The organism is Staphylococcus carnosus, from assembly GCF_900458435.1.
Lineage (GTDB): Bacteria > Bacillota > Bacilli > Staphylococcales > Staphylococcaceae > Staphylococcus > Staphylococcus carnosus.
The window spans coordinates 461,374-692,059 of the sequence record NZ_UHCT01000001.1; the positions used below are offsets into that span (position 1 = coordinate 461,374).

At 35.1% G+C, this 230,686-nt stretch carries 217 protein-coding genes, 5 pseudogenes and 1 riboswitch (1 of these 223 cut by a window edge); of the genes and pseudogenes, 157 read left to right on the forward strand and 65 right to left on the reverse strand.

The features are described from left to right. Positions 1-158 precede the first annotated feature (158 nt). Both DYE31_RS01915 and DYE31_RS01920 read right to left on the reverse strand, forming a co-directional pair. Positions 159-830 carry a haloacid dehalogenase type II gene (locus tag DYE31_RS01915; protein WP_015901332.1) on the reverse strand — a complete coding sequence of 224 codons (672 nt, stop codon included), beginning with the start codon at positions 828-830 and terminating at the stop codon, positions 159-161. 108 nt (positions 831-938) lie between these two features. Next, on the reverse strand, positions 939-1,820 hold the full coding sequence (locus DYE31_RS01920) for a helix-turn-helix transcriptional regulator (protein WP_015901331.1): 882 nt from the start codon (positions 1,818-1,820) through the stop codon (positions 939-941). 236 nt (positions 1,821-2,056) lie between these two features. Between DYE31_RS01920 and DYE31_RS01925 the strand changes: the two genes are divergently transcribed. The 7 genes from DYE31_RS01925 to DYE31_RS01955 all read left to right on the forward strand — a co-directional run bounded on the left by DYE31_RS01925 (position 2,057) and on the right by DYE31_RS01955 (position 11,029). After that, a complete protein-coding gene (locus DYE31_RS01925; protein ID WP_015901330.1) occupies positions 2,057-3,481 on the forward strand; it encodes an AMP-binding protein in 1,425 nt (474 codons plus the stop codon). A gap of 6 nt (positions 3,482-3,487) precedes the next feature. Continuing rightward, a complete protein-coding gene (locus DYE31_RS01930) occupies positions 3,488-4,636 on the forward strand; it encodes a thiolase family protein (RefSeq protein WP_015901329.1) in 1,149 nt (382 codons plus the stop codon). Beyond that, positions 4,637-5,356: a hypothetical protein gene (locus DYE31_RS01935; RefSeq protein WP_015901328.1), complete on the forward strand. Its 720-nt coding sequence runs from the start codon at positions 4,637-4,639 to the stop codon at positions 5,354-5,356. A gap of 119 nt (positions 5,357-5,475) precedes the next feature. Then, positions 5,476-6,705 (forward strand): arginine deiminase, encoded by a 1,230-nt coding sequence (gene arcA / locus DYE31_RS01940; RefSeq protein WP_015901327.1) that lies wholly within the window; start codon positions 5,476-5,478, stop codon positions 6,703-6,705. A 426-nt stretch (positions 6,706-7,131) separates the two neighbouring features. Further along, complete coding sequence (gene arcA, locus DYE31_RS01945; protein ID WP_015901326.1) at positions 7,132-8,367, forward strand: arginine deiminase; 1,236 nt, start codon at positions 7,132-7,134, stop codon at positions 8,365-8,367. Between the two features lie 279 nt (positions 8,368-8,646). Then, complete coding sequence (gene arcD / locus DYE31_RS01950) at positions 8,647-10,077, forward strand: arginine-ornithine antiporter (protein ID WP_015901325.1); 1,431 nt, start codon at positions 8,647-8,649, stop codon at positions 10,075-10,077. Between the two features lie 280 nt (positions 10,078-10,357). After that, positions 10,358-11,029 carry a Crp/Fnr family transcriptional regulator gene (locus tag DYE31_RS01955; RefSeq protein ID WP_015901324.1) on the forward strand — a complete coding sequence of 224 codons (672 nt, stop codon included), beginning with the start codon at positions 10,358-10,360 and terminating at the stop codon, positions 11,027-11,029. Between the two features lie 44 nt (positions 11,030-11,073). Here DYE31_RS01955 and DYE31_RS01960 read toward each other — a convergent pair whose 3' ends face one another. Next, entirely contained in the window at positions 11,074-11,526 is a 453-nt protein-coding gene (locus DYE31_RS01960) for an arginine repressor (protein WP_015901323.1), read from the reverse strand. A gap of 314 nt (positions 11,527-11,840) precedes the next feature. Here DYE31_RS01960 and DYE31_RS01965 point away from each other — a divergent pair, with 314 nt between their 5' ends. Next, positions 11,841-12,062, forward strand: coding sequence for a hypothetical protein (locus tag DYE31_RS01965; protein WP_015901322.1), 222 nt, complete (start codon positions 11,841-11,843; stop codon positions 12,060-12,062). Between the two features lie 157 nt (positions 12,063-12,219). Here DYE31_RS01965 and DYE31_RS01970 read toward each other — a convergent pair whose 3' ends face one another. The 5 genes from DYE31_RS01970 to DYE31_RS01990 are packed head-to-tail and all read right to left on the reverse strand — an operon-like array spanning position 12,220 to position 15,925. Next, positions 12,220-13,272 (reverse strand): ThiF family adenylyltransferase, encoded by a 1,053-nt coding sequence (locus DYE31_RS01970; RefSeq protein ID WP_015901321.1) that lies wholly within the window; start codon positions 13,270-13,272, stop codon positions 12,220-12,222. Beyond that, the gene (locus DYE31_RS01975) at positions 13,269-14,036 is read right to left on the reverse strand and encodes a thiazole synthase (protein WP_015901320.1); all 768 of its coding nucleotides are present in this window, start codon (positions 14,034-14,036) and stop codon (positions 13,269-13,271) included. The genes DYE31_RS01970 and DYE31_RS01975 overlap by 4 nt, the downstream gene beginning before the upstream one ends. A gap of 1 nt (position 14,037) precedes the next feature. Beyond that, complete coding sequence (thiS, locus tag DYE31_RS01980) at positions 14,038-14,238, reverse strand: sulfur carrier protein ThiS (protein WP_015901319.1); 201 nt, start codon at positions 14,236-14,238, stop codon at positions 14,038-14,040. Further along, the gene (gene thiO, locus DYE31_RS01985) at positions 14,222-15,349 is read right to left on the reverse strand and encodes a glycine oxidase ThiO (RefSeq protein ID WP_015901318.1); all 1,128 of its coding nucleotides are present in this window, start codon (positions 15,347-15,349) and stop codon (positions 14,222-14,224) included. The genes thiS and thiO overlap by 17 nt, the downstream gene beginning before the upstream one ends. 3 nt (positions 15,350-15,352) lie before the next feature. Beyond that, positions 15,353-15,925, reverse strand: a complete 573-nt coding sequence (locus DYE31_RS01990; RefSeq protein ID WP_041613029.1) for a thiamine phosphate synthase — start codon at positions 15,923-15,925, stop codon at positions 15,353-15,355. Between the two features lie 68 nt (positions 15,926-15,993). Beyond that, positions 15,994-16,104: riboswitch (TPP riboswitch) on the reverse strand. Between the two features lie 283 nt (positions 16,105-16,387). On the opposite strand from DYE31_RS01990, the gene DYE31_RS01995 reads away from it, so the two are divergent. Further along, on the forward strand, positions 16,388-17,233 hold the full coding sequence (locus DYE31_RS01995; RefSeq protein WP_015901316.1) for a trypsin-like serine peptidase: 846 nt from the start codon (positions 16,388-16,390) through the stop codon (positions 17,231-17,233). 331 nt (positions 17,234-17,564) lie between these two features. Here the strand turns inward: DYE31_RS01995 and panD are convergent, their stop codons facing one another. The 3 genes from panD to panB are packed head-to-tail and all read right to left on the reverse strand — an operon-like array spanning position 17,565 to position 19,610. Next, entirely contained in the window at positions 17,565-17,948 is a 384-nt protein-coding gene (panD, locus tag DYE31_RS02000; RefSeq protein WP_015901315.1) for an aspartate 1-decarboxylase, read from the reverse strand. Continuing rightward, positions 17,941-18,801 carry a pantoate--beta-alanine ligase gene (panC, locus tag DYE31_RS02005; protein WP_015901314.1) on the reverse strand — a complete coding sequence of 287 codons (861 nt, stop codon included), beginning with the start codon at positions 18,799-18,801 and terminating at the stop codon, positions 17,941-17,943. Before panC ends, panD begins: the two co-directional genes overlap by 8 nt. Further along, the gene (gene panB, locus DYE31_RS02010) at positions 18,798-19,610 is read right to left on the reverse strand and encodes a 3-methyl-2-oxobutanoate hydroxymethyltransferase (protein WP_015901313.1); all 813 of its coding nucleotides are present in this window, start codon (positions 19,608-19,610) and stop codon (positions 18,798-18,800) included. Before panB ends, panC begins: the two co-directional genes overlap by 4 nt. 67 nt (positions 19,611-19,677) lie before the next feature. Between panB and DYE31_RS02015 the strand changes: the two genes are divergently transcribed. The 6 genes from DYE31_RS02015 to DYE31_RS02040 all read left to right on the forward strand — a co-directional run bounded on the left by DYE31_RS02015 (position 19,678) and on the right by DYE31_RS02040 (position 26,070). Beyond that, a complete protein-coding gene (locus DYE31_RS02015; RefSeq protein ID WP_015901312.1) occupies positions 19,678-20,559 on the forward strand; it encodes an oxidoreductase in 882 nt (293 codons plus the stop codon). Positions 20,560-20,808: 249 nt separating this feature from the next. After that, the gene (locus DYE31_RS02020) at positions 20,809-21,243 is read left to right on the forward strand and encodes a hypothetical protein (protein ID WP_015901311.1); all 435 of its coding nucleotides are present in this window, start codon (positions 20,809-20,811) and stop codon (positions 21,241-21,243) included. Between the two features lie 78 nt (positions 21,244-21,321). Further along, entirely contained in the window at positions 21,322-21,789 is a 468-nt protein-coding gene (locus DYE31_RS02025; protein WP_015901310.1) for a DUF3106 domain-containing protein, read from the forward strand. 192 nt (positions 21,790-21,981) lie between these two features. Then, positions 21,982-23,139 carry an N-acetylglucosamine-6-phosphate deacetylase gene (gene nagA / locus DYE31_RS02030; protein ID WP_015901309.1) on the forward strand — a complete coding sequence of 386 codons (1,158 nt, stop codon included), beginning with the start codon at positions 21,982-21,984 and terminating at the stop codon, positions 23,137-23,139. A gap of 323 nt (positions 23,140-23,462) precedes the next feature. Beyond that, positions 23,463-25,289 carry a purple acid phosphatase family protein gene (locus DYE31_RS02035; protein WP_041613147.1) on the forward strand — a complete coding sequence of 609 codons (1,827 nt, stop codon included), beginning with the start codon at positions 23,463-23,465 and terminating at the stop codon, positions 25,287-25,289. A 76-nt stretch (positions 25,290-25,365) separates the two neighbouring features. Beyond that, positions 25,366-26,070 (forward strand): hypothetical protein, encoded by a 705-nt coding sequence (locus DYE31_RS02040; protein WP_015901307.1) that lies wholly within the window; start codon positions 25,366-25,368, stop codon positions 26,068-26,070. Between the two features lie 185 nt (positions 26,071-26,255). On the opposite strand, the gene DYE31_RS02045 is transcribed toward DYE31_RS02040, so the two are convergent. Further along, positions 26,256-27,191 carry an NAD-dependent epimerase/dehydratase family protein gene (locus DYE31_RS02045; RefSeq protein WP_015901306.1) on the reverse strand — a complete coding sequence of 312 codons (936 nt, stop codon included), beginning with the start codon at positions 27,189-27,191 and terminating at the stop codon, positions 26,256-26,258. 262 nt (positions 27,192-27,453) lie between these two features. Here DYE31_RS02045 and DYE31_RS13025 point away from each other — a divergent pair, with 262 nt between their 5' ends. Beyond that, positions 27,454-27,555, forward strand: coding sequence for a MerR family DNA-binding transcriptional regulator (locus DYE31_RS13025; protein WP_081427469.1), 102 nt, complete (start codon positions 27,454-27,456; stop codon positions 27,553-27,555). Then, positions 27,536-28,189: a hypothetical protein gene (locus tag DYE31_RS02055; RefSeq protein WP_015901305.1), complete on the forward strand. Its 654-nt coding sequence runs from the start codon at positions 27,536-27,538 to the stop codon at positions 28,187-28,189. The genes DYE31_RS13025 and DYE31_RS02055 overlap by 20 nt, the downstream gene beginning before the upstream one ends. Positions 28,190-28,236: 47 nt before the next feature. Here DYE31_RS02055 and DYE31_RS02060 read toward each other — a convergent pair whose 3' ends face one another. Together DYE31_RS02060 and DYE31_RS02065 are read right to left on the reverse strand one after the other, a co-directional pair. Further along, complete coding sequence (locus DYE31_RS02060) at positions 28,237-29,481, reverse strand: Zn-dependent hydrolase (protein ID WP_015901304.1); 1,245 nt, start codon at positions 29,479-29,481, stop codon at positions 28,237-28,239. 127 nt (positions 29,482-29,608) lie between these two features. Next, positions 29,609-31,231, reverse strand: a complete 1,623-nt coding sequence (locus DYE31_RS02065) for a PucR family transcriptional regulator (RefSeq protein ID WP_015901303.1) — start codon at positions 31,229-31,231, stop codon at positions 29,609-29,611. A gap of 191 nt (positions 31,232-31,422) precedes the next feature. Between DYE31_RS02065 and allW the strand changes: the two genes are divergently transcribed. Next, positions 31,423-32,910: an allantoin permease gene (allW, locus tag DYE31_RS02070; protein WP_015901302.1), complete on the forward strand. Its 1,488-nt coding sequence runs from the start codon at positions 31,423-31,425 to the stop codon at positions 32,908-32,910. Next, positions 32,900-34,266 (forward strand): annotated as a pseudogene (gene allB / locus DYE31_RS02075) (allantoinase AllB). Before allW ends, allB begins: the two are co-directional and overlap by 11 nt. A gap of 120 nt (positions 34,267-34,386) precedes the next feature. Here the strand turns inward: allB and DYE31_RS12860 are convergent. Both DYE31_RS12860 and DYE31_RS12865 read right to left on the reverse strand, forming a co-directional pair. Beyond that, positions 34,387-34,755, reverse strand: coding sequence for an alpha/beta hydrolase family protein (locus tag DYE31_RS12860; RefSeq protein WP_015901299.1), 369 nt, complete (start codon positions 34,753-34,755; stop codon positions 34,387-34,389). A 5-nt stretch (positions 34,756-34,760) separates the two neighbouring features. Then, positions 34,761-35,222, reverse strand: a complete 462-nt coding sequence (locus tag DYE31_RS12865) for an alpha/beta hydrolase (RefSeq protein WP_015901298.1) — start codon at positions 35,220-35,222, stop codon at positions 34,761-34,763. Between the two features lie 186 nt (positions 35,223-35,408). On the opposite strand from DYE31_RS12865, the gene allC reads away from it, so the two are divergent. The 11 genes and pseudogenes from allC to DYE31_RS02135 all read left to right on the forward strand — a co-directional run bounded on the left by allC (position 35,409) and on the right by DYE31_RS02135 (position 47,675). Further along, entirely contained in the window at positions 35,409-36,641 is a 1,233-nt protein-coding gene (gene allC, locus DYE31_RS02085; RefSeq protein ID WP_015901297.1) for an allantoate deiminase, read from the forward strand. A gap of 25 nt (positions 36,642-36,666) precedes the next feature. Continuing rightward, positions 36,667-37,455: a (S)-ureidoglycine aminohydrolase gene (allE, locus tag DYE31_RS02090; protein WP_015901296.1), complete on the forward strand. Its 789-nt coding sequence runs from the start codon at positions 36,667-36,669 to the stop codon at positions 37,453-37,455. 16 nt (positions 37,456-37,471) lie between these two features. After that, entirely contained in the window at positions 37,472-38,503 is a 1,032-nt protein-coding gene (gene allD / locus DYE31_RS02095; RefSeq protein ID WP_015901295.1) for an ureidoglycolate dehydrogenase, read from the forward strand. Between the two features lie 103 nt (positions 38,504-38,606). Next, a complete protein-coding gene (gene allD, locus DYE31_RS02100; protein WP_015901294.1) occupies positions 38,607-39,656 on the forward strand; it encodes an ureidoglycolate dehydrogenase in 1,050 nt (349 codons plus the stop codon). A 15-nt stretch (positions 39,657-39,671) separates the two neighbouring features. Then, on the forward strand, positions 39,672-41,423 hold the full coding sequence (locus tag DYE31_RS02105) for an acyl-CoA synthetase FdrA (protein WP_015901293.1): 1,752 nt from the start codon (positions 39,672-39,674) through the stop codon (positions 41,421-41,423). After that, the gene (locus DYE31_RS02110) at positions 41,423-42,688 is read left to right on the forward strand and encodes a YlbE family protein (RefSeq protein ID WP_015901292.1); all 1,266 of its coding nucleotides are present in this window, start codon (positions 41,423-41,425) and stop codon (positions 42,686-42,688) included. Before DYE31_RS02105 ends, DYE31_RS02110 begins: the two co-directional genes overlap by 1 nt. Further along, positions 42,685-43,470, forward strand: coding sequence for an oxamate carbamoyltransferase subunit AllH family protein (locus tag DYE31_RS02115; RefSeq protein WP_015901291.1), 786 nt, complete (start codon positions 42,685-42,687; stop codon positions 43,468-43,470). The genes DYE31_RS02110 and DYE31_RS02115 overlap by 4 nt, the downstream gene beginning before the upstream one ends. Then, positions 43,463-44,404 (forward strand): carbamate kinase, encoded by a 942-nt coding sequence (arcC, locus tag DYE31_RS02120; protein ID WP_015901290.1) that lies wholly within the window; start codon positions 43,463-43,465, stop codon positions 44,402-44,404. The genes DYE31_RS02115 and arcC overlap by 8 nt, the downstream gene beginning before the upstream one ends. A gap of 154 nt (positions 44,405-44,558) precedes the next feature. After that, positions 44,559-45,781: pseudogene (locus DYE31_RS02125) on the forward strand (CynX/NimT family MFS transporter). Between the two features lie 176 nt (positions 45,782-45,957). Further along, positions 45,958-47,178, forward strand: a complete 1,221-nt coding sequence (locus tag DYE31_RS02130; protein ID WP_015901287.1) for an MFS transporter — start codon at positions 45,958-45,960, stop codon at positions 47,176-47,178. Between the two features lie 119 nt (positions 47,179-47,297). Beyond that, positions 47,298-47,675, forward strand: coding sequence for an iron chaperone (locus tag DYE31_RS02135; RefSeq protein ID WP_015901286.1), 378 nt, complete (start codon positions 47,298-47,300; stop codon positions 47,673-47,675). 51 nt (positions 47,676-47,726) lie between these two features. Here DYE31_RS02135 and DYE31_RS02140 read toward each other — a convergent pair whose 3' ends face one another. After that, positions 47,727-49,070 (reverse strand): PepSY-associated TM helix domain-containing protein, encoded by a 1,344-nt coding sequence (locus DYE31_RS02140; protein WP_015901285.1) that lies wholly within the window; start codon positions 49,068-49,070, stop codon positions 47,727-47,729. A 386-nt stretch (positions 49,071-49,456) separates the two neighbouring features. Between DYE31_RS02140 and DYE31_RS02145 the strand changes: the two genes are divergently transcribed. The 8 genes from DYE31_RS02145 to xylB all read left to right on the forward strand — a co-directional run bounded on the left by DYE31_RS02145 (position 49,457) and on the right by xylB (position 58,306). Continuing rightward, a complete protein-coding gene (locus tag DYE31_RS02145) occupies positions 49,457-50,527 on the forward strand; it encodes a PTS sugar transporter subunit IIC (protein ID WP_015901284.1) in 1,071 nt (356 codons plus the stop codon). A gap of 566 nt (positions 50,528-51,093) precedes the next feature. Continuing rightward, positions 51,094-51,825, forward strand: coding sequence for a 5-oxoprolinase subunit PxpB (gene pxpB / locus DYE31_RS02150; RefSeq protein WP_015901283.1), 732 nt, complete (start codon positions 51,094-51,096; stop codon positions 51,823-51,825). Beyond that, the gene (locus tag DYE31_RS02155; protein ID WP_015901282.1) at positions 51,815-52,822 is read left to right on the forward strand and encodes a 5-oxoprolinase subunit C family protein; all 1,008 of its coding nucleotides are present in this window, start codon (positions 51,815-51,817) and stop codon (positions 52,820-52,822) included. Before pxpB ends, DYE31_RS02155 begins: the two co-directional genes overlap by 11 nt. Next, positions 52,822-53,265, forward strand: coding sequence for an acetyl-CoA carboxylase biotin carboxyl carrier protein (gene accB, locus DYE31_RS02160; RefSeq protein WP_015901281.1), 444 nt, complete (start codon positions 52,822-52,824; stop codon positions 53,263-53,265). Before DYE31_RS02155 ends, accB begins: the two co-directional genes overlap by 1 nt. Before the next feature lie 15 nt (positions 53,266-53,280). Continuing rightward, positions 53,281-54,639, forward strand: a complete 1,359-nt coding sequence (locus tag DYE31_RS02165; protein ID WP_015901280.1) for an acetyl-CoA carboxylase biotin carboxylase subunit — start codon at positions 53,281-53,283, stop codon at positions 54,637-54,639. A gap of 1 nt (position 54,640) precedes the next feature. Beyond that, a complete protein-coding gene (gene pxpA / locus DYE31_RS02170; RefSeq protein ID WP_015901279.1) occupies positions 54,641-55,399 on the forward strand; it encodes a 5-oxoprolinase subunit PxpA in 759 nt (252 codons plus the stop codon). 3 nt (positions 55,400-55,402) lie between these two features. Further along, positions 55,403-56,632, forward strand: coding sequence for an NRAMP family divalent metal transporter (locus DYE31_RS02175; RefSeq protein WP_115314353.1), 1,230 nt, complete (start codon positions 55,403-55,405; stop codon positions 56,630-56,632). Between the two features lie 177 nt (positions 56,633-56,809). After that, positions 56,810-58,306, forward strand: coding sequence for a xylulokinase (gene xylB / locus DYE31_RS02180; RefSeq protein ID WP_015901277.1), 1,497 nt, complete (start codon positions 56,810-56,812; stop codon positions 58,304-58,306). Between the two features lie 51 nt (positions 58,307-58,357). Here the strand turns inward: xylB and DYE31_RS02185 are convergent, their stop codons facing one another. Continuing rightward, a complete protein-coding gene (locus tag DYE31_RS02185) occupies positions 58,358-58,537 on the reverse strand; it encodes a VraH family peptide resistance protein (protein WP_015901276.1) in 180 nt (59 codons plus the stop codon). A gap of 121 nt (positions 58,538-58,658) precedes the next feature. Between DYE31_RS02185 and DYE31_RS02190 the strand changes: the two genes are divergently transcribed. Beyond that, positions 58,659-59,234 (forward strand): GNAT family N-acetyltransferase, encoded by a 576-nt coding sequence (locus tag DYE31_RS02190; RefSeq protein ID WP_015901275.1) that lies wholly within the window; start codon positions 58,659-58,661, stop codon positions 59,232-59,234. Positions 59,235-59,344: 110 nt separating this feature from the next. Beyond that, positions 59,345-59,953 carry a metallophosphoesterase gene (locus DYE31_RS02195; protein ID WP_015901274.1) on the forward strand — a complete coding sequence of 203 codons (609 nt, stop codon included), beginning with the start codon at positions 59,345-59,347 and terminating at the stop codon, positions 59,951-59,953. Positions 59,954-60,002: 49 nt separating this feature from the next. On the opposite strand, the gene DYE31_RS02200 is transcribed toward DYE31_RS02195, so the two are convergent. The 5 genes from DYE31_RS02200 to DYE31_RS02220 all read right to left on the reverse strand — a co-directional run bounded on the left by DYE31_RS02200 (position 60,003) and on the right by DYE31_RS02220 (position 63,727). After that, positions 60,003-60,782, reverse strand: a complete 780-nt coding sequence (locus tag DYE31_RS02200) for a DUF1129 family protein (RefSeq protein WP_015901273.1) — start codon at positions 60,780-60,782, stop codon at positions 60,003-60,005. Continuing rightward, entirely contained in the window at positions 60,772-61,110 is a 339-nt protein-coding gene (locus DYE31_RS02205) for a PadR family transcriptional regulator (protein WP_015901272.1), read from the reverse strand. The genes DYE31_RS02200 and DYE31_RS02205 overlap by 11 nt, the downstream gene beginning before the upstream one ends. A 204-nt stretch (positions 61,111-61,314) precedes the next feature. Beyond that, complete coding sequence (locus DYE31_RS02210; RefSeq protein ID WP_015901271.1) at positions 61,315-61,491, reverse strand: FeoB-associated Cys-rich membrane protein; 177 nt, start codon at positions 61,489-61,491, stop codon at positions 61,315-61,317. Between the two features lie 12 nt (positions 61,492-61,503). Next, positions 61,504-63,498, reverse strand: a complete 1,995-nt coding sequence (gene feoB / locus DYE31_RS02215; protein ID WP_015901270.1) for a ferrous iron transport protein B — start codon at positions 63,496-63,498, stop codon at positions 61,504-61,506. Beyond that, positions 63,491-63,727 (reverse strand): FeoA family protein, encoded by a 237-nt coding sequence (locus DYE31_RS02220; RefSeq protein WP_015901269.1) that lies wholly within the window; start codon positions 63,725-63,727, stop codon positions 63,491-63,493. The genes feoB and DYE31_RS02220 overlap by 8 nt, the downstream gene beginning before the upstream one ends. A 554-nt stretch (positions 63,728-64,281) precedes the next feature. On the opposite strand from DYE31_RS02220, the gene DYE31_RS02225 reads away from it, so the two are divergent. The 13 genes and pseudogenes from DYE31_RS02225 to DYE31_RS02285 all read left to right on the forward strand — a co-directional run bounded on the left by DYE31_RS02225 (position 64,282) and on the right by DYE31_RS02285 (position 77,780). Continuing rightward, positions 64,282-65,028, forward strand: coding sequence for a YveK family protein (locus DYE31_RS02225; protein WP_015901268.1), 747 nt, complete (start codon positions 64,282-64,284; stop codon positions 65,026-65,028). Positions 65,029-65,147: 119 nt separating this feature from the next. After that, positions 65,148-67,031 carry a polysaccharide biosynthesis protein gene (locus tag DYE31_RS02230; RefSeq protein ID WP_015901267.1) on the forward strand — a complete coding sequence of 628 codons (1,884 nt, stop codon included), beginning with the start codon at positions 65,148-65,150 and terminating at the stop codon, positions 67,029-67,031. A 373-nt stretch (positions 67,032-67,404) separates the two neighbouring features. Then, on the forward strand, positions 67,405-68,271 hold the full coding sequence (gene galU, locus DYE31_RS02235) for a UTP--glucose-1-phosphate uridylyltransferase GalU (protein WP_015901266.1): 867 nt from the start codon (positions 67,405-67,407) through the stop codon (positions 68,269-68,271). 148 nt (positions 68,272-68,419) lie between these two features. Then, on the forward strand, positions 68,420-68,842 hold the full coding sequence (locus DYE31_RS02240; protein ID WP_015901265.1) for a universal stress protein: 423 nt from the start codon (positions 68,420-68,422) through the stop codon (positions 68,840-68,842). 108 nt (positions 68,843-68,950) lie between these two features. Further along, a complete protein-coding gene (locus tag DYE31_RS02245) occupies positions 68,951-69,868 on the forward strand; it encodes a DUF5996 family protein (RefSeq protein WP_015901264.1) in 918 nt (305 codons plus the stop codon). 83 nt (positions 69,869-69,951) lie between these two features. Continuing rightward, positions 69,952-70,677 (forward strand): annotated as a pseudogene (locus DYE31_RS02250) (epoxyqueuosine reductase QueH). A 176-nt stretch (positions 70,678-70,853) separates the two neighbouring features. Further along, on the forward strand, positions 70,854-71,297 hold the full coding sequence (locus DYE31_RS02255; protein ID WP_015901261.1) for a LytTR family DNA-binding domain-containing protein: 444 nt from the start codon (positions 70,854-70,856) through the stop codon (positions 71,295-71,297). A gap of 8 nt (positions 71,298-71,305) precedes the next feature. Further along, on the forward strand, positions 71,306-71,755 hold the full coding sequence (locus tag DYE31_RS02260) for a DUF3021 domain-containing protein (RefSeq protein WP_015901260.1): 450 nt from the start codon (positions 71,306-71,308) through the stop codon (positions 71,753-71,755). 1,102 nt (positions 71,756-72,857) lie between these two features. After that, positions 72,858-73,229: a DUF488 domain-containing protein gene (locus DYE31_RS02265; protein WP_015901259.1), complete on the forward strand. Its 372-nt coding sequence runs from the start codon at positions 72,858-72,860 to the stop codon at positions 73,227-73,229. A gap of 270 nt (positions 73,230-73,499) precedes the next feature. Next, on the forward strand, positions 73,500-75,749 hold the full coding sequence (gene pflB, locus DYE31_RS02270) for a formate C-acetyltransferase (protein ID WP_015901258.1): 2,250 nt from the start codon (positions 73,500-73,502) through the stop codon (positions 75,747-75,749). A gap of 64 nt (positions 75,750-75,813) precedes the next feature. Next, positions 75,814-76,569, forward strand: coding sequence for a pyruvate formate-lyase-activating protein (pflA, locus tag DYE31_RS02275; RefSeq protein ID WP_015901257.1), 756 nt, complete (start codon positions 75,814-75,816; stop codon positions 76,567-76,569). Between the two features lie 90 nt (positions 76,570-76,659). Continuing rightward, a complete protein-coding gene (locus DYE31_RS02280; protein WP_015901256.1) occupies positions 76,660-77,256 on the forward strand; it encodes a class I SAM-dependent methyltransferase in 597 nt (198 codons plus the stop codon). A 122-nt stretch (positions 77,257-77,378) separates the two neighbouring features. Further along, positions 77,379-77,780 (forward strand): sporulation protein, encoded by a 402-nt coding sequence (locus DYE31_RS02285; RefSeq protein WP_015901255.1) that lies wholly within the window; start codon positions 77,379-77,381, stop codon positions 77,778-77,780. Between the two features lie 100 nt (positions 77,781-77,880). Here the strand turns inward: DYE31_RS02285 and DYE31_RS02290 are convergent, their stop codons facing one another. Continuing rightward, entirely contained in the window at positions 77,881-78,885 is a 1,005-nt protein-coding gene (locus tag DYE31_RS02290; RefSeq protein WP_015901254.1) for an NADP-dependent oxidoreductase, read from the reverse strand. A 260-nt stretch (positions 78,886-79,145) separates the two neighbouring features. Here DYE31_RS02290 and DYE31_RS02295 point away from each other — a divergent pair, with 260 nt between their 5' ends. Together DYE31_RS02295 and deoB are read left to right on the forward strand one after the other, a co-directional pair. Next, a complete protein-coding gene (locus DYE31_RS02295; protein WP_015901253.1) occupies positions 79,146-80,447 on the forward strand; it encodes a pyrimidine-nucleoside phosphorylase in 1,302 nt (433 codons plus the stop codon). A 38-nt stretch (positions 80,448-80,485) separates the two neighbouring features. Then, complete coding sequence (deoB, locus tag DYE31_RS02300; RefSeq protein ID WP_015901252.1) at positions 80,486-81,676, forward strand: phosphopentomutase; 1,191 nt, start codon at positions 80,486-80,488, stop codon at positions 81,674-81,676. Positions 81,677-81,788: 112 nt separating this feature from the next. On the opposite strand, the gene DYE31_RS02305 is transcribed toward deoB, so the two are convergent. After that, positions 81,789-82,811, reverse strand: coding sequence for a PTS transporter subunit IIC (locus tag DYE31_RS02305; RefSeq protein WP_015901251.1), 1,023 nt, complete (start codon positions 82,809-82,811; stop codon positions 81,789-81,791). Between the two features lie 227 nt (positions 82,812-83,038). On the opposite strand from DYE31_RS02305, the gene DYE31_RS02310 reads away from it, so the two are divergent. The 3 genes from DYE31_RS02310 (at position 83,039) to DYE31_RS02320 (ending at position 86,535) form a co-directional block, all read left to right on the forward strand. Then, the gene (locus tag DYE31_RS02310; RefSeq protein WP_015901250.1) at positions 83,039-83,908 is read left to right on the forward strand and encodes a fructosamine kinase family protein; all 870 of its coding nucleotides are present in this window, start codon (positions 83,039-83,041) and stop codon (positions 83,906-83,908) included. 157 nt (positions 83,909-84,065) lie between these two features. Further along, positions 84,066-85,496, forward strand: a complete 1,431-nt coding sequence (locus DYE31_RS02315) for a polyphosphate--AMP phosphotransferase (RefSeq protein WP_015901249.1) — start codon at positions 84,066-84,068, stop codon at positions 85,494-85,496. A gap of 88 nt (positions 85,497-85,584) precedes the next feature. After that, positions 85,585-86,535, forward strand: coding sequence for a cation diffusion facilitator family transporter (locus tag DYE31_RS02320; protein WP_015901248.1), 951 nt, complete (start codon positions 85,585-85,587; stop codon positions 86,533-86,535). A 48-nt stretch (positions 86,536-86,583) separates the two neighbouring features. Here DYE31_RS02320 and DYE31_RS02325 read toward each other — a convergent pair whose 3' ends face one another. Further along, complete coding sequence (locus DYE31_RS02325; protein WP_015901247.1) at positions 86,584-87,210, reverse strand: FMN-dependent NADH-azoreductase; 627 nt, start codon at positions 87,208-87,210, stop codon at positions 86,584-86,586. 209 nt (positions 87,211-87,419) lie between these two features. Between DYE31_RS02325 and DYE31_RS02330 the strand changes: the two genes are divergently transcribed. Next, complete coding sequence (locus DYE31_RS02330) at positions 87,420-87,719, forward strand: hypothetical protein (RefSeq protein ID WP_015901246.1); 300 nt, start codon at positions 87,420-87,422, stop codon at positions 87,717-87,719. A 47-nt stretch (positions 87,720-87,766) separates the two neighbouring features. Here DYE31_RS02330 and DYE31_RS02335 read toward each other — a convergent pair whose 3' ends face one another. After that, entirely contained in the window at positions 87,767-88,033 is a 267-nt protein-coding gene (locus DYE31_RS02335; RefSeq protein WP_015901245.1) for a hypothetical protein, read from the reverse strand. Between the two features lie 149 nt (positions 88,034-88,182). On the opposite strand from DYE31_RS02335, the gene srtA reads away from it, so the two are divergent. Continuing rightward, positions 88,183-88,791 (forward strand): class A sortase SrtA, encoded by a 609-nt coding sequence (gene srtA / locus DYE31_RS02340; protein ID WP_015901244.1) that lies wholly within the window; start codon positions 88,183-88,185, stop codon positions 88,789-88,791. A 45-nt stretch (positions 88,792-88,836) separates the two neighbouring features. Here srtA and bioB read toward each other — a convergent pair whose 3' ends face one another. Beyond that, complete coding sequence (bioB, locus tag DYE31_RS02345; protein ID WP_015901243.1) at positions 88,837-89,847, reverse strand: biotin synthase BioB; 1,011 nt, start codon at positions 89,845-89,847, stop codon at positions 88,837-88,839. A 100-nt stretch (positions 89,848-89,947) separates the two neighbouring features. Between bioB and DYE31_RS02350 the strand changes: the two genes are divergently transcribed. Then, complete coding sequence (locus DYE31_RS02350) at positions 89,948-90,157, forward strand: LPXTG cell wall anchor domain-containing protein (RefSeq protein ID WP_041613028.1); 210 nt, start codon at positions 89,948-89,950, stop codon at positions 90,155-90,157. A 135-nt stretch (positions 90,158-90,292) separates the two neighbouring features. After that, a complete protein-coding gene (locus DYE31_RS02355) occupies positions 90,293-90,805 on the forward strand; it encodes a methylated-DNA--[protein]-cysteine S-methyltransferase (RefSeq protein ID WP_015901241.1) in 513 nt (170 codons plus the stop codon). A gap of 36 nt (positions 90,806-90,841) precedes the next feature. On the opposite strand, the gene DYE31_RS02360 is transcribed toward DYE31_RS02355, so the two are convergent. Together DYE31_RS02360 and DYE31_RS02365 are read right to left on the reverse strand one after the other, a co-directional pair. Next, on the reverse strand, positions 90,842-91,663 hold the full coding sequence (locus tag DYE31_RS02360; RefSeq protein WP_015901240.1) for an alpha/beta hydrolase: 822 nt from the start codon (positions 91,661-91,663) through the stop codon (positions 90,842-90,844). Positions 91,664-91,898: 235 nt separating this feature from the next. Beyond that, positions 91,899-92,381: a YIP1 family protein gene (locus DYE31_RS02365; protein ID WP_015901239.1), complete on the reverse strand. Its 483-nt coding sequence runs from the start codon at positions 92,379-92,381 to the stop codon at positions 91,899-91,901. Between the two features lie 245 nt (positions 92,382-92,626). Here DYE31_RS02365 and DYE31_RS02370 point away from each other — a divergent pair, with 245 nt between their 5' ends. The 7 genes from DYE31_RS02370 (at position 92,627) to DYE31_RS02400 (ending at position 99,818) form a co-directional block, all read left to right on the forward strand. Continuing rightward, positions 92,627-93,724, forward strand: a complete 1,098-nt coding sequence (locus DYE31_RS02370) for an efflux RND transporter periplasmic adaptor subunit (RefSeq protein WP_015901238.1) — start codon at positions 92,627-92,629, stop codon at positions 93,722-93,724. Beyond that, the gene (locus tag DYE31_RS02375) at positions 93,721-94,401 is read left to right on the forward strand and encodes an ABC transporter ATP-binding protein (RefSeq protein ID WP_015901237.1); all 681 of its coding nucleotides are present in this window, start codon (positions 93,721-93,723) and stop codon (positions 94,399-94,401) included. The genes DYE31_RS02370 and DYE31_RS02375 overlap by 4 nt, the downstream gene beginning before the upstream one ends. Continuing rightward, positions 94,398-95,573 carry an ABC transporter permease gene (locus tag DYE31_RS02380; protein ID WP_015901236.1) on the forward strand — a complete coding sequence of 392 codons (1,176 nt, stop codon included), beginning with the start codon at positions 94,398-94,400 and terminating at the stop codon, positions 95,571-95,573. Before DYE31_RS02375 ends, DYE31_RS02380 begins: the two co-directional genes overlap by 4 nt. A gap of 127 nt (positions 95,574-95,700) precedes the next feature. Further along, positions 95,701-96,588: a cidABC operon transcriptional activator CidR gene (gene cidR, locus DYE31_RS02385; protein ID WP_015901235.1), complete on the forward strand. Its 888-nt coding sequence runs from the start codon at positions 95,701-95,703 to the stop codon at positions 96,586-96,588. Positions 96,589-96,894: 306 nt separating this feature from the next. Next, positions 96,895-97,281 carry a CidA/LrgA family protein gene (locus DYE31_RS02390; RefSeq protein WP_015901234.1) on the forward strand — a complete coding sequence of 129 codons (387 nt, stop codon included), beginning with the start codon at positions 96,895-96,897 and terminating at the stop codon, positions 97,279-97,281. Next, positions 97,278-97,964 (forward strand): LrgB family protein, encoded by a 687-nt coding sequence (locus tag DYE31_RS02395; RefSeq protein ID WP_015901233.1) that lies wholly within the window; start codon positions 97,278-97,280, stop codon positions 97,962-97,964. The genes DYE31_RS02390 and DYE31_RS02395 overlap by 4 nt, the downstream gene beginning before the upstream one ends. Before the next feature lie 111 nt (positions 97,965-98,075). Further along, a complete protein-coding gene (locus DYE31_RS02400) occupies positions 98,076-99,818 on the forward strand; it encodes a pyruvate oxidase (RefSeq protein WP_015901232.1) in 1,743 nt (580 codons plus the stop codon). Positions 99,819-99,909: 91 nt separating this feature from the next. On the opposite strand, the gene DYE31_RS02405 is transcribed toward DYE31_RS02400, so the two are convergent. Further along, positions 99,910-100,659 (reverse strand): amidohydrolase family protein, encoded by a 750-nt coding sequence (locus DYE31_RS02405; protein ID WP_015901231.1) that lies wholly within the window; start codon positions 100,657-100,659, stop codon positions 99,910-99,912. Positions 100,660-100,782: 123 nt separating this feature from the next. On the opposite strand from DYE31_RS02405, the gene DYE31_RS02410 reads away from it, so the two are divergent. The 4 genes from DYE31_RS02410 (at position 100,783) to DYE31_RS02425 (ending at position 102,942) form a co-directional block, all read left to right on the forward strand. Further along, entirely contained in the window at positions 100,783-101,337 is a 555-nt protein-coding gene (locus DYE31_RS02410; RefSeq protein WP_015901230.1) for a GNAT family N-acetyltransferase, read from the forward strand. 85 nt (positions 101,338-101,422) lie between these two features. Next, positions 101,423-101,821 (forward strand): acyl-CoA thioesterase, encoded by a 399-nt coding sequence (locus DYE31_RS02415; RefSeq protein WP_103211650.1) that lies wholly within the window; start codon positions 101,423-101,425, stop codon positions 101,819-101,821. An 82-nt stretch (positions 101,822-101,903) separates the two neighbouring features. Then, positions 101,904-102,614: an AzlC family ABC transporter permease gene (locus tag DYE31_RS02420; RefSeq protein WP_041613026.1), complete on the forward strand. Its 711-nt coding sequence runs from the start codon at positions 101,904-101,906 to the stop codon at positions 102,612-102,614. 1 nt (position 102,615) lies between these two features. Continuing rightward, the gene (locus DYE31_RS02425) at positions 102,616-102,942 is read left to right on the forward strand and encodes a branched-chain amino acid transporter permease (protein ID WP_015901228.1); all 327 of its coding nucleotides are present in this window, start codon (positions 102,616-102,618) and stop codon (positions 102,940-102,942) included. Between the two features lie 48 nt (positions 102,943-102,990). Here DYE31_RS02425 and DYE31_RS02430 read toward each other — a convergent pair whose 3' ends face one another. Next, positions 102,991-104,001 (reverse strand): HoxN/HupN/NixA family nickel/cobalt transporter, encoded by a 1,011-nt coding sequence (locus tag DYE31_RS02430; RefSeq protein WP_041613025.1) that lies wholly within the window; start codon positions 103,999-104,001, stop codon positions 102,991-102,993. A gap of 272 nt (positions 104,002-104,273) precedes the next feature. Here DYE31_RS02430 and DYE31_RS02435 point away from each other — a divergent pair, with 272 nt between their 5' ends. Both DYE31_RS02435 and DYE31_RS02440 read left to right on the forward strand, forming a co-directional pair. Then, positions 104,274-105,038: an alpha/beta hydrolase gene (locus DYE31_RS02435; RefSeq protein ID WP_015901226.1), complete on the forward strand. Its 765-nt coding sequence runs from the start codon at positions 104,274-104,276 to the stop codon at positions 105,036-105,038. Positions 105,039-105,108: 70 nt separating this feature from the next. Further along, positions 105,109-106,125, forward strand: coding sequence for a LacI family DNA-binding transcriptional regulator (locus DYE31_RS02440; RefSeq protein ID WP_015901225.1), 1,017 nt, complete (start codon positions 105,109-105,111; stop codon positions 106,123-106,125). 131 nt (positions 106,126-106,256) lie between these two features. On the opposite strand, the gene DYE31_RS02445 is transcribed toward DYE31_RS02440, so the two are convergent. Next, complete coding sequence (locus tag DYE31_RS02445) at positions 106,257-106,814, reverse strand: hypothetical protein (RefSeq protein WP_015901224.1); 558 nt, start codon at positions 106,812-106,814, stop codon at positions 106,257-106,259. A 759-nt stretch (positions 106,815-107,573) separates the two neighbouring features. Between DYE31_RS02445 and DYE31_RS02450 the strand changes: the two are divergent. The 9 genes and pseudogenes from DYE31_RS02450 (at position 107,574) to DYE31_RS02485 (ending at position 116,774) form a co-directional block, all read left to right on the forward strand. Beyond that, positions 107,574-108,614: pseudogene (locus tag DYE31_RS02450) on the forward strand (PTS sugar transporter subunit IIC). 47 nt (positions 108,615-108,661) lie between these two features. After that, positions 108,662-109,339: an L-serine ammonia-lyase, iron-sulfur-dependent subunit beta gene (gene sdaAB / locus DYE31_RS02455; RefSeq protein WP_015901221.1), complete on the forward strand. Its 678-nt coding sequence runs from the start codon at positions 108,662-108,664 to the stop codon at positions 109,337-109,339. A gap of 13 nt (positions 109,340-109,352) precedes the next feature. Beyond that, a complete protein-coding gene (gene sdaAA / locus DYE31_RS02460) occupies positions 109,353-110,243 on the forward strand; it encodes an L-serine ammonia-lyase, iron-sulfur-dependent, subunit alpha (protein WP_015901220.1) in 891 nt (296 codons plus the stop codon). A 176-nt stretch (positions 110,244-110,419) separates the two neighbouring features. Next, the gene (locus tag DYE31_RS12725) at positions 110,420-110,596 is read left to right on the forward strand and encodes a hypothetical protein (protein ID WP_015901219.1); all 177 of its coding nucleotides are present in this window, start codon (positions 110,420-110,422) and stop codon (positions 110,594-110,596) included. 76 nt (positions 110,597-110,672) lie between these two features. After that, positions 110,673-111,206, forward strand: coding sequence for an NAD(P)H-dependent oxidoreductase (locus DYE31_RS02465; RefSeq protein ID WP_015901218.1), 534 nt, complete (start codon positions 110,673-110,675; stop codon positions 111,204-111,206). A gap of 89 nt (positions 111,207-111,295) precedes the next feature. Continuing rightward, positions 111,296-111,967, forward strand: coding sequence for an NAD(P)H-dependent oxidoreductase (locus tag DYE31_RS02470; protein ID WP_015901217.1), 672 nt, complete (start codon positions 111,296-111,298; stop codon positions 111,965-111,967). A 192-nt stretch (positions 111,968-112,159) separates the two neighbouring features. Then, positions 112,160-113,155, forward strand: a complete 996-nt coding sequence (locus DYE31_RS02475; RefSeq protein WP_015901216.1) for a D-2-hydroxyacid dehydrogenase — start codon at positions 112,160-112,162, stop codon at positions 113,153-113,155. 51 nt (positions 113,156-113,206) lie between these two features. Then, positions 113,207-115,003, forward strand: coding sequence for an ABC transporter ATP-binding protein (locus DYE31_RS02480; RefSeq protein WP_015901215.1), 1,797 nt, complete (start codon positions 113,207-113,209; stop codon positions 115,001-115,003). Next, positions 114,987-116,774: an ABC transporter ATP-binding protein gene (locus tag DYE31_RS02485; protein WP_015901214.1), complete on the forward strand. Its 1,788-nt coding sequence runs from the start codon at positions 114,987-114,989 to the stop codon at positions 116,772-116,774. Before DYE31_RS02480 ends, DYE31_RS02485 begins: the two co-directional genes overlap by 17 nt. Positions 116,775-116,828: 54 nt before the next feature. Here DYE31_RS02485 and DYE31_RS02490 read toward each other — a convergent pair whose 3' ends face one another. Next, entirely contained in the window at positions 116,829-117,110 is a 282-nt protein-coding gene (locus tag DYE31_RS02490) for a GNAT family N-acetyltransferase (RefSeq protein WP_015901213.1), read from the reverse strand. 291 nt (positions 117,111-117,401) lie between these two features. Here DYE31_RS02490 and DYE31_RS02495 point away from each other — a divergent pair, with 291 nt between their 5' ends. The 4 genes from DYE31_RS02495 (at position 117,402) to melB (ending at position 121,748) form a co-directional block, all read left to right on the forward strand. Continuing rightward, a complete protein-coding gene (locus DYE31_RS02495; RefSeq protein WP_015901212.1) occupies positions 117,402-118,409 on the forward strand; it encodes a metal ABC transporter solute-binding protein, Zn/Mn family in 1,008 nt (335 codons plus the stop codon). Between the two features lie 161 nt (positions 118,410-118,570). Next, positions 118,571-119,011 (forward strand): MarR family winged helix-turn-helix transcriptional regulator, encoded by a 441-nt coding sequence (locus DYE31_RS02500; RefSeq protein WP_015901211.1) that lies wholly within the window; start codon positions 118,571-118,573, stop codon positions 119,009-119,011. Positions 119,012-119,072: 61 nt separating this feature from the next. Then, positions 119,073-119,966 carry a VOC family protein gene (locus DYE31_RS02505; RefSeq protein WP_015901210.1) on the forward strand — a complete coding sequence of 298 codons (894 nt, stop codon included), beginning with the start codon at positions 119,073-119,075 and terminating at the stop codon, positions 119,964-119,966. A gap of 348 nt (positions 119,967-120,314) precedes the next feature. Beyond that, on the forward strand, positions 120,315-121,748 hold the full coding sequence (gene melB / locus DYE31_RS02510; protein ID WP_015901209.1) for a melibiose:sodium transporter MelB: 1,434 nt from the start codon (positions 120,315-120,317) through the stop codon (positions 121,746-121,748). A 15-nt stretch (positions 121,749-121,763) separates the two neighbouring features. On the opposite strand, the gene DYE31_RS02515 is transcribed toward melB, so the two are convergent. Further along, positions 121,764-122,609 (reverse strand): AraC family transcriptional regulator, encoded by an 846-nt coding sequence (locus tag DYE31_RS02515; RefSeq protein ID WP_115314354.1) that lies wholly within the window; start codon positions 122,607-122,609, stop codon positions 121,764-121,766. A 92-nt stretch (positions 122,610-122,701) separates the two neighbouring features. On the opposite strand from DYE31_RS02515, the gene DYE31_RS02520 reads away from it, so the two are divergent. Further along, positions 122,702-125,716, forward strand: coding sequence for a beta-galactosidase (locus DYE31_RS02520; protein ID WP_015901207.1), 3,015 nt, complete (start codon positions 122,702-122,704; stop codon positions 125,714-125,716). Between the two features lie 55 nt (positions 125,717-125,771). On the opposite strand, the gene DYE31_RS02525 is transcribed toward DYE31_RS02520, so the two are convergent. Further along, entirely contained in the window at positions 125,772-127,724 is a 1,953-nt protein-coding gene (locus tag DYE31_RS02525; protein WP_015901206.1) for a fructose-1,6-bisphosphatase, read from the reverse strand. A 227-nt stretch (positions 127,725-127,951) separates the two neighbouring features. Here DYE31_RS02525 and DYE31_RS02530 point away from each other — a divergent pair, with 227 nt between their 5' ends. Further along, a complete protein-coding gene (locus DYE31_RS02530) occupies positions 127,952-128,800 on the forward strand; it encodes an ABC transporter ATP-binding protein (RefSeq protein ID WP_015901205.1) in 849 nt (282 codons plus the stop codon). Further along, the gene (locus DYE31_RS02535) at positions 128,797-129,456 is read left to right on the forward strand and encodes an ABC-2 transporter permease (protein WP_015901204.1); all 660 of its coding nucleotides are present in this window, start codon (positions 128,797-128,799) and stop codon (positions 129,454-129,456) included. Before DYE31_RS02530 ends, DYE31_RS02535 begins: the two co-directional genes overlap by 4 nt. Positions 129,457-129,511: 55 nt before the next feature. Here DYE31_RS02535 and uptA read toward each other — a convergent pair whose 3' ends face one another. Then, the gene (gene uptA / locus DYE31_RS02540; RefSeq protein ID WP_015901203.1) at positions 129,512-130,132 is read right to left on the reverse strand and encodes an undecaprenyl phosphate transporter UptA; all 621 of its coding nucleotides are present in this window, start codon (positions 130,130-130,132) and stop codon (positions 129,512-129,514) included. Between the two features lie 525 nt (positions 130,133-130,657). On the opposite strand from uptA, the gene DYE31_RS02545 reads away from it, so the two are divergent. The 5 genes from DYE31_RS02545 to DYE31_RS02565 all read left to right on the forward strand — a co-directional run bounded on the left by DYE31_RS02545 (position 130,658) and on the right by DYE31_RS02565 (position 135,754). Continuing rightward, a complete protein-coding gene (locus DYE31_RS02545; RefSeq protein ID WP_015901202.1) occupies positions 130,658-131,932 on the forward strand; it encodes an MFS transporter in 1,275 nt (424 codons plus the stop codon). A gap of 146 nt (positions 131,933-132,078) precedes the next feature. Beyond that, positions 132,079-132,381 carry a putative quinol monooxygenase gene (locus DYE31_RS02550; protein WP_015901201.1) on the forward strand — a complete coding sequence of 101 codons (303 nt, stop codon included), beginning with the start codon at positions 132,079-132,081 and terminating at the stop codon, positions 132,379-132,381. 114 nt (positions 132,382-132,495) lie between these two features. Next, positions 132,496-133,203 (forward strand): acetolactate decarboxylase, encoded by a 708-nt coding sequence (budA, locus tag DYE31_RS02555; protein ID WP_041613024.1) that lies wholly within the window; start codon positions 132,496-132,498, stop codon positions 133,201-133,203. A gap of 151 nt (positions 133,204-133,354) precedes the next feature. Next, positions 133,355-135,256, forward strand: coding sequence for an FUSC family protein (locus tag DYE31_RS02560; protein ID WP_015901199.1), 1,902 nt, complete (start codon positions 133,355-133,357; stop codon positions 135,254-135,256). Positions 135,257-135,340: 84 nt separating this feature from the next. Continuing rightward, positions 135,341-135,754, forward strand: coding sequence for a DUF2188 domain-containing protein (locus DYE31_RS02565; protein WP_015901198.1), 414 nt, complete (start codon positions 135,341-135,343; stop codon positions 135,752-135,754). Positions 135,755-135,984: 230 nt separating this feature from the next. On the opposite strand, the gene DYE31_RS02570 is transcribed toward DYE31_RS02565, so the two are convergent. Continuing rightward, positions 135,985-137,184, reverse strand: a complete 1,200-nt coding sequence (locus DYE31_RS02570) for a GTP-binding protein (protein ID WP_015901197.1) — start codon at positions 137,182-137,184, stop codon at positions 135,985-135,987. A gap of 278 nt (positions 137,185-137,462) precedes the next feature. Here DYE31_RS02570 and DYE31_RS02575 point away from each other — a divergent pair, with 278 nt between their 5' ends. The 3 genes from DYE31_RS02575 to DYE31_RS02585 all read left to right on the forward strand — a co-directional run bounded on the left by DYE31_RS02575 (position 137,463) and on the right by DYE31_RS02585 (position 141,769). Further along, positions 137,463-138,161 (forward strand): GTP pyrophosphokinase, encoded by a 699-nt coding sequence (locus DYE31_RS02575; RefSeq protein ID WP_015901196.1) that lies wholly within the window; start codon positions 137,463-137,465, stop codon positions 138,159-138,161. Positions 138,162-138,877: 716 nt separating this feature from the next. Continuing rightward, positions 138,878-140,986: an AAA family ATPase gene (locus DYE31_RS02580; RefSeq protein ID WP_015901195.1), complete on the forward strand. Its 2,109-nt coding sequence runs from the start codon at positions 138,878-138,880 to the stop codon at positions 140,984-140,986. 174 nt (positions 140,987-141,160) lie between these two features. Continuing rightward, on the forward strand, positions 141,161-141,769 hold the full coding sequence (locus DYE31_RS02585) for an SA1002 family membrane protein (RefSeq protein WP_015901194.1): 609 nt from the start codon (positions 141,161-141,163) through the stop codon (positions 141,767-141,769). Between the two features lie 64 nt (positions 141,770-141,833). On the opposite strand, the gene DYE31_RS02590 is transcribed toward DYE31_RS02585, so the two are convergent. Continuing rightward, positions 141,834-142,430 (reverse strand): FMN-binding negative transcriptional regulator, encoded by a 597-nt coding sequence (locus DYE31_RS02590; RefSeq protein ID WP_015901193.1) that lies wholly within the window; start codon positions 142,428-142,430, stop codon positions 141,834-141,836. Positions 142,431-142,560: 130 nt separating this feature from the next. Between DYE31_RS02590 and DYE31_RS02595 the strand changes: the two genes are divergently transcribed. From DYE31_RS02595 to DYE31_RS02615, 5 genes are all read left to right on the forward strand, one after another. Then, positions 142,561-143,241: a GntR family transcriptional regulator gene (locus DYE31_RS02595; protein ID WP_041613023.1), complete on the forward strand. Its 681-nt coding sequence runs from the start codon at positions 142,561-142,563 to the stop codon at positions 143,239-143,241. A 26-nt stretch (positions 143,242-143,267) separates the two neighbouring features. Then, positions 143,268-144,803, forward strand: a complete 1,536-nt coding sequence (gntK, locus tag DYE31_RS02600) for a gluconokinase (RefSeq protein WP_115314355.1) — start codon at positions 143,268-143,270, stop codon at positions 144,801-144,803. A gap of 123 nt (positions 144,804-144,926) precedes the next feature. Then, a complete protein-coding gene (locus DYE31_RS02605; protein ID WP_015901190.1) occupies positions 144,927-146,288 on the forward strand; it encodes a gluconate:H+ symporter in 1,362 nt (453 codons plus the stop codon). Positions 146,289-146,362: 74 nt separating this feature from the next. Then, positions 146,363-147,184 (forward strand): hypothetical protein, encoded by an 822-nt coding sequence (locus tag DYE31_RS02610; protein WP_015901189.1) that lies wholly within the window; start codon positions 146,363-146,365, stop codon positions 147,182-147,184. A 63-nt stretch (positions 147,185-147,247) separates the two neighbouring features. Continuing rightward, positions 147,248-148,480 carry an acetylornithine deacetylase gene (locus DYE31_RS02615; protein WP_015901188.1) on the forward strand — a complete coding sequence of 411 codons (1,233 nt, stop codon included), beginning with the start codon at positions 147,248-147,250 and terminating at the stop codon, positions 148,478-148,480. A gap of 235 nt (positions 148,481-148,715) precedes the next feature. On the opposite strand, the pseudogene DYE31_RS02620 reads toward DYE31_RS02615, so the two are convergent. Then, positions 148,716-150,774 (reverse strand): annotated as a pseudogene (locus DYE31_RS02620) (RNA degradosome polyphosphate kinase); the annotation flags it as partial. Positions 150,775-150,987: 213 nt separating this feature from the next. After that, complete coding sequence (gene ppx, locus DYE31_RS02625; RefSeq protein ID WP_041613139.1) at positions 150,988-152,520, reverse strand: exopolyphosphatase; 1,533 nt, start codon at positions 152,518-152,520, stop codon at positions 150,988-150,990. 342 nt (positions 152,521-152,862) lie between these two features. Here ppx and DYE31_RS02630 point away from each other — a divergent pair, with 342 nt between their 5' ends. The 6 genes from DYE31_RS02630 to DYE31_RS02655 all read left to right on the forward strand — a co-directional run bounded on the left by DYE31_RS02630 (position 152,863) and on the right by DYE31_RS02655 (position 158,133). Then, positions 152,863-153,327 carry a DUF1307 domain-containing protein gene (locus tag DYE31_RS02630; RefSeq protein WP_015901185.1) on the forward strand — a complete coding sequence of 155 codons (465 nt, stop codon included), beginning with the start codon at positions 152,863-152,865 and terminating at the stop codon, positions 153,325-153,327. A gap of 196 nt (positions 153,328-153,523) precedes the next feature. Then, the gene (locus tag DYE31_RS02635) at positions 153,524-154,309 is read left to right on the forward strand and encodes a CPBP family intramembrane glutamic endopeptidase (RefSeq protein WP_015901184.1); all 786 of its coding nucleotides are present in this window, start codon (positions 153,524-153,526) and stop codon (positions 154,307-154,309) included. Positions 154,310-154,447: 138 nt separating this feature from the next. After that, positions 154,448-155,194: a CPBP family intramembrane glutamic endopeptidase gene (locus DYE31_RS02640; protein ID WP_015901183.1), complete on the forward strand. Its 747-nt coding sequence runs from the start codon at positions 154,448-154,450 to the stop codon at positions 155,192-155,194. A gap of 122 nt (positions 155,195-155,316) precedes the next feature. Further along, positions 155,317-155,988: an ABC transporter ATP-binding protein gene (locus tag DYE31_RS02645; RefSeq protein ID WP_015901182.1), complete on the forward strand. Its 672-nt coding sequence runs from the start codon at positions 155,317-155,319 to the stop codon at positions 155,986-155,988. Further along, positions 155,985-156,758, forward strand: a complete 774-nt coding sequence (locus tag DYE31_RS02650; protein WP_015901181.1) for an ABC transporter permease — start codon at positions 155,985-155,987, stop codon at positions 156,756-156,758. Before DYE31_RS02645 ends, DYE31_RS02650 begins: the two co-directional genes overlap by 4 nt. Positions 156,759-156,939: 181 nt before the next feature. Continuing rightward, positions 156,940-158,133, forward strand: coding sequence for an MFS transporter (locus tag DYE31_RS02655; RefSeq protein WP_015901180.1), 1,194 nt, complete (start codon positions 156,940-156,942; stop codon positions 158,131-158,133). 48 nt (positions 158,134-158,181) lie between these two features. Here DYE31_RS02655 and DYE31_RS02660 read toward each other — a convergent pair whose 3' ends face one another. Both DYE31_RS02660 and DYE31_RS02665 read right to left on the reverse strand, forming a co-directional pair. Beyond that, positions 158,182-159,546: a carboxylesterase family protein gene (locus DYE31_RS02660; protein ID WP_015901179.1), complete on the reverse strand. Its 1,365-nt coding sequence runs from the start codon at positions 159,544-159,546 to the stop codon at positions 158,182-158,184. 105 nt (positions 159,547-159,651) lie between these two features. Next, positions 159,652-161,310, reverse strand: coding sequence for an APC family permease (locus DYE31_RS02665; RefSeq protein ID WP_015901178.1), 1,659 nt, complete (start codon positions 161,308-161,310; stop codon positions 159,652-159,654). A 506-nt stretch (positions 161,311-161,816) separates the two neighbouring features. Between DYE31_RS02665 and DYE31_RS02670 the strand changes: the two genes are divergently transcribed. The 6 genes from DYE31_RS02670 to DYE31_RS02695 all read left to right on the forward strand — a co-directional run bounded on the left by DYE31_RS02670 (position 161,817) and on the right by DYE31_RS02695 (position 167,540). Then, complete coding sequence (locus DYE31_RS02670; RefSeq protein ID WP_015901177.1) at positions 161,817-162,413, forward strand: YdeI/OmpD-associated family protein; 597 nt, start codon at positions 161,817-161,819, stop codon at positions 162,411-162,413. Between the two features lie 739 nt (positions 162,414-163,152). Then, positions 163,153-164,406, forward strand: coding sequence for an ABC transporter ATP-binding protein (locus tag DYE31_RS02675; RefSeq protein WP_015901176.1), 1,254 nt, complete (start codon positions 163,153-163,155; stop codon positions 164,404-164,406). After that, on the forward strand, positions 164,406-165,041 hold the full coding sequence (locus tag DYE31_RS02680) for an ABC transporter permease (protein WP_015901175.1): 636 nt from the start codon (positions 164,406-164,408) through the stop codon (positions 165,039-165,041). The genes DYE31_RS02675 and DYE31_RS02680 overlap by 1 nt, the downstream gene beginning before the upstream one ends. 18 nt (positions 165,042-165,059) lie before the next feature. Beyond that, entirely contained in the window at positions 165,060-166,001 is a 942-nt protein-coding gene (locus DYE31_RS02685; protein WP_015901174.1) for an osmoprotectant ABC transporter substrate-binding protein, read from the forward strand. Further along, positions 166,001-166,684, forward strand: a complete 684-nt coding sequence (locus DYE31_RS02690; RefSeq protein ID WP_015901173.1) for an ABC transporter permease — start codon at positions 166,001-166,003, stop codon at positions 166,682-166,684. The genes DYE31_RS02685 and DYE31_RS02690 overlap by 1 nt, the downstream gene beginning before the upstream one ends. Positions 166,685-166,769: 85 nt before the next feature. Further along, positions 166,770-167,540, forward strand: coding sequence for an alpha/beta hydrolase (locus DYE31_RS02695; RefSeq protein ID WP_015901172.1), 771 nt, complete (start codon positions 166,770-166,772; stop codon positions 167,538-167,540). An 86-nt stretch (positions 167,541-167,626) separates the two neighbouring features. Here DYE31_RS02695 and DYE31_RS02700 read toward each other — a convergent pair whose 3' ends face one another. The 7 genes from DYE31_RS02700 to DYE31_RS02730 form a co-directional block, all read right to left on the reverse strand. Next, positions 167,627-168,178: a TetR/AcrR family transcriptional regulator gene (locus tag DYE31_RS02700; protein WP_015901171.1), complete on the reverse strand. Its 552-nt coding sequence runs from the start codon at positions 168,176-168,178 to the stop codon at positions 167,627-167,629. 1 nt (position 168,179) lies between these two features. Next, positions 168,180-168,542, reverse strand: coding sequence for a DUF3147 family protein (locus DYE31_RS02705; RefSeq protein WP_015901170.1), 363 nt, complete (start codon positions 168,540-168,542; stop codon positions 168,180-168,182). Positions 168,543-168,560: 18 nt separating this feature from the next. Next, entirely contained in the window at positions 168,561-168,920 is a 360-nt protein-coding gene (locus DYE31_RS02710; RefSeq protein ID WP_015901169.1) for a DUF3147 family protein, read from the reverse strand. Positions 168,921-169,210: 290 nt separating this feature from the next. Further along, complete coding sequence (gene lrgB / locus DYE31_RS02715; RefSeq protein ID WP_015901168.1) at positions 169,211-169,912, reverse strand: antiholin-like protein LrgB; 702 nt, start codon at positions 169,910-169,912, stop codon at positions 169,211-169,213. Continuing rightward, positions 169,909-170,370, reverse strand: coding sequence for an antiholin-like murein hydrolase modulator LrgA (gene lrgA, locus DYE31_RS02720; RefSeq protein ID WP_015901167.1), 462 nt, complete (start codon positions 170,368-170,370; stop codon positions 169,909-169,911). The genes lrgB and lrgA overlap by 4 nt, the downstream gene beginning before the upstream one ends. A 242-nt stretch (positions 170,371-170,612) precedes the next feature. Then, positions 170,613-171,413, reverse strand: coding sequence for a response regulator transcription factor LytR (locus DYE31_RS02725; protein WP_015901166.1), 801 nt, complete (start codon positions 171,411-171,413; stop codon positions 170,613-170,615). Beyond that, on the reverse strand, positions 171,394-173,175 hold the full coding sequence (locus DYE31_RS02730) for a sensor histidine kinase (RefSeq protein ID WP_015901165.1): 1,782 nt from the start codon (positions 173,173-173,175) through the stop codon (positions 171,394-171,396). Before DYE31_RS02730 ends, DYE31_RS02725 begins: the two co-directional genes overlap by 20 nt. A gap of 245 nt (positions 173,176-173,420) precedes the next feature. Between DYE31_RS02730 and DYE31_RS02735 the strand changes: the two genes are divergently transcribed. Then, positions 173,421-174,815 (forward strand): MFS transporter, encoded by a 1,395-nt coding sequence (locus tag DYE31_RS02735; protein ID WP_015901164.1) that lies wholly within the window; start codon positions 173,421-173,423, stop codon positions 174,813-174,815. Positions 174,816-175,219: 404 nt separating this feature from the next. Here DYE31_RS02735 and DYE31_RS02740 read toward each other — a convergent pair whose 3' ends face one another. Beyond that, positions 175,220-176,791: a serine hydrolase domain-containing protein gene (locus DYE31_RS02740; protein WP_015901163.1), complete on the reverse strand. Its 1,572-nt coding sequence runs from the start codon at positions 176,789-176,791 to the stop codon at positions 175,220-175,222. A 300-nt stretch (positions 176,792-177,091) separates the two neighbouring features. Between DYE31_RS02740 and DYE31_RS02745 the strand changes: the two genes are divergently transcribed. Both DYE31_RS02745 and DYE31_RS02750 read left to right on the forward strand, forming a co-directional pair. Further along, positions 177,092-178,921: an APC family permease gene (locus DYE31_RS02745; protein WP_015901162.1), complete on the forward strand. Its 1,830-nt coding sequence runs from the start codon at positions 177,092-177,094 to the stop codon at positions 178,919-178,921. A 165-nt stretch (positions 178,922-179,086) separates the two neighbouring features. Continuing rightward, positions 179,087-179,989: a 5'-nucleotidase, lipoprotein e(P4) family gene (locus tag DYE31_RS02750; protein ID WP_015901161.1), complete on the forward strand. Its 903-nt coding sequence runs from the start codon at positions 179,087-179,089 to the stop codon at positions 179,987-179,989. Between the two features lie 56 nt (positions 179,990-180,045). On the opposite strand, the gene DYE31_RS02755 is transcribed toward DYE31_RS02750, so the two are convergent. The 3 genes from DYE31_RS02755 to DYE31_RS02765 form a co-directional block, all read right to left on the reverse strand. Beyond that, on the reverse strand, positions 180,046-181,443 hold the full coding sequence (locus DYE31_RS02755) for an amino acid permease (RefSeq protein WP_015901160.1): 1,398 nt from the start codon (positions 181,441-181,443) through the stop codon (positions 180,046-180,048). 254 nt (positions 181,444-181,697) lie between these two features. After that, positions 181,698-182,315, reverse strand: coding sequence for a C39 family peptidase (locus DYE31_RS02760; RefSeq protein ID WP_015901159.1), 618 nt, complete (start codon positions 182,313-182,315; stop codon positions 181,698-181,700). Positions 182,316-182,427: 112 nt separating this feature from the next. After that, positions 182,428-183,624 carry a multidrug effflux MFS transporter gene (locus DYE31_RS02765; RefSeq protein WP_015901158.1) on the reverse strand — a complete coding sequence of 399 codons (1,197 nt, stop codon included), beginning with the start codon at positions 183,622-183,624 and terminating at the stop codon, positions 182,428-182,430. Between the two features lie 640 nt (positions 183,625-184,264). Between DYE31_RS02765 and DYE31_RS02770 the strand changes: the two genes are divergently transcribed. Further along, positions 184,265-184,648: a GtrA family protein gene (locus DYE31_RS02770; protein ID WP_015901157.1), complete on the forward strand. Its 384-nt coding sequence runs from the start codon at positions 184,265-184,267 to the stop codon at positions 184,646-184,648. A gap of 171 nt (positions 184,649-184,819) precedes the next feature. Then, positions 184,820-185,713, forward strand: coding sequence for a cation diffusion facilitator family transporter (locus DYE31_RS02775; RefSeq protein ID WP_015901156.1), 894 nt, complete (start codon positions 184,820-184,822; stop codon positions 185,711-185,713). Between the two features lie 140 nt (positions 185,714-185,853). On the opposite strand, the gene DYE31_RS02780 is transcribed toward DYE31_RS02775, so the two are convergent. Continuing rightward, positions 185,854-186,222 (reverse strand): aggregation-promoting factor C-terminal-like domain-containing protein, encoded by a 369-nt coding sequence (locus DYE31_RS02780; protein WP_015901155.1) that lies wholly within the window; start codon positions 186,220-186,222, stop codon positions 185,854-185,856. A gap of 282 nt (positions 186,223-186,504) precedes the next feature. Here DYE31_RS02780 and DYE31_RS02785 point away from each other — a divergent pair, with 282 nt between their 5' ends. Then, positions 186,505-187,191, forward strand: a complete 687-nt coding sequence (locus DYE31_RS02785) for a 2,3-diphosphoglycerate-dependent phosphoglycerate mutase (RefSeq protein WP_015901154.1) — start codon at positions 186,505-186,507, stop codon at positions 187,189-187,191. Positions 187,192-187,453: 262 nt separating this feature from the next. Here DYE31_RS02785 and DYE31_RS02790 read toward each other — a convergent pair whose 3' ends face one another. Next, a complete protein-coding gene (locus tag DYE31_RS02790; protein ID WP_015901153.1) occupies positions 187,454-187,564 on the reverse strand; it encodes a putative metal homeostasis protein in 111 nt (36 codons plus the stop codon). Between the two features lie 246 nt (positions 187,565-187,810). On the opposite strand from DYE31_RS02790, the gene DYE31_RS02795 reads away from it, so the two are divergent. From DYE31_RS02795 to DYE31_RS02910, 24 genes are all read left to right on the forward strand, one after another. After that, positions 187,811-188,599: an amino acid ABC transporter substrate-binding protein gene (locus DYE31_RS02795; RefSeq protein WP_015901152.1), complete on the forward strand. Its 789-nt coding sequence runs from the start codon at positions 187,811-187,813 to the stop codon at positions 188,597-188,599. Then, positions 188,583-189,317: an amino acid ABC transporter permease gene (locus DYE31_RS02800; RefSeq protein WP_041613021.1), complete on the forward strand. Its 735-nt coding sequence runs from the start codon at positions 188,583-188,585 to the stop codon at positions 189,315-189,317. Before DYE31_RS02795 ends, DYE31_RS02800 begins: the two co-directional genes overlap by 17 nt. Continuing rightward, entirely contained in the window at positions 189,314-190,051 is a 738-nt protein-coding gene (locus DYE31_RS02805) for an amino acid ABC transporter ATP-binding protein (protein WP_015901150.1), read from the forward strand. The genes DYE31_RS02800 and DYE31_RS02805 overlap by 4 nt, the downstream gene beginning before the upstream one ends. Before the next feature lie 208 nt (positions 190,052-190,259). Further along, positions 190,260-190,859, forward strand: coding sequence for a DsbA family protein (locus DYE31_RS02810; RefSeq protein WP_015901149.1), 600 nt, complete (start codon positions 190,260-190,262; stop codon positions 190,857-190,859). Positions 190,860-191,091: 232 nt separating this feature from the next. Further along, positions 191,092-192,210, forward strand: coding sequence for an NAD(P)/FAD-dependent oxidoreductase (locus tag DYE31_RS02815; protein WP_015901148.1), 1,119 nt, complete (start codon positions 191,092-191,094; stop codon positions 192,208-192,210). Then, the gene (locus tag DYE31_RS02820; protein WP_015901147.1) at positions 192,204-193,535 is read left to right on the forward strand and encodes a nucleoside recognition domain-containing protein; all 1,332 of its coding nucleotides are present in this window, start codon (positions 192,204-192,206) and stop codon (positions 193,533-193,535) included. The genes DYE31_RS02815 and DYE31_RS02820 overlap by 7 nt, the downstream gene beginning before the upstream one ends. 24 nt (positions 193,536-193,559) lie before the next feature. Next, positions 193,560-194,474 (forward strand): CobW family GTP-binding protein, encoded by a 915-nt coding sequence (locus DYE31_RS02825; RefSeq protein WP_115314357.1) that lies wholly within the window; start codon positions 193,560-193,562, stop codon positions 194,472-194,474. Positions 194,475-194,597: 123 nt separating this feature from the next. Next, entirely contained in the window at positions 194,598-195,113 is a 516-nt protein-coding gene (locus DYE31_RS02830; RefSeq protein ID WP_015901145.1) for a YceI family protein, read from the forward strand. Positions 195,114-195,256: 143 nt separating this feature from the next. Then, positions 195,257-195,727 (forward strand): SRPBCC family protein, encoded by a 471-nt coding sequence (locus DYE31_RS02835; RefSeq protein WP_015901144.1) that lies wholly within the window; start codon positions 195,257-195,259, stop codon positions 195,725-195,727. A 109-nt stretch (positions 195,728-195,836) separates the two neighbouring features. Continuing rightward, positions 195,837-196,025: a hypothetical protein gene (locus DYE31_RS02840; protein WP_015901143.1), complete on the forward strand. Its 189-nt coding sequence runs from the start codon at positions 195,837-195,839 to the stop codon at positions 196,023-196,025. Between the two features lie 217 nt (positions 196,026-196,242). After that, a complete protein-coding gene (locus DYE31_RS02845) occupies positions 196,243-197,073 on the forward strand; it encodes a formate/nitrite transporter family protein (protein ID WP_015901142.1) in 831 nt (276 codons plus the stop codon). A 127-nt stretch (positions 197,074-197,200) separates the two neighbouring features. Further along, entirely contained in the window at positions 197,201-197,923 is a 723-nt protein-coding gene (locus DYE31_RS02850; RefSeq protein WP_015901141.1) for a sirohydrochlorin chelatase, read from the forward strand. Further along, complete coding sequence (locus tag DYE31_RS02855; protein ID WP_015901140.1) at positions 197,924-198,379, forward strand: precorrin-2 dehydrogenase/sirohydrochlorin ferrochelatase family protein; 456 nt, start codon at positions 197,924-197,926, stop codon at positions 198,377-198,379. 3 nt (positions 198,380-198,382) lie between these two features. Continuing rightward, entirely contained in the window at positions 198,383-200,788 is a 2,406-nt protein-coding gene (gene nirB, locus DYE31_RS02860) for a nitrite reductase large subunit NirB (protein ID WP_015901139.1), read from the forward strand. Between the two features lie 2 nt (positions 200,789-200,790). Further along, positions 200,791-201,105, forward strand: coding sequence for a nitrite reductase small subunit NirD (nirD, locus tag DYE31_RS02865; protein ID WP_015901138.1), 315 nt, complete (start codon positions 200,791-200,793; stop codon positions 201,103-201,105). Then, positions 201,096-202,049, forward strand: a complete 954-nt coding sequence (gene cobA / locus DYE31_RS02870; RefSeq protein ID WP_015901137.1) for a uroporphyrinogen-III C-methyltransferase — start codon at positions 201,096-201,098, stop codon at positions 202,047-202,049. The genes nirD and cobA overlap by 10 nt, the downstream gene beginning before the upstream one ends. 292 nt (positions 202,050-202,341) lie before the next feature. Continuing rightward, on the forward strand, positions 202,342-206,016 hold the full coding sequence (locus tag DYE31_RS02875) for a nitrate reductase subunit alpha (RefSeq protein ID WP_015901136.1): 3,675 nt from the start codon (positions 202,342-202,344) through the stop codon (positions 206,014-206,016). Continuing rightward, positions 206,006-207,583, forward strand: a complete 1,578-nt coding sequence (narH, locus tag DYE31_RS02880) for a nitrate reductase subunit beta (protein WP_041613020.1) — start codon at positions 206,006-206,008, stop codon at positions 207,581-207,583. Before DYE31_RS02875 ends, narH begins: the two co-directional genes overlap by 11 nt. Continuing rightward, the gene (narJ, locus tag DYE31_RS02885) at positions 207,576-208,151 is read left to right on the forward strand and encodes a nitrate reductase molybdenum cofactor assembly chaperone (protein WP_015901134.1); all 576 of its coding nucleotides are present in this window, start codon (positions 207,576-207,578) and stop codon (positions 208,149-208,151) included. Before narH ends, narJ begins: the two co-directional genes overlap by 8 nt. Continuing rightward, the gene (gene narI / locus DYE31_RS02890; RefSeq protein ID WP_041613019.1) at positions 208,144-208,827 is read left to right on the forward strand and encodes a respiratory nitrate reductase subunit gamma; all 684 of its coding nucleotides are present in this window, start codon (positions 208,144-208,146) and stop codon (positions 208,825-208,827) included. The genes narJ and narI overlap by 8 nt, the downstream gene beginning before the upstream one ends. Positions 208,828-208,842: 15 nt before the next feature. Continuing rightward, a complete protein-coding gene (gene nreA, locus DYE31_RS02895) occupies positions 208,843-209,310 on the forward strand; it encodes a nitrate respiration regulation accessory nitrate sensor NreA (protein ID WP_015901132.1) in 468 nt (155 codons plus the stop codon). After that, the gene (gene nreB, locus DYE31_RS02900) at positions 209,288-210,331 is read left to right on the forward strand and encodes a nitrate respiration regulation sensor histidine kinase NreB (protein ID WP_015901131.1); all 1,044 of its coding nucleotides are present in this window, start codon (positions 209,288-209,290) and stop codon (positions 210,329-210,331) included. The genes nreA and nreB overlap by 23 nt, the downstream gene beginning before the upstream one ends. Positions 210,332-210,348: 17 nt before the next feature. Further along, positions 210,349-211,002: a nitrate respiration regulation response regulator NreC gene (gene nreC / locus DYE31_RS02905; protein WP_015901130.1), complete on the forward strand. Its 654-nt coding sequence runs from the start codon at positions 210,349-210,351 to the stop codon at positions 211,000-211,002. Positions 211,003-211,290: 288 nt separating this feature from the next. Beyond that, positions 211,291-212,457 carry a nitrate/nitrite transporter gene (locus DYE31_RS02910; RefSeq protein WP_015901129.1) on the forward strand — a complete coding sequence of 389 codons (1,167 nt, stop codon included), beginning with the start codon at positions 211,291-211,293 and terminating at the stop codon, positions 212,455-212,457. 137 nt (positions 212,458-212,594) lie between these two features. On the opposite strand, the gene DYE31_RS02915 is transcribed toward DYE31_RS02910, so the two are convergent. After that, positions 212,595-213,794 (reverse strand): FtsW/RodA/SpoVE family cell cycle protein, encoded by a 1,200-nt coding sequence (locus DYE31_RS02915; protein WP_015901128.1) that lies wholly within the window; start codon positions 213,792-213,794, stop codon positions 212,595-212,597. Between the two features lie 217 nt (positions 213,795-214,011). Continuing rightward, positions 214,012-215,181 carry a hydroxymethylglutaryl-CoA synthase gene (locus DYE31_RS02920; protein ID WP_015901127.1) on the reverse strand — a complete coding sequence of 390 codons (1,170 nt, stop codon included), beginning with the start codon at positions 215,179-215,181 and terminating at the stop codon, positions 214,012-214,014. Positions 215,182-215,294: 113 nt separating this feature from the next. Here DYE31_RS02920 and DYE31_RS02925 point away from each other — a divergent pair, with 113 nt between their 5' ends. Together DYE31_RS02925 and DYE31_RS02930 are read left to right on the forward strand one after the other, a co-directional pair. Beyond that, positions 215,295-216,446, forward strand: a complete 1,152-nt coding sequence (locus tag DYE31_RS02925; RefSeq protein ID WP_015901126.1) for a thiolase family protein — start codon at positions 215,295-215,297, stop codon at positions 216,444-216,446. 6 nt (positions 216,447-216,452) lie between these two features. Beyond that, positions 216,453-217,727, forward strand: a complete 1,275-nt coding sequence (locus DYE31_RS02930) for a hydroxymethylglutaryl-CoA reductase, degradative (protein WP_015901125.1) — start codon at positions 216,453-216,455, stop codon at positions 217,725-217,727. An 85-nt stretch (positions 217,728-217,812) separates the two neighbouring features. Here the strand turns inward: DYE31_RS02930 and DYE31_RS02935 are convergent, their stop codons facing one another. Together DYE31_RS02935 and DYE31_RS02940 are read right to left on the reverse strand one after the other, a co-directional pair. Continuing rightward, positions 217,813-218,217, reverse strand: a complete 405-nt coding sequence (locus DYE31_RS02935; RefSeq protein WP_041613018.1) for an Hsp20/alpha crystallin family protein — start codon at positions 218,215-218,217, stop codon at positions 217,813-217,815. A gap of 155 nt (positions 218,218-218,372) precedes the next feature. Continuing rightward, positions 218,373-218,810 carry a MarR family winged helix-turn-helix transcriptional regulator gene (locus DYE31_RS02940; RefSeq protein WP_015901123.1) on the reverse strand — a complete coding sequence of 146 codons (438 nt, stop codon included), beginning with the start codon at positions 218,808-218,810 and terminating at the stop codon, positions 218,373-218,375. Between the two features lie 363 nt (positions 218,811-219,173). On the opposite strand from DYE31_RS02940, the gene DYE31_RS02945 reads away from it, so the two are divergent. From DYE31_RS02945 to DYE31_RS02955, 4 genes are all read left to right on the forward strand, one after another. Beyond that, positions 219,174-219,533: a DUF3139 domain-containing protein gene (locus DYE31_RS02945; RefSeq protein ID WP_015901122.1), complete on the forward strand. Its 360-nt coding sequence runs from the start codon at positions 219,174-219,176 to the stop codon at positions 219,531-219,533. 219 nt (positions 219,534-219,752) lie between these two features. Next, complete coding sequence (locus DYE31_RS12980) at positions 219,753-220,091, forward strand: EamA family transporter (RefSeq protein ID WP_307725046.1); 339 nt, start codon at positions 219,753-219,755, stop codon at positions 220,089-220,091. Further along, positions 220,076-220,654: an EamA family transporter gene (locus DYE31_RS12985; RefSeq protein WP_015901121.1), complete on the forward strand. Its 579-nt coding sequence runs from the start codon at positions 220,076-220,078 to the stop codon at positions 220,652-220,654. The genes DYE31_RS12980 and DYE31_RS12985 overlap by 16 nt, the downstream gene beginning before the upstream one ends. A 181-nt stretch (positions 220,655-220,835) precedes the next feature. Further along, entirely contained in the window at positions 220,836-222,113 is a 1,278-nt protein-coding gene (locus tag DYE31_RS02955) for a cation:dicarboxylate symporter family transporter (RefSeq protein WP_015901120.1), read from the forward strand. Positions 222,114-222,275: 162 nt separating this feature from the next. On the opposite strand, the gene DYE31_RS02960 is transcribed toward DYE31_RS02955, so the two are convergent. Then, the gene (locus tag DYE31_RS02960) at positions 222,276-222,626 is read right to left on the reverse strand and encodes a DUF4889 domain-containing protein (RefSeq protein WP_015901119.1); all 351 of its coding nucleotides are present in this window, start codon (positions 222,624-222,626) and stop codon (positions 222,276-222,278) included. Positions 222,627-222,753: 127 nt separating this feature from the next. Between DYE31_RS02960 and DYE31_RS02965 the strand changes: the two genes are divergently transcribed. Next, positions 222,754-223,314, forward strand: coding sequence for an LOG family protein (locus tag DYE31_RS02965; RefSeq protein WP_015901118.1), 561 nt, complete (start codon positions 222,754-222,756; stop codon positions 223,312-223,314). 53 nt (positions 223,315-223,367) lie between these two features. On the opposite strand, the gene DYE31_RS02970 is transcribed toward DYE31_RS02965, so the two are convergent. Beyond that, complete coding sequence (locus DYE31_RS02970; RefSeq protein ID WP_015901117.1) at positions 223,368-224,303, reverse strand: magnesium transporter CorA family protein; 936 nt, start codon at positions 224,301-224,303, stop codon at positions 223,368-223,370. Positions 224,304-224,452: 149 nt separating this feature from the next. Here DYE31_RS02970 and DYE31_RS02975 point away from each other — a divergent pair, with 149 nt between their 5' ends. The 3 genes from DYE31_RS02975 to DYE31_RS02985 all read left to right on the forward strand — a co-directional run bounded on the left by DYE31_RS02975 (position 224,453) and on the right by DYE31_RS02985 (position 226,608). Further along, positions 224,453-224,896: a MarR family winged helix-turn-helix transcriptional regulator gene (locus DYE31_RS02975; protein WP_235851276.1), complete on the forward strand. Its 444-nt coding sequence runs from the start codon at positions 224,453-224,455 to the stop codon at positions 224,894-224,896. A 93-nt stretch (positions 224,897-224,989) separates the two neighbouring features. Next, positions 224,990-225,421 (forward strand): DUF2871 domain-containing protein, encoded by a 432-nt coding sequence (locus DYE31_RS02980; RefSeq protein WP_015901115.1) that lies wholly within the window; start codon positions 224,990-224,992, stop codon positions 225,419-225,421. Positions 225,422-225,570: 149 nt separating this feature from the next. Then, positions 225,571-226,608 (forward strand): NAD(P)/FAD-dependent oxidoreductase, encoded by a 1,038-nt coding sequence (locus tag DYE31_RS02985; RefSeq protein WP_015901114.1) that lies wholly within the window; start codon positions 225,571-225,573, stop codon positions 226,606-226,608. Positions 226,609-226,738: 130 nt separating this feature from the next. Here the strand turns inward: DYE31_RS02985 and glcP are convergent, their stop codons facing one another. Both glcP and DYE31_RS02995 read right to left on the reverse strand, forming a co-directional pair. Beyond that, positions 226,739-228,103, reverse strand: coding sequence for a glucose transporter GlcP (gene glcP / locus DYE31_RS02990; RefSeq protein ID WP_015901113.1), 1,365 nt, complete (start codon positions 228,101-228,103; stop codon positions 226,739-226,741). 197 nt (positions 228,104-228,300) lie between these two features. Then, the gene (locus tag DYE31_RS02995; RefSeq protein WP_115314358.1) at positions 228,301-229,296 is read right to left on the reverse strand and encodes an NADPH:quinone oxidoreductase family protein; all 996 of its coding nucleotides are present in this window, start codon (positions 229,294-229,296) and stop codon (positions 228,301-228,303) included. 218 nt (positions 229,297-229,514) lie between these two features. On the opposite strand from DYE31_RS02995, the gene DYE31_RS03000 reads away from it, so the two are divergent. After that, complete coding sequence (locus DYE31_RS03000) at positions 229,515-230,315, forward strand: RodZ family helix-turn-helix domain-containing protein (protein WP_015901111.1); 801 nt, start codon at positions 229,515-229,517, stop codon at positions 230,313-230,315. Positions 230,316-230,376: 61 nt separating this feature from the next. Here the strand turns inward: DYE31_RS03000 and DYE31_RS03005 are convergent, their stop codons facing one another. Then, on the reverse strand, positions 230,377-230,686 hold the 3' end of the coding sequence (locus DYE31_RS03005; protein WP_015901110.1) for a CDP-glycerol glycerophosphotransferase family protein. 1,412 nt of this gene lie beyond the right edge of the window; only the last 310 of its 1,722 coding nucleotides appear in the window; its start codon lies off the right edge, out of view; it ends in the stop codon at positions 230,377-230,379.

Consider the following 230,686-nt stretch of genomic DNA (forward strand, 5'->3'; position numbering starts at 1 on the left):
ATTATCCACAAGCAATGTCATGATATGTCACTGCTTGTGAAAACTGTGATTTAGTACACGTTTTATTCACTTTTTCCTAAAAAAATAATGAATGGAAAATTATTCTTGACCTGAATCACTTTATTTAAATTAGAAAGAAATGCGCTATGCATGAACTTTTAATTAAGTTTCAACCAATGAACTAGTTCGTCTAAATCTTGAACTGTAATCTTAGGTAATGCTCCATTTTTATCGAAAAGATTTTGGTTGCGATTTACCCAAGCGGTATCAAAACCAAAATTAGCTGCACCAGTGATATCCCAAGTATTAGATGAAACGAAAAGTACTTCGTCACGTTTTACAGGATAGTATTTTAAAATAAGCGCGTAGCTTGCTGGGCTTGGCTTATATTGTTTAATATCATTTGCACTGATGATGGAATCTAATTTGTCTGAAATACCAACATTTTCAATCACAGGATCTAACATATCCATGTTACCATTTGAAAAAACAGATAACTTTTTTTGTAAGTCCATTAATGACTTAAGTGCGTTAGGAACTTCTTTAAATACATTGAGTTTCAAGTACTCGTCAAAAATTGTATTAATATCTTGATGATTATAAGGTACTTTACTTTGTTCGAGTGCATATTCTAATGCTTGTTTTGTAATATCATCAAAGGGTATATATCGTTCCATTACTTGGCGTAAAAAGGTATGTTTCAGCTGAGTATTACGCCATAATTTAGATACTGCCTCACTCTTATCTCCCGCAAACTCATTTAACTTTTCTTTTACAGATAATGTATCAAATAACGTTCCATAAGCATCAAATACAATTACTTTATACATAGTATCTCACCTCACATGATTACTTGATTTTATCGTATCACATCAGTGTAGGCATTAAAAAAGACAACCTCTTATTGAAAAGAAAAAGTTGTCTGGAATAGTATTTGGTTAATAATCGGAGGGATTATTGTTAATCATATATGTTTCTTGCAATTTTAATAGTTGATGTAAGACTTTGCGTCGAACATTGTCTGGCTTTAAAATTCTGATTTGTTTTCGACAAGAAAAACAAAGATGAACTGCATCTTCAGCACACATTTTAAATCGTGCGATACAATAGCCGTCTTTAGAGGGTTTAACGATTTGGTTTTCATAAAAATGCTGCATTGATTCATATAATGACGTTTGCATCTCAAAAGTAATCTGTTGGTAATGCTTTTGAGAATGATGAGGCGTGAAATGTTCTGGGCTAAATGAGATATCTGTTTTCCTTAAATTTGTTACCATTGTCTTTTGCTTATAATGATAAACCAAGTTGAAAGTAAAACCCTGATATCTGATGTATAAAGGAGTGATTTCTTGACCCTCACTCAAATATAATTTTTGTTGTTGGTTAATAGCACGATTGGCTACGGTCAAATTACGTAATGCGTGATATCGATTGCCAACTTTTAATTTTTCTAATTGAAATAGCAATTCATTTTCATGTTTGCTATGAAAAGTTTTAATTAATAAATTGAGATAGTTATAGACTTGTTGATCAACGACTGGTGTTACTGTTTGTAATAATGTGATGAGAAAGTAGATAGAAGTGGCATTATCTTCATTCGTATTATTCATAATATATGATGCAGAGTGATGATTATAAATGATTTCATTTCTATAGCCATGCCACTCGTCGGTATCATATAAGAAATTACGAATATTATCAATATCTCTTTGGATGGTGCGGGGAGATACGTTCCACTCTTGAGAAAGTTTTTCTTTATTTACAACTTTTTGTTGTATTAAACGTGTATAAATACTAAGTATACGATGAGATTGTTCCATGGTGTATAAATCGTCTCCTAACTCTAAAGATGATGAAATCGAAGTGATTATAGGTGTTAATATTTATAGCAGGGTTTAAGTAAGACAAAATCATAATGTTATGCATTTAATGAATATTATATTACAAAGTATCTTTAAAATACATAACACAATACAAAATGACAAAATTTAGTTCGAAAATTCAAATGTGATAAAATAAAGTGAATAAATAGCGATTTCACAAAGAAGGTGAGCACATGAAAGACATATCAAAAGTAATGTTACAGACTGAAAATTCGATATTAATGCGTAATACTTTTGAAAGAAATTTAGAAAAAGAGGCAGCATACATAGAAGAATGGTGTCATACACATCCACAACATTTTAACCAGAGAGTTGGTATCAGTATCGTTGATCCAGTTCGCTTTTTTACTGTGTATCGCGCAGTACAAATAGCTGGGAAGTTGCCTGTAATTTTAGATCCGAAATGGACAAGTGAACAATTTAAAGAAATTTTAAATCATTATGAAATCACGTATCTGATTACAGATGAAGAAAAAGATATTAATCATATCCAACAATTGTCTGTAAAAACTTTAGATGAACATCACAGTAATGAGATGAAGTTATCGAAAATTCAGAGACCGCCTGAAGATATGCTGCATATTGGTTTTACTTCAGGAACTACTGGAATGCCCAAAGCATATTATCGCAATCGTTTTTCATGGGTAGTAAGTTATGATGCCAATGATGCGATTTTAAATGAGGTACCTCCTTCAATCATTGCACCAGGACCACTAGCTCACTCATTAACGCTTTATGCATTGATGTATGCGCATCACCATAGTGTGCCTTGCTACATGCAAACACATTATCATCCAAAACAATTGCTGCAACAATTACAAAACCATTCAGGAGCAGCAGTGTTTTTAGTGCCGTCTATATTAGAACAAATATTGCAGTTTGATGCGACAGAATTATCAAATATAAAGGTTACCTTTTTAACGTCTGGTGCTAAATTAGAACCGCATACTATTGAGAGATTTCAAGAAAAAATACCGCACTCTGAAGTAATTGAATTCTTTGGAACCAGCGAAGCAAGTTTCATTTCTTATCATCGAGTTCATGATTATCAACCACATAATGTAGGGCAATTGTTTAAGGGTGTGACAATTAAATTGAGCGATGATTCTGGAAAGGTTCTTCCCAAGCTCACATCTATAGGACAACTTCATGTACAAAGTGAGATGGTGTTTTCGGGCTATGTAGATGGTGCTCATGTTACTGCCCAAGATGATATTGCGACTGGTGATTATGCAAGAATGACAGAAGATGGTGACTTGATATTAGAGGGACGTGTCAATAATAAATGTATTATTGGAGGGATGAACGTCTATCCTGAAGAGGTAGAGCGAGTTATTATGCAGCATATCCCAGTTAATCATGTCATGGTAGGTGCATTGCCACATTATGAATTAGGTGAAGTGCTGATTGCTTATTACGAAAGTACAGAAACACTTGATATACCCACTGTTAAAAAGAGATTGAGAGCACATCTTGAACGATACAAAGTGCCTATGCGCTGGATTAAAGTTCCGCACATGATATGGACTTCGAGTGGAAAAATAGCACGTCGAGCAATGAAAGAAGAATTTGGACGAAGAAATACTAGAAAAGGGTGAGACGGTATGCAAGAAGCTATGATTATTGAAGCAAAACGGACACCAATTGGACGTTATGGAGGAGCATTGAAACATCTTGAACCTGAAGATTTGTTGAAACCTTTGATTCATGAATTGACTGATTTGCATGAGGATATTCCATCGCATATAGATGATGTCATTATCGGAAATACAGTTGGTAATGGCGGGAATATTGCTCGTAAATCTTTATTGCATGCTGGTTTACCGCAACAAATTCCTGGAATGACAGTGGATCGTCAATGCGGCTCTGGTTTAGAAGCAATCAACTTGGCGTGTCGTTTAATTCAGAGCAGAGCTGGCAGTATTTATCTTGCGGGTGGTGTAGAGTCTGTAAGTCGTGCACCATGGAAAATACAGAAACCGCAATCATTATATGAAAAACAACCGCCAGAGATATATGAACGTGCACCTTTTACACCAACAGAATATGGAGATCCAAGTATGTTAGAAGCAGCAGAAAACGTGGCACAGATGTATCAAATTTCTCGTGAAAGACAGGATGACTGGGCAGCGCGGAGTCACAATTTATATCATCAATACCAAAGTGAGATTGTTCGTGAAATTACACCGTTAAAAGTACATGGGGAAATGCTGGAAGTTGATGAATCACCGAAACAAAATATAACAGCAGAACGTTTAGGACGACTTAAACCTGTATTTCCAGAAGGCACTGTAACTGTAGGGAATGCTTGTCCTAAGAGTGATGGAGCATCGCTTGTCTTAGTTATGTCTGAAACAAAAGCAAAAGAGCTGGGATTAATACCGAAATTGCGTTTTGTAGATAGTGAAGTAGCTGGAGTGAATCCTAAAGTATTAGGTATCGGACCTGTTCCTGCCGCCGAACGTACTTTAGAGCGACAAGGTTGGTCTGTATCGGATTTAGATTGGACTGCATTCAATGAAGCTTTTAGTTCTCAAGTGCTCGCATCTATCGATTTGTTAAGCTTGCAAGAAGCAAAAGTGAACCCTTATGGCGGTGCATTAGCAGAAGGACATCCATATGGTGCGAGCGGCGCAAATCTTGTAGCACGCTTAGTTACAATTCAAAAATATCACCTAGGAAATAAATTAATGGCTGCTATCGGTATCGGAGGCGGTATGGGTATAGCCAGCTTGTTTGAAAGTGTGAAATAGATGGAAACATTGACATTTAAATGGACTGAAAATAATGAACTGCTAGATCCTTTTTACTTAACGAAGATTTGGAATCAATTTGCAGAATTTAAACAATTTGATCATCAAAATATACTTCTGAGAAAAAAGCAAATCTTAAAATGCCGTGCATTGCACGAAGGTCCATCTTATCAAGCTGTGTTAGAGTGCAAAAGCAGACGTGAAGTACGCAGTATGACATATTATCGATATCAATTAAAAATAATAGATGAAAAAGGAAAAGCAATAGAAATTTCAAGTGATTTTGTAGTTGTAGCGCATGCTGTTGAAAAATTTAATCAAACAAGTACTTGTAAAGAGAAATCATATCCTCATTCAAGTGAACTGCAAAAAGAGAATTTGAATAATGATAAGATATTCAAGTTAACAGTAGACTGGAAAAATGTGTTGAAGTACTTAGCAAAAGTTGAAGATGATAACCCTGTACATCCGCAAGTAGGTATCATACCAGGAGATTATATTGCGATGCAGATTATACAACATTGGACTAAAGTGAATAAATATAATGATACAAAAGAAAAAAGTATTATCCATGATTATCAATCTATTAAATTGAAATTTCTGCATCCAATGTATCGCGAAGATCAATTATTTTGTAAAACACAGATTGAAGATAATGGTTTGAGTGTAGAAGTTAATAATCAATATGGTGAAAATTGTATGATATTAACATTTGAGTAGAAGAGAATTATGCTAGTCGTTAAATATATCAAACTTCTTCTCGCCTAACACAAACCTTTATGCATTATGACAATAAATATGCAATATTTGGGTATAAGTTCAAAGGGGAGGTTTTACATATGACAAAGCAACCAATTAATGTAAACAGTGAAATCGGCAGGTTAAAGACGGTTTTGCTGAAACGTCCAGGTAAAGAATTAGAGAATTTAGTACCGAATTATTTACAAAGATTGTTGTTTGACGATATTCCATTTTTAAAAGAAGCGCAAGCAGAACATGACCAATTTGCACAATTGTTAAGAGATGAAGGGGTAGAAGTGCTTTATCTTGAAGATTTAACTGCAGAAAGTATAGCAGATCCGATGGTAAGAGGTCAGTTCATTGAAGATGTACTTTCAGAATCAAAAAAGACAATCCAAGGTCATGAAGAGGAAATACGTAACTTATTCAACTCACTCACAGATCAAGCACTTGTAGAAAAAGTAATGGCAGGTGTTAGAAGAGAAGATATACAACTTGAAACATCACATTTAACAGAATATATGCGACATCCATATCCATTTTATATGGATCCTTTACCTAACCTTTATTTTACAAGAGATCCACAAGCTTTTATTGGTAATGGTGTTTCTGTGAATCAAATGCATTGGTCGGCGAGACGTCGTGAGACATTATTCATTGATTATATCTTGAAGCATCATCCAAGATTTGCTGATGCAGATATACCTATTTGGTATGACCGCCATATGCCGTATCAAATGGAAGGCGGCGATCAATTAGTACTTTCAAAAGAAGTATTAGCAATCGGTATTTCAGAACGTACTTCTGCACCTGCTGTTGAAGAGATTGCGCGTAAAATTTTTGAACAACCGAATTCGACATTCAAAAAAGTTATTGCAATCGAAATTCCGAATACACGTGCATTCATGCATCTTGATACAGTATTTACAATGATTGATTACGACAAATTTACTATACATTCTGCTATTCAAGAGATGAGTGATCAATTCAGCATCTTTATTATCGAACCTGATGGTGATGATATTAAAATTACAAAATCAGACTCATTAAAAGAAACACTTGAAGAGGCATTGCATATCGAGAATGTTGAACTGATTCCAACAGGAGACGGCGATCCGATTATTGGACCGCGTGAACAATGGAATGACGGTTCTAATACACTGACAATCAGACCGGGTGTAGTGGTAACCTATGATCGAAATTTTGTATCTAACCAGTTACTACGTGATAAAGGAATTAAAGTACTTGAAATCAAAGGAAGCGAATTAGTACGTGGACGCGGGGGTCCGCGCTGTATGAGCCAACCTATTTATAGAGAAGATATTTAAATATTCACTGTCACCTAAACAAGGTGGCAGTTTTTTATGTTTGTGGGTACAAGAGTTTATTTGACACACTAACAGAATTATTTTTAATCAAACGCATTAAGTTATATGCAAAATAAATTAATATTCATTGTATAGGAGTGATAACACGTGTTAATACAGTCACATTCCAATGTTGATTCTTACATTATGAATATATTCTCTAAATAATGAATAAAATACTTTTTAAAGAAATTAAAACTGTAAAAGTGATGGATATACCTACGATTATGCATAAAAAGGAGTGAATATTGTAGGGTTTATACAAAATTATGCAATGAATAAATTTAAGAGTGTGAAAAATACAACATCCTTTATGTGATTTTAATCACATGAGAAGTGTTTGCAAGGGCTTACAATGTAGACAAATAGAACAAGGAGGTTTCACAAATGAATGAACATCCAATTAAAGTAAATAGTGAGATCGGAAAATTGAAAACGGTGTTGCTTAAACGTCCTGGTAAAGAATTAGAAAATTTAGTACCTGAGTATCTTGGCGAATTATTATTTGATGATATCCCATACTTGAAAGTAGCCCAAGAAGAACATGATAAATTCGCTCAAACGCTTCGTGATGAAGGTATAGAAGTTGTTTATCTTGAAGACTTAGCAGCAGAAGCAATTGAAGAGCCAGAAGTGCGCAAACAATTTATCGAAGATGTTTTAGCGGAATCTGAAGAAACTTTATTAGGCCACGAAGATGCGGTGAGAACATTATTCGAAGACTTAGATAATAAAGAATTAGTAGAAAAAGTAATGTCAGGTGTGCGCAAAGAAGAAATTCCTTTAGAGAAAGAACACCTTATAGAATACTTAGATGATTCTTATCCATTCTACATGAACCCAATGCCAAACTTGTACTTCACTCGCGACCCGCAAGCATCTATCGGCAATGGTATGACAATTAATAGAATGTATTGGCCAGCTCGCCGTAGAGAATCTATTTTCTTCACATATATTTTAAAACATCATCCACGTTTCAAAGATGCAGACGTGCCGGTGTGGTTAGATCGTAATTCACCATACAATATTGAAGGTGGAGATGAATTAGTATTATCAGAAGAAGTTGTAGCAGTGGGCATCTCAGAAAGAACATCAGCGCAAGCAATTGAAAGATTAGCAAGACATATTTTTGCTAACCCTGAATCTAAAATCAAAAAAATCGTAGCAATTGAAATTGCGAATACAAGAGCTTTCATGCATCTCGATACAGTATTTACAATGATTGATTACGATAAATTCACAATCCATTCTGCTATTGAGAAAAAAGGTGACGATATGAATATCTTCACTATCGAACCAAGTGATGACGGTAAAGATATTAAGATTACTAAATCATCTAATTTAAAAGAAACATTAAAAGATGCTTTAGGTTTAGATGAAATCACTTTTATCCCAACTGGAGATGGAGATCCGATTGTCGGTCCGCGTGAACAATGGAATGACGGTTCTAACACATTAACAATTCGTCCAGGTGTTGTTGTCACTTATGATCGCAACTATGTTTCTAACCAATTATTGCGTGATAACGGTATTAAAGTAATCGAAATTACAGGTAGTGAATTGGTTCGCGGTAGAGGGGGCCCTCGTTGCATGAGTCAACCGTTATACCGTGAAGATATCTAATTTCAAAGTGGCAGCTTGGCTTTAAATGAAATGGATTGCATCAATAGAAGTAATTCGAAGTCTTCATTTAAAGTCTTGCTTCCAATCAATAATACTGCTTTGAAAATAAATCTAAACGGCGGCAGTCGATAAATAGCCCGTATACTTTTGAAGACCGCACGAAAAACTATTAAAGCAGTATGCGTCAAAAATTTAATAAATTGACAACACATGCTTAGCAGCTAGAAAATTATGATTTTCACTTCTTTTATAGCTGCAAGTATTAAAGGAGTTTTGAAAATGAGCGAACAATTAGAACAAAATAAACTCAGTAAAACAGCTTTAATCGGTTTGGTCATTGGTTCGATGATTGGCGGCGGTGCCTTCAACATCATTTCAGATATGGGCAGCAATGCCGGCGGATTAGCGATTATTATTGGCTGGATTATTACTGCAGTTGGTATGATTTCACTAGCATTTGTATTCCAAAACTTAACAAATAAACGACCAGATTTAGATGGCGGAATATATAGTTATGCACGTGCAGGTTTCGGTGACTTTGTTGGTTTCTCTAGTGCATGGGGATACTGGTTTGCCGCATTCTTAGGAAACGTTGCATATGCGACATTGCTGATGTCAGCAGTCGGCAACTTCTTCCCGATATTTAAAGGTGGAAATACACTTCCAAGTATTATTGTGGCCTCTATCTTACTTTGGGGTGTACATTTCTTGATATTACGTGGTGTTGAAACAGCCGCGTTGATTAACAGTATAGTAACAGTTGCGAAGTTGATTCCAATCTTCCTGGCTATCGTATGTATGCTGGTAGCATTCCATTTTGACACTTTTATGGCAGGTTTTGCAGGTATGAAAGGCAACATTACTTTACCACTTAACTTTTCAAATATTATGGAACAAGTAAAAAGCACTATGTTGATTACTGTTTGGGTATTTACAGGTATTGAAGGAGCAGTTGTATTCTCAGGTCGTGCCAAAACTAAAAAAGATGTTGGTACAGCAACAGTTATTGGGCTTTTACTTGTGTTGATTATTTACTTCTTGTTAACAGTACTTGCACAAGGTGTAATTGAACAAGGACATATTTCACAATTAGATCAACCATCAATGGCTTCATTACTTGCTCACATTGTCGGACCTTGGGGTTCAACGGTTGTTAATATCGGTCTGATTATCTCAGTGCTCGGTGCATGGTTAGGTTGGACACTCCTAGCTGGAGAACTTCCTTTCGTTGTAGCAAAAGATAAAATGTTCCCTAAATGGTTCGCAAAACAAAATAGTAACGGCGCACCAGTAAACTCATTATTAATCACCAATATATTAGTACAGCTCTTCTTAATCAGTATGTTATTTACAGAAAGTGCTTATCAGTTCGCATTTTCACTCGCATCAAGTGCCATATTAATTCCATATGCATTCAGTGCTTTCTATCAATTTAAATATACGATTCAAGAAGATCGTAAGAGTCACGTTCAATTAGTTATCGGTATCATTTCATCAATTTATGCGATATGGCTCATTTACGCAGCAGGCGTGGACTACTTGTTGTTGACAATGTTGCTTTATATACCAGGACTTTTCGTATATTACACTGTTCAGAAAAATAAAGGTCAAAAATTAATTACACGTGATTATGTATTAATGGGCTTCATTGTTCTTTTCGCAATTATAGGTATTATCCGATTAGCAACAGGTGCGGTTAACGTATTTTAGTACTTGCCTAGGTTAAAGGGTTAATTCTAAAAAATAAATTATTAATATGATTGTGGAAAGACATTGGTTTCAAGATAGAAATAATGTTTTGAAGCAATCATATTTTTGTAAAAAGAACTTTTTGAAAATGGATGAAAATGTTCTGCTTCAGGGTGAAGTGATGCAATTCCTATGTTAGCTGCTGATTATGATACAATGAAATTGTTGAATCAAACAAACTTATTTAATTGCAGGAACACACATCCATTTACAAATAGACAGAGAGATGAGGTGAATGTGTATGAGCAAAGTAACAGAGAATTACCAATCATCTATTCAAACATTATCTAAAATTTTAGAAGTGCCATCAGGACTGCTCGTTCCTCATCTTTCTGAAATTTATGTTCGGAATTATGAAAAGGGACAAGTCATTTATTATCAAGGTTCAGAAGCAGATAGTATTTATTTATTAATTGAAGGCTACATTTCTCGTGAACAGTTGAATGAAAATGGCGATAACTACTTAATGTTGAATCGTGATAGTACACTATTTCCAATCAACCATCTTTTCGAACAAGATCATTACGAGGAGACTTGCACAGCACTGACCGATGCGTTGATTGTACGTATACCTAAAAATCTAATTGAATATTTGAGTAAAAATAATGAAGATACTTTTGTAAAAATATTCAAGTTGTTGCGTCGTGAAGAACAAGTATGTATGAATCGCAATATGGCATTGATGGGACGTAATGCCGAACAAAAAGTTGTTAATACCTTACGTACACTTTGCGATACGATCGGTGACGACCAAGGTGCATATTATGAAATAGATAAAGTGATGACAGTGACATTGCTGAGTAGTTTGGCAAGTGTATCCAGAGAAAAAGCCAGTCATGTTGTCAGGGATTTAAGTAATAAAAATCTCGTGTTAAAAAATTATCAGACTTGGACTATCAGCAAGTCGTTATAAAAAATGAGCAGTTGTCTTATTTTATGGACAACTGCTCATTTTCATTAAGTTTCTAATAAAAGGTATTTTACATATTCAGCTTCTTCTGGTGATTTTAACAGCACCATAATGACATCATTGCCACTTACTGTACCTAATACATGCGGCAATTGCATTTGATCAATACAATAGTTGATTGTACGGGCAAAGCCGGGTTCTGTTTTAATTAAGATATAACTATCTTTGACAATAATTGAATTAACACTATCTTGTCGATATTTTTTGAATGCTTCACGATAGCTTTTGGCAGAATTTTTTTCTGGTAATACATAATATGATTGATTCGCGCCATTTGGGACTTTCGTGACATTGAGATACTGCAAGTCTTTTGCCACAGTTGTCATACTGAAAATCAAATTATATTGTGCCTCCAAAATTTCTGATAACTCACGAACAGTCGAAATTTTATTGTTTTTTAGTAATAATTTAATTAATTCAAGACGTTTTTCTTTGTCCATACCGTCATCCCTCAAATTTATAATTATACATTATTATTGTATTCTATAAGTTGATTGAACTCAATCGTTAGTACCCATATTTTTGAAATTTTAATACTTTATGCGAAAAGTTATTGCGTAAAAGGAGTTGTTGAAAACTAGTTCTTTTTTGGGGAAAATACACTTTATATTGGTGTTGTATATATGTGTAAAGTACATGTATCGACGACCGTAACTATACTATTTAAAAACACAATTAATCTATATAAATTTTAACGATTATGATAGAATAGTATAAATAACATAATCAAATACATCATAGGGGGTGCATCAAGATGATTATATTCATGGAAATTATGGTTATCACCATTATTGCTTTGGTTTTGGAAGAACGCATGACGAAAAATGGAAAATCAACAAGAGCACAATGGTTTAAAAGAATGGCAACAATAGGGGGAATTGTTGTATTAATCACAATAGGGGTTTCATTTGTACAAAATATTGATGCAGTAATAGCAGGATTTAAAGAGGGTTATTCAAATTACGATGGTTTTTAATATATAATGATGAAAGTCAGAAGATAAGCTCCCTATACAACAGACACTAAGAACGTGAATGCTGTATAGGGAGCTTTTTGTGTAGGGCATTAAATTAACTTAGTATATTTTAAATAATAAGAAAAGGTGATTTTGTTATCAACTCGATTATTGATTTCTATTTCATGGATTTTAATAATTGTTGATATAATTTTTCTGCGTGATTGTCATTCTCTATTCCATGTACATTCATGCGTCCATCTTTAAACAACGTCGCTGAATGACCCTCAATATTCAGTAATTTTACAAAGGCATTGGACTTTAAAATATTGCCTGGGAAAAGCACTGCATTTTCAAAATGTTGAGGTTTGAAACGAAATACATAAGTATCACCGCAACTGCCTTCTATCCATTTGGGTTGGGCAATACCAAGGCGTTCGTACTCACCGTTACCGCATAAAGGGCAATCAGGATTTCGTAAATGACTGACATCGATACTTTGTTGTTTTATATTAAAAGGCTCAACAGTAATTAATTTACCTGAAAATCTTTTGCCGGATAAATAGCGCATGACTTCAGCGATTTGATAACTGACCACTTGCATGATAACAGGTGGAATGACACCATTAATTGCGCAACTTTCTGCGGTTTCAGGTGTTTCTTGCATTAGACAGCGTAAACATGGTCCAGTGAAATCAATCGCATAAATGGATCCTTTTCCTCCTACTGCCGCACCATAGACCCATGGTAAATGGAGTTTATGGCACACTTCATTAAATAAAAAACGTATCGCAAAGTGATCCATCCCATCTAGCAGTATATCTGGTGAAGCATCTTTAATCATATGCTCAATATTCGTAGGTGTGATTTCTTGATAAATCGGGTAGATTTCAACATTTGAATTAATTTGTGATAATTTTTCTGCCAGTGCATAAACTTTCGGTTGCATTTCTATTGCATCATTTTCATCATAGAGCGCTTGACGATGTAGATTAGATATTTCTACGATGTCCATGTCTACAATGGTTAATTTACCGATACCCATGCGTACTAATTGTTCTGCTAAATGACTGCCTAATGCGCCAGCACCCATTACCATGATATGGGCATTTTCTAAAGCTTTTTGTCCATCGTTGCCAAAAGGAGTATAGCGTGTTTGACGACTGAAGCGCTCATCTGAGCGTATGTTATTATTAGAATTTTTCTCAGAATGATGCGCGTTATCTATCATAAGAAGCCAAGTCCTTCACTTGGGCTAGAAGCTTGTGCAGTATATTTCACTGGTATACGGCCAGCTTCATAACTTAATCTTCCAGCTTCGATACCTAATTTCATCGCTTCAGCCATTTTAACTGGGTCTTTTGCACGTGATACTGCAGAATTTAATAATACCGCATCTGCACCGAGTTCCATTGCTTCAGCAGCATCTTTTGCAGAACCGATACCCGCATCTACAATAATTGGGACATTTGCATTTTTGACAATATAACTAAGATTCAATGGGTTATTAATACCACGTCCAGTTCCAATTGGAGAAGCTAGAGGCATCACAGCATGTACACCTAATTCCTCTAGACGTTTTGCTAAAACAACATCTTCAGCAATATATGGACAAACGATATAGCCGCGTTCTAATAAAATTTCACAAGCTTCATATGTTGCGATTGGATCAGGTAGTAACGTTTCATCATCACCAATGATTTCGACTTTAATCATATCGCATACACCTGCGTGTTTTGCAATTTCAGCAATACGGATTGCTTCATCGACTGTTTTGGCACCAGCAGTATTCGGGAATGTTACAAAATCTTTCAAATTCACATTTGCTAATGGATTCGGTAAATTTTTATCATATAAATTCATACGACGTACTGCGAAAGTTAAGACATCTGTACCAGAAGCTTCAATCGCTTTTGTTTGAATTTCTTCATTATCAAATTTACCAGTTCCTAATAATAATCTTGATTCCATTTCATATGGTCCTATTTTCAACATCTTATCCGCCTCCAACAAATTCTAATAGTTCTAATCGATCATCTTCACGTACAATTTGATTTTTGAAATCGTCGCGTTGAATTAAATTTTGATTATGTTCTGCAATGACACGTTTTGGATCTAGCTCTAGTGATTCCAAAATGTTTTGGATACTGAGTTCTTCATCAAACGTAAATGGATCGCCATTAATGATGCACTTCATGTTTTTCCCTCCTTAATTTAAAAGGTGCTAATTCTTCTGGTCGTTCATCTGTTTTCAACCATTCTGCCATCAGCTCTCCGATAATCGGTGACAGCAAGATGCCATTACGATAATGACCCGTGATTACCCAAAGACCAGGATTCGTTTCATCCATAATCGGTTGTTCGCCTTGTGTCCATGGTCGTACACCTGACCAATACTTTATTTCACGACTGCTTGCAAGTTCCGGAACACGTTCAATCGCTTCTCGCAATAGCCATTCTTTACCTTCAGTACTAACACCTACGGAATAATTATCGAAGTAACTTGTAGCGCCGATTAAAAAACGATTCGGCGGTTTAGGCACAATATAGCAACCGTTAGTCATAAACAGTGTTTGTTTTAAATCTAAATCTTCATTTTCTACTAGTAAGACTTCGCCTTTGACTCCGCTGACTCTTTCTTGTATTTCAGAATCGGGTGCTAAAAATCCTGCCCAAGCTCCTGCAGCAACTACCACTTTCTCAGCTGTTAATTCACTCATTTCATTTTCATGTTTAATCGAAACGGTATAATGATGATCTTCATGTTTTATATTTTCTACATTGGTATGATTAAAACGTATTACTGCACCATCTGATTTTAGCGAAGCATGTAAGGCTTTTGTATAATGATTGGCATTAATTTGATGGTCATGGGGCACAAACATCATGGCTTCAGAACTTTTGACCAAGTAATGCGTCAATTCACCTAAATCTGTATTACTTAAATCTTGAACATCGTCATCATGTTGATGCAAAAATTCATATTGCTGATGCAAAGCATCTATGTCTTTTTCGTTTGTCGCAATTTTGATAAGTCCGTTTTGCTGATATTGGATGTCGATACCAGTTTCTTTTTCTAAGGCTATGCTTAAATCATTAAATTTTTCTCGTGATTTTAAAGCAAGCCGGAATAAAGGACTGTCTTCTTTAAATTCATTTTGTGCACCTAGCATACCTCCGGCTTTATAAGAAGCATGCTGTCCTTCAATATCACGATCAATTAATGCAATTTGCATACCGCTATCTTTTAAGTGACGGGCAATTGACATTCCAATTACACCTGCACCGACTATAATTAAATCAAACATTTTTTACTCAGCCTCCTTTGCTGAACGAATGGTCTCTAAATCCTGTTCTCTGAAATATGATATTGCAGCAATGCCTGAAAATTCTTTTGGTACAAGATTTAATGTGTCTGCATTTATGCCACCTAATGCAATAACTGGAATATTGACATTTAATACTGACTCGATTTCAGAATTTGTCCTTGGTGCTTTTCCTGGTTTGGATTTAGTTTTGAAAAGATGGCCGAACAGGATATAGTCCAAGTTATGTGCTTTAGCTGTTTGAGCATTTTGGGTGTTATGTGAAGACATACTGACACAAACATCAGGGTGTTCTGCTTTATAGTTGTACGCACGTTCATCTCCTTCACGAAAATGAATGGCATTCAAACTAAGTTTTTGTAGTAAGTCGGTGTCGGTATGGATTGTAATTTTGTCTTTAGGAAAACCTGCTTGAATTAAATTTTCTATGAACTTTGTTAATTCATCTTGTTCCATTGGCGTTCTGAAAATCAATGTATCAATCACTGATTCGATTTCTATATAGTGTATTAAATCTTGTTGGGTTAATACGCGATAGGGCGTTATCGCAACATACATATTAAATACCTTCTTCGATTTAGCCACAAAAAAAGCGCTGTTTCCATATAGGAAAACAGCGCATCAAAAAGTGCAATACGCCACTTTCCTACGCCAGTATGAACTGGATCAGGTTCCAAGAATTTTCTCATCACTATGAGAATCTCAGCCTGTATGAACAGGCACTTCCAGTGGACTTATTGTTATTTTTTCTTTGTTAAGTAATGCGAGAAAGTGCACTAACAAATCGTGTAGCGAAGTATTAATGCAATATATTCATAATCTTAAACCGCATCACCATTACTTTACAAAATCATCATAAAGGAAGTAAGAAGAAAAAGCAACAGGTAAAGAGAAGAGAGTTTATCAAGATAATTTAAATTTTGAAATAGATTGTATTATCTTTCTTTTAAAAGTAAAATGAACTTAGCATTCAATACAACATAATTCATTACTAAATTAATAATAAGGGGCAAATTAAAGATGAAAGTTAAAAGTTTTAAAGTAGGAATGTCAGCAGTTTGTGCTGTTGTTGGTTTTTCATTTTCAGGAATGAGTGGGGAAGAAGCGCATGCGGCTGGAGACTATTACTATAATGGGATGGCAAGCAACAATGAGGCGACAGCTTATCCGAAAGCTAAGAAAATCTCAAATAGCAGCTTAGACATTCATCATATTTCAAATACAATGAATACGAAATATAAAGCGGTAGGAAGAGTAAGTAATAAAGATGGTTGGAAAGGTTTAGGTAAAGACAGTATGGGAACTGGTACAGTTATCGGCAACTATACTTTCATTACTAATGCACATGTGATTGATACTGCGAAAGGTTCTGCAGCTAATCCCAAATATATTTCATTCGATATGGCAAGAGATGGATCTAGAAAACCTTATACTTTTCATGCTACAAAAGTCGTGAAAGTACCGAATGCAGATGTTGCTTTAGTATATACAAAAGAAAAGATGTCTCAGTATGCAACACCATTAAAACTAGCTTCAAACGCACAAATTAATGGACTGAAATATAACACGAAATTATATTCTGTAGGTTACCCTTGGCAGAATGGTGACAATACAAAGACACATTGGAGCAGTTACCGCTTCATCCAAAAATCTTCTAACGGCACTGAATTACAAACGAAAGATAAATTCCGTGCAGGTGCATCAGGTTCACTGATGGTCAACGGCAATTATCAAATCTTCGGTTTACGAACATACGGCTATAATTTATGGGCAAATTCAACAACGAATTACGCCAAAGTAGAAATGGCTGGCGGCGAAGCGATGAATGGTGCAACAGGCAATTTCGTTCGTACACATATTAAATAATAGAATTCAAAAAAGCCTTTGCTGAAAATTTATAGCAAAGGCTTTTTGTTAGAAACTGTATATACTTTTATCATTTCGACGATAGGAAGCTGCATCGTTGTGTGGTTTACATATTGGTTGAACCATCGCAACGAAGACGACGATAACCACCAATAATACCGAAAAGAACCCCTTACTACGCCACTAGTAAGGGGGGTGGTATGCCATAATGTTGTTGTAATTATTATATTTTATTTACCTTCAATGCACAAGTAGTATATAAACAAGTGCATATAAAGTTGTTTTAAGTGCCCAAATATAACTACAGATAATTTAAAATGGTCATCCTTAATTACAACACAACTGTATTTTCCTTTTCATGAATCATTTCAACGATTTCATTCTTCTCATTCATGACAGCTACTTTAGGTGCATGATCTGCAATTTCCGTTTCGTTTAATTGTGCATATGTCATAATGATGACAACATCATCCACTTCAACAAGACGTGAAGCAGCACCATTCAAACAAATTTTACCGCTTCCACGTTCCCCTTTAATCACATACGTCTCAAAACGTGCACCATTATTATTATTAACAATCGCTACTTTTTCATTCGGTAAAATATCTACCGCATCTAAAATATCTGCATCTATCGTAATACTGCCCACGTAATTCAAGTTTGATTCAGTCACACGTGCGCGGTGAATCTTAGCATTCATCATTGTTCTAATCAATTTCTTCATCTCCGATTATAAGATTATCTATCAAGCGTGCTTTAGAAAATTTAACTGCGAGCGAGATGAAAATACGACCTTCGATGTGATGCTGCTCAACAAGTTCAGGATAACTGTAAACGGCAACTTCATCAACATGACCGCTTGTATGCGATTCTAAATAAGCAGTGACCGCTTCTACAATTATTTTACTCTCTCTTTCGCCTTCGCGATAGAGTTTTTCGGCAAGCTGCAAACTTTTTTGCAAAGCAGGGGCTTCTTGCCGTTCTTGCTCTGTCAAATACACATTGCGCGAACTTTTAGCTAAACCATCGTCTTCACGTACAATATCTTGCCCTACAATCTCAATAGGATGGTTGAAATCTTGAACCATTTTTTCGACTATCGCAAGTTGTTGGGCATCTTTTTTACCGAAATAAGCACGATCAGGCTGTACGATATTAAAAAGCTTGTTTACAACAGTGACAACACCATTGAAGTGGATAGGGCGCTGTGCACCTTCTAAAACTTCAGCCAATTTGCCGACTTTTAACGCTACTCCGATTTCATCAGGGTACATCGCTTCTACACTTGGATGAAAGACATAATCGATCCCAGCAGATTCAGCCGCTTTTGTATCTTTTTCAATATCACGCGGATAAGCATCATAATCTTCACCAGGTGCGAATTGAAGCGGATTCACAAATACACTCGCTACACTCACATCATTCTCTTTAACCGAACGACGCATCATTGTTAAGTGGCCATCATGCAATGCACCCATTGTAGGAACAAATCCGATAGATTTGCCGTCATGTTTAAAATCATGTGCAAGACGCTGCATATCTTGAATACTAGTAATTACTTCTGTCATTTATCTAATTCCTCCAAGATTTGTTTCTTATACGTATAAGCTTCTGAAGGGAAGTCACCTTCGCGTACTTCTTTATGATATTGCTGCAACGCTTCAATACCGTTTGAAAAATCTCCGTATTGCTTCACAAATTTAGCACGATGTTCTTGACCGTAATTCAACATATCATGATAGACCAATACTTGGCCGTCTGTACCTTTACCAGCACCGATACCGATAACAGGAATATCTAAACGCTCAGAAATTAACGCAGCTAAATCACTCGGTACAGCTTCAAGTACCAACATCACAGCGCCCGCTTCTTGGACTGCTTCAGCATCTGAAATCAGTTGTTTTGCTGCTTCTTTTGTAGAACCTTGCATCTTATACCCCATGATTCCGACACTTTGAGGTGTTAAACCTAAATGAGACACAACAGGAATACCCATTGCTGAAGCTTTCGTAATAAAACTGATTAAATGTGCACCTTCAGCTTTGACTGCATTGGCTTTTGTTTCTTGATATAAGCGCAGCGCATTTTCTAAGTCTTTTTCGTCGCTAATACCCACTGTACCAATCGGCAAATCGACGACTACAAATGTATTTGGAGCACCACGACGTACTGCTTTTCCATGATGAATCATATCGTTTAAAGTGACTTGTACAGTACTATCATAGCCAAGTACGGTCATACCTAAAGAGTCGCCTACCAAAATAGTATCAATTTCAGCAGCTTCAGCTTGTTTAGCACTTGGATAATCGTATGATGTCACCATTGTTATTTTTTCGCTGTTCTTCTTCATATCAAATAAATTGCTTAATTGTTTCATTTCATCATATCCTTTATTTAATATAACGATATAATAACACAAATAAAGAAATTTCGAGATGATTTAAGTGGAACTACAATATGGAATTATCGGACCAGGCGCAGTCGGTACAACAATTGCTTATGAACTTATGCGTACCTTCAATTCAAATCAAGTACACTTGTTTGGAAAAAGAGAAGGAAAGGTCCTTTATCAACAAAGAGATACAAAAGAAGAAGCAGTTATTGAGACTGAAACTTTAGCACGATTCAATGACACATTGGACGTACTCTTTATAGCAGTTAAAACGCATCAATTAGATCGTGTAATTGAACAAATGGAACATGTGATTGAAGATGATACAGTGATTATTTTGGCGCAAAACGGTCATGGTCAAATTGAAAAAATTGACCACCCTCATGTATATCAAACGGTTGTTTATATCAGTGGACAAAAAACGGATGAGGGTGTTGTACATTTCAGAGATCGCATTTTGCAGCTGCAAGAAGATGAATATACTGCTGAACTTGTTGAGCAATTAGAAGATACGCGTTTGGAGTTTCAACTTCAATCACACATCGAAACGTATATTTGGTATAAATTGCTCGTTAACCTCGGTATTAATTCAGTCACTGCAGCGGGAAGACAAACTGCTTCGATTTTAAAAGTTCCGGAAATCCGCAATTTATGTCGTAATTTATTAGAAGAAGGACAAAGAATAGCAGAAGCTGCAGGTATTGTGTTACCAGAAACAATCGTAGAAGATATTATGAAAATATATGCAGGGTATCCAGATGATATGGGAACGAGTATGTATTATGACATTATCAATGGTGCACCTTTAGAGGTGGATGCAATTCAAGGATTTATATATCGAACAGGGCAATCTTTGGAACTCTACACACCTTATTTAGAGACCATCTACAGCATTTTAGCAGCGTCTGAGAATGGAAAAATAAATCAGAAATAAGGTGAGATTTTGCTCGCAATTTCTCTGTGAATTTTGTATGATATTATTAATTTAATTCGATTGTAAAAGATAAAATAATTGTGTTGATTGAAAGATGATGAAAGGTGGTTGAAAAACGATGAGTAAGGTAGAACGTAAGTTGATTTTAAAATTGAATATGAATTGCGTGATGCCTTCTTAGTGATTTAACTACCTAATTTTGCAGGCACTTCACAAAGTATAAAACACCTTAAGAAAGAAGGAAACAGCATGAGTGCACAACAAAATAGCCATCAAAGCAGCGCACAAAATTCAGCAATCGTCACAAGATTAGATCTTTTAGAATTAAGAATGACACATTTGGAAGAAAATGAAGATACTAATTATCGTCTTTTGAGTACAAAAATTAACAGTTTTGAAAAAGAAAATGAAAAAGAGCATAAACGTCTGTATGAAAAAATTGATGCTATTGACGAAAAAATAGAGAAATTAGATGCAAAGATAGACAATAAAATAGAAAGTCTAGATTCAAAGATTGATAATCTAGAATCGAAAATGAACAAAAAAATAGATGATCTTGAATCGAAAATAAACAATAAATTTGATGGATTTAAGAAAGACTTGAAGTGGGAATTAGGTTTAGGTGCTACTATCGTGACAGCTACTATAGCTCTCATTAACGTAGTCCAACATTTCTTATCTTAATGTAAAAGCAAATTCGCATACTCAACTGTAAGTTAAATGCTTAACGTTCACAATGACATTAAGAAAGAAGGAAACAACATGAACACACACTCAAACAATCAACAAAGTAACACAAAACATTCAATCATTATTAAAAGATTAGACCGATTGGAAACAGATTTTCAAAATTTTAAAGAGGCTAGAGAAAACAATTATTGTATGTTAAATCAAAGTATTGATGGATTCAATGAAACAAACAGCAAAGAGCATCAACAGGTATATAAAACAATAGATGAATTCAAGGAAACAAACTCTAAGGAACATCAAATGATACACGAGCGTATCGATGAGTTTAAAGCATTAAACAGCAAAGAACATCAAATGATATTCAAATGCATAGATGATGTGAAAGAAAGTGTTAAAGATGTAAAAGAAAGTGTCAATGACTTAAAAGACAGCTTCAAGGATTTGAGAAAAGATTTAACTTTGATGCTCTCTATAGCAGTAGGTTTTACTGGAATTTTTTCAACAGTGATAGGTATAGTGCAATATTTATTGATTAAATAAGCATTGTTGATAACTGGGTTAAACATAAAACAGTATATGGGTTGAAGATTAAATTTAAAAGCAAGCTGAGCAGAGGAAAAAAATGCCTCTGCTTTTTCATTATTATCATTTCACGAGTTGTCTTTTAAAAAATCTGTATAAAATATATGTTAAAATACGGATGACTATACATTACGCAAAAGAGGGAAAACAATGACAGAATTTGTAGTGGCTAATGGCCATATTTATGCAGAAGACGGAGTAATAGAGCAAGGATACATCAGAGTTGCGAATGGAAAAATTGCTGAAGTGGGTGCAGGGGATTATAAAGGTGATTTACAAGTTATAGATGCTGAAGGTAAAAATATTTTGCCTGGTTTTATTGATATTCATATTCATGGTGGTTATGGAGAAGATGCGATGGATGCATCTTTTGACGGGATGAAACATTTATCTGAGTCATTATTATCTGAAGGTACAACAACATACTTAGCGACTACAATGACACAATCTGTTGAAAATATTGATCGCGCTTTAGAAAATATTGTGGAATATATGAAGTTTCAAGATAAAGAAAATGCTGCTGAAGTAGCTGGTGTTCATTTAGAAGGCCCTTTTATTTCAGAACACAAAGTAGGTGCACAAAATCCAAAATATGTGCAAAGACCTACTATCGATGCAATTCAACATTTCCAAGAAGTTGGTCAAGGTAATATTAAAGTCATGACTTTTGCGCCGGAGGTAGAAGGGGCAAAAGAAGTGCTAGAAGCACTTAGTGACAATATCATTTTTTCAATCGGACATACTGTAGCAAAGTACGATGAAGTCAATGAAGCTGTAGCACATGGTGCTCGACATGCAACGCATTTATATAATGCAGGTACACCGTTTGAACATCGTGCCCCTGGTGTTTTTGGAGCAGTATGGACGAATGATGAGATTAATGCAGAAGCAATTGTCGATGGCATACATTCACATCCTGCTGCAATTAAGACAGCATTCAGAATGAAAGGCAATCAGCATTTCTACTTAATTACAGATGCGATGCGTGCAAAAGGAATGCCGGATGGAGAGTATGATTTAGGCGGACAAAATGTCATTGTTAAAGGATCAGAAGCACGTTTAGCTTCAGGTGCACTCGCAGGCAGTATTTTAAAAATGAATGACGGTGTGCGTAATTTAATGGAGTTTACAGGTGCATCTTTAGAAGAAGTATGGCGTACGACAAGTTTAAATCAGGCAATTGCTTTAGATATTGATAATAAAAAAGGGAGTATTCAAGTTGGAAAAGATGCTGATTTAGTTATTGTCGATAATAATATTAATGTAAAAACAACAATTAAAAATGGTATGATTCATGCATTTGAATAAATGAAGTAGTATCTACTCTCGTATTGTCAGAATACGGGAGTTTTTATTTTGGGTTCATATAATGCTTAAAAAGCAAAATATTTTAATGAAATGCGTTGATTAAACAAAACAATATAATTACATTTGATTTATATGTCTTTGCATCATAATTCTCATAGTCCTAACATTAAATTAATAATTTCTTAAAACTCGGTTGCTACAATTTAGGTGAAAGGGAGTCAACGACCATCATTCATTGTTTTAAGTTTTCTATTTTTTAAGGTTGGATGCTTCCTTTATAAAATTATATCTATTTTGGAGGTAGGGCATTGAAGAATATCAAGATGACGAAAATTGTAGCGGGCAGTATGGCAAGTTTAATGTTGTTGTTAGCAGCAGGGGCACCGCAAAATGCAGAAGCGGATGCTAACAATCAAGCAGCATCTCAACAAACACAGCAAAATAATCAATCACAACAAGCAACAAATCAAGATGGTATCAAATTGATGAAAGAAAAACCTGAAGTTGCGCCGATTCCTAAAAAGAATTCACCAAATAGAATCATCACAAACTTCAACGGTAATCCGCAAAAAGAGATGGGTTTCAACTGGTATACAACTGATAAAGCAGAACAGCCTCAAGTATGGGTTTCAACTTCTAAAGATATGAAAAATGCTAAAACTTTTGAAGCTGAAGCAAAACAAGTGGACTCTCAATACATAGAAAGAGACAAAACAGGACACTTTATTTTTGCCGATGTAGAGAAAAATGATGAAGGTGAACCTGTTAAAGATAAGAATGGCAAAGAAAAAATCAATGGTTACTACACTGATGCTAATGTAAGCGGTCCTGAATGGACAAGTGGGGATCAACACGGTAAAGCTTCTTTGAAAAATGAAAAAGAATATGTTTACAAAGCACATGCTAAAGACTTAAATCCTAATACACAATACTATTACAAAGTGGGTAGCAAGAAAGGTAAACAAAGCCAAGTGGGACAATTTAAAACAGGAGGCAGTGCGAAAGATCCATTTAAATTCGTTCAATACACAGATACACAAAACGCTTATTGGAATGAACATGTGAGAAACGAAGCGCAATTTGGTGCAAACACTATCGCTGAGGCGATTAAAACAGCAGGCAATCCAGATTTTGCTTTGCATACAGGTGACTTTGTAGAAAATTCTCAAACAGAAGATGAATGGAATGATATTTATGATAAATCTCGTCCGTCATTCATGTCTTTACCAATTGCAGCTGCAGCAGGTAACCATGATGAATATCCATTCAATGAAGATGATAAAAAATTATTAGATCGATTCAATCGTCACGTTAATGTGCCGAAAGCAAACAATGCTGTTAATGGCGGTTCATACTATTCATTTGATTACAATAATGCGCACATGGTAGTTGCGAACACAAATGATAATAAGAAAAGCAAAGATAACCCAGACGAAAAAGCAATCGGCAAAGAACAAATGAAATGGATTAAACAAGATATTAAAAAAGCACGTAAAAATGGTTCTAAATGGATTATTTTGAACTTGCATAAACCAATGTATTCTAAGTCATACCACGCGTTAACTGATGAAGATATTAAGAAAGTACGTAAAGAATTAACAAAAGAAATTGATGATTTAGATGTTGATTTAGTATTGCAAGGTCATGACCATGTATTAGCACGTACTAAAGTATTACAACATACTTCTACTAAAAACAGCTTTGTAAATGCGAAGATTGAAGATGCGAAACAAGTGACAGGTAAAGACGGCGTTAAATATTATGACAACCCTAAAGGTTCTGTATATGTATTACCGAACACTGGCGGTACGAAAGCTTATGATGATATTTATAGTCGCTCGTTAGATCACATTAAGAAAATTCAACCAGATTTAAAATGGTTAACTGAAAAGCAACGTCAAGAATATAACAATTTATTCGCAGTAGGTGAACAACCTCAAAAAACAGCAGCGTTTAATGACAGTCATGAAAATAATCGTGATTCTTCAGATCAAAACTTCTCAGTATACGAAGTTAAAGGCAACAAATTGATTGTGAAGATTTATCAATTACGCGGAGATATCAGTAAAGGTGAACCAAGATCTGTTAAATTGATTGACCAATTCGGTATTACAAAAGATGACAATAAAAAAGATGGCAATAAAAAATAAGTAGTTTTAACAAAGAAAAGGAACTCGTCGATTGAAAGTGGCGAGTTCTGATTCTTTATACATAGGAGGCAATAACGTGAAACGATTTTTAACATATTCAGCAGCAGTCGCAAGCTTGAGTCTGTTTTTAACAGGGTGCAGCGGTAATAATGATAAGAAAACAAGTGATGCACATGCACAGACACAACAACAGCATTCAAAAGAAGCCTCAACTTCAAAAGATATTAAAATTAATAAAGAAAAATTATCTGATCAAGCACATGAAAATATGAAAAAAGAAGTGTTAGATTGGGCAGATAAGAGGGCAAAACAAAAAGGATTAGCAGTTTCAAACCGCTATTTTGGGGCAGGAGAGATTTCTAGTGGAGATTGGTATGCGATGACTCCAAAAGGTGAGTTGCAAGTGAGTAATCAAGGATCACCTGGGCCTAAAGCTTTTGACCGTCATAATTTGGTCGGAGTTGTGATGTATAAATCAAAAAATGGCACAACTGGGTTTGATTCTAAAGCTAAAAGCTTAACGAATATTGAAAGTTATCAAAATGTAGCGGATTTGAATCAACCTGTTACGAAATATTTATTTGCTGATGACGGCAATGTTTATGAGTATATTTTTAAACCGAATGAAAAAGTAACTTTATCTTCAGGTTTTGCGCCTAAAGATCATAATGATAAAGATCCTAATTTGAAACCAGATCATGCTTTTAGTTTAAGTGAAGATGAATCAGCGGACGAAACCATGCAGCGTATAGTGAAGCAATATGGAATGCAATCAAAGTAAGAGTAAAAAGAGCATATAAAAAATAGATGTATTCGATTTTATTTTTTGTGCAAATTGAACATATATCAATGAAGCATGACTTGGTATTCTGAAAAAAGGTATTACAACCCTACCAAAAGGATTTCTCCCAAGATACTAATTGAAATGCGAAAACCCAGGACCTAAGCCTGGGTTTTTCTGTGTCTTCAGTCTTGATTATATTTCAGATATTCAGCAATACCTTTCATCACATCATATTCAGGATTGAAGCCTAAGTCATTTAATGGCGTAACATCTGAATAAGAGTGTTTAATATCTCCTGCACGTGCTTCTTCGAAACTATATGGTACTTCGTATCTGAAATAATCTGCAAATGCATTGAACACTGTAATTAAGTCAGTTTGATTACCAGTTCCGGCATTATATACTTTCCCATTTGTCGCATCATCCTGAATGACTATCCAGATAGCTTGTAATAAATCTTTAATGTAAATAAAGTCACGTGTTTGTTTTCCATCTCCGAAGAAAGTGAAAGGTGCTTTATTTAAGAATTTTTGATTCATTATCGATAATACACCAGAGTAATCTGATTCTGGATTTTGGCGCGGGCCGTATACATTAAAGAAACGTAATGCGACAGTCGGCAGACCATATAAAGAATGATAAATTTTTGTATATTGTTCACCTGCAAATTTTTGAACTGCATAAGGTGATAAAGGATTGATATTTGAAGTTTCAACGGACTTCGGCAAATCTGGCAAATCCCCATAAATTGCAGCAGAAGATGCAAAGAAGAATTTTTTCAAATTATTATTATATTGACGGTTAGCCTCTAATAAATGGATTGTAGAATCAATATTGTCTCCATTTGATTCTAAAGGTTTCTCAACCGTTTCTACGACACTGACCATAGCAGCCATATGGAATATATAATCGAATTGATGTTTTTGAACTAATTCGGTAATCAAGTCGAAGTTTTTAACATCATCATGATAAAAATGTGCTTCATCAATGAAAGGAACATTCTCTCTTTTTCCAGTAGATAAATTATCTACGATAAACACTTCGTGACCTTCATTATGCCACTTTTCGGCAATGTGAGAACCGATAAAACCGGAACCCCCTATAATTAACACTTTCATGTAAGTAACCATCCTTTGTAAATTAGTATCTGAAAAAATACATTTAAATAAAGTTTAGCATTATGACAAGAATTATAAAAGACATTATGATGTAGAAGTAAGAAGGATGCTTAGGGATTCAGTCTGCGGGGTGTCTTAAAAGTAAAAAATTTTAAAATACTGTTTGCTTGTGACGCGGGGTCATATTGTAATGTGAAATTGAGACAGAAAGTGGTTCAATAATAATAAGTAAGTTTAAAGAGAGTTGAGGTGAAATGAAAATATGGTATATACAACAGGGGAATTAGCTAAAATGTGCAATGTGTCTGTTCGGACAGTCCAATATTATGATCAAAAGGGGGTTATTGAAACCAGACAGCGTTGAAAATAATCGGCGGTATTTTAGTGATAAGTCTAAAGTAAAGTTAGAAATAATTAATGTGTTGAAAGAAATGGATTGTTCTTTAAAAGAGATTAAAGTGCTGTTGGAAGAAACGGACTCCATAAAAACCCTGAAATTTTTGCTTAAACAAAAAGAAGAAGCATTGGAGATACAATTAGCAAAACAGCAAGAAAAACTCAAACAGATTCAAAACTTGAATTATGCAATTAGCCAAAATAGCGAAGAACCACTTTCAAATGTCCTCAAATTCAATGATATTTCAGAAAGAATGATTGAAATGAAACACTTCAGACGTAATATTATGATTTCAGCGAGTCTCGTAGGTATCGTGCAATATGGCAGTATCGCAGCTTCAATTATCAAACATGACCTTAAACCGATTGGTATTGCTGCGCCATTTTTATTGGCTTATGCAGCAGGGGTAAGTTGGATCTATTATGAAAATGTCAGTTATGTGTGTCCGAATTGCCAGCATACTTTTAAACCATCTTTCACTCAAGTCATGTTAGCAAACCATACGTTTAAAACACGTAAATTCAAGTGTCCGAATTGCGGTGAGACACATTACTGTGTAGAAGTTTTAGACGATAAAAAGTTGAATGAAGTTAAACAATGATAGTCAAAATTAAAAGGTCTGCCTTGAAATCGGGGCAGACCTTTTAATTAAATATTTATATCTTTTTTAGCAAGCTCAATTGTGGTACCAATTAAAGTATTGACACCTTTTTCAATTTCAGAAACTTCAACTGATTCTTTCGGTGAGTGGCTGATGCCGTCTTTACAAGGAATGAAGATCATACTTGTAGGACAAATGAGTGCCATATTCATCGCATCGTGACCTGCGCCACTGAACATAAAACGGTATGAATAACCAAGGCCTTCACAAACATCTTCTGTAATATCAGCGATTTCTGGATTAAGGTTGACTGGTGTATCGGCACCTAAGTCTTCTAATTCAGCTTTGATTTCACGGCGTTCTGTAATTGCTTCAATTGCTTTTTCAATTTCAGAGGCTACTTTTTCTCTAGACTCAGATTCTTTTCCACGTACATCAACCAACATTTTTACTTCGCCTGGAATGGCATTCATCATGTTAGGGAATGGTTGGATATAACCTACCGTAGCGACGATTCCTTCTTGATGATGTGCTTGAGCAATGCTTTCCACTTTCAATGCGATTTCTGATGCTGCAGTTAAAGCATCTTTTCGCATCGGCATCGGTGTAGAACCAGAATGGCTTGTTTCACCGATTAATTTTAATTTATAACGATGAGGGGCAGCAATATGCGTCACGATACCGATGTCTTTATGTTTGTTTTGCAATATTGGCCCTTGTTCAATATGCAATTCAAGATATGCTTTCAAATCACCTTTGTGATAGATGTCGGAATCTGACGGCATACTTTGTTTTAAAGTATCTACTAAATGAAAGAGTGTTTTACCTCTATCGTCAGTTAATTTTTTCATATCATCTGTAGTAAGGTCGCCGATTAAATACTTACTACCAAGTGTTGATTTATTAAAACGTGATGATTCTTCACATGTAAATGCGACGATTTCAATCGGGTGATCAGTTTCGATTTGATGTTCGTTTAAATGTTGTACGACTTGAAGGGCTGCAACTACACCTAATAACCCATCGTAGCGTCCACCATCTTTAACAGTATCGATATGAGAACCTAACATTACTGGCGGAAGTGAATTGTCTTTTCCTTTACGACGTGCAATTACGTTGCCGAAGTAATCAAAGTGTACCTCAAGACCTGCTTCTTGGCATAACATTGAAAATTTTAAAGCGGCAAGTCGTTCTGCATGTCGGAATGCAATACGGTTAATGCCTCCTGTTTCTTCATCATAGCCGTAATTGTTGAAAATATCTAAGTGATGCATGACTGTATCTATATTCATAATATCCCCCTTATTTAAAGTTTTTTAAATAAATATTATTCTAGCATATTATCGTGGATTCAAAGTGATAGTTGACAGAGTACTGCTCATTTAATCATGGGGTAGCACCTTTATTATATTTCAATTTTTAATCAAATGTAATCTCATCAGATGCATAAAGTGCTAACCGTAAATTTAATGAATTTAAAGGATCTTCAATTTGGAAACCTAGTAATTCTTCACATTTATTGATGCGGTATTTTACTGTATTTCTATGAATGTACATCATTTTAGCGGTTTTAGTGATATCGCATTGGTAATCCATATAAATTTTCAACGTGTCTTTAAGCTCTTCATCTTTTTTAGTTTTCGGATGGCTTAAAGGTCCGAGAATGTTGTTGATAAATGGTTTTAATTTATCAGGCGGTATCAACTGCAGTAATTCTTTCATATTTTTTGAATGATAGAACGTGATGAATTCTTTTTTATTTTTTTCTAAATAGTTTTCGAATGCTTCGTTGGCTTCAGCAAAAGAATTGTTGAGTTGAGAGAATTCAGTGACTTTATTGCCCACTCCGAATGAAATACTGCTATCGAAAAATTCATGATAATTTTTTTGAAGATATTTTAAATAATGAATATAGTATTCATGTTGATGTTGCAATAAAATAGCAAAACGTTTATTAGATGACAGATTATAAATACTGATTTTAGGATCTAAATCCGTTAATTTGTGTTTTAACCACTTATACACGAACGTTTGACGTTCGTTTACATATTGACTGTTTTCCAGTGTGTCTGTCGGATCAATACCGCAGATGATGACTTGGTAATAATCTGAAGGATAAATACCGTATTGTCTGAACAGGCTTGGATGTTTGTGAACGGAAAGCAGTTGATCTGAGCGGTTTGTAAGTAATGATTCAAAGAAGCGGTTCAAATCTAAGTTTGCAGCTTCTTGAATTTTTTGGTTTTTATAAATGGCAAAGCTTAACGTAGTCACAATCTGTTCTATAGTTAAAAGACTGAACGGGTAAGACAATTTATTGATGTCAGAGACCATTAAATAGTACGGGAAATATGCAAAAGATTGGACTTTAAAGATTACCTTTTCATTGTCATAATTCGTTTGGTTGCGTGTAATAGTATTTGCTTTTTCGGATTCTATATAATCAAGGAAATATTTCATATGTTTTTGCAGTAAACGATAATTTTGTTGATAATGCCAGCTTTCAGTTTCAACACGTTTAAAAGGATTAAATAATAGAACCGGCACTTTTAATAGACGGCTCATTCTTTCTATCATTGCTTCTACATCAAATCCCTTAATCAACATATCATTAAGTTCTTCTTGAATGTTTAAAGCATAATTAAGCTTGCTAGTTTGTTCATCAGAAATATAATTAGCCATTTGCCGAGTAATCTCGCCTAAATTCCAATCTTCTGAAATATCTATCAACGGAAATTCTAATTCATTTGCATAATCTACAATATCTTGATTGATTTCTTTTAAATAACGGGAAGTTTTAATTCCTAGACCAGCTGTATCAATTTCTTTAAGCTCTTTAATAAGTTTTTTTAAGCCGTTTTGGTTTTCTTTGAATAAGAGACCAGTTGTTAAAATAAAAGATTTTTTAGCAGTGTAGTCTTTAATATCATCATTTTCACTAATATCTAAGTTGTCTACTTCACGGTTTAAATCTCCTTCCGAATTAATTAATTTAAGTCCTGCAAAACTAGGGGCGGATAATATGTCTTTAAGTGTAGGCATTTAATCACCTTTCTTACATCTATATGAATTTAATATTAATTATAAAGCAATACGCTATCATTTTGGCCAAAATAAATAATTTTTATGATAATTACTGTCATTTTGCACAAAGAAAAACGCTTACAGTAAAGGTAAAATTTATTTAAAGATTATACGTATAGTCATTATTCTAATTCAAAGGAGAATTACAAATGACGAATAAGGAGCACACCTTTGGCAGTACAGAATTATTTGAACGACGGGGTTACAACAAGGATGTTATGCCAAAGACAGCAAGCCAACGCAATAATACCACATTTAATTTCTTCACACTTTGGATGGGTGCTGTACATAATATTCCTAATTATACAGCAGTCGGTGGATTTTTGCTTTTAGGCTTATCTCCGTTGCAAGTAATAATGGCATTGATTTTCAGTTCATTTATTATCGCAACAATATTAGCAGTTAATGGTTATGCAGGTTCAAAATACGGAATACCATTTGCGATGCAGCTTCGTCAAACTTATGGAGATATTGGCGCCAAGTTACCAGGAGTTTTACGTGGTGTCATCGCAGGAATTGGTTGGTTTGGACTTCAAACTTTTGCTGGTTCACAAGCTTTATTAATTCTATTAAATAAATTTTTCCCGGGATTTGAAAATATCGGAAATGGTTTTACTATTTTAGGCATCGGAATACCAGGTTTAATTGCTTTCTTAGCATTTTGGGCAATCAACTTTGCAATCGGTATCGGTGGCGGTTCAACTTTAAATAAATTTACAGCTATCTTAAATCCATTGATATATATTGTTTTCGGCGGCATGGCCATTTGGGGCTTTATGGTTGCCGGTGGTTGGCACAATATCATGACGTATGAAATTCATACGAAAACAACAGGTATGATTTATCCAGCCATTCTATCATTTATTTTAATTGCTAACTCAATGATGGGTGTTTGGGCTGGACCAGGTGCGAGTGTATCAGACTTTACACAAAATGCAGTATCAACAAAAGCACAAGTGGTTGGACAAGTTTCAGGCCTGATTGTAGCGAATTTATTATTTGCATTCAGCAGTGTGTTTATCATTATCGGTGGTTCTATCTTTTTAGGCCACCAAGAATGGAACATTTTAACAATTATCAACCAATGGGATAACATCTGGGCAATTCTTATTGCTACTGGTGTGTTGTTGATGACAACAATTTCAACAAATGCGACAAGTAATATTATTCCAGCTGCTTATCAATTGAGTGTACTTGCACCTAAATGGATTAATTACCGTCGCGGCGTTATTTTAGCAGCTGTGCTCAGTGTAGTTATCATGCCATGGAAACTGATGCAGAACGAAGATAGTATCTTTGTCTTCTTGAATATGATTGGTGCAATTTTAGGACCGGTATCTGGTGTGATGATTATTCATTTCTACTTTATTTCTAGATGTAAAGTTAACATTGATAAATTGTATTTTGATTTGAATGCAGAACATCATAACGGTTTAAGATTTAATGGTTCAGCATATATCGCAACAATTTTAGGTGTAGTCATATCTTTACTTGGATTTATTCCTAAATTCTCAGTGATATCAGATTTCTCTTGGTTCATTGGATTCATTGTTGCAGGTGGTTCATACATTATTTTATATCTTTTAGAAAAAAGATATAAACAATCGAAAAAGGAGAGAATAACTCATGAAGTATGATTTAATAATTAAAAATGGACGTGTCATTTTAGATGATGATGTTAAAGAAGTTGAGGTAGCAGTGAAAGATGGTAAGATTGCTGCTATTGGTAATGATTTAGGAGAAGCAGAAAAAGTAATCGATGCTGAAGGACAAATTGTTTCACCAGGAATAGTAGATGCACACGTTCATATCACTGAACCTGGCGAGGTTACCGTGATGAGTGGGAAGGTTACGAAACAGGTTTGAAAGGTGCTGCTAAAGGCGGCGTTACAACAATCATTGAAATGCCTTTAAACCAAGTTCCTGCAACAACAGATAAAGAATCTATTGAGAAAAAATATGAAGCGGGAGAAGGAAAATTATCTACAGATGTAGCTAGTTACGGCGGTTTAGTTCCTTACAACCTTAATGGCGGCATTCAAGAGTTGGATGATGAAGGTGTAGTTGCTTATAAAGCTTTCCTTGCTTCTGCTGGTGATCGTTCTATCGAAGGCGACTTCCAAAATGTAGATGATTATTCATTATATGAAGGTATGAAGCAAATTGCTAAAACAGGTAAAATTTTATCTATTCACTCAGAAAATGTAGCAATTACTGACAGATTAGGCGAAATTGCTCATGAAAATGGCGAGAAATCTATGGAAGCATATGTTGATTCACGTCCGGTTTTCACTGAAGTAGAACCAATTCGTAAAATTATTTTATTCGCTAAAGAAACAGGATGTCGCGTGCATATTGTACACGTAGCATGTGAAGAAGGCGTAGAAGAAGTAATTAAAGCACAACAAGAAGGTGTAGATATTACATGTGAAACATGTACACACTATCTTTACTTCTACAAAGAAGAGCTTGATGATATTGGTGCAATAGCAAAATGCTCTCCGCCAATTCGTGAAAAATCACGTATGCCAGGTATGTGGGATCGTGTATTAAAAGGTGATATTAACTTTGTAACATCAGACCATTCTCCATGTACACCAGAATTAAAAGATACTGACGATGCATTTGAAGCATGGGGCGGTATTGCTGGTGTTCAAAATAATGTGGATATTTTATTTGATGAAGGTGTTCAAAAACGTAATATGCCGCTTACACGTTTTGCTGAAATCACTGCAAGTGAACCAGCTAAGATATTCGGATTGGTTCATAAAGGAAGTATTGCTGTAGGCAAGGATGCTGACTTTGTATTTATCAAACCAGATTCACCTTATACACTTCAAGCTGAAGATTTAGAATATCGTAATAAAATTAGTCCATATGTCGGCCGTACTATTAACGCACAAGTGACAAAAACAATCTTGCGCGGACAAGAAACATATAGTCAAGATGCTGGCGTATCAGATGACTTTATTGGTGAATTCATAAAAGAATAATAAATTGAAAGTAGATAGACCCTCGGAATGCTCATTTGAGCACTTCGAGGGTCTGTTTGCTTTGTAGATAAATCTATAAATTTCAACATTTATCATTGTTTTTAACGTTGGAGCAGTTTTCTATTTTTGAGTGTGATTATCTGCAATGTTTAATAAAAATGTTTCAGCTTGTTGATATAACTTCAAATTTTCTTGATTTACAGTACGATCAAAATCGTGTTCATCATTTTCTAAAACAGTAAATTCTGTTTCGGGAATCATTTTTTCTAAAAATTGTGCTTCGGTAAAAGGTACATCCGGATCTTGGTTGCCGTGTACGATAAATGTTGGAGGGAATGCTTTTAATTTTTTAGGTGCAATATTAAATTCTGGATTTGTAGTTTGTGTGATACCTAAAAATTTCATCCATTCATTTTGACCGCGTGCATATAAATAAATCAAATAACGACTTTGGATATCCCCATAAGTAACAGGATGATTCTGAATCATATTATTCAATATTTCTGGTGTAACTTGGCTGCTAGTGCTTGATATTTAAGGTTAGGACGTAGAAATTGCGGTATATGGAAACGACTATAACCATAAAAATCTAAAATACCCTCAACTTCTCGCTCAGCCGCTACTTTCATTGCTAGAAATACACCTGCAGAACGACCGAAAGTAAATATTGGAACGTCTGGAAATTGTTGGCGTATATGATCATACTGTGCTAAGGCATCTCCAATGATAGTATCGATTTTACTTTCTGGAGCTAAACGATACGAAGCTGAAATCAGTGTGAAATTTTGAGATAAGATATTGATATACTCTTTTGGCAGATTGTCATAGGTTCCGAAAATCAAACCGCCGCCATGAAAATATAAGATAATTCCTTTTTCTTCTTTTTGTGCAGGATAGACAAGATATTCTAAATCAGTATCATCTTGCTTCACAACATCACGATATGCTTGATTCAATTATTTCATCCTTTCATAAATAAGATAATTTTAAGCAAAAGTATTCCAATATATTATTTCAATATAAGAATTGTTTGTATTTGTACAAATTGAATAAAATGAACGATTATTCTTGTATAAAATGTAGATGAAGCGCTATCAATAAACAACTATAATTTGGGATGAGATGAAAAGGAGTTGTTGAAAATGAACATCCGATCCTCTTTTGAAGCTTTAGATAAGCAATTTACTGCTTATGGCGGATTAGAAGGCGGCGGTATTACACGTTTGCTTTATTCAAAAGAATGGACCCGAGCTGTAAATGTTTTGAAAGAAACATTAGAAGAAGACGGGTTTACAGTTAATTTTGATGATATCGGAAATTTAACTGGCCGATTAGAAGGAAGCAAGTATCCGGATGAAACAATAGTATCTGGCTCTCACATCGATACTGTTGTAGAAGGCGGTCACTTAGACGGTCAGTATGGAATTTTAGCAGCATTAACTGCAATGAAAGCCTTAAAAGAAGAACATGGACAACCATTACGTTCATTAGAAGTTTTGGCACTTGCAGAAGAAGAAGGCAGTCGTTTTCCTTTTGCATTCTGGGGCAGTAAAAACTTTTTCAATTTAGCAGATGAAGAAGACGTAAAAGATATTGCTGATGCAGAAGGCATTGAATTTGAACGTGCAATGCAAGATTCAGGTTTCAATTATAGACAGCAAGACAATGATTTTAACAATATCAAAGCTTTCGTGGAAATGCATATTGAACAAGGTAAAGTACTTGAAAGTGAAGAAAAAAATATTGGTGTTGTTAACGGCATCGTAGGACAAAAACGTTACACAGTTACATTAAAAGGGGAAGCCAACCATGCAGGTACTACACCTATGGGACTGAGAAATGATGCGGTTGTCGGATTCAGTCAAATTGCATCGCAATTAACAGAACGCGCACGTGAAATCGGCGATCCATTAGTAGTTACATTCGGTCGTGTTGACCCTGTTCCTAACACTGTTAACGTGGTACCTGGTGAAGTAGTTTTTTCTATTGATACAAGACATATCAACCAAGAAGCATTAAATCAATATGCTGAAGAGATTACGCAAACTATCAAGAATGTAGCCGAAAAAGAAGGCCTGGAATACGATATTGATTTATGGATGGATGAAGCACCTGTACTGATGGATGAGCACTTGGTTGAAAAAATCGAAGAAGCTGCCAACGAAGTTGTGGGTGAGTCAAAATATAAATTGATGTCTTCAGGAGCAGGTCATGATTCACAAATTTTTGCTAAATATGTTCCGACAGCAATGATGTTTGTGCCTTCTATAAACGGTATCAGTCACAACGTAGAAGAAGAAACAGATGTGGAAGACTTAGTTAAAGGTATAGAAGTATTGAAACAAGTTTTATATGAGTTAGCATACAAAGAATAAATTATTGTTAAAGGAGATTTTATAAATGGGATATTTAAATCATAATCAAGGTTATAGAGAAGGTTTATTAGAATCACGTTCAGTAATTAAAAAAGATAATTATGCAGTTATTACGCCAGATGGTCTTGTAAACAATGTTATTCCTGGTTTTGACAACTGTGATGTTACTATTTTAGGTTCACCACGTTTAGGTGCACACTTTGTTGACTATCTTGTAACACTTAAAGATCAAGGTGGAAATACACAAGGATTCGGCGGAGACGGCATCCAAACATTTATCTACGTTGTTTACGGTAACATCAATGCGTATGCAGATGGACAAAAATATGAATTGTCACAAGGCGGCTATTTATACGTACCACCACATATGCAATTAACATTTGAAAACAATAACAACAATGAAGACAGCCGAGTATTCTTATACAAAAAACGTTATCAACCAATCGAAGGTCATGAACCTGAAGTTATTTCTGATAATGTTAACAATCTGCCAAAAGAACCATATGAAGGCATGAAAGAAGTTATCGTTCAAGACTTATTACCAAAAGATATCGCTTATGATATGAACATTCACATCCTTGCTTTCGAACCTGGTGCTTCTCATGGATATGTTGAAACACACGTACAAGAACATGGTGCTTATGTACTTAGCGGACGCGGAATGTACAATTTAGATAACGAATGGTTACCAGTTGATAAAGGTGACTATATCTTCATGGGATCTTATTCACCTCAAGCAACTTATGCTATCGGTTTAGAAGAACCATTCGCATATATCTACTCTAAAGATGCAAACCGCGACATCGAACTATAAGAAAGGATTTCTAATCATGAGTGAAGAAAACTTAGTATATATCCAACATGATGAGTTAAGACAGCTATTCAAAGACAAATTGATGCATGCTGGAATGCCAGAAAAATATGCTGATAAAGTAGCTGAATTAATGATATTTGCAGATGCACGCGGTATTCATTCACATGGTGCTGTGAGATTGCAATATTATGCAGAACGCACAGCTAAAGGCGGATTTAATTTAGAGCCGCAAATTGAGTTTGAACAAACGGGTCCATCTACTGCAATTTATCATGCGGATAATACGTTAGGTCACTATGCAGCTTATCATGCTATGGAAGAAGCTATTCGTATGGCTGAAGAAAATGGTATTGCTGCAGTTGGTGTGAAAGAAATGGGACATAGCGGTGCAATTGGTTACTATGTGAAAATGGCAGCAGAAAAGGGATTGGTTGCTTTAAGTGTATGCCAATCAGATCCAATGGTAGTACCTTTTGGAGGTTCAAAACCTTACTTTGGGACAAATCCTATTGCTTTTGGCGCACCAAGAGAGAATGGCGCACCTATCGTATTTGATATGGCAACAACAGTGCAAGCTTGGGGAAAAATCCTAGATGCACGTTCAAAAAACCATTCTATTCCTGATACTTGGGCAGTTGACGACAAAGGAGAACCGACGACTGATCCTTATAAAGTAAGTGCTTTACTGCCAGTTGCAGGTCCTAAAGGTTATGGTTTGATGATGATGGTGGATATTTTATCAGGAAGTTTACTTGGATTGCCGTTTGGCCAACATGTGACTTCAATGTATGAAGATTATTCTCAATATCGTCGATTAGGCCAATTTCATCTTGTTATCAATCCAAGTTACTTTGGAGATGAAAAACAATTTTTAGAGCAAATGAACCAAATGGTAAATGAATTGCATGATATTGAACCAGCTCAAGGTTTCGACCAAGTGTATTATCCTGGTGAAATCCAAGAAGATGTTGTGAAAAAGTATGAAAAGAGCGGCATTCCTATTCCAGAAAGTATTTATGATTATATGAAATCAGACAAAATATATTAGAAACATATATGAGCGAGCGCTAGATTGTCTACGCTCGCTCATTAATTTTTAAGATTGTCAGATTATAAAATAGAGCGAATATTCAAATAAAGGAGGTTGTAAAATGCGTGTTTCAGAACAAGAACTTTATGACTTGATGAAAAACAAGTTAATGAAAGCTGGATTACAAGAAGATGCAGCAGATGATGTCGCTGATGTTTTAACATTTGCTGACCATCGAGGTATTCATTCGCACGGTGCTGTGAGAGTGGAATATTATGCAGAACGTATCGCAAAAGGCGGTATCAATACACATCCTCATTATGAATTTGAACAAACAGGTCCTTCTTCTGCTGTGTTTCACGGTGACAATGGACCAGGTCATCAAGCTGCTAAAGAAGCAACGGAGAAAGCAATCGAAATGGCCGAAGAAAATGGTGTTGCAGTTGTAGGTGTTAAAAATATCAGCCACAGCGGTGCTTTAGGTTATTTCGTGGAAATGGCAGCAGAAAAAGATATGGTGGGCATCAGTATGTGCCAATCTGACCCCATGGTAGTACCTTTTGGAGGTACAGAACCTTATTTCGGAACAAATCCTATCGCTTTCAGTGCACCGACTAATGATGATCGCATGATTACTTTTGACATGGCGACAACTGTTCAAGCGTGGGGCAAAGTGCTAGATGCACGTTCTAAGAACCAATCTATCCCTGATACATGGGCAGTGGATGAAAATGGTGAGCCGACAACAGATTCAAACGCAGTACATGCACTAGTACCTGTTGCAGGACCTAAAGGATACGGCTTAATGATGATGGTAGATATCCTGTCAGGCAGTTTGCTTGGATTACCTTTTGGCGGGCACGTCAGCTCAATGTATAAAGATTTAACAAAAGGTCGCGATTTAGGACAATTACACGTTGTCATTAATCCAGCGTACTTTACAGATAAAACACAATTCAAAGCGCAACTTTCACAAATGCTTAATGAATTGAAAGAACAACCTGCAGCGAAAGGTTACGGAGAAATCTATTATCCAGGTGAACGTGGACGCTTACGCAGTGAAGCATATGATAAAGATGGTATAGAAATCGTTGATGATATCTATGACTACCTCAAATCAGATGATGTTCATTACGATCGTTATCACGGCAAAAATAGATTTGCAGAATAATAATGGAGGATAAATATGTTATATACAATTATTAAAGAAAATACGTATCAAGACTCTATTGTGTTGATGTTATTATCAAATAAATTATCAGCAATGGATGGTGTCAACAAAGTTTCAATTATGATGGGCACACCTGCTAATAAAGACATTTTCAAATCATCTGGTTTTGATACACCAGAATTAGAAAATGCAAAACCAAATGATATTGTCATCGTTGTAGATACTGATGATGAGTCTATGATAGATGAAGTTGACAACCAAGTTGAAGAAGAACTTAAAGGTAAAGGTGAATCAGATAAAGAAGAAGGCCAACAAGAAGTTTCTAATTGGAACCAAGCTTTAGATAAAGCTAATCATCCAAACCTTGCTTTAATTTCAATTCCTGGACAATATGCAGCAATGGAAGCTGAAACAGCATTGCGTAACAACTTACATGTCTTTATGTTCAGTGATAACGTACCAAAAGATGATGAAGTACGCTTAAAAGAAATGGCACACGACAAAGGGTTGCTTGTAATGGGTCCTGACTGCGGTACAGGTATTATTCATTCATTACCATTAGCATTTACAAATATTGTTAACAAAGGCGATATTGGTATTGTAGGTGCTTCAGGTACAGGTATTCAAGAAGTCACAACAATTATTGACCGTGAAGGCAAAGGTGTGACTAATGCAATTGGTACAGGCGGACGCGACTTATCAACTGAAGTTGGCGCAATTACAATGATGGACAGCATCAAAGCTTTAAATCAAGATCCTAAAGTTAAAGTCATCACTGTTATTTCTAAGCCCCCAGCTAAAGAAGTTGAAGAAAAAGTATTGAATTTATTGCGTAATATCGATAAACCAGTCGTTACTTTATTCTTAGGTCATAAACCAGAATATACAGAAGCAAATATCTATCATGCTTATACACTAGAAGAAGCAGCACGCGTTTCTGTACAACTTTCAAACGATGAAAAACCAAACTTCCAACCTTCACCAAAACAAGTTAAAGCAGACTTGAATGAAGGCCAAGATGGTATTAAAGGTTATTATTCAGGCGGAACTTTAGCAAGTGAAGCAGCGATGCTTGTCAAAGATGCATTTAAAGGATTAGATGAAGACACACCTGAAGGTTATACATTCAAAGCAGGTAATCATGAAATTATTGACCTTGGCGATGACATGTATACACAAGGACGTCCGCATCCAATGATCGATCCTGAAAAACGTATCGAAAAATTAGAACAAGCTGCAGATGATGAAACAACAGCAGTTATTATGCTTGATAATGTGATTGGATACGGCAGTCATGATGACATGGCAGGACAACTTGCACCAACTATTAAAAACATTATTGAAAGCGTTAAGTCTCAAGGACGTGATATTGCTGTGCTCGCAACAGTAGTAGGTACAGAACACGACCCTCAAAATTACGAAGAACAAATCAGAACATTAGAAGAAGCAGGAGCACAGATTTTCGATACAAATGATCAAATGGTGCGTTCTGCAATTGAACTTACAGGTCACAAAGCAGAGCAACCTGAATTAGAAGTAAAAGAATTTGAAGTGAACCCTGTTGATTTATCAGTAGATGAAAAAGTACTTAACCTTATCAACGCTACACCAAGTGTTGTAAACGTAGGACTGAAAAGCTTTGCTGAAGCAATTAAAGAAAGCGACGCAGATGTGATTCAATTCAACTGGCGTCCAATTGCTGGCGGAGACGAGAAATTAATGAAAGTATTACAATTCTTAAACAACTATGAAGGAGAGTCTGTATAATGGGTTGCCAAACAATTGATGAAGCAAACCAAGCTGTTATTGACAAAATGATCGCAGCAGCACCGTTCTTAGTTGATGTGGTTCCAGCTAAAGATAAAATTCCTGAATTAGAAGAACATGTGTTATTACACGCAGGTCCTCCAATTAAATATGAAAATATGACAGATCCAATGAAAGGCGGATGTGTCGGAGCTATTTTATTTGAAGGCTGGGGAAAAGATGAAGAAGGTGCACGTGAACTATTAGAAAACGGTAAAATTAAATTTATTCCATGTCATGAAGTAAATGCAGTGGGTCCAATGGGCGGTATTACTTCTATGAATATGCCGGTTTTAGTAGTGGAAAATAGAGAAAGCGGTAATGAAGCGTATTGCCAAATGAATGAAGGTATTGGCGCAGTATTACGCTTTGGTGCATACAACGAGACAGTTATCAACCGTTTACAATGGATGAAAGATGTACTTGGTCCTGTACTTGGAAAAGCTATCCGTGAAATGGAAGACGGCTTAAATGTGAACGTCTTAATTGCAAAAGCAATAGCAATGGGAGATGAATTCCACCAACGTAACATTGCAGCTTCACTTGCGTTCTTAAAAGAAGTAGCACCGATTATTTCACAATTAGAAGATGTTGAACCTGAAAAACGTACAGAAGTAATTCAATTCTTAGCTGACACTGACCAATTCTTCTTGAATGTTGCAATGGCAACAGGTAAAGCAATGATGGATGCAGCACGTGAAATTGAACATGGTACAGTAGTGACTGCGATGTGCCGTAATGGTGAAAACTTCGGAATTAGAATTGCAGGAATGGGAGACGAATGGTTTACAGCTCCTGTTAATACACCACAAGGTTTATACTTTACTGGTTATTCTGCAGATCAAGCAAACCCAGACATCGGTGATTCAGCAATTACTGAAACAATCGGTGTAGGCGGTATGGCTATGATTGCAGCACCAGCAGTAACACGTTTCGTCGGAACAGGTGGTTTTGAAGATGCTTTAGAGACGAGTGACGAAATGATGGAAATCTGTATTGGAGAAAACCCTAACTTCTCTATTCCTACTTGGGACTTTAAAGGTGCTTGTTTAGGTATCGATGCACGTAAAGTTGTCGAAAAGGGCATCACACCAGTTATCAATACTGGTATTGCACACAAAATTGCTGGATATGGACAAATTGGTGCAGGAACTGTTAAACCACCAATTGAATGTTTCGAAAAAGCGATTACAGCATATGCTGAAAAATTAGGATTTAATGGATGATTTTAAATGCACAAGCCATTGGTGCAGATGCATTTGAATTTTTAAAACAGACAACTGAATTGACTGTACACAGTATCTTTAAAAAAGGGTTTAATCTTGTGGATGCAAATGAAGAATTAATTTTTGTCGGCACTACTGAGAATGGTATGTTTCCTTTCGGAATTATTTTGGATGATATGACTAAAAATAAAATCATATCTCAAATAGAAGTAGGACAAAGTATAAAAGTGACACCTATGACACTTCAATTCACACAGAATTTACAATTAAATTGGAAAGAAGACGTTTATAATCTCATTTCAAAAAGTGAAGGTATCGATATAGCACAGTTACGGGAAAATGTTGAAAGTTATGCTTTTGATGAATATCAAAAAGGTGATTTTAAAAGCGATACGATGCAAAAATTAATTGCTTCGCTTAAAGATACAGATGCTGATGTTGAGCAGCAATTGCGTTATCTGATTGGACGCGGACAAGGTTTGACACCTTCTGGCGATGATATGTTAGTAGGTATGTTATTCATTCATTCTATCCATCCCTATATAGCTAAAATTCATTTAGAAAAAATTAAACAACTTATCAATGAACCACTTACTACATTAGTCAGCCAAACATTTTTAAAGTATGCAGTAAATGATCAATTCAGTTCAAAATTATTGGATTTAAAAGACAATCCTTCCAAAGAACGAATAGCCGAGCTGCTTAAAGTCGGCTCTTCGTCTGGTAAGGATACATTATATGGAATTTATACAGCATTAAGAAGGAGTGGAACGAATGAGTAAATATGTTGTGTTAGCATTAGGCGGTAATGCGATATTACAACCTGGGCAAGAAACAACTTATGAAAATCAATATAACAATGTGAAAAATGCCGCTGCGAAAATGGCAGATATCAAAGCTAATGGTCACCGTATTATTGTGACACATGGTAATGGTCCGCAAGTCGGCAATATCATTGTTCAAAATGAAGCGGCTAAAAACTTAGTAGCCCCAATGCCTATTGATGTATGCAACGCTGAATCACAAGGATTCATCGGTTACATGTTGGAAGAAGCATTGAAAAATGATTTGAATTCACGCGGCATCAACAGCAATGTTGTCACTTTACTTACAATGGTAGAAGTTAACAAAGATGACCCTGCTTTCGATCACCCAACTAAACCGATCGGTGTTTTCTTCAATGAAGAAGAAGCGAAACGTTTAGAAGAAATGAATGGATATACAATGGTAGAAGATGCAGGCCGAGGATACCGCCGTGTTGTACCTTCTCCAGAACCTATGGTGATTAATGGTGTAGATGCTATTAAAAAACTCATGAGTGATACAGTTGTTATTTCATCAGGAGGCGGAGGTATTCCGGTTTATCGTGATGATAAAGGACAATTGCATGGATTAGAAGCGGTTATTGATAAAAATCGTTCAGGATTAAAACTAGCTGAGCAAACAAATGCAGATACATTCATAATGTTGACAGATGTATCTAATGTTTATATCAACTATGGAAAAGAAAACGAACAAAAATTGGAAACAATTACTGTAGAAGAAGCAGAGCAATATGTTGAAGAAGGACAATTCCCTGCTGGCAGTATGCTTCCTAAAATTCAAGCAGCTATTGAATTTGCTAAAACAGGTAAAGAAGCGATTATTTGTTCATTATCAGATGCAGTAGATGCTTTAGAAGGAAAAGCAGGTACGAAAATAGTTTTGGATAAATAATGAAGGTGTTGAATATTTTCTTTGCAAGAATTTATATTTTCTGCGCCTTGTCTTGCAAAGTAAAGTATTTAACCCTAAAATAAAGTTAATTCATGAGGTAGGATAGTAAAGCTCTATCCCGCCTCTCTCTTTTTTTAATCATGAAGTGAAAGGGATGGTGAAAGTGGAACAAAATGAAATATACCGGGTGCATAGATTAAGAGATTCTTGGTTAGTCGTTTTAGCCATTGTTTTTGTAGCCTCAACACTGCGTGCACCTTTAACGGCAGTAGGTCCGGTTATTAATCAAATCAAAGATGCACTTGCTATTAATAACAGTGTAGCCAGTATCTTAACAACAATCCCGCTAATTATCTTTGGAATTGTATCCCCGTTTGTTTCTAAAGTATCAGCAAAATTAACGATGTCTAAAACGGTTTTATTCTCTACAATACTCGTCATGATTGCACTTGTTCTTCGTGTTTCTGGCGGTTTCTCACTATTTATTGTAGGCACTATTTTGCTAGGGGTCGGCATTGCTTTTGGTAATGTGGTACTTCCTAGTTATGTTAAGTGGAAATTCCCGCTGCAAATCGGCTTGATGACAGGTCTTTATAGCGGACGATGAACTTTACTGCTGGTTTAGGTGGAGGGTTAAGTTTCCCGCTGTCTCAAGTAGGAGGATTTAGATTTTCTCTTGTATTCTGGTTTATTTTTGCGGTAATCGCATTAATTTTATGGATTCCGCAAATGTTGAGCGGGACTAAACAAGAGAAAGAAATGTCAAAAGAAGTTGCAAAAATTGAAGTCAAAAAGTTAAAAATCAGCAAATCCAAGTTGGCATGGGCGATTGCTTTTATGATGGGATTCCAATCTATGATTTTTTATACAGTAGTCGCATGGGTACCATCGATATTAGTTGATCGCGGGTTAGACCAATCAAGCGCTGGTTATCTTTTGATGCTGAACCAATTTGCTCAAGTACCGATGACATTCTTATTCCCGATTCTTGCTTCTAAAATGAAGAATCAAAAATTATTAATTACAATTGTTTCTGCACTCTTTATTATTGGTTTTGCATTATTCTTCACACAATCATTTACACTATTAATCATTGGAATGATTTTAGCAGGTTTCGGAATGGGTTCAGGATTCAGTTTATGTATGACTTTCTTTTCTATTCGTGCCAGAACAAGCGATGGAAGTATTGCTTTATCTGGTTTTGCCCAATCAGTAGGCTATTTCGTAGCAGCAATCGGTCCGTTCTTTGTCGGTCTATTACATGACCTTACAGGAGGATGGGTATCAGGTATTGTTGCGTTAGTAATTATGGGAGTACTTTTCTATATCTTCGGTTTAGCTTCATCACATGGTGAAGTTGAAGATGATTTAGCTTGATCAAATAACACATATTGAATGCATGGTAGATGACTTGAATAAAGTCAGTTTATCATGCATTTTTTATTTGGATAAAATGGTCAACGATCAAGCAGATAATTAGCATTTCTGCCAATGTATTATTTCACATTATTGACTATGATGAGGGTGAAAGTAATTAGGAAGGAGGCATAAAAATGAATGATCATTTTAAAAAGCAGACCAGTAATAAATATTGGATGAAACTGGTGGCTGTATTTACTTTAGGATGGTTAGTAATTTATGCTGCACGTACAATTTTGAACCCTATTATGGGAAATATTAAGGCAGATTTTAGTTTGAACAACGGACAAGTCGGTTTGATTATGAGTTTATTCTTCATCGGATATACTGTGACTCAAATACCTTCTGGAATTATGGGAGACAAAGTAGGACGTAAGAAAATATTAGTGCCTAGTTTTGTGCTGTTCGGTGTATTCATGGTTATAACAGGAATGATGCCGAGTTACTTTTTATTCATCATTGCTTGGGTCATAGTCGGATTAGCGCAGGGTATGTTCTATGGTCCGCAATATGCGTTGTCTTCTGAAGCAATCCCTAAGAAAAATATTACATTAGGCAGTGCATTGATTAACAGTGGTATGGCTTTTGGGACATCAATCGGTTACTTTATTTCGAGTATTACAGTTTCAGAAATGGGTATGAACTGGCGCATGCCGTTCTATATCATGGCAGTTCCTATTTTGATTATTGCCTTTTTGATGTATCAAATTATTAAAGAACGACCAAGAAAAGAAATAAAACATGATGAAAACGTTATGCCATTTAAAATGTCTAGTCTATTCAATAATCGAAATCTTATACTGGCTTATATTATTATTTTCTGTTCGATTTATGGATTTTTCATGATTATCACGTGGTTGCCGTATTATTTAGAAACTGAACGGGGCATTAATGGAGCACAAGTGGCTTTTGTTGCATCGTTAGTACCTTGGGCTGCAATACCTGGTTCACTATTCTTCAGTTGGCTATCTGATAAATTAGGCAGACGCAGACCCGTGCTTATGGTTATGCTTCCGTTAGCATTCATATTTACCATCTCGATTGTTTTCTTTGATAACTTAGCCATTCTGTATATCGCGCTGATTGGTTATGGTATTGTAGGTAAAATCAGTACCAACCCTGTATTGATTGCGGTAGTATCTGATAATGCACCAAAAAGCGCACTTGGAACATCATTTAGTGTGTACAACTTCATTGGAATGACTGCTTCTATTTTAGCACCATACATTACTGGATTTTTAACAGATCTAACTGGCTCTATGGCTATCGGATTCTATCTAGCTGCAGCATTGCTAGTAGTGGGATTCATTGTAGCTATTTTATTGAAAGAAAATAAAAATCAAGCAATTGCTTAATGATTGATATACACTCCTCGTTGTAAAATTAGAGGAGTGTTTTCTATGAAATAGATAGCTAGTAAACATGCGCTTCCGTTATAATTAAAATGAAATAAGGAATACGAAGAGGTGGGTAAATGGGTTATTTTAGTGAGTATTTAAATACAATAGAACAACCAGAACATAGACAGAAGATGGAACATATTTTTGATTGGATTGATATCACGTTTCCTGAGTTAGATAAAGTCATCAAGTGGAATCAGCCGATGTATACACATCATGGCACATATATTATTGGTTTCAGTAAAGCTAAAGCACATATGTCAGTGAACCCTGAAGCAGCGGGGATGAAACCTTTTATTAAACGTTTTGAAAAAGACGGTTATACGTTTACGGAAAATTTGTTCAGGATTAAATGGACTGATGAAGTAGATTATGAATTGCTGAAAGATATCATTGAATATAACTTGAAAGATAAAGCTGAGACTACAACGTTTTGGAGACACTATAAATAAAATAAGGCTGGTACAGAGCGCATTTAATATGCCCTGGACCAGCCTTAAAATTTAATTCAGTTTTGCTTTTCGTCGGTCTTTCCAATAAAGTAAAGCTTCTATGATAAAGACAATAATAAGTGAGAAGCCGAATAGCGGCATTAAAACACCTAAAATAACAAGTGTGATGATTAAGCCGATAGACATCGGTTTTTTAATACGTCTTGGTAATGGTTGAGGTGTTTTCATACGGCCTAAACGTCTGAACCAAGATAAGAATCCGAAAATAATACCACCTAAGAACGCAAGGCATACTAATAAGTTGATGATTTTGTTTGCGATACTAAAGAGATGTCCTTCATGAAGCGGTATTCCCCAAGTTAGCCACTTAGCTAAAATACCGTAATCTTGGTAATTGACTTGTCCTAACTTTTTACCTGTATATTGATCCATATACATAGTTGTTTCTTTGTAAGGTGACACATCAAAACCAGTGACACCGCTATTGCTTGCGCGTGATAATGTGAACGATCCATCTGCGCTTGTTGGATAAACGATAGCATAAGGGCGTTTTAAACCTTCTTTTTGAGCATCGGTTACTACTTTATCTAATGATAATTGTCCAGGTGAGTTTGTCATAGGCATGGCCATACCGCCATGATGACCGCCACCGCTTGATTCAGGGGCTTGTTTCTTTTTCATTGCCCATGGAATTTCATTTGCTTCTGATTTAGGAGGATTAGCAGCAATTTGTGTTTGTCCTAAAGCAGGATAAGCAGTTGCGATTTTATTGATTTTATCCCCCATAAATCCTGACCATGGCAGTCCTGTAAAAACGAGTACCAACATTGGGATAGCGATGATAATACCGATAATTGAATGCCATTTTTGGAAACGTAAGTTACGACTGTTTTGTGTTAACAAACGTTTGCGGAACATCATATAAATTCCTGAAAGTATCATAAATACAGTCCAGCAAGCAGTGAGTTCAACTAGATAATTAATGACAGTATTTTCTGTAGACAATGAACTATGTATACTTCTTGTCATATTTGAATAAGTATATTTAGCGTTTTGCTGTGCGACTATCTGATTATGATTATCTAAGAAGATATAATATGAATTACCTTCCATATCGCCGATTGTAATTCGATTATTGTAGGGTGCTTCCATCATACTGACTTTGTTGATTATATATCCTGGATGTTCTTTTTCAATTTGCTTGATTGCATCATTTAATGATTGCTGTTGCTTGTGCTCACTTTGTCCGTAAAATTCGTGCTTATAAAGGTGGTTCTCAACTTCTGGGAAGAAGAGATATGCGATTCCGGATAATGTGAGGGTGATGAGAAGCGGCGTTATAAAGATGGCCGCATAGAAGTGGAGTCTTTGAAGCGGATTAAATATATTTTTCATGTATTGTTACCTCTTATCTATTTATATAGGAATCATTACGATTTGAGTTAATGCTACATTTTATTATTACAGATTTACAAATAAATAAAAGGACATTTAATCGTCATATTTTGAAAATTTTATGTCGGTAGTGTGACAATTTGGAATTAATATTAAGTAGTCAATATATTTCATATATGTATGTATTTTGATTTTCAAAAGAAGTCATACTAGGAATGAGAAGAAAAGTTTACCTTTCTTTTTCATGAAAATACTAAAATTTCACATTTCCTACTATTTAACTCGAAATTGATATTGACTTTATTAAGAATTCAATATATTATCAGAATATTACAAAAATAAATTCGTACAAAATTTATAATACAACTTAGGGGGGCGAAATTATTATGTCAAACACACTTACTAAACCAGGAACTAAAGTTACACCAAAGACATTTTTATTCAACGTATTGAATGGGGTAGCGATTGCGATTATTGCTGGATTGATTCCGAATGCAATTTTAGGTGAAATCTTGAAAGCTTTAAAACCACACTATCCTATTTTTGGAGAATTATTATTGATTACAACATCAATCCAGTTTGGAGTGCCGCTATTAGTAGGTGCACTTGTTGCACATCGGTTTAATTTTTCCCCACTAGGAATTTCGGTAGTAGCAGGATCTTCTTTTATAGGAAGTGGGGCTGCCGTATTCAAAAATGGAACATGGGTTGTCACAGGTATCGGTGATCTGATTAATACAATGCTTGCAGCAGCACTGGCTTCGTTACTTATTTTGCTTAGCGGAGAACGTTTCGGTAGTTTGAATTTAATTATTTTACCAACATTTGTAGCGGTGTTTACAGGTTTTGTTACTTTACATACTTTGCCTTACGTTAAACTCGTGACAACAGGTATTGGCCAAATGATTAATACTTTTACAGAAATGCAACCTATTTTAATGTGTGTATTAATCTCACTCGTTTACAGCATTATCATCATCTCACCAATTTCTACAGTTGCTACCTCAATGGCTATAGGTATCAGTGGTCTCGCAGCAGGTTCAGCTTCTATTGGTATTACGTCTGCTGAAGCAGTATTAGTGTTTGGGACATGGGGAGTTAATCGTCTCGGTGTACCACTTACTATCTTTTTAGGCGGCGTAAAAATGATGTTGCCTAATATGGTACGTTATCCAATTATGTTATTACCGATTATTACCACAGCTGCAATTTCTGGGTTTGTAGCAAGTTTTATTGGAATAGGCGGAACAAAAGAATCTGCCGGATTCGGTATTATTGGTTTAGTTGGACCTATCAATGCATTTAGATTTTTAGAGGGTGACAACTTCATGATGAAAATCATACTTGTTGCTATTGCTTTCTTTGTCGTACCATTTATCGTTGCATTTATTACGCAATTCATTTATATGCGCGTACTTAAAATTTACAAAAAAGATATCTATAACTTCTTAGGATAGATTGAAAATAAAGAACAGACAATCTTGATTAGTGAATAAAAGCAGATAAGAGAAAAGTGATTGCTTTTATAGAGACTTTGCGTCTTCTCATCTATTGTCTGTTCTTTTTTATTGGATAATAAAATTAGGTTTTAGTATTAAAATAAAGGCGCAAAACTTATTTGTAGTTGTTATCTATTGAGCTGGAACTATTAAATAGGTAGAAAGGGTGTAAAATTTGTACAAAAAAAGTCTTTTACTTCGGTAAAAGATGTATTATAGTATAACAATACGAATGGAAAGGCTTACATGTAAAGTTATCAGAATAATTACACGAATATGGACTGAGTGTAGATTAATAAGAATTAAAAAAATTAAAACTAAGTAATAATTTAGTTTACAAAGAAATAATATTCTTCTTGATCGAAACAGAGTGTTTAAAAATGTTATAATGGGTATTGTTGGATTTTTCTGTATATATAGAAAACCAACCGCAATTGATAGAAAATAGCGTGATTTCGAGATAATATTTCTAGTTTTTAACATCTAACCGAATCACAGCAATTTTAAACAAAGGGGGCTATGAGATGGATTATCAAATCATAAATGAGCAATCGATTATGATTAAATTCGAACCGCAAATTGATCCTGAAACCTTTAAAAAGGTTCAACAGATTGTGAAGTATTTGGAACAACAAAATCTTGAAGCTATTACTGAAATTGTTCCTTCATACAGAGCGGTGATGATTCATTTTGATCAAACAAAAATTAATGCAAAGGAACTTATAGATACATTGAATCTAGATCATTTAGATATAGATAATATTGAAACATCTGAAAGTTCTAAAGTAGTACGTATTCCAGTCGTATATGGGGGAGAATACGGACCGGATCTTGAAACAGTAGCCGAGCACAATCAGTTATCAACTGATGAAGTGATAAAATTACATACAGAGCCAACATATTTAATTTATATGCTAGGATTTATGCCTGGATTCCCTTACCTTGGAGGATTAGATGAGCGTCTGTATACTCCAAGAAGAGATGAACCAAGAGTTCGTATTGATGCTGGATCTGTCGGTATCGCGAATAATCAAACAGGTTTATATCCACAAGATTCACCAGGCGGTTGGCAAATTATCGGACGCACACCATTAGATGTTTTCGATTTAAATCGTGAGCCGATGACACTTTATGCTGCTGGTGATAATATTCAATTTTACGAAATCAGTGAAAATGATTTTGATGAGATTTTAGCAACAAAGCATCAACCGGATTTTGATATGGAAAGATGGGTGAACGTTCAAGATGAGTATTAGAATACAAAAGCCAGGACTTTTTTCTACAATTCAAGATGAAGGACGCATCGGCTATCAAAAAGACGGATTTTCAGGTGCAGGTGCCTTAGATATTTATAGTTATCGTTTGGGTCAAACTTTGATTGGAAATGATGGTCCAGCTATTGAAGCTACAATCATCGGACCGACATTAACTTTTTTAGAAGACGATACGATAGTAATTACAGGCGCAGAATTTAAAGCTGAATTAAATGGAGAACCCGTGCCGCATCAAACTGTTATTCAAGTCTATAAAGGCGATGAACTTGCAATGAATGCGGCAATTAAAGGTGCGCGCGGTTACTTATTCTTCGGTCATCCATTAGACGTACCTGAAGTAGCTGGAAGCTATTCAACGCACACACGTACAAAAATGGGCGGACACGAAGGAAGAGCACTTAAAAAAGATGACTTTATTCATCAAAAACTAAATGAGAAATATCGTAAACATGTAGGGTTTACGAGTGAATTGGATTTAATCCATGAAACAACAGATACAATTCGTATTGTAGAAGGACCTCAATATGATAGCTTTTCAGATGAAAGCCATGAAGGTTTAGTATCAGAACCATTTGAGATTTCTGAACAATCAGACCGTATGGGATTCCGTTTGAAAGGACCATCTGTTCCACCAAAAGAAAGTGCAGATATTATTTCAGAACCTGTTGCTTTAGGCAGCATTCAAGTACCAAATGACGGTAACCCTATTATTTTAATGAATGATAAGCAAACTGTCGGCGGTTATACAAAAATCGCAACTGTAACACAATTAGACTTAAGTGTGTTGGCACAAAAGAAACCTGGAGAAAAAATCAATTTTGAATGGGTTTCAATTGAAGATGCGATTAATGATTTAGAAGAGTATAACAATGGTTTCGAAGATATATTGAAAAATGTAGAAACTGAACCATTATTTGATTTACGGGAATTACGAATTACGTCTAATCGTATTTGCGAATTACTAGAGGGGGAACAATAATGAAATTAGAAGAAATTAAAGATTTAATCAACTTAGTAAAAGAAAACGAAGTGAATAAATTTAAATATAAAGATGAAGAGCGTGAAATCGAATTAGATTTTTCAACACCGCAACAATCACAACCTGCAGCGCAAATTCAAACACAAGCTACTTCAAATGCAACACCTGAAAGCAATAACGCTTCAGCATCAAATGAAGCACCAGCTGGTAAAACAGTAAATGCACCGATGGTAGGTACATTCTTCTTGCAAGATACAAAAGATTTAACAGAACCGCTTGTTAAAGTTGGCGACAAAGTCAGCAAAGGTGACGTTATCGGATATATCGAAGCGATGAAAGTAATGAACGAAGTAACGAGTGATGAGGATGGGGAAGTAGCAGCGATTTTAGTCGACCACGGAACAAATGTCGAATATGATCAAGCATTGATTGAAGTTAAGTAAAGGGGTGTCAAATTCATGGATCGTTGTTTAATTGCAAACAGAGGAGAAATCGCTGTACGTATTATCCGTGCTTGTCGCGAATCAGGCGTTAAGACGGTAGCTGTATATGCGAAGGGAGATGAAAAAAGTCTGCATGTTAGTTTGGCAGACGAAGCCATCTGTATTGGAGAAGCCAATCCTTTAGATAGCTATTTAAATATTGAACGTATTATTGCAGCAGCAGAAATTACAGGTGCAAATGCCATTCATCCAGGATATGGTTTCCTATCAGAAAGCCCAACTTTCGCACAAAAAGTAGAAGAAAATGATATCTACTTCATCGGACCGACAAGACGTACGATGGAAATGATGGGTGATAAAATCACTGCACGACAAACTGTTGATAATGCCGGAGTTCCAATTATCCCAGGCTCAACAGGCGCAGTAAATTCAGTAGAAGAAATTAAAGAAATTGCAAAAGAAATCGGTTATCCTGTCGTACTTAAAGCCGCAAGCGGCGGTGGCGGTAAAGGTATCCGTATCGTTAAAGAACCTGAAGATTTAGCAAAATCATTTAAAGAAGCACAAAGTGAAGGTAAAAAATATTTTAATGATGACCGTATTTACGTTGAAGCCTTTATTCCGGTAGCAAAACACGTTGAGGTTCAAGTTATCGGTGACGGTAAAGAAAATTATGTTCATTTAGGTGAACGTGATTGTTCTGTACAACGTAAAAACCAAAAATTAATTGAAGAATCACCTTGTGCAGCGTTGACTGATGAAAGACGTCGCGCTATTTGTGAAGATGCTGTTAAAGTAGCGAGAGCTTCTAACTACCGCAGTGCAGGAACGATTGAATTCTTAGTAACTGAAGATGCTTATTATTTCATTGAAATGAACGCACGTATTCAAGTTGAACATACAGTAACTGAAATGCGCGCTGACCGTGATTTATTGCAAGCGCAATTATACTTAATGAAACATGATGAGTTGCCATTTACACAAGATGATATCCACTTCACAGGTCATGTGATTGAAGCACGTATTAATGCTGAAAATCCAGAACGTAAATTCCAACCATCACCAGGTAAAGTAAAAGCATTGCATTTACCGCAAGGTTTTAATGTACGTGTAGATTCATTACTATATCCTAATTACGTTGTATCGCCTTACTATGATTCACTTGTTGCTAAAGTGATTGTTAAAGGCAGTGACCGTGCACATGCGATTGATAAATTGAAAGCGACATTAGATGAAATGGTTATTGACGGTTTCTCTACAACTGCTGATTTCTTATATGCTGTATTGTCATATCCTGCATACGCAGATGGCGATGCTAGTGATGTAGATATTAAATTCTTAGACCGTCATCACATTATTAAGGGGGCTTCTTAAAATGCAAGTAGATTTAAATTGTGATTTAGGCGAAGCATTCGGTAATTATTCATTTGGCGGAGATCACCAAATTATTCCATTGATTACATCAGCGAATATTGCATGTGGTTTTCATGCAGGTGATGAAAATGTTATGAACGAAACAGTTAAATTAGCTAAAGAACACGGAGTAGGTATTGGAGCACATCCTGGGTTCCATGATTTACAAGGATTTGGCCGTCGTAATATTGATATGGCTCCTGATGAAATTTATACATTAGTGGCATATCAATTAGGTGCATTATCTGCATTCAGCCGAATTCATGATGTGAAAATTAATCATGTGAAACCACACGGTGCTTTATATAACATGGGTGCGCGTGACAAAGATATTGCACACGCAATCGCACAAGCGGTATATGACGTGGACCCATCACTTATCTTAGTCGGATTATCTAATACATTGCTCATTTCAGAAGCTGAAGCTGTCGGCTTAAAAACAGCATCTGAAGTATTTGCAGATAGACGTTATGAATCAAACGGCCAATTAGTCAGTCGTAAAGAAAGTGACGCTGTCATCTCAGATACAGAAGCAGCAATTAATCAAGTGGTTAAGATGGTTAAAGACAACAAAGTTACAGCAAAAGATGGAACTGAAATAGATATTCAAGCAGATACAATTTGTGTGCATGGCGATGGTGCGCATGCGCTTGAATTTGTATCGAAAATCAGAGAAAGATTAACGAAAGAAGGTATTTCGATTACGAAACTAGGGGGTTAATATATGGGAGAAAAGAACCAAACAAAGACGGATTTCGAGTTCACAAAGGAGCATAAACGCCTGTTACTCGGATCAGTTTTCTTGATGGCAACATCAGCAATCGGACCAGCATTCTTAACACAAACTGCTGTATTTACAGCACAATTTGCAGCAAGTTTCGCGTTTGCGATTTTGCTATCAATTATTATTGATATCGGTGCACAAATCAACATTTGGCGTGTATTAGTAGTAACAGGTTTACGAGGACAAGAAATCGCGAATGAAATGGTAAAAGGACTTGGGACTTTTATCTCCATTCTGATAGCAATCGGCGGATTAGCATTCAACATTGGTAATATCGCCGGTGCAGGACTCGGTTTAAATGCAATCTTTGGACTTGATGTAAAATGGGGCGCAGCGATTACAGCCGTTCTAGCAATTGGTGTATTCGTAAGTAAGAGCGGTCAAAAAGTTATGGACATTGTAACAATGGTTTTAGGGGTACTCATGATTTTAATTGTTGCTTATGTAATGGTGGTTTCAAATCCTCCATACTTAGAAGCAGCACATAGAATGGTATTACCAAAAAATCCTGCAGCATTAGTATTGCCGATTATCACACTGGTCGGTGGTACAGTAGGTGGTTACATTACTTTCGCAGGTGCACACAGAATTTTAGACTCTGGCATTAAAGGTAAAGAATATTTACCATTTGTTAACCAATCAGCAATTTCTGGTATCTTAACTACTGGTGTAATGCGTGGTCTATTATTCTTAGCAGTATTAGGTGTAGTTGTAACAGGTGTTACTTTAGATCCTGAAAACCCACCTGCATCTGTATTCCAACATGCTTTAGGACCTATTGGTAAAAATATTTTCGGTGTTGTATTATTTGCAGCAGCATTATCTTCAGTAATCGGTTCTGCTTATACAAGTGCAACATTCTTAAAAACATTGAGTAAATCATTAATGAAACGTAGTAACTTAATCGTTATCACATTTATCGTTGTTTCAACATTAATCTTCTTATTCATCGGTAAACCAATCAAATTATTGATTATTGCTGGTGCATTGAACGGCTTGATCTTACCAATTACATTAGGTACGATTCTTGTCGCGAGTAAGAAAAAGTCGATTGTCGGAGACTATAAACATCCAACTTGGATGCTAGTATTCGGTATCATCGCAGTTGTTGTTACAATTATTACAGGCATCTTCTCATTCCAAGGACTTGCAGAGCTTTGGAGTTCATAAGAAGATTAAAATCAAAGGCACGGGCAATATTGCTCGTGTCTTTTTTGTACATATTCTCAAAACTTTTATAAATCTAAGATAATTGAGCGCAAGATGTATATTCTGATAGATAAACGTTATAATAACAGTAATGTAAGCGCATAAATAGAGACTGCTTAAGAGAGAAGGGTGAAATAAATGGGAAAAGAAGCAGTGCTTGGTATTGATTTAGGTACAAGTGCAATTAAATTATTGGCAGTAGCAAAAGATGGAGAAGTATTAGGCGTTCAAACTGAACCGTTATCGTTATATCAAGAATATCCAGGATACTCTGAACAAAATCCGGATGAGTGGAATGCAGCCATGCAACAAGGCTTGAAAAATTTATTAATACAACCTCAAATGGAAGGAGTAGAAATTAAGGGTGTATCATTTTCAGGTCAAATGCATGGATTAGTCTTATTAGATGAGACAGGAAGACCATTAAGAAATGCTATTTTATGGAATGATACACGTACTACACCGCAATGTGAGACAATCAAAGCTAAAAAAGGAGAGCAAGTACTCGGTAATCCAGTAGTGGAAGGATTTACATTGACTAAGTTGTTGTGGGTAAAAGAAAATGAACCTGAATTATGGAAAAAAGCAGCAACCTTTTTATTGCCTAAAGATTATCTCCGCTATTGTTTAACAGGGGAAATCTACACAGAATACTCAGATGCAGCAGCAACGATGTTATTAAATCCGCAAACAAAAGCATGGGATAAAATGTTAGGTGAAGAATTTGGTATTCCTGATATTTATCCAGATGTTATTCAATCACATGATGAAGCAGGAACTTTTAATGCTGCATTAGCAGCAGAATTAGGATTAGATGCTAATACTCCAGTGTTTGCAGGTGGCGCTGATAATGCTTGCGGCGCTTTAGGATCTGGTGTGATTCGTCCTAATGATGCAATTTGCAGTATCGGTACATCAGGGGTTTTACTAATTTGTGAGTCAATAGGTGGCGCAGAAGGTTATGGACATAAAATTCACTTGATGAATCATGCGGTTGCAGATGTTAATTATTTAATGGGGGTTACATTAAGTGCTGGTTATAGTTTGAGCTGGTTTAAACGCGAATTTTATCCTGATGATAGCTTTGAAAAAATGCTGGAAGAAGCACAAGAAGCTGGAATTGGCGGTCATGGTTTGATTTTTGCACCGTATTTAGCAGGTGAACGTACACCGCATGGAGATGCATCAATTCGTGGAAGCTTTATTGGAATTAGCGGTTCAAATACACGCGGTGACTTTGCACGCGCAGTTGTAGAAGGTATTACATATTCTTTATACGACTCTTTAATTTATTTGCGCGGTGTTGGTAAAAATGTAACTAAGATAGTATCAACTGGCGGGGGCGCAAAAAGTAATTTTTGGTTACAGTTACAAGCAGATGTTTTTAATGCTGAAATTTATAAATTGAAACATGAAGAAGGACCAAGTATGGGTGCTGCAATGCTTGCAGCATATGGATTAGGATGGTATCCAAGTCTCTCTGCATGTGCAGAACAATTTATTCATTTTACAGAAACATTCAAACCTGATTTAAAGCGACATAAGACATATGAAAGGTATTTCCGTATTTATCATCAAGCTTATAAGGCAACAAGACGTATGACAAAAGATTTATTGGAACTTCAAAAAGACTAAAAAATAATCCCCTGACAATTGAAATGTCAGGGGATTATTTCGAATTACAGATTATTTACCATTTTTCTCTAAATAATAACCAATCCATGCACCTGCTGGAACACCAATGATAGGTGTAGTGATAACGCTTAATACCACAATAGAAGCAATCATAATAAGCCCGTTTTTAGAACCGAAACGCATGTGTTTAATCGTTTCAACCATGTCTCCAATATATTCTTTAAATGACATAATATTCCCTCCTAGCAATTTATTTTTTCTTATTAGTATTCATCTATAATATATCATGAATTCCAAAAAATTGATATGATAATGCTATATAGAGGTCGATATAGAGAGGAAGATGACGTATATGGAATTTGAATATCTCGCTGAAGAAACTGAACGTCTAATGATACGCCCTTTACAAAAGTCTGATTATCAACAGTGGCTTAATGGTTTTTGCGGTCGCCTGGAATCTCAATCACCATACGATGAAGGACGATTAGATATGTCGATTTGTACAAAGGGATGGTATGAACAATTAGTAGAGAAGCATCATCAATTTATAAAAAAGGATGAAATATACATATTCGGCATTTTTCGCAAAGCGGATGGTATACATGTCGGTAATTTGGATATTGTGACATTATCACGCAGTCATTTCCAATGGGCGGAATGCGGCTACACAATCCATAACCAATTTTGGCGCAACGGTTACGCTTTTGAAGCATTGACAGCAATGTTGAAAATTGCTGATAAGCGTTTAAAATATCATCGTATTGAGGCGCATGTAAATATTGGCAACCAACCTTCAGCGAAATTGCTGGAGAAAGCAGGATTCAAATATGAATGTACACGCGAAAAATTTATTTTTGAAAATGGAGAGTGGGCAGATCATTTAGTTTATGCTAAAACATTGAATAATTTGCCTCCGTTGAATATATGATTTAATTTTTTACAAAATTTTTAAAAACATAAGACTGAAAATTATGTATACTATAATTAAGTAATTATCGGAAAGGTAGTAAGAAAGTCAGGAGGTCAAGTTCAAACATCATGAAAGGGAGAATTCTAGTTTCATCAGATATTCATGGTCATGGAGCAGCCTTGGCCAAACTCTTAAAATATGTGGATTATAATCCCAAAAGGGATCAATTAGTACTATTGGGAGATTATGTCAATAATGGACCAGATTCAACAGGGACTTTGAAAATGGTTAAGAAATTACATAATGAAGGTGCAATTGTATTATTAGGCAACCATGATGTACGTTGGATGAAATCAAAAGAAAAGCGTAAGCGAAAATGGCGTGCAGTGCTACAAGGTTTTGATAGTATGGCTAAAATTGATAACTATTTATTTGTGCATGCGGGTGTTAATCCTTCCAAATCTTTATCTAAGCAAAAATTATCCGAAGTGACAGGCTTTGAATCCGATGTTGAATTATCACGTAAAATTAAAGGTAAATGGCTTGTACACGGACATGTACCGACACGTCGATATGGTGCTAAAAAGAATAAAATTCATGTTAAAGGACGTACTATTGATGTGGATACAGGTGCAGGACATGGCAAGCATTTATCGCTGGTTGATTTAACCCATCAGCAAGTATGTGCAATTGAAGTTGAACATGCGAAAAAAGTGTATGAATATAGTTTTGGATAAAATCAGAGACCCTAAAGATTGTAATTAGCAGCTTCAGGGTCTCTGATTTTTAATCTGTATTTTTTCTAATGTAAATAAAATTAGCTATAATACTAATGCCAATTAACCCAAATAATATAAATGCACTTGTTATTTTAGCCTGTTGGCTTTGAACATTGCCTTGGAAAATGATAAGTGTGATTAGTTCCGGCAAGGTAAGGATGATGATTGCAGCAAAAAGCGGCCAATATTTAAACCAGGCTGTAACAGCTAACAGTATTAAAGCTATTACAAATCCAACTATCATGCTTGATACAGAGGATAAAGTGAATAAAGTATAAATAGGCCAAGTTTTAGCAATATAAGCACTACCGATAAATACAGCCATGCCGATGACTCCCAAAATCAAACAGATTGCATAAATTTTAAGAGGTATTTTATTTTCACTATCAATTTGACTGCCATAGTGAACAACGATATATTTTATAACTTTCCAAAAAAGAATGCTTACTAAAATGACGATTACGAATTGAATTAACTTTCCAATGGTAAAAGTGAAGGGACCTTGGAAAAAATCTGGCATCAACAAGATAATGAATAAAAAGCCTATGATACCTAATATGAATTTAAGATAAGTTGAATCTAGCGGCATTTCATTAGATATTTTGTTGATATAGGATTTTACTGATCCACCAGTAATATCATCAATATTATCGCCTCGTTTTTCAGCTTCCATCAAATGATCACGTAATTCATCTTCAATTTCATTGATAGTCGAGTCTTCTTTGCCACGCTCCATCAAGGTAGTACGTAAACGCCAGAGGAATTCTTCTGATTTTTTACTTAGCATCTTTGTCTCTCCTTAAAATATTATTCATGCCGTGATTCAGTGCATGCCATTTTACAGTAAAAGCTTGCAGTTCTTTACGGCCTGATTCCGTGATTGTGTAATATTTTCGCTTTGGTCCACCGTTATCTGATTTGCGCATTTCACTTTGAACATAGCCTTTTTTACTTAGTCGAAGCAGTACTGGATAAATGCTGCCATCACTGATTTCAGGAAATTGTTGTGCTTTTAGTTTTTCTAATATTTCATATCCATAAGTCTCTCCGTGCGCAATTAAACCTAGGATAGCGCCATCAAGCAGACCTTTCATCAATTGATTGGAAATTGTCATCTTTTCACCTCGTTAAGATAGCGGTGAAGTAACTATATTATAATATAAGGTAGTTGAAAGGTTAGGATTTGTCAACTATCTTACATTAAAATATAGTGGGGGGTCTTTCTAATAACTGTTGGTTCAAGCCCTTTCTAGAGTACGACTTAGAGATACAAAATAAGCTCACTCTCTAATTAATAGAAAGTGAGCTTAAAATTTATATTATGATACATGCTTTTGATGTTTTTTCATTTCTTTAGGCATTGCGTGTCCGCAACCTTTGTTGATATCGCATGCGGCACATTTACCTTGTTTAGACTTTTTGAAGAAGCGGATTAAAGTATATGCAGCATATCCGAAAATCAGCAATATAATGACAGCGTTAATTAAAATAGTCATTCAAATTCCTCCTTAACCAAAAAGTTGGCTTCCTTGGTAAACAATGAATGTTAAGACATAAGCGATTACAACAGGATAAAGCGTTGCAATGATTGTCCATTTCCAAGAAACTGTTTCTTTACGTATTGCTGCGACTGTAGATAAACATGGAATATATAACAAAATGAATAACATGAATGCATAAGCAGATGCCGGTGTGAAATGTGTTGAAATCATTCTTGTTAATCCGTGACTGTCAGTTGCATAAATAATAGCCATAGCACTGACAACAACTTCTTTAGCTAAGAAGCCTGGAATTAAAGTTGCGCCTGCTTGCCATGTTCCAAAACCAAGCGGTACAAGCAATGGGGCAATGCATGCTCCGATAATTTGCAAGAAGCTGTGATCAACATTAACACCAAAACCAGTTGGTCCTGCGTAATTTAACATCCAAATAACTACTGAACCGCCAAAGATAAATGTTCCGGCTTTTTTCACGAAACCTTTTGCTTTTTCCCATGTACTGCGCCATAAAGTTTTAGCTGACGGCATACGATATGGCGGTAATTCAATAACGAATACAGAGTTTTCTTTTTTCAAAATTGTTTTAGTCATTACAAAGCTGACAACCAGTGCGACAACGATGCCGATGACATATAAACTTAAAACGACTAATGCTTGATTTTCTTTAAAGAATACACCAGCAAATAATGCATAAACAGGAAGTCTAGCTGAACAAGACATAAATGGCGTGATTAAAATCGTTGTCAATCGTTCTTTTTCTTGTTCGATACTTCTTGTAGCCATAACACCCGGAACATTACAACCGAACCCAATAATCATAGGAATAAAAGATTTGCCATTTAATCCTAAACCTTCCATTATCTTATCCATAATAAGCGCAATACGTGCCATATAACCTGAGTCTTCAAGTAAAGAAATGAAGAAGAATAAAATCATAATTTGTGGTACGAATACTATTACTGCACCTACACCAGCAATGATGCCATCTGTAATCAAATCTTTTAAGAATGGGAATAAACCGATTGCATCCATTCCTTGATTGACCCCATCAGTAAAAGGACCGCCTATAAATTCATCCAACTTATCTGATAACGGTGTACCAATCCATGAAAATGTAGCTTGGAAAATCAACCACATAATCACTAAGAAAATAGGGATACCTACGATTTTATTTGTTAGTATTTTATCCACACGATCAGTCAAATATTGTTTTTTCTTATTAGGATAGGTAATCACATCTTCTAAGAGTTCATCAATATACTCAGTACGAGAACGGCGCATACTGTCGACAATTGATACATCCAATTGTTCAGCTAAATTCTCTCTAATTGTTCTTAATTCTGGGTGGTTATGTGCACCAATAAATTGTTCAATCGCAGGATTGCCTAATAAATATTGAACTGCAATAAATCGATGACGTTTACTTGGCAAGTCTAGTTGTTCTTTGAAGTAATGCTGCAGCTTTGATAAAGCAGAATCAACTGTGTGGTCATATGGAATTTTTAATGGTTGTGCAGTAGATAAATCATCGTCTTTCAATAATTCTAAAATACTGTCGACACCTTGGCCACTTCTTGCCACAATCGGCAGTATCGGCATTTTCAATCGTCGCATCAATAAATTACGATTAATCTCAATACCTCGTTTAGAAGCGACATCCCCCATATTCAAACAAAGTAAAATAGGAGATCCGAATTCCATCAATTGAGTCGTTAGTAACAAGTTACGTTTTAACTGTACGGCATCTACAATGTTAATCACTTTGGAAAAATCATCATGCAGCAAATAATCAGTAACGACCGATTCATCTTTAGAAATCGGCAGTAAATCATAAATACCCGGCAAGTCGACCAATTCGCCTTGCTTATCCTTTAACATACCCACTTTTTTCTCAACAGTGACACCGCTCCAGTTACCTACATATTCATAAGAGCCGGTCAGTGCGTTGAAAAGTGTTGTTTTGCCGACATTCGGATTGCCGACAATACAATACGTGTTATGCATCTGCTTGCTCCAACATTATTTTGCAAGCATCGCAGTGACGAATACCGATACATTGTCCATTCATTTCTAGAGTACATGGACCTTTCATGAAAAATTTCTGACGAACTTTAATTTTGCTTCCGATTGTAAAACCAAGTGCGCTGAGTCGATGTGCAAGCATTGTGTTTTCAAAGTTAATACTTGTAATTTTATATGTTAAGCCTTTTTCGGCGTTAGCTGCGTGAACCATTACGAGTGCCACCTCTCAAAAAAATAATTGTAATTGATTATTATTATCAATGATATTTTACACCCATATTGAAAGGTCTACAATCTTTTTTTAAATAATATTAGCTGAATGTAAAAAAGTAATAGGGATGTAATAATTCTAAATCTAATGAAAAGGCGTTGAAATCCAGTGTTCATAAGGTTTTTGCACACTCAATATACTTATGATAAATGTCGAAAAGAAGTCAAAAATATTATGAAGAAAATATTTGGAAATAGAGAAATAAATATTATCTTCTTTAAGCCCTATAAAGATTAAATATGTAAGTAATATTGAGCAAATACAAAGACATTTTTAAGGTTATACGAGGTTCTAAACAAGTTCATTTTAAACAACAATAAAGTTTGTAAATTACATGTTAAAAGTATGCAAGGATTCAATTAATATCAAAAAAACTGTGTTTTTTTCCCTTATAATGAATCACAAGCGGTCGGATTAGTCGTGAAAGCTAAGCACCATCAACGCTTCTGACATGTAGCATTCAATTTTCCGCATTACGGAGGTAACGAAGCAATATGGAAGAAAACAAAAGTTATGATTTTTCAAAGTTATGGGAGATTATCAAACGCAACTTAAAGTGGCTGATAATTCTGCCGATTGTATGCCTATTATTGAGTGTGCTGGTTACAGCAGTGGCAGTACATCCTAAATACCAAGCAACCTCACAAGTTATCATCAACAAGAGCGATAAAGGTGATTTGACAATGGCTGAAAAATTCCAAGCAGGTTCGCAAATCGTCGCTACATATACTGATATCGCAAAGAGTCCTCGCGTACTAGGTAAAGTGGCAGATAAAGTCGGTCATGGAGAAACGGCTAATTCAATTTCAGAAAAAGTAGAAATAAGCAATGAGCCGAATTCACAAGTTTTGAATTTTACTGCTACAGATCAAGATAAAAAACAGGCTGAAGAAATGGCTGATCAATCAGCTGAAATTTTCAAGAAACAAATTAGTCAACTTGCCGATAAAGGTGAAATTGATGTGTTATCTAAATCAGCAGATAATGTGAAGTCTACTCCAGTAAGCATGGGCAAAAATGCTGCAGTCGGTTTTATTGCAGGACTCATTTTAGCTGTCATTTTAATCTGTATTTTAGAATTGATCAGAAATTCGAAGAAAAACAAAGCGACTCGTTCAGAGACGCACAGCACTCAACAACATCATCGTAGAAGAACAAAAAGAGAGGGTTTAACTCAAGAAGGTTTAGAAAACCACGTTGAGGATAGCGAACCAGATGATATCAATCATCATCGTCAATAAACTTCTCTAATAACAAGAAGGTTGGGATTTGTTAGGAATTCCTAACCTCTTCTATTTTTCAATGTACATATTACTTGCCGTAGAGACAAAGAGAGCATTTAAAATTGGGGTGAAAGAAAGTGTCCAAAATACCAGTGAGACAGCAGCGTCTGATATTCTTTTTAATTATAGACTCGCTTATCGTCGCATTTTCTGTCTTCTTAAGTTATTCAATTCTAGAACCATATTTTCGTGGTTATTCTTTAACATTACTTATATTATCTTCATTAGTTTTACTATGTTCACATCATATTTTTGCGAGTGTTTTCAATTTATACCATCGTGCATGGGAATACGCCAGTATTAATGAAATGTTTGTCATCGTTAAAGCTGTAACGTGTTCGATGGCTTTAACTGTGCTTATCGTTCCATTCTTCACACATGAAGGACCATTTTTAAGATTGTATTTTATCACATGGATGATGCATATTCTGTTAATTGGCGGTTCAAGATTATCTTGGAGAATATTCAATAGAACGGTTAATCGTCGAGGTCGAAAATCTAAAAACACTTTAGTTATCGGTGCAGGCGCAGGCGGTTCAATGCTGGTTCAACAAATGTTGAAACGTCCTGGTATGGGTATGGAACCTGTGCTTGCTGTAGATGATGACCCTAATAAACAAAAATTAACGATTACTGAAGGCGTTAAAGTTCAAGGGAAAATTGAAGATGTTCCTGATTTAGTACGCAAGTATCGTATTAAAAAAATAATCATTGCGATTCCGACATTATCGCAGAAACGATTACGTGAAATTAATGAAATATGTGAAAATCTTGGCGTTACTGTATTGAAAATGCCGAATATCGAAGAAGTTATGTCTGGTGAATTAGAAGTTAACCAATTGAAAAAGGTTGAAGTAGAAGATTTGCTTGGACGTGATCCAGTGGAACTAGATATGCAATTGATTTCTAAAGAATTAACACATCAAACGATTATGGTTACTGGTGCAGGCGGTTCTATCGGTTCAGAAATCTGTCAACAAGTTTGTCGTTTTGCCCCTGCTAGAATTATCTTACTTGGACACGGTGAGAATAGTATTTATTTGATTCACCAAGAACTGCAAAAACAATATGGCGATCAAATTGATATTGTTCCTGTGATTGCTGATATTCAAGATCGTTCTCGTATGTTTAAAATTTTAGATCATTATCAACCGTATGTTGTTTACCATGCTGCAGCACATAAACATGTGCCAATGATGGAATATAACCCAAGTGAAGCTATCAAGAACAATGTAATGGGTACGAAAAATACGGCAGAAGCTGCACGTCATGCAAGAGTCAGCAAATTTGTAATGATTTCAACTGACAAAGCGGTAAACCCTCCGAATGTGATGGGAGCTTCTAAACGTGCTGCTGAGATGATTGTTCAAAGTATGAATGAGGACAATTGTAAAACAGATTTTGTGGCTGTACGATTTGGTAATGTGCTTGGTTCACGCGGTTCTGTTATTCCATTGTTCAAAAAACAAATCGAAGCAGGCGGACCGATTACTGTTACGCACCCTGATATTACACGTTACTTTATGACGATTCCTGAAGCTGCACGTTTGGTTTTACAAGCAGGTGCGATTGCTGAAGGCGGAGAGGTCTTTGTACTCGATATGGGTGAACCTGTGAAAATTGTTGATTTAGCCAAAAACTTAATCCGATTAAGCGGATATAAAGATGGCGATATTGAGATTCAATTTACTGGTTTGCGACCTGGCGAGAAATTATACGAAGAGTTGTTAGATGAAGATGAAATTCATCCAGAACAAGTATATGAAAAAATCTATCGCGGTAAGGTAGAAACAATGAAAAATGATGATGTATTGCGTATCCTTGATGAAATCATTCATAGTAAAGATTATAAGCAAAAATTAATTGACTTAGCTAATCATCGCTATGAAGATAAAAATGGAAAAATCGATACTGCAGACGAAGGGAACGATGACATACCACCCTTTCGTGTAATTAATTAACTCTAAGCGCCTGTTATTGCAGGTGCTTTTTTATATGATGAAATGGAGGATAAAGAAGATAATAGACATGAGATTAATCTTTTATAAGGCTATGATGAATCATAATAATGTTTGACATATATAAATGAAGTTAGAAACCAAAAAGGATTTGTTGGCTTTGTTAAGGTTCTTGATTGACTAATGAATATGAAAATCATAATATTGGTTATAATGGGAATTTTAGAGGGAGCGGGCAGTCTGACTTGCTTTCTACGGGGCTTAAGCAGATAGGTCATCATGTATATACGAAAGATACATATGTAGTTGAGAGCGTTTTCAATACAAGTGCGACTTAACAACTGTTTCTGCCACCTTTTTATAAAGGAGAATTTAAATGTCGAAGATTAAAAAAGCAGTTATACCAGCAGCAGGTTTAGGGACACGTTTTTTACCTGCAACTAAGGCAATGCCTAAGGAAATGTTGCCGATATTAGATAAGCCGACGATTCAATATATTGTTGAAGAGGCTGCACGTGCAGGTATCGAAGATATTATTATTGTGACAGGTAAACATAAACGTGCCATTGAAGATCATTTTGATAATCAAATGGAACTTGAAAGTAATTTGCGTGAAAAAGGAAAAGATGAATTGCTTGAAAAAGTTCAACATTCCACACAACTCGCAAATATTTTCTATGTACGCCAACGTGAACAAAAAGGTTTAGGTCATGCGATTTGGACAGCACGTCAATTTATTGGCAACGAACCATTTGCTGTGTTATTAGGTGATGACATTGTTGAATCAGATAATCCGGCAATTAAACAATTAATGGATGTTTACGATGAAACGAATAAATCTGTAATTGGTGTACAAACTGTTCCAGAAAGTGAAACACATCGTTATGGTATTGTAAAACCTGAAAAACAAGATGGACGTTTGTATGAAGTTGAAAAATTCGTAGAAAAACCAGCACCAGGTACTGCACCATCTAATTTAGCGATTATGGGCCGTTATGTCTTAAAACCTGAAATCTTTGATTATTTATCAACACAAGATAAAGGCAGCGGCGGTGAAATTCAATTAACAGATGCAATTGAACGTTTGAACCAAGATGATCAAGTATATGCATATGATTTTGAAGGTCATCGTTATGATGTGGGTGAAAAAACTGGTTTTGTTAAAACAACAATTGCTTATGCATTAAAAGATGCTGAAATGAAAGACGAAATTAAAGATTATATTAAAAACTTAGAGTTATAGTTTTTAGCGAGGAGATGCTGTCTTATTTGAGAGCATCTCCTTTTAATTATTATATAAATTTTCTTGAAGAACGTTATTAATTAACAGTTTAGGGTAAATTAATAATGAATAAATTATTAAACAACTTTTTCAAGAAAGAGTGATGTATATGTATAAAAATATCTTAGTACCATTCGATTTTGGTAATGCTTTTAATAATGTTCCAGAACAATTGCAAAAACTTACAAATGGTTCAGAAGATGCTCAAATTACAGTATTCAACGTTATCTCTGAAACGGATTTAGCTAATTATGTACGTTATCAAAATAAACATTTTGAAGAAGTAACAAAAGAAAAAGAAGAAGATATGAAACCATTTATTAAAAAACTTGAAGATCTTAATCTTCCTTATGACATTGTATTTACAGTAGGTTCTGCTACTACAGAAATTTTATCTGAATTAGAAGCTAATGATTACGATGTTGTAGTAATGAGTAATAAGCGTTCTCGTGTTGAACTAAAACACGTTTTAGGACATGTCACTCATAAAGTTGCAAAACGTGCGCATACACCTGTCCTTATTGTTAAATAGATATTTTCAAAAACCGCTGCGGCGGTTTTTTTGTTTTTAAAGAAACAGTGTATTTGTCATTTAAAGTTGGGAAACGGGTAAATAACTGACAAAGAGGAGGAATTGATTATGGAAATTTTAAAGTTTAATGATTGGAAAGATGAACAACTTACATTACACCTCATTACACAGATTTTAGGTAAATACAAAGTAGAGTGTGCATACCAAGAACCACAGTGGGAACATGTTACATTAGATATTACGAGCGAAGGTCTTACAACAGGGTTACTATATGTGGATGATAATCATTTTTCAATCGACATCAATATTCTGGATGATTTAATCGAAGTACGTGTCAATAACGAAAAAACAGCATTTCCTTTAGAAAACGGAAAGACAATACAAGACTATTATAAACAAATAGAAGATACACTAAATAACTATGATATTAAAGTCGAACTTAATACTAAGCCGCAAGAAATGGAAAACAAAATCCCATTAGATGAAGATACAACACATCATCACTATGACCATGATATTGCAGTGAAAGCATTGGAATTAATGCAATATGCAGAACGCACGCTTAAACGTTTTATTGGTCCATTACGTGCCAGAACAGCAGGTCCTGCATTCTTTTGGGGAACTTTTGACGTTTCAGCGATTGTTGTTTACAGCAAGTTTTATCAAGAATTCAAACCTGACCAAGTGATTGAATATGGTGCTTTTGATGAAGAAATGATTGAGTTCGGTTTCTGGTTCGGTGGTGGAGACTTTGAAGGTCCGACATACTTCGTTTTACCTTATCCATTCGTAGATAAAAACTTTACATTTAACGAATCGCTTCCTGAAGGCGCGAGATTCGATCCGACACTGACAGAGTTTGTATATGAATTGCAACACGGAGATTTAAGAGAATTAGATACCATTAATGCTGTATTTGAAAGTGGTTTTGATATCTTCGCAAAACATCTGGATTGGCCGAAAATCGATCATTGTACAGTATCGATGCATATGCCTCCGAACATGCATACTGACAAAGATGAATAGCATATGATTATTAAATCATATATACTATATTTAATCGTGCAGATTAGACAACTTAGATTCCAATGACAGAAAGGGCGACAGCAATGATAGAAATGGATGGCATCGTTGCCAAAATGAAAAATCAGAAAATCAATTATGATCGCGTATTAAAGAAAATGATTCAACAATGGGAACGCTCAGAAGAACGTCCTAAAATACTGCTGCATAGTTGTTGTGCACCATGCAGTACGTATGTATTAGAATTTCTTTCAGAATATGCAGATTTAGCTATTTATTTTGCGAATCCGAATATTCATCCGAAAAAAGAATACGAACGCAGAGCATGGGTTCAAAAAGATTTTATAGAAAAATTCAATCAGGAAAATAATACGAATGTACGTTATATCGAGGCACCTTATAAACCGCATGAGTTTATGAAGATGGCAAAAGAACGCGGATTAACAGATGAACCTGAAGGTGGATTACGATGTCGTGCATGATTTGAAATGCGCTTAGACATGGTTGCTGAAGCGGCTGTTGAATATGGCTATGATTATTTCGGCAGTGCATTGACACTTTCACCTAAAAAGAATGCACAGCTGATCAACGAACTCGGTGCAGAAGTTCAAAAACTTTATGATGTCAATTACCTTCCAAGTGACTTTAAGAAAAATAAAGGCTATGAACGTTCATTAGAAATGTGCAGAGATTATAATATTTATCGTCAATGTTATTGTGGCTGTGTCTTTGCAGCACAAGTACAAGGAATTGATTTTAAAGAGGTAAATCAAGCAGCAAAAGCATTTTTAGATACAGTTGAAACAAAATAATAGGTGAAGTGAAAGCAGTACGCCACTAAAAAAGGCGTGCTGCTTTTTTACTGAACACACCGAATAAAGCATGTTTTAAGTGAACCGCTTGTCTTATACTGCTGACCGCTTATCTTAAAAATATTCTTATTAGATAGGTGTTTTGGTTTAATAAAATTAAGGAAGGAGGAGTGCTTATGAAAGTAAATTGTTATTTCAATCAAGATGAAGAAGATGAACGTGTGGAAATTTATGCAAAAGATGCTTCGCAAAAAATTAAAGAAATTATCGCATGTGCCGAACAAGATGAGACACTCACCACTTTAACTGGTAAAAACCAATATCAGCGTGTTTTTCAAGTACCGATTGAAGAAGTATTACAGATTAAAGCAGAAAATAAGAAATTATATGCTTGGACATCTACACAATGCTTGCACATTTCAAAGCCTTTATATGAATTAGAAGAGATACTCCCGCATTATTTTATCAGAATTTCAAAGTCAGAGATATTGAATATTCGTAATATCAAATATTTGAGTGTAGGTGCGAATGGCATGATTCATATTACGTTGACACATGGAGAAGCCACGTATTCTTCAAGACGTTATTTAAAAAAATTAAAGGCGAGGTTAAAATTATGAAAAAAATAATGAAACCACTTATGAATGATTTTTGTATAGGCGTTGTTATCGGCACAATATTATCAGTCATATTTTCCAGCATTTTTGGACAAGGGCACTATTCTCCGGTATCGCCTGTTTCATTGATGGGACATTTATATGAAACTCATTTATCTGAACCTATGATTATGTTGATTGCAGTCGTTATATGGGGGTTGATTGGTGTGCTATTTGGTTTAGCGAGTATGATTTACGACGCTTCAGATTGGAGTTTATTAAAAAAGACAGTTCTCCATATTGTCATTTGCTATATTGGGTTTCTGCCCCTTGCCATATTAGCAGGATGGTTCCCATTAACTTTAGCTGACATCTTATTCTTCACAGGTATCTTTATCATTGTATATACCATTATATGGACAGTAAATTATTTTAAAAACAAAGCTTTAGTAGATCTGATAAACAAAGAGTTGAAGCAATAAGCAACAAAAAAGAGAGAAGGTTTGGGGGAACCTTCTCTCACATTTTAACAATATCAATTTTTAAGGAGTTACAGTAATGAAACCTAAAGGGGAGGTATTCATTACTTTGATTCTTTTTGTATATTTAATAGGAGCTACATTTAATAAGATTGTTGTTAATGTTTTGATTACTTACTTTGCCTACAATTATAAAGGGTAATCATGTCTTAATTCAGTGAATCCGATGTCGAATCCTCTATCATTCGAACTGTCTTCATTTGAATTAAGCATTAATACTTTCATATATACAAATGTTTCGATATCAGTAGATATTAACAATTTATCACAAGACTTTATTGCCGATAATATTTACATTCTAGGGATTATTGGGAGTTGGTTGAAATCGGTTGGGGAGCCGATTTCAATGAATGAATGTATAATATAGGGCTGAATGCTTAGAACTTGGGGAAACTCACATTTGATTCATTGCTTGCTTATAAAATTGTCAGATGACGATGAGTTAACGGGGGATTAACCTGTCGCCAATATCACTTGGAAAACGAAAGTCACCTCCTGAAATATACTTGCTGCAGACTCATCATTACGCGGGGTAACGTAGTGTTTGATGAAGTACTGCGAAGCAGAAATTCCTACCACAGTATTTCTGCTTCTTGATGATTTCTAAGGTGCAGAATCTAAGATGAACTCGTTCACTGATTAGCGTTTAGACTAGAAAACTCATTGAATCTCTAATCTTCGCTGGATGTAATAATTGAATAGATAGCGTTGCTAAAAGCGCATATCTATTATCTGTTCATATCTCTACGCTCTCTTGAACAGCAAATCCGCTTACAACAACTTTGTTATCTATTTCACATATAACTCTAACAAAGAATGTGAGAAAAATCACTAAATATGAACTAAAATTTTTGCACATGTGACATTATTGTGAACCTGTTTAATTGTCTGTAATAATTGAAATTTTCTGTTCTACCACAGTGATAAAATAGAACTTATATTTGCTATATAAAGTGGTTGGAATTTAAACTTGTTTGTGAATTTAAGGTAAGGGTATTTCGAAAAGTAAGAGAGAAAATTTCTTAGAATGAAAAGGAGGATAAAAATGGTAATCAAAGTAGAACGTATTTATGAAGATAAGGCGCAAAATGATGGTGTACGTGTACTTGTTGATCGTGTGTGGCCTCGTGGTGTTTCAAAAGAAAATGCGAATTTAGATGAATGGATGAAAAATATTGGCCCAAGTACAGAATTACGTAAATGGTTCGGTCATGATCCAGATAAGTTCGAGGATTTTAAAAAGAAATATATTGATGAGTTGAAAAATAATAAAGAACAGCACGATGAATTGAAAGTATTAGAAGGCATTATTAATGATGCACGTAAAGATGTGATTTTATTATATTCTGCTAAAGATGAAGAACATAACCAAGCAGTTGTATTACAAGAATATTTAAAAGAACAAGGTTATAAATAATAAGATCGATATCATTATAAATAAACAAATTTTAGAAGCTGGGTGTCTTTACAGGCATCTAGCTTATTTTTTGTGAATTAGAATAAGTACTGTTCTAATACAATGCATATCATATAGTACAAATATATAATACAGTTTCACAAGGTAGACACAACTATTTAAAATCCTTCAGAAATTAAGTGATTTTTTTCACAATAATAAGTATACTCATTGTGAAAACGGTAACATGATTTATAAAAACATCACATTAAATCCAACGGAGGGATTATTATGGTTGAAACGATCAAAGAAAGAAAATCACCATGGGCAAGCTTTAAAAAAGGTAAATGGTCTTCAGAAGTGGATGTCAGAAACTTTATACAGTTGAATTATACGTTGTATAACGGAGATTCATCATTCCTTGAATCACCTACACGGGCTACAAGTGATTTATGGGATCAAGTGATGGAATTAACACGCGAGGAACGTGAACGCGGCGGTATGTGGGATATGGATACAAAAGTTGCTTCCACAATCTTATCGCATGATGCAGGTTATTTGAATGAGGAATTAGAACAAATCGTAGGTGTGCAAACAGAAAAGCCATTTAAACGTTCTATGCAGCCTTTTGGCGGTATTCGCATGGCAAAAGCAGCTTGTGAAGCATATGGTTATGAATTGGATGAAGAAACAGAACGTATCTTCACAGATTTACGTAAAACGCATAACCAAGGTGTATTCGATGCATATTCAAAAGAAATGTTAGCATGTCGTAAAGCAGGTATTATCACTGGATTGCCGGATGCATATGGGCGCGGACGTATTATCGGAGATTACCGTCGTGTAGCTTTGTATGGTATTGATTTCTTAATGGAAGAAAAATTAAATGACTATAATAATATGTCGACAGTAATGGATGAAGTAACAATTCGTTTGCGTGAGGAACTTTCTGAACAATATCGTGCATTAAAAGAATTAAAAGTGTTAAGCGAACGTTATGGATTCGACCTCAGCAGACCAGCTGAAAACTTTAAAGAAGCAGTACAATGGCTGTATCTTGCTTACCTCGCAGCAATTAAAGAACAAAATGGTGCAGCGATGAGTTTAGGCCGTACATCTACGTTCTTAGATATTTATGCAGAGCGTGATTTACAAGATGGTGTCCTAACGGAACGCGAAGTACAAGAAATTGTGGATCACTTCATTATGAAATTACGTTTGGTTAAATTCGCACGTACACCTGATTACAATGAGTTATTCTCAGGGGATCCGACTTGGGTAACTGAATCTATCGGAGGCGTAGGTTTAGATGGTCGTGCAATGGTAACTAAGAACTCTTTCCGTTTCTTGCATACTTTGGATAACTTAGGACCGGCTCCTGAACCGAACTTAACTGTATTATGGTCACAACGTTTACCAGAAAACTTTAAAGCGTATTGTGCTGAAATGAGTATCAAATCAAGTTCTATTCAATATGAAAATGATGATTTGATGCGTGAAAGTTATGGCGACGATTATGGTATTGCTTGTTGTGTATCAGCAATGCGCATCGGTAAACAAATGCAATTTTTCGGAGCACGTGCAAACTTAGCCAAAACATTATTATATGCGATTAATGGCGGTAAAGATGAAAAATCCGGTATGCAAGTCGGTCCGGAATTTGTACCGATTGATTCTGAAATTCTTGATTATGATGAAGTTTATGCGAAATTTGATCAAATGATAGAATGGTTAGCGGGAGTTTACATCAACTCATTAAATGTCATTCACTATATGCATGATAAATACAGCTACGAACGTATTGAAATGGCATTACATGATACAGATGTCCACCGTACAATGGCAACAGGTATTGCTGGTTTGTCGGTAGCTGCGGATTCTCTATCTGCAATTAAATATGGACAAGTGAAAACAATTCGTAACGATGAAGGTCTGGTTGTCGATTTTGAAACAACAGGTGAATTCCCTAAATACGGAAATAATGATGCGCGTGTAGATGACATTGCGATTGAGTTAGTTAAATCGTTTATGAAAAAACTACGTAAGCATAAAACATATCGCGATTCTGAGCACACTATGAGTGTATTAACAATTACATCTAATGTCGTTTACGGTAAGAAAACAGGTAATACACCAGACGGACGTAAAGCAGGCGAGCCATTTGCGCCCGGTGCGAACCCAATGCACGGTCGTGATGAACATGGTGCATTAGCTTCATTATCATCTGTAGCTAAAATCCCTTATGAATATTGTAAAGATGGTATTTCTAACACATTCAGTATTGTTCCGAAATCACTTGGCAAAACAGATATGGAACAAAATCATAATTTAGTATCTGTATTAGATGGTTATGCAATGCAGCAAGGTCACCATTTAAATATCAACGTCTTTAACCGCGAGACTTTAATTGATGCAATGGAACATCCAGAAGAATATCCGCAATTAACAATTCGTGTGTCTGGATATGCAGTTAACTTTATTAAATTAACACGCGAACAGCAATTAGATGTTATCTCTAGAACATTCCATGAAAGAATGTAAGATTTGATCAGTAAAAGAAAGATATGAATTTTTATAGACATATCTTATAGGAGGGTACCAAACAATGGAAGGTCGCATTCACTCTGTAGAAAGTTTAGGAACAGTTGATGGTCCAGGTTTACGTTATATTATATTTACACAAGGCTGTTTATTACGCTGCCTTTATTGTCATAATCCAGATACTTGGAGTTTGACTGATGCACCAAGAAAAGTGTCTGCAGAAGAACTTGTCGAAGAAATTGTGCCGTACCGCCCTTATTTCAGCACTTCTGGGGGAGGCGTTACTGTAAGCGGCGGAGAACCGCTGCTTCAAATGCCTTTTTTAGAACAGCTTTTCAAACAGTTGAAAGCTGAAGACATTCATACTTGTATAGATACCTCTGCAGGGTGTGTCAATGAAACACCGACATTTCTGGAGCATTTAGATAATCTGCTTCAATATACTGATTTAATGCTGCTTGATATCAAACATATTGATAACGAAAAACATTTAGCACTGACAGGCAAACCTAACAATCATATTCTCCGCTTTGCGCAAATGTTATCAGAACGCAAGCAGCCGGTCTGGATTCGACATGTCTTAGTACCCGGTTATACAGATGATGAAGCAGATTTGATTCGCCTTGGTCAATTCATCTCAACTTTAGATAATGTCGAACGTTTTGAAATTTTGCCATATCATCAGCTCGGTGTGCATAAGTATGAAGCACTCGGTCAATCATATCCCTTGGAAGGTGTAGAAGAACCGAGTGAAGTTGATGTAGCACGTGCATATGAACTTGTAAACTTCCAGGGTGCAACACCACTTACCATTCAATAAATTCATCCATTTCCCGGCAGACGCTTGAATCTACATTCAGGCGTCTGTTTTGTTAAGATTGAACTAATAGATAGAGAGGTTGGTGGAACAATGGAAGAACGGATATTTCATCGTATCGCACATCGATATGACAGTGAATCGCAAATTCAGCTTACAGAAAAAATTGCTAAAGAGATGCGAACACGTATGACTCCGGCACATCGTTTACTTGATTATGGTTGTGGAACAGGATTAGTAGGATTGCAATTTGCTGATGATGTCGATCAGCTAATTTTAGCGGATGCAGAAAGTGAAATGTTGAAAATTGTGCAACAAAAAATAGTATCTTTAGATTTAAAAAATGCTGAAACAATGCAGCTAAATGTAGTTGAAGATTCATTGCCAGATATTCAAGTGGATACTATTATCATGTCTCTTGTAATGCTGCATGTTCCAGACACGCAAACATTGCTGAATCAGTTATTCAAATTGCTTCAACCAGGCGGACAAATTTTAATTGCTGATTTCAATCAAAATGATAAAGTCAGTCATCCGTTAATTCATTCTGGTTTTGCACATGAAACAGTAAAAGAAAAAATGGAAGAAGTAGGATTTAATACACCTTCAATACACACATTTTATCAAGGTGAAAATTTATTCATGAACCAAGATGCGTCGCTCTTTTTAGCTCGTGCAACAAAAGCATAACCAACTATATTTGACATTTATGTGAATTTTTCATTAAACTATTTGTGGTATTAAAATGGATTTGAAATTATATTTGATTCATAGATACATTCGAGCAATTGAGAATTTAAGGAGGGCATATTATGTTGGATAAAATTTTGACATCTTTAAAAGTTGGGGAGCTTACAGTAGATACACGTTTAGAAAAAGCAGACTTTAAGGCAGATGAAACAGTTTCTGGGAAAGTCATCTTAAAAGGCGGCAATGAAGATGAGGAAGTTTCTAGAATCAGATTAACATTGCTTGAACCAAAAGAAGGTTCTAATGAAAATAAAGATTTTGATGAATCTGATAAAGTGTTGCAAATGTATGAAATTAAAAGTGAACAAGTGGTCGAAAAAGCACAAACTGTGGAAAAACCATTCGAGTTCCGTTTAGCTAATTTTGATTTAGATAAAGACACAAATGCTTTAGTATTACGTACACATATTACTATTGGGGACGGTAAAGATTCAGAAGATGAAGCGGAAATCCGTATTCAATAAATAATTGAATATAAATTAAAAGTACCGCATGTACCTATATACACCGCGCAAGTTGAGGTGAAGCGCAGTGAATAGGAATGTGCGGTATTTTTTTGTTTAATTAAAATTCTGGTTCTGTGACTTTAATAACGACTTTGCCTCGCGCATGTCCTTCATGAATATATTCTAAAGCATCTTTTGTCTCGGCTAAATCAAATATCTTATCTATCACAGGATGTATTTTCTGTGCTTCTACCAATTTACGAATTTTGTTTAATTGTTGCCGACTGTCTCTTGTAAATATAAAACGGTAATAAGCATGGTGTTCTTCGGCTGCTTTATTAATTTTACGTGCTGCAAAGGCCATTAACCATTTTTTCCATAACGGCGCACCGAGTTCTGCAGCGGTACGTTCATCTGGTATACCATTAATGGAAACGACCGTACCATGAGGTTTCAGTATTTTAAATGCTTTCATTAATTGATCCCCGCCTAGAGTATCAAAGACTCCGTCGTAGTCATGCAAGACATCGTTAAAATTTTCGTGATGATAATCAATGACTTTATCAGCACCTAATTTCTCTACAAATGTGCGATTTTTGTTACTAGTTGTTGTAGCGACATAAGCACCAATAGCTTTAGCCAATTGAATCGCAAATGAACCTACACCGCCTGATCCTGCTTGGATTAATACTTTTTGATTTTGGCTTAAATGCATATAGTCATGCAGCGCTTGATAAGAGGTTAACCCAGCCATAGGTAGTGCGGCAGCTTCCTCATAACTCAAATGGTTCGGCATCATTGCCATTTGATTTTCAGTTACTGCGACATATTCCGCGAATGCACCGAGTTTCATACCGTATACTTTTTCTCCTACACGAAAGGCTGTGACATATTTGCCGATTTTAACAACTTCTCCCGCAAAATCATGTCCCATAGTATAAGGCGTTTTTTCATTAAAAAATAAGCGCATGATTCCGCCCTGTGCAGCTTTGAAGTCAATAGGGTTGACACTGGCTGCATGTATTTTAACCAACACTTCATTTTCATCGATTTCTGGAATCGATACTTCTTCCAAATGAGGTTGACTCTTTTTCCCATATTTATGAATTCTGACAGCTTCCATTTCAACACATTCTAATATTCATTTCTATAATTATACACTTCCATTCCCATAACATTTAAAAATTAACCCTCTAAATTGTGTAACTAAAAGGAAATATCCAGAAAAGTAAAATCCTTTAAGTACAACATGTTAAACGTTTTACTTTTTGCGATATCAGAAGTGTTAAAGGTTGCGGGAAACTAGTGTCTGCGTGGTAAAATAGTAGTGAACAACAGTCACATTGAACAGTCTATAGAGAATACATTAAGGAGTGATTGGCTATGAGAATGGTGGATTTGATTGATAAAAAGCGTGACGGTGAATCGCTGTCAGCAGAAGAAATCAAATGGATGATTACGGAATATACAAAAGGAAATATTCCGGATTATCAAATGTCGAGTATGGCAATGGCAATTTATTTCCAAGATATGAATAATGACGAACGTGCTGAATTGACAATGGCAATGGTACATTCGGGTGATGAAATTGATTTGTCTGCAATTGACGGCACAAAAGTGGATAAACATTCAACTGGCGGTGTCGGTGATACAACAACTTTAGTATTAGCGCCATTGGTTGCGGCAGTCGGCGTGCCTGTTGCGAAGATGAGCGGTCGCGGTTTAGGACATACAGGCGGTACGATTGATAAATTAGAATCAGTAGATGGTTTCCATGTGGAAATTTCTGAAGATGATTTTATTCGTTTAGTTAATGAGGATAAATTAGCAGTTATTGGACAATCAGGTAACTTAACGCCGGCTGATAAAAAATTATATGCTTTGCGTGATGTTACAGGTACTGTGAATTCTATTCCATTAATTGCTTCTTCTATTATGAGTAAGAAAATCGCAGCAGGAGCAGATGCGATTGTTTTAGATGTAAAAACAGGCAATGGTGCATTTATGAAAACATTAGCAGATGCAGAAGCCTTAGCACATGCCATGGTAAAAATCGGTAACAATGTCGGCCGTCAAACAATGGCGATTATTTCAGACATGAGTCAACCTTTAGGATATGCAATCGGTAATGCATTAGAATTGAAAGAAGCGATGGATACATTGCGCGGTGAAGGTCCTGAAGATTTAACAGAACTTGTAATGACGCTAGGTTCGCAAATGGTTGTACTTGGTGGTAAGGCAGAAAACTTAGATGAAGCACACAGTCTGTTGCAAGAAGCAATTGACAGCGGTGCAGCTTTAGATAAATTCCGTACATTCTTAAGCAATCAAGGGGGTAATCCAGAAGTAGTGGATCATCCTGAATTATTACCTCAAGCACAATATCAAGTTGAATTGCCGGCTAAAGAAAGCGGCGTTGTGACTGAAATTGTAGCCAATGAAATGGGCATCGCTTCAATGATGCTTGGTGCTGGACGCCAAACAAAAGAAGATGATATTGATTTAAGTGTCGGTTTAGTGCTGCATAAGAAAGTTGGAGATAAAGTCGAAGAAGGCGAAAGCTTGATGACGATTTACAGCAACACTGAGGATATTGAAGATGTTAAATCAAAAATTTATGACAATATCACAATTTCAGCAACAGGTGAAACACCGACATTGATTCATACTGTGATTACAGAATAAATAATTTTCAAATTAGAAAGAGATAGGAGAGAAAGATTATGACAACTCCCTTTAAACGTATACATTTAATTGTTATGGACTCAGTAGGTATCGGCGAGGGACCGGATGCTGCAGCATTTAATGATGAAGGCAGCCATACTTTAAAACATACTTTAGAAGGCTTTGAACAAGATTTACCGAACTTACAACGCCTTGGTCTTGGTAATATCGCACCTTTACCTGTAGTAGAGGAAGTAGAACAACCTGAAGCTTTCTATACAAAATTAAGTGAAGCTTCTGTCGGTAAAGATACAATGACAGGACACTGGGAAATTATGGGCTTGAATATTATGCAGCCATTCAAAGTCTACCCTGATGGCTTCCCTGATGAATTGGTTAAAGAAATTGAAGATATGACAGGGCGCAAAGTAGTTGCGAACCGTCCTGCTTCAGGTACACAAATCATCGATGAGTGGGGCGAACATCAAATGAAAACAGGCGATTTGATTGTGTATACATCAGCAGACCCTGTTTTACAAATTGCTGCACACGAAGATGTAATTCCGTTAGAAGAATTATATGATATTTGTGAAAAAGTACGTGAATTAACAAAAGATCCGAAATACTTGATTGGTCGTATTATTGCACGTCCTTATGTCGGAGAGCCTGGTAATTTCACTCGTACATCTAATCGTCATGACTATGCTTTAAAACCATTCGGCCGTACAGTGATGAATGAATTAAAAGACAACAATTATGATGTTATCGCTATCGGTAAAATTAATGACATTTATGATGGCGAAGGTGTGACTGAAGCGATTCGTACGAAAAATAATATGGACGGTATGGATAAATTAATTGATGTTGTGAAACATGATTTCACTGGTATCAGCTTCTTAAACTTAGTCGACTTCGATGCTTTATATGGTCACCGTCGTGATAAAGAAGGTTACGCTCAAGCTATCAAAGACTTTGATGAACGTTTGCCTGAGTTGATTGATAACTTGCAAGAAGACGACTTGGTGATTATTACTGCCGACCACGGTAACGATCCGATTGCTCCAGGAACTGACCATACGCGCGAATATATTCCAGTCTTGCTCTATAGTCCTAAACTTAAAGATAAAGCACACGAATTGAGCGGTGATACAACATTCAGTTCAATCGGTGCAACAATTGCTGATAACTTTGATGTGCCATTACCAGAATATGGCCGCAGCTTCTTATCAGAAATGAATGTTGAAAAATAAAATATCGAATAGTCACAACTGCTTGAAAGTTGAAAACCCCCAGGCTCTTAAAGTTTGGGGGTTTTTCGTACATAGAAAAACAGACCGATTTGGTCTGTTTTGAATGATTAATTTAATCAGCAACTTTCTTAGTACCGATATTAATTTTTTGATCGCCATCTTTTATCCAACCTGCATTCTTACATACACGATAGAGCAGATAGCTGACTACAGCGGGTAAAATAATTTGGAAAACTGCAATGAGTATCCAAGTTTTAGCTGATGCACCCATCGTATTAATAGTCATAATTTGCCCGATAAAACCGCTTGTTCCCATGCCGGCACCCGCAGCATTATTAGTCATAGGGAATAATGTGGTCATAATCGGTGCGATAATTGCACTCGCTACAGTCGGTGGAATCAGTATAGCCGGATTCATTAAGATATTCGGAACTTGCAGCATACTCGTGCCGATACCGACAGAAATCAAACCGCCGACACCATTATCTTTATAACTTGTTACTGCAAAACCGACCATTTGTGCACAACATCCGATTGTTGCAGCTCCTGCAGCTAGCCCGGATAAATCGAGCATTAATGCTAATGCGGCACTTGAAATTGGTGCAGTTAAAGCTAAACCGAAAATGACAGCAACTAAAATTCCCATAATCAGTGGCCGCTGATCTGTTGCTAACATAATCATTTTACCTAGAGATACCATAAAGTCATTTAAGAATGGACCGATAAACTTAGCAACCGCACCACCGATTATTAAAGTTAGCAAGGGCGAAATAATAATATCTATTTTTGTCTTTGCTGCATAAAACCGGCTGAGTTCTGTCGCAATCAAAGTCGCCACGAATGCACCGACAGCACCGCCGCCGAATTTATCATAACCAAGTGAACCGACGATAATACAAGAAAACACGACTAATGGTTGAGCACCCAAGCCATAGGCGATTGCACCGCCAATAGCAGCACCGGTCAAGCCCATAGCAACAGTGCCGATTTCAGCTAAGAAGTGTAAATTTAAAGCAAGAATCAACGTTTGTTTGCCGATTGTTTGCATAATTAAACCGATAATTAGAGAGCCGAAGAGCCCTAATGTCATATAACTTAAACCTTGAATAAACCAACGATGTAATAATTTTTTCATAATGAATTAGTTAAGACCTCCAGTTATTTGCCATAAGTATAGCATAGAACGATTCTTAAATTACTTAAATTTTTTGAATAGCTTTTTATTTGAAAATGAAAATTTTGAAAGTAAAAATAAGGGTTGATGTCATATATCTTCTAAAGACTTTCCAACTTGCGAGTTAGAGAATGCTTGAAAGTGGTATATGAATAGAGTAAAGAAAATTATGAACGGGGGACAAAGACATGGATAAGTTATGGCAACAAAATCTACCTATCTCCGGTATTAAAGACATTGTTCCGATTTCAGGCGGGGATGTAAATGATGCGTATCGAATTGATACAGAGGATGATAAATATTTCTTATTAGTGCAGCCGAATAGTTCTTATGATTTTTATTCGGCAGAAGCGGAAGGCTTGAACGATTTCGAGTATGCAGATGTTACTGCACCGCGTGTTGTGTCTAAAGGAGAAATTGCAGGCGATGCTTATATGATTTTGACATGGTTGGATGAAGGGACAACTGGCAGTCAAGAAGCACTTGGTAAGCTAGTAGCTAAATTGCATGAATTCCATAATCCAGATAAAAAATTTGGTTTTGATTATCCAGACAATGGTCCAGACATTGCTTTTGATAATAGTTGGACAGATTCTTGGAAAGAAATTTTTGTGCATCGTCGTTTAGATCACTTACGTGAAAAAATCGTAGAAAAAAATTTATGGGATGTAGATCAATTAAATAAATTCGACAACGTACGTGAAGTGATTGTTGAAGAATTGGATAACCATAAAAGTAAGGCATCCCTATTACATGGTGATTTATGGGGCGGTAATTATATGTTCTTAAAAAACGGAGATCCTGCTTTATTTGATCCAATGCCATTATATGGAGACCGTGAATTTGATTTAGGTGCAACACGTGTCTTCGGAGGATTTTCTCCAGAGTTTTATGAAGCATATGATAAAGCATATCCATTAGCAGATGGGGCAGAACGCCGTATTGAATTTTATAAGTTATATTTATTACTCGTACATTTAGTGAAATTCGGTTTAATGTATGAAAGCAGTGTTGAAACTTCGATGGATAAAATATTAGCAGATGCTAAACAGCAATAAGCATAGGGTTATTAAGTTAGAACTTCCGTTGCGGCGGAAGTTTTTTTATGAGTTGAATTAGTCTTTAAAATATATCTAAAGTATAATTTTACTCATTCACGCATTTTTTTATAAAAAAGTGTTAATTTAGATATAAGTTAAAAAATGGGGTGAGAATATGTCAACTAAGATAAAAGACTTAGAATTAGAAGCATCACGATTAACAAGAGAAACACATAAATTAGGAATTCCGGTTATGATTGTATTCGAAGGCGTGCCTGCCGCTGGCAAAACACGATTGTCCAACGAACTCTTATTAACGTTAGATGCAAAATATTCTAGCTTTATTGCTACAGCATCACCGACACCAGAAAATCTGCGTTATCAATTCTTGCAAAAATATTGGAATACATTACCTGCAAAAGGCGGAATCAATATTTATTTCCGTAGTTGGTATGCACATTATATTGATTACAAAGTCAATGGTATCAAACATTTGCAGTATAAAGATTACCATGTCTTGCGTGACCAAATTGATGGCTTTGAAAAGATGCTTGAAAATGATCATTATGAAATCATTAAATTCTATATTGAGATTGATGAGAAAAAACGCCAAGATCACATTCGTCAAACAAAAGAAAATCCATTAACACGTTGGAAAGCACAAGAGTATGAAAATGTTATCCCAGATGATATCTATTTAGAAGAAATGCATAAGATATTAAATGATCCGAATCAAAAAGATTGGAAGGTCATCGATTATACAGAACGTGAACAAGCGACAGTGCGTATGTATGAACATATTATTAAACGTTTGAATAAAGCGATTAAAGCACATCATGAACGTACTGCTAATCGTGATGGTTTGTTTTCTAAAAATTACCAAACCGATTTGTTTGAGAATCATTTAGATAAAGTGAAAAAAGACGAATACAATAATCAAATTGAAAAATTACAGCAACGCATGCTAGAAATTCAATTTGCATTATATGAAAGAAAGATCCCATTGATTTTAGTCTTTGAAGGAATGGATGCTGCTGGTAAAGGCGGTAATATCAAACGCATTCGTGAGAAGTTAGATCCGACTGGATACGAAGTGAATGCCATCAGTGCACCTACAGATGTGGAATTAGCGCATCAATATTTATGGCGTTTTGCACGAGATATGCCGAGAACGGGACATATTGAAATGTTTGACCGCAGTTGGTATGGACGCGTATTGGTTGAACGTGTTGAAGGTTTCGCGACAACAGATGAGTGGCAGCGTGCATATGGTGAAATCAATGATTTTGAAAAAATGTGGACCGATGAAGGTGCTATTATTTTAAAATTCTTTTTAAGTTTGGATAAAGATATTCAGCTTGAACGTTTTAAAGCAAGAGAAGATAATCCTGATAAACAATGGAAGATTACAGATGAAGATTGGCGTAATCGTGATAAATGGGATTTATATCTTGAAGCGAGTGCTGACATGATACAAAAAACGAATACGTCTCATGCGCCTTGGTATATTGTACCAGCTGATCATAAGAAATCAGCGCGTATTGCGGTGTTGAAACGTATCATTAAAACGTGTGAAACTGCCCTATGGGGTGTCAATCACGATTAGGTGTGATTAAAAAGTGTCTGCGTGTTCTTCTGGAAGGGAATGCGCAATCACTTCAGTTTTATGGGACGTGTAAAAGGGGGAGAGAAAGATGGTTAGAAATTATTCTCGGAATTATTATTTTCATCATGTTGAACACCGTAAAGTTCAGCAGAGTTCGAAGCGGACATTGTGGGCATCTTTAATTATTACATTAATATTTACAATCGTGGAGTTTGTCGGCGGTTTAGTTTCGAATTCCTTAGCGCTACTGTCTGACTCATTCCATATGCTGAGTGATGTTTTAGCTTTAGGTCTATCGATGTTAGCCATTTATTTTGCTAGTAAAGCACCTACAAACCGCTTTACATACGGTTACCTTCGGTTAGAAGTTATCGCAGCATTTTTGAATGGACTTGCTTTAGTTGTTATTTCTTTATGGATTTTTTATGAAGCAATTATGCGTATGATTTTCCCGAAACCAATCGAAGATGGTATTATGCTTGTGGTTGCGGTTATTGGTTTGATTGTCAATATTGTATTAACATGGCTGCTTTATAATTCATTGAAATCAGAAGACAACATTAATATTCAAAGTGCATTATGGCATTTTTTCGGAGACTTATTAAACTCAGTAGGGGTTATCGTAGCAGTTGTTTTGATTAAACTTACAGGAATTCAGCTGATTGACCCCATTTTAAGTATTGTAATTTCAGCTATCTTATTAAATGGCGGTTATAAAATTTTGAAAAATGCTTGGTTGATTTTAATGGCTTCTGTACCTGAAGAACTTGATGTCGATCAAATTATCAGTGATATGAAGAAAGCTGATCAAGTGATTGATGTTCATGAGTTCCATCTCTGGAGTGTAACTTCTGACCAATATTCTTTATCTGCTCATGTTGTTTTAGATAGTAAGAGCAGTCAAGATGCTTATCAAATCATCAATCAACTTGAGCACTTATTAAAAAGTAAATATGGTCTGCATCATACTACTTTGCAAATTGAACATTTAGATTTAAATCATTTAGACGAAAATTATTTCGAACAATTTGAGCATTAAAAAAATCCGGCGTGCCATAAATAGCACGTCGGATTTTTGGGTTAATCATTAAAATTCTTTAGCAAAAGATTCAGCTTGTTGGATTGCATTTAATTTAATTTCTTCAGCTCTTTCAGGTACTTTATTATGACCTTCAACAGCAATTAATTTATATTTAGGAACACCCAAGAAACTGAAAATAGTACGGATATAACGGTCTCCCATTTCTACTTCAGCTGCAGGACCTTCGCTATAAAAACCACCACGTGATTGAATATGCAATGCAGTTTTATCAGTTAGCAAACCTTGTGGTCCTTCAGAAGTGTATTTGAATGATTTACCAGCAACTGAAACAGCATCGAAATAACGTTTTACAGCAGGTGGGAATGACAAGTTCCACATTGGTGTAGCAATAACATATTTATCAGCAGATACAAATTGGTCAACGATTTCTGTTAAACGACTTACTTTATGTTGTTCAACTTCAGTTAAAGTTTCACCATTTTGCAATTTGCCCCATCCAGAGAATACATCGGCATCAATTTCAGGTACTTCGTCTTTGAATAAGTCGATGTGAATCACTTCATCATCTGGGTGAGATTCTTGATAGCTTTCGATAAATGCTTTGCCGACTGCCATTGAATTAGAAACCATTTCGTCAAGCGGGTGAGCAGTAATATAAATAACTTGTGACATTATATATCCTTCTTTCATTTCTGTTTATTAGATATATTTATTATACCTAGTAAATAAAGTATATGTAAAGTGCCTATTTTACACTTTTGAAAATTTAAGAGGAAAGTTAAAAATGGGAAAGTTTCGTGAACAGTCTCACAAAGCGCTATAACATTGACAAAATGAGCGTATAATACAGTTGAATTTAATAAAATGAGGTGTATATCGGCATGAAGAATTTATTGATTGGTGTCATGCTTATAATGCTTATTATGGGTTCTGGTTATTTGATGATTAAATCAGAATTACATCATGATGCTAGTGCAATTGCTATACAAAAACAAAAAGCGAAAGGTATTACAACAGAAACACAATTAAAAGCTGTATTTAAGGATCCGAAGAAAAAAGAAGGAGCAAAGTTAGCTGCATATGAGAGTGCAGTAGAAAATCATGTGTTGCCGCGTAGTAAACATTTTCAAACAGCAGAAGAAGCTTATAAAGAATCTTTAAAATTAAAATATGACAAATAAAAAAGCAAAACAGTAATTCAATCTTTGGTTGAAAGGAATGAATTGAATTACTGTTTTGCTTCATTATGTTGAATGAAATTTGAAATTTCGATATGTCTTAAGTCATATAAAGAAGGAAGATGTTCAGTAAAGCTTTCAAGCTTTTGTAAAAATGGATATTCATTCGTCCATTGATTAACTTGATCTGCAAATTGACCATCAACAAGTTGGTGATACATTTGCGGAATGACACTGAACAATCGGTCATCTTGCCACAGCTTATAAACACCTACAAGCGCTAATGCTACCAATAGTCCTTTAATTAGTTTCCACATTATCTTTCTCCTCGGAATAAAGTAGTTCTTAAAAATTATTATATAATATTTTTATTCAGATTACCAGAATGTGATAAAGGCTATATGTAATAGGTAAAGCGTGATATAATTTTAGAAACTAACATCAAGAATTGATTAGGAGGCATAACATGGGGAAATGGCGATCTCGTTTATTTACAATTATAGGAGTTTTACTTATTTTAGTAGGCGTCTTTTTTGTATTTAAACCACAAATTGATCACTTTATTACAGGTAAACAAAATGATGAAAAAATAGAACAATACGATAAAAAACAAGCAGATAACAAAGGAAAACATAAAACAGCACCGCAAGTTCCAAAAGATAAATCTCAACTAGTAGGGTACATAGATATCCCTAGTGTGCATATTAAAGAACCTGTCTATCCTGGAGCTGCAACACCAGAACAGCTTAATCGAGGTGTGAGCTTAGCAGAAGATGATGAATCATTAGACCAACAAAACATATCAATCGCTGGTCATACAAATACATCTGGCGATTATCAATTTACAAATCTTCATAAAGTGAAAAAGGGTGCTAAAGTCACGTTTAAAGTTGGAGATGAAACACGAAAATATAAAATGACTTCTATTAAAGATGTAAATCCAGATGAGGTCAGTGTATTAGATGAACATAAAAATAAAAAAGATCAACTGACTTTGATTACTTGTGATGATTATAATCCTCAAACGAATGTATGGGAAAAAAGAACAATTTTTGTTGCTGAAAGAGTAGCATAAGAAAAACCGCTTAGCCGATATAGGTGCTAAGCGGTTTTAAAATTTTTAGGCTTCTAAAGTTTCAGTGATTTTTTCTGCAGTGTCTTCAGGTAGATTGCTGCAATCAATTTCAAAACCTAAATCTTGTATCATGCGATAATCCATTGTATTAGGTTGGCCGCCTGTGATTAGATAATCTCCGACAAAGATTGAATTCGCAGCTAATAATGCAAATGGTTGAAGTGATTGCAAATTGACTTCACGTCCGCCGGCGATACGAATTTCTTTAGTCGGGTTCACTAAACGGAAAATTGCAATAATACGCAAACACTTCATTGGTGTTAATTCATCCATTTCTCCAAATTTTGTACCTTGAATAGGGTGCAAGAAGTTGATTGGAATACTATCTGCATCTAATTCTTTTAATGCAAATGCCATATCGATTCTATCTTGTGCAGTTTCCCCCATACCACAAATGACACCTGAGCATGGTGAAATATTATTTTCTTTCATGATTTCAACTGTTTTGACACGGTCTTCATATGTATGTGTTGTTACGACAGTATCATGATAATTTTCACTTGTATTCAAGTTATGATTATATCTGTCTACACCTGCTTCTTTTAAACGCGAAGCTTGATCTTCATTTGCTAAACCTAAACATGCACAAACTTTTAACTGAGGATGGTTTTCTTTAATTTGACGCACTGATTCTGTAATATGATCGACTTCTTTATCGCTTGGTCCTCGTCCGCTCATTACAATACAATATGTACCGATTTGATTATCAGCCGCAGCATTTGCACCTGCGATAATATCATTTTCTGGAATTAAAGCGTAACGGTCTTTGCGCTTCATATCTCTTGATTGACCACAGTACCCACAATCCTCTGGACAAATTCCGCTTTTTGCGTTCAAAATCATATTTAATTTTACTTTCTTTCCATAGTAATGTTTGCGTACAGCATATGCTTCATCTAATAATGTGAAAGTATCAATCGTTTCATCAGTATATAAATCATATGCTTCTTGTTTTGTTAATGCGTAGCCGTTAATAATTTTGTGTGCTGTATCCATTTTTAAATTCCCCTTTGTAATCAATGTTAAATTGTTAACTTATTTTTTTATATAGTTAACATTATAATGAGATTCTACACTATATTTTTTGAGTTTCCAAGTGGTATTAGAATTAAAAAATTGGAAAATGATAAGAGGTATAGGGAGAGAAAGCACACCACAAGTTGTACGAAATGAAGCTGAAGCACTTCCTGAAACTGGTGAAACAGATAATGTACCAACAGCATCATTATTCGGTACACTGTTTGCAGTACTTGGTTCTATCTTCTTATTCTGGAGACGTCGCAAAGAAGAAGATGAAGAACAATAATTAAATAATTGACCTTAAGAGGCACATCTCATTTGAGGTGTGCTTCTTTTTCATCCATACTATATTTAAGGTTTTGAATGAAATGCGAAAATAAAAGGTATTTAATAAGGGAAGAAATTATAAAAGAGGTGCAGCATGATGTATATTACAGACTACCAATCACCAGTCGGGGTTTTAACATTAGAATCAGATGGAGAAAACCTGACGGGTCTTTATTATGATGGTCAATTAGATAAAGAAAATCCAAAATTAGAAAAAGTTAATCAAGCAGATCAAAAGATTTTTGAAACAGTCAGCTTATGGTTAGATGAATACTTTCAAGGTAAGAATCCTTCCATTAACTTTCCGTACAAAGCAGAAGGAACTGAATTCAGAGAACAGGTCTGGCATGAATTGGCTAAAATTCCTTATGGTGAAACAGTAACTTATGGAAACATTGCCAAAAAAATAGCTGCTTTACGAGGTAAGGAGAAAATGTCGGCTCAAGCAGTCGGTGGAGCGGTTGGAAGCAATCCGATTTCAATTGTTATACCTTGTCATCGTGTGGTAGGTCAAGATAATCATTTAACAGGATATGGCGGCGGTATAAATGTTAAAAAACATTTATTAGAATGCGAGCACCATAACTTAGACGATTTTAAAGAATAAAGAAAGTGGGTTCATTTTGACGTGAACCCACTTTCTTTATTTGAGCGTATCTTTTAAAAATAGAACAGCTTTTTGATAAATTTCTTCAACTTCTGCAGTCGCAACTCTATCAAAATCATGTTCATCTGTTGGAATACTGATGAGCGTACAGTTGGGTACTGAATGATATAATCGCAGCGCTTCGCTGTATGGCACATCGATGTCTTTTTCAGCATGAGCTATGAAAATAGGCGGAAGTTGGTTGAGTTCTCCTTCTGACAAATTGTACTGGTGATCTGTATATGCCTCTATACCAACATATTGATACCAAAGTGCATGGCCTCTTGTATATAAGTAGAGTGGATAACGAATTTGAGTAGGGCCTGCAGTAATAGGAGAAGACTGCAGCATCAGTTGAATCATTGGTTCTGTCAGTTTAGCAGTTTTAGTTTTAAAAATGGAGTGTGTATTGCGAAATTCAGGGATATCAATTCGGCTGTATCCATAAAAATCTAAAATACCATGTACATTTCTATGGTTTGCAATTTGAATGGCTAAATAGCCGCCAGATGAACGACCAAAAGTAAACAATGGCAAATCAGGATAAAGGTTCTTGATTTCATCAAATACAGTTAAAGCATCTGAAATAATAGTTTCAAAAGCAGCTTCTGGAGCCAGTCGATAAGGTGCGAGCACCACATGAAAATCTTGTGTGATTAAATTTATGATACTTTCGTTTAAATCATTTGGAGCACCGGAAATTAATCCGCCTCCATGATAATAAATAATAATACCCTGCGCTTCTTTGTGGGATTGGATTATATGTGTGTCCAAAACAAAGTCATCGGCGGTTTTAATAGATAGTATTTTTTCGGTCATAATAAATCTCCTATAGACATATTTAACAATATAATAGAAGAAACACTTAAAAATTGATAGTAAAAAAATCAGAACTGCAACATACGCAGTTCTGATTTTTTGGTTTTTAAGGTTGCATTGCTGCACCAATTAATGGAAATACGATAGATAAAACAACAAATACAACACCGAAAATAATAGAAACTTTACCTGAAAGTCGGCAAGTTTTATAAAGTAATAAAGTAAATAAATATCCTCAAATGAATGTTTGTAAATCAAATGCACCAAGTATTTTATTGCCTTTATCGAAAATATTAAGACTTGTAATTTTATATTGAATTAAATCTAATCCCACTATAATTTGGATGAGAATAACAACTAATGCAATTGATGAACTGATTAATAATGCGAAAAGTGTTCCAGCAAAGATGCTGCGTTTTCTGACGTCGGATTTAAAGATGCGAGCAATCGCAAGTACTATAAGCCAAGAAAACAGTAACGTAAAGAGTGTACCTACGATTCCGCTAATGATTTGGACGGGGCCTAAAATCGCTTTGACTTGATCCATATCTGCATTAGGATTTTTTTGCGTGATTTGTTCAGTAATATTCGAAAAACTGAATGATAACCATACAGATGCTACGACAACGATAATCCAAATAATAAGATTAAGTACCCATTTGGGCTGTTCCCTAAATTTACTAAAAGTTGAGCCTAAAATTAAATTTGAATGTTCCATGATGTACTCCTTTGTTTTTATAGTTATTTAAAATACTAGCATAAGAGAATATGAATTAGAACCATTGTTTTAAAATTATAATAATTTTAAAATTTATTGACGAGGTGTGAAATGGAATAAGTAAAATTATTAAGAGCCTAAATTATAGAACTAACAGTATTGTTATTTTTCTGTAAATCTATTTATTTATTTTTAGATTATGATACTATTTTATTGTGAGAATAATATGGATAGGAGAGAGCAACTTGAAGAAGAAATTGATTTGGATAATTTCAATCATCGCAGCAATTTTAGTGTTATTCATAATTGCGCTTATTGTAAAAAATGCAACAGGAGAATCGGATGACAAAAATACATATGAAGTCTATAAAGCTAAACATGAAAGTCCATTGACTATGCAAGGCAAAGCTTCACCAGATTCAGTAAAATCATATTTAAATAATAGTTCGGTCGGAGATTATTTATATCCTACAGTATCTGACGGTCAATCAGTTGTTAAAGGTCAACAACTTATTAGTTATGATACGAGCGGCAATTCTAGGCAACAGTTGGTGGATAAAGTTAATCAAGCACAAGAAGCTAAAAACCAAGCACCGAATGATACTAAGGCGCAATCAGAATTAACGAAGGCAAATGATGCACTTAACCAATTTGATAAACAGGTAAATGATAGTATGTATGCTTCATTCCCAGGCAAAATTGATATCATTCAAAGTAATGAACCCAATGATGGTGAAACGATTATGCAGTTGATTTCTAATGAACCGCAAATCAAAACAACTGTTTCAGAATTTGATATCAATAAACTTGAAAAAGGAAAACAAGTTGATTTTACAATCAATAACAACGGAGAAAAAGGTACAGGACAAATCAAGAAAATTTCTGAGTTACCGACAAGCTATGAAGATTCATTGCAAGGTCAAGGGAACGCAGGTGGTGCTTCAGGTATGCAAGGTGCAGGCGATGCATCTGATGATGGACAAGCAGGAGGAGGCGGACAAGCTTCAAATCCTGTAGTCAATGATGTAGGCGGTAAAGGCAACTCTAATGATGCGTCTAAATATAATGTTATCATCGGTAATTTATCTAAACCTGTACGTGCGGGATTCTCTCTTGATGTATCAGTGAAATCAAATGATATTAAATTACCGCCAAGTGTTTTAACAAAAGACAACTATGTTTTTGTGGTAAATAAAAATAATAAGATAGAAAAGCGTAAGATTGAAATTAAAGAAAGTGATGGCGAAAAATATGTAAAATCAGGATTGAAGGAAGGAGAACGACTGGTTAAACACCCTAAATCATCTCTAAAAGATGGAGATAAAATAGAGGTGAAAAAATGATTAAATTAAAGCATGTCAATCGTTCCTTTAAAAACGGCGACAAGGTTAATCATATTTTAAAAGATATTAATCTTGAAATTCACAAAGGTGAATTCATTGCGATTATGGGTCCATCAGGTTCAGGAAAAAGTACGCTTATTAATATCATTGGATTTATCGATCGAGGTTATCAAGGAGATTATTTGTTTAATGGTAAAAACTATCAGAAAAGTTCTGATAACCAATTAGCTGAAATCAGAAATCACGTAGTTGGATTTGTATTTCAAAATTTTAAATTGATTCAAAACAATACCATTTTAGAAAATGTCAGTATTCCCTTAGTATATGCGGGGATAGGCAGTCAAGAGCGAAAAAAACGTGTGCTCGATACTTTGCATGATGTAGGTCTTTATGACAAAGAAAATTTAGTTCCTAACAAGTTGTCAGGCGGACAGCAGCAACGTGTAGCGATAGCAAGATCTATTGTAAATAACCCTGATTTTATCATTGCTGATGAGCCTACAGGTGCGTTAGATTCAAAAACCTCTGAGGATATTATGGAGTTATTTACTAAGCTGAACAAAACACATCATACAACAATGATTATGGTCACACATGACCGTGAAGTTGCAGAACAAGCAGACCGTATCATTCATATTTTGGATGGACGTATTCAAGAAGAAGAGGTGGTACGATGAATCGATTTTCTAACGTGCTGTCGGTCTCTCTTCGTTCTATTATGAAAAATAAAAGGCGTAATATCTTTACGATGATTGGAATCATTATAGGGATAGCAGCAGTGATTACCATCATGTCTTTAGGAAATGGTTTTAAGAAAACAGCAGCAGAACAATTCTCTGATTCGGGCGCTTCGAAAGATTCGGCTATTATTAATTTTTTACCATCAGGTGAATCTAATAATAAAGCAGACCCATTTTCTCCTTCTGACATACAAATAGCAGAACGTGTAAATGGTGTCGCAAGTGCACATAAAAAAGAAGATAAAAAGCAGTCTTTTAATGCAAAAATGACGAACAGCCAACACTCGGGTGATATTAATATTTATAAAAATAATGAATATCAAGATGTTGAAAAAGGAAAAGGCTTTGATTCAGATAATAATGATATTGAGGACAAAGTCGTGACAGTTGATAAGCATATTGCTAAAAAAGTATTTAATAATGATGCGATTGGGAAAACACTTTTTATTGAAGATGAAGGTTTTAAAATAGTTGGAATTGCAAATGATGCTATGGAACCTAACACCGTACATATGCCTTCTAAAACATTTGATCACTATGTACCTAATCTTTCTCAAGATTTTGCGCAGTTAGAAATAAAGTTGGATGAAGGAAGCAATAAGAAAGAGGTTGCGAATAAAGTAGCTAAAAAATTAAGTGAAAAAGGCACAGCGCAATCATCTGGTACGTATCAGTATTCTGATACAGAGCAAATGATGAAAGGTATTACAAAAGTATTCGATGGTATTACTTATTTTGTTGCAGCAGTGGCTGGTATTTCACTCTTTATCGCGGGAATTGGTGTGATGAATGTAATGTATATATCAGTTGCTGAACGTTCTGAAGAAATCGCGATACGTCGTGCTTTTGGTGCTAAAGCACGAGATATAGAGATCCAATTTTTAGTTGAAAGTGTTGTTTTATGTTTAATTGGCGGTATTATCGGTTTGATTATTGGTATTGCCATTGCTTCACTTGTTGATGCAGTAACACCAGATTATATTAAAAGTGTTGTGAGCATAGGTTCAGTATTGCTTGCTGTTGGTGTTTCGACACTTATTGGTGTCGTGTTCGGCTGGATTCCGGCACGTGCAGCTGCTAAAAAAGAATTGATTGATATTATCAAATAAAGGAAGTTGGGACATGTTGAATACTGTCCCAACTTTAATTTTAGCTTGCTAGTTGAATAATTTGTTAAAACTGGATATCTTTAACTTGAGGATAAAAAAGTAAAAAAGTGAAAGGAGGAACATTAATGTGGATATCAAACAAATGAGCTATTTTATAGCAGTTGTGCAACAAGGCGGCATGACTAACGCATCTAAAGAACTTTATGTAGCGCAACCAACAATCAGTAAAGCCATTAAGGATTTAGAAAATGAACTTGGAAGTCCGTTGTTTGATCGTAGTAAACGTCATTTAACTTTAACTGACAGCGGCCAAATATTTTATAAGAAATCTTTAGAGATTATGAATCTTTTTGATAATCTTCCGAAAGAAGTTAATCAGTTGAAAGGGCTGGAAGCGGGGCACATCAGTATTGGTTTATCTGCTGTTATGAATATGAATAAATTTATAGAAACACTTGGAGATTTCCACCAAATGTATCCTAATATTACTTATAACTTGGTTGAAAATGGCGGGAAAGCATTAGAACAACAAATCATTAATAATGAAATTGATATTGGTATTACAACTTTGCCAGTAGATAATGGGATTTTTGAATCTATTCCATTATATAATGAAGATTTATTATTAGTAGTAAGTGAAACGCATCCTTTGGCACATAGAGACAATGTCGAAATGGAAGAATTAGCAGACGAAGATTTTATATTATTTAATGAAGATTTTTATCTGAATGATAAGATTATTGAAACTGCCAAACGCTCTGGCTTTGTGCCGAAAACTATATCAAAAATATCACAGTGGAATTTTATAGAAAATCTGCTGACAGAAGGTTTGGGAGTCAGTATACTACCTGAAAATATTGTGAAGATGTTGAGAGGGCCAATACATAGTTTGAAAATTAATGACAAAGCAATGCGTTGGCAATTGGGTGTAATTTGGAAGAAAGAAAAATATATCAATTATGCGACAAGAGAATATATTGATTATATGAAGTCTGCATTGACGACAGACGAATAATGTTAAAAAGCTGGAACTTCTAAGATTGTTCCAGTTTTTTGTATGTTTACAATCAAATATAATATGGCTTAAATTATTAGAATCTTCGAAGTAAAAAGAAAAGTAATGGATGACATCGCTTTCATAGAAAAAAGTAATAGTTACTATCTAAAATCGATATTTTTATTATACACAGAATTGTCATAGAATAATGGATGTAAGTCAGAAGAAATATCATAGAATGATTTATTTACACTTTGATTCAAACACCAGAATTAGAGGAAATAAAGAATTCTTAACAATTAAATTAAGGGAAGGGTGTTGCTCATGACTATTAGGGTGTTAAAAATTATATTTCAAGCTTTATTGATATATGGTATCACGCTATTAGGCAACGCCATTCAACACTTACTGCATATTCCGTTAGCTGGAAGCATCGTTGGCCTAGGACTTTTTTTCCTACTTCTTCAATTTAAAATAATTCCTGTCAAATGGGTCAAAGACGGTGCAAACTTTTTATTAACAACAATGGTGTTTTTCTTTATACCATCCGTTGTTGGTGTAATGGATATTGTAAGTGACATTCATTTAAACTTCATCGTTTTCTTTGCTGTTATTATACTTGGTACAATCGCAGTCGCATTTACTTCTGGACTTATTGCAGAAAAAATGGCGCATAGACCGCACGTTAATAAGGGACATCACACATCATGATTTGGATCAAAGGTATTTTAATGATTGTATTAACCATAGTCATGTACCTTGCCGCTAAGAAGCTCCAACAAAAATATAATAATCCGTTTCTTAATCCAGCCCTAATTGCTTCACTAGGAATTATTATCGTGTTAGTGTTGTTTCGTCAAGATTATAGTGGGTACATGACTGGGGGTAAGATAATTAACCAGTTGCTCAGCTGTACAGTAGTATGTTTAGCTTATCCGCTATATATCAACCGACATAAAATTGTCGAGAATTTTAATATCATTTTTTCAAGTGTGATTACAGGAGTAGTACTCAATTTTATGTTAGTCTACTTTTCTTTGAAACTATTAGGTTATTCAAAAGAAGATATTGTAACACTCTTGCCGCGTTCCATTACTGCAGCAGTCGGCATACAAGTATCACACCAATTGGGCGGCGCTGATACCATTACGGTGCTCTTTATTATTACTACTGGTTTAATCGGCAGTATATTGGGAGCATTATTGCTGAAAATTGGAAGATTCGAGTCATCCATTGCTAAAGGAATGGCTTACGGAAATGCTTCGCATGCATTTGGAACTGCAAAAGCACTTGAATTGGATATGGAATCGGGAGCTTTCAGTTCAATCGGAATGATATTAACTGCGGTAATTAGTTCAGTACTATTACCTGTTCTTATTCTCTTTTTCTATTAGATTAGTTAGAGAGTTATTCATTGTGTAGACAAAAGCATAACGAAATTTCAAACACTAAAGGGTAGTTTGAATACAGTTAGTTTTTATAAATAGAAAGGGGCTATTTTTAAAATGGCAAAAATTAAAGCAAATCAAGCGCTTGTAGAAGCATTACTACAATGGGATATTGATCACTTATACGGTATTCCAGGAGATTCTATCGATGCAGTAGTTGATAGTTTACGTACAGTAAGCGAACAAATTAAATTCTATCATGTTCGTCATGAAGAAGTTGGCAGCTTAGCAGCTGCAGCTTATACAAAATTAACTGGTAAAATCGGGGTATCACTTGCAATCGGTGGACCTGGTGCAATCCATTTATTAAATGGTATGTATGATGCAAAAATGGACGGCGTTCCTCAATTAGTACTTGTAGGTCAATCAAACAGTACTGTACTTGGAACTAAAGCTTTCCAAGAAACTAACTTGTTAAGTTTATGTGAAGATGTTTCTGTATATAACAGACAAATTAATGAAAAAGACGACGATATTTTCGGTATCGTTAATGAAGCTATTAAAACAGCTTATGAGAAAAAAGGCGTTGCAACTTTAATCTTGCCTAACAACTTGTTAACACGCAAAGTTAAAGATACAACTAACAAACCAGTAAACAAAAAACGCCCTACAATTCCAGCTCCAAACCCATCAAAAATCAAAAAAGCTGCTAAATTAATTAACAAAGCTAAAAAACCTGTATTATTAATGGGTACTGGTGCCAAACATGCTGGACCTGAAGTAGAAGCGTTTATTAATAAAGCTAAAATTCCTACAATTATTACGTTGCCAGCAAAAACAATCATCCCAGATGATCATCCGTATAATTTAGGTAACATTGGTAAAATTGGTACTAAACCATCTTACCAAGCAATGCAAAATGCTGATTTATTAATCATGGTTGGTACTAACTATCCTTACGTTGACTACCTACCTAAGAAAAATATCAAAGCAGTACAAATTGACGTAGACCCTAAAGCAATTGGTCATCGTTTCAATGTAAATGCTGGTATTATCGGTGATGCTAAAATCGCTTTAACTGAATTAACTGACTTGGTTAAACCTGTTAAAGATCGTAAATTCTTAAATGAAGCATTAGATAATCTTAAAACTTGGAAAGAATGGATGCAAAAAGATCTTGATAATGATGCATTCCCAATTCGTCCAGAACACTTAATGCAAGCAATCAACAGAGAAGCAGATAATGATGCTGTTTATTCTATCGATGTTGGTACTTCAACTGTTTGGTCAACACGTTACCTTAACTTGAAACCAAGTAATGAATTTATCATTTCAAGTTGGTTAGGTACAATGGGCTGTGCTTTACCAGGTGCAATGGCATCTAACGTAGCATTCCCTAACCGCCAAGTAATTGGTATCGCTGGTGACGGTGCATTCCAAATGGTAATGCAAGACTTTGCAACTGCAGTTCAATATAATATGCCAATGGTAATCTTTGTAATGAATAACAAAGAATTAGCATTCATTAAATATGAACAACAAGCAGCTGGTGAATTAGAATATGCTATCGATTTCTCTGAAATGGATATGGCTAAATTCGCTGAAGCTTGCGGCGGTGCTGGTTACACATTGACTGACCCATCTGATATCGACACAGTTGTAGAAGCTGCATTCAAAGAAAACAGACCAACACTTGTTGACGTTCATGTTGATGCTAATGCAGCACCACTTCCAGGTAAAATTGTACCTGATGAAGCTATCAACTATGCTAAATGGGCATACAGATCAATTACTGAAGATAAAAAATTAGACTTCGATGAAATCCCACCATTATCAACAGCAGCAAAACGTTTCTTATAATTTGAAACAATAAGCTGAATATAACTATCCTATACCCAAGCGGAGCCGCTGGTTATGACAATCCCAATCATAACCAGCGGCTCTATTTTTTTTATTGCTTTTTTTGATACCAATTTAAGGCATTACGATAAAAAATATTTTCACAAGCTTGTTCGTCAAATGATTCTTGAACAAGTTGAATGTCCTTTTTTGAAAAAGGTCTTGGTGCACGAGTAGAGGGTAAGTCTGTACCGAACATTAAAGCATCAGGGTTAATATTATAAATTTGTTTCATCGTATCAGCGACATCTAAATCCCCACGGCTAAAACCTGTTGCTTTAACATGTACGCCATGATCAACTAAATCTAGTAAAGTAGGTAATCCTTCTTTGGATAAACCCAGATGATCTATTGAAACAAGAGGCAGACTCTTTAATGTATCTTTAATTTGGGTTAATGTTTTTGCGTTTAAGTAAAGCTCAGTGTGCCATCCGGCTAATTCATAGATACGTTCAGAAAAGTAACGCAAATTTTTTAAGCTTTCTATACCGCCGCGTTGAATATTAAAACGTACTGCAGTAACTCTTTTTCGTTTAAGAGCTAGAATTTCTTGATTGCTCACTTCTATTGGAAGTTGAGTTACACCATAAAAATTTTTCCCTAATTTATTTAAAGCATTTGTCAAATACTGTTGGTCGAAGCCTTGAAATGACCCGGATACAACAGTCCCGCCAACGATATTCAAGTTCTTAGTATCTTTTTTATAATTTTGAACTGAGTAATTAGGAGGGAGATAGCCCTGATTTTCTATAATTGGGTAATTATAATCAATAATATGAAAGTGTGAATCGAATAGCTTCATTGTCGTGTCCTCCAGTTAAATTTGCATAATAAACTAAGTACATTGAATTTAATATTGTAATATTCTGAAAAATATTCTATAATCTACATACTCATATTTATTTCAATAAGTAGAGGTGTTAGTATGCAGATTTCTTATATACCTATAGATAATCATATTAAACTTGTTCAACCAGAATTAGTTATGGCAGAACAATTATTTCAAGTAATAGATGAAAACAGAATGTATTTATCTAAGTACTTACCCTTTATTGACGATACTAATACCGTACAAGATGAAACTGAATATATAAAAATAATGTTAGCACAACATGCGAGAGGGACAGCACGTTTGTTTTTCATATTTTCAGATGATGATTTAATTGGAACCATAGATTTGCATGAGATTAATCAAACGCATAAGAAAGCAAGTATAGTTTATTGGCTTGCTCAAGATTATACTGGCAGAGGTATCACAACGCGCTGTGTTCAAACTTTATGCGACTTTGCCTTTAATACGTTAGATTTAAACAAGCTGATGATTCATGCAAATGTGAAAAATCAACCAAGTATCAGAGTTGCTGAACGTTGTGGTTTTACATATGCAGGTACTGATAAAGAGGATTTATTTGAACGAGGAAAATTTGAAGATTTTGTTCGTTATGCACTATTAAAAAGGGAATTTCAATCCAAAAATTGAATAAAACTTAACATTACCCCTATCAACTAACTTTTTGAATTCTGCTATAATGATGAGAGCAGAGAGAAAAAAGGAGATGTAGGAGATAATGGAAGAACGTAAATTAGTGGCGGAAACTGAGATTGAAGTAAACGGTTATGATATCGATGCTATGGGGATTGTAAGTAATATTGTCTATGTACGATGGTTTGAAGATTTAAGAACTATTTTTGTAAATAAACACTTAAATGCTTCACAAATGTTGAAACAAAATATATCTCCAATATTAATGCATACTGAGATAGACTATAAAGTACCGATTACAATTCATGATCGTCCAGTCGGCAGATGTTGGCTTACAAAAATAAGTCGCCTCAAATGGACATTCGAATTTGAAATTGCTTCAGGAGATACTGTTCATGCAACTGGAATGCAGTATGGCGGTTTCTTTAATATTGCTGAACAAAAAATTACACGTGTTCCAGAAGTCTTTAGAAATATTTAAGTATTATATAGAAATGATAGGATCTTCGAAATTGAATGTTCGAAGGTCTTTTTACATAGCAGAAGAGAGAGGCTTGATAAAAATGACACATACAAAACATTCACACATAGAAACATTTAAAGCCGCATTTCCCCAAACGATACCCATTTTTGCTGGATTTACATTTATTGGTATGGCTTACGGTATTTATATGCATTCATTAGGCTTCCCTCCTATTTATGCAATGTTGATGAGTTTATTAATTTTTGCAGGTTCCATGGAGTTTGTAGCAGGCAGCTTGTTACTGGCACCTTTTAGTCCTTTCAGCGCCTTTATTCTAACACTGATGTTGAACTCTAGACATCTGTTTTATGGAATATCCATGTTAGACAAGTTCAAAGGTACTGGAGCCAAAAAGCCTTATTTAATATTCGGAATGTGTGATGAAACTTTTGTTATCAACAATATGGCAAACATACCGAAAAATGTAGATCGTGGTTTGTTTATGTTCTATGTAACGGTGCTAAATCAATTTTATTGGTTTTTCGGAACAACAATCGGAAGTTTGTTTGGTGTCATGATTAAGTTTGACACTAAAGGATTAGATTTTGTGATGGTAGCACTCTTTGTGGTTATTTTCTTGGAGTCATGGTTAAAAGAAAAAAATCATATCAGTTCTCTTATCGGCCTGATAATTCCAATCATTTGTTTGATTGTATTAGGCCCAAACCGCTTTATATTACCTTCAATGGTGCTGATTGTAATTGGATTGTCTCTTTTAAGAGGTTACTTTGCTAGAAAGGGCGTGGCATGATATGACGCTTACCCAACAGATTATAACAATTGGCGTTATTGTATTAGGCACGATGCTAACACGCTTTTTACCTTTTTTAATATTTTCAAAAGATAAAGAAACACCCAAATATATACAATATTTAGGTGCTGTACTGCCTGCTGCTGTATTTGGTTTTTTAGTTGTTTATGCTTTGCGTAATACTAAAGTTTTATCAGGCAGTCATGGTCTTCCGGAATTAATTGCAATTTTTGTTTTAGTTATTCTCCATGTCATCAAACGTAATATGCTGATTTCAATAGCTGGCGGCACCATTGTGTACATGCTTTTAGTACAATTAGTCTTTTAAAAAACTGGGGTATCTCACTTTTTAGTGGGTACCCCAGTTTTATTTTAATTATGAACTTTTTTCATCAAAGTGATTCATCTTCCAAATTACAGTAGAGCAGAACCAAGTTAGAATAAAGACAGCTACGAGAATATAACCGATATAGTCAAACTTCATGGATTGGACGAGGTGCCAAAAAGCACCTTGAAGATGGAATTTATCTCCCATGATTTGTAGTAATTCAATCATACCAATTATAAGTGCAGCGATAACAGAAACAGCTGTGATGGTAATATTGTAGTAAATCTTACGTACTGGTTTTAAAAATGCCCAATTGTAAGCTGATTTCATTAATATGCCATCTAAAGTATCCAGCAAGCTCATACCCGCTGCAAAAAGGATAGGTAATGAAATGATACCGATAAATGAAATTGCGTGCTGCGAAGCACCTGAAGATAGTGCAAGTAACGCAATTTCGCTCGCAGTATCAAAACCTAATCCGAATAAAAAGCCGAGTGGCAATACATGCCAACTTTTATTAATTAATTTAAAGTAAGGACCAATAAAACGTGTAATAAATCCTCTTGATTCCAACAATTGATCCAGTTCTTGATGGCTGACTTTTTGATCTTTTAATTTAGTAAATAATTTGATTAGGGAAACTAAAATAATCAAATTTAAAATACCAATTAATAGAAGAAAGACACCGGATACGATTGTACCGATTGTTCCACCGATTTCTTGGAAATGCGGTAATTGGTCTTTAGCCCAATGTACTGAAACACCAAGCAGAACTGCCATTATAAAGACCACAGTAGAATGACCGATTGAAAAATAAAATCCGACACCAACGGGATCTTTTCTTTGCTGTAATAATTTTCTGACTGTATTATCAATGGCTGCAATATGATCTGCGTCAAAAGCATGTCGCAAACCAAGTGTATAAGCAAGTAATCCCATACCTAAAAGGATGTGAGCATCTTTAGCAGCAATCCATAGGAATACAAATCCAATGATATGGAGTGCGAAGACAATAGTAATGTAAGGCACCCAACTCCATTTTGAATAGTGATGATTCAAGTTATACCTTCTTTCGTGATTATAACGCGTGAATCTTTATGTTGAGTTAGAAGTTTAATAATATGATGATTGTGAACATACTATTAAACATGAAAGGTTAAACAACAAAAGATATCTTTTTGTAGATGACTTTATTATTTTAATCCTTCAAAGTGCTTAATGTAAAATGATAGCAGTGAGTTTTTATAATTTATACTGAGAGAGTGTGTATGTTCTGTATGAGGTTGGGGTAAAGAAATCATAAATGGAAAATTGAGAGAGAGGTTGTTATTGTGTCTGACATTAATTATATTTCATCATTTGATAGTACAAATTTATATGCAAAAATAAGTTTAGGAGAAAGTCCTGTCGCTAATTTAATTGTGGTACATGGTCTTTCTGAAGAGTTGGATGATTATGATGAAGTAACAGCTTTCTTTAATGAATATGATTTTAATGTGATACATTATGATCAACGCAGCCATTCCAATACTTCAGGTATTAAAGAACTGCATGAACGTATTGATATTTTGGTAGAAGATTTAAAAGCAGTAGTGGATTATGTAAAAAAACAACTGACTGGTGAGATATTTATTTTGGGTCACGGCGTTGGAGGTTCACTTGCTACATTATTCGGAATTAAATATCCGCAAGAAGTGCTGGGGTTTGTTTCTTGCGGAGGACTTTCTCCAACAGGCCAACCTTTATTAAGAGACGATGCTGGCGATGATGCAGCAGGGGATAACGATGAATCGACAAATATAGAAAAACAAAGAATGATTCAAAATTTCCGTGAACGTTTGCATGAGATTAATATAGATTATAAGCAATTTACAGATCGTGTGTTAATCATGCATGGCGGAGATGATAAAATAGTCAGCTCAGATGATGCCATTCAATTTTATAAAGAAGCGCATACAACACATAAATCATTGCGTATTTATGACGGTTTGAATCATGAACTTTTAAATGTGTCTTCTTATCGCGGTATGTTATTATCTGATATTGTAAATTGGCTGGAGTTTGAATTATCTTGCGTAGAACAAGATGAAAATTAATAGCTGACTAAATAAGTGTGCGGGCAGTCTAAAAAATATTACAGATATTAATAAAGTGAGGAATTTTTAAATGAAAAAATCACAACCTACATTGCATGATATTGCGAGAATTTCAGGATTGTCGATTGCGACAGTAAACAAAGTATTAGAGGATAAACGTCATGTAGCGAGTGATAGTACGAGGGATAAAGTCGTTGAAGCATTAGAAATGCTTGGTTATGAACCAAGCCGATACATTCAGTCTTTAAGAGGAGAACAAACAAAAACGATTGCTTTTATTATCCCAAGACATGATGCGTATTATGCTTCGATTATAGATGCGATTGAACATCAAAAAGGCTCAGAATCTATTCGTATTATCGCTATGGCATCTAATGAAAAACCAGAGCGTCAAGACGAACTGATTGATTGGTTTGTTTCACAACAAGTAGATGGCATTATTGTATCTCCGGTTTCTGCACAAATGCGCATTGCACAAAGATGGCGAGATATTCCTATGCTGATTATCGATAATCATATTGAAGATGAATCACTGCCGTATGTTGGATTGAATCATGAAGATTCTGCTTATAAAGCTGCAGAACATTTATTGAAACAGCAACATGAAATCATCGGATTATTGCTAGGTAATCCTGAATCAAGTACTGCTGCAGATAGCAGAATGGGATATAAAGCTGCATTAGAAGATTTTAACTTAAATATGGATGAACGGTTAATCACATATCAATATAGCGATTTGAGTATGAATGCTACTGAAAAATATGGGACGGAAGCGGTAGAACAATTATTGAGTTCTATAAGAAAACCTTCTGCTATTATCGTGGCAAATCATGCTTTATTAATAGGTGTATTGCATGGATTGAATAATAATGGAGTGAAAGTACCGGAGGACATAGCTGTTGTCACTTTAGAAGAAAATAATTGGAATACAGCAAACCAACCTCAACTTACTGCAGTAGGTATTGCTTCAAAAGACATCGGTGCTTCAATATTTAAGCAATTACAACGCTTTTTTAACGGTGAAGATAAAGAAATTCAATCAAATTGGCTTCCATCTCATTTAATTATCCGAGATTCCAGCCAATAATTAGTCAAAATAATAAAAACCAAACGTTTGATGAAAGGGAAGTTGAACGTTTGGTTCTTTTTAATGTTGGGCTTTTTAGATACATAGGGTTTTAAAGCATTGCGCATTCGTAAAACATTTTTAATTTTAGGTTATTTTTGGGACGCTAGTCTGCGTGATTTAAATAAAACGATTGTTGATATTACAATACCGATAATAATGGCTATGACAGCACCTTGTTCTGGATGGTCAACGTGTCCTGCTTCTGGCAAGTCAGCGTGTGATGACGTTTGGTTTTCAGATTTTGTGCTGTCATCTTTCCCTGTTTGACTTTCATGAGCTGCTGTTGATTGTGGTGTCTCTTCTTTTTGAGTTGATTGTTGACTGTTGTTTGACTGATCAACATTTGTTGCATTGCTTCTTTTTGTATTCGTATCGGCTCCTGCATCAGTGTTTGCAGTTCGTGTGCTATCAGATTGACGGGGTTGATCTGTAGCAGCATCAGCCACGTGAGTTGTATTTGTTGAGATTTTATTTTCAACTTTTTCTTGAGATGCATCAGAAGCGTAGTGCTCAATAAACTGTTGGTTTGAGACATCATTACTTTCGGCAGCATTCATCACTCCAGGCGTATTAGTAAATAATAAACCGCTTAATGCGATTGTAGAAATATGAAGTAAGCTTCTTTTTTTACTTAACTTCATTTTCATAGAACAACACTCCTATTCAAAAATGAAAGTGTCTAGTCATCCATTGTTGTTTTGTCGGTATTGCTTAGTGATGTGGATGATACAGACGGCAATATATTAACCTATGAAGATATTGAATGTACTGGAACTAACTTTTAAATGGGAATATGGTTTGTTATTTACACAGGTTAGAGCAGGATATATTTCGTTCCTAGCACAATTATGTTTTTCAATCTCTTCATTACTTAGCATTACACAGCAATGTTAAGCAGTGTTTAAGCTGAGTTTAAAAAATAAAAAAGTTCGTAAATTTCAGTATATTAGAACATTTTAAATAGCCATATAAGAGAAAAGCCTATAATGGCAAGGGATTTACTAGGTTTTCCCAACAAAGAACGCAAATTAGTTGGTTTAAACTTAATTTCGAAAGTGTTATAGTAATCAACGGAAAATAAATTGTTGGTAATTTAATGTAAAAAGTCTAAAGGGAGTCTTTGACATTAATTTGGGTTATATCATGTTTATTTTTATAGAATAATGGTATTCGGAAACTATGGCATATTTGTAAACTAATTGTGACAAATTTATTGCCAAATAGGCTAAATTTATAAAATAAATTTAAAATAAAAAAGCAAATTTACACGTAATAAAAAGATTGTGAATTTATTCGCAAATTGCCAATTAATATTTTCGGAATGCTATTGAAAACGCTTTACTAATGGTTGTATTATGTCGGTGGTAGGAAAATTAAATATATAAAAGGAAAAGAGGTCATTTGACATGGATATTATCTTGGGAGCAGGGACTTTATTACTTGTCCTCATTGCAATGTCTTTATTTTTAAAATTCGCTCCTTATGGTAAGAAAGGATTGCAAGCGCTTTCGGGTGCAGCTTGTGCGACATTCTTGCCTTAAGCATTTTTAAGTTATGCAATTGGTGGGGTATTCCACATTGAATTCTTCCAAAAGATTGGTGACTTGGCGGGGAGCCTAAGCGGTATTGCTGTAGGTATTTTAACTTGCTTAAACATGGGTGTTTCACCAGTCTTTGCAGTAATTGTGGGTCTCGTGCTACATGATTCTAAATTATTGCCAGCTTTCATTGCGGCATATCTTGTAGCTTATGTTATTAAATTTATCGAGAAAAAAGTTCCAGAAGGGCTAGACTTGATCGTGGTAATCTTGGTAGCTCCAGCATTAACTTTCGGTATTGCAGGACTAATTTCTCCAGCAGTTATGGGTGTCTTAAAACAAATCGGTGGTGCGATTACAGCAGTTGGAGACAATAACCCATACGCTTTAGCAGTTATTTTAGGATTGATCATTCCAGTGGTAGGTATGACTCCTTTAAGTTCAATGGTACTAACAAGCTTATTAGGTTTAACTGGAGTTCCGATGGCAATTGGTGCATTAACTTGTACAGGTGCTTCATTCGCAAACTTCATGTTATTCAGAGGCTTGAAAATCGGCAATCTTGGTAAAGCGTTTGCCATTGCAATTGAACCACTTACTCAAATTGACACTATCGCCCAATATCCAATACAACTTTATGGTGCAAATGCGATTATAGGCGTATTCAACGCTATTATTGTTACTGCAATTGGTTTAGTAATCAACGTAACGGGTATGGCTACACCAATAGCTGGTGCAGTAGTATTATTCGGTTTCAACAAACCAGTTCCTAGTATTATCGGTATCGCAGCTGTAGCGATCACAAGTATTATACTTGGTTGGATTTTGGCTAAATTAATCAATAAAATCAATTTCAATAAACTTAGTGAAAAATTACCAGGCCGTAAAACAACAACTCAAGCAAACTAATTAATAAATCGTTTCTTAACAAAAAGATAAGGAGATGACTTTACGCTATGGCAAGAAAAAAGGATTTCCAGAGCGCTTTTGATATCATCGGACCTGTAATGATGGGACCTTCAAGTTCACATACAGCAGGTGCAGTTAAAATTGGGAATGCTGGAAGAACAGTACTGCAAGGTACACCAGAAAATATTGAAGTTCATTACTATGAATCTTTCGCAAAAACACATTTAGGTCACGGCACTGATGTAGCTATTATTGGTGGCATGTTAGGTTATAGTACGTTTGATGAACGTATTAAACATTCAATTGAAATTGCGAAAAATGAAGGTATTAAAATTAAATTCATTGAAGAATCAGGTAAAAGTTTAGGAGAACATCCAAACTGTGCATTAATTAAAGCAGACAGCGGTGATCGTCATATTGAAGTGAATGGTATTTCAATTGGCGGCGGAACAATTAAAATTAAAAGCATTAATGTAAATGGTCAATGTATCTTAATGAATCATGGTTTACCAATCTTAGAAGTAGATGGTCCAACAGACAATGCTACAATCAACCATTTAATTAATGATTTGATTGAAAACGGAGTAGATATCAACGAAGAAATTAAAACAATCAATCAAGAAGGTTGCTTAATTGCAATGCACTTAAACAAAGCACTTTCAGAAGATACGTTAGATAAAATGAAAGAGAAATATAGCGACTTAAACTTTGCATATATTAAATAAAGAGGTGTAATGTATGTTTGATACTATTAAAGAAATCATTGATTACTCGAACGAACATGATATGAGTTTCGCAGAAATTATGATTCAAGATGAGATGGAACGTAGCGGACAATCGAGAGAAGAAGTTTGTGAACAAATGAAACAAAACTTAGAAGTAATGCGCGACGCAGTTAAAAAAGGGACAACCGGCGAAGGCGTTAAAAGTGTAACAGGGTATACTGGTCAAGATGCAATTAAAATTAAAAACTATAATGATAACAATCATTCACTTTCAGGTAATGAAATGATGCAAGCGGTTATGGGCGCAGTTGCAACTAACGAAGTGAATGCAGCAATGGGTATCATTTGCGCAACGCCTACAGCTGGTTCTTCAGGTACAATCCCAGGAACATTGTTTAAATTAGAAGCAACTCATGGACTTACAGAAGATCAAATGATTGACTTCTTATTCTCAGCATCAATTTGCGGCCGTGTTGTTGCAAATAATGCAAGTGTTGCAGGTGCAACAGGTGGTTGCCAAGCTGAAGTTGGTTCAGCATCAGCTATCGCAGCAGCATCAGCTGTTCAAGTTTTCGGAGGCTCACCAGAAGCTTCAGGTCATGCATTAGCAATTTCATTAAGTAACTTGCTTGGTCTTGTATGCGACCCAGTGGCTGGCTTAGTTGAAATTCCATGTGTAATGCGTAATGCAATCGGTTCAGGAAATGCTTTAATTTCTGCTGACTTAGCATTAGTAGGTGTTGAAAGCAGAATTCCAGTTGATGAAGTTATCGAAGCAATGGGCAAAATTGGTCGTAACTTACCAGCTGAATTACGTGAAACTGGACTTGGCGGTTTAGCAGGAACTCCAACAGGTGAAGCAATCAAACGTAAAATCTTTGGAGACTCAGAAGTTAAGTCATAAAATAATCTTTAATTAAATAAAGAATTAATCTTTAAACACACAGTTATATGACTGTGTGTTTTTTTCGTTTTCAGAAGAAGAAAATAGAAAGAATTTAGAAATATGCAAATTGTGTGAAAATTATATTGAAAATTGTGACAATTATGGGTAAACTAGTCAAAAGGGGTTGATGGGATATGGTACTTAGATTAGTTTTAATTTTAATCGCTTTTGTAGCCAATACTACGCTTACTTACTATTTAATAGATTTTGGGGAAGTATTACAAAACTTTTTAAAATCAATGTCAATCAGTATGATACTCGTCTTTATTTTCTATTATGCAAAGTTAGTAATTGAAACAAAAAGGGAATAACTGAATATAAATTTAAATGAGATAGCTTGGGGAAGCAATCTCATTTTATTTTGCCAAAAGAAAGGATGAATTTGATATGTCTACTTTAGTAATTATTGCACATCCTGGAATTCAATCAGCAAATGTTAATGAATCGTGGAAAAAAACAATTGAAAATCGTTTTGAACTTGTGACGACTCATGATTTATATACGTTATATCCTGATGGGAAAATTGATGTTGAAAAAGAACAAAAACTTGTAGAACAACATGACCATATTGTGTTTCAATACCCAATGTATTGGATGAATTATCCACCATTATTGCAAAAATGGTTTGATGAAGTTTATACAAATGGTTGGGCCTTTAAAGGCGGAAGTGCATTGAAAGACAAATATTTCGGCTTAGCGATCTCATGCGGACAGCCAGAAAATCATTATTCTCATTCCGGTCCCATCGGTTATACGATAGATGAAGTTGTAACGCCATTAAAGGCTGTCATTAATTTAGTTGGAGGTCGTTACTTTGGCTTACATGCAATGTATGATACTGATAATATCGGCAACTTTGCTGATATTGCAGAAAATGCAGACCAATATATCGCCTTTTTAGAAAAACTTGAAAGACAGTAAAGTTATAATGATGAGAATGAACCGCTTCTTTTTCAACTGTAACCTACGTATTCTATACTAATGTTATCAATTAAATTAGGAGAGATTTCATGGAAAACAAAGAAATGCGCCAAGTCATCATTGATGCATTTAATTTCAGACATGCAACAAAACGATTCAACCCTGATAAGAAAGTAAGCGATGCTGACTTTCAAACAATATTAGAAGCAGGCAGACTATCACCAAGTTCAATTGGTTCAGAGCCATGGCGTTTTGTCGTTGTACAAAATGAAGAAATGCGAGAAAAATTAAAAGAAGTTGCACCAGGTGCTCAAGGCCAATTAGAAACAGCAAGCTATTTTGTTATTATTTTGGCACGTAAAAATCTCAAAGCAGATTCTGAACACTTTAGACATATGTTAAAAGACATTCAAAAAGTACCTGAAGAAAAAATAGAAGGTATGGTCAAAGGATTTACATCATTCCAAAATGATAACTTGAACCTATATGAAAGCGACCGTTCATTGTGGGACTGGGCAAGTAAACAAACTTACATTGCACTCGGCAATATGATGACAGCAGCGGCATTATTAGGTGTTGACTCTTGTCCGATGGAAGGTCTTAAAATGAAAGAAATGACAAAACTACTTAATGATGAAGGTATTATGAATTCAGATTATTTCTTACCTTCAGTCATGGTTGCATTTGGTTATCGTGCAGAGGATCCAAAACGTGCAAAAACACGTCAATCACAAGAAGATGTAGTCGAATGGATTATGTAATTTCTTAATTTAAATTGTTTCAATAGAGGCTCTTATAGCAAATACAGCTATTTAAGAGCTTCTTTTTTTACGATAAAATTATCTGAATTTTGTGTTTCTTGTAATTGGATGAATGCTATAATTAAGTTCATAACCTTTATTCAAAAAAATAGAATGAAAAGTGAGGGAATACATAACAAGGGAGTGTTTTAAATGGTGAAAATTAAAATGTTTGATGTGGAAAATTATGAAGAACAATATATTAAAGATTGGGTAAAAGAACATCAAATAGAAGTAGATTTTGAACATGGTCCATTAACAAAAGAAAAAGCAACGCAATTAAAGGATTATGACGGAGTTTCATTAAGCCATAATGGTCCGTTTGATTCTGATTTATATGAAGTATTGGCTTCGCATGGGATAAAACAGATTGCTCAACGCAGTGCAGGTTTTGATATGTATGATTTGGAAAAAGCGCGCGAATGGGGTATTACAATTACAACAGTGCCAAGCTATTCACCAAGCTCGATAGCTGAATATGCAGTGATGGGTACGCTGTATTTTGCAAGACAAGTACCATTAATACGACAACGGGTGCACCAGCATGATTTCAGATGGAAAGGCGATATCATGTCGCGTACGGTCAAAGACTTAACTGTTGCAGTAATCGGTATTGGAAGAATCGGCAGTATTTCAGCACGCTTATTTCATAGCTTCGGATGCAAAGTAGTGGGATATGATCCTATACGACGCCCTGAAATGGAAGATATTGTAGAGTATAAAGAAAGTCTCTTAGAAGCAATTACAGAAGCAGACATTGTGGCACTGCATATACCTGGCAATAAAGAAACGTATCATCTGTTTGACGAAGAAGTTTTTCGCCATTTCAAAACTGAAACTATCTTTGTAAATGCTGCACGTGGTATGGTGGTGGATACTAAAGCGTTCTTGAAAGCTTTAAATAGTGATAAAATTATAGGTGCTGTAATAGATACGTATGAGAATGAAGCAGAATATTATCGAAGAGATCATTCTGGAAAAGAGATTAAAGACGATATTTTACTGCATTTAATTGAACGAGATGATGTATTAGTGTCTCCGCATATTGCATTCTTTACTGGAGAAGCAGTTAAGAATTTAACAGAAGGCGGACTTAATAGTACTTTAGAAGTTTTAACAACAGGCGATTCAGAATTTCGTATTAATTAAGGCATTCTTTTAAACGTTGAACCAAATTGAAATAAAGGGGGAACGTTCAACATGAAAGTCTTTATGAATTTAAAGTGGTTTTTTAAACAAGAAAAGGCTGAGTATTTATTAGGGCTCTTAGTCTTATTGGGAATCGCATTGATTCAACTTGTGCCGCCGCAAATTATCGGAAAAACCATTGATTTAATCGGGACAAAAAAACTGACAGGTCATACTTTGCTGATTTATATGCTGATACTAGGCGGCGCAGCGATTATGACATATATTTTGCGTTATACATGGCGTGTATTAATTTTTGGAACAAGTAATAAATTAGGCAAAATTCTGCGTAATCGTTTATATGAAAAATATACGTCGATGAGTCCGTCATTTTTCCAGCAAAGACGTACTGGGGATTTGATGGCACATGCAACGAATGATATCAATGCAGTACAAGGTGCAGCAGGTCCAGGTATATTAATGATCAGCGATTCATTAATCACAGGGACGTCTATTTTAATTACAATGGCCATTACAGTTAACTGGAAATTAACCTTGATTGTAATGTTGCCGATGCCGATTTTAGTTATTTTAACAAGTTATTATGGACGATTGATGAGCAAAGGTTTTAAAAAGGCACAAGCGGCATTCAGTCGATTGAATGATAAAACACAAGAAAGTATTGCTGGGATAAAAGTAACCAAAACCATGGGATACGAAAAAAGCGACCAAAAAGATTTTAAAGATATCAGTGATGATGTTGTTCAAAAAAACTTGAAGGTAGCACAAATTGATGCGCTTTTTGATCCTACAATTATGCTAGTAATCGGTGCCAGTTACTTCTTAGCGATGGTATGCGGGTCATTTATGATTTTCCATAATACTATCTCGTTAGGTCAATTAATTACTACAACAACATACTTAGGTATGTTAGTATGGCCGCTTCTCGCACTTGGCTTTTTCTTCAATATTATCCAACGCGGGAATGCTTCTTATGAGCGTATCAGCGAAATCATGGATACTCAAAATGAAATTGATACAGCTTATAGTGTTGAAGGCTTTCCATCAGGAAACATTACTTTCAATATTGAAAGTTTCCGCTTCCCGAATGCCGAACAGCCTGCTTTAACAGATGTCCGCTTTACAATTGAAGAAGGCACTACTGTCGGTATTGTGGGTAGAACAAGTTCAGGAAAAAGTACGCTGCTTAGATTATTAGTAAGAGAATTTGATACAAAAAGACCAGAAGATATTACGTATGGCGATATTCCTATCAGAGATTACGAAATCAGACATTTGCGTGCTATGTTCGGTTATGTGCCGCAAGATAATTTCTTATTCTCTACAACGATTAAAGAAAATATTGCTTTTGCGGATCCTGCAATGGAAGAAGAAAATATTGCACGTGCTGCACAATTAAGCTATATCCATAACGATATTCTAGATTTTCCTAAAGGCTATCAAACGATTGTAGGAGAACGTGGTGTTTCTTTATCTGGCGGACAAAAACAACGTGTTTCTATTGCCCGAGCAGTAATTCAAAATCCTCCGGTACTCATATTTGATGATTCTTTATCCGCAGTTGATGCAGATACAGAAGAACATATTTTAAATAACATGCAAAATGAGAGACAAGGTAAGACGAATATTATTACAGCACATCGTATGAGTGCAGTCAGTCATGCTGATTTGATTGTGGTTATGGATGAGGGAACAGTTGTTGAACAAGGCACACATGAAGAATTAATGCGCAATCAAGGATGGTATTGGCAGACATATCAATCTCAACAATTACGTGATGAGTTAACACGAAATCTTGATGATATCACGCAAGTGGAAGGAGATGATTCAAATGCCGAAAACAAATAAAGCGCAGTATGATTATCAATTAAGTGCAAAAGACCAGTGGCGTGTTTTGATGCGTTTGATTCGTTATACATTTTCTTTTAAATGGTTGATTGCACTTGCATTCTTGATGTTGGCTATCTCCACAGCAGCCAGTGTTGCAACGCCGTATATCGTTAAAGTATTTATCGATGATTACTTAACACCAAGACATTTTCCGCAAAATGAAATCACTTGGCTTGTTGTCATCTTTATCGTGATTGAACTTGTCGGTGCAGCAACTACGTACATCAATATTTATATGTTCCAAAATTTTGCATTTAAAATCATCCAGCAATTGCGTATTGATGCATTTGATAAAATCGGCAGATTAGGAATGAAATACTTTGATGAAGTACCAAGCGGCAGTATTGTTTCGCGTTTGACCAATGATACGGAAGCGATTATAGATATGTTTACAGGTGTATTTGCTTCCTTTTTAATGGCACTTTTTACTGTCATTTCAAGTTTTATTATGATGTTTATTTTAGATGTCAGACTTGCCTTTATGGCTATGTTCTTTATGCCGATTATTATCTTAGTATTGGCACTGTATCGTAAATATGCCTCAATCTTTTTTGCAGAAGCTAGGGAACGTTTATCTAATTTAAATGCTAAATTAGCAGAATCTATCGAAGGTATTCGTATGATTCAAGTATTCAATCAGGAAAAAAGATTACAAGAAGAATTTGCAGAGATTAACGAAGAATATTACCAATATAATTTGAAAACAATACGATTAGATGGTTTGTTATTACGTCCAGCAATCGGGATGTTAAGTATCTTTGCGACTGTAATGATATTGAGTTATTTCGGATTATTAAGCTTTTCATCTTCAGTTACAGCAGGGGTTGTATATGCCTTTGTACAATACATGCAGCGTTTCTTTGAACCAATTAACCAAGTCAGTCAGAATCTGAATATTTTCCAACAAGCCTTGGTTGCGGCTAATCGTGTATTCGCATTGCTTGATAATGATACCTTAGAACCGAAACAAGAAGCGGTTTCAGACCACTTGATTACAGATGGAAAAATTGAATTTAAAGACGTAACTTTCAGTTATGATGGCGAGCATGATGTCTTGAAGCATATTACTTTTACAGCAAATCCAGGAGAAACGGTCGCATTAGTTGGTCATACGGGTTCAGGTAAAAGTACTATCGTCAATTTGTTTATGCGCTTTTATGAGTTTCATCACGGTGAAATCTTAGTAGATGGTTATTCAATTAAAACGATACCAAAACAAGATTTGAAACAGAAAGTAGGACTGGTATTGCAAGATCCATTTATTTTCTATGGAACAATCTTTACTAACATTAAGCTGTATCATCCTACGATGACTTTTGAACAAGTTAAAAATGCAGCGGAATTTGTACATGCTGATCGTTTCATCAATCAATTAACCGACCAATATAATCATAAAGTGGTTGAAAAAGGAAGTGCGTTCTCAAGCGGTGAACGTCAACTGATTGCTTTTGCACGTACAATGGCAATTGATCCTAAAATATTAATATTAGATGAAGCAACAGCATATATTGATTCTGAAACTGAAGAACAAATTCAAGATTCTTTAAAAGTGATGCGAAAAGGTCGTACTACTTTAGCGATTGCGCATAGACTTTCTACGATTCAAGATGCAGATCAAATTTTAGTCTTGAATAAAGGTGAGATTGTTGAACGCGGCACGCATGAAGAATTGCTTAAACAAAAAGGTATTTACTACAATATGTTTTTATTGCAAAATGGACAAAATTAAAAACAGAGAGATCAGATGTGAATCTGATCTCTCTGTTTGTTTTACTTATGTAAATTATTCTTTGCCTGCATAGAATTGCTTGAATTCTGGAAAATGATCAATAATATTTCGAGCATAAGAACTGCTGCAAGTAATTTTTAAATCATTTTCATTGGCATAATCGATAACTTTCTCGACTAATTTAGTACCCATACCCTGATTGCCTAAAGTGTCGCTTACGGCTGCATAGTAGATATCAATCGTTTTTTCGTTTACATTACGAAACTGGATGATAGCATCCGGTTCTTCTGCATCTCCTATATAAAATTGATTTTCACCCGTTTGCAAACCTGTCATACATACCCCTTCTTTACTTAAATTTAATTACATATTAAATTTTACATTAAAAGAAAAGGGTAGACAATAAATTGTGACACTTTTTTGTCTTTTTATTCTGAGAATTTTTGATTTAAAAGAGAATTGGAAAAAATAAAGAGTACAATATTTCAAGTTAATGAATAAAATTTATTAAGAAAAATTTCAGAATACTAGGAATCTAAAAGATTTGTCAAATACCATTGCAATTTATTTATTTTAGGGGTATAGTTTAAACCATAATGATTACGATTTGGAGGGAGTAACTTGAAAATGAAGAAAACATTATTCATTTTATTATCTCTTGTCTTAACTGTAGCTTTAGCAGCTTGCGGAAATGGCAGCAACGATAAAGACAGCAGCAGCAGTAAAGATAAGAAAGAATACAGCGAAAAGCATAAGATGAAAATTAATACGACAGTCTTTGCTTTCCAAAGCTTTGCCGAGCAAATCGGTGGTAAATACGTAGATGTTAAATCAATCTATCCACCTGGTTCAGACATACATAACTTCGAACCAACGCAAAAAGAAATCTTGAATATCTCTAAAGGTGACTTATTCATTTATACATCTAAAGATATGGATCCAGCAGCAGGAAAAATTGCGAAAACAATTAAAAATAAAGATGACGTATTATCTTTAACAAAAGGAATCAGTAAAAACGATTTACTTCCAGGTGAAGAACATGAACATGAGCATGAACATGGCGACCATGAAGAACACGGAGAAGAACATGAGCATGAACATGAACACGGTAAATACGATCCACATATTTGGTTAGATCCAGTTATTGACCAAAAATTCGCTAAAGAAATTAAAGACGAATTAGTTAAGAAAGATCCTGACCATAAAGATTACTATGAAAAGAACTATAAAAAATTAGATAAACAAATCGCTGATGTCGATAAAGATATGAAACAAATTTCTAAAGACAAAAAACGTGATAAAGTTATCATTTCACATGATTCATTATCATACTTAGCTAAACGTTATAACTTCGAACAAGAAGGCGTTAATGGTATGAACAATGATGAACCAAGTCAAAAAGAAATTTTATCTATTGTCGATGAAGTTAAAAAATCTAAACAACCATACGTATTGTATGAACAAAACATTCCTTCTAAAGTAACTGACATCATCAGAAAAGAAACAAATACAAAACCATTAAGCTTCCATAACTTGTCAGTATTAACTAAAGATGAAGCAAAAGATAAAGATATTACTTATCAATCATTGATGAAGAAAAATATCAAATCATTGAAAAAAGCTTTAGATGAATAATTTGAAGGTTGAACACACATGTTGTAAATGCAGCATGTGTGTTTTTCTGTATTCAGGGAAGTATATTTAGTAAGTATAAAAATTATAGTCAAAACACTTTACTTTTATTATCTACCGTATTATAATTATCTCGAATTCGAAATAAATGAGAGGTGATGATAATGTCGCGACAAGAAAGTGCGTTAAATGCATTTATCGGTTTAACCAGAACGACTGATATTTTAGAACAAATTGCAAAAGAAGATGCCAGAAAGCATCAATTAAATATTACAGAGTTTGCGGTATTAGAATTACTATTTCATAAAGGACCGCAACAAGTACAGCATATTCGTAAGCGGGTACTTATAGCGAGCAGCAGTATTACGTATGTCGTAGATTGTTTAGTGAAAAAGCAACTCGTCAATAGAGTAAAAGATGATAAAGATAAGCGTGTATTTAATGTAGCATTGACAGCACAAGGCATACAGTTGATGGAAGCAATTTTCCCTCAACATGCAAAAGCGTTAACAGAAGCTTTTGCAACTTTAAATGATGACGAACTTGCACAATTAAATCAGTTATTAAAAAAAGTCAGCACTCATGCACAAATGATTGAAGCATAAGTGCTTTAACTAGGACATAATTTATCTCGAAAACGAGATAAATTTAAGGGGGATATTATTCATGAAAGATATTAAACGTATTCATCATATTTCAGCAATTGTAGGAGATCCGCAAGAAAACTTAGATTTTTATAGAGATGTATTAGGTTTGCAGTTAATTAAACAAACAGTCAATTTTGATGACCCAGGTGTCTACCATCTTTATTTCTCAAGACAAGATGAAAATAAAGAAATGGTGATTACTTTCTTCAACTGGCCGAACGAACATCGCGGTAGAGTAGGAAGCGGTCAAGTCGGCACAATTGCATTCAGAATTCCAAAAGGTTCTATGGATAGATGGCAAGCATGGTTGAAAGATAAAGGTGTAGATTCTAAAATATCAGGTTTGTTTGATGATGCGACATTGGAATTTAAAGATGTACACGGTCTTTCACTCGCATTAGTAGAAGGTGAAGAAGAATCAGATGATGATGCGATTTTAGGGTTCCACGGAACAGAATTGCTTTCTGCTGATCCAGAAGGTACACGCAGTACCTTAGTTGATGATATGGGATTGAATGTGGTGAGTGAAAATCCAGCTAAAATCCATTTAGAAACACGTGGAGAAGAAGCACATCAAATTATTATTTCAACATCACCAATGCCAAAAGGACTATTCGGTGTCGGCACAGTACACCATGTAGCATGGAATGCTGAAGATGAAGCTGAACATAAAGAATGGCAATCACATATGCTCGATGCAGGTTATCATGTTACTGAAGTTAAAGACAGAAAATACTTTAAAGCACTTTACTTCAAAGAAAAAGGTGATATTGTATTTGAAATTGCGACTGAAGGACCAGGGTTTACAGTTGATGAAGATGTGAATGAATTGGGTCAGCATTTAATGTTGCCAGAACAATTTGAAAGTCAACGTGAAGAATTGGTACAAAATTTAAAAACGCTTCAACTATAAAAATGTGACAATGCTAAATTTATAGATACAGCATTTGAGCGAAATTTAAGCCTTATATCAAGGGTTTAAATTTCGCTCTTTTTTATTTGCTATTCGACAAGGTAGCATTATGAATGAACTTAAAATAGGTGAGTAATGTCTTCTTTCAACGAGTTAATAATAGAACATACAGAGTGATTTATTTAAAAAGTGGAAACAAATTATCGGAAAATGGAAACATAATGCCATGTAAAAATAAAGTGCCAAGTGATAACGTTTACATTAAGAAAGAACACAATAAGCAGTCTTCGATGATGTGCGATTGACAGCGCCTAGACATAACAATCTATAGACAGAGGTGGAGAAAGATTGGAAAGAAAATTAACACGATTTGAAAAATATGCATTTGGTTTTGGAACTGTAGGGAAAGATGCCATTTTTAATATTGTAAGTTTATTTTTAATGTTTTACATAACTGACATTGTAGGATTGTCTCCAGCGTTTGTAGGTGTACTCTTTTTTGCGGCACGTATTTGGGATGCAATTAATGATCCGATAATGGGAATGGTTGTTGATAATACACATAATCGTTTCGGCAAATTCAAAACTTGGTTGGTCGTCGGTACATTAATCAATGCAGTGATTACCATCTTGCTTTTTACTAATTTTAATTTGCCTGGCAATGGGATGTATATCTATATTTCTGTCATCTATATTATTTGGGGCATGACTTATACCATTATGGATATCCCTTATTGGTCATGGCTTCCTAACCTGACTAATAACCCGAGAGAACGTGAAGAAGTAGCGGTGGTACCGCGTTTCTTTGCTAGTTTTGCAGCATTTGTCATCGGGAGTTTCGGATTATTGTTTATTCATCAGCTTGATAATTGGCTAGGTCATTCTTTTAAGGGTGCGGGTATTTTCGCACTTGCTATTATCTGCAGTATTACATTCTTAATTACAATTGGTATTACAGTTTTTTATGTACATGAAGATACAGAAATAGAACGTCAAAATGCGATCAAAGTTCAATTTAAAGACTTGTGGCGTATTCTATTTAAAAACAAAGAACTTCTTGCCATTATCGGTGTGATTTTAGCATTCAACTTATGTGGTCAGATGATTAACGGCATTATTCTTTATTACTTTAAGTATGTCGCAGGTGTAGAAAGTTTATTCTCAGTTTTCAATACGATGATTTTAATGGAAATGGTGTCACTATTAATTTTCCCTTTCTTAGTGAAAAAAGTAGGGCGCAGTGCAGTATTCAATTTTGCAGTGTCAGGTATTGTTATCGGTCTCGTTATTATTTTAGTCGCTGGTTTTATTGCGCCTCATAGCGCTTTATGGGTTGTTATAGGAGGTGCTTGTATCCGTTTTGGAACAGGTACATTAGTAGGTATCAACACAGTCGCTTTAGCTGATGTTATTGATTATAGTGAAGTAAAATTTGGTCAACGCAATGAAAGTGTGATTACGTCGACACAAACATTTTTAGTGAAACTCGCACAAGCATTTGCGGGCTTAAGTGTTGGTATAGGGCTGTCATTCATAGGTTATACACCGAATGTTGCACAAACTGCAGAAACAGTTTGGGGCATTCGTATCGGCATGATAGGCATTCCAATTTTCTTCATTATCATTTGCAGCTTGCTTTATCATAAAGCTTTCAATTTAAAAGGCGACTTCTTAAAAGACATTGAAAAGACCTTGGAATACAAACGTAAACGCGAAGGGCACAGTCCTATTCATCATGAAACTCCACAAACAGAAGGTGTCTCATCAGCAATGAATTCATAATGAAAAAATTTTAGATTAATGCTGAGATATACCGAAAGCTGAACGATATTCAGATGGATTCATATTAAAATGTCGTTTAAATGCGCGAGAGAAAATCAAGGGATCATGATGGTATCCAACCTTTTCGGCTATAGCATAAATCGGATCATTAGAATTGATTAAATGTTGAGAAGCATGGTACATACGCAAGTTATGAAGATAATCTTTAGGTGAAGTACTGAAATGTTTTTGGAATGTTTTATAGAGATAGCTTCGACTTAAATTAGATGCATCTGCAATAGCAGATACGGAGATATCATACATGTAATTTTGGTTCATAAATTGGAGTGCAAATTGAATTTTTTGATCAACTTCTTGCTCGGTATAAGTAAACTTTTTCGGAAATGTTTTTTGAAGCGCATAGAGCAGTTCAAATAAATACTGACTTAATAAGATATCATCAGAATTTTCGATTTGCATATTTTCTGCTGTGTGGCAGATATCTTGTATTACCCGGGAAATATCAGAAATATTTTGCTGTTGTTCTACAACTTTATCTATAATGCTTGAGCGTGATAAATAGGTCATAACCTGTTTGCCGCTCATCCCGACCCAGTAATACGACCAAGGATTATTTTTGGAAGCAGTATAACTGACTTCCATGCCTTCTTTCAGCAAAAATAAATCTCCTTTTTTCAAATGATATGTTTGCCCATTATAAGTAAATGTTCCAGTACCTTGTGTAATGACGTGCAAGACAGCTGTTTTAGTCACAGTATATGTATAACCGACATTAGGGGTGCCTAGTTCAATCCCGCATTCATCAATATTAGACTCAAAATTTTCTTTTTTAAATTTTTTCCAAAGCAACTGCACAATCATCACGCTCTCTTTCTCTCTCAGTAGACATATTATAACATGCAAGCGATTCAGAAAGAGACGTGATATTTCGATAATTCAGGAGGTATTAAGTTTTGAAATTAGACTTGCATTATAATTTAAAACAGTTACATGTGAATACATTACCTTATACAAATTACTTTGTTCCATATCATAGAAAAACTGAAGTACATGACAATAAAAAAGATTTAGATAAAGCATGTGTAACGCCTTTAAATGGTGATTGGAACTTTGATTATTATGAAAGTGTAAAGGAATATGAAGCGGCTTCAACTAAAAAAAGTAAAGGAGAGCTGCCTGTTCCTGGTGTTTGGAATTTATTTGGTTATGATCAAATACAGTATGTGAATATTAAATATCCAATTCCGTTTGACCCTCCGAATGTTCCTGAAGAAAATCCTTGCGGTTTGTATCGACGCCAGTTTGAATTGAATAAACTATACAAGAAGAAAGAACGTCAATACATTTTGAATTTTGATGGAGTCAGCAGTGCCTATTATGTATGGGTGAATCAAAAATTCGTAGGATACAGCCAGGTCTCACATTCTATTTCTCGTTTTGATATCACAGATTTTGTAAAAGGCGGCAGAAATTCAATCGCTGTTTTAGTTGTGAAATATTCAGATGGTACTTATTTAGAGGACCAAGATATGTTTCGTCATTCAGGCATCTTCAGAGATGTTTATATTGTAGAAAGACCAGAAGCGAGAATTGAGGATTTCAAAATTGATACTAAAGTAGATACAGTCGAAAACACAGGTGAAATACTTATTGATATACGAAAAATAGCAGGTGACCCTTCGATTGAATATGCATTATATAATCCTAATAAAAAGGTTATAAAAAGAGGGGAAGTGGGTGATGAAAGACAAATTGTAATACCGCTTTCTCAACCTGAACTTTGGTCAGCTGAAACACCTAATTTGTACACATTGTATCTCATTACTAAAGACGAAGTTATTAAGCAGAAAATCGGCGTACGTGAGGTTAAGATAGAAGATCAGCAATTATGGATTAATGGTCAAAGTGTTAAATTAAGAGGGGTGAATTATCACGACACCGATCCGCTTCAAGGTTATGTCGTCTCAGAACAACGCTTGATTACCGATTTGAAATTGATGAAAGAAGCGAACTTTAACGCAATCCGTACGGCACACTATCCTAAATCCCCTTATTTTTATGAATTAGCAGATAAATATGGTTTTTATGTGATGAGTGAAGCGGATTTAGAAACCCATGGTGTGGTCATGTTATATGGAAAAGAAAATATAGATGATTTTAATATCATCGCAGATAACCCTAAATATGAAAAAGCAATTTTAGATAGAGTAGAAGCCTCGATTGTTCAATTGCAAAATTATTCATCTATTATTATGTGGTCATTGGGCAATGAGTCAGGTTATGGTCAAAATTTCAAAAAAGCAGCAGCACTCGCGCATGATTTAGATGATACAAGACCTGTGCACTATGAAGGTGCATTTTATGCAAGAGGCGGAGAAGATTATAGCAAATTGGATGTTATCAGCCGAATGTATCCTTCACCAGAAGAGATTGAAAGACGTTATTTAGACAACAAACAAGTAACAAAGCCTTTTATTCTATGCGAATATGCACATGCGATGGGAAATTCACCAGGAGGATTAGAAGCATATCACGACTTGATGGAAAAATATCCTGCATTTATTGGCGCATTTGTTTGGGAATGGTGTGACCATGCAGTCACAGCTGGTATGCAGCATGGATTGTACCGTTTCAGATATGGGGGAGATTCAGGAGAGACTTTACATGATGGTAATTTTTGTGTTGACGGCATTGTTAACCCTGACAGAATTCCGCATGAAGGATTTTATGAATTCCAAGAAATTCATCGTCCTTTGGTATTGAAAAAATATGATGGATTAACTTGGACGGTTCGAAACCAGCTTGATTTTCTGAATATAAACCAATTTATAGAGGCAGCTGTTTCACTGACTACAATTGGTGGCGAAAGTAAGAAATTTTCGTTTGAACTGCCTGAACTATTACCGCATGAAGAAAGAGAAATCGATTTTACTTCAATCTTGAAAGATAGTCATTTTAAACCTGAAGAATTGAGCAGTATTATGCTGACGTATCGTTTGAAATCTGCGACAGGCTTATTAAGTGCTAAGACTTATCTTGGACATGATCAAGTCATCTATCAACGTCAGGTTATTAATAAAGTAGAAGATCGAAATGCTCCAATTACAGAACAAGCAGCAATAAATATAAGCGCAAATAGTATCTCGGTACAACTTAAAGAATGGGAATATCATTTTGATAAAAAAACGGCGGCACTTAATTTGATTAAACATAATAACAAGCGTTTGTTGGATGAACCTACAAAAATTGTGATATGGCGTGCACCGACAGACAATGATATTCATCTTGAAGAAAGATGGAAAGAAATGGGATATTTCAATCCAATTACACGCATACTTGGTTATAGCATTGACGAACAAGATAACAGAATAATCATCTCGTTTGATATCGGTTTTTATAGTACCAATACACCTAAAATTTTATCCGTAGATTGCAAATGGACCATTTATCCTGGCGGTCATATTGAAGTAGATATGCATATGGAACGTAATATGCGTATGCCTGCGTTGCCGCGCTTTGGCATGATTTGGAAATTACAAAAAGAATATGAAAAAATACGATATTATGGCAACGGACCTTTCAGCAGTTATAGCGATAAAAATTTGGCTTGCCATTTAGGCTGGTTCAATACAACAGTAGATGAAAATTTCAGACCGCACATACGTCCTCAAGAAGATGGCAGCCATGATAATGTCACTTCTATGAGTATAAAAAGCCCGGATAAGGAAATTCGATTTTCAGCTGAAGAACCATTTAGTTTTAATGCGAAACATTATTCAGATGAGCAAATGACAATGATAAAACATAACGATAAATTACAAAAAGAACCTTATTCATTTGTGCATATCGATGCAGTGCAAAGCGGAATAGGTACGCACAGTTGCGGACCTGAGCTGCCTAAGCGCTATCAAGTGAATGGCCACACATATAATCTGAATTACAGTATCGATTTTAAAGATTTTATATAAAAATAAGGCAGATAGACCAAAAATGGTTTATCTGCCTCTTGTTATTGATTAAAGGTTATTCAAAATAGCGATGTGCCATTAAATCTTTTAAGTTATCAATTTCTTCTTGGATTAATTGTCCTTTATTTGTATCACGGATGCGTTTACGTGTTAATTCTTCATCTACGACACGTTTCGTTGATAATTCATCTGCACCATAACGCAATACATTTTCTTTAGTATTGAAGTGTTGATGTGCTACCAGCTGCATACCATATGAATTATAAAGTAAAGTATAGCCGGCAATACCTGTTGTGGATTGATACACTTTTGAAAAACCGCCATCAATGACAATCATTTTACCGTCTGCTTTGATAGGATCTTCACCATCAATTTCTTTGACTGGTGTATGACCGTTAATAATATGGCCTTGATCTGGATCTAATCCGAATTCTTCTAATAAATGACCGACGATTTCTGGGTTTTCACGTAAAGAATAATAAGGATTTTTTTCTTCTTTGTGTGTTGCTTTATCTTTTATGAAATAACGTTCAAAAGTCGTCATCGCTCTCTTGCCGAATAGTGAAGAATATTTGCCTGTCCATAAATACCATACTAAATCAGTTGCTAAATCATCTGTAACATCTTTATGGCGGAATGCTTTACGCATATATTTTTCGAATTGATCAAGCAATTGACGGCCAGAATAAAATTCTCCATCAATTTCCATGCCTTCCATTTTGCCGTTTTCATCAATTGGAATACAGCCATGTATAAGGAGATTGCCGTTATAAGGTAAGTAAAGACAACCTTTATCCATTAAGAATGTCATATGTCGTTTTAATTTCTCAGATTCTTGAACAGAAATTAATAATTTATCTATTACTTCTTGTTCTTCTGGCAATAATTTTGCAGGATCTTCAGGGTCTACTGTCACAAAACATGTATCTGTTAAATCATGTGTTTTACCGTGCAATGTATAAGTCAAATTGTCATAATCAACATGTTCTAATACTAATCGATCTTCCATTTCGAATGAAGGACGGCGTTTAATGATTGGAATCTCCAATTTGAACTGTATCATGGCGATGGCTTGGTGAATTTTGGTGATTTGCAGTTGTTCTTGTTCTGATAAATTTGAATCAGAACGTAATTTAGGACGAAATGCCGGATTGTCTCCGTAAAATTTTTCTGCAAGGTTTAACAGCGGACGTATATTGATACCATAAGCATCTTCGACAATGTTTAAGTTATCGTAACGTGCACAAATTCTTAAGATATTGGCTAAACAAACTTTAGAACCTGCATAAGCACCGATCCAAATTGCATCGTGGTTGCCCCATTGGATGTCTACAGAATGGTAATCAATTAAAGTTTCAACGATTTTTTCAGGCTCTGGACCACGGTCATAAATATCACCGACTACATGAAGGTGGTCGACGACTAAACGTTGAATAGTATAAGACATGCCGATGATTAAATCATCTGCTTGTTGTGTCTCGATAATTTGATTCATCAATGTATTGTAATAAGGTGTTTTATTGTCTAAACCGTTATTTTTATAAAGCAGTTCTTCAATAATGAAAACGAATTGTTTCGGCAATGCTTTACGTAATTTAGAACGCGTGTATTTTGAAGCTGAATATAAAATCATTTGAATCATTTGTTCGATAGTTTCTTCATACCATCTATTTAAAGGCTGTTTAGCATCAAAACTAGATTTAACTAATTTCAACTTATCTTCTGGATAATAGATTAAAGCAGTGAAATCACTGATTTCTTGATTGGACATTGTATTTTGGAAAATGTCATTAACTTTAGTACGTACATTGCCTGAACCATTTCTTAATACATGTTGGAAAGAATCATATTCTCCATGTAAATCACTGACAAAGTGTTCAGTGCCTTTTGGCAACTCTAAGATAGATTCTAGACTGATGATTTCTGTAGCGAGTTGTTCTTCGTGATTAAATTTTTCTGCAAGTAAGTCAAAGTATTTATGTTTAAGTTCACGATCTGTGGTCTTCATTTCTTCCTCCTGTGCTTCTATATTAATAGCGCTTACATTTGATTATTGTACTTTTTTATAAAATTTTCAATGGTAGCGGTTAAATTGTTGCAAATTAGTTGCATTAAAAGTAAACGATTTCAAATTTAGGTGAGAATTAGGTAGTATTTTCTATTATCTGAGACAATCTCCTAGAAACATGTGATATTATTATTTTTGAATACAATATTTTTACATCAGGAGGCATTATGACATCACTATTATCTGTAGAGCAATTGAACAAATCTTTCAAAGACAGCACTTTTAAAATAAATAATGTGTCATTTGAAGTGCATGAAGGTGAAATTGTAGCGTTAATCGGCAAGAACGGCTCTGGCAAATCTACTTTGATTCGTATGATTGTGGGTGATTATCCAATTGATCAAGGTAAAATAGAATTTTTTGGTGAAGCGGTGGGTGAGCACCAAACAACTTATAAAAATGATATCAGTGTGGTTTTTGATGCACTTAATTTTCCTAAAAAATTCACAGTTAAAACAATAGACAAGATATTCAATCAATTATATACAAATTGGAATAGTGCAGTATTTTTTGAATGGATTAAAGTATTTGACTTGCCGATGAAGCAAAAAGTCAAATATTTCTCGAGAGGAATGACTATGAAAATATCAATAGCAGCTGCACTTTCTCATCAAAGTCGATTTCTCATTTTAGATGAAGCTACAGCGGGATTAGATGCAGCAAGCCGTGATGAAATACATGAAGAATTAGAGAAATTTGTATATGACGGGAAGCACGCGATTTTTATGACCTCACATATTGCTGAAGATATCAATCGATTAGCGACACGTCTCATCTTTATTAAAAATGGGGAAGTATTACTACAGATTGCTAAGAAAGAATTATTTGAATCGTATGGAATATTAAGTTGTGATGAAAAGCAATTCAGTACTTTAGATAAAGAAAGTATCTTAGCTTATAAAGAGCATTTAGGACAATTCGAGGTCATTGTAAAGAAAGGTGACTTAGAAAATATCAGTCCGATTTCTAGTATAGACGAAGCGAATAAAATCATCTTGAGAGGAGCATCATCATGAAAGGATTGATTATAGGACAGTATTATGCGACTGCAAAAGCACTGATTACCTATTTGATTATATCTATTTTATTAGCAATAGTTGTGAGTTACTTCGGTGGTTCAGGCAGCGATTTTATGTGTTTGTTAATTGTGATGTTGATGGTGTCAGCAGCAACGGATAATTTAAAAAATGAAGCTGAAGCGCAATGGTATAAATTTGCGGTCACACTCCCTGTAAGTCGTAAGCAAATTGTACAGAGTCATTTTCTGTATTACTTGATAACAATGATGATTGGTGTAGGTATCGTAATCATTGCTTTAATAGCGGGTATAATGTTTGGAACTATAGCTGTTGTAAATGCGGTTACTACTTTAGGAATATGTCTGTCAATCGGGTTGTGGGTATTGTTAATGTATCCTTTTACTTACTCTGTGGGTGCGGATAAATCCAATATGATTCAAGTGATTGTAACTATCATCGCACTTGGTTTCTTTTTTGTATTTAATTTTATTTCACTCATTATAGGCGGTTCTATTTATGAATCAGGTGGAGAGGCTATGCAGCATTTAGAATTTGAATTAATTCGCCAGTCTATCTTTATTGTGATTAGTTTGATTGCTGCAGCAGCAGGTTATTTTATAGGATTAAATAAATTCAAGAAAACAAACTTTTAAAAGAAAAACGTATGGACATGCAGTTTTTAAATGAGCATGTCCATACGTTTTTTAATTAGTTTGTATTTGAATTTTTACGGCGTTTTGAAATGAAACGAATGACAAAGATAATAAATAAAACTGCTAAGATCGCTAACATAATTGTTGAATACGTGTGCATAGCGTTTAAGATTTGGTGCCAGTTATCACTAAGTGCTTTCCCTAAATAAATAAGACCAAAGTTCCAAATTGTAGTTCCTAATAATGAAAGAACAGCAAAAGTAACAACATTCATTCGGCTGATGCCAGCTGGAATGGTAATCAATACACGTAAAACAGGAACAAAGCGGCATAAGAAGACTGCAGTTGCACCATACTTTCTGAACCAATCATTGGCACGCTTAATATCTTTACCTTTTAATTTAATCCATTTACCGTATTTATCAACGAAACGATATAGTTTTTCTTCGTTGACTAAGCGACAAATATAATACAAGACAAGTAATCCGATAAATGAAGCGACTGTTGCGACAATCAATAATATCCAAATAGAAATATGTGACTTAGCTGATAACACGCCAGCAAAAGTCAGCACAACTTCTGAAGGGACAAAAGGTAAAATGTTCTCTGAAAGGATGAGGATAAAAATAGCAAGATATCCCCAGCGACTAATAAAATCCGTTAGAATTTGTTCCATTGTTAAAGATGTAACTCCTTATAAATTTTTATTTGAAGAGTGATTATGTAATTTGTAAGGCGAATAAGATACATACGCCGAATTTAATTGTACTAAAGAATAAAGAAAGTTACACATGTTTTGAGGCTGGAAAATAGAAAATACGTCTGAGGATGTAGAAGGTAAAGTGAATTAGATTTATTGATTCATTAATTGAAAATTAATAAATATTCATATTAGAAAAAGATACGGAAAGGTGCTTTCTTAATCGCATGATATTTAAAACAGTACATCTTTTAATGCATCTCCTATGAATTAAAGAAGTTAACACATTAAAACCGACATGCTGACTCGGTCTTATCCTTGATATTGCCTTGTTTGACATGCAAAGTAAATGATTTTGTATATAATATATTGCGCAACTATAAGTTCATATTTTTGTAAAAAAGTTATTGTAAACGATTTCTAAACATGGTAATATTTACTCAAATAACTTAGGTCATATGATGACCTAAGTTATCTTTATTCAGGAAAGTTGGGATATAAATGACTGAAAGAAAGAGTAATGTTCGTTGGTTTTTTGCACTGGCATTCTTTATTATCGGGGTTATCGCTTATATGGACAGATCAAACATCTCCTTAATTGCAGGGCCGATGATGGAAGATTTACATATGACAAAGGCGCAATTTGGATTATTAGCAACATTCTTCTCAGCAGGTTATGCATTAATGCAAGTACCTTCAGGAATTCTTGCTGAAAAATTCGGACCGAAAAAAATGCTGTCAATCGCATTGATTTGGTGGAGTGCATTTACGATTTTAACGGGTGTAGTTAAAAATCATGGCTTATTATACTTAGTACGTTTCTTATTTGGTATTGGGGAAGCACCTATGTATCCAGCCAATGCAGTATTCAACTCAAACTGGTTCTCACGCGGTGAAAAAGGTCGTGCCTCAAGTGCATTGCTTGCTGGTTCGTACTTTGGACCGGTTATTGCACCTGGTGTAACAGTTTTGATTGTTACAATGTTTAATTGGCAAGCTGTATTTTATATTTTCGGGGCTGTCGGCTTTTTAATCGTAATATTATGGGCTATTATTGCGAAAGACTTGCCTGAACATCATAAAATGGTTAATGAAGCGGAAAAACGCTATATTATTGAAAATCGTGATGTTCAAAATGCTGGGGAAAAACAAAGCGCACCTTGGAGTGCATTCTTTAAACACTTCAGCTTCTACGCGATTGCAGTTCAATACTTTGTAGTACAATTTATCGTTGGTTTATTCTTAATTTGGTTACCGACATATGTTATGGAACAATATCACGTAAAATATACTTCTTTAGGTTTATTAGCAGGGATTCCATGGTTAGCAATGCTGCTTTGTATTATGGGATTCGGTGCACTTTCAGATAGACTTTTACAAGCAGGAAAATCTCGTTTTGTAGCACGTGGTTCAATTGCTATTATCGGAATGATTGTTTTCAGTATTGGTCTTTTATTTGCTATTCGAAGCGAAGTCTTAGAAGTGAATATTGCTTGGCTAGCGGTCTGCTTAAGCGGTATGGGTATCACAACTGGTATGAGCTGGGCAGCAGCTGCTGATATTGGCCGTAACTTCTCTGGTACTGTATCAGGCTGGATGAACTTATGGGGTAACGTTGGTGCAATGCTTAGTCCATTACTTGCAGGTATCTTAGCTGATTTAATCGGATGGACTTGGACATTACAATCTTTATTAGTACTTGTAGTTATCGCAATCTTCATGTGGTTCTTTGTAAAACCAGACAGAGCGTTAGTTGCTGAAGAAGATAAACTTTAAAATAAGTTGAATAAGAAGTACCTCATGCAGATTAGCAAAGAAAGGGTTGCTATGTATAGAGGTGCTTCTTTTTGCGTGGTTCAAAATTCGGTTTTTCGGGAACAGTATAAGAAGTAAATAATGTATTTCAAGAAAGGAAGAGCAACATGATTACAGTTATTGCTAAAACAAATGTAAATGATATGAATTATGACAAATATATCAGCTTGACAGGTCAGCTCGTAGTAGCATCCCAAGCCGAAGAAAATAATGTCAGCTACGAACATTATGAGAATACAAGCATTCCGAATGCGTTTGTCTTTGTTGAACAATGGAAAGATAGAGCGGCATTGAATGCACATGTTGAAGCAGATCACTTTAAAGTATATTGGAAGGAAATTACACAACTTTGTATTAACGAACCCACAATTCAGATGTTTGAAGATAGTGATGAAATCAGTTATGAATAATGTATTTTTTTAGTGGGACGATATTCTAAAAAATCATAAAAATGCTATAATAGAAGTATTCATAAACAGGTAAGAAAGAAATTTGTTCCTGCAAATTTAAGATGGATAAGGAGTCTGAGTGTTATGATTTACCAACATGGAACTTTAGGAACTTTGATGGCCGGTATGCTTAAAGGCACAGCTTCAATTGATGAAATGCTAAAACATGGCGATTTGGGTATCGGAACGTTGGATGGATGTGACGGCGAAGTCATTATTTTGGATAATGAAGCATTTCATGCAAATGAGTACGGCGAGTTCAAAAAGCTGAATGGTGATGAAATGACACCTTTTTCAACTGTTACAGACTTTAAACCTAATAAAAAATTTGATATCACAAATTTGATAACTTCAGAAAATTTATTAGATACAATCTTGGTCAGAATGAAAAGTCAAAATTTGTTCTCAGCGGTTAAAATTCATGGCAGTTTCAAAAAGGTACATGTACGTATGATGCCAAAACAAGAACCACCTTACCAACGTTTAATGGAATCAGTTAATCGACAGCCTGAATTGACGTTTGAAACTATTAATGGAACAATTGTCGGATTCTTTACGCCGGAATTATTCCATGGTGTCGGCACAGCTGGATTCCATCTGCACTTTGTAGATCAAGAGCGTACAGTAGGCGGTCATGTTTTAGATTTTGAATTAGAACGCGGTACTGTAGAAATCAATGATGTAGAAACATTTGAACAAAACTTCCCAGTACACGATGAAGAATTTTTAAATGCTGACATTGATTATGAAAATATTGATGAAGAAATTCGTCTAGCAGAATAATTAAAACTTTCAAATATGCAGCTTCCTTTTGTAGGAAGTTGCTCTTTTTTGTGAAATTGAATTTTTTAACAATTATATCCAAGTTTGAAAGGGATGATACAATGGTAACTGATAGATATCTAAGTAAAAGAGAGAGAAAGGGGTCTATATAATGGCTCATTACATAAGTTCACTATTTCGGTTTACACGACAAAATGTGAATTTTAAAAAAGGAACTAGACAATGTCTTTTAATGATGATTCCTTTATTAATCGGCTATTTTGTTGGCCAGTTCCAGTGGGGATTATTGATGGCAACTGGGACATTAACAAACATCTATGTATTCGGCGGTTCAGATAAGTCGAAATTACGAATTGTCTGGTGGTGTGCTGTCGGATTTACACTTTGTATTATTTTAGGAACTATTACAGTACCTATTCCGCTTCTCTTCGGTTTATTACTTCTTATTGTGACGGTAATAGCGTATTACATTTTTAGTGCACTCGAAATTCCAGGTCCTTCATCTACCTTCTTCATTGTGACATTCGCTTTACCTATTAATATGCCAGTTGCTCCAGAAGAAGCTTTAATGCGTGGTTTAATGGTATTTTGCGGAGGTATGTTGACAGTGCTTCTTGTTTGGCTGATGGTTAAATTCCAAAAGAAAAGCGGCGAAGTCAGTGCAGTTGAAAATGAATACCAACTTTTAAAGCAATTATTCCATGATTTTTCTGATGATGAAAAATTTAAAACCACAACAAAACGACTAGTGAGTCAGTTTAAATCAGCCAATAAACAACTGATCACTTCTTCTGGTTCGGGTAAGAAACAATCAAACGAATTACAACGCTTATATTTACTGCACAATAATGCAGAAGGTATTTTCGCAGAAATTCTTGAATTGAAAACAAAAGAAGTGAAAACACTTCCAGATATTTTACTTGAAATGATGGGCTATGTTGCACAAAGTGTAATACAGAATAACTCAACGAAAAACCAAGTGAAGTGGAAAGAAAAAGTAGAATTATCTCCTGATTTTCAAAGACTAGAAAAACAAATTTATCGAACAGATGAAATTTTATATAGTCCAGAAGGACAAATTAAATATGAAGCACAACTGCGCCAACCATTATATGGTAAGCAGTTAATTTATAATTTAACATTAGACTCATTAGTATTCATGAATACAATGCGTTATTGCGTCATTATGGGTATAGCAATCTTTATTGCACTTATGTTCGATTTCGATAAAGCATATTGGGTACCTTTAACTGCACATACAATTCTAATTGGTACGAATACAATCCATAGTATGGAACGTGCAGTAGCAAGAACAATCGGTACTTTTGCGGGTGTTATTACTTTAAGTGTGATTTTAGCATTTCATCCTTCAATGCTAGTCAGTATCTTCATCTTATCTTTCAGTGCAATGTTTACTGAAGCATTAGTAGGGGCTAATTATGCGTTGGCTATGATTTTCATAACTACACAAGTCATTACCTTAAATGGACTGGCTTCAGGGAAATTATCAATTTTAATTGCCTTGCCGCGTATGTTGGATGTAGTGATGGGAGTTGTAATTGCTGTTATTGGATTACTTATATTAGGTCGTAAAAATGCGTCGCAAACTTTACCGATAGCTATCGCAGAAGTTGTACGGTATGAAGCTTCGTTTTTCTATTATCTGTTTTCAAAAAATGCATACATTGCACATCATGAACCAAAGTTCGATGAAATGAAGTTAAGTATTAAATTAAGCAATATGAATGGTATGTATAATAATGCGCATGGTGAATTATTTACAAACACTCAAAAAATCAGCCAATATTATCCAGTAATGTTTGCGTTGGAAGAAATCAGTTTTATGTTATCTAGAGCGCAGCATAACCCGCATCCTGAAACAATAGACGATGTAAATATGGGGCAATACTTGATTGCATTTGAAGAGATTGCATTACATTTTGAAAAAGGTGTACCGATGAAGTTTGGTACAGGATTGCCATCGTTACCTCAATATGTCAATATTCGTTCTTCATTGTTGAATATTCAGCAATATACACGTTTACAAAAATGATCTGATTCTGACAAAAAGTAAAGATTGATTGTATATCAATAGTGGTATATGTGAAGTAATATCAAAATGAAGAGGAGGGCGCTTATGCCTTGGACTTTAGATGATTACCCAAATTCATGGAAAAACCTTAAAGAGTTAGAACGGAAAAAAGCCATTGATATTGGTAATGCAATGTTAGAAGATGGCTACGAAGAAGGGCGTGCAATTCCGATTGCAACTGAGCAAGCAGAAGAATGGTACAAGCATGCGACACCGCAAGAACTAGATGAATTGAAACATAAAGATGTCACTAAACATAAGAAAGATAAAGATGCCAATCCAGAATTAAATGAAAATGATGTAGAAGTTTATAAAGAAGATGGCAAATGGAAAGTACGTACTTATGGTGCTAAACGTGCTGCAGACGATTATGACTCTAAAGATGAAGCGGTAAAACGTGCTGAACACATCGCAAATAACCGGGGCACTAAGGTGCATGTAAAAAAAGCTGATGCATAAAGTTTTTGAAATTACATGATTATTTATATTTAAATGTGGTATAAACTATTTATTGGTTGATTCGTGCCATTCTTTGATGCACGGATCAATAGGGAGCAACAGATAAAAACTGTATTTATCTTAATTGACCTCTTAAAGGGTTACTCAGATGGGAGTGCCGCTTTAAGAGGTTTTTGTATGTAAAATAAAAAAGGAAAATGCCGATACAGCATTTTCCTTTAATAATATGATTAAGCTTGTGTGATATGCCAACCGTATGGTTCAGGCAATTGAGACCAATCTGATTCGAATTCTTCTGTTGTAAGTAAGCAATCATCTAATTCTTTTGTGATTTTTTCTTGGTCTAAATCTGTTCCGATAATAACGAATTGTGTATGACGGTCACCGAATTCTGGATCCCAATTTTCACGAACATCTTCACGTTCATGTAAAATAGCACGTTGTTTTGGTTCTGACATAGCTGCAACCCAGAATGTAACAGGGTGAATTGTTACTGAAGAACCTGCTTGAGACATCAAGCATGCAACATGATTATATTGTGCCAACCATACGATACCTTTTGCACGAACTACTGTGTCCGGCATGTTTTCTAACCAATTATGGAAACGTTCAGCGTGGAAAGGTAAACGACGTTCATAAACAAATGATGAAATACCGTATTCTTCAGTTTCTGGTGTATGTTCAGCGTGACCACCGTTTGTTAATTCTTGTAACCAACCTGCAGAATTACTTGCTTTCTCAAAATCGAATAAGCTTGTATTTAACACATCGCTTAACTCAACTTCTGAATTGACAGTACGGATAAATCTTGCAGTAGGTTGCAATTTACGTAAGATACTTTCTAAACGATCTAATTCTTCTTCTGTGACTAAGTCTGTTTTGTTTAATACGAGCACATCGCAAAATTCTACTTGGTCAATCAATAGGTCAGCGATTGTACGTTCATCTTCTTCACTAGCACCTTGTTCACGGTCTACTAAGAGATCTTCTGATTTAATATCGTTGATGAAACGGTTCGCATCTACTACTGTAACCATTGTGTCTAAGCGGCAAATGCTTGTTAGATCAATACCAAGTTCGTCATCAATATATGAGAATGTTTGTGCCACTGGAACGGGTTCAGAAATACCTGTTGATTCAATGACGATTTGGTCGATACCGCCGCGTTCAACAATACGTTCAACTTCTTTTAATAAGTCTTCACGTAATGTACAGCAGATACATCCATTTGATAATTCGACTAATTTTTCATCAGTTCGTGAAAGTCCCCCGCCTTCCACAACTAAATCTTTGTCGATGTTAACTTCACTCATGTCATTAACAATAACCGCGATGCGTAATCCTTCTCTATTTTGTAAAATATGGTTTAATAATGTTGTTTTACCTGAGCCAAGATAGCCGCTCAGTACCGTTACAGGTATTTTAGCCATAAAAAAATCCTCCTATTTATCTATATGCACATTTGTTAATCGTAATAATTACGATTTATATTGTATAGAAAAAAAGAGAGGGGCGCAAGCGCATTAGAAATTTTTCTACCTTTATATAGTATAAATAGGAGAATATCGAAATAATTTTAAAAATGATAAATTCATTTAGCAGATTCACTCAGTTGTTCTTTTCAAAATATTTCTTTTCCAATAGAAAAAATTTTGTTTAAATCTGAACTCCGTTATAATAAAAGTGTGGAAAGAACGGAGGACATGTTATGTATGTAGAAAGAAGAGAAACATTAAATCTGAATGCACTCAAACGAGATGTACAACGTAATATCTCGAAATTTCAAAGTAATCATTATCAAATAGAAGAACTTGTAGACTTTGTCAGTTTACATCACTTATATGCATCCGCTTTGGAAGAAGTCAGTACGAAACTCAGTATATTAGATAATGATTTCCAAATTCTTTATGAACATAATCCGATACACCATATGGAAAGACGTGTAAAAGAAATCAGCAGCTTGGTACGTAAGTTGGAAATGCGAGGATTACCTGTTACTACAGAGTCAGCACGTGAAAATATCACTGATATTGCTGGTATTCGAGTAGTATGCAATTATTTAGAAGATATAGAAGTAGTGGCTGCATTATTATTGAAACAAGCAGATGTTAAGTTGTTGAAAAGAAAGGACTATGTGGAAAGTCCGAAAGAAAATGGTTATCGCAGTTTACATCTTGTTGTATCGATTCCTGTATTTTTAACAGATAATGTAGAACAGGTACCTGTCGAAATACAACTTCGTACAATCGGGATGGATATGTGGGCAAGTTTAGAACATAAATTGCGTTATAAAAATGCGACGAATACAGAAGTGTATAAAGATACGTTAAAACAATGTGCTGAAGAAATAGAAGAAGTTGAAAATAAGTTGCAGCATATGCATGGAGAAATATTAAAACAGGATTAAGTAATCGATCAGAAGCTGAATTATCATTATGCAATGATAGTCGGCTTCTTTTAATTTGGTCTTCTTTTCAGATATTAATAAATAATATACTTGAAAACCAACCGATAATTGCTAAATAAAAACACTAATATGCACAGAAAAAGCAAAAAAGTTTGAAAAATGCATATTTAATACTTGATTTATGTATATTTATGCGTTATACTTACATATGTAAGGTTGATAAAGCAAATAAATAAAGGTTTTTAATTATTTGACTTTAATTGACCAAAGTATAAATATTCAATGTAAAAAAGAGGGTTATTACACCTTAAATGAAACTTGTTGCAGAATCAATACAATTTATTAAATATGCAACTCAAAATGATTTAAAAAAACTACGAGCGTAAAAAATATTAAATTGGCAAGTGTTTTAGGAATGCAGAAATTGGATATAAATAGAGTGTAACCAACAAGAGAGAGAGATTCATATTTAGTGAATGTTTCTCAGATAAACTAGTGTTACATCTGTACGATATATCAGATTTGCAGCATTCATCACAAGATTTTAACACTCACTCGTTGGCACAGTTAAAAGATGATAATTTCAAATTGTGTCATATGCCACATGAAAACATCAATGAAAAAATATTAAGAAAAGTGTGAAACAGTAATATGAATTAGAAACAGACAGAAATTTGTATTATGGAGTTTCATCAACTAACGGAGGTTATGATTTTATGAATAACGGATTTTTCGGAAATGATTTTGACTCAATTTTCAGAAGAATGATGCAAGATATGCAAAACGCAGATGGAAACAAAAAATATTATATTAATGGTCGCGAAGTATCACCAGAGCAATTGCAACAAATTCAACAACAGCAAAAAGCTCAAGGCGGTCAACCAATTCAAGGTGCTCAACCTGGTCAACCAGGACAAACAGGAGGCGGCCAAGGCGGCGATGATTATTTAGAAAAAATCGGTCGTAACTTAACACAAGAAGCAAAAGACGGTTTATTAGATCCAGTTATCGGACGTGACAAAGAAATTCAAGAAACTGCTGAAGTCTTAAGTCGTAGAAATAAAAACAACCCAATTTTAGTTGGGGAAGCTGGTGTTGGTAAAACAGCTATTGTTGAAGGTTTAGCACAAGCGATTGTTAAAGGTAACGTACCAGCTGCAATCAAAGATAAAGAAATCATTGCAGTAGATGTGTCTGCATTAGAAGCAGGTACGCAATACCGTGGTGCGTTCGAAGAAAACATCCAAAAATTATTGGATAACGCTAAAGAAAGAAAAAATGTTATTTTATTCTTTGATGAAATTCACCAAATTATCGGTTCCGGTTCAACTGGTGGAGATTCAGGAAGCAAAGGCTTATCTGATATTATCAAACCAGCATTAAGCCGTGGTGAGATTTCAGTTATCGGTGCTACTACACAAGACGAATACCGTAACAACATCTTAAAAGACCCGGCGTTAGCTCGTCGTTTCAACGAGGTATTAGTAAAAGAACCTTCAGCTAAAGATACTGTAGAAATCTTAAAAGGTGTTCGTGAAACTTTCGAAAAACACCATAATGTGAAATTACCTGATGAAGTCTTAAAAGCTTGTGTGGATTTATCAATTCAATATATTCCGCAACGTTTATTGCCAGATAAAGCTTTAGATATTTTAGATATTACTGCTGCACACTTAGCTGCTAAAAATCCAGTAGTGGATAAAGTACAAGTTGAAAAACAAATCAAAGAATTAGAAGATAAAAAATCAAAAGCAGTTAGTGAAGAAGCTTATTCTGAAGCAGATAAATATCAAAAAGAAATTAAAGAATTACAAGAAAGCTTAGAAAGCGGTCAAGGCGAAGCTACAACTGCAACTGTACAAGATGTAGCAGCTACAGTAGAACGTATGACTGGTATTCCTGTTTCTCAAATGGATGATAATGATATTGCACGCTTGAAAAACATTTCAAAACGCTTAAAAGGCAAAATTATTGGTCAAGACCAAGCAGTTGAAATGGTATCACGTGCTATCCGCCGTAATCGTGCTGGCTTTGACGAAGGTAACAGACCAATCGGAAGCTTTTTATTCGTAGGTCCTACTGGTGTAGGTAAAACAGAATTAGCTAAACAATTGTCTATCGATTTATTCGGTAACAAAGAAGCATTAATCAAATTAGACATGAGTGAATATATGGACCGTACAGCTGTATCTAAATTAATTGGTACAAGTGCTGGTTATGTAGGTTATGATGATAATTCAAACACATTAACAGAGAAAGTTAGACGTAATCCTTACTCAGTTATCTTATTCGATGAAATCGAAAAAGCGAACCCACAAATCTTAACTTTATTATTACAAGTTATGGATGACGGTAACTTAACTGATGGTCAAGGTAACGTAGTCAACTTCAAAAACACTATTATCATCTGTACTTCAAATGCAGGATTCGGTGATGAAAGTGAAAAAGAACGTGAAGACTTAATAGAAGATCTTAAAAAATTCTTCCGCCCTGAATTCCTCAACCGTTTCGATGGTATCGTAGAATTTACTCACTTAGATAAAGATGCATTACAAGACATCGTGAACTTATTATTAGAAGATGTTCAAAAAACATTAGATAAAAAGGGAATCACAATGAACGTTACACAAGATGCAAAAGATTGGTTAATTGATCAAGGTTACGATGAAGAACTTGGTGCACGTCCATTACGCCGAGTTGTTGAAAGAGAAGTACGTGACCGTATTACTGACTACTATCTAGAAAATACTGATGTGAAAGATGTGAAAGTCACATTAGAAGATGACAACATCTTAATCAATGGTGAAAAAGTAGATTCATTATAAGATAAATGATAGAGATATCATAAAACATCCTAAATAGCTTATAATATAGCACCTCGTTTCATTCCATAGAGAATGAAGCGGGGTGCTTTTTATTTGTGCTGAAAGAGGGTACAAAAAGGTATATGAAAAAAGTTATAATAAAAATTCAATGTTGTAGTAGAAAGAGGTTACATCATGTTTATTTTAAATATTATTATCGTCCTCATTCTATTTTTATTAACAGGATTCCTGTCAGGACGTTATCAGGATAAATATCTGTTTGCGAAATCTTTTCTGCTCAGTATCGCTATGGTAATTTCAGGATTTGTTTCATTAATCATTTCAGGATTTATCGTTTATTGGTTACTGATTCGACTACTTGGAGATCGTAGCAGTATCTTTGTTTTAGGCATTATCATTATATTATTTGCGGGTATCATGAACTATTTTGTAGTACATCAACTTGTGAAATGGAATGGTTATAATGAAATGCTTGTTGCTATTTTAGAGTATTACATACAATGGACAACTATCTTTTTCACACTCTATCAATTTTTAACATCCAACCATCAAAATCTTAAGAGTATCGCCAAACTTGAAATATCTACTGATACATTAGATTTGAACCTCATGAATATTATTATTTTACCTGTCTTACTAATCAGTTGGATTGCACTGGCGATGGTGCGTTTATATATCAAAGACCACAAGTGGGCAGAAGAAGAAAGCCAAGAGGAAGATGAAAAAAACAAAGAGGATGACACAGATTCAGAAAAAGAAAATTCTGAAGAACAGCCAAGTTGATAGAAGTAACCACCGTATCAATTAAAGGATTAATTCTAATATTGATACGGTGGTTTTTTCTTTTTTAATTGCTTTCTTTTTTCATAGCATCAGCTATTTCAGGATTTTCTTTAGACAAGTGTTGAATGATATTTTCATAATCAGCAGCAGTGCGGTTTTGACTTAATTTGTTAGCAGCATATACTTCAGTAATTTCAATTCGAAAACCTACCACTCCATGAATTTGTTTCAATGTATCATCAGACATGTTTTCCCACCGTGCACCATCTTTTTTCTCAAAACGTTTTAATAAGGTGATTAAATCTTCTTTGACTTCATCTTCATCTAATAAAAAAGGTCTACCGTATAATTGTACGCTTTGATAATCCCATGTCGGCACATCTTCATCACTATACCAAGTTGAAGAAATATAAGCGTGTGGTCCTTGGAAAATCAAAAGAACTTCTTCATTATCGTCCAATGATTTCCATTGTTCGTTTCCTTTTGCGAAATGGCCGGTAATGATAAAACGAGATGTATCCGGTTGAATTAATAGAGGTAAATGTGTCGCTAAAGGTTTATGATTTTGATTGTTTGAAACAATCGTAGCGAATGGATGGGTATCGATAAACTGTTTGATTTTTTCTACATCGTGCTCTTGATAATGTTTTGGAATATACATTTGTATCGCCTCTCAATCTTCCTTTATTATTCCTCTTTTTATGAAAATTAATGTAAGCGGTTGCAATTATTGGTACTTTGTATTAATATACTTGTATACAAGTATGTCGAAGCAAGGGGCTGGATTATTAATGGGAGAAAATTATCCGAAACAATGGATGGAAGGTATGACAACAGGGGAGAGAGTTGCGGCTGAGTTACGTCTGCAGATTGTAGAAGGAAGTATTGAAGCTGATGCTTGCTTGACTGAAAATCAAGTTGCTAAAAAATTCAATGTCAGCCGTTCTCCTGTTCGTGATGCTTTTAAATTATTGAAACAAGATCAATTAATTTGTTTAGAACGTATGGGTGCTGATGTACTTCATTTTGGAGAAGGTGAGCGCCGTGAGATATATGATTTGCGTATCATGATGGAGTCTTTTGCTTTTGCGAAAGTTAAAAGCGATGAAAGAATCCAATTAGCTAAAGAAATGCGCAAACACTTAGAAATGATGAAAGTTGCTGTGCAATTTCAAGATGCAGAAGCTTATACAGAGCATGACATCAAGTTCCATGAAGTATTGATTTATGCAACACAACATCGATATCTGCTCAGCAGCTGGAATAATTTAAAGCCGTTGATGCTGTGTTTAATATTATTATCGATGAGAAAAAGAATGCGTGAAGAACCAGAAGATTTTGAACGTATTCACCATAATCATGAAGTATACGCAGAAGCGGTGGAACAAAATAATGTCTCGCAATTACAAGAAGCGTTCCATTTGAATTTTGATGATGTTGGAGATAATATTGCTGGGTTGTTTTATAGATGATTTTTAATATTTAAGGAGGAAAACTCATGAAATATATGATTGGGGTCGATGTCGGAACAACGAGTACAAAATCAGTTTTGTATGATGAAAATGGGCAATTCTTACGTAAGCACAATATTGGTTATGATATGAATACGCCAGATGTCGATACTTCTGAGGAAAATCCAGATAAAATTTTTGATGCAGTTTTAATGACAATCAAAGCAGTGATTCGTGAAGAAAGAATAGCAGCAGATGATATTAAATTGATTTCGTTCAGTGCACAAATGCATAGTTTGATTGCGATGGATAATGAACAAAGCTCTCTTACCGAAAGTATCACATGGGCAGATAATCGGGCTAGTCGCTATGCAGATATAATTCGCGATGAACATCAAGGGCATGAAATATATAAACGTACAGGTACACCGATTCATCCGATGTCGCCATTATCAAAGATATTCTGGATGAAACATGAAAAACCAGAAGTTTATAATAATGCGAAAAAATATATCGATATAAAAGGTTATATTTTATATCAACTATACGGAAAATATGTCATGGATTATTCTATCGGATCAGCAACAGGAATGATGAATTTAGAATCATTAAGCTGGGACTATGATGCATTGAAATTATTAGGCATTACAAAAGAACAATTGCCTGAATTAGTACCAACAACACACATTATGACAGGCATGAAACATCGTTATTCTAACTTGTTAGGTATTAACCCAGACACACCAATTATTGTAGGTGCAAGTGATGGTGTTTTATCTAACCTTGGCGTAAATAGTTATAAACAAGGTGAAGTAGCAGTAACAATCGGTACTTCTGGAGCTATCAGAACAGTTATTGATCATCCGCGTACAGATGAAAAAGGGCGTATCTTTTGTTATGTCTTAACAGAAGACCAATATGTTATTGGAGGTCCTGTTAATAACGGCGGTATCATTTTAAGATGGTTGCGCGATGAACTCTTAGCAAGTGAAGTAGAAACAGCAAAACGTTTAGGTGTAGATCCATATGACGTCTTAACAAAAATTGCAAGCCGAGTTGAACCAGGATCTAAAGGATTAATTTTTCATCCTTACTTAGCTGGAGAACGGGCACCTTTATGGAATGCTAATGCACGTGGTTCATACTTCGGTTTAACACTCGCTCATAAAAAAGAACACATGATACGTGCGGCACTTGAAGGCGTACTATACAACTTGTACACCGTTTATCTTGCTTTAATAGAAGTAATGGGTGAAACACCTACAGCGATTAAAGCAACTGGCGGTTTCGCGAAAAGTGAAGTATGGCGTCAAATGATGGCAGACATTTTTGCGACAGATGTTATAGTTCCTGAAAGTTATGAAAGCTCATGCTTAGGGGCATGTGTACTTGGTTTGAAAGCACTTGACGAGATTGATGATTTTTCAATTATTGAAGAAATGGTCGGTACTACGCATGCGCATGAACCAAATCAAGAAGCTGTAGAAACATATCAGCAATTAATTAGTATCTTTATTGATTTAAGTCGCTCTCTTGAAAGCCAATATGCTAAGATTGCCGACTTCCAACGTCACCATTTATAAAATTTAATAAATTAAATGAGTCTGAAAGATAAGAACATCAGTTAAAAAGCTGGTGTTTTTATGGGAGTTCAATGTAAACGCTTCCTATATTTAGGCGCAGTCACATGAAAGTGAGGAAAAATTATGTTTGGAGAAATATGGCCACTGATTACAGTGGTAATTGGTATTTTAATCTTATTAGCATTGATTATATTATTGAAATTAAACACGTTTATTTCATTGATTATCACCTCAATGATTACCGCAATTTTACTTGGAATGCCATTAGATAAAGTTGTAGAAACCGTTGAAAAAGGAATGGGCAGTACACTTGGTCACATCGCGATTATCTTCGGTTTAGGTGCAATCTTAGGTAAGTTGCTTTCAGATGGCGGCGGTGCGACACGTATCGCGGATACATTGATTAATAAATTCGGAGAAAAAAATGTGCAATGGGCTATGGTTATTGCAGCATTTGTGATTGGTATCGCGTTATTCTTCGAAGTAGGACTAGTATTATTAATTCCACTTGTATTTACACTCGCAAAACGTACGAAAGTATCACCACTTAAAATCGGTTTGCCGATGATTACAGCATTATCTGTAACCCACGGTTTCCTACCGCCGCATCCTGGTCCGGTAGTAATCGCTAAAGAGTTACATGCTAATTTAGGTCAAGTATTACTGTTTGGTATCATTATCGCAATTCCAGTTACGATTATTGCTGGTCCATTATTTGGTAGAATTGCCCCGAAATTAACACCAACAGCTTATACACGTGAAGGTGATATTTCTTCATTAGGTGCACAAAGAGAATTTAAACCTTTTGAAATGCCAAGTTTTGGAATCAGTGTTTTAACAGCAACATTGCCTGTTATTTTAATGTTGATTGCGACAATTGTACAACTCGCAACAGGTTCAGTTGACGGCGGAAAAAATATTATTGAAAAAATAATTTACTTCATCGGAACGGCAGATACAGCTATGTTAATTGCAGTATTATTTGCAATGTTTACAATGGGTGTTAAACAAGGACGTAAAAACAAAGAAATTATGACTTCAGTTACAGAAGCAATCTATCCAATCGGTATGATGATCTTGATTATCGGTGGCGGCGGTACTTTTAAACAAGTACTTATCGACGGCGGTGTTGGTGATACGATTGCTAAAATGTTCGAAGGTTCTACAATGTCTCCAATCTTACTTGCGTGGATTGTAGCAGCAGTATTAAGATTAGCACTTGGTTCTGCAACTGTTGCAGCGATTTCTACAACAGGTATTGTATTACCATTACTTCAAGCAAGTGATGTGAATGTAGCGCTTGTAGTACTTGCTATCGGTGCAGGTAGTGTTATTTGTTCTCATGTTAATGATGCAGGTTTCTGGATGTTCAAAGAATACTTTGGTTTAACGGTCAAAGAAACATTTTTAACTTGGTCACTTTTAGAAACTGTCATTTCAGTTTCAGGTATTATCTTTATTCTATTTATCAGTTTATTTGTTTAAACTCAGTTTTCGGCAGCTACGGCTGCCGATTTTTTTGTTATAGTGAAGGTACTAGGAAGAAAGGTGGCAGACAGATGACAAAAACTGTTTTAACTGAAGGTGTTTCTCAGATTGCGCAAACCATTATACAATCATTTTCAGAAGCAGAAAAATCATTAACAGTATTGGTGGATGCTTCAATGCAGCCAACTATTTCGCTTCCTCATATTACGTATCAACCTATTGATTGGATGGATGCAGAGGAGTGGAAATATCAACTTAGAGATACGGATAATATTATTTTTAACGTGCATACTAAAATGTTCAATAGCAGTTTATGGCATGGTCGGCGTTCAGATTTAAGACGTTTAATAAGTAAGTTTGTAAATCTCTGTCACTCTGCCGATATCATAGAATTGAAAATGAAAAAAGAGAAACCGGTATTTGAAAATGCAACCTATTATGAACTTCCAAAATCCTATTTTTATAGTAATTGCAACGTTCACACAGAAGCTGCTTCTTCATTGCAATCGATGAACGTAGAGTCTCAAGATTCAGTTTCTAAATTGCTGGTTGATTATGCAAAATATTTACAAAAGGTGACATTAGGTTTAATAGAAGTACGTGGTTTACCGCAAAACTATAATATCTATGCAAAAGGGTTAAAACGTCCGCTAATTGCGATGCAGCCAGAATCAATGGATATTATAGATGGGATAAGATTGCGTATTTTACCTGAGGGTCTATTATCTAAAAAGGTATCTCATTCTTTAATGTCATTCTTCTTTATAAAAATAAGCCGAACGGAACTGCAAACTTTTCTTTACCGTTTTGAGTCATCATTACCATGGTGGTTATACATGGGGACTCAAGCATTGATTCATGATATTGTAATGGCTGGTTTTAAAAGAGGGTAAAGCAAGTACATAACATAGAAATTCAAAGCATATTACTTTTTAGAAAGAGAGGGAATTAGTGGTATGAATGCGCGTCATTTTGATTTGTTGAAGTTATTAGTGGAGTATAATACAGAAAGCCCTCCTGCACGTAATACTGATCCGTTACAAGATGAGATTCAAGCTTTTTTGGAAGATAATGGATTCGAAGTAAAACGCCGTAAAATGTATGATAACGACAGTATTGTAGTCGGTGTTTTAAAGGGAAAAGACCCAAAAGCACCTAAACTGATTTTAAATGGACATGTTGATGTCGCAAATGTAGAAGATACAAAGCATTGGACATATGAACCGTTTGAGTTAACTGAAGTTGATGATTGGCTATATGGACGCGGCGTGAGTGATATGAAAGGCGGCGTTGCATCACTTTTTTATGTGTTGGAACGTTTGAACCTTGAGGGCATTCATCCTGAAGGAGATATCATAGTGCAATCTGTAGTAGGCGAAGAAGTTGGTGAAGCAGGTACAAAGTATGCTTGTGAAATGAGCCCTAAAGCAGATTTGGCACTAGTGATGGATACAAGTGATAATCAAGCACTTGGCCAAGGTGGTGTCATCACTGGATGGATTACGGTGCAAAGTAAAGAAACTGTACATGACGGTGCACGCACTCAAATGGTACATGCAGGCGGAGGTTTGTATGGTGCAAGTGCTATTGAAAAGATGGCCAAAATTATTACGGCATTGAAAGAACTGGAACAGCACTGGGCTGTGATGAAATCTTATCCTGATATGCCTTCTGGTGCCAATACAATTAACCCGGCAGTGATTGAAGGCGGACGTAACCCAGCTTTCATTGCAGATAAATGCCGTTTATGGGTGACGGTGCATTTCTTACCGAATGAGGATTATCATGAAGTCGTGACGGAGATTGAGGATTATTTAAATCGGGTGGCTGCAGCGGATGTCTGGTTACGTAATAATCCATTGCAATTTGAATGGGGCGGTACTTCAATGATAGAAGATCAAGGTGAAGTCTTCCCAAGTTTTACATTACCGCTTGAGCATCCTGGCTATGCAATGTTAGAAAAAGCACATGAAGCGGTTCATAAAGAACCATTAGTTTCTGGTATGACAACAACTGTAACAGATGGCGGTTGGTTAGCTGATTTTGGTATACCTACTATTTTATATGGACCCGGAAGTTTAACAGAAGCACATAGTGTGGATGAAAAAGTAGAGAAGGAAGAGTTGGCTCAATATAGTGAAGTCCTTTATGACTTCTTGAAAAATTGGTATAAGAATCCCGAAAAATAATAAATAGAATATAAAAACAAGAAGCTGACCTAATATCTGGGGTTAGCTTCTTTAATGTTTAAAAATAAAAACACCGACCTGATTTAACAAGTCGGTGAATAGTAACATTAAATATTATCTTAGCGATTGCTGTTAAATGAATTTTTTAAACGTGAAATCCAACCTCGTCTTGGACGTGACGGTTTTTGTGGACGATTTTCAATAACAGGTGTTTCGTGTTTTATAGATTTTGCACGTTCAATGGCTTCATGCATCATATAGAGTTGTGAATTCAACGGCAATTGATTATTGTTCACATAATGATAAACACCGTTTTTGTCTTGATAACGTCCTTTTTGATTATCAGAGAGTTGTAAATTCAAGAATTTCAACAAGCGTTCTCTAATTTTTTGATTATGCACAGGGAATAAGATTTCTACACGTTTAATCATGTTACGTGTCATTGCATCCGCAGATGATAGATAGATTTTTTCATCGCCATTATTATGGAAATAATAAATACGTGAATGTTCTAAGAAACGACCTACAATGCTGACTACTTCTATATTCTCACTTACGCCAGGAATACCTGGTTTCAAGCAGCAGATACCACGAATAACAAGTTGAATCTTAACGCCTGCTTGTGAAGCTTCAAATAATTTCTTGATAATCGTTTTATCTGTTAAAGAGTTCATTTTCATAATGATATGACCATTACCATGCTCTTTGTGATTTTGAATTTCAGTATCGATACGTTCTACGAATACGTCACGAATATCAAATGGTGCCACAATCAATTCATTATAATGAGGTTTTAATGAATAACCGCTAAGGTAGTTGAAGAAGTTGATTGCATCTTCAGCAATACCTTTATCAGTAGTGATAATACCCATATCTGTGTATATTTCAGCTGTTTTGTCATTATAGTTACCTGTACCTAAATGTACGAATGGAACTAATTGACCTTTTAATCGCTTAACAACTAAAGTGATTTTACTGTGTGTTTTTAAGTGTGTCATACCATAGATAACGTGACATCCGGCATCTTCCAGCATACGTGCCCAGTGTACGTTGTTTTCTTCATCAAAACGCGCTTTCAATTCTACAAGTACTGTGACTTGTTTGCCTTTTTCAGCAGCATTTTTCAAACTCTTGATGATAGGGGAATCTTTACTTACTCGATATAACGTTTGTTTGATTGCGATTGTATTCGGGTCTTCAGCAGCTTCGCGAATAAAGTCTACAATTGGTTCAAATGATTCATATGGGTGATGGAAAAAGATATCACGTTTTAATGCTAAATCAAAAATATTATTATAACCAAGTGAAGCAGGGACTTGCGGTGTATAAGGGTCATAACGCAAGTTACTTAATTCTGGTGTTAATCGACCAACTAAGCCGAATAGCATTGTTAAATCTAAAGGACCGTCTACAAAATAAACGTCATTATCATGAATTTCTAATTGTTCTTTCAACTCTTGAATATCGGCTTCATTTGCATTACGTGCATCAACTTCAAGGCGCACAGCTGAACCACTTTTACGCATTTTTAAGAAACGTTCAATTTCAATTAATAAGTCCTCAGCGCCATCTTCATGGATTGTCAAATCAGCATTTCTAGTGATTCTGAATGTAAATGTGTTACGAATATCGTAACCTTGGAAAAGATATTCGATAAAGTAATCAATTACATCTTCTACCATTAAGACATATTGCTTTCCGTCCTGCTTCATAATCATAAAACGATCAATCAACGATGGAATTTGTACAATAGCAGTATTAATAGAATCATCTGTATCTAATTCAACGAAGATGTTTAAACTTTTATTAACCAATTTAGGGAAAGGATGGTACGCATCAATGCCGAGTGGTGTAAGAGTCGGCAAAATGTTGTCTCTGAATTCACGTTCTAATTGTTCTTGTAACGCTTCATCTAAATTTTCAGGTTTTGTTGTGATGACATCATATTCTTGTAAATCTTTTGTAAGTTCGTTATAACGTTCATATTGTAAATCTACTAAGTTTGCGTTTTTCTTTTTAATGGCGTCTAATTGTTCTTTTGGCGTCATTTGAGATTTATTTTCCGGTTTATTAAAGTTCATTTTAACTTGGTCTTGCAAACCGGCAACACGAACGATGAAAAATTCATCTAAATTAGATGCGAAAATCGCAATGAAATTTAATTGTTCCAATAAAGGATTTGTTTTGTCACTAGCTTCTTGTAATACACGATAGTTGAAATCGAGCCAGCTTAACTCTCGATTGTTATAGTATTCTGGTTTGTTGATGTCTTTTTCGACGACTTGATTTTGCATAATGGCCACCCCACGGTAAATAAATAGACTGTTTGTATATTAATTTAAAGAAAATTAAATGATAATTATCGTTGTTGTATGTTCTAAGATGTTAATTGTTTAAAATTTAATAGTTCGACGGATGATGAAATACAATTTAATGTAAAAACGAAATGTTTGTGCTTATGTTCAATTTTTTTCATATACATCCATTAGTACATTAACATAGAAATGTTAAGATTTTGTAAAGTTAATGGATACTTTTGATTTTAAAACTTTCTCTAAATGTTTCTTTTGTCGATTCGCTTGATATTCTTCAGCAATTGGATTGCCTGTATGATATGCATTGAGAATATAGTTATCTTTATCTTTCTTTTCAAGTTCAACGCGTTTAACAGGATTTGTATGGGAAACATTTAAAGCATCAATAAATTTAATGATACCGCCTAATGATTGTAAATCGCTTAGTTCATCACTATCGAGCCAGCCAGTTTCATTATTGTAGAATTTTAATAATGTTTTATTTTTAAAGCTTGCCATCATTGCGAGCTTAACACGGTCGTGATGATTAAAACCGTCAATCATTGAATTGGAAATGATGTAATAAGTATGTTGAGATCCTGAATCTGAATCAATAAATCGTCCTAAATAATAAACATAGGCAGCTTGTTCAAATAGTCGTTTTTCCTTATCTGATAATGCAATTTTATCTATTGCTGTCAGTTGTTCGAGCAAGTCGCGTGCAAGTACAACGCGCTGTTGTGCACCACTTTGTTCATGTTTATAGGCATTTGATAATTGGAAAAGTGCACGATCTTGAACATTGAAACGATCAAAGGCATCTGGATACTTTTCATTTAGATGGTGCATCACATAACCTTCACGCAAACCTTTTCTAGAAAACGTAAATTGTGTTGCTTCCACTTGCTTGAATAATGCTTTGAAGACAGCAACAGCAGGTAAAATAATATCAACACGATCTCGGCTTAACCCATCCAAATTAGTTAATTCATCACGAGAACTGTCTTTGATAAGATTGAATACTTGGTCTAAGTCTTTTCCTGTCATTGAATAGCAATGTACGCCGCCAATAGGATAAGATACTTCAGATTGATGAATTCGAGCAGTATTACGTGCAGAACCGCCTACGCCGACTAATGCTACTTCTTGATTATTAATCCAACTCAATGAACTGAATTCTTTCTCCAAGAATTTCTGCATTTTTTTAATAGCATCCTTATCATCATGCGCCGCATCCCCAAAAAATTTACGTGTTAATGTAACAACACCAAATGGGAAGCTGTGTGAATGGATAAGTTCTTTATCTTTAAATAATGTAACTTCAGTAGATCCGCCGCCAATATCTACAGATAATCCATTTTCGATATCAGTAGAGTTGATGATGGCATAAAAACCATAGAAAGCTTCATCTAATTCAGGTACTATTGAGATTTTAATACCCAGTTTTTTCTTAGTTTGTTTTAAAATATCATCACGGTTTTTCGATTGACGAATTGCCGCAGTTGCAATTGGATGCAGTTCATCTACTTTATATGCATCCGCTACTTTTTTAAAACTCTCTAAGGAATCAATTAATACATCAATTCCTTCTTGATTCATAGTCAAATCATCTTCTAAATATTGACTAAGTCGTGCTGGTGTTTTAATATTTTGTATTTCTGAAAGACCTGTTTCTTTATCATATTCAAAGACAACAAGTCTGATGGTGTTGGAACCGATGTCAATTAAACCAATGCGTTTCATAATAACCCCCTCAGATTGCTTGGAAGGAGCTAGCATGCGATTGAAAAATTTCTTTGCCGGAAATATCATAGTTTTCTAACTCCTTCTTTGGAAAAATGTAATCGCTTAATGCCTTGTGCGACAAGAGGAAATCACATCTTTACTTCACTTTAATTTTATCACAAAGTGCAAGTTTGCACATTATTTGTATAGACTAAAATTAGACATTAATGCACTTTTTACTGAGAAAAATAATTGGTTGATTTTAAAAATTGAGATATAAATAGTGAGGTTATAAAAGTTTATTTACATCAATGATGATATAATACATGTATATAATTAAAATTGAGAAAGAGGTTAGCGGACATGAAGCGAAGCATCCTTGCAATAGCAATGTTGATAGCTGGTATTTTCTTACTGGCAGCGTGCGATAAAGAACAATCGAAAACCTATGAAGGAGACCTTCAAGGAGCAGAAGTTATTACTACACTCACTTATAAAGGTGATAAAGTAATTAAACAATCAAGTATCATGACAATAGATTACGATACGAATGGCGTTTCCAAATCAGATGCTAAGAAAATTTTAAACAAACAAGAAAAGATATTTAAAGGCGTTGAAGGTGTTACTTATAAAAAAGAAATTAAAAAAGACAAAGCGATTCAAAAAGTGGATATTGATTATGAAACTGGCAATGTGAAAAAAATGACTAAAAAATTAGGTATTACCGGTCCGGCAAAAGGCGAAGATTATGTCAATGTGAAAGATGTAGAACGTGCAATGAAAAAAGCTGGATTTGAGGAAAAGAAACCGTTGAAAGACAATGATTAATAAAATATTAAAACTGCAGTAAATTATTGGAAAATGATATTCTGCAGTTTTTTTAATCGTTTTTTAAAGCATCATAACAGACTGTTAATATTGTACTTTTGTTTATATGGTATAATTTGACTTCGAAGTATACATAAGTATGATTATTTCTCTGAAACGAAAAAATTCATGCTCATTTGATAATAGAGGTGAAAACATGTCGGATCAATTTACAAATAAAGAACATATAAAGCAGCCGTTGTCTAACGATCCATTTGACTCAACTAAAATCATGAAGCGAGATTTTTGGCTGATACCGCTGTATATTGTTCTTTTAAATATCGTGCCGTTCTTATTAATTTTACCGGTATGGATGTATGAATCATCTATACATTCTCATATTTCTAAAACGACACAATCTTTTATTTTGACAATTGGTACTGTTTTAGGCGAACTGATTTTATTATTTATATTCTATTTAATGCATCGTAAGTATCTTATTCCACTTGCTCTTAAAAGGTTCTCGCAAGCAAAGAAATACATATTGATAGTTATTTTGGCTTATATTTCAATGATGGTAGTAACAGCTGGTTACGATGCGTTAATGAGATTATTGCCAAAAGCTTACCAATTTACCGAGACACAAAACCAGATGCTTATATTAAAAATGTTTGATAATCCAATGGCTTGGCCAGTTTTATTTATAGATATTGTGATATTAACACCATTTGTGGAAGAATTGCTTTTTCGTCATCTTATTATTCATGAACTTGGTAAAAAGATTGGTTTTATTACAGGTGCAGTAATTTCAGCGTTAGTCTTTGCTTTTGTACACGTGATGAGTGCCCATTCACCATTTGAATATGGGGTATATCTCATCATGGCAATTGCATTAGTCTATGTTTATATGAAATCAGGTGAAAACTTAGCGGTCTCTATCTCGCTGCATATGCTGATTAATTTAATAGGGTTCATTTCGATTATAGTTCAATATCTTAATTAAAAAATAACTGCTGATATCTAAATTAGAGGTGTCAGCAGTCTTGTTTTTGGGTATTATAAAGTTTCGCAACACAAAATTAAAAAACAATAATATTACCTATGGTATAATTATTGAAATTTACATCAAGAGGTGAACATCATGATAAATAACCCATTCGATTCTCCGAAAGTCATGAAACGAGACTTTGGGCTGATTCCATTGTATTTTCTATTGCTTAACGTTGGCCAAATTATTGTATTGGGCATTGGCCTGATTGTCATAGAAACATTCCACATGAAAATTCCACATAACGGTAATGCAATTGCGAGCAGTTTTGGCGACATTATTAGTTTTTCGTTGTTATTTTATATTTTTTATAAGATGCACCAACACTATATCATTCCGATTGTCCTTGAACGGATTAAGCAAGCGAAAGCCTATATCTGGCTCGTTATTATTACCTATATAGTCTACTTGATTGTAGATCACGCTTACTCCTATGCTTTGCAATTTTTGCCGAAACACTATCAATTCGAAGAATCACAAAATCAAACAATGATTATTGAACAATTTAATACACCATGGTTGTGGCCAGTACTCTTTTTAACTACTGGGATACTGGAACCGATTGCCGAAGAATTAATTTTTCGTCATGTATTGATACATGAATTGGGTAAGAAGATTACCTATATCGGAGCAGCTATTTTATCAACACTGTTTTTTGCGGTGTTACACTTGCATGCGGGTTCGTCGCCTTTTGAATTTATTCCTTATTTATATGCCGGTTTCTTTATAGTATTTGTCTACTTTAAGTCAGGGAAAAATTTAGTGGTCTCCAGCATGCTGCATATTCTCAACAATAGTGTAGTTGTATTAACTATCATCTATCAACAACTGTTTCATTAAACTGATGTGCTCTAAATTGTCATATTTTTCAAAATCTAAATATGTTAAATTGGATAGGAAAGGGAATAGATAGGTATTGTGTTAATACACTTTTCCAATGTACTAGAAAAGGGGCAGAAACGATGACTACTATATTAGAATTAAAAGACGTCTGCTATAAAGTAGATAAACGTCTGATTATTGACCACATTGATTTAACAGTTAAAGATGGTGAAAAAATAGCTGTGGTGGGACCATCTGGAAGCGGTAAAAGCACACTCTTTCATTTATTAAATAATTTAATCAGTCCGACTGATGGAGAATTATTTTATAAAGGAAAAGCTTATAAAGACTACCAACCAGAATCGTTGCGCCGACAAATCAGTTATATGCCGCAATCAACAGAATTATTCGATACGACAATAGGTGAAAACCTAGCATTTCCCGCACTGGCTCGAAATGACAAATTTGATTCAGCACGTGCTAAGAAATTATTAGCTAGTTTCGGATTAGGTGATTATAAGCTTGATACGAATGTAGAATTTTTATCAGGGGGAGAGCGCCAACGTATTTGTCTGGCTCGTCAATTGATGTACATACCAGATGTTCTGCTTCTGGATGAAGCAACGAGTGCACTGGATGCAGACAACACGGAAAAAGCAGAAGATGCGATTTTCAGCTTAGCCAAAGATGAAGGCGTTTCGGTAATGTGGATTACACATAGTTATGACCAAAGCATGTCCAACTTTGATCGCCGTATTGATATTGTCGATGGCAAAATTAATAAGGATAATAAGGGGGACATTGATGTATGAGTACAACAGCTCTATGTATTTCGGCAATGCTCTTGATTATTCCAATCGCCATCTCTATTAAAGAGAAATTGCATATTGCTAAAGAATTAATTGTTGCTTCAATCAGAGCAGTCATTCAATTAGTGATTCTTGGTTTTATATTACATTTTATTTTTGACTTGAATTCACCATGGATATTAATTCTTTTCGTGTTAGTGATTATAGTTAACGCATCTTGGAATACAATCGGCCGTGCTTCTAAAATCATGCACAATGTATTCTGGATTTCTTTCATAGCAATATTCATAGGTACTGCATTGCCATTAATTGTTATTGTGGCAGCAGGAGCAATCAAGTTTACAGGGAATGAATTAATTCCAATCGCAGGTATGCTGGCAAATAATGGTTTAATCGCTATCAACTTAGCATATCAAAACTTAGACCGTTCATTTGTAAGAGAGTACGGTACAATCGAATGCAAGCTTTCATTAGGGGCTTCACCGAAACTTGCTTCAAAATCAGCTGTTCAAGAAAGCATTAAACTCGCTATTGTGCCAACAATCGATTCAGTTAAAACATATGGTTTAGTTTCTATTCCAGGTATGATGTCAGGATTGATTATCAGTGGTGTGGATCCGCTTCAAGCCATCAAATTCCAATTGCTTGTTGTTTTCATCCATACAACTGCAACAATCATGTCAGCATTAATCGCAACATATTTAAGTTACAAACAATTCTTTAACAATCGCGACCAATTAATCGGCAGCATGTTAGATGAAAATGAAGAATAAATACATTAAAATACTGGGATTCGGAAATGCAGGATAGTTTATTCTGCATCCCGTTTTCCCAGTTTTTCTATGTTTGAAAACAAATGAATTATGATACACACCTTACATTCTTTGCAAATTTCAATTATAATAGATAGGTTGAATTTACAAAATAATATTAAAATGAAAGGAGTGAAAGGCCATGTCATTCATGCGTATTGTAACCTTTATTATCAGCGTCTTTATTGTTGGAATGGTGGAAATGATGGTTGCTGGAATTATGAATTTAATGAGCCATGATTTGCATGTTTCTGAAGCATGGATTGGTCAATTGGTAACATTATATGCTGTGACTTTTGCAGTATGCGGACCGATATTAGTTAAAATAACGAATCGATTTAATGCCAAATCAGTTTTGTTATGGACGATTGTAGTGTTTGTGTTAGGTAATGCTATGATTGTGGTGTCACCGAATTTTGCAACTTTAATAATCGGACGAATTATTTCATCTGCAGCAGCTGCATTAATTATTGTGAAAGTATTAGCGTTGACTGCGATGCTGACTGCACCTGAACATAGAGGGAAAATGATTGGAATTGTTTATTCAGGATTCAGCGGTGCTAATGTATTAGGTGTACCAATCGGAACAATACTCGGCGGTTGGTTAGGTTGGCGTGCTACCTTCGTATTCATCATTGTCATTAGTGTATTAGCAGCCGGCTTAATGATAAGATACTTGCCAACTCCATCAGAACTCTCATTTGTCTCAGAAGGGCAAGAGAACGGACAGACGCCGCAATCTAAAATTTTGAATCGCAAAGAAGTGATGAAGTATTTAACAATAACTTTCTTATTTCTTACAGCGAACTCCATTACATTCGTATATATTAATCCATTAATGCTGTCTAATGGACACGACTTGAAATTTGTATCATTTGTATTATTAATTAATGGTATTGCAGGGACATTAGGAACATCAATGGGTGGTTTCTTGGCTGATAAATGGTCAAGTAAAACTTGGCTTTTAACAGCGACAATAACATTTTCTGTCGCATTAGCAGTCATTAACTTTTTCTTGTCTGCATCTTGGATGCTTATCATTATCATCTTTATTTGGAATATAATGCAATGGAGCACTAATCCTGCTGTACAAAGCGGCATTATTGAACATGTTCAAGGAGATGCAAGTCAAGTACTGAGCTGGAATATGTCCAGCTTGAATGCAGGAATTGCTGCAGGCGGTATGATCGGTGGTTTGATTGTGTCGCATATCGGAATTAATGCTGTAACATATAGTTCAAGCATACTTGGATTTATCATCTTTATCATTATCTTATTCTTGAAAAAAGTACGACATACACCAGCAAAAAGTGCTGTGAATACTAAAAGCGCTTAATCCTTAGAGATTGAGCGCTTTTTTTTACGTCTATTTATAGAGGGATAGTTATTTAAAAATGTGGGGTGAAGCATCATATTGAGTATAAGGTTTCCAACTGCATTCACCGTTTCTTATAAATTTGCCTACGGTTTCTTGCATCTCATTTTCTAGTTCAAGCGTTTCTCCATCACCAGGTGCACTATGTGCTGATAAAATATCGAGATGCCCGAGCCAGAAAATAACGTCAAGAATATGGTAGGGCGATTTGAAATCTTTAGATGAAAGATTAGACCAATCAAAGCGATATAGCCATTTATTTGAACCAGGATAGTGATTCAGCCAATCGAGCAAGGGTTGTTTAAAATAATATTCTGTAATTGCTGCGGCTTGTCCATCATGCTTTTTGATATTGAACAGTTGTGTATCAATATTGATATCATTGAATTCTGCAACTTCCATAAAACGTTTAGGTTTAAGTTTATGAAATCTGCCGCGAATATAAATATCACCTTCACGAGCCGTATAGCCTGCTAAAACAGGTTTATCACCAAGAATTCTTTCTGACATCGTGTCAGGGTTGAAAATAGGACGATAGAAAAGTTCAAGTCCTTTCGAAGGTTTGCGATCTTCCAAATCTTTATCCATTATTTTCATCATTTGAGGCCTCGTTAAAGTTTCAAATGATTGATTATATTGCAGCATCGACATTATTTTGAAACGATAGGCATTGACTCTGCTGTTATCAATTGAATCAAAATTGAGAGTACCGCTGCTTAAAATAACTTTGTGGAAAAGGTGTTCAGCTTCATTGAGATGCATCAAAGCTTGAATACTCATCGCACCTGCAGATTGTCCCATTAAAGTCACATTATCTTTATCACCGTCAAAATCCGGGATAAAGTATTGTACCCATTTAAGTACAGTAAGCTGATCAGAAAGTCCGCAGTTCATATCATAATCTTCGTTAAGTAAGTGCCAGTTTGTATAACCTAATGCGCCAAGACGATAATTAAATGTAATTACAATAGCATGTGCAGTTTCAGCAAGGTGCTGCGGTTGATATAGCTCAGCAGAGCCATGACCATTAAGGAATCCGCCGCCATAAAACCAGATGATGACTGGAAGTGTTTCACTGTGTTCAGCAGATATCGGTTTGTAGATATTTAAATAAAGACAGTCTTCGTTTTGTTCGAAATCTTGGTTATGTGTAGAAAAGAAAGTTTCAAGTTTATTGTAAGGTTGAAGAGGAATGGGGCCGAATGAAGTTGCATCTAAGTTGTTGTTATCCCATTGTGTTTTTAATTTTGCATGTTTGAAGCGGTTTGTTTCAATAGGCGGTTCAGCATAAGGAATACCGTAATATATTTCTAATCGATCTTGTGCTGTTCCTTTAACAGTTCCAGCAACAGTTTCACGTATAATCGTATCCATATTGTTCATCCCCTTTTGATTTAACTATAGTCTACCGTTCTTTGAGACACAAATTTTTTCAATAAAAATAAGACGAGATTGGAATCCCGCCTTATGTACTATTTCTTATTTTGTTTCAACGGCTTGATTTGAATCGTCTGATTCATTATTCAAACGGTCTGTCATGTCTTTGTTCATTTTTGTGTTGATACGTTTAGCACGTTTGAAGTAAATGCTTTCAAAGTAGCTTGTTGTACCAAGTTTGTAAAAGGCTAAAGCTACAATCGTAATCACAAGGAAGTCATATGGATAATGTATGAAGTTCATACCTTTGAACTCTTTACTGCCGATAAAGGATAGCAATGCTAATACTAATAAGTAAATAATAATCCATAAACTGCCGCCGATTTGTTTTTTCGTATTCTTCCAATTCATTTTATATTCGTAGAAGAAATAAATCGGCAATCCTAAGATGATAATCAAAATAACTTCAGCTGTTGTCGGCCACATTGCCCAGTAAATAGCTAAAGAGGCAAGTACAAATGAAAGTGGTGCCATGACTTTCAAAAGATTGGCTCTAAATGGACGATGCATGCTTGGTGCCATTTTACGTAATGCAATAACGGTTGTTGGACCAGTTAGATAGGCAACAAGTGTCGCTGTTGAAATAACACTGGCAAGTGTACCCCAAGAACGGAAAAGAGAGACCATGACCATACTGATAATTGCATTGAAAATAATAGCAACACGCGGGATATTATACGTTTCATTAATTTTCCCTAAGAATTTTGGAATATGACCATTTTTTTCCATCGCACGTAAAACACGACCTGTAACGGCTACGAAAGAAACACCTGTACCAAAAGGTGACACAACGGCTTCAATGTATAAAAGAATTGCTAACCAGTTCAGGTTTAAAAGAATTGCCATGTCAGCAAATGGTGAGTTGAATTGAATACCGCTCCATCCATGTTTTGAAAGCATTCCTTCAGGCATAGAACCAATGAAGACTACTTGCAGGATGACATATAATGTTGCTGCCAAAGATAAACTGATGACAATACCGCGCCCGATATTTTTTTCAGGACGTTGTATTTCAGAACCCATATTGATAATTGTTTGGAAAGCATTGAATGAGAAGATAATACCTGATGTTGTGGTAGCCGCAAAAATTGGCGCACTGCCATAAGGCATGAAACTCGTCAAACTATGTCCATAATTACCAGGGTGAAATCCTGAAATAACTAATAATATAATCGTTAAAGTCGGTACTCCTAATTTGAAGAAGGAGATTAAACTTGTGAATGAAGTTAATAATTTTACAGACCAGTAATTCAGTAAAGAGAAGATAATGATAATCGCAAATACAGCGAATAAACCTAATGTACTGATAGTGCCGTTATGCATTAATTTCCCCATGAATTTAGCCCAGTCCCAAGGCCATGAACTCATATATTGAACTGCTGAAACTGCTTCAATCGGAATGATTGTAACAAGTGATACCCAGTTAGCCCATGCAGCGATAAAGCCGAGTAGTGAGCCGTGTGTATATTGGGCGTAGTTGCTCATTCCGCCTGATTGCGGGAACATAGTCCCAATTTCAATATAGTTATACGCAATGGTCCCAATGACGATAAATCCGATAATCCAAGATATAATTGCCGCTGGACCTGCGACAGATGAAGCTTCCCAAGCCCCGAAGAGCCAACCAGAACCAATTAATGATCCAAGGCCCAACAAGACAAGTTGGGAGAGATTAATTTTACTGCTTTCTTTATTTTCCATCGAAAGTCTCCTATTATATACGAGCGAGAGATGTAGTAGATACGATTCTGCTCTTTGTAACTGTAAATTGTGAAACACAATTTTCTGATTTTTGTTAACTCATGGTAAAATATTATACAAGGTCGTCATTTCAAGTCAAATGCAATTTAATTTCTGTATTTTATGAGTTTTTATGTATGGATATACGCTATTTTAACTGACGATGAATATCGTAATGAATACGAAAAGTAATGATGCATGCCCAATATAAAGGGGATAATTGGTGTTTGATCGATTCATTTTGTTTATACATTTTTTTAGCTTGAGTTTTGTATTACAATTGAAATTGCAAAATGCTTTAAAGCAAGAAATCGCAAGTCATTGGGAAGCTTGATCAAAAATTTCAAAACAAATTTTAAAAGTTTCATTTTAAACTTTATGTGTAAATCACAAGTGTCGAAAAATGATATAATGTTTACGTAATGTGATATATTACAATTGTACAAAATAGGAAAAGGAGAATGGAGATGACTGAAGAAAGAACAAACCCAAAAGCAGAAGCATTTTTCCAAAGAGCAAAAGAATGGAAAGGTGAGTATGAAGCATTAAGAAAGATTATTATGGAAAATCCAGATTTAGTTGAAGAATATAAATGGATGAAACCATGTTATACATATGAAGGACATAATGTCGTCTTAATACATGGTTTTAAAGACTATTGTGCATTGCTGTTTCATAAAGGTGTTTTATTACCAGATCCTGAACACAAATTAATACAGCAAACTAAAAATGTACAAGCGGCACGTCAATTGCGTTTTACTTCTGTTGCACAAATAATAGAAGAGGCTGATATGATTCGTGACTATATTAAAGAGGCTGTAGCTGTTGAAAAAGCAGGTAAAAAAATAGAAATGAAACGTACGGAAGAATATGATATGCCAGAAGAATTGAAAGCAGCGTTAGAAGCAGACAAGAAATTAGATGAAGCATTTCATAACTTAACACCTGGACGCCAACGCCAATATATGTATACGATCGGACAAGCGAAACGTGCTTCTACGAGACAAAATCGTGTAGATAAATATAAACCGATGATTTTACAAGGCAAAGGATTAAATGATTGATTTTAAAAACCGCTTCGGCGGTTTTTTTGTTTGAAGATTTAATACTTGAACCACTGTAATAAATTAGCAGAAGCCAAAATCTCAATAAATTGCATAATCTGTTATTTATTAACAAATTAATTATATAAACGAATATTGTATAATTGGAAGCGCAATCATTACTCATAGTTAAAATAATGACTAAAAATGTATATTAACCCATTTTTGCAATTACCATAGTATATTTGTCTGAATATTTAAGTATGTACATTTAATTCGAAAAATCTGGCAATTATACGTCATTTGTCCTCTTATTTATGCTATAATAATTGAGTAATCTGCTAAAAGAGTAGGACACATATTCAATATAGGCTGTATTGAAATTTAAAATAGACAACAGAATGAGACTGTTGTTGTGTCATAATGATTTGAGAAAAGAACATTTGCCAAGAGACGAATGCGTCTTGTCGATAGTCTAACAGAAGTCATTTGCGACTTAGTTTTAGAGCTTATCCGTAAGTTAATTGAAACATAGCTGCAAATGCTTTTTTTATTGTATACGGAGAACGAGAAATAGGTTTATTTCAATTCAATATATGCAATTTACATTCAATAAACCTATGAATCGCAAACAATTCTACTGTAAAATCACGCCTTCTGTCAGAAAAAAACAACTGACCATTCAATACTTCAATTTTTACTTTTCCAATCCTCTGCTCTTAACTTTAAATTTAATTAGATATAGAAAGGAATTAAATGCATGCTTAGTATTAAGAATTTAACTAAGGTTTATTCGGGACATAAAAAAGCGGTAGATGACATTTCTATAGATGTGCAGTCTGGTGAGTTTGTTGCGTTTATCGGAACAAGTGGTAGTGGGAAAACTACTGCACTCAGAATGATCAACCGCATGATTGAAGCTACAAGCGGACAAATTACAATTGACGGTAAAGATGTCAGAAAGATGAATGCGGTGGAATTGCGCCGAAGTATCGGTTATGTGATTCAACAAATCGGTTTAATGCCGCACATGACGATTAAGGAAAATATCGTGCTGGTTCCTAAATTGTTGAAATGGTCTCAAGAGAAAAAGGATAAAAAAGCACGTGAATTAATTAAGTTGGTTGATTTACCTGAAGAATATTTAGATCGTTATCCATCTGAATTATCAGGTGGTCAGCAGCAGCGTATCGGTGTGGTACGTGCATTAGCAGCTGAACAAGATATCATTTTAATGGATGAACCATTCGGGGCATTGGATCCTATTACACGTGATACATTGCAAGACTTAGTCAAAGAGTTGCAGAAAAAGTTAGGCAAAACGTTTATTTTTGTTACACATGATATGGATGAAGCGATTAAATTAGCAGATAGAATTTGTATTATGTCAAATGGTAAAGTCGTACAATATGATACGCCTGACAACATTTTACGACACCCTGCAAATGATTTCGTTCGTGACTTTATTGGTCAGAACCGTTTGATTCAAGATCGTCCAAATATGCGTACTGTACAAGATGCAATGATTAAACCAATTACAGTAGGTGTGAATGAAACATTAAATACTGCTGTTGATATTATGCGTCGTCATCGTATTGATACGATTTTTGTAGTCAATAATCAAAATAAATTCCTCGGCTACATGGATATTGAAGATATCAACCAAGGATTACGCGGCGGCAAAGAATTGATTGATACGATGCAGCGTGATATTTATCGTGTGAATGTCAATTCTAAATTACAAGATACAGTCCGTACGATTTTGAAACGTAATGTGCGTAATGTACCAGTAGTCAACAATCAAGACACATTGGTAGGTTTAATCACACGTGCTAACCTCGTGGATATTGTATATGACAGTATTTGGGGTGAAGGTGCTGAAGAAGCACAGTACGAAGCTGAAAGAAATGAAGCGGAACAATCTAAACAACAAGAAAAAACATCTGCTGAAACAACAGTAAATGAAAATAATGCCAGTCATGACGACACGTCAGATTCAGGAGTTGAACGCTGATGAAAGCATTCTTAGAACAATACGGCGGTGAATTGCTGCAAAAAACGGGTGAACACTTTTATATTTCTATTGTTTCGCTTCTGATCGCCATTATTATTGCAGTACCGCTTGGAATTTTATTATCGAAGACAAAGAAATTAGCAAGTGTTGTATTGACAGTTGCAGGTGTCTTGCAAACGATTCCGACATTAGCAGTATTAGCGATTATGATTCCAATTTTCGGTGTAGGTAAGACACCGGCAATTATTGCATTGTTTATTTATGTATTACTACCTATCTTGAATAATACTGTCTTGGGTGTTCAAAATATCAATCCTGATATTCGCCAAGCAGGTATCAGTATGGGTATGACAAAACTGCAATTAATGAAAGATGTAGAGCTGCCGTTAGCCTTACCTTTAATTCTTGGCGGCATTCGCTTATCAAGTGTTTATGTCATCAGTTGGGCAACATTAGCCAGCTACGTCGGTGCAGGCGGTTTAGGTGACTTCGTCTTTAACGGTTTGAATTTATATGACCCATTGATGATTATCAGTGCAGCTGTGCTAGTTACAGCTTTGGCATTGATAGTAGATTACCTACTTCGTGTAGTTGAAAAATGGGCAGTACCAAAAGGTTTAAAAATATCTAGATAGGGAGGACATTGTAACTTTATGAAGACGATGAAGTATTATTTGATTCTTATGGTGACTTGTCTGGTTATCTTATCTGGATGTAGTTTACCTGGACTTGGTGATAGTCGTTCAGATGACGATGTAAAAATTACAGCACTTGCTACCAGCGAGTCGCAAATTATGTCGCACATGGTGCGTTTGATAATAGAACATGATTCACATGGCAAAATAAAACCTACATTATTAAATAATATGGGTTCAAGTACAATTCAACATAATGCGTTGATGAATGGAGACGCTAATATTTCAGGCGTTCGTTATACAGGTACTGATTTAGTCGGGGCTTTGCAAGAAGATCCGATTAAAGATCCGAAGAAAGCATTAAAAGCAACGCAAGAAGGGTTCCAAAAGAAATTCCATCAAAAATTCTTCCCATCTTACGGTTTTGATAATACGTATGCTTTCATGGTAACGAAAGAAACGGCTGAAAAATATCATTTAGAAACTGTTTCGGATTTGAAAAAACATGAAAAAGACTTACGTCTCGGTGTCGATAGTTCTTGGCTGAACCGAAAAGGTGATGGTTATCCTGGTTTCAAAAAAGAATATGGTATCGACTTTGATACTGTACGACCAATGCAAATCGGTTTGGTTTATGATGCTTTAAATAATAAAAAATTAGACGTCGCATTAGGCTATTCAACAGATGGACGTATTGCTGCTTATGGTTTGAAAGTCTTAAAAGACGATAAGCATTTCTTCCCGCCTTATGATGCCAGTCCTGTGGCTACAGATGCAGTCTTAAAGAAACATCCGGAAATCAATAAGGTATTAGATAAATTAGCAGGTAAAATTTCAACGAAAGATATGCAGCAGTTGAACTATGAAGCAGACGGCAAAGGGAAAGAACCTGCTGTTGTTGCTGAGGAATTTTTAAAGAAACATCACTATTTTGATGGTAAGAAAGGCGGGCAAAAATAATGAAAGGCAATTTATTGCAACAATTAATTGAGTATTATTCATTGAATGCCGGCTATTTATGGAGTTTGTTTTTTCAACATTTATTAATGTCAGTCTATGGTGTTGTATTTGCAGCTATTATTGGGATTCCAATAGGTATCTTTATTTCACGATTTGGACGTATGTCTAAGTTAGTGATTACAATTGCAAATATTATCCAGACTGTTCCAGTTATCGCAATGTTGGCGATTTTAATGCTTGTAATGGGACTAGGTCCGACAACAGTTGTTGTGACAGTTTTCTTATATGCATTGTTGCCGATTATCCAAAATACGTATTCAGGTATTGTGGGTGTGGATGAAAACATTAAAGATGCAGGTAAAGGTATGGGTATGACACGTAATCAAGTCTTGCGTATGATTGAATTACCTTTAGCTTTATCAGTGATTATCGGTGGATTGCGAATTGCTTTAGTTGTGGCTGTCGGAGTTGTAGCAGTCGGTTCATTTATTGGTGCACCGACACTTGGTGATATTATTATCAGAGGTACTAACGCTACGGATGGTACAACATTTATTTTAGCAGGTGCATTACCGATTGCGTTAATCGCAGTATTGATTGATGTACTATTAAGATTACTTGAAAAACGATTGGATCCGGTGAAAAAGAAAAAAGGACCTCAACCTCAAGGTATGGACATTTAAGAAATCTAGAGCAGTTTGGCTATTTTAACATTGATATCATATGTGCTCTAGTATTTCTTTTCAAAGAGAAAAGGAGCGGTTACAGATGGCATGGATGCAAGTCAATTATAATTCAGAAGTATTAGGAAAAGAGCAGCGATTCATGGCGATGCTGCCAGAAGATCCATCTCAATTTCAGACAGATGAAGCACCAAAACAACTGCCTGTATTATTATTACTGCATGGTTTATCAAGTGATGAAACATCTTACTTGAGATTTACAAGTTTGGAACGTTACGCAAAAGATAATGGTATTGCAGTGATAATGCCAGCAGGCGATCACAGTGGTTATGCCAATATGGCATATGGTCATAGTTATTATGATTATGTATTAGAGGTTTTTGATTATGCACTGCAAATTTTCCCATTATCAAAACGTCGTGAGGATCACTTTATTGCAGGTCATTCAATGGGTGGTTACGGTACAATCAAGTACGCCTTAACGCAAGGTGACCGCTTTAGTAAAGCAACACCATTATCTGCAGTATTTTCACCTCAATTCTTAATGGAAATTGATTGGAATGATTTCTCAGGCAAAGCTATTTTAGGTGAAAAAGAGAGTGGCGATGGGACAGTACTTGATCCTTATTATCTTGTTGAACAAGCACTAGAGAATAATAAAACAATCCCAGAACTCTTAATAATGTGTGGTACAGAAGATGACTTATATCAAGATAATTTAGATTTCATTCATTTCTTAGATGAGAAAAATGTTTCATATCAATTTGTAGATGGACCAGGCATTCATGATTATGCTTATTGGGACAAAGCGATTCAATACGCATTAGAATGGTTTGCTGGAAAAGAACATCAATAAAATCATGGCTGTCACGAATTAAATTTCGTGGCAGTTTTTTTGTGTAAAAAAAGACAAGATGCTTTAATGAAAAATGCATCTTGTCTTTAAAATGATCCGTCAGGAATATATGAACGAATCACTGTTGTTAACATGTCATGAATATACTCGTCTGTTAAAGTTTCAGGTTTGATTAAAATGTTGAAATAGATAGGAGAGAATATCAAATCGATAAAAATATCTTGCTGATCTTCTGGAATGCGCGTGCTGGCAATGGAACGTAATAATTGTCTGTACTCATTGAAATAATCTACCATAAAATGATTGCGCAATTCATTTTCACTGTTAGTCAGCAAAATTTGAATCACTGCTTTACCGAGCGGACGTGTATATATTCGTGTCATTTTAAGTAGTAAAGCATATAAGTCATTGAAAAAGTCTCCTTTTATTTCAGAGGTACCATGTGCTTCATTTAAAAACATATCAATAATCATTGTGTCTTTATCTTTCCAACGACGATAAATAGTTGCTTTAGAAATTTGAGTGTTTTCTGCGAGTTCATCGATGGTAATTGTCGAATAAGGTTGTTTATCTAAGAGTTTCCCTAACTCCTCATAAATACGTGTGTTGATTTTAGGATCTTTTGGTCTTCCTGCCATATTAATGACCTCGTTTCATATGTGAAATTTTTTCCACTATTTCAAAAATGATGATAGCGCTTAAGAACCAAACTATAACGCCCACTATGATACTTAAAATCCAATCATTTGTCCAAATAAGCATAAACCAAGTGGCTAAAATATTAAATAACACACCAGTCATACCGAATACCGCACCGCGACTTACATGTGAAGCGACTTTATCACCGAATTGCACACCGGACATAATAAGTGAAATAAGAAATACAGCCGGGAACACTGCGAAAATTCCGCCGAATTCTTTCCATGGTATTATTACGGAAACAATATAACTTAGTGCTACTGATGCACCGCCTGCTAGGAATTTTACAAATAACATTTTCATTTTAATAAATGCCTCCAGTTAAATATGTTTAAGTGCCAAAATAAGGCAAGATAAGATAAACCAGCTAACTACAGAGAAGATAGCACCGCGTCTAAAACCGATTTTTTGAACCGCATAAGCAGTAAGTGCCACACTGATAATACAACCAACTATACCGATAACAGCACCTGAACTGAGGTGAATCGATTCTTGGATGAGACTTTGACCTCTAAAATCTACAGCAAGTGTAACTAAAGCTGCTAAGTAGACAGCTGGAAAAGTAGAAAAGATACCGCCAAGTTTGCCGCCGAGTTTTTCAGAAATAACAGTTGCTAATGCAACAGCTAAACCACCGAAGACAAAGCGAATGATCAAACTTGCTAAAGAAATACCAAACATAACTAATAATCATTCCAATCTCATAGTAATTTATAAACGAAACGTATCGTTTAGTTTTAGTGTAATACGACATCTTCTTGATGTAAATATCTTTAACTTAATTTATATAAGAAATTAAAATTTATTTTATATTAAAACGCTTTCATTGTTATTGAGTGAAGAAGCAAGAAAAAAAGAGGAGAAATTAAGGTGTGATGGAGATGCTCATTATTAAAATTTTCCTGCATATTTATTGAGAAGCCAAAAAAGAAGCGACTTTTGCCGCCTCTTTTTCAATCAAGTCTATTTAATTAAAGTAATGCACCTGCTAAGAATGGAACAACTGCTACAACGATAACTCCAACTAATACAACGGCTATACTGGCCATTGAAGTTTCAGTTTCCCCAAGTTCAGTTGCAGCTGATACACCTAATGTATGTCCGCTTGTACCAAGGGCAAGTCCGCGAGCAATCGGATTATCAATATGGAAGAATTTCAAAAGTTTGTTGCCGAGTGCGTAAATGATAACAGCATTTAAGATAACGGCTAAAGAAGTTAATTCTTTCACACCGCCGATTCCATCAGAAATTGGCAATGCAATTGCAGTAGTAGCTGCTTGAGGCAGCATTGATGCTACAATATCTCCGCCGAATTGGAAGATTTTAGCTACTGCATAAATACCAAACAAAGCAGCGACTGTACCGAGTGCAATCCCACCGAAGATTTTTGCCCAGTATTTTTTCAGTACATCACGTTTTTTATATAAAGGAATCGCAAAACAAATTGTTGCAGGTTCTAAGAAGAAATTGATGATGTCTCCGCCGATTTTATAATTAGCATAACTGATGCCAGTTGCTTTTAAGAAAACAATACCGACAACCATGCTGACAAACAATGGTGCTAGTAAAAAGAAACCGTTTGTCTTTTTAAAGAAATATGTGGCAATCAAGAATGGAATCACAGATAACAAGATACCGAAATAGGGTGTATTAATGCCTAAATGTTCAATCATACATGTTCCTCCGCAACTTTGTTGTGACCTTTAGTGATATTTTTAGGTGATTTGTGTGCGAATGGTAAGCCTTTGACCAAAATTTGTGACACAAATCCTGTACATAATAAGAGTAAAATTGTAGAAATAATAATTAATAAAATAATCAAGAATGGACTCTTGCTTAAAATTCCAAGAGAATTAATAACTGAGATACCAGCAGGTACGAACAAGAAACTGATATTATTTGTTAATGCACTGCCGACGCCCTCAACTTCGCCGAGTTTAATAATTCCAGTTGATAATGCAATAAACATCAGAACAAGCCCGATAACTGATGCCGGCATTGGAATTGGAATAAAGCTTTCGATAATTTTTGAAATTAATAATATAATCCCGATGACTAATACTTGGTGCAAGAATGAATAGTTTTTTGACGCTTTGCCCACGTTTTTTGCGTTAGATTTGACCTTTTCCATAGCATTTCTGCCTCCGTTCGTTTCTTTATCTTGATTAAATTGTACGACCAAAACAGGGTTTTGTGTGCGTTTTCAAGGTGAAATGCGAGAATCAGTATGCGAGTTGCACCATTCACAAGATGAGTTTCAAACCATGCTTCAGAAAGGGTGCTTTGCTAAGATGAGTTGCAAAAATTGAAGGGTTAAACGTCAAAAAACTCCCTATGCTGTTTAATAGCTAATAGGGAGTTTGCTTCGCATATCTATATCAATCCAATGGCAGCTTTAAATGGTTTCATATATGAACGGCTGACTTGTACTTTTAAATTGCCCGTCAAAGTGACTTGATATGTGTAATTAAACCAATGTTCAATGGTTTGAATGTGTGCTTGGTTGATTATTGTAGAACGATGTATACGCAAAAACTGTGTGTCATCTAAACGCTTAGCATAGTTATTCAAAGGCTCTGTCGTTTCATAGTCTCGATTTAACGTATGCAACGTAGTTTTGCCGTTATTAACAGACAAAGCAATAATTTCTTTTTGATTTAAGACATAAATGCGTTCATCAACTTCTATTGGTAAAACTGAAGGTTGTTTAATTGAATGCTCAGATGGTTTGAATTGATTTTGCCTCACAGTTTCTCCAACTTTTTCTGAACTTTCTTGCGGTTCAGTTGTTTGTTGATTTGAGGAGGAAGAATAATTCAATTTAGCAGCAACACGCGTTACTGCTTGATTAATTCGATCTTGTTCAAAGGGTTTCAGAATGTAATCCGTTGCATCAAGTTCAAAAGCTTTCACAGCAAAAGTATCATGAGCAGTTGCAAAAATGATATAAGGCGGGTGTTTCATCTTTTGTATTTTTTCTGCTAAATCCAATCCGCTTTCATCCATTAAGTTGATATCGAGAAAGATAACATCATAGGTTTCGTATAATAGTTTTTCGAGTGTTTCTCCAATTGTTTCAGCTTCATCAATTACCTCAAAGTTACCGTTTTGTGTGAGTAAATAATTGAGTTCATTACGTGCTAAAGGCTCGTCGTCAACGATGAGTGTCTTCATATTTTTTTACCTCCTTGTTGTCTGAACGAAATGGAATGCGGCAGCTTACAGCAGTACCATTCGAATTAGAATCAATATGCAATAATGCATTTGAACCAAACAAACCAGATAATCGTAAGTTTAAATTTTCAAGTGCGCTTCCAGTTCCTCCGGTATCAGAATGTACAATCGCTTTACCGATATAAGGTAATTTATCTTTTGGAATGCCAATACCATTATCTTTAACTTCTAAATAAAGTTGACCATCTTCATCACGTACAATGACATCGATGTGATTATCTGTTCTGCGATCTTTAAATGCATGTCGAATTGCGTTTTCTACCAAGACTTGAATAATAAAAGGAGGTAAGAGTGCGTTACGACATGCTGAGTCAATGTCGAAATTGATGTTGAAACGATTAGGAAAACGAGCTTGTTCTAATGATAAATAAGCTTCTACTTGTTGCAATTCTTTATCTAATGTAATGGTGTTATTCCGTGCACCTTGTAAATTAGAACGGAAAAATTGACTGAGCTGCAATAATAATTTACGTGCTTTTTCGCTGTCAATACGGACCATAGCAGAGATAGTATTGATTGCATTGAAAAAGAAGTGCGGATTTACTTGTGCTTGCAATGATTTGATTTCAGCATCTTTTAATAACTTGCTTTGTGCTTCTGCTTGTCCTAATTCTAATTGGCTGGAAAAAATATTAGCTAGCCCTGTTGCAAGTTGTTTCTCTACAAATGTCAGTCGATGAGCATCTGTAAAGTATAATTTCAATGTGCCGACGACTTTGTCTTGGATGTGAAGCGGTATGACAATCGCTGCTTGCAGCGGACAATTTGGATGGTTGCAGCCAATTTCATTACGAGAATGTGCCTCTTTCAGTTTTCCTGTCAGAATCACTTCTTTAGATAGTTCTGTAATAATTTCTTTTTGCGGTACATGATGGTCGCTGCCTGCACCGACATGCGCTAAAATATCATGACGATTTGTAATCGCTACAGCAGATACTTGCATTAAGTCTTTAATAATATGCGCTGCTTTGTTTGCTGAGGCTTCATTGAGACCTTCACGAAAATAAGGCAATGTTTCATTCGCAATTTGCAAGACATCATGTGTTTGCACACCGCGTGTTTGTTCTTCTTGTTTTAAAGTTGAAATAATAATAGACAAGAAAATTGCAGTACCGATACTGTTGATTAAAATCATAGGCAATGCAATGAAGCTGACAAGTGACCAAGCATGACCACTATTTTCTGCAAACAACAAGATACAAAGCATTTGTATGATTTCTAAAGATGCACCAATAAGGGCACCTAGCAATACAGGCGGGTATCGACGTGCTTTCAAATAATAACGACCGACATATCCAGAGACCAATGCAATCAATATGGATGAAATGAAATAAGTGAAAGCATTTGCGCCACCGATGTAGAAGCGGTATATGCCAGAGATAACACCGACAACCAGTGCTACTGCTGGACCGCCGACAAGTCCTGATACGCCAATTGTAAGTACGCGTGTATTCGCTAAAGAAGTATCAGGAGCCAGATGTGTATAAAGCTGACCAGATAATATGTGTGAATCACGAATAACAACACCGGTTACATTGGACAACAATGCAAATATGACAAACATAATCGTTAATTGCCATTTCGCCCGCCATGTTTCACGATTTTGCATTAAGTTTTTAAAATATTTAAAGTTCATTAGGATATAAGCAAGTACGATAATTAAACCGACACGTTCTAAAAGTAAAATGAATAAATTAAGCAAGAGCATCACCTTAGATATTGGAATTTTTCGACAAATACTATATAAATGAATTTCGTTTATACTAAATATGTAATTTGTTACGAAATAATTGAATTGCTTTAATGTATTAATAGAAATTTGCTTGAAATTGGTGTAAGATACTTCATATATTGAAATTGATAGGTTTAGTTTATATTGCATTTTAATCATAAGCTAAATCTCTATTTTTTTCAGTTTTTTTGCAGGGGTATAGGAGGAATTAAAATATGACAGCAACAAGAGCTTTTAGAGGAGACAACAAATTGTTGTTAGGCATTATTCTAGGTGTCATTACATTCTGGCTGTTTGCACAATCAGTTTTGAATGTTGTACCGACACTGCAAGAATCCTTTCATACAAATGCAGGAATCATTAATACCGCGGTTAGTTTAACTGCACTTTTCTCCGGTTTATTTGTTGTGGGTGCCGGAAGTATTGCAGATAAAGTAGGACGTGTAAAAATTACATATATCGGTTTAGTCCTCAGTGTTGTGGGATCACTGTTGATTATTATTACCGATATACCTGCTTTTTTAATTATTGGCCGTATTATTCAAGGCTTTTCTGCAGCATGTATTATGCCTGCTACACTCGCTATTGTAAATGAATATTACATTGGCAAGGATAGACAGCGTGCATTAAGTTATTGGTCTATCGGTTCATGGGGCGGATCAGGAATCTGTTCATATTTCGGTGGATTGATGTCTACATTTGTAGGATGGCGCTGGATATTCATCATCTCAATTATTGTCGCATTGCTTGCAATGTATTTAATGCGACATACTCCAGAAACAAAAGCAGACTCAGACAGTGATGTACAACGTGGAAAATTAGACGTTGTAGGCTTGATTGTCTTAGCTGTTATGATGTTAAGTTTAAATGTAATTATTACACAATCATCAAACTACGGTTTCTTATCACCATTAATTATAAGTTTAATTGTGGTATTTATTATTTCAGTCGTCTTCTTTGCAATATATGAACAACGACTTAAGAATCCATTGATTGATTTTAATTTATTCAAACATAAAGCGTATTCTGGAGCGGTATTATCCAACTTCGCATTAAATGCGGTAGCCGGAACATTAATTGTCGCAAATACTTATTTCCAACAAGGTCTAGGATTTACTTCTAACCAATCCGGTATGATGAGTATTACATATCTGATTACTGTACTTGTCATGATTAGAATTGGTGAAAAAGTAATGCAAAAATTAGGTGCAAAACGTCCGATGATGTTTGGTGCTTTATTAAATGCAGTTGGGATGCTGCTTATTGCACTTACTTTCTTACCGACAGTTATTTACGTAATCAGCAGTGTACTTGGATATTTATTATTCGGACTTGGTTTAGGTATGTATGCGACACCATCTACAGATACAGCAGTATCAAGTGCACCAGATAATAAAGTGGGTGCTGCATCAGGTATTTATAAGATGGCTTCATCATTAGGTAATGCTTTTGGTATCGCAATTTCTGGTACGATTTATGCTGTTGTTTCACATCATGTCAACTTAGCGGCAGGTGCAATGGCAGGTATTGGTTTCAACATACTTCTAGGTATCTTTGCATTCTTAGTTGTATTGATATTAGTTCCAAAATCTACTGGAGAAACTTATTAATCAGAAAGACTAAAAATTGCCACCACGCATTTGTATGGTAAATATGATTCTTGAAAGACGGAATGGTCATTGATGGTACAGTTTATGAGGGAAATTGTATCATCGAAGATTATTCCGTTTTTTTGGTTAGAAGTTAGAATGAGAAGGGTATCTAAAGAAGAATAAGAGGTGAGGATACTTATGGACACTTTGTCTTTCATATTAGCGCTAATAGTTTTAGCAGCTTTAATAATTGGTATTCGAGATATTGTTCAAAATAGGATTACTCATAAAACACATAAGACATTGTATAGTGCGATTATCATAATGATTATCTTAGTGTTTGTGTTATTTATGGATTTATTAGATTAAAAAGAGAGCGTACATGAAACCGTGTACGCTCTCTTTTAAATAAAAATATTTTTTTATACATATCGTTTGTTCAGAATCTGTTTTTTGCTTTTTGTATCTTTCCATAACAGTGATAAACTTAATCGGATTATGAAAAGTAATATTGCTATAAAAATCAGTAAAATAAGCATAATTATTGGTGGAGAAAAACTCATGAGTGCAATTTCCCAATTGATTGATTGTATTATCCAACTTGGTGCTTTATAGAAGATCGCACTTATTAAAATTATAAGACCAAGTGTTAGTGTGAATATCATGATATTTATAAGTTTGGAATTAAAACGTTTTGAAATACGCTGTTGTTTAAAATGATATATAACATATCCAATATTGATTAATCCTGCTGCACATATGATAATAGCTATCCAAATTAATAAAGCAATGATTAAAGCATATTGCTGCACATCATAATTAAGTTTATGATATTGGTCGAAAAATTCAAGTTGATGATTCAAGGTGCGTGCTAAATTTGGCGTAGCGTCTGTGTTTAGGTTTGCAAGAATCACGACTGCGTTTTTTTCTTTAGAGTTTAAAAGCACAAAAGATGAATAATTGGGTAATGTACCTGGATGTAATACTTGATGCTGATCTGGATTTAAAAACCATCCTGTTGCATAATCTGAAGCATTCGCATCTTTTGGTGTTTCTGATCTTTTTTGATGCGATTGCGTGATGAGTGATTTGTCTGTTCCTTTTGGATTTAACTGCATATTAACCCACGGAATCATATCAGTGGTACTGCTGATCATGTAAGCGGCAGGCGTGTCGCCTTTAAAATAATCCGGGTTATCAGCTTCTACATGTCCGTTTTTCTCTTCAACGTATCCTTGAGCAAGGTGTTTTTTTCGATTCTTTGTTATATTTTCAGTCTTGAAATAAGTTTGATTCATGTGAAGCGGTGTTAAAATATGTTGCCGTATATAATTTTCATAGCTTTGATGAGAGACTTGTTCAACGAGTAAACCTAAAATATCATAATTCATGTTTGCGTAGTTGAACTGTTGTCCGGGTTGATCATTTAATTCTTCATTGTTAATGCTTTTGACATGTGATTTCAAATTATCTTTGCTTTTAGGAAGTTCATCTTCTTTGTCGGATGACATATCGTCGTCTATACCGCTTGTTTGTGCAATCAATTGTTCCACTGTGACTTTTGCTTGTTTGTCATGATATTTAAGATGCAGCCATGGCAGATAATCTGATACAGGTGCATTCAAGTCAATTTTCTTTTTATCTGATAACTGAAGTATGGCAAGTCCGGTAAAAGCTTTAGTATCAGATGCAATTTCGTATTGGGTGTGCTCGGTTGCGTGCTGCTGTTTAGCTTGATTTTGAAAACCGAAACCTTTGTTTAAAATTAGTTTTTGATGTTGTATCATCAGCACACTCATACCAGGAATATGTTGTTGTTGCATAGTTTTTTGTATTTTTTGTGCTGCAAAGTGATTTAAGGTTTGTTGACTTGCATGTTTAGAAGATTCTTGGGTGAATTGAATTGTTAGTAATAACAAAACAACAAGGAAGGCAATAGAGGTAATCACTAATAAGGTTTTATAATAAACATTCTTAAAATGATATTGTTTCATGGTCTTTACTCATTTCCATAAGATTTAAATATAGAACAGTATACCATTATTTTGTCCTAAAACGAGTTTGAACAGTGCTTTGAGTAAATTTTTCATAGCATATTTACAAATTTGTTAATTACTTAACGAAAGTGTAAAAGTTCTATATTTTTTTAGTCTTGGGTACTATACATTTTCAAAGGATAGGCGTATATTTTTCTCATTCAATAGTACATGTTTTTTGCATTGAAAGTTCATGAAAAGAGACAACGCTTATGATTCAAATATCTAGAGATACAAAAGATATAGAGGTAATGGATTATGATATTTTATCATTTAAAACATATGTTAATTGGTAAACCGAAAAGAAACCGAGAACTATCGCATGAAAAAATAAGTAAAGTCAAAGCGTTAGCGATATTATCTTCTGATGCATTATCATCAGTTGCATATGGCCCTGAACAAATATTGATTACCTTAACAGCTGTGAGTGCAGCAGCAACTTGGTTTACTTTACCGATTACAGCTGGTGTATTAATTTTGCTGTTAGCATTAATTTTGTCATACCGACAAATTATATATGCTTATCCAGAAGGTGGAGGAGCTTATGTTGTTACTAAATATAACTTAGGCGAGAAAATGTCCTTGCTCGCTGGCGGTTCATTGCTGGTAGATTATATATTAACAGTTGCAGTAAGTATTTCATCTGGAGCTGATGCATTTATTGCCGCTTTCCCTAACTTATATCAACATAAAGTATTGATTGCTTGTTTATTAGTCGTGGTTATACTGATTTTAAATTTACGTGGGTTAACTGATTCAGCAACTGTATTGTCATATCCCGTCTATCTATTCATTTTTGGTATGATCGTATTGATTTTATATGGCACTTTTAAAGTTGCAACAGGACAAGCACAACCGGATATGCATGCAACAGTAGGTACAGCAGTTCCGGGTGTAACATTATTTTTGTTATTACGTGCATTTTCTTCCGGTGCTTCTTCATTAACAGGTATTGAAGCTATTTCAAATGCTGTAACAAGTTTTCATAATCCTGCGCCGAAAAACGCTGTAAAAACATTGATTGCAATGGGAAGTATTTTAGCATTTTTACTTGTTGGCATTGTGGGATTATCTTATTGGTACGGTATTGTACCACATATGGAAACAACAGTATTATCACAATTAGCGACTCATGTTTTTGGTCAAAATGTTGCCTTTTATTTTATACAAGCTACCACAGTATTGATTTTAGTATTGGCAGCTAATACTGGATTTACCGCTTTCCCAATGTTAGCAGCTAATATGGCTCAAGATAAATACATGCCGCATATGTTTACAGTTCGTGGAGATCGTTTAGGTTATTCGAATTCCATGATAATTCTAGGCAGTATTGCAATCGTTTTAATTATTGCTTTTAAAGGCGCCACTGAAAACTTGATTCCTTTATATGCCACTGGGGTATTTATACCGTTTACGCTTGCGCAATATGGAATGGTTGTAAAATGGATAAGAGAACGTCCTAAAGGCTGGCTGTTGAAATTATCAGCAAATGCACTAGGAGGCACGATTACTTTCATTGTCTTTATGATTTTTTTGATTACAAAATTTTCACATGTATGGCCAATTTTAATTTTCTTGCCATTTGTAGTCTTAGTGCTATTGAAAATCCGTTCGCATTATCGAGATATCGCCGAACAATTACGTACTGAAGCACAATTTAAAGAATTAACAAACGTTGATAAAAACTTAGCGTTAATACCGGTCAGCAGTGTATCATCTATTGTTGATAAATCAGTTGAATATGCTGAGTTGACTGCTGATCGTACGATTGCGGTACATGTATCATTTGATGCGACAAAAGATAAAGCTATGCAAGAAAAATGGAAAGCACATTATCCTGATATCCGTCTGGTTATTTTACATTCAGAATATCGGAGTGTAGCAAGACCATTAGCACGCTTTATAGATAGAATACGCAGTAAAGCAGAGAATGAAAAGTTTGTTATTACGGTAATTGTACCGCAATTTATTACTAACAAACCTTGGCAGAATCTATTGCATAATCAAACTGGTATTTTATTAAGATGGACTTTGTTCTATCAAAAAAATTGTATCTTAGCTATGATTCCTATGAAGTTGAAAAAGTAAGAAAAAACGTCAGTCTTTAGGATTGACGTTTTTTTGCATCTTTATTCTAAATATCAATGAAATAATATTATGCTTAAAGTATAATGAATTTTATAAGAATAATTAGAAAAGTATCAATTGATTCGTTGCTAATTATTCTTAAATACATAATTGGGTGGTAACGTTATGAATAAAATTGCAAAGTATTCAGCAATCGTAGGTATTGCAAGTTCGTTATTAATTTCAGGACCGGCAAATGCGCATGCTGCAGGGGGTTCACAAGCGTCAACAGCAGTGAAAGAACAACAAACAACACAACAAGAAGGTAATTTAGGTGAACAAAATACGATGAGTGTTTCATGGTATCAAAACTCAGCAGAAGCCAAGGCACTTTATTTACAAGGTTACAATACAGCTAAAGACAATTTGGATAAACAATTAAAACATTACCATGGAAAAGGAAAAGGTAAGAAACAACCTGCAATTGTATTAGATATCGATGAAACGGTATTAGACAATTCTCCGTATCAAGCTTATGCATCATTGAATAATACTACATTCCCAAAAGGTTGGCATGAATGGGTAATGGCTGCTAAAGCTAAACCGGTATACGGTGCCAAAGACTTTTTAAATTATGCGAATAAAAAAGGTGTAGCAATTTATTATGTATCTGACCGTGATAAAGATACTGAATTAGAGGCCACTTCTAAAAACTTAAAAGCACAAGGTTTACCACAAAATGATAAATCACATATCTTACTTAAAGGCAAAAATGATAAAAATAAAGAAAGCCGTCGTGACTACGTGAAAAAGAATCATAATTTATTGATGTTATTTGGCGATAATTTATTGGACTTTGAAGACCCTAAAGCTCAAACAGCACAATCACGCACTGATTTAGTGAATGAGAAAAAAGAAGAATTTGGACGTAAGTATATTATCTTCCCTAATCCAATGTACGGCAGCTGGGAATCAACATTATACAATAATGATTACAGCAAATCTTCACAAGAAAAAGATCAATTACGCAAAGCTTCTTTAACTACCTTTGATCCTGCTACAGGAGAAGTGAAACAAGCACAACAATAATTGAAAATAAAAAAGCCAAGTACACTTTCATGTGAGTGCACTTGGCTTTCAAGTTTTTAATTAGCTTTAGGCTTATTGCCTTCTCTCATTTTTTGTACATTGGCACGGGCATTATTTTTATATTTCTGATACATAATAATCATAAAGATAAACCAAATTGGAGAAACAAATAGTGCTTTTTGTGTTTCATCTGTAAATAATAATAATACATATGCAAAAATAAAGAATGCTAAAACAATAAATCCGGCATAAGGACCACCTGGTAATTTAAAATCGCTAGCTTTATGTTCTTTTTTATTTTTGAATGCATATACGATATATGAAATGATGATTAATGTCCAGACGAATAAGTATAATACAGTTGATAGTGTTGTAACATAAATAAAGAGTTGTACAGCATTTGGAAATATATAGTTCAGCAACGCTGCAAATAGTAATAATAATGATGAAAGCAACATAGAAATATGCGGTACACCATGATTATTAACCTTGCCAAAAACTTTTGGTCCTAAACCTTGTTCAGCTAATCCGAATAAGATACGGCTGTTTGAATAAATACCACTATTAGTAGCTGAGGCTGCTGCAGTAATAACTACAAAGTTGACTAAGCTTGCAGCAAATGGAATACCGATTAAACCAAATACCTTAACAAATGGACTTGAGTTTTCACTTAATGTATTCCAAGGCACTACAGAAGTGATAATGATTAATGAACCTACGTAAAAAAGTAAAATACGTACGGGAACATTATTGATAGCTTTCGGAATCGTTTTTTCGCGATCTTTCGTTTCACCAGCTGTCACGCCAATCAACTCAATTCCGATGAATGAATAGATTGCCATTTGGAATGCCATTAAGAAACCGAATGCACCATGTGGGAACATCCCTCCATGAGACACTAAGTTACTGAAACTTGCAGTTCCATGTTCTGTTTTAAATGAAAAGAAGATTAAGATTAAACCTACAACGATTAAAGCAAGTATCGTAATAATTTTAATCAAAGCGAACCAAAATTCTAACTCCCCAAAAAGTTTAGCGCCTAATAAATTAAATGCGATTAATACAAGTACTACAAAAAGTACTGAGATCCAGTTTGGTACTTGTGGTAACCAATACGCGATATATTGCCCGATAGCTGTTAAGTCGGACATGCTTGAAATAATCCAACAGAACCAATACGTCCAGCCTATAATAAATCCGCCGAACGGCCCTAAATATTCATTTGCTATATCTACAAATGAATTGAATTTCGTGTTGCTGAGTAACAATTCACCAAGTCCGCGCATAAAGGCAAATAAAAACATACCGATGATGATGTATGCGATGAAAATACTTGGACCTGTAAGTTTAATAGTTTGACCAGAACCTAAGAAAAGTCCTGTACCGATTGCTCCTCCAATGGCAATCAATTGAATATGCCTATTGGAAAGCTCCTTTTGCAATTTTTTTCCCAAATTATTGACACCCTTTCAGTTTTGTATATGACAAAGGGGTATTTATGTTGACGTCGAATGTTGTTATTAATGATATATAAAAGATTCTGATTTTGCAATTATTAATTGGTAAATTATAAGAAAATTTAATCAATTGCATAAGTTATTATTAACCCAATAGGACAGTAAATAAACACGATTTTACTATGTAATTTTTATTTTGAAAGTGAACATAATAAAAGAAACCAACTCAGAAGAGCCGGTTTCTTAAAAAATCAACTTTGGCTTTTATGGTATATTGCTAAGCGCCCAACCGAATCATAGCTTTCTTTCATTTTATCTTTCGGAATTTTAATGGTTTGAAACTTAGAAGGGAAAAGGGCAGGTAAAATTAATTTTTCTCCGAATTGAGACCATAATGGATCAATATAGTAATAGTAATCGTCGTCATAACCGACTAGTAAAGTAATATGAATATTAGACACCCATTCTTCTCGCCCTGAATCTACTTTGAAAGTTCTTTTATGTGGGGTTTGACCTAATACAGTATGATAAATCAATGCAGGTTGCCCTTTGTCGATTAATGTCTCTAATTCTTCTAAAGTTGTTCCTGTACCATCGACAATTTTTGTGTCGTAAAGTTGTAGATATGGTGCAAATGCTGCAGGGAAAATTGTTTGGTGTGCACCAGGTTTAATCATGAGAAAGTGGCCGACATATCCTTTGTTTGGATTACTAGGATGCTTTGGCCAACGTTTCATCAACGAAAAAGGATGTACGTATATGTGGTTATAATTTAACAGCATTGAAGCGGCTGTACCTTCACAACCCATGACCATAGGAATAGGTGATAATTGACTTTTAGGTTTAACATCTAATATTTTTTTGGACATAAACAGTGCTCCATCTCGTAGCTTAATAACTTTATTATAATTCTTGGTGCACAGAGAACATAATAATTTGTTTAAAAAAACGACAAGAAGCTTCTTGTCGTTAAAAATAAAATTATGCTTTTTTAATTAACTTGCTTAACCAAATATTTAAAATTATGACTAAGATACTAGTAATCACTATGATGATGATAAACGGACCTACGTTTGTACCGCCTTTAATACCAACAAGTGGTGCAATGATACCACCTAATATAAATTGGAATAATCCTAGTAAACTAGAAGCATTTCCGCTTCCCCCAGATCTTTCTTCAATGGCTAAAGCAAATCCGACAGGGCCAATTCCTGTAACAGGACAAACCATGATAAAGAATGAAATAACAAGCAACCATAAAGGAAGGTGGAACCATGTTGTAATAATAACTAAGAAAACACCAGTTAATTGGATAGCAGTCAAAATATGCAATAACTTTTCACGTGAGATATATTTAACAGCAAATGCAGTGACTTGGCTCATAAGAATTAAACCTACACCATTCACAGCATACATCCAACCGAACGCTTGAGGTGTCATGTGGTAAATTTTTTGTGTAATAAAAGGTGATGCTGCAGCATAACTGAATAACATAACATAAGTTAAACCTTGCATTAACATCGGCACAACAAATTTGGCATTACTTAACAAATGACCGAAGTCCTTCAGAATTTTACCAAAGTTCAATCGTGCAACTGCATCAGATCTTGTTTCTTTCATCATTACCATAGCAGCCACAAATATTACCAGGGAAATAATTGTTAAAGCAGCAAAAATCATTTTCCAAGATGTAAAGGCTAATGTATATCCACCAACAAGTGGAGCAACAATTGTGATGATACCGTTTACAACTAATAAAGCTGCCAATGATTGAGTCAAGGCAGTGCCATCAAATTGATCACCTACAGTAGCACGTGCAATAACAATTGCACCGCCACCTAGTAAACCTTGAATAAATCGTAATCCTAAGAATAAATCAATAGAACTAATAAAAACACAACTTAATGAAACAAGTGCCATTAAAATCAAGATTGTCATTACTGTGCGTTTACGCCCATAAATATCTGAAAGCGGGCCAAAGATAAATTGTCCAAGTGCCATCCCAATCATTACAAAAGATAATGTTAATTGAGATGTAGAGGTAGAAACACCAAAGTCATCTTGGACTTGCGGCAATGCCGGATTGTACATATCGACCAACATTGGACCGAATGCTGTCATCGCACCCAAAACGATGATCATAATTAATGGCAGCCGCGCCTGTTCGTTTTTAATCATTTTAAATTTTCTCCTCTTTAATCAATTATTATCCATTATAACGATTTCACTTGAAATTTGTAACGACCTTTCTGTATTTTATTTTTTAAAATTGAATTAAAATAAGCATTGGTTTCGAATGAATACAAATTTATTTGGTATCAATACTAAATCTCCCATTTTCTTTTGTTTTTCGCTAATGTGTACTATGTAAATAAATAACATAAAGTAAATTTGCGATTAGTGACTAGATTTTCATTTTCTTTAATTTCATTATCATTACCGTCATTGCAGCTATTGTAGCGATAATTATTTATTCTCCTTATATTTTTTGGTGGTCATTATGTTGATATTATTTGAAAATGTAAAATTCAACCAACAAATGGCCAGCAAAATATTGTTGAGATTTGTTATAATTTTTGTGGCGTTATGTTATTTATGTTTTCTGCTGTAGTATATACAAATGTACAGCGAATACACATCATCATGAGAAAGTTCATCTAATAAAATCGCATATCTACCATTTGAAGCTTTAAAGCAAAGGTCATACTGACTTCAAAAATTAAAATACCGACTTTAAAGCGTATTGGAAGATACTACAAAACACTCAAATTGAATTTGTACTTTACGGTGCATTAAATAAAAATGATGGAGAAGCAAAATGAAACTTACTAAAACCCATTTTGAAATAATCAAATTTATAATTGTCGGCGGAATTAATACATTAGATTACTACCTTGTGTATTTAATTCTTTTAAAAGGAATCGGTATTAATTATATGATCAGCCATATTACAGGGTTTATCATCAGTTTTATAATTTCATATTATTTAAACTGTTACTTTGTTTATAAAGTTAAGCCTACTTGGAGAAAATTTATACAATTTCCATTTACACAAGTTGTAAATATGGGAATGCAGACCTTGTTATTATACGTTTTTGTACAATGGCTGCATATTTCCTCTGTAATCGCACCATTTGCTGGTTTGATTCTTACGATTCCTGTAACCTTTATCATGTCTAAATATATATTACGTGATCGTTAATTGATATGAATAAATACTGTTGAGACTTAAATGGTCTTAGCAGTATTTTTTAGGTGATACTAATTTAAAAATTAGCATAAGAAATTAAAAAATAATTAAAAATAAAAAAATTGAATCTGTCTAAAATATGACGCATAATTAAATATAAGAAAGTAGAAGGTGGGAATCAGGATGTCAGCGAGTGACAATTTACAAAAAGCGCAAAGAGGTGCTTATTTAAGTTTAATTGTTTACATCATCCTTTCAGCAGCTAAGTTTATTGTGGGTTATTCCTATCATTCAGCAGCTGTACGTGCGGATGCGTTAAATAATATGACAGATATTTTAGTTTCAATTGCAGTGATTGTAGGATTGAAAATTTCTATCAAACCCGCAGATAAAAATCATCCCTATGGACATTTGAAATCTGAAAATATCGCTACGTTGCTTGTATCTTTTATTATTATGTTTGTCGGGGTTCAAGTTGTCATACAGAATTTCCCGAGAATTTTCAGTAATGACTATCATACGCCTAATCCAGTGACGATTGTTATCAGTTTTGTCAGTGGAATTATTATGTTAGCTGTTTTTTATTACAATTTTAGATTAGCGAAGCGTACAAATAGTCGTTCGTTACATTCCTCGTCATTAGATAATTTATCGGACAGTATTGTGAGTTTAGGAACTGGGGTCGGCTTGATATTTACGCAATTCGGTTTTCCAATTGTCGATATCATTTTAGCAACTGTCTTAGGTCTGCTTATTGTATATACAGGCTTTTCAATTTTCAGAGAATCTATTTTTACATTAAGTGATGGGTTTAATGAACGAGATTTAGAATTATATCGTCAAGAAGTTTTAGAAGTACCTGATGTAATAGATGTGAAAACGATTAAAGGACGCTATCATGGCAGTAGCGTTTTCGTAGATGTGACAATTGTTGTAAAACCTGATATTACATTAGATGAAGCACATGAAATTTGTGATAGAGTGGAAACTTATATGCATGAAAAAGGAGTTTCATCAGTTTATGTTCATCCAGAACCTTATCATCCAGAAAAAGCTGAAAAAGATTTGCCGAAGTAAAGTCAACGTAAAAATATAATAGCTGTTTTAAAAGGGTGTCGGAACATAAGTTGTTTTGATACCTTTTTTACATAAAAAAACACTTGAGACGTATGCCTCAAGTGTTTTAGTGTCGTTAAGAGATTATATTTGAAGTGGTTTTACCACCAGCCGTTTGCTTCACGGAATTGAATAGCTTGATCGATTGAACCGTAGCGGTCTTCAGCATATTGAATCATGCCTTTAGTTTGTTCTTCAACAGAGCCAGTTCCCCAAGCTTCTTTCGTTTGTCCTAGTCCTCGATATCCTAATTCATTTACAGCATCAGGGTTGCCGCCTGATTCAGGCATTACAATGTTTTCCCACATTTCTTCAGTACCGCCTGCAGCGATGAAACGGTCATGTACTGATTGTGTACTTGATTGCTCAGCTGCATGTGCTGTATTAGTGTTCGTATCTGCTTGAATTCCTGCACTTGCTGCTGTAGCGATTGAAAAAGCAGCAAATGACGACAATAATAATTTTTTCATAATAAAAAATATCCTCCTGAATTGAATTTATGTCTATTCATTCGTAATTCACAAAAACTACTATATCATTTAAAAATATAGCTTTGGTTACACATTTTTCACAAAATACTTACGAAAAATTTAAAATGTAACATGCAGATGACAAATGATTTCAAAACAGCAGGATATTGTATTTTTTTAATCTGTTTGAAAAAAACTAAGACAATTGTGTGAAAAGTTATACTATTAAAAACAAAAGTGCTATATTTCAAATGAAGGATTTTTTAGAAAGGAATGTTAATTATGCCAACATTAATATTATGCCGACACGGACAAAGTGTTTGGAATGCTGAAAATCTATTTACAGGATGGACTGATGTTGATTTATCAGACCAAGGTGTAGAAGAAGCAACTACTTCAGGTGATCGTTTAAAACAAGAAGGAATTGAGATTGATGTTGCTTTTACATCTGTTTTACAACGCGCAATTAAAACAACATATCACTTATTAGAACGTTCAAATCAATTATTTGTACCTCTTTATAAAAGTTGGCGTTTAAATGAACGTCATTACGGCGGATTGCAAGGATTAAATAAAGATGCAGCACGTGAAGAGTTCGGTGAAGAACAAGTGCATATTTGGCGTCGTTCTTATGACATCGCACCTCCTGACGCTACAGCTGAACAGCGAGAAGCAGATTTAGCTGATCGTAAATATCAAGGGTTAGATGAACGTGTTATCCCAACATCTGAAAGTTTAAAGGATACATTAGAACGTGTTATTCCATATTGGAATGATGCAATTGCCCCTGAATTATTAACAGGGAAAACAGTATTAGTATCTGCACATGGCAACTCATTGCGTGCATTAATCAAACATATCGAAGGTGTATCAGATGAAGATATCGTAGGATACGAAATCAAAACAGGTGCGCCACTTATCTATGAATTAGATGATAATTTAGGATTTGTATCGAAACATTATTTATAAAAAAATAAAGGATTCCGAACCATGAATGGGCTCGGAATCCTTTTCTTTGCAAATGACCAGGATAGAGTTTTTTAAAAGAAAAGACTTATTTGCGTCTTAATAATAAATTAGGGAATATTTTATAAATATGAAATACTGTTTAACCCGCATGCAGAGAGACACTTAACTAGGGAACAACCTGGGAAAAGTTGTTTTATAGTCTGGTGAAACGGATTGGAATTAATAGTGTTTAAAGGATCATTTGCAAAGTGATATATCTATATTAATTATTCTTATTGCGTTTGTGGCTTTTAATAACTTTTAATGCACGTTTACGTGTTTTGATATTAGGACTATGCAAATTACGACGTGCAGTTGATAAATCTAGTTTCATAATTTTCGCCTCCTAAATGGACTTTCTCTATTATGCAATATTTTTAAGAAAATGTAAATAGTAATGATTACGATTTAAGGGATAGTTAAGGTTTTTCATCGTGTAAACACAGAAATTATGTGGAATACATATAATAAGGAAATTTCGGGAATACACAAACTGATTTTAAATATTGACGGATAGGGGCGCATGGCTTAAAATTAATGTTATTCCGATGAGAATGATAAGGATAAAGGAGAAAAGGTTATGAAGAGAATATTATTAACTGTTTTGACAATCGTATTAACAGTAGCTTTGGCTGCATGTGGCAACGGTTCAAGTGATAACAAATCATCGAAATCTAAAGATGATAATAAAACATTAGTGGTAGGTACAGAAGGGACTTATGCACCTTTTACATACCATGATAAAAAAGGAAACTTAACAGGTTACGATATTGATGTAACAAAAGCTGTAGCGAAAGAAATGGGATACAAAGTTAAGTTTAAAGAAACACAATGGGATTCTATGTTTGCTGGCCTTGATTCAGGTCGTTTCGATATGATTGCCAACCAAGTTGGTATCAATAAAGATCGTGAAGCAAAATATAAATTCTCTAAACCATACACTTATTCATCAGGTGTATTAGTAGTGAACAAAGATAACAAAAATATTAAATCATTTGATGATGTTAAAGGTAAAAAATTAGCACAAACATTCACTTCTAATTATGGTGAACTTGCAAAATCTAAAGGTGCTGAACTTGTTAAAGTAGATGGCTTTAACCAAGCAATGGATTTATTACAATCACATCGTGTTGAAGGTACTTTCAATGACAGCTTATCTTACTTAGATTATAAGAAACAAAAACCTGATGCAAAAATCAAAGAAATCAAAGGTAACGCAGAAAAAAGTAAAACTGCTTTCACTTTCACTAAAAAAGAAGACGATGCAACAATTAAAAAAGTAAATAAAGCATTAGACAAATTAGAAAAAGATGGCGAACTAGCTAAAATCGGTAAGAAATGGTTTGGTCAAGATGTTTCTAAAACTTAATGCGATCGTTTTGAATGAACAGCAGTTACATGCATTAGATGCAGCACGACAAGCGTTCCTTCCTATGTTAGGCGGATTGATTAAGTACTCAATCCCTATTACTTTAGTAACATTTGTTTTAGGTTTGATTATTGCGTTATTTACAGCTTTAATGCGAATCAGTACAAGTAAGATTTTGCGAGGTATTGCAAGAGTATATGTATCTATTATTCGTGGTACACCAATGATTGTACAATTATTCATTATATTCTATGGATTGCCGGAACTTGGCAGATTAGTTACGAATAACCCGGATACGCAGTGGACATTACCTTCTGTCGTAGCGGCAATTATTGGATTATCTTTAAATGTCGGTGCATATGCTTCTGAGATTATCCGTGGTGGAATTATTTCAATACCAAAAGGCCAGTCTGAAGCGGCATATTCAATTGGGATGAATTATCGCCAAACAATTCAGCGCATTATCCTACCGCAAGCTATTCGTGTCTCAGTACCGGCACTCGGTAATACATTCCTCAGCTTGTTGAAAGATACATCTTTATTAGGATTTATCTTAGTAGCTGAGATGTTCAGAAAAGCACAAGAAGTTGCTTCAACAACATATGAATATTTAACAATTTATATTCTTGTAGCTTTATTATACTGGGTTGTTTGCTTTATCATTTCAGTGATTCAATCCTTCTATGAATCCTACTTAGAAAGAGGGTATCGTTCATGATTGAATTGAAAAATATTAAAAAATCCTTCGGTGATAAAGAAGTTATTAAGGGTGTCGACCTTAATGTAAATGAAGGTGAAGTTGTAACATTAATTGGACGTTCTGGTTCTGGTAAAACAACTTTACTGCGTATGATGAATGCATTGGAATTACCGACTGAAGGTCAAGTTTGGGTGAATGGTGAAACTTATACGAATAATGATAAGAAATCACAAATTCGCGTACGCAAACAATCAGGTATGGTATTCCAGAACTATAATCTTTTTCCACACAAGACAGCTATTGAAAATGTAATGGAAGGTCTTATTGTTGTGAAAAAGATGAATAAGCAAGATGCAAGAAAACGTGCTGAATCATTGCTTGAAAAAGTAGGATTAACGAATGTTAAAGATCAGCACCCGAGCGCTTTATCAGGTGGACAACAACAACGTGTTGCGATTGCAAGAGCTTTAGCAATGAATCCAAAAGTGATGTTGTTTGATGAACCAACTTCAGCACTTGATCCAGAACTTGTAAATGAAGTATTGCGGGTTATTAAAGAACTTGCACGCGAAGGTATGACAATGGTTATTGTCACGCATGAAATGCGTTTTGCGAAAGAAGTTTCAGATAAAACCGTATTTATTCATGAAGGTGTCATCGGTGAAGAAGGGAAGCCTTCTGAAATATTCGAGCATCCGAAATCAAAGGATCTGCAACGTTTCTTAAATGTAATTCAAGAACAAGAAATTTAAATTCCAACTCTCGATTTATTCTATATAAGTCGAGAGTTTTTATTTTGTCATAATTTCACATAGCACATCATAACGATACAGTGTATGATGAAGTTTGAGAGAGTTTAGAGAAAAAGAATAAACACTATGAATTGGAAACATGATTTAAGAATGAAGAATATCGATTCAAGTGGATAGAGAACAATTAGGATCGAGGCGTATTTTATTTATGAAAAAATTAGCATTATTAGTTTGCATTGGTATTATCGCTGCTGTATTACAAGGATGTTCACAAAAAGACCCTGATTTAAATAGTAAAAATGGAAAAATCAGAGTTGTAGAATTTGCTGATTATAAATGTCCGTACTGTAAAAAAGTAGAAGATAATATCATGCCGAAATTAGAAAAAGATTATATTGATAAAGGCAAAGTGGATTATCAAATGGTTAATGTGGCTTTTTTAGGTAAAGATTCTATTATTGGTTCACGTGCAGGTCATGCGGTAAAAAATATTGCACCTAAACAATATTTAGATTTTCAAAAGAAAATTTTTGCTGTACAACCTGATACAGAAGACCATAAGAAACCTTGGATTAATGAAAAACTGTTAGACAAGTTAATCGATGGATTAAAAATCTCTAATAAACAAAAGGCAGATATTAAAAAAGACTATAAAACAAAAAACAGTAAATCTTGGAAAGATGCTGAAAAAGATAAAGCATTTGCTAAAAAGAAAAATATTGATACTGTACCTGTAGTTTTTGTGGATGGTACCAAATTGGATGATCCGTATCATTTTAAAGAATATAAAGATTTACTAGAAAAATAAAGCAGTTTAAAGACGATAAGACTGACACATTTAAAAATATTGTGTTGGTCTTTTTTTATTTTAGAAACAAGCAAAAATACGGGTAAATTAAAGTGAACACAAGTACCAATCTTGTGTAAAGGATGGCTAAGTGCTAAAATACACAAGTATAAAACATAACGATTACGATTTATTATTGAGGATTGAAATCTAACACACGATTGTAGATATATAAGGAAAGGAAGTATTTTTTATGCAACATTATCGCATAGCAATTATAGGAGCAGGAGCAGCTGGAATCGGAATGTCTATTGCCTTTCAACAACTAGGATTAGACAACGAAGACATGGTTGTTTTAGATAAAGGTAAAATTGGACAATCATTTTTAAATTGGCCGAAATCTACACGTACAATTACGCCTTCATTTACAACAAACGGCTTTGGTATGCCAGACATTAATGCAGTTTCTACTGAAACTTCACCAGCTTTTACATTTAATGAAGAGCATATTTCAGGAGAAACTTACGCAGATTATTTGAAGACGGTCGCAGAATATTATGAGTTGCCTATTCAAGAAAATACACCTGTTAAAAATATTGAATTTGTGGATGGACACTATGAAATACAAACAGAGCATGGGTTAATTACAAGTGAATATATTTTTGTTGCGACAGGTGACTTTTCATTTGCGCGTAAGCCATTTAAATATGGACAACATTATAGCGAGGTTGAAGATTTTACAAAAATGCCTGGAGAAGAATATGTCATTATCGGTGGTAATGAAAGTGCTTTTGATGCTGCGATTTGCATGGCTGAACAAGGAAAACAAGTTTCGATTTATACGCATACTACAGGATTAGAACAAGACAATGCTGACCCTAGTATCAGATTGTCGCCATATACACAACAACGTCTGCAACAGGTTGTGAAAAATGGTGCTGCTATAGAATTGAATGTAGGTTATACTGCTTCAACTATCGATTTCTCAGACATGGATCGCAAATATGTAGTGAAGTTCAACAATGGAAAACAAGTTGCAACACGTAATGAACCTATTTTAGCTACAGGTTTTGATGCAACAACTAATCCGCTAGTCCGTCAATTGTTCAGTACAGCCGACGGTGAAATTGAATTAACTGAACTTGATGAGTCTACTCGTTATCCGAATGTTTTCCTTATAGGGCCAACAGTACGTCATGCTGATGCGATATTATGCTACATTTATAAATTCCGCTCTCGTTTTGCAGTACTTGCAGAACAAGTAATGGAACGAGAAGCATTAGAGGTGGATCAAACCGCTCTAGAAACATATAAAGCTAATAATATGTATTTAGATGATTATAGCTGCTGCGAAGTGGATTGCTCATGCTAGAAGTTAAATTCAATTTAGCAACAGGTCAGAGTACACCTATCCCAGAGGAACCGCACAGTTTGAAACTTACTCACTATGATCGTTTGACAACTGGCCAGCAGTTTTTGCTGCGCCAGTTTATTTTACGGAGACAAATTCATGCATCACCTTATAAAACAGTAGAATCAGATGCACAGACAACACAATCTGATTTTAGAAAGTTGAAAGAATATATAGAAGAAAGTCGTCAACACCATCCTAATATGAAAGATACAGTACTGGGATGGCTCATTATATTTTTAATGTTCGCATTACCAATTTACTTGGCTTATCATTTTTCAGATTGGCTGCAAAGCACATATGTAACACAATGGATTGACCAGATGACTAAACAAGCTCATACACCTTATCAATGGATAAACCATATTCTTTATGGAGATTACGGGGTACTGTCTCTCGGTATTTATTCTCTTGTATGGGCACTACCTGTTGTTGTAATGATAGGAATATCTACTGCAGTCATTGATCAAACTCATCTCAAAGAATATGTAGTATGGTCGATTGAACCTACAATGAGAAAGATTGGCTTAGATGGACAAGATATTATTCCTGTACTTGAAGGATTTGGTTGTAATGCTGCAGCGATTACACAAGCAAACAGTCAATGCAGCAGTTGTACAAAAGAAAATTGTATGAGTATTATCAGCTTTGGTTCTTCATGCAGTTATCAAATAGGTGCAACACTTTCGTTATTTAGTGCGGCACACCATTCTTGGCTTTTTGCGCCTTATTTATTACTCGTTTTTGCAGGTGGAATTCTGCACAATAAATTATGGTATAGAAAACCGACAACATTTCATGTAACACCCCCAATTTATCGTTCGAAATTACAATGGCCGAAAGGTAAGCCTCTTCTTAACCAAATTTGGGGTACGATTCAGATGTTCCTACTGCAAGCATTACCGATTTTCATCGCGATTTGTATTGTTGTCAGCATCTTATCACTTACACCGATACTAACAATTATTTCAGGTGTGTTTACACCATTGTTAGCATTATTGCATATACCAGACACAATGGCACCTGGCATTTTATTCTCTATGATACGTAAAGATGGTATGCTGCTGTTCAATTTCGATCATGGTGCTGTATTGCAATCGTTAACACCAGCCAGCTTATTAGTACTTGTATTTTTCAGTTCTACATTTTCTTCATGTATGGTCACAGTTTCTATGATGGTGAAGCATTTGGGATTGAAAAAGGGCGCTGGTATCGTAGGTCATCAAATGACGACAGCTGTCATCTGTACATTGTTTTTAGCACTTATAGCTGGTATTTTAATTTGATATCAATAAAGAGAGGAATTCAATATGGATATTGTTATACTTGGCGGCTTTTTGGGTGGCGGTAAAACAACGACACTCAACAATTTAGTTAAACAAGCCATTGAACATGAATTAAAACTTGCAATTATTATGAATGATTTCGGTAAAACGAGTGTTGACCGTTATCTTGTAGACCAATCAGTTCCTATGGATGAAATTATTGAAGGATGTATTTGCTGCGCAATGAAAGGTGACGTATCGAGACAGCTCCATCAAATCTATCTTGATTATCAACCTGATGTTGTTTTTGTAGAGTGCAGTGGGATTGCAGAACCGCAATCCGTTATTGATGCTTGCTTAACCCCTGCATTAACACCGATTTCAACAATTCAAGCTGTGGTTGGTGTGGTTGATGCATCGCTCTATGCAAAACTTGAAACTTATCCAGGTGATATGCAGAAGTTGTATTATGAACAACTAGCACATTGTTCTCATCTTTTCGTTAATAAAATCGATTGCTGTGAAACAGAAGCAGTTGCAACGATTTATAGTGATCTTAATGTTTTGAATCCAAAAGCAGAAATCACAATAGGCAGTTATGGACATATTGAGAGTGATTTATTTAAAAAAGAAGCTATAACTGAGCGGCAATCATTAGAAAATGAAGATTCATCTTGTAAAGTATCTCAACACAGACATCATGATGGAATAGGTCATCGTTATTTTGAATTTGATAATGCAATTGCTTTAGAACAATTGGTGGAGTGGTTGGAAAACTTGCCGCAATCTATTTATCGTGTGAAAGGATTCATTCGCTTTAAAGAACACCCTGATACACAATTGGTTCAGTATAGCGCTGGACAAGTAGAAATCTCACCTATCAGTTTAAAGTCAAAAGTACAAAATTATTTAGTTGTAATCGGCAGTCATTTAGAAAAACTTGAAACTCCAATCATTTAAAGTCGTAATTAGGGTGCAATTCGGGTAAATAAAAAAAGAGTTCGATCAAAAGAACTTTATTGTTGATATATTTTTTGTATCTGGTATACTAATTATACAAACAGATTATTGGAGGTTTCATTTATGACTAAATTTACTTTTGATCCAGCGCACTCTTCTATCGAATTCCAAGTTAAACACTTAATGGTGTCTAAAGTGAAAGGCAGCTTTACACAATTCAATGCAGAACTATCAGGTGACTTAAACGATTTAAGTTCATTAAAAGGTTCAGCATCAATTGATGTTAAATCTATCGATACAAACCAAGAAGATCGTGACAACCACTTACGTACAAACGATTTCTTTGATGTAGATAACTATCCTGAAGTAAAATTCGAAATTAAAGATGTTACAAAAGATAAAGTAACAGGCGATTTAACAATTAAAGGTACAACACACGAAGAAACATTCGATCTTGATTTCGAAGGTGTCAGCAAAAACCCATTAAACGATACTAACGTAGCAGGTTTCACAGTATCTGGTAAAGTAGACCGCGAAAAATACGGTATGTCATTTAACCAAACATTAGAAACTGGCGGCGTATTAATCGGTAAAGATGTTAAATTCGAAGCAGACTTAGAATTTATCGTTGAAGACTAATTTTTAATAAATGGACTGTAGTGCAGTATATAGACTGTGCTGCAGTCTTTTTTCTTTTTATTGGAAATTAGCGTTCAGGGTATATCATAATAAAAGCAGAACTTTTTAAAACATTATTACTAAAAAAGAGGAAGTGAAGATAAGTGGCAATTGAAAGAGAGGGCAATAAAATTATTTTCAGTCGTGTATTTGATGCGCGAATCCAAGATGTATTTAATGCATATACAACAAAATCAAAGTTTGAGCAATGGTTTCATCCGAAAGGTGCAAGTACAGAAGTCTATGATTTTGATGCAAGACCAGGAGGTAAAAACTTCTTTAAAATTAATGCACCAGATGGTCAAAGTTATACTGTTATGCAATATGATGAAATTGAAGCACCATATAAAATTATCTATCATGACTATTTCGCAAACGAAAAAGGTCAAATCAACCCTAATATGAATGGTATGAAAGTGGAAATTTATTTCGAGTCTAAAGGTGATGAAAAAACAGAAGTGAAATCTATTTCTATTATGCCGACAGAACAATCAGCACAACAATTGCTTGATATGGGTGTAGAAGAAGGCATGGAAAGTACTTTAGATCAGTTAGAGGGATTACTTAAAAAGTGATGGGAATTCCCTGATTTCTGCTTCATCTCGTTTCGCTTCTCAAATGAAAGTGCTACACTATAAATGAGAAAAGACTTGATTTGTTTTTGAGATAAAGAGGTGAAAAGGAATGAACGAACGTTACGTTAAAGTCGTTATTCTGTATGTTTTAAGTACATTAGTACCTTCTGTTTTATTTAGCTCTAAATGTGTATCTAACAGCTTCTTAAAATGGTTCTTGCGTACAATTGCAGGATGCGGCATCTTTTCTGCTGGCTTGAAGTTTATGGTCAAAAGAAAAAATAAAAAGCAAGCTTAATAATAGAGAAATGAAGCGGCAGATTGTCGCTTCATTTTTTTTTGTTGAGATAATCAACAAATGAAATAATTTTTGTATGTTAAGAAACAATATAGTAAGAATGCGTTGAAATTTATAAATGATTATGACAAATTTTTAAATTTTACTCTATGCACAGAGATTAAATAATAATATACTATATCTATCTCAAAATGATATATAGGGGGAAGTATTTTTTATGGTTATGCAAAATCATAAAACGGTTGAAGATACATATGCTTCACGTGAGACAATGAACAGTGTAGTAAGTTCATCTCAAATGAAATCAGTCATGTTGAGTAAAACGCCAGTGCGTTATTTTCTCAAAGCGATGATGTCAGGTTTCTTATTGTCAATCGTGGCAGTATTCATGTTAGCAATCAAAACACAACATAACGGTATCAATGAAGGTACTATTAACTTATTAGGGGCTATTGCTTTTAGTTTAGCCTTGGTATTAATCGTTCTTACACATTCTGAGTTACTGACAAGTAACTTTATGTATATGACAGCTGGTGCATATTATAAATCAGTTCCAATCGGTAAAATTGTTTGGTTATTTACAGTATGTTTCATCGGTAATATCGTCGGGGGATTTGTACTTTTCGGATTATTGAAATTTACAAGCGTGATGACACCAGAAATGGTTACAGCTTTAACAAAAATTGTTGATAAGAAAACGACACTTGGTACTTGGGATGGTATTTTAGTAAAAGCCATCTTTGCCAACTTCTTTATCAATATTGGTATCTACGTATCTATTCAATTCAAAGAAGGCTTGTCTAAAGCATTCTTTATCGCATGCGGCGTAGTAGTCTTCGTATTTATGGGATATGAACACGTTGTTTATAACGCTAACTTATTCTCAGGTATGATGTTCTATAACTTAGATGCATTATCTTGGATTGATGTTTTGAAAAATATCGTTTGGGCATTTGTTGGTAACTATATCGGCGGCGGTATTTTCGTAGGTCTGTTATATGCTTTCTTTAATGGAAAAAGAAACCATTACATCGACGAACAAAAATAATTGAAACTTGTTAGGGAATCCCCTCAGAATTGAGATAAGGGGATTCCCTATTTTTATAAAAAGTTGTGAATACATTCACATAAAAATTTAAAATAAGGTACAATGCAATTAAAGGGGGATACACATCATGTCGCAAACGATAATCGTGATGCATGGTATGAGACGTGGTAAGCAAAATCAATTATTAATGGAAGAACTAGAACATGTAGGCAAACAGGTAAATGGAGAATTTGATGTCGCATTTATTGAAAGCGATGAATTATCTTTACCGCAAGTTATACGTAAGTATTTAGCAGAAGGCGAGCATTATTTTACCATCGTGCCTTTGCTTTTATTTTCTGGCCGACATTATTTAGAAGATATACCAACCATCATGAAAGAAATGCAGTTGATGTTTCCAGGAAGTATTCATTATCAAATTCGTCAGCCCCTTTGTTATCATCCAGCACTGACAAACTGGATTCAAAAACGAATTGATGCATGGAAATATCAAAATAATTCGAATTCTGCGATTGTATTAATTGGTCATGGAAGTCCATTTTTGACAGAACCTGATGATGAATTAAATATGTTGAAAGAAAAGTGCCAAACAGAGTGTCCAGTTTATACAATGATGTTTTATGGAGACTTGCAGTTTGAAAAGCTTTTACCAGAAATGAAAGATAACTATGAACATATTTTACTCATCCCAGTGTTTTTCTATGATGGATTCTTAGTCAATAAAATCAAGAAGAAAATTAATGATATCAAGGGCAACTCAGATATGACGATTGCACATGCATTAAATTTCGAACCAGAAATAGATGAGATGTTGGCAGCGCGATTAAATGAAGTTAAGGAGTTTTCTTAAATGTATCCAATACAACTTAATTTGAAAAATAAACGTGTCGCACTGATAGGCGGTGGTCGTATTGGTTTTCGTAAATTCAAACAACTTGCTAAAGCAGATTGCGGCGAAGTAACAGTTATCAGCAAAGCGTTTTGGCCAGAATTTTTCGAACATTCTTATCCTGGCATTAAATTGATTACAAAAGATTACGATAAAGAAGATATAGCAGATGCAGATGTTGTGATTATCGCGACGGATTCACAAGAAATCAACGATAAAATCAAACAAGATACTACGCCTCAGCAATTAGTAAACCATACGGGTGATAAATCACAATCAGATTTTTTCAATATGATAGAATTTGATTTTGAAGATTTAGCCATCAGTGTGCGTTCAAACGGCGGGGATTATAAAAAAGTAAAACAAGTTTCAAAAGCGATAGAAAAGTATTTACAGGAAGAATATGGGAGGGAATAACGGATGTCTAAACAACGATTAGTTATGATCGGAAATGGGATGGCCGGAGTAAGAACAATTGAGGAAATTATAGATCGAGATCCTGATAAATTCGATATTACAATTATTGGGAAAGAACCATATCCGAACTATAACCGTATCATGTTATCTAATATTTTACAGAAAAAGATGACAGTTGAAGAAACGATAATGAATCCTTATTCATGGTATGAAGAAAATGGTATTGCATTAATTACTGGAGAAAAAGCAACACGTGTTAATCGTGAAAAACATATAGTAGAGACTGAAAAAGGTCGCGAGATTCCTTATGATATCTGTATTTTCGCAACAGGTTCTAAAGCATTTGTATTACCAATTCCAGGACATGAGTTACCAAGTGTAATCGGTTGGCGTACAATCGAAGATACTGAACGTATGATTGAGATTGCACAAGATAAAAAAGAAGCCACTGTTATCGGCGGTGGTTTGCTTGGTCTTGAATGTGCTCGAGGATTATTGGATCAAGGTATGAATGTCACAGTTGTACATCTTGCTGAATGGCTGATGGAAATGCAATTAGACCGTCAAGCAGGAGATATGCTGCGTGAAGATTTAGAAAAGCAAGGCATGAAATTTGAACTTGGTGCTAATACAAAAGAAATTATCGGAAACCAAGATGTAGAAGCGATTCGTTTGGCGGATGGCCGCGACCTGCCTGCTGATTTAGTTGTTATGGCAGTAGGTATCAAACCATTTACACAAGAAGCAATTGATTCTGGCATCGATGTTGAACGCGGTATTGTCGTAGATGATTTTATGCGTACAAGTGATCCTGAAATTTATGCAGTTGGTGAATGTGCACAACATAACTGCAAAGTTTATGGTTTAGTTGCGCCTTTATATGAACAAGGTAAAGTATTAGCTGATCATTTAACAGGTCGTCCTACTGAAGGTTATCAAGGTTCTACAACATTTACTTCTTTGAAAGTGTCTGGTTGTGATTTATATAGCGCAGGTCAAATTCAAGAAGATGATGAAGTCGAAGGTGTAGAAATTTATAACAGTCATGATCATGTCTACAAAAAAATCTTCTTAAAAGAAGAAAGAGTTGTAGGGGCTGTCTTATATGGTGATACAGATGACGGCACACGTTTCTTCAATATGATGAAAAAGCGTGAACCGATTGAAGACTATACACTTGTCTCTCTTTTACAAAAAGTAGGAGAAGAAGCGGTATCTACAGTTGCTGATATGGATGACAGCGAGACAATTTGTGGTTGTAACGGTGTATCAAAAGGGAAAATTGTCAGTGCGATTGTTGAAGATGGTTTAACTTCAGTGGCTGAAGTGACTAAAGCAACAAAAGCAGGTAATTCTTGCGGTAAGTGTAAACCGCAAATCGGTGAATTATTAGAACATACATTAGGCGGTGCTTTTGTAGCATCTAAGCCAGCTGGTATTTGCGATTGTACAGAATTAACACGTGATCAAATCGTAACGCAAATTCGTGCCAAAGGTTTAAAAACATCGAAAGAAGTACGTCATGTTCTAGACTGGAAAAATAAAGGCGGTTGTCCGAAGTGTCGTCCAGCTATCAACTATTATTTGAATATGGTTTATCCTCATGAACATGAAGATGAAAAAGCATCACGTTTTGCAAATGAACGATACCATGCCAATATTCAAAATGATGGAACATTCTCTGTTATCCCACAAATGCGCGGTGGTGTCACAAATCCTGATCAACTTATACGTTTAGGTGAAGTTGCGAAGAAGTATGATGTGCCATTGGTAAAAGTAACAGGTTCCCAACGTATCGGTTTATATGGTATTAGCAAAGAAGACTTGCCGAAGGTTTGGAAAGATTTAGGTATGCGTTCAGCCTCTGCATATGCTAAGAAAACACGTTCTGTTAAAAGTTGTGTCGGTAAAGAATTCTGTCGTTTCGGAACACAATATACAACACGTCTTGGTATTCGCTTAGAAGAAACGTTTGAATATATCGATACGCCGCATAAATTTAAAATGGGTGTTTCTGGTTGTCCGCGTAGCTGTGTTGAATCTGGTGTGAAAGACTTCGGTGTAATCGGAGTAGAAAATGGTTTCCAAATTTATATTGGCGGTAACGGCGGTACTGAAGTAACGAAAGGTCAATTCTTAACTACAGTAGAAACTGAAGAAGACGTGATTCAATTATGCGGTGCTTATATGCAATATTACCGTGAAACTGGTATATATGCGGAACGTACTGCACCTTGGTTAGAACGTATGGGCTTTGAAAATGTAAAAGAATATGTTTTGGATCCTGAACGTCAAAAAGCATTATATGATCGTATCATGGATGCCAAACGTGCTGTGGCAGAAGAACCATGGTCAGAAATTGTTAATGATCAAGCAGATCAAAAAATCTTTAAAGTAGAGAAGGTGTAAGCATGCGAGCAATAGAAAAAGTAAGAGTAGCAGCATTAGAGGATTTAACACCTTTAATTGGTACAAAAGTTCTCGTACGCGATAAAGAAATTGGATTGTTTTTAACAGAAGACGGTAGAATTTTTGCGGTTAATAATGTTTGTCCGCACAAACAAGGTCCTTTATCAGAAGGAACTGTAAGTGAACATTCAGTATTTTGTCCACTTCACGATCAACAAATTGATTTAGAAACAGGCCTTGTTCAAGAACCGGATACGGGTTGCGTTGAAACATATGAAGTCGAAATCATCGATGGAGATGTATATTTATGTCTGTAAGTCCAACCGGCCATGTTTATCTTATCGGAGCGGGTCCAGGAAACCCGAACTTATTAACACGTAAGGCTGAACATCTTATTCGAACAGCGGATATCATTTTGTATGACCGCTTAGTTAATCCATTTATCTTACAACTTGCACCACCTGAAATAGAGATTATTGATGTTGGCAAAAAGCCCTATAGCAGACACATTCAACAAAGTGAAATTAATGAAGTATTATTAGATGCTGCTTACAAACATCGAAATGTTGTCCGTTTAAAAGGTGGAGACCCTGCAATTTTCGGCAGAGTTCATGAAGAAGTAGATATTTTAAAAGAACACAACATTCCTTGTGAAATTGTACCAGGCATTACGACAGCCAGTGCAGCAGCTGCAACGCTCGGTGTCGGACTGACTTGCCGTAATGTCTCAACAAGTGTGACATTGACGACAGGCAGTTTTAAAGGATCTGAAGAACAAGAGATTGATATTGCTTCTTTAATTGATGGCGGCACATTAGCCATTTATATGGGAATCAAACGTTTGCATACGATAATTACTCAAATCTATAAGCAAGTGGGTAAAGATTATCCGATTTGTGCAGTGTTTGATGTATCTTATGCGACACAAAAAGTTATCACTGGCCACCTTTCTGATATTGAGAAAAAAGTACAAGCCAATGCACCAGAAGATGCACCTGGTATATTGCTTATTGGTGATGCATTAGAGTATGCGGATGAAAATACACATATTCAGTTGGAAGAAACATCAAAATATTTCGGTAAAGAATGTATCGTAACCGGACCAAGAGAAGCAGCAATTGAAAAAGCATTTGAAATATATGATGCAGGCGGCTGGTGTATGATAGATCCGAACAGCGATGACCATTATCATCAAAGTCAATTAGATTTGATTTATCGTTATATGCAAGTGAATGACAATACAATCATTGTAAAAGCATAGTAAGTATAAAACGGGCTGAGGCCCGTTTTTTTATGCGTATTTTTATACAAGTTGTGCCTAAGTATATTGCTGGTCGGTAATGACAGAAGAATCCCAAACAATATACTGTTAAATCTATGTATATCTTTTTAACACCAAGTGCAATAAAAGTAGGGAATACCCCTAGGCATATAGGAGAATCCCTAATACCTGAAACACTCATCAAAATATACAATTAAATTAAGTCGAAAAAGCAGTCACTGATAATTGAACAGCTAAGTGTGCAACGTAATTTGATGAGAGGATGTTATATATGGCGAAATTTGGAATGAACTTTTTTAAGCCAACTGAAAAATTTAACGGCAATTGGTCGGTTTTAACAGATAAAAGCAGAGAATGGGAGAAAATGTATCGTGAACGTTGGAGTCACGATAAAGTCGTACGTACAACGCATGGCGTGAACTGTACAGGTTCATGTTCTTGGAAAGTATTTGTAAAAAATGGGGTTATCACTTGGGAGAACCAACAAACAGATTATCCAAGCTGCGGACCGGATATGCCTGAGTTTGAACCGCGCGGATGTCCACGTGGGGCGTCATTTTCTTGGTATGAATATAGTCCGCTTCGCGTACGTTACCCTTATATGCGCGGCAAGTTATGGGAACTTTGGACCACAGCACTAGAAGAACATGAAGGAAACAACATTGCTGCATGGGCTTCAATCGTAGAAGATCCTGAAAAGGCAAAGATTTATAAAAATGCACGCGGTAAAGGCGGACACATGCGTGTGTCTTGGAAAGATGTATTGCAGCTGATTGCAGCACAATTATTATACACAATTAAAAAAGACGGTCCTGACCGTATCGCTGGTTTTACACCTATCCCAGCAATGTCTATGTTGAGTTATGCATCAGGTGCACGATTCATCAATTTAATGGGTGGAGAAATGTTAAGTTTCTATGATTGGTATGCAGATTTACCACCAGCTTCACCGCAAATTTGGGGTGAACAAACAGACGTTCCTGAATCTAGTGACTGGTATAACGCTAACTACATTATTATGTGGGGCTCTAACGTACCATTAACACGTACACCAGATGCGCACTTTATGACTGAAGTACGTTATAAAGGAACAAAAGTAGTTTCTGTCGCACCAGATTATGCTGAAAACGTAAAATTTGCAGATAACTGGTTAGCGCCGAACCCTGGTACAGATGCTGCGGTAGCACAAGCGATGACACACGTTATCTTACAAAAATATTATGTAGATGAACCTTCAGAAATGTTTGTCAACTATGCGAAACAATATACAGATATGCCATTCTTATTAATGTTTGATGAGCATGAAGGCGGCTATAAAGCAGGACGCTTTTTACGTGCAAGCGATTTAGGTATGGAATCTGAAAATAATGAATGGAAACCAGTTATTGTTGATAACGAATCCGGTGAAATCATTGTTCCGAACGGTACTATGGGACAACGTTGGGAAGAAGGCAAACAATGGAACTTGAAATTAGAAAATGAAGATGGTTCTAAAGTAGATCCTGCGTTGTCAGTTGCTGAAGGTGAACATGACATCGATATCATGAAATTCCCTTATTTCGATAATGCAGGTAATGGTATTTTCGAACGTCCGATTGCATCTCGAGAAGTGACATTAGCAGACGGTAAGAAAGTCAAAGTAGCAACAGTTTATGACTTAATGACAAGCCAATATGGTATCCGTCGTTTCAACCATGAACTTGAAGCTAAAGGTTTCGATGATGCTGAAACACAATATACACCAGCATGGCAAGAAGCAGTAGCAGGTGTGAAGCAAGATGTGATTACACAAGTAGCAACAGAATTTGCACAAAATGCAATCGATACAGGCGGTCGCTCAATGATTATCATGGGTGCCGGTATTAACCACTGGTTCAACTCAGATACGATTTATCGTGCTGTCTTAAACTTAGTTATGCTTTGCGGCTGCCAAGGTGTTAACGGCGGAGGCTGGGCGCACTATGTAGGACAAGAAAAATGTCGTCCGATTGAAGGATGGAGCACGATTGCGTTCGCTAAAGACTGGCAAGGTCCGCCGCGTCTGCAAAATGGTACAAGCTGGTTCTATTTCACTACGGATCAATGGAAATATGAAGAATCAGGTGTTGATAAATTAGCTTCACCGCTTGCAGGTGAACTTAAACATAAACACCCTGCAGATTATAACGTTACTGCAGCACGCTTAGGTTGGCTGCCATCTTATCCGCAATTTGATACAAATAGTTTGAGATTTGGAGAAGATGCGAAAGAAGCGGGAGAATTCACAAATGAAGAAGTATTGAAACGTGCCGTAGAATCTGTAAAAAGTCGTGAAACTAAATTTGCGGTTGAAGATCCAGATTTACGTACGAACCATCCGAAATCACTATTCATTTGGCGTTCTAACTTGTTATCAAGTTCTGCTAAAGGTCAAGAGTATTTCATGAAACATATGTTAGGTACAAGTTCTGGATTATTAGCTGAACCGAATGAAGAAGACAAGCCAGAAGAAATGATTTGGCGTGATGATGTACAAGGTAAATTAGATTTAATTGTTGCACTAGATTTCCGAATGACTTCAACGCCGCTTAAAGCAGATATCGTTTTACCTGCTGCGACATGGTATGAAAAACATGACTTATCATCAACAGACATGCATCCATTCGTACATCCATTCAATCCAGCAATTGATCCATTATGGGAGTCTCGTTCTGACTGGGATATTTTCAAATCATTGAGTCAGACAGTATCTGAAATGGCAAAAGTTTATATGCCAGGTACTTACAAAGATGTGGTGACATCACCATTAGCACATGATTCAAAACAAGAAATTGCCACACCTTACGGCAAAGTGAAAGACTGGACAAAAGGTGAAGTTGAAGCGATTCCTGGAAAAACAATGCCGGGCTTTGCAGTAGTAGATCGTGATTATACCCTTATTTATGACAAATATGTCACTGCTGGACCTTTATTAGAAACAGCAAAATTAGGTGCACATGGTGTCAGCTTCCCAGTTAAAAAACAATATGAAGAAGCAAAAGATATTGTAGGTACTTGGAGTGACGGCACAATTAAAGATGGTCGTCCAAGAATTGATACTGCAAGACGTGCAGCAGATGTTGTTTTAAATATTTCTTCAGCAACAAACGGTGAGTTATCTCAAGCGTCTTATAAAGATTTAGAAGAAAAAACTGGAATGCCTTTAACAGATATTTCGAGTGACCGAAGTGCTGAAAAAATTACGTTTATGAATATAACATCTCAACCACGGGAGGTTATTCCGACAGCAGTATTCTCAGGTTCAAACAAAGGGAACAAACGTTATTCACCATTTACAACAAATATTGAACGTCTCGTACCATTCCGTACATTAACAGGACGTCAAAGTTATTATTTAGATCATGAAATCTTCCAGCAATTCGGTGAAAGCTTGCCGGTATACAAACCAACTTTACCGCCAATGGTATTTGGTACAAAAGATAAACAAGTTATCGGCGGACAAGACAATTTAGTTTTAAGATATTTAACACCGCATGGTAAATGGAATATCCACTCTACTTACCAAGATAACCAGCACATGTTGACACTATTCCGTGGTGGACCAACAGTATGGATTGCTAAAGAAGATGCAGAAGCACACGATATTCACGATAATGATTGGTTAGAAGTTTATAACCGTAACGGGGTTGTAACAGCGAGAGCCGTTACTTCACACAGAATGCCTAAAGGGACAATGTTTATGTATCACGCACAAGATAAACACATTCAAACACCAGGATCTGAAATTACAGGATTACGTGGCGGTTCACATAACGCGCCAACTAGAATCCATTTAAAACCGACACAATTAGTCGGAGGGTATGCGCAAATCAGTTACAGCTTCAACTATTACGGTCCAATTGGAAACCAAAGAGATGTTTATGTAGCAGTGAGAAAGATGAAGGAGGTAGATTGGCTTGAAGATTAAAGCACAAGTAGCCATGGTATTGAACTTGGATAAGTGTATCGGATGCCATACATGCAGTGTGACATGTAAAAATACTTGGACAAACCGTCCAGGTGCAGAATATATTTGGTTCAATAATGTAGAAACAAAACCAGGTGTCGGTTATCCGAAACGTTGGGAAGACCAAGAACACTATAAAGGTGGATGGACATTAAATAAAAAAGGAAAATTAGATTTGAAAGCAGGCAGCAGATGGTCAAAAATTGCTTTCGGTAAGATTTTCTATAATCCAGATATGCCGGTCATCAAAGACTATTATGAACCATGGACTTATAACTATGAACATTTAACAACAGCTAAAGCCAGCAAACATTCTCCTGTCGCAACTGCACATTCAGTTATTTCTGGCGATAAAATTGATTTGCACTGGGGACCTAACTGGGAAGATGATTTAGCAGGCGGTCATGTTACAGGACCTGAAGATCCTAACATTCAACGTATTGAAGAAAAAATTCAATTTGATTTTGACCAAACATTTATGATGTATTTACCTCGTTTATGCGAACATTGCTTAAATCCTAGTTGTGTAGCATCTTGTCCTTCTGGTGCAATGTATAAACGTGATGAAGACGGTATCGTCTTAGTAGACCAAGATGCTTGTCGCGGGTGGCGTTATTGTATGACAGGTTGCCCTTATAAAAAAGTGTACTTCAACTGGAAAACAAATAAAGCTGAAAAATGTACATTCTGTTTCCCAAGAGTTGAAGCAGGGATGCCGACAGTTTGTTCTGAAACTTGTACAGGACGTATGCGTTATTTAGGTGTTTTATTATATGATGCTGATCGTGTACATGAAGTTGCTTCTTGTGAAAATGAACAGGATTTATACGAAAAACAATGTGAATTGTTCTTGAATCCTTATGATGAAGATGTGATTGAACAAGCGAAAAAAGATGGCATCACAATGGATTGGATTGAAGCAGCACAAAACTCTCCAGTCTACAAATTAGCAATTGAATACAAACTTGCATTCCCATTGCACCCTGAATATCGTACTTTGCCAATGGTTTGGTATTGCCCGCCATTAAGTCCGATTATGAACTACTTTGAAGGTAAAGATTCTATTAAAAATCCTGATGCAATCTTCCCTGCCATTGAAGAAATGCGTTTGCCGATTGAATACCTTGCCAGCTTATTGACTGCAGGTGATACAAAATCTGTGAAAGAAGCATTACAACGCATGGCGATGATGAGAAGTTATATGCGTGCACAAGTTACAGGTAAGGAATTTGATACAGACCGTTTAGCACGTCTTGGTTTAACTGAGCGTCAAACAAAAGATATGTATCGCTTATTAGCAATTGCTAAGTACGAAGATCGTTTCGTGATTCCGACTTCTCATAAAGAAGAATATATGGACACTTATGCAGCACAAGGCAGTCAAGGTTATACATTCGGTGATCAAATGAATGGAACTGGCAGCGGAAGCGGTTGTGAAGGCTGTGGTGCACCAGTTGCTATGAAACCGGGACAAACTGGACAAGAAGCTTACAACGAAAGCTTTTATGGAGGGATTTTCCGTGATTAACTTAGATAACTTTTATAAATATCAAGAATCAATCGGTTATTTCGCGCAACAATTGAACTTTCCAGAAAAATTAACATTCCATCCTAAAACTTTTAATGATATTTTTGATACAAACCACCCAGCATACGCTGAGGTGGTAGCGTATCGTGATCAAATTCAAAGTTATACATTAACAGAAATCAAACAACTTTATACAGATACTTTTGATTTTAATAAACAAGCACCGCTTTATATGACTTACAATAAATTTGATACACAAAAAGAACGTGGTCAAATGTTGGCTAAATTAAAAGTACTTTATGAAATGTTCGGATTAGAGATGGTAGATAATGAATTATCAGATTACCTGCCTTTGATGCTTGAATTTTTATATGCAGCACAATGGCAAAATGATGATCGTGCAGAAGGCAATATCGAATTCATCATTATGGTTATTGAAGATGGTTCTTATGCGATGCTCCAACAACTTAGAGAGATAGATAGTCCGTATGCCCCTTTAATTAAGGGTTTAAGAGAGACTTTAAAATTATGCTTACAACCGAGCGAAGAGGTGAGCCATCATGCTTAATCAGTTTTTATGGGTGATTTATCCATACTTGTGTGTTGCTATTTTTATCATTGGCCATATTGCACGTTATCGATATGATCAATTTTCATGGACAGCCAAATCAAGTGAATTTATTGAAAAGAAACGTTTGAAGTGGGGAAGCTTATTATTTCATTTAGGTATTATTCCTGTTGCAGCAGGTCACTTTGTCGGACTCGTCATTCCAGCTGCTTGGTTAGAAGGTATGGGTGTTAATAATCATATTTATCATATTGGTGCAGTTTATATCGGCAGCTTATTTGGTTTTATGGTCTTAATTGGTATGATTTTATTAACATATCGCCGTGTATCTATTAAAAACATCAGACGTTTAAGTTCTGCTTCTGACATGGTAGTCAACTTCTTTTTACTTGTGATTATCTGTATGGGATTATATTCTACACTTGTAACCAATGCGATATCACCAGAATTCGATTACAGACAAACCATTTCTATTTGGTTCAGACACTTGTTTACATTTAATCCGAATGCAAGTTTGATGACAAATGTGCCTTGGTCATTTAAACTGCATATATTCTTAGGTTTTTCTATTTTTGCATTATGGCCATTCACACGTTTAGTTCACGTGTGGAGTGTTCCATTATCTTATGCAAACAGAAGTTATATTATTTATCGTAAAAATAAAGCAAGAACATAATAGTGAGGGGGAGAGATGTTGAATAGTGTAATTGCTTCAGATTACTTTGATTACCAAGATGCTTTGGATGAAATCAGAGAAACAGAGAAATTTGATTTTGCAGCGATTGCATTGCCAGAAGATGGATTGCATAGTGCGGTCATTAAATGGAAATATGCTTCCGGCAATATCAACTACCGCTATCGAATGATTGTTTTAAGACCAGGAAAAGGTTTGGCTGGTCTGGTAATTCGAACGGGCTCTAGAAAGATTGTCGAAGATGTAGATGCTGAATTAAGTCAAAATGACAAATTAGGTTATCCGATTGTTTTGAGTGAAGCACTAACAGCAATGGTGGCTATCCCATTATGGAAGAATAATCGGGTTTATGGTGCATTGTTATTAGGACAACGCGAAGGTCGTCCTTTACCGGAAGGTAGCACGACGTTTCGTATTAATCAACGGTTAGGGAGTTTTACAGATGAAATCAATAAGCAACCGTGATAAATTACAAGATTTATTAACGCAGTATTATCTGAATACCAATGAAAAAATGGTTTTCTTAAATAGTACAGGGGAAGTTATTGCATTAAATGAAGCAGCAGAAGAAGTTTTTGCAGATGACAATGACTATTCTCAAATGACGAATGCAGTTTGTCGCAGATGTGAAGGATATTCAAATGAATATGATATTATGTCTTGTGAAAACTGCTTTTTAGAAGCCTTAGAAATAGGAAAAGGCAGCTTCCAAGTATTTATACGCACAAAAGACAATAAAATCCAACCTTATACAGCATCTTATGAATTGATTGATCATGAAAAAGGAATTTATGCATTTACATTACACAACGTCTCTCCGCAAATTCAGCGTCAAGAGCGAATGTATCAACGGAAAATGATGCAAAAAACAATTTCAGCTCAAGAAAATGAAAGAAAACGTATCTCAAGAGAGTTGCATGACGGCATTGTACAAGAACTAATCAATGTCGATGTTGAACTGCGTTTATTAAAATACCAGCAAGATAAAGATGAGTTAATAGATAATTCAAAACGGATAGAAGGTATCATGTCTCGCTTGATAGATGATGTTCGTAATTTATCAGTAGAATTACGTCCGTCATCTCTTGATGATTTAGGTTTAGATGCTGCTTTCCGTTCTTACTTTAAACAATTTGAAAAAAATTATGGCATCCATGTAAATTATCATACTAATTTTTCTGCACAACGCTTCGATAATGAAATTGAAACTGTGGTATATAGAGTAGTGCAAGAAGCATTGTTTAATGCTTTAAAATATGCACAAGTCGATATAGTTGAAGTTTCACTGCAATTGAATGAAAATAATATTATTGCAGAAGTGAGTGATCGGGGTGTCGGGTTTAAACGGGGAGATGATCCTAAAGGAACAGGGTTAGGTTTATTCGGCATGAATGAACGTGCAGAATTGGTGAATGGTACAGTTAATATAGATTCTCAGATCAATCGCGGCACCATTGTAACATTGGAAGTTCCAATAACTGATTAACGATAGGAGACTTTAAGTTGAAGATAGTGATTGCAGATGATCATGCAGTTGTAAGAACTGGATTCTCTATGATTTTGAATTTTCAAGATGATATGGAAGTCGTAGATACAGCTGCAGATGGTGTAGAAGCTTATCAAAAAGTGATGCAGCACCAACCGGATGTTTTAATTATGGATTTAAGTATGCCTCCAGGTGAATCAGGTCTTATTGCTACAAGTAAAATTGTGGAAAGTTTTCCTGATACTAAGATTTTAATTTTAACGATGTATGATGATGAAGAGTATCTATTCCATGTCTTGCGTAATGGTGCTAAGGGTTATATTTTAAAAAATGCACCAGATGAACAACTCATATCTGCCGTTCGTACTGTTTACCGCGGCGATACGTATATTGATCCTAAAATGACCACTTCATTAGTTAATGAATTCGTCAATAATACAGGTCAAGATGCTAATAGTACGAATGATCCATTCCGTATTTTGTCTAAAAGAGAATTAGAGATTCTCCCGTTGATTGCAAAAGGCTATGGAAATAAAGAAATTGCCGAAAAACTGTTTGTGTCAGTTAAAACAGTTGAAGCGCATAAAACACATATTATGCAAAAATTGAATTTAAAATCAAAACCTGAATTAGTAGAGTATGCTTTGAAGAAAAAGTTACTTGATTTTTGATGAATTTTTGGAATCTGTCGATAAAGACAGGTTCTTTTTTTATTGTTGAATTGTGGCAAAAATGTGACTGTAAACGCTGGTATGACAAGGTTTAGACCTATTAAACACCTATTAGGGAAAAGCCGAATCTTTTAAGGGAAAGCCCTTATGTTCAATCTTTCACACGACCTATAAAATATAAACTATAAGCAGTATCTTAGAATATTAAAAATAACTTCGACTCAAAGTGAAATAATGCACTGAGGTACTGCTACTCTTTTTTGATATGAAAATGTTAGGGTGAAAAAAATGAACAAATCAAAAGGCGGTTTACAATTAACAGTCCAAACTTTAAGTTTGGTAGCCGGCTTTATGGTGTGGAGCATCATTGCACCATTGATGCCGATGATTTCACAGGACATTAAAATTACAAGTTCTCAAATTTCAATTGTACTTGCAATTCCTGTTATTTTAGGATCGGTTTTACGTATTCCATTTGGTTATTTAACTAATATAATTGGCGCTAAATGGGTTTTCTTTTCTAGTTTTATCATATTATTATTCCCGATTTTCTTGCTTAGTCAAGCGCAATCAGTGAACATGCTGATGTTAGCAGGATTTTTCTTAGGTGTTGGCGGCGCAGTCTTTTCAGTAGGTGTAACTTCAATTCCTAAGTATTTCCCTAAAGATAAAGTAGGATTAGCAAACGGTATTTATGGAATGGGGAACTTAGGTACAGCGGTATCTTCATTCTTAGCACCTCCGATTGCTGGGGCAATCGGCTGGCAATCAACTGTCAGATTATACTTAATTGTGATGGCAGTATTTGCGATTGTCATGTTCTTCTTAGGTGATGCTAAAGAGCCTAAAGTTAAAATTCCTTTAGTAGCACAAACAAAAGATTTACTTAAAGATTTAAGAACATACTATTTAAGTTTTTGGTACTTTATTACCTTTGGTTCATTTGTAGCATTCGGTATCTTCTTACCGAAATACTTAGTCGATCATTATGAATTGACTACAGTAGATGCAGGTATACGTGCAGGTATCTTTATTGCGATTGCTACATTCTTAAGACCTCTTGGCGGTATTATCGGTGATAAAATTGATGCTGTAAAAGCACTGAAAGTAGACTTTTTATTTATGATTATCGGTGCAATTATTTTAGGTATTGCCAATGATATGATTTTATTCACAGTAGGATGTTTAACAGTCAGTGTGTGTGCAGGTATTGGAAATGGATTGGTATTCAAACTTGTACCTCAGTACTTCCAAAAAGAAGCGGGTGTCGCAAACGGTATTGTTTCAATGATGGGAGGACTTGGAGGTTTCTTCCCACCACTTGTTATAACATATGTAACAAGTATCACTGGAACAAGCCACTTAGCTTTTATCTTCTTAGCATTGTTTGGTGTCTTAGCCCTTGTAACGATGTGGCATTTAAGCAAGAAAAATCGTTCGCTTGCATATAAATAAGAACGATATGGATGAATGAAAATGTAAATATTGGAAACGTATGGGCCATCAATCAGAAATGTTGATGGCCCATAGTTATACTCTAAGCAGAACGTTGTGAGATAGTTGAAACTCGTGATTGTTCTGCTTTTGTCGTGTTATTTAATGGTATGTATTTTTTGATTTGATGCACGATCGCGATTGATTTTACGTGTCGTCATAATTAGAACCGCAAAAGCAATACTGACACTCAACATTGATGAACCACCATAACTCAGCAGTGGTAATGTAACACCTGTTAAAGGAATTGTACCAGACACACCGCCGATGTTAACGAAGGCTTGAATGAAGATATAACTGCCAATACCAATACAAATCAACTTATAAAAGTGATTAATTGTACGACCAGCATAGATTAAACTCTTAACGACTACCCAGCCATAGAGTCCTAGAACTATCAATACGCCTAGTAATCCCAACTCTTCTGATACTACAGTGAAAATAAAGTCAGTGTGAGGTTCTGGCAAATAACCGAGCTTTGAGACACCGTTGCCGAGTCCTTTGCCGAATAAACCGCCATTACCAATTGAAATTAAAGCGCTTGTAAGTTGATATCCTTCATTATTTTCATATTGAAACGGATTTAAGAAAACAGCGATTCGTTTCAATCTGTAGATGTTTTTGGCATCGAATAATAATGTATAAACCAAATAAAGTATAACGGGTGTGACAGCGATACTGAAAATCTGCATTTTGATTTTATTTTTAATATCAGAATAAAGTAAAATACATACGATAATCGCAACGGTCAGCATTGTTCCGCCTAAATCACCTTGCAAGAGTACTAAGATGAGAGCAACAACTAGCAATAACAGTGGTGGAAGTAATTCTGAGACTTGGTAATCTTGTTGCTTACTCAACTTTCTATCGATGATATAAGAGAAGTAAAAAATAGATGCGAGTTTTAAAAATTCTGAAGATTGAAGGCTGAAAAATCCTAAATTCAACCAGTTTTTGGAACCGTTGATTTCTTTACCAATGAGTAAAGTTAATGCTAATAAACCAAAGGTAATCAGTAACATGACAAATTGAACTTTCGGAGATTTGAAGAAATCAATTCTAACAACAAGAGAAAATAAGATGATTAAAACCCCAATCATAAAATAAACAGCTTGGCGTTTCATGAAATGATTGCTGGCAACAGGATAGCCGCCGGTTAAAGATCCTTTTGAAGCGGGCACCATGCTGGCACTATACACCATAACAATACCTATTAATCCGAGCAGGATAAAGGTTACGATCAAACTCAAATCTACACCTTTAGTTGCTTTTCGCAACGCTCTGAGAAATTGCTTCAACTCTAGTCACCTCTAAGATTGTTTTTTTCTTAAATGCGATATGGAATATAAATGCATTAAATACCTATTATAAAGATTTTATTGATAACTATCCAATTTTTAACGGCAAGGGGGAATGAAATGAAGAAAATGAATGTTTGATATATGTAATAAAAAGAAGCCTCGAAACAAGTTCGAGACTTCTTGAAAAAGCTTTGCTTTACACAAGCTTTATTTATTATTTTACGGTATCATAATAACGGATATTATCTGAGATTTCTTTCAAGTAGAAGTTGCCTTTAGGTTCTACTTCTAGTTCTGTCTCAGTATCAAATTCTAAGTTGTCAAAGCGATTAAAGAATTTTTCATATTCTTCAACAGAAAGCGCTTTGCGGTTATCTAGCATTGCTTTATGTGCTTTGACATCAAGATGATCTTGATAGTTATCTACAAGTGTTGCACTGAAGAATTCACCGACTGAACCTGAACCATAACTGAATAAGCCGATATTATCGCCACCGTTTAATTTATGGTTTTCAAGAAGTGAAATCAAGCTAAGATATAAAGAGCCTGTATATACGTTTCCGACATAGCGGTTATAATCTGTTGCAGATTTATAGCCTTCATTTAGTCTTGCTTGTGTATCTTCTGAGGCACTATCTGTTAAAATGGAATCAAGTGCTTTTTGTCCCATTTTTGTAAATGGAACGTGGAAGCATAAAGCAGCAAAGTCAGACAATGATTTATGATGACGTTTCGCGTATTCGTTCCAGCTTTCTTGGAAAGATTTAATGTAAGCATCTTTTGATAATTTACCAGCAACAAGCGGATAAATTTCACCAGATGGACGCCAGAAATCGTAAACGTCTTCTGTATATGCAACTGAATCATCATGTAATTCAAGGATACTTGGGTTATGGCTGATAACCATTGCGACAGCACCTGCACCTTGTGTAGGTTCACCGCCACTGTTCAATCCGTAACGTGCAGTATCGCTTGCAATAACTAATACTTTTTCTTTAGGACGTGGTACTAAATAATCTTTTGCTAATTGAATGGCTGGAGTTGCTGCATAGCATGCCTCTTTCATTTCAAAACAACGTGCAAAAGGTTGGATTCCTAAAAGATGATGAATTTGCACAGCAGAAGCTTTGGCAGAATCGATTGCTGATTCTGTTGCAACAATCACCATGGTAATATCTTTCTTATCTTGTTCTGATAGAATAGGTTGTGCAGCGTTCGCACCCATTGAAACAATGTCTTGAGACACAGGGCTTACAGCCATTTGTGATTGACCAATGCCAATTAAGAATTTGTTTGGGTCTACGCCGCGAGCTTCAGCAAGCTCAGCCATATCTACGTAAAAATTCGGAATATAAAAATTAAGTTGGTCGATACCAATTGTCATAAATAACCAACATCCTTTCTTGATATGTTAAATCACTTTAAATCATATCAAAATAAGGCTAAGAAATACAATTTTAAATTAGTAGCTAGTGATAAAAAAAGGAGACAAAGATTATGAGTAAAATTGCAATTGTCAGTGCTAAACGTACACCAGTAGGTAAATTCAGAGGTAAATTAAGAGATTATTCTGCAGTTCAACTTGGTACAATCGCTTTAGAAGCAGCTATCGATGCAATTGAATTGCCAAAAGATACAATTGAAAATGTTGTTTTCGGTAATGTATTACAAGCTGGGAATGGACAAAATCCAGCACGTCAAATATTAGTCAATGCAGGTTTACCAACTACAACTCCTGGTATGACGATTAATGAAGTATGTGGTTCTGGCCTGAAAGCAGTTATTTTAGGTAAACAACTTATTCAGTTAGGCGAAGCAAAAGTTGTAGCAGTTGGCGGTATTGAAAGTATGACTAACGCCCCTAAATTACTGATCGAAGGCAAAGAAAAACCTGTACCTAGTTTTATGCATGATGGTTTAACAGATGCTTTTGAAAACGTTCCTATGGGTATCACAGCAGAACGTATTGCTGATCAATATGAAGTAACACGCGAACAACAAGATGAATTTGCTGTTAAATCACATCAAAAAGCATATGAAGCAACTAATGCAGGTAAATATAATGAAGAAATGATTCCGTTGAAAGACGCCGATGGAGAAATGATGACGGCAGATGAAGGTATTCGAGGCAACAGTAATGTAGAAAAGTTATCTACATTAGATACTATTTTTAAAGAAGATGGTTCTGTTACTGCTGGTAATGCTTCAAGTATTAATGATGGTGCTTCAGCACTCATTTTAATGGATGAAGATTATGCTAAAGAACATGGTTTTGAAGTTTTAGCTACTCTAGGGGATTACGCAGAAGTAGGTTGTGACCCTGAAATCATGGGTATTGCACCGTTTTATGCTGTAAGCAAATTATTAGAAAAAACAGGCAAAACAATGAATGACATCGATTTAGTAGAAATGACAGAAGCATTTGCTGTACAAAGTATTGCGGTTAAAGATAACTTGAATATTCCTGATGAAAAATTAAATATTTATGGTGGTGCGGTCGCAATTGGTCATCCTATCGGTGCCAGCGGTGCACGTTTAGTAACATCATTAGTCAATGAACTTCATCAAGAAAATAAACAAAGCGGTATTGCAACAGCTTGTATCGGCGGAGGTTTAGGCATCGCTTTAGCAGTTGAAAAAGGAGAATAATTTTTTATGAAAGCATTGGGGAAAGATTTTAGACATTTATCAAGAAAAGATAAATTGCAGCGTTTAAAAGAGAATGGATGGATTTTAGATGAAAGCAGACAAGAATTATGGGATTATCCATTACTTTCTGAAGAAGTTGCAGATAGTTTAATTGAAAACGTCATTACGCAAGGGGCTTTGCCAGTAGGTTTGCTTCCAGATATTGAAGTAGACGGCAAACATTATGCGGTACCTATGATGGTAGAAGAACCTTCTGTTGTCGCTGCAGCAAGTTATGGTGCAAAACTGGTCAATAAAACTGGAGGCTTCCATGTTGAATCTAGTGAACGTTTAATGATTGGCCAAATTGTATTTATGGATGTTGAACAACCTAACAAATTAGCAGAACAGCTTTTAGAGAAAGAAGCGCAAATACATCAAATTGCAGATACAGCTTATCCTTCTATTTTGAAAAGAGGCGGCGGTTATCAAAAAATTGATGTAGATACTTTTTCAGAAGAACAATTGGTTTCTTTAAAGGTATACATTGATACAAAAGATGCGATGGGTGCTAATATGATGAATACCATTTTAGAAGGTATTTCAGGCTTCTTAAAAGGTGAGTGGCCTGATATCAATGTTTTAATGAGTATCTTATCTAACCATGCGACAGCATCAGTGGTTCGTGTTTCTGGAGAAATTGATATTGCTAATTTAGCACGAGGTGATATGGATGGGGCAGAAATAGCGCGTCGCTTAGAAGCAGCATCTGTTTTAGCTTATGTAGATCCCTATCGAGCAGTAACACATAATAAAGGTGTCATGAACGGCATTCATGCAGTAGTATTAGCAACAGGAAACGATACCCGAAGTGCTGAAGCGAGTGCACATGCATATGCATGCAAAGAAGGACAGTATCGCAGTATGACTAAATGGGAATACCTTCCAAGTAAAGCCCGCCTTCGAGGTACAATCGAAATACCGATGACACTTGCAACAGTGGGCGGCGGAACAAAAGTAGTTCCGATTGCACGTCTAGCACAAGAACTTTTGCATGTAGATTCAGCTAAAGAATTAGGAGAAGTAGCAGCAGCAGTAGGATTAGCTCAAAACTTCTCAGCTTGTCGAGCATTAGTATCTGAAGGAATTCAAGAAGGACATATGAGCCTTCAGTACAAATCATTAGCAATTGTAGCAGGGGCTAAAGGTGACGAAATTGAAAAAGTCGCAGATGCATTAAAAACAGCAGATACTGCGAACATGGCTAAAGCTAAGGAAATTATTGCAGATTTAAGAGAATAAGATATATAAAGACCCCCTTGACTAGCAAATGCTAGGTTCAAGAGGGTCTGATTTTATCCGCTATAAATAATCCATTTCAGTTAGATTAATCAATAGAAATATTAGAGCTTACTGAAGAATCTTCAGTACGTTTAGGCAATTTAACAGTTAAAACACCGTCTCTATATTGCGCTGTAATTTCATCGCTTTTAATATTACTGAATGAAAATTCACGTTTTACACTATTGTCACTGCGTTCTCTTTGGATAACGCGGCCTTCTTCATTTTCTGTGCGACTTTCAATTGAACGTTTTGCACTTATAGTCAAAGTACCTTCATCGTAAGATAGATTAATATCTTTCTTCTCAAAGCCTGGTAAATCCACTTTTAAGATATATTGGTTATTTTTTTCGCTAATATCAGTTTTTACAGGATTGATTGTAGGGATTTGATCTATAAATTGACGTCCGAATTCTTTGAACAAATCTGTTGGTTTACTTTCAAAAGCCATCATATCTCTCCTTTGGTCATTTTAATTTAAAAACCTTGCTTTACTTAAAATTTACCCTGTGAAAAGGAAACATAATCTTACTGAATATGAAGTAAGGTTCTTGTGATGATTATACCACGATACTAAAAGGATAGATAATCTCAGGTACTTCATAGCTATTCTTTAGAAAAGTTATCTACGATGAATTTAGAGAGGATAGATTTAATTGTTTTTGCATCTTCAAAAGAGACATCTAAACCGCTGAATACTTCTTTAGAAATATTAGAAATTTCATGTCTGGTATCTATACCTTTGTGCGTAAGTGCAACTTTTAAATTGCGCTCATCATCTTCTTCTCTTTTTCTTGTGACGAGTTCTTTCTTTTCAAGTTTTTTTAGCAATGGAGTCAATGTGCCTGAATCTAAAAACACACGCTGGTCTAGCGTTTTAATATTTAACGTCTCATGATCCTCAAGTGCTAAAAGTACAATATATCCAGTATATGTTAAATCGTACTTTTTCAAGTAAGGGCTGTATCTTTTGATAATCTCTTTTGATGAAACATAGAATAAAAAACATAATTGTTTTTCTAAAAAACTGTTGTTTTCGTACAATTAAATCACTCCTTATTAAAAACCACGATATTATGAACGGTTTCCATTGTCAAGAATGAAACAAATAAATGTAATTGTTTCTTTTATTTATATTTGAATTTAAATTCTTATTAATATACCTCCAATAGTTAAAGACAAACATTTTTTTAACGAAATGTACATGGTTGTAAAAGCTGATGTAATAAAGTGAATGAAAAGTATTTACTGTTAAAAGAAAGCTAGTTTTAAAAACGTTTTAACTTACGACAATTTTGTTACAATGAGGACAAAATAGTTACTAAATCAGACGAAATCATTCATAATTGAAAAGATAGAGTGAATGAAAGCACAGTATTGCATCATATCGCGAGAAGGAGTCAAAAAATGAAGAAGGAAAGAATATTACCACTTATATTGATTTTAATAGGCTCTCTTATTTTAGCGACCTTATTCTTTTTTGGGTTAAAAGTATATCAAGGGAAGCAAAATCTAAAATTAGTGGATCAATATATTACAGAACATCATTTAGATACTAAGATTAAATCAGAAAAGAAAAAATTCAATGCAAAAGATGGCGTTTATTACAAAGAAGTTGTCTTTAAAGATGAACCAGACAAAACATATGTTATCCAGCCAATGGGTACTTCACGTGGGTTATTTGCACAAGCTTTTGATACACAAACGAAAAAACATTTGAAAAAAGCGAAACATAATTTCTTTGATGACAATTATAAGCTTAAATAACCGATTAAGTATGTTAAAATAAATGTGATTAAGACATTAAACACGATAAATAGTGTTTAGTGTCTTCTTTGCGTTAAATAAGAAATCTATAATTTAAAGGTCGATGAATCGATTTAATGACATTTTCATCAACTTTACCATAATGTGATTAATATCACCCAAAATGGTTATAACACCTTTAGTATCAGCATAGAGAAATAACATGATAGGAGGGACAGTATGGCACACAGAAATCAGAAACGGTGGCCGGGATTTGTTTTAGTAATCATAGGAGCAGTATTTTGGGGTGTCGGGGGAACGGTTTCCCAATGGTTATTTGAAAACAAACATTTACCGGTGACTTGGTTCGTGGGTGTGAGATTGTTAGTATCTGGTTTGCTCTTGATTCTTACTTCGTTTTTCTTAGAAGGTAAGAAAACAATTACAATTTGGACAGATAAAAAAGCCATAATAAAATTGATAGTGTATTCGCTCTTGGGTATGCTGGGTGTACAATATTGTTTCATGGCAACAATTCATTATGGTAATGCTGCAGTACTACATTGCTGCAATATTTAGGTCCAGTTATCATTATTTTATATCTTGTCGCAACTAAAGTTATTAATTTTAAATGGAAAGAAGGTATCGCAGTCACATTAGCGTTGGGCGGTACATTCTTATTATTAACGAACGGTTCCCTTGCAACATTGTCAGTTCCTATGCCAGCCATTGTATGGGGGCTGATGTCAGCTTTTGCAATGGCCTTTTATACAATATATCCAGTTCAACTATTGGCTAAATGGGGAACTGTGAATGTCGTTGGATGGGCTATGTTTATAGCCGGTATATTCTTAAACTTCTTACATCCTATTTGGCAGGTTGATACGTCAAATTGGGACATAAGAGTACTGATTTATATATTTATTTCAGTTATTTTAGGAACAGTGTTTGCATTCTGGCTCTTCATTTCTAGTTTGAATTATCTATATCCTCAAGAAGCTAGCGTACTTGGTACGATAGAACCATTAACTGCAATTTTATTATCTGTAGTATGGTTAGGTGTATCTTTCGGTATTTGGCAGGTTGCAGGAGTAGGTTGTATTGTATTGATGGTCATATTCTTGGCCGTCGTCAAAGATTAATAGTGTTTACCTTATAATTAGGATAGAAAGTTATAAGTTGCCTTTTGATACTAATTACACTAATTCATATTTACTTTTTAATCATTTAGTGTAATATTAGGATGAACTTTTAATTTTTTCTATCCTAATTATTTGTTTTCTGATATAATTAAACAATGTCAGAAAAAGGGGAGATGCATCAATGGCTTTATTTAAGCGAAAAATTAGTTTACCAATGCAGGTTATGATTGCACTGGTTCTTGGCGTTGTTGTAGGACTATTATTATATGGACATAAAGATGTAGCGAACTATATCCAGCCGCTTGGTGACATATTTTTAAACTTAATTAAAATGATTGTCATTCCAGTAGTTTTTTGTTCACTGGCATTATCAATATCAGGTGTTGGTGAATCTAAAACAGTTGGGCGATATGGTTTAAAAACAATTGTGTATTTTGAAATTATCACAACAATTGCAATTGCTTTAGGTGTATTGTTTGCTAATTTATTTAAACCGGGGACGGGCTTAGATCCAAACAAATTACCTAAAGGCGATATTTCGAAGTATGAATCATCAGCGCATGCAGCTGAGCATTCTACATATGGTAATCATTTTATCGATACAATTGTAAACATTATTCCAACAAACTTTTTCGAAGCATTAGCTAAAGGTGAATTGCTTCCGATTATCTTCTTCGCAGTATTCTTTGGTTTAGGTATTGCGGCAATCGGTGAAAAAGGTAAACCTGTCAAAGATTTCTTAGGCGGCGTGTTGGAAGCAACATTCTGGATGATCAATAAAATTTTAAAACTCGCTCCATTAGGCGTGTTTGCATTTATTTGTGTAACAATAATGACATTTGGTGCTTCAGCATTAATTCCGTTATTAAAACTTGTCTTAGTTGTAGTCGGCGCAATGGTATTCTTTGTGGTCGTTGTACTTGGAATTGTAGCGAAATTAGTTGGCACTAGTGTATTTGATATTATAAAAGTATTAAAAAGTGAAATCTTACTGGCCTTTTCAACATCAAGTTCTGAAGCAGTATTACCAGTAATGATGCAGAAAATGGAAAGATTTGGCTCACCAAAAGATATTACATCTTTTGTTATCCCGATTGGTTATACTTTCAACTTAGACGGATCTGCTTTATACCAATCAATTGCAGCATTATTTGTAGCACAAATGTACGGTATTCATTTAAGTTTACCTGAGCAATTAGTCTTAATCTTTACTTTAATGATTACTTCTAAAGGTATGGCAGCGGTACCAGGTACTTCAATTGTTGTATTATTAACAACATTAGGTTCAATGGGATTACCAGCAGCCGGACTTGCATTGATTATCGGTGTTGACCGTATCTTAGATATGGTACGTACTTGTGTTAACGTAGTAGGTAACGCTTTATCTACAGTAGTAATTGCTAAATGGGAAGGCGTATTTGATAAAGAACAAAACAAAGACTATTTAAATTCTATTTAAACAAATTAAAAAATTCAGCGGAGACTTCGGTCTTACGCACATTAAACTTTCTGACATAATTTATATTCTATGAGGCACTAGTCGTATTTTTGACTAGTGCCTTTTTAAATTGAAAAAAGCTGGAGCAATCAAATGTCCCAGCTTGAATAAAATCATATTTAATTAGTGATCCATGTGCATGTTTTTCATATCATGAATTTTCATCATTAAGCCATGAGGAATATCGTCGTGCTTCACAACTTTTTTCTTACTGAAATCATCAGAGCCTTCTTTTTTAACTAACATGACAAATTGACCTTTTTTAGGTTTGAAATTGTCATCTGTTTTAATGTGTACGTCTTTTTCAACTTTTTGGTCTTTTTCACGCACCATTTTTTCTACAGTATGATTGTCTTTCATGATACCGTAGTATGTATCTTTTTTACCAGAAGACATCATCATAATGATTAAAACAATACAAATTACTGCCATCACAGCAATTAAAGTGAAGCCTAAAGCCTTTTTATTTTTCATTATTATGCTCCTTTCTCTTTATAGTTAGTTATACATAATTTATTCGAAGAATGCAATGAGAAGTGATTATATTAAAAGAAGACTTTGTTACAATGGAGAGGATATGTGAGAAAGGAAGGCGTTTAAAATGAACATCATTGTCTATTGCGGAGCGAGTGAAGGAAATAACCCTATTTATAAAGAAGCGACAGTGTCGCTTGGCAAGTGGATGGCAAATCAGAACTATGGTTTAGTTTTCGGCGGCGGAAAAGTCGGACTGATGGGAACATTAGCAGATACGGTTAAAGCACATGGAGGTCATGCAATCGGTATAATGCCTCAATTTTTAGCAGACCGGGAAATTGCGCATGAGGGTTTAGATGAATTGATTATTGTGGATACTATGGCAGAACGTAAAGCAGCAATGCTTGAGAGAGGTAATGTCTGTTTAGCACTGCCAGGAGGTCCTGGGACGTTGGAAGAAATTACTGAGATGGTATCTTGGTCACGTATTGGTCAAAATAATAACCCTTGCGTATTTTGGAATGTAAATGGTTATTATGACAAAATTCAATCGTTTTATAACCAAATGGTAGAAGAAGGATTCTTATCTCAAGATGACAGAAATTTAATGTGCTTTACAAATGATTATGATGAATTAATCCAATTTGTAGAATGCTATCAATCACCGAACATACGACAATATTAAAAATATCGCATCACATTCTGTTTATAAGTGAATGTGATGCGATATTTTTAAGTTCAAAGTTTGCCGCGTCTCCATAAAAGAATGAAGACTACAGTTACCAGAACTAAAGAAATACATAATGTGACAATCCATGAGACAGGACTATGATCATTGATCGGCAGAGGAACGTTCATTCCGAAGAAGCTGAAGACCAATGTCGGCAACGTTAGGAAAACAGTGAAGAGTGTCAAAGTTTTCATGATAGTATTCATATCATTTGATAAGAGTGACTCATAAGATGTCGTGATACTCTCTAATATACGTGTGTGTAGTTCAGTTGTTTCAATAGCTTGGTTTGTTTCGACAAATAAATCTTCTATTAAATCCTCATCTTCTTCAAAGCGCTTAATAGGAGGTAGTTTAAACAACCGTTTAAAAACGTCTTCATTACCTTTAAGTGCTGCCAAGAAGTAGACCAAACTTTTTTCAACTTCCATTAAATTATAGAGCTGCTTATTAGTTACAGATTTTTTTAAATCGCGTTCTATACGTAAACGAGATTTATTCAACAATCGTAAATTACGGTTGTAATGATTCGACACTGTAACAAGAATGTTTAAAGCAAGTTGACTACGATAATGCAAATTATTGCCCGGTTTTGTAAAGTGTTCTAAAAAGTCGACATCGTGATCGCAGACTGTAATTAATCGGCCATGTCCGATTACGATACCGAGTGGAATTGTCATAAAAGATAATATCTTATGATTGTTTTTATTTACAATAGGAATGTCGATGATAATTAATGAATAACCGGTTTCATCATCAAATTCAACACGAGCACTTTCATCAGCATCTAAGGGGTCCTTAAGAAAATCCTCAGGTATATTAAAGTCTTCAATCAATTTTTCCACTTCTTCGCGACTCGGTTCAATCATATTGATCCATAAGCCTTCGTCTAAGGAAGTCGTGTGGATATCTTGATGAATATTATGCTTATATGCAGTTATCATTGAGGGACCTCCCTTTCTAAAATTTGAATTGATTTTTAAATCTTATGAATTAGTTTACAATATAGGATAACGCTTTGCTTAATTTAATAAATATACGCTTAATTATAGTACCATAATTTAATTATTTGTGTAGTCTAACTTGAAAGGGAGTGGCACCATTGGCAACAACAATTCAGTATTTAATCAGAATGATCTCTAATGAAATGAAAATAAAAGCAGATCGTTTATTAGAGCCTTATGGGATTACACAAGAACAAGCTCAAATTTTGCGCTTTATTTTCGAACATGAATCAAAAGCTATTACTCAAAATGATTTAATAGAAACATTTAATCTTAAAGGCGCAACAGTGAGCAGTACATTAACAAGTTTGAAAAAGAAGAAATTGATAGACCATTTTGTTGATGAAGATGATACCAGAAAAAAACGAGTAGGTCTCAGTCGTACAGCATATAAAGAGGTTCGAGATATTATCGAAGTTTTGAATAGAGTAGAAACTGTGATTTTTGAAGGAATACCTGATGCTGATCGAGATGCCTTGAAATCTATATTGATAACGATGCATGATAATTTGCAAGAACTTGATGAAATGTAAACATTATGTGTCAATCGTCTGACTATATGAAATGCGCTTTCTGAAAAGCTGTATATCATATATAATATGAATTGATATAGAGGAGGACCGATTATGCGCAGAATATTATATACATTTTTGACTTATACCATTATTGGTTTATTAAGCGGCGTATACTATCGTGAGCTGACAAAAGCTTATGATTTTACAGGTGATACACAACTTGTAGTCGTACATACGCATACATTAATGTTAGGTATGTTTATGTTCTTGATTTTGATTGTTTTTGAAAAACTTTTCCAATTAAGTAAATATTATTTATTTAACTGGTTCTACTATGTTTATAACATTGGTGTTGTTGTTACAGTCGGTATGATGGCTATTAAAGGAACAATGCAAGTAGTAGGTGCACACGTTTCACCAGGACTTGCAGGTATTGCAGGACTTGGCCATATGACATTGTCTGCTGGCTTCATCATTTTATTCTTCTTATTGAAGAAAGCAATTCTTACAGATCCGATTGATGGAAAACCATATCAAAAATAAGATTTAAAGTGTATCACTGATTTTAGTGATATGCTTTTTTATTTTTCAAAAGGGAAAGGGTGCTAAACAAGATAAAGTGTTGTAAAATATAGTTGAGAATAATTTTCAATTAAATAATGCTTCTAGATAGATAATTGGAGGACAAGATTATGAAAGATGTAACGATTATCGGCGGTGGACCAGCTGGTTTATATGCAAGCTTTTATGCTGGTTTGCGGGGTATGTCGGTGCGTTTAATAGATGTTCAGGATAAACTAGGCGGCAAGATGCAGTTGTATCCTGAAAAAATAATTTGGGATATCGGCGGTATCGGACCTAAACCATGCTACCAAATCATTGAAGATATGATTGGACAAGGTTTGCATTTTCAACCGGAAGTAAATTTAGAAACACGTGTGACTAATATTGAAAAGTTAGGCGATTGTCATTTCGAAATTACGACAGACAAAGATGAAGTGTTTGAAACGAAGTCAGTAATTATTGCAGTTGGTGGAGGTATTATAAACCCTAAACCTCTTGATATTAAAGATGCTGAACGTTATCAAATTTCTAACTTACATTATGTTGTTCAGAAACTTTCACGCTTTTCAGGGAAAAAAGTAGTGATTTCTGGAGCAGGCAATGCAGCACTTGATTGGGCTTGTGATATCGCACCTTATGCTGAAAGTGTAAGACTGGTTTATCGAAAAGATAAAATGAAAGGCTATGAAGGAACACAAGCTAAATTATGTGATAATGGCATCAAGCTTCATCCGAACTCTCAAATTACAGCTTTAATCGGTGATGATCAGCATGAAAAAATTAAAGAGATCGTACTCGAAAATAGTGAAACAGGTGAAGCAGAGACAATACCTGTTGATGAAGTAATTATCAGCCATGGATTTGATATTGAAAATCCATTATTAGAAGAAGCTGCAACACAATTAGAAATGGAAAATGACTACCAAATTAAAGGACAAGGCAATACACAAACAAGCATTGATGGTATATTTGCCTGCGGTGATGTCATTCACCATGGCGCGAAAGCGCACTTAATTGCAAGTGCCTTCAGTGATGCTGGTAATGCTGCTAATTTAGCAAAACAATATATTGAACCTGAAGCAGCTGAAGAAGGTTACGTATCAAGCCATAACGAAATATTTAAAGAAGACAATAAAGAGATTATTGAAAAGTATAATCAACAATAAAGAAATTTTAAAAGTGCCCGTGGAAATGATATATTTCTGCGGGTTTTGTTTATAGAAGAGAGTTAAAGATAATAAAAAGTGCTATCTTCAATAAAATGAAAATAGCACTTCTCAATATCGATTAGATATTTTATTTATGACGGTCTAAGTTTGCTGAAGTTGCAGAAGTACGTGCGCGTAATTCTGCTTCAATTTCTTCTAAGCTGCGTCCGCGTGTTTCTGGCAAGTATTTTACCACGAAGAAGAGTGCGCCGATACCGATGACAGCAAAGATTAAGAATACACCTTGTGTTGGCATTACTGCTGTTAACATTGGGAAAAATTGAGCAACTAATAGACTTCCGATTGAAAGGACTAAAGCTGCAATGCCTGTTGCTGCACCACGTGCACGCATTGGGAATAACTCTGGTAACATTACCCATAAAACAGGCCCCCATGAAATACCAAAGAAAATGATGAAAATTGTTAAGCAGATAATGCTGACCCATGCAGATGATTGCACACCCATAGACCAGATTAAAATAGCCATGATTACTAGTGAAGCGACCATACCGATATTACCGATGACTAATAATTTTTTACGATCGATTTTATCGATAATCATAATTGCAACAATAGTCACTAAAACGTTAACAACACCAATACCTACTGTACCAAGAATTGATGCTGAATCTCCCAATCCTGCTTTAGTGAAAATTTTCGGTGCATAGTAGATTATCGCATTAATACCAATGATTTGTTGGAACAATGCAAAGACACTTCCGATAATTAATGTTGGTCGTAACCAAGGTGATTTTAATACATTCCAAGTGCTTTCAGAAATCGCATTGATTTCTTTCATTTCTGCAATTTCTTTATCGATTTCATTTGCCGGGAATGTTAATTCCATAACTTTTCGAGCGGCTTTTTCACCACGGTGTTCTAAAAGCCATCTTGGACTTTCTGGCATAAAGGCTACACCGATTAATAAGATTAAAGATGGTACAACTGCTAATCCAAGCATCCATCTCCAGCCTTCAATACCTGCAAATGCATAGTTAATCAAGTATGATGATAAAATACCGATAGTAATCATTAATTGGTTCAATGAACTTAAAGAACCACGTGATTCTGTCGGTGCCATTTCAGATAAATAAACAGGTACAATTGCTGTAGAACCTCCGACTGCAAGTCCGATAACAATTCGACCAACTACTAAGAATGGCATAGATGGTGAGAATGCTAAAATTAATGCACCAATGATATAGACAATTGCGATAATAAACACAACGCGTCGGCGTCCGAGTTTATCAGAAGCAGGACCACTGAGTGCAGAACCCGCGATAGCACCAATTAACATAGATGATACAACAAGTCCTTCTGTACCACTTGTTAAGTGGATATCTTTTCCGATAAATAACAAGGCGCCTGAGATAATTCCCATATCATAGCCGTATAATAATCCCCCTAATGCGCCTAGGAAAAAGATGAGGCTTTTATTAAAATTTTTCCCCATAAGTAAACCTCCAGTATATTGAATTCAGATTAAGTATACGCTTTCATAAAATTAAAGTAAATATGATTATAATGTGTCGTTAATAATTATATTATTTAGAATTAAAGGGAATATTGGTTTAATTCAGAAAAATTAACTGATATGTATCGATAGAAAAAATACCATCCCTTCAAAAGAAGAAATGGTATTATACTTCATTAATTTTCGTCATTGACTTTTACTACATAACGTCCGGTTACTTGATGAGATAAAACATTATCAATTGCTTCAGGCAACTCTTTAAAATCAATAATATTTTTAATCGTATGCAATTGTTCAGGTTTCAAATCTGTTGCTAAACGACGCCAAATTTGTTTGCGAAGCAGCATAGGTGTTTCAACTGAATCGACACCTAATAAATTATTGCCGCGCAAGATGAAAGGTAAGACTGTTGCATCGAATTCAACACCATCTGTATTTCCGATTAATGCCACGCTGCCTCTGATTTGTAAATGTTTCAAGACATCGCCCACATGACTGCCACCAACTGGATCAATTACAGCTTGCCATTCGCGTTTACCGAGTGGTTTTTTTGAAGTCTCTTCCAAACGAGGAACGATTTCTTTAGCACCTAATGATTTTAGGTAATCAGCTGCTTCATTATTACCTGTACTAGCAACAACTTTAAAACCAATATTGCTTAGCATCATCACAGCTAAACTGCCGACACCGCCACTTGCCCCACGAACTAAAACAGGCGCACCTTCAACAGTTAAACCATTATCTTCTAATTTTTGAATGGCTAAAGCAGCAGTATAGCCAGCAGTACCATAAATCATTGCTTCTTCTAATGTTAACCCTTTAGGAAGTGGAACAATCCATTCTTCTTTTACTTTTGCTAATTCACTAAAGCCCCCGTGATGTGATACCCCTAAATCATAACTTGTCACAATCACTTTATCGCCTGGTTTATGTGCAGAAGAATTAGATTCTACAACAGTACCTGCTAAATCGATACCAGGAATAATAGGATATTCTTTTACAACACCAGCTCCCTTAGCTGCTGCTAACGCATCTTTAAAGTTGATGCTTGTATAGGCCACACGGACTAATACGTCACCATCATTCAATTCATCTATAGGTAAATTCTTGAAAGATGAAGTTACGTTTCCCTCAATTTTATTTGAAAAATAAGCTTGGAATGTCTCTGTCATATATATTGATTCCTTTCGATAGATTAAACTAAAAAAATTTTAACACGTAAAAATGTCGACAACAACCGAGAGTATTTCTAGTGTATAATTAATGAACATAAAAGGTATATAAGAATTAAAGATTAAAAGAATATTAACAATTTTAATGTTTATAAAATATAATGGAGGTGAATAGTTTAATAAGGACTTAATAAGATATAACATGAGGAGGAAATCCAATGAAAAAGTTATTTGCCGACATTTTAACGTTAATGTTAGTGCTCGCTGCTTGTGGTAATGATGACAGCAAAAAAGAAGATGACAACAAAGATAAAGACAAAACAACACAAGAAAGCGACAGCAGTAAAAAAACTGATAGTAAAGACAACAAAGACAAAGATAAGAGCAGTAAAGATGAAAATAGTAAGGATAGTAATACTAAAGACTCTAAATCAAATGAAAATAATGCATCATCATCATCTTCTGATAACAGCAATTCTGACAACAGCACTTCCGACAATGCTTCAACAAATAATGATTCAAATAGTGCTTCTAATTCAGAAGGAAATTCAACTTCTGATAATGCTTCTGATAATCAATCACAAAGTAATCAGCAAGCAACAAACAATAATGATAGCCAAAATCAGGCAAATCAAAATGGTAACAATGCAAGTACAACAAATGTGAATGGAAATCAAAATGCAAATACAACACAAACGGGTTATGTAGCACCATATCAAAGTCAAAATGCTGTACCTGCAGCACGTAATATTGTGCAACCGCCAGCTAATAACCAAGTTGCTCTGAAAAATTTACCGAATTTCCCGCAATCATTAACTACAGCACAAAACGCAGCAGATTCATTAAATGGTCAACAAAATGCATATAACGACTATGGTATCGATAGCCTTGATAATGGCACGTATTCATATGTCTTCAGTTTTGCAAACAAAGCGAACCCTGGAACATTTACCATTGTTAGTGTTAATCAAAAAGGCGAAGCAAGTGTGCTTGATCCAGCTTATAATGGACAACAATAATTAAGATTAACTATAAAAACTCGAGTGCAAAATAGATTGCACTCGAGTTTTTTAGATTGATTTACTTTTTACGTTTTCGTGCGGAATTAGGTAGGTTTTGAACAATTAAGCTGGAAATCGTCTCGAAAGAATGATTATTTCGGTTGAGGTATGGATTTCCAATAGGTTTAATACGCTGTTCAATCAAGTCATTGATTAACTGATCTGCATCTTTGTAGCGCACTCGGTTAAAGGTTTTCAATACCTCAGGATATAAACCGCGTTCTTTTTCATACTCAGCTATATTCGGTGTATATAGCGCTGTCGGCAAGTTGATAGTTAACGAATCAAAAACAATTGATGAATAATCGCTTAAAACAACATCTGAAGCC

Bases quoted from the DNA above. Each gene is read 5' to 3' on its own strand.
- DYE31_RS02565 (WP_015901198.1), top strand. From the start codon at position 135,341: ATGCCTTGGACTTTAGATGATTACCCAAATTCATGGAAAAACCTTAAA.
- DYE31_RS02595 (WP_041613023.1), top strand. From the start codon at position 142,561: ATGGGAGAAAATTATCCGAAACAATGGATGGAAGGTATGACAACAGGG.
- DYE31_RS02945 (WP_015901122.1), top strand. From the start codon at position 219,174: ATGAAGAAGGAAAGAATATTACCACTTATATTGATTTTAATAGGCTCT.
- DYE31_RS02260 (WP_015901260.1), top strand. From the start codon at position 71,306: ATGAAACCACTTATGAATGATTTTTGTATAGGCGTTGTTATCGGCACA.
- DYE31_RS02375 (WP_015901237.1), top strand. From the start codon at position 93,721: ATGATTAAATTAAAGCATGTCAATCGTTCCTTTAAAAACGGCGACAAG.
- DYE31_RS02175 (WP_115314353.1), top strand. From the start codon at position 55,403: ATGGGAGAAAAGAACCAAACAAAGACGGATTTCGAGTTCACAAAGGAG.
- DYE31_RS02325 (WP_015901247.1), bottom strand. From the start codon at position 87,210: ATGTCACAAGTTATTTATATTACTGCTCACCCGCTTGACGAAATGGTT.
- DYE31_RS02165 (WP_015901280.1), top strand. From the start codon at position 53,281: ATGGATCGTTGTTTAATTGCAAACAGAGGAGAAATCGCTGTACGTATT.
- DYE31_RS02670 (WP_015901177.1), top strand. From the start codon at position 161,817: ATGACTGAAGAAAGAACAAACCCAAAAGCAGAAGCATTTTTCCAAAGA.
- DYE31_RS02610 (WP_015901189.1), top strand. From the start codon at position 146,363: ATGACAAAAACTGTTTTAACTGAAGGTGTTTCTCAGATTGCGCAAACC.
- DYE31_RS02590 (WP_015901193.1), bottom strand. From the start codon at position 142,430: ATGTATATTCCAAAACATTATCAAGAGCACGATGTAGAAAAAATCAAA.
- pxpB (WP_015901283.1), top strand. From the start codon at position 51,094: ATGGATTATCAAATCATAAATGAGCAATCGATTATGATTAAATTCGAA.
- DYE31_RS02935 (WP_041613018.1), bottom strand. From the start codon at position 218,217: ATGGCTTTTGAAAGTAAACCAACAGATTTGTTCAAAGAATTCGGACGT.
- bioB (WP_015901243.1), bottom strand. From the start codon at position 89,847: ATGGATACAGCACACAAAATTATTAACGGCTACGCATTAACAAAACAA.
- DYE31_RS02855 (WP_015901140.1), top strand. From the start codon at position 197,924: ATGTATCCAATACAACTTAATTTGAAAAATAAACGTGTCGCACTGATA.
- DYE31_RS02515 (WP_115314354.1), bottom strand. From the start codon at position 122,609: ATGATTGTGCAGTTGCTTTGGAAAAAATTTAAAAAAGAAAATTTTGAG.
- DYE31_RS01960 (WP_015901323.1), bottom strand. From the start codon at position 11,526: ATGGACAAAGAAAAACGTCTTGAATTAATTAAATTATTACTAAAAAAC.
- DYE31_RS02245 (WP_015901264.1), top strand. From the start codon at position 68,951: ATGGAAATTTTAAAGTTTAATGATTGGAAAGATGAACAACTTACATTA.
- DYE31_RS02735 (WP_015901164.1), top strand. From the start codon at position 173,421: ATGACAGCAACAAGAGCTTTTAGAGGAGACAACAAATTGTTGTTAGGC.
- deoB (WP_015901252.1), top strand. From the start codon at position 80,486: ATGACAACTCCCTTTAAACGTATACATTTAATTGTTATGGACTCAGTA.
- DYE31_RS01965 (WP_015901322.1), top strand. From the start codon at position 11,841: ATGATTATATTCATGGAAATTATGGTTATCACCATTATTGCTTTGGTT.
- DYE31_RS02295 (WP_015901253.1), top strand. From the start codon at position 79,146: ATGAGAATGGTGGATTTGATTGATAAAAAGCGTGACGGTGAATCGCTG.
- thiO (WP_015901318.1), bottom strand. From the start codon at position 15,349: ATGTTTGATTTAATTATAGTCGGTGCAGGTGTAATTGGAATGTCAATT.
- DYE31_RS02065 (WP_015901303.1), bottom strand. From the start codon at position 31,231: ATGCCTACACTTAAAGACATATTATCCGCCCCTAGTTTTGCAGGACTT.
- DYE31_RS02355 (WP_015901241.1), top strand. From the start codon at position 90,293: ATGATGTATATTACAGACTACCAATCACCAGTCGGGGTTTTAACATTA.
- DYE31_RS02740 (WP_015901163.1), bottom strand. From the start codon at position 176,791: ATGAAACAATATCATTTTAAGAATGTTTATTATAAAACCTTATTAGTG.
- gntK (WP_115314355.1), top strand. From the start codon at position 143,268: ATGAAATATATGATTGGGGTCGATGTCGGAACAACGAGTACAAAATCA.
- galU (WP_015901266.1), top strand. From the start codon at position 67,405: ATGTCGAAGATTAAAAAAGCAGTTATACCAGCAGCAGGTTTAGGGACA.
- allW (WP_015901302.1), top strand. From the start codon at position 31,423: ATGACGAATAAGGAGCACACCTTTGGCAGTACAGAATTATTTGAACGA.
- uptA (WP_015901203.1), bottom strand. From the start codon at position 130,132: ATGGAACAAATTCTAACGGATTTTATTAGTCGCTGGGGATATCTTGCT.
- DYE31_RS02705 (WP_015901170.1), bottom strand. From the start codon at position 168,542: ATGAAAATGTTATTTGTAAAATTCCTAGCAGGCGGTGCATCAGTAGCA.
- DYE31_RS01975 (WP_015901320.1), bottom strand. From the start codon at position 14,036: ATGTTGAAAATAGGACCATATGAAATGGAATCAAGATTATTATTAGGA.
- DYE31_RS02830 (WP_015901145.1), top strand. From the start codon at position 194,598: ATGACTAAATTTACTTTTGATCCAGCGCACTCTTCTATCGAATTCCAA.
- lrgA (WP_015901167.1), bottom strand. From the start codon at position 170,370: ATGGAAAAGGTCAAATCTAACGCAAAAAACGTGGGCAAAGCGTCAAAA.
- sdaAB (WP_015901221.1), top strand. From the start codon at position 108,662: ATGGCAAGAAAAAAGGATTTCCAGAGCGCTTTTGATATCATCGGACCT.
- DYE31_RS01990 (WP_041613029.1), bottom strand. From the start codon at position 15,925: ATGTATGTTGCGATAACGCCCTATCGCGTATTAACCCAACAAGATTTA.
- DYE31_RS02650 (WP_015901181.1), top strand. From the start codon at position 155,985: ATGAGTACAACAGCTCTATGTATTTCGGCAATGCTCTTGATTATTCCA.
- DYE31_RS01970 (WP_015901321.1), bottom strand. From the start codon at position 13,272: ATGATAGATAACGCGCATCATTCTGAGAAAAATTCTAATAATAACATA.
- DYE31_RS02660 (WP_015901179.1), bottom strand. From the start codon at position 159,546: ATGGATACGATTATACGTGAAACTGTTGCTGGAACTGTTAAAGGAACA.
- DYE31_RS02645 (WP_015901182.1), top strand. From the start codon at position 155,317: ATGACTACTATATTAGAATTAAAAGACGTCTGCTATAAAGTAGATAAA.
- DYE31_RS02390 (WP_015901234.1), top strand. From the start codon at position 96,895: ATGACTATTAGGGTGTTAAAAATTATATTTCAAGCTTTATTGATATAT.
- DYE31_RS12980 (WP_307725046.1), top strand. From the start codon at position 219,753: ATGGCACACAGAAATCAGAAACGGTGGCCGGGATTTGTTTTAGTAATC.
- DYE31_RS02700 (WP_015901171.1), bottom strand. From the start codon at position 168,178: ATGGCAGGAAGACCAAAAGATCCTAAAATCAACACACGTATTTATGAG.
- DYE31_RS02655 (WP_015901180.1), top strand. From the start codon at position 156,940: ATGTCATTCATGCGTATTGTAACCTTTATTATCAGCGTCTTTATTGTT.
- DYE31_RS02985 (WP_015901114.1), top strand. From the start codon at position 225,571: ATGAAAGATGTAACGATTATCGGCGGTGGACCAGCTGGTTTATATGCA.
- DYE31_RS02970 (WP_015901117.1), bottom strand. From the start codon at position 224,303: ATGATAACTGCATATAAGCATAATATTCATCAAGATATCCACACGACT.
- nreB (WP_015901131.1), top strand. From the start codon at position 209,288: ATGAAATCAATAAGCAACCGTGATAAATTACAAGATTTATTAACGCAG.
- DYE31_RS01915 (WP_015901332.1), bottom strand. From the start codon at position 830: ATGTATAAAGTAATTGTATTTGATGCTTATGGAACGTTATTTGATACA.
- DYE31_RS02480 (WP_015901215.1), top strand. From the start codon at position 113,207: ATGAAAGTCTTTATGAATTTAAAGTGGTTTTTTAAACAAGAAAAGGCT.
- panC (WP_015901314.1), bottom strand. From the start codon at position 18,801: ATGACAGAAGTAATTACTAGTATTCAAGATATGCAGCGTCTTGCACAT.
- DYE31_RS02690 (WP_015901173.1), top strand. From the start codon at position 166,001: ATGAAAGGCAATTTATTGCAACAATTAATTGAGTATTATTCATTGAAT.
- DYE31_RS02560 (WP_015901199.1), top strand. From the start codon at position 133,355: ATGGCTCATTACATAAGTTCACTATTTCGGTTTACACGACAAAATGTG.
- DYE31_RS02225 (WP_015901268.1), top strand. From the start codon at position 64,282: ATGGAAGAAAACAAAAGTTATGATTTTTCAAAGTTATGGGAGATTATC.
- DYE31_RS02190 (WP_015901275.1), top strand. From the start codon at position 58,659: ATGGAATTTGAATATCTCGCTGAAGAAACTGAACGTCTAATGATACGC.
- arcD (WP_015901325.1), top strand. From the start codon at position 8,647: ATGAGCGAACAATTAGAACAAAATAAACTCAGTAAAACAGCTTTAATC.
- DYE31_RS02240 (WP_015901265.1), top strand. From the start codon at position 68,420: ATGTATAAAAATATCTTAGTACCATTCGATTTTGGTAATGCTTTTAAT.
- DYE31_RS02445 (WP_015901224.1), bottom strand. From the start codon at position 106,814: ATGAAAATGAAGTTAAGTAAAAAAAGAAGCTTACTTCATATTTCTACA.
- narI (WP_041613019.1), top strand. From the start codon at position 208,144: ATGCTTAATCAGTTTTTATGGGTGATTTATCCATACTTGTGTGTTGCT.
- DYE31_RS02580 (WP_015901195.1), top strand. From the start codon at position 138,878: ATGAATAACGGATTTTTCGGAAATGATTTTGACTCAATTTTCAGAAGA.
- DYE31_RS02130 (WP_015901287.1), top strand. From the start codon at position 45,958: ATGAATGATCATTTTAAAAAGCAGACCAGTAATAAATATTGGATGAAA.
- DYE31_RS02500 (WP_015901211.1), top strand. From the start codon at position 118,571: ATGTCGCGACAAGAAAGTGCGTTAAATGCATTTATCGGTTTAACCAGA.
- DYE31_RS02485 (WP_015901214.1), top strand. From the start codon at position 114,987: ATGCCGAAAACAAATAAAGCGCAGTATGATTATCAATTAAGTGCAAAA.
- DYE31_RS02420 (WP_041613026.1), top strand. From the start codon at position 101,904: ATGACACATACAAAACATTCACACATAGAAACATTTAAAGCCGCATTT.
- DYE31_RS02765 (WP_015901158.1), bottom strand. From the start codon at position 183,624: ATGATTAAAAACGAACAGGCGCGGCTGCCATTAATTATGATCATCGTT.
- DYE31_RS02875 (WP_015901136.1), top strand. From the start codon at position 202,342: ATGGCGAAATTTGGAATGAACTTTTTTAAGCCAACTGAAAAATTTAAC.
- DYE31_RS02840 (WP_015901143.1), top strand. From the start codon at position 195,837: ATGAACGAACGTTACGTTAAAGTCGTTATTCTGTATGTTTTAAGTACA.
- DYE31_RS02290 (WP_015901254.1), bottom strand. From the start codon at position 78,885: ATGGAAGCTGTCAGAATTCATAAATATGGGAAAAAGAGTCAACCTCAT.
- DYE31_RS02920 (WP_015901127.1), bottom strand. From the start codon at position 215,181: ATGACAATTGGTATCGACCAACTTAATTTTTATATTCCGAATTTTTAC.
- DYE31_RS02280 (WP_015901256.1), top strand. From the start codon at position 76,660: ATGGAAGAACGGATATTTCATCGTATCGCACATCGATATGACAGTGAA.
- srtA (WP_015901244.1), top strand. From the start codon at position 88,183: ATGGGGAAATGGCGATCTCGTTTATTTACAATTATAGGAGTTTTACTT.
- xylB (WP_015901277.1), top strand. From the start codon at position 56,810: ATGGGAAAAGAAGCAGTGCTTGGTATTGATTTAGGTACAAGTGCAATT.
- DYE31_RS02255 (WP_015901261.1), top strand. From the start codon at position 70,854: ATGAAAGTAAATTGTTATTTCAATCAAGATGAAGAAGATGAACGTGTG.
- pflB (WP_015901258.1), top strand. From the start codon at position 73,500: ATGGTTGAAACGATCAAAGAAAGAAAATCACCATGGGCAAGCTTTAAA.
- DYE31_RS02815 (WP_015901148.1), top strand. From the start codon at position 191,092: ATGCAACATTATCGCATAGCAATTATAGGAGCAGGAGCAGCTGGAATC.
- DYE31_RS02200 (WP_015901273.1), bottom strand. From the start codon at position 60,782: ATGCTAAGTAAAAAATCAGAAGAATTCCTCTGGCGTTTACGTACTACC.
- DYE31_RS02105 (WP_015901293.1), top strand. From the start codon at position 39,672: ATGTTATATACAATTATTAAAGAAAATACGTATCAAGACTCTATTGTG.
- DYE31_RS02605 (WP_015901190.1), top strand. From the start codon at position 144,927: ATGTTTGGAGAAATATGGCCACTGATTACAGTGGTAATTGGTATTTTA.
- DYE31_RS02770 (WP_015901157.1), top strand. From the start codon at position 184,265: ATGAAACTTACTAAAACCCATTTTGAAATAATCAAATTTATAATTGTC.
- DYE31_RS02780 (WP_015901155.1), bottom strand. From the start codon at position 186,222: ATGAAAAAATTATTATTGTCGTCATTTGCTGCTTTTTCAATCGCTACA.
- DYE31_RS02365 (WP_015901239.1), bottom strand. From the start codon at position 92,381: ATGGAACATTCAAATTTAATTTTAGGCTCAACTTTTAGTAAATTTAGG.
- DYE31_RS02820 (WP_015901147.1), top strand. From the start codon at position 192,204: ATGCTAGAAGTTAAATTCAATTTAGCAACAGGTCAGAGTACACCTATC.
- DYE31_RS02965 (WP_015901118.1), top strand. From the start codon at position 222,754: ATGAACATCATTGTCTATTGCGGAGCGAGTGAAGGAAATAACCCTATT.
- DYE31_RS02025 (WP_015901310.1), top strand. From the start codon at position 21,322: ATGAACACACACTCAAACAATCAACAAAGTAACACAAAACATTCAATC.
- DYE31_RS02960 (WP_015901119.1), bottom strand. From the start codon at position 222,626: ATGAAAAATAAAAAGGCTTTAGGCTTCACTTTAATTGCTGTGATGGCA.
- DYE31_RS02760 (WP_015901159.1), bottom strand. From the start codon at position 182,315: ATGTCCAAAAAAATATTAGATGTTAAACCTAAAAGTCAATTATCACCT.
- DYE31_RS02205 (WP_015901272.1), bottom strand. From the start codon at position 61,110: ATGACAATTTCCAATCAATTGATGAAAGGTCTGCTTGATGGCGCTATC.
- DYE31_RS02265 (WP_015901259.1), top strand. From the start codon at position 72,858: ATGGTAATCAAAGTAGAACGTATTTATGAAGATAAGGCGCAAAATGAT.
- DYE31_RS02615 (WP_015901188.1), top strand. From the start codon at position 147,248: ATGAATGCGCGTCATTTTGATTTGTTGAAGTTATTAGTGGAGTATAAT.
- DYE31_RS02490 (WP_015901213.1), bottom strand. From the start codon at position 117,110: ATGACAGGTTTGCAAACGGGTGAAAATCAATTTTATATAGGAGATGCA.
- feoB (WP_015901270.1), bottom strand. From the start codon at position 63,498: ATGCATAACACGTATTGTATTGTCGGCAATCCGAATGTCGGCAAAACA.
- DYE31_RS02685 (WP_015901174.1), top strand. From the start codon at position 165,060: ATGAAGACGATGAAGTATTATTTGATTCTTATGGTGACTTGTCTGGTT.
- DYE31_RS02695 (WP_015901172.1), top strand. From the start codon at position 166,770: ATGGCATGGATGCAAGTCAATTATAATTCAGAAGTATTAGGAAAAGAG.
- DYE31_RS02195 (WP_015901274.1), top strand. From the start codon at position 59,345: ATGAAAGGGAGAATTCTAGTTTCATCAGATATTCATGGTCATGGAGCA.
- DYE31_RS02335 (WP_015901245.1), bottom strand. From the start codon at position 88,033: ATGTGGAAACTAATTAAAGGACTATTGGTAGCATTAGCGCTTGTAGGT.
- DYE31_RS01920 (WP_015901331.1), bottom strand. From the start codon at position 1,820: ATGGAACAATCTCATCGTATACTTAGTATTTATACACGTTTAATACAA.
- DYE31_RS02155 (WP_015901282.1), top strand. From the start codon at position 51,815: ATGAGTATTAGAATACAAAAGCCAGGACTTTTTTCTACAATTCAAGAT.
- DYE31_RS02845 (WP_015901142.1), top strand. From the start codon at position 196,243: ATGGTTATGCAAAATCATAAAACGGTTGAAGATACATATGCTTCACGT.
- DYE31_RS02535 (WP_015901204.1), top strand. From the start codon at position 128,797: ATGAAAGGATTGATTATAGGACAGTATTATGCGACTGCAAAAGCACTG.
- DYE31_RS02465 (WP_015901218.1), top strand. From the start codon at position 110,673: ATGTCTACTTTAGTAATTATTGCACATCCTGGAATTCAATCAGCAAAT.
- DYE31_RS02060 (WP_015901304.1), bottom strand. From the start codon at position 29,481: ATGAATATAGATACAGTCATGCATCACTTAGATATTTTCAACAATTAC.
- DYE31_RS02315 (WP_015901249.1), top strand. From the start codon at position 84,066: ATGTCAACTAAGATAAAAGACTTAGAATTAGAAGCATCACGATTAACA.
- arcA (WP_015901327.1), top strand. From the start codon at position 5,476: ATGACAAAGCAACCAATTAATGTAAACAGTGAAATCGGCAGGTTAAAG.
- DYE31_RS01925 (WP_015901330.1), top strand. From the start codon at position 2,057: ATGAAAGACATATCAAAAGTAATGTTACAGACTGAAAATTCGATATTA.
- DYE31_RS02995 (WP_115314358.1), bottom strand. From the start codon at position 229,296: ATGACAGAGACATTCCAAGCTTATTTTTCAAATAAAATTGAGGGAAAC.
- nirB (WP_015901139.1), top strand. From the start codon at position 198,383: ATGTCTAAACAACGATTAGTTATGATCGGAAATGGGATGGCCGGAGTA.
- DYE31_RS02775 (WP_015901156.1), top strand. From the start codon at position 184,820: ATGTCAGCGAGTGACAATTTACAAAAAGCGCAAAGAGGTGCTTATTTA.
- DYE31_RS02020 (WP_015901311.1), top strand. From the start codon at position 20,809: ATGAGTGCACAACAAAATAGCCATCAAAGCAGCGCACAAAATTCAGCA.
- DYE31_RS02585 (WP_015901194.1), top strand. From the start codon at position 141,161: ATGTTTATTTTAAATATTATTATCGTCCTCATTCTATTTTTATTAACA.
- DYE31_RS02360 (WP_015901240.1), bottom strand. From the start codon at position 91,663: ATGACCGAAAAAATACTATCTATTAAAACCGCCGATGACTTTGTTTTG.
- DYE31_RS02850 (WP_015901141.1), top strand. From the start codon at position 197,201: ATGTCGCAAACGATAATCGTGATGCATGGTATGAGACGTGGTAAGCAA.
- nreA (WP_015901132.1), top strand. From the start codon at position 208,843: ATGTTGAATAGTGTAATTGCTTCAGATTACTTTGATTACCAAGATGCT.
- DYE31_RS02400 (WP_015901232.1), top strand. From the start codon at position 98,076: ATGGCAAAAATTAAAGCAAATCAAGCGCTTGTAGAAGCATTACTACAA.
- DYE31_RS02045 (WP_015901306.1), bottom strand. From the start codon at position 27,191: ATGAAAGTGTTAATTATAGGGGGTTCCGGTTTTATCGGTTCTCACATT.
- sdaAA (WP_015901220.1), top strand. From the start codon at position 109,353: ATGTTTGATACTATTAAAGAAATCATTGATTACTCGAACGAACATGAT.
- allD (WP_015901294.1), top strand. From the start codon at position 38,607: ATGCGTGTTTCAGAACAAGAACTTTATGACTTGATGAAAAACAAGTTA.
- DYE31_RS02285 (WP_015901255.1), top strand. From the start codon at position 77,379: ATGTTGGATAAAATTTTGACATCTTTAAAAGTTGGGGAGCTTACAGTA.
- panB (WP_015901313.1), bottom strand. From the start codon at position 19,610: ATGAAACAATTAAGCAATTTATTTGATATGAAGAAGAACAGCGAAAAA.
- DYE31_RS02955 (WP_015901120.1), top strand. From the start codon at position 220,836: ATGGCTTTATTTAAGCGAAAAATTAGTTTACCAATGCAGGTTATGATT.
- DYE31_RS02930 (WP_015901125.1), top strand. From the start codon at position 216,453: ATGAAAGCATTGGGGAAAGATTTTAGACATTTATCAAGAAAAGATAAA.
- DYE31_RS02925 (WP_015901126.1), top strand. From the start codon at position 215,295: ATGAGTAAAATTGCAATTGTCAGTGCTAAACGTACACCAGTAGGTAAA.
- DYE31_RS01930 (WP_015901329.1), top strand. From the start codon at position 3,488: ATGCAAGAAGCTATGATTATTGAAGCAAAACGGACACCAATTGGACGT.
- DYE31_RS02530 (WP_015901205.1), top strand. From the start codon at position 127,952: ATGACATCACTATTATCTGTAGAGCAATTGAACAAATCTTTCAAAGAC.
- DYE31_RS02980 (WP_015901115.1), top strand. From the start codon at position 224,990: ATGCGCAGAATATTATATACATTTTTGACTTATACCATTATTGGTTTA.
- arcC (WP_015901290.1), top strand. From the start codon at position 43,463: ATGAGTAAATATGTTGTGTTAGCATTAGGCGGTAATGCGATATTACAA.
- DYE31_RS02145 (WP_015901284.1), top strand. From the start codon at position 49,457: ATGTCAAACACACTTACTAAACCAGGAACTAAAGTTACACCAAAGACA.
- DYE31_RS02330 (WP_015901246.1), top strand. From the start codon at position 87,420: ATGAAGAATTTATTGATTGGTGTCATGCTTATAATGCTTATTATGGGT.
- glcP (WP_015901113.1), bottom strand. From the start codon at position 228,103: ATGGGGAAAAATTTTAATAAAAGCCTCATCTTTTTCCTAGGCGCATTA.
- DYE31_RS02790 (WP_015901153.1), bottom strand. From the start codon at position 187,564: ATGAAACTAGATTTATCAACTGCACGTCGTAATTTGCATAGTCCTAAT.
- thiS (WP_015901319.1), bottom strand. From the start codon at position 14,238: ATGAAGTGCATCATTAATGGCGATCCATTTACGTTTGATGAAGAACTC.
- DYE31_RS02495 (WP_015901212.1), top strand. From the start codon at position 117,402: ATGAAGAAAACATTATTCATTTTATTATCTCTTGTCTTAACTGTAGCT.
- DYE31_RS02115 (WP_015901291.1), top strand. From the start codon at position 42,685: ATGATTTTAAATGCACAAGCCATTGGTGCAGATGCATTTGAATTTTTA.
- pflA (WP_015901257.1), top strand. From the start codon at position 75,814: ATGGAAGGTCGCATTCACTCTGTAGAAAGTTTAGGAACAGTTGATGGT.
- DYE31_RS02810 (WP_015901149.1), top strand. From the start codon at position 190,260: ATGAAAAAATTAGCATTATTAGTTTGCATTGGTATTATCGCTGCTGTA.
- DYE31_RS13025 (WP_081427469.1), top strand. From the start codon at position 27,454: ATGGTATATACAACAGGGGAATTAGCTAAAATGTGCAATGTGTCTGTT.
- DYE31_RS02525 (WP_015901206.1), bottom strand. From the start codon at position 127,724: ATGAAGACCACAGATCGTGAACTTAAACATAAATACTTTGACTTACTT.
- DYE31_RS02785 (WP_015901154.1), top strand. From the start codon at position 186,505: ATGCCAACATTAATATTATGCCGACACGGACAAAGTGTTTGGAATGCT.
- DYE31_RS02680 (WP_015901175.1), top strand. From the start codon at position 164,406: ATGAAAGCATTCTTAGAACAATACGGCGGTGAATTGCTGCAAAAAACG.
- allD (WP_015901295.1), top strand. From the start codon at position 37,472: ATGAGTGAAGAAAACTTAGTATATATCCAACATGATGAGTTAAGACAG.
- DYE31_RS02750 (WP_015901161.1), top strand. From the start codon at position 179,087: ATGAATAAAATTGCAAAGTATTCAGCAATCGTAGGTATTGCAAGTTCG.
- DYE31_RS02440 (WP_015901225.1), top strand. From the start codon at position 105,109: ATGAAAAAATCACAACCTACATTGCATGATATTGCGAGAATTTCAGGA.
- DYE31_RS02410 (WP_015901230.1), top strand. From the start codon at position 100,783: ATGCAGATTTCTTATATACCTATAGATAATCATATTAAACTTGTTCAA.
- pxpA (WP_015901279.1), top strand. From the start codon at position 54,641: ATGCAAGTAGATTTAAATTGTGATTTAGGCGAAGCATTCGGTAATTAT.
- DYE31_RS12725 (WP_015901219.1), top strand. From the start codon at position 110,420: ATGGTACTTAGATTAGTTTTAATTTTAATCGCTTTTGTAGCCAATACT.
- DYE31_RS02110 (WP_015901292.1), top strand. From the start codon at position 41,423: ATGGGTTGCCAAACAATTGATGAAGCAAACCAAGCTGTTATTGACAAA.
- DYE31_RS02185 (WP_015901276.1), bottom strand. From the start codon at position 58,537: ATGTCATTTAAAGAATATATTGGAGACATGGTTGAAACGATTAAACAC.
- allE (WP_015901296.1), top strand. From the start codon at position 36,667: ATGGGATATTTAAATCATAATCAAGGTTATAGAGAAGGTTTATTAGAA.
- DYE31_RS02505 (WP_015901210.1), top strand. From the start codon at position 119,073: ATGAAAGATATTAAACGTATTCATCATATTTCAGCAATTGTAGGAGAT.
- nagA (WP_015901309.1), top strand. From the start codon at position 21,982: ATGACAGAATTTGTAGTGGCTAATGGCCATATTTATGCAGAAGACGGA.
- DYE31_RS02710 (WP_015901169.1), bottom strand. From the start codon at position 168,920: ATGTTTGGTATTTCTTTAGCAAGTTTGATCATTCGCTTTGTCTTCGGT.
- DYE31_RS02140 (WP_015901285.1), bottom strand. From the start codon at position 49,070: ATGAAAAATATATTTAATCCGCTTCAAAGACTCCACTTCTATGCGGCC.
- DYE31_RS02675 (WP_015901176.1), top strand. From the start codon at position 163,153: ATGCTTAGTATTAAGAATTTAACTAAGGTTTATTCGGGACATAAAAAA.
- DYE31_RS02570 (WP_015901197.1), bottom strand. From the start codon at position 137,184: ATGGCTAAAATACCTGTAACGGTACTGAGCGGCTATCTTGGCTCAGGT.
- DYE31_RS02395 (WP_015901233.1), top strand. From the start codon at position 97,278: ATGATTTGGATCAAAGGTATTTTAATGATTGTATTAACCATAGTCATG.
- DYE31_RS02305 (WP_015901251.1), bottom strand. From the start codon at position 82,811: ATGAAAAAATTATTACATCGTTGGTTTATTCAAGGTTTAAGTTATATG.
- DYE31_RS01995 (WP_015901316.1), top strand. From the start codon at position 16,388: ATGAAAGTTAAAAGTTTTAAAGTAGGAATGTCAGCAGTTTGTGCTGTT.
- DYE31_RS02745 (WP_015901162.1), top strand. From the start codon at position 177,092: ATGATATTTTATCATTTAAAACATATGTTAATTGGTAAACCGAAAAGA.
- DYE31_RS02665 (WP_015901178.1), bottom strand. From the start codon at position 161,310: ATGGAAAATAAAGAAAGCAGTAAAATTAATCTCTCCCAACTTGTCTTG.
- DYE31_RS02475 (WP_015901216.1), top strand. From the start codon at position 112,160: ATGGTGAAAATTAAAATGTTTGATGTGGAAAATTATGAAGAACAATAT.
- accB (WP_015901281.1), top strand. From the start codon at position 52,822: ATGAAATTAGAAGAAATTAAAGATTTAATCAACTTAGTAAAAGAAAAC.
- cobA (WP_015901137.1), top strand. From the start codon at position 201,096: ATGTCTGTAAGTCCAACCGGCCATGTTTATCTTATCGGAGCGGGTCCA.
- DYE31_RS02425 (WP_015901228.1), top strand. From the start codon at position 102,616: ATGACGCTTACCCAACAGATTATAACAATTGGCGTTATTGTATTAGGC.
- DYE31_RS02320 (WP_015901248.1), top strand. From the start codon at position 85,585: ATGGTTAGAAATTATTCTCGGAATTATTATTTTCATCATGTTGAACAC.
- DYE31_RS02805 (WP_015901150.1), top strand. From the start codon at position 189,314: ATGATTGAATTGAAAAATATTAAAAAATCCTTCGGTGATAAAGAAGTT.
- nirD (WP_015901138.1), top strand. From the start codon at position 200,791: ATGCGAGCAATAGAAAAAGTAAGAGTAGCAGCATTAGAGGATTTAACA.
- DYE31_RS02725 (WP_015901166.1), bottom strand. From the start codon at position 171,413: ATGAAGACACTCATCGTTGACGACGAGCCTTTAGCACGTAATGAACTC.
- DYE31_RS02470 (WP_015901217.1), top strand. From the start codon at position 111,296: ATGGAAAACAAAGAAATGCGCCAAGTCATCATTGATGCATTTAATTTC.
- DYE31_RS01955 (WP_015901324.1), top strand. From the start codon at position 10,358: ATGAGCAAAGTAACAGAGAATTACCAATCATCTATTCAAACATTATCT.
- DYE31_RS02035 (WP_041613147.1), top strand. From the start codon at position 23,463: ATGACGAAAATTGTAGCGGGCAGTATGGCAAGTTTAATGTTGTTGTTA.
- DYE31_RS03000 (WP_015901111.1), top strand. From the start codon at position 229,515: ATGAAAAAGTTATTTGCCGACATTTTAACGTTAATGTTAGTGCTCGCT.
- arcA (WP_015901326.1), top strand. From the start codon at position 7,132: ATGAATGAACATCCAATTAAAGTAAATAGTGAGATCGGAAAATTGAAA.
- DYE31_RS02550 (WP_015901201.1), top strand. From the start codon at position 132,079: ATGATTACAGTTATTGCTAAAACAAATGTAAATGATATGAATTATGAC.
- DYE31_RS02135 (WP_015901286.1), top strand. From the start codon at position 47,298: ATGGGTTATTTTAGTGAGTATTTAAATACAATAGAACAACCAGAACAT.
- DYE31_RS02910 (WP_015901129.1), top strand. From the start codon at position 211,291: ATGAACAAATCAAAAGGCGGTTTACAATTAACAGTCCAAACTTTAAGT.
- DYE31_RS02640 (WP_015901183.1), top strand. From the start codon at position 154,448: ATGATAAATAACCCATTCGATTCTCCGAAAGTCATGAAACGAGACTTT.
- DYE31_RS02630 (WP_015901185.1), top strand. From the start codon at position 152,863: ATGAAGCGAAGCATCCTTGCAATAGCAATGTTGATAGCTGGTATTTTC.
- DYE31_RS02310 (WP_015901250.1), top strand. From the start codon at position 83,039: ATGGATAAGTTATGGCAACAAAATCTACCTATCTCCGGTATTAAAGAC.
- DYE31_RS02575 (WP_015901196.1), top strand. From the start codon at position 137,463: ATGTATGTAGAAAGAAGAGAAACATTAAATCTGAATGCACTCAAACGA.
- lrgB (WP_015901168.1), bottom strand. From the start codon at position 169,912: ATGATTGAACATTTAGGCATTAATACACCCTATTTCGGTATCTTGTTA.
- DYE31_RS12860 (WP_015901299.1), bottom strand. From the start codon at position 34,755: ATGATTCAGAATCATCCTGTTACTTATGGGGATATCCAAAGTCGTTAT.
- DYE31_RS02545 (WP_015901202.1), top strand. From the start codon at position 130,658: ATGACTGAAAGAAAGAGTAATGTTCGTTGGTTTTTTGCACTGGCATTC.
- DYE31_RS02380 (WP_015901236.1), top strand. From the start codon at position 94,398: ATGAATCGATTTTCTAACGTGCTGTCGGTCTCTCTTCGTTCTATTATG.
- allC (WP_015901297.1), top strand. From the start codon at position 35,409: ATGAACATCCGATCCTCTTTTGAAGCTTTAGATAAGCAATTTACTGCT.
- DYE31_RS02635 (WP_015901184.1), top strand. From the start codon at position 153,524: ATGTCGGATCAATTTACAAATAAAGAACATATAAAGCAGCCGTTGTCT.
- DYE31_RS02800 (WP_041613021.1), top strand. From the start codon at position 188,583: ATGTTTCTAAAACTTAATGCGATCGTTTTGAATGAACAGCAGTTACAT.
- DYE31_RS02405 (WP_015901231.1), bottom strand. From the start codon at position 100,659: ATGAAGCTATTCGATTCACACTTTCATATTATTGATTATAATTACCCA.
- DYE31_RS01935 (WP_015901328.1), top strand. From the start codon at position 4,637: ATGGAAACATTGACATTTAAATGGACTGAAAATAATGAACTGCTAGAT.
- DYE31_RS02825 (WP_115314357.1), top strand. From the start codon at position 193,560: ATGGATATTGTTATACTTGGCGGCTTTTTGGGTGGCGGTAAAACAACG.
- DYE31_RS02210 (WP_015901271.1), bottom strand. From the start codon at position 61,491: ATGACTATTTTAATTAACGCTGTCATTATATTGCTGATTTTCGGATAT.
- DYE31_RS02795 (WP_015901152.1), top strand. From the start codon at position 187,811: ATGAAGAGAATATTATTAACTGTTTTGACAATCGTATTAACAGTAGCT.
- DYE31_RS02220 (WP_015901269.1), bottom strand. From the start codon at position 63,727: ATGGTTCACGCAGCTAACGCCGAAAAAGGCTTAACATATAAAATTACA.